Genomic DNA, 230,686 nt, shown 5'->3' on the forward strand with positions numbered 1-230,686 from the left:
ATCAACTCGAACAAACCGATTTGGGCTTTATCCTTCATATTGGTAAACAACGCCAATACATCAGCAAATCTTGCCTAAACGAAAAAGTCATCGAGTTTATGGTAGAACAGCACGCTGCATCGAAAGTAAGCTAACAAATTCCTCCTAACAAAAGAGGCGAGCCAGTGAGTTCGCCTTTTTTGCTCTTAGGATTTGGTGTTCAGGGGGGCACTCTAATTCAGGTTCAAAAACTGAATCACTACACTCGGTGTTTCGAATGGGTCATTCCAGCGAGCCTAGGAATCTACCTAAGCGTGCTGTGGGAATCAAACCCGCATCGTCAGCTTTGAAGGAGGTGTAGTACGGTTTTTGTAAGAGAAATTGGTCATTAAACCTATTTAATATTAATTATTACGTGTCCTTGTTTAGTAATGTTTTTTCAGAAAATCCTTTCAAATCGCACCTACTAATAACTTCAAGATCGAGACCATTCTCAACAAATCTATTTTTAAAAAAGTAATGATATTCATCCGAATTAATCTCACAACTTAAATCAAGAAGGTTATCTGAAATAAATTCATAGGGTTTCACATCAGAAAATCGAGCTTCTAGTAAGTAGTATTTTTTGCCATCTACAAAAATGTAAATGCCAATGTAGCTAGAGGATTCATGAAGGGCAGATTCTTTAAACGTCTGATAGTGGTATGTGGGTTCGAAATGAAAATACCCCTTTTCTGACGTCATTGTCTCGGTGATATAACGGTTGTTAGAAAAAGCCGTGTGTAGATAAACTACCTCGCTAGTAAACGCTTTTCCGTCTAAGTATAAGCTGCCAGTGATCTCTGGGCTAAGTGTGTATTGAAACTTTTTTGATTTGAAGAAATTAAACATATCTGCGTTACAACCTGTTGAGAGCAATAATATTGTGGCACTCATAAGGAAAACCAGTATTTTAGCCATTCGCTTGCCAATATCGTACATAGGTCAACTCGTCCCCACGCGTGAGGCGATACTATGTCCTAATGATCTCAAGTGCTAGCCTAGGGCTGCCCCAGTTTTCAAATTAAGTCATGCTAAATCGTATATCTAGGCGCACTTTAAAAAATAATGTAAATAATATGTCCATTACTTTCATGGTTGGCTTTGCTGCGTAATTCGTTGTCGAAGCCGAGCAGTCTTATTTAAATTGATACTCACCCAATACGGCAAGTTTTAGGCATACCAAGCCCATTTTCGCTTTAAAACTCACATCAACGTCTTTGGCTCGACGGCTGATACAACTGTAATGTGGGCAGCGAAGTTCGTCTTCAAACTAAAGCCTCGCTTAAAATGAATTTATGGAATCACATAATTGGATACATGACTTATTGTTGTCTGACGACCACGATATCGGGAGTATTGAAGTCTCTTACCTAAGCGAAGGTAAGTATGCTGAACAATTTGATGTACGTTGCGTGGTGATTTCAAGGATGGTTCGTTTACTGATCTCACCGTAGCGTAACGCTGGGTGATGTACCAATCAGAACAGTTCGATCACCCAGTGATTGAGAGCTACCTTGCGGTGGTGAAGAGTAATAACCTGACTGGTGATTAGGGGAGGTCGGAACAAGTTGCTCTTGATTGGCATGGTTTTAACACTCTAAAAGTCACAGCCGCAAGTCACTCATCTAACCCAATACTAAAAAGACGAACCACGCGGTTCGTCTTTTTCGATCTCTAAGCTTGGTGTTTAATTATTTATTCGATTTCAGACGCACAAGCTGAACCGCTACACGCGGCGCTTTAGGTGGGTCATTCCAGCGAGCCTAGGCGAGACTAGGAATCTCTCGAAGCGCGCTGTGGAGTTAGTGTTTAAAATGAACCCAAAAAAGTGAAACGGAATTACGACGAATACATCTATTCGATGTTGATGCTGTCTTACTACCTCTCTAGCTCAGTTCTGCCCCATTCCTTGTTAGGGAGCCAGCAAAACTAATAGCTATAAACCCACTCCTTATCGTTTCCATGTATCCGCATGACTGTTCCATCTTTGGCGCAGGCATGTGAGGTGCTGGATCTGTTAACTGTATGATTGAATGCCATTATTTGGGATGTTAACTTTAGAGTCACTAATGGAAGAATTCCATTGAATAAGATGTCATACGAACCAGTATTGTTGCTAACAACTCGTCGTAAGGAATACACGCTTGACTAAAAAAGAAAGAGAAAAAGCAAGATTAGTAAAAGAGCTTCTAGATGCTATTGAGAATAGAAATTTAGCTGTATTTGCTGGAGCTGGCTTGTCGATACCTGCTGGGTACGTAAATTGGAAGCAGTTATTACAGCCCATCGCTGATGAGCTAGACCTAGATATTAACAGGGAAGAGAATAACTTAGTTCAGTTAGCCCAATATCACTGCAATGTGAATCAATCAAATAGGGGGAAGATAAATCAGCTATTAGTTAATGAGTTTTCTCAAATGGCGAGTCTTACCGAAAATCATAGAATATTGGCGCGCCTTCCGGTAGAAACTTTCTGGACTACCAATTATGACAGGATGATTGAGTCAGCTCTGTTAGATGCGGGTAAAACGCCTGATGTAAAGTACAATAATAAACAACTAGCAATCACAGTGCCCAAGAGGGATGCGATTGTTTATAAAATGCATGGTGATGTTGAACATCCTAGCGAAGCCATTTTAACGAAAGATGACTATGAAAGTTATCACGTAAAAATGCAGCCTTTTCTCAATGCTCTGAGCGGCGACCTAATTTCAAAAACGTTCCTATTTCTTGGTTTTAGTTTTACCGATCCAAATCTTGATTACATACTTAGTCGAGTCCGAATCGCGTATAGCAGAGACCAAAGACCACATTATTGCCTGCTGAAAAATCTAACGAAAGATCAAGATGAAAGTGATGCAGATTTTGAATACAGGGAAAGAAAGCAAGAGCTTTTTATTCAAGATTTACTTAGGTTTGGAATCAAGTCAGTGATGGTTGATGAATATAGTGAAATCACTGCTGTTCTTCAAACGTTAGAAATGAAAACTAAGTCAAGGTCTATTTTCATATCTGGTGCTGCTAATGATTATGCCCCATATGAAAAAGCCGAATCGGAAAAGTTTGTGTATGAATTGAGTAAAGATCTGATTTCTAGCGGGTACCGAGTTGTATCTGGCTTTGGATTGGGGATTGGAAGTTCCGTGATATCTGGAGCACTAGAGTCATTATACATGAGCGGAAATAAGTTAGACGACAATCAGCTTTTATTAAGACCTTTTCCGCAGAATCAGATTGGGAAAACGGATTTGAAGTTACTTTGGCGAAAATACCGAGAAGATATGATTTCATATGCAGGCATAGCAATTTTCCTATTTGGTAACAAACTAGTTGAAGGGAATGTGATTCTATCTGATGGAATGAGAGAGGAATATGAAATAGCTCAAAATCAGGGGGTGTTTGTAGTGCCTGTCGGTGCGACAGGTTCTATGGCTGAAGTACTATGGACTGAGCTTAAATCAGCCATTGAGTCTAAGGAAGTTTCGTTCCCTAAGAATTTAGAAGATGCACTGTTATCACTTGGTGATAGTAGTTTGAGTTTTGACGAAATCAAAAAATCAATATTAGAAATTGCGTTAACCATAAATAAAGGAGTCTGACATGGCTAGGAAAGTATTTTTCAGCTTTAAATATCAAGATGTTTCAAGATCTATGGTGGTGAGAAATAGTTGGGTCACACAAGGGAAAGAAGCAGCAGGTTTTATAGATAAAGCCGAATTTGAAGAAGTAAAGAAGAAGGGTGATGCAGCTATTAGAAGTTGGATTGATAAGCAGCTAGAAGGAACTTCAGTTACCGTGGTTTTGGTGGGCGAGAAAACCTGTAGTAGCCGTTGGGTAAAATACGAAATAGAACAAAGTATTAAGCGTGGTAATGGACTTTTGGGAATAGACATCAGCAAAATTAAAAACCTGCAAGGTGAAACGTCTGAGCGCTGCGGTCAAATACCTAAAGGATACCAGTTTTACCTTTGGAATAAAGATGAGGGATATAAAAATATGGGGGACTGGATTGAAACAGCGGCAAAAGAGGCAGGTAAGTAAAAACCTATAGCAAACGGCTCTAAGCAAAGGCCCAATCCTCTCCGGTTTGGGCGTTGGCGACCCGAGTATTACCCCTCATTTTCCTGACTCATTTTTGTCCATAAACAAGTTTTAAAAGTCTTGCCCTAAACAAAAAAGGCGAACCAATCGGTTCGCCTTTGTCTATTTAGATTCTACAAAAATTAATCTTCGTAGTTATCGATGCTTGGGCACGAGCAGATTAGGTTACGGTCGCCGTATACGTTATCTACGCGGTTTACTGTTGGCCAGTACTTCCAAGATTTGGTTGCTTTAGAAGGGAAGCAGCCAAGCTCACGAGAGTACGGGCGATCCCATTCATCTTTCGCTAGGTCAACTTGAGTGTGTGGCGCATTAACAAGCGGGTTGTTATCTAGCGGCCATTCACCGTTCTTAACCTTCGCCATCTCTTCACGGATTGCGATCATCGCATCACAGAAGCGGTCTAGCTCTTCTAAGTCTTCCGATTCTGTTGGCTCAACCATGAGCGTGCCTGCTACAGGGAACGACATGGTAGGTGCGTGGAAACCGTAGTCCATTAGACGCTTCGCGATGTCTTCTTCGCTGATACCTGTTTCTTCTTTCAGTGGACGAATGTCAATAATACATTCGTGCGCTACACGACCGTTTGAGCCACGGTAAAGAACAGGGTAGTGAGGGCGCAATTGCTCCATCACGTAGTTCGCGTTCAGAATCGCTACTTTCGTTGCGTCTGTTAGACCAGCTTCGCCCATCATTGCGATGTAAGCCCAAGAGATAGGCAGGATAGACGCGCTACCCATATCCGCTGCGGATACTGCGAAGTTTTCGCCGTCTGCACCGTTTTCAATGTGACCCGGTAGGAAAGGTGCTAGGTGCGATTTCACACCGATAGGGCCCATGCCCGGACCGCCACCACCGTGTGGGATACAGAAGGTTTTGTGTAGGTTTAGGTGAGAAACGTCTGAGCCAATAAAGCCCGGCGTTGTTAGACCAACCTGTGCGTTCATGTTTGCGCCGTCAAGGTAAACCTGACCGCCCGCTGCATGAACCATTTCACATACTTCTTTCACTTGCTCTTCGTATACGCCGTGCGTAGAAGGGTAAGTGATCATGATGCTTGATAGGTTGTCTTTGTGCTTCTCGATTTTCGCTGCTAGGTCAGTGACGTCGATGTTGCCTTCTTCATCACACTTAACCACAACCACTTTCATTGACACCATAGATGCTGTCGCAGGGTTAGTACCGTGCGCAGAGCTTGGGATCAAACATACGTTACGGTGACCTTCGCCACGGCTTTCGTGGTAGCGTTGAATCGCGATAAGACCTGCGTACTCACCTGATGCACCAGAGTTTGGTTGTAGTGAGAATGCGTCGTAGCCTGTGATTTCACATAGCTTCTCTTTAAGATCTTTTGCTAGTGCGGCGTAACCGGCTGCTTGTTCTGCTGGTGCGAACGGGTGGATCGAACCAAACTCAGGCCACGTTACTGGGATCATTTCTGCTGCTGCGTTCAGCTTCATCGTACAGCTGCCCAGTGGGATCATGCCGTGCGTTAGTGAGAAGTCTTTGTTCTCTAGCTGTTTTAGGTAACGCATCATCTGTGTTTCGCTGTGGTGTGTGTTAAACACAGGGTGCGTTAGGTATTCTGTTGTGCGGCGCAGTGCCTCTGGAATTGCTGCAAATTCGTTGCCTGCAATTTCAGTTGATAGTGCTGCCACTTCTTCTTTCACACCGAATACTGCGAATAGGGCTTCTACGTCTGCCACGGTTGTGGTTTCGTCGAAGCTTACGCCTAGCTGAGTACCCAACTTACGTAGGTTGATGTCTGCCGCTAGTGCTTTTGCGTATAACTCTTCAGTTTGTGCACCAGTATTGATGGTGATGGTGTCGAAGAAGCTGTTGTGAGCAAGCTCGAAGCCGCCTTTAGTTAAACCAGCAGCTAGGATGGCTGTCATATGGTGCGTACGACGAGCAATCGTACGTAGACCTTCTGCGCCGTGGTAAACCGCGTAGAAAGACGCCATGTTCGCTAGCAGTGCTTGAGCGGTACAGATGTTTGATGTCGCTTTTTCACGACGGATGTGTTGCTCACGGGTTTGCATTGCCATGCGCAGTGCTTGGTTGCCGTTGGTATCGATAGAAACACCGATAACACGACCTGGCATAGTACGCTTGTGCTTGTCACGTGTTGCCATGAAGGCTGCGTGTGGACCACCGTAACCCATAGGAACGCCGAAACGTTGTGCCGAGCCGATTGCTACGTCTGCGCCCATTTCACCAGCAGGTTTTAGTAGGGCAGAAGCCAATAGGTCAGTCGCTACCGTTACCAACGTTTTGTTTGCTTGAGCTTTTGCGATGATGTCCGTTAGGTCACGAACTTCACCCGTTGTGCCTGGGTATTGAACTAGCGCGCCGAATACGTCTTGCTCTGGTAGTGATTCTAGAGAACCAACTAGGACTTCAAAGCCGATGAATTTCGCACGAGTTTTTACCACTTCGATAGTTTGTGGGTGAACGTTGTCAGCAACGAAGAATACGTTACTCTTGCTCTTACCCGCACGCTTACAAAGTGTCATCGCTTCTGCTGCTGCCGTTGCTTCATCGAGCAGTGACGCGTTCGCGATTTCCATACCAGTAAGATCCATCACCATTTGTTGGTAGTTTAGAAGTGCTTCTAGACGACCTTGTGAGATCTCTGGTTGGTAAGGGGTGTAAGCGGTGTACCAGCCCGGGTTTTCCATCACGTTACGTAGAATTACGTTTGGCGTGAAGGTGTTGTAGTAACCCTGACCAATGAATGTACGTTTAACTTGGTTCTGATCGGCGAACTTACGCATTGCTGCCAGCATGTCTGCTTCGCTTTTCGCTTCTGCCAAGCTCATTGGCTGCTCTAGGCGAATTTGCGCTGGTACAGTTTCGTCGATAAGTGCATCAAGGCTTACTGCGTTGATCGCTTCCAACATTTTTTGTTGGTCAGATTTATTTGGTCCATTGTGGCGAGCAACGAACTCATTCTGTGTGCTGAGGCTTTGAAGTAATTCAGTCATTGTCCTTTACCTACTCCTTGGTTCGGGTAACGGATTTACGCTACTGATAATCTAAATTATACGTCCGAACCTAGAAAAAAAGCTGTCCACTAATCGTTATGCTAGGGGACAGCTTTCGTCTCATCCTAATTACTCTTCTTCGATAGAGCTTAGGTATTCTTCCGCATCTTTTAAGTCATCCAACTCAGATGGGTTTGAAAGCTTCACTTTCACAATCCAACCACCTTCGTATGGTTCTTCGTTGATTAGCTCTGGGCTGTCTTCTAGCTCTTCGTTGATTTCAACTACTTCGCCAGTGATTGGTGAGTAGATGTCTGAAGCGGCTTTTACTGACTCAACCAAAGAAAAGCTCTCGCCCGCTTCGACTTCATCTTCCACGTCTGGTAGGTCAACGAAAACTACGTCACCTAGCATCTCTTGAGCGTGCTCTGAAATACCGATAGTTACTGTGCCGTCACCGTTGTCACGTACCCACTCGTGGCTATCTGTAAACTTCAGTGTTTTGTCCATTGCTTAATCTCCAAATAACTTGTCAGGATAGTTTCTGATTTAATAAATCTTTTATTGGTAAAGAGGGTAACGACTGCAAAGCTCTTTCACTTGCTTGCGTACGCGTTTTTCTACTTCTGCGTCACCTTCTGGGTTGTTCACCAAACCGTCCAGTACGTCACCAATCCAATTACCGATGAGTTTGAATTCTTCAGCGCCAAAGCCGCGGCTTGTACCCGCAGGCGTTCCTAAACGGATGCCCGATGTAATCATAGGCTTCTCTGTGTCGAATGGGATGCCATTTTTGTTACACGTGATACCTGCACGCTCTAGTGCTTCTTCTGCTTTGTTACCTTTCAAGCCTTTAGGGCGAAGGTCAACCAGCATCAAGTGCGTGTCTGTACCACCGGTTACGATGTCGCAACCGCGAGTTTGCAATACTTCCGCTAGAACTTTTGCGTTGTTGATCACTGAATCAATATAAGTTTTGAATTCAGGACCAAGCGCCTCACCGAACGCGACTGCTTTAGACGCAATTACGTGCATCAGTGGACCGCCTTGTAGGCCTGGGAATACCGCTGAGTTAATTTTCTTAATGATGTCTTCGTGATTGGTCAGAATCATACCGCCACGTGGACCACGCAGTGTTTTGTGTGTTGTGGTTGTAACAACGTGTGCGTGAGGAAGCGGGCTAGGGTGCGCGCCTGTTGCGATAAGACCGGCGATGTGCGCCATGTCGACCATAAGAATCGCGTTTACTTCGTCTGCGATTTCACGGAATTTTGCGAAGTCGATAGTACGTGGAATAGCACTACCGCCTGCGATGATCATTTTAGGTTGGTGCTCAAGTGCTAGTTGGCGAACGTCTTCGTAGTTGATTTCTAGTGTTTCGCGGTCAACGCCATATTGAACTGCGTTAAACCACTTACCAGAAAGTGCAGGGCGTGCACCGTGTGTTAGGTGACCACCTGCGTCCAGAGACATACCAAGAATAGTGTCGCCAGGTTGAAGTAGTGCCAGTTTTACTGCGCCGTTTGCTTGTGCGCCTGAGTGTGGTTGAACGTTTGCGTATTCACAATTGAAAAGTTTTTTCGCGCGTTCGATAGCAATGGCTTCCACTGTATCTACGTGCTCACAACCACCATAGTAACGGCGACCTGGGTAACCTTCAGCGTATTTGTTTGTTAGGCATGTGCCTTGAGCTTGCATTACCGCTTTAGACACGATGTTCTCAGAAGCGATAAGTTCGATTTGTTCATTTTGGCGAGCGAATTCTGCCTGAATTCCAGCAAAGACAGCGTCATCTGTCGCGGAGAGGTTGGTAGAGAAAAAGTTTTCCAAGCTGTGGTTAGGGTAACTCTTGTTCATGGTAGTTGACCTTCCAAATCTGAAAATGAACCCGCAGTAGAAATAGTTGTTTGATTGCGATGGTGGCTCATTTGTCCTCAAAACAGCTGAACTGCATAGCAGAACAGAGTGACTTTCGACCCGAATAAGTGGGTTAAAACTCCGTCGGATTGTGGTTTCTCTTGTCCAATCTCTTACGGAAATGTGCATCTCTACATCTAACAAGTTGGTAACATAGCGCTTGCGGAACGAACAATCAACCAAAAATTTCCTATAGGAAACGAGATTTCTGGTTTTGTTAACAAGAGCACGCTTTAATTAACTCGGTGGACTTTTATCCACTATAGGGTTCATGCACAATGCTAATAGGAAGGAATAAAGGATATTTACAGAGGGATTTATGGCAGAAAGTATTTACGATGAATACCCGTCAATGACGTTGGCGAAAGAGCAACAAGACCAAAATATTGAACCGCTTAAGCTCGGTCAGCGCATTAAAGATATCCGCTCTAAACTTGGTATCACTTTGGAAGAGGCAAGCCAACGTACTGGGCTTGCGCGTTCTACGCTAAGTAAGATCGAGAATGAACAGATTTCTCCTACGTTCCAAGCGATGCAAAAGCTAGCTCACGGATTGCAGATCGATATGCCGCAACTATTTGAACCGCCAAGGAAAAAGGTAGCAACAGGGCGTCGCGATGTGACCAAAAAGAAAGAGGGCAAACCGCACCCAACCCAAACTTACGAGCACGAGCTGCTGGCGACTCAACTTTCCAATAAGAAAATGATGCCTTTTAAGAGCCAAATCCGTGCTCGCAGTTTTGACGAATACAAAGACTGGGTTCGCCATGATGGGGAAGAGTTTTTACTCATCTTATCAGGTGAGGTTATGTTTTATTCTGAGTTCTATGAGCCCGTTGTATTAAGCGAAGGCGACAGTGTGTATTACGATGCGAACATGGGTCATATGTTGACCAGTGTGAGTGAGGAAGACGCGCACATTTTGTGGGTGACTGCCAAATAGTGATAAATAGTTGTAAATTTCCTATAGTGAAAGCAAACGATTGCTATCTGTTTTGAATGCGTTATGATGGCGCTCTGTTGATGATATCTCACTCAACAGAGCGCTTTTTTGTGCGTTTTGTTGTGATTAAAATGTTAAAAGTCACACTTTTGAAAGTCGAGCGATGTCTTGTTCGTGCAAAATTGAATCAAGCGTGTTTATTATTGGAAACACATTGAATGCCGACAGCATTCTCGGGTCTATCTAAATGGAGACGAAAATGACTCAAGAACTTCTGAAAACACCACTGCATGCACTTCATGTTGAAGTAGGCGCAAAGATGGTCCCGTTCGCGGGTTACGACATGCCAGTTCAATACCCACTAGGCGTTAAGAAAGAACACTTACACACACGTGATGCAGCAGGTCTGTTCGATGTTTCTCACATGGGTCAACTTCGTTTGATTGGCGATGGTGCAGCAGCTTTCCTAGAGACGTTAGTTCCTGTTGATATCGTAGATCTAGGCGCAGGCAAGCAACGTTATGCGTTCTTCACTAATGAGCAGGGCGGTATCATGGATGACTTGATGGTCGCGAACCTTGGTGACCATCTGTTTGTGGTTGTGAACGCAGCATGTAAAGAGCAAGACATTGCACACCTTCAAGCGCATCTTCCTTCTGGCGTTGAGCTGGAAATCATCGATGATCGTGCGCTGCTTGCGATTCAAGGTCCTAAAGCAGCAGAAGTACTAGCGCGTTTTGCTCCTGAAGTAGCAGAGATGCTGTTTATGGATGTTCGTAAAGTTGAACTACTCGGCGTTGAGTGCATTGTTTCTCGTAGTGGTTACACTGGCGAAGACGGTTACGAAATCTCGGTACCGGCTGACAAAGCAGAAGAGCTTGCTCGTAAGCTAACTGGCGAAGAGGAAGTCGAGTGGATCGGTCTTGGTGCTCGTGATTCACTTCGTCTTGAATGTGGTCTGTGTCTATACGGTCATGACTTAGATACAACGACGACTCCTGTTGAAGCAAGCCTATTATGGGGCATCCAAAAAGTACGTCGCGCAGATGGTGAGCGTGCGGGCGGTTTCCCTGGTGCAGACATCATTCTTAAGCAGATCGAAACAAAAGACGTTGCTCGTAAGCGTATTGGCTTGGTTGGTCAAACAAAAGCGCCTGTGCGTGAAGGTGCAGAACTGTACGATGCAGATGGCAACAAGATTGGTGTAGTAACCAGTGGTACAGCAGGTCCAAATGCTGGTAAGCCAGTTTCTATGGGTTACGTGCGCGCCGATCTTGCGGCTATCGGTACAGAGCTATTTGCAGAAGTACGCGGCAAGATGCTACCAATGACGGTAGAAAGAATGCCTTTCGTACCGCAACGCTACTACCGTGGTTAATTAAAGCTCGTCATCCAGCGAGTCAAAGCGAGACTAGGAATCTACTTCCCACGCGCTGTATAGCTATAGTGTCGCGTTTAGGAATAAGCAACTATTAAGTAGGTTCCATTTCGTTTCCTCTTTGAAACGAAAAGCATAAACAAAAATGCCGAGCAAATTGCTCGGCATTTTTACGTTATTCTGAAGGTGTTGATTACGCGCTTAATTCTTCAATCGGGCAACACATATCGATAACCACTTCACTCAATTTGTCTGGGTGAATCATGTCTTCTTTATTCACACTAAATTGGCTTGCCATGATGGTGTTGAACAATTCCCAGTGTCTGATCAGCATCTTGTCGCGGTTGTTTGCGTCTTCTGGCCATGTCTCTTGCATCATTGGAGCTAGGCTAATCGCGCCATGAGCAAATACCAGCATTTGCCATTTTGATTCCCACTGATCGATTTGGTATTCAGGGTATTCAACATTGTAGTCAGCAAAGAGGTCGGTAAAAATCGCTGCAAATTCGTCTTTCGATCTTAAGAAGTATTGCAGTAGCGCATCATCGCCTTGGCGAATCGCGTCAGCAATCATCTGCACTGGGTGAGGGTTAACCAGCGCGAACGCAAGCATTCTTACCATGAATAGGTAAATCTTCTGATTAGACGGGGTGTTTGCTGGCATTTCGTTAACCAGCTGCGCCATGTAACCTTGCATGAACTCGTCCATGGCATCACTTACGGCTTGCCAGATCTTCTCTTTGCTTCCGAAGTGGTGGCGAATCAAACTATGGGAGACACCAGCCTTTTCACTGATGTTTCGAAGCGAAACTCGTTCATAACCTAACTCACAGAACATATCTGCCGCGACTCTAAGAATCAGGCACTTAGTTTGCTCAGCGGCTTCAGCACTCCTACGGCCTTGCTTTCTCTCTGTCATAGTTCGAATTTTCCCGAATATTATTCAACGCGCCTATTTTTACCAGAAACCGGACGATTTGACTAATTATTTTATTATCCACGTGGAAAATATGTTGATCATTTTTTCATTATTCTTATACTGCACGACTGTGTAGTAAATAAAAAGTCGATGGAGAAAGCCAGTGCGAAAACAATACCTAAAGCGCACATTTGTCGGAGCAGCGGTGGCATTGAGCCTCGCTACGATGCTGACAGGGTGTAACAAAGCCGTATCAGAACCGTCCGAGCCATTAATCAAACCTGTAAAATTACTTGCTGTTAATGATCTGACTGTTGCCGATTCCGATGCATTCCTTGCGCGAATAGATGCAACGTACAGAGCCCAACTTTCATTTCAGGTTGGTGGCGAAATTGAGAAGTTGATCGTCAGAATGGGCGAGGAAGTGAAGCAGGGCGATGTCCTTGCAACGCTAGACCCAAAAGATCTGCAATTGGCGCTTGATGCGTCGCAAGCGCAATATTCGTTAGCGAAAACCCAATGGGAACGCTCGAAAAGTTTGTACAACAAGAAGCTGATCAGTACTGATAGCTATGACCAGCAAGAAACCCAGTACAAAGCCGCACTGGCAAACCTTGAGCAAGCAAAAACAGACTTAAGCTACACAGAGATTCATGCACCGTTTGATGGTGTGGTTTCTTACACCTACGTGAAGCCGTACCAAGTTGTCGCGGCGAAACAAGAAATTCTAAACCTTATCGACAATACCACGTTGGATGTGTCGTTCACTTTGCCCGTCACGTATGCAGAAGCGGTGTCACTGAACACATTAAAAGACGCGGAAATGTGGGTAACGATGGACAGCGAACCAAACAATCGCATTCAAGGCACATTCAAAGAGATTTCGACTCAGCCAAACGCAGACACTAACAGTTATGAAGCGATTGTGACCATTACTCGTCCGTCTGATCGTAACTTGCTGACGGGCATGACAGGTCAAGTTCATATCGCTAAGCAAAATGTTTCGGATGCTGTAATGCTGCCAAGCGCGGCGTGGGTAAGCAAAAGCGAAACTCAAGGCGAAGTTTGGGTGATGGACAGTGAAACACAACAGGTGAATAAAGTGACCTTGTCACTAAATAAAAATGGTGGTGTGGAGTCGGGTCTAGACAAGAACGATTATGTTGTCATCGCGGGTGTTGAGCGCCTAGTTGAAGGTCAAGTGGTGAAAGCTTGGGTTCGTGAGGAAGGTATTTAATGAAACGTTCACTATTTACAGTTTCTGCTATTGCGCTTGCAGTGCTGACTGGTTGTAACAGCAACGAAGAAGTCGCTGTTGAACAGCCTTTGTATATGTCGACGGTCTCTGTCGATGTTCCAGTAAAGAGCCAGTTCCGTACCTTTAAGGGACAAGTAGTGCCTGCTGAACAAACTCCGATTGCGTTTCGTCGAGCCGGTGAGGTGCAACATGTGTTGGTGAAAGCTGGTGACACAGTCAAAGAAGGTCAGATGATCGCTAAGCTTGATGACAGTAAAGAGAAGCAAGCAGTCAATGATGCCGAGGCGCAATACACGCTTGCTATTCGTCAGCTTAAACGTGGGGAAGAGTTGCACAGCCGCCAAATGATTTCGAAAGCGGAGCTAGACGAACTAACGGCAAACAAGGAGCTGGCAGAAGCGAACTTCTATAACGCGACAAACCAGTTGAATTACACCCGTTTGTTTGCCCCGTTTGCAGGCAAAGTTTCTGACGTATTTAAAGAGCGTTTCGAGCGTGTTGCGATTGGTGAGCCGGTTCTAAACCTTTATCAAAGTGACAAAGTGTACGTTCGTATTGAGCTGTCAGATAACGTATTAGCAATGGTGAATCCAAACACTCAAAGCATGAGTTACCAACCTCAAGCAACGTTCTCAGGTGATGAAAAGCGGTATCAGTTGAACTACTTGGAGCACACCAGTGAACCAAATGCGCAAACACAAACTTACCAAATGTACCTAACGATGCCTCAGCCTGAACAAGAGATTCTGCCGGGCACAAGCGTAAGCGTGTCGGTTGATATGGTAGCGGCAGGCATTACGTCTATTGATGGCTACAACATCCCAATGACAGCGCTGCAAGCGGGCAGCCATGACGGTGAGTTTTTCGTTTGGAAATTAAATGGTGACGCGGTCACAAAAGTTGCCGTGACCATCAATCAAGTTAATGGTGAAGGTGCGATTGTGTCCTCGGGTGTTGCTCAAGGCGATGTATTAGTGAATTCCAGCTTACGCAAACTTCGTGAAGGTAAGCATGTGGACGTGGTGGAGAAAGTACAATAATGAGCATTGCTGAATACTCAATTAAGAACAAAGTCATCAGCTGGCTGTTTATCGTTATTCTTGCGATCGGCGGTGTAACGTCGTTCTTAGAACTTGGTCGATTAGAAGACCCGGCATTTACCATTAAGGATGCGATGGTGATTGCGACTTATCCGGGCGCGACCTCTAAAGAAGTGGAAGAAGAACTGACTTATCCGCTTGAAAAAGAGATCCGTAAGTTGCCTTATATCGATAAGATTACGTCAACGTCTTCGAGTGGTATGTCACAGATTATGGTGAGCATGAAGATGGACTACGGTCCTGATGAACTGCCGCAGATCTGGGATGAAATGCGTCGTAAGATCAACGATTTGCAACCAACTTTGCCGCAAGGTGTTCAATCTCTGCAAATCATTGATGACTTTGGCGACGTGTACGGCGTGATGTTAATGCTCACAGGTGATGACTACGATTACATCGAACTAAAGCGTTACGCGGACCAACTTACGCGTGAGCTCGAACTTATCGACGGTGTGGGCAAAGTGGACATTGCTGGTGATCAGCAAGAGATGCTTTTCGTTGAAATATCTCTTGATCGTTTAGCTGCGCTTAACCTCGACATGAACGTGATTTCTGGTTTGCTGAACCAACAGAACAATGTGGTTTCTGCTGGTGAAGTGATGGTGAACGGCGAGAGTCTAATTATTCGTCCTAGCGGCACATTAAACACCGTAGAAGCCTTGGAAAACCTGATTATTCACGGTCGTGATACAGGTAATCTGATCCGCCTAAAAGATGTTGCAACTATCAGCCGTGGCATTCAAGAAAAACCGGGCAATGTTCTATTGTTCAACGGTAAGAAAGCGATCAACATTGGTATCTCGTTTGCGTCAGGTGTGAACGTGGTAGAAGTGGGGCAACGTATTGAAGCGGAACTGGCAAGTCTTGAAACGATCAAGCCTGCTGGTATCGATATGAACTATTTCTACAACCAGTCACAAGAAGTGGATGACTCGGTAAAAGCGTTTGTTATTAGCTTGGCAGAAGCGGTTGCGATCGTAATTATTGTACTGTTGTTCACCATGGGTTTGCGTAGTGGTTTGATCATTGGTTTGGTTCTGCTGTTGACGGTATTCGGTACCTTCATATTAATGAACTACAACAATATCGAGCTGCACCGTATCTCGCTGGGGGCGCTTATCATTGCTCTCGGTATGCTGGTGGATAATGCCATTGTTGTTGTCGAAGGGATATTGGTTGGTCTTAAGAAGGGTCGTACTAAAGTTCAAGCGGCAACGGATATTGTAAAACAAACCCAGTGGCCATTACTTGGTGCTACCGTTATTGCGATCACTGCTTTCGCACCTATCGGTTTATCTCAAGACGCGACGGGTGAGTTTATGGGCTCGTTGTTCTGGGTATTGTGTTTCTCGCTATTTTTAAGCTGGATTACTGCAATTACGCTAACGCCGTTTCTAGCAGATCTTCTATTGAAAGAAGAAGACAAAGGCGCGGACGCTGAAGATGAAGACCCATACAAAGGCTGGTTGTTCGTTGCATTTGGTGCGTCTTTGAAACTTGCACTTCGTTTTCGTTGGTTGACCGTTGCCGGCATGGTGGCGTTACTTGTGGGTGCAGTGGTTGCGTTTGGTAGTGTTAAGCAACAGTTCTTCCCACCTTCAAATACACCGATGTTCTACGTTGATATGTGGATGCCTGAAGGTACAGATATTCGTGAAACCATCAAGAAAGCTGAAGAAGTCGAAAGCTACATTCGTACGCAAGATGACATTGATTTTGTTTCTGCGTCGATTGGTCAAGGTTTGCAGCGTTTCGCTCTGACTTACCAGCCGGAAAAGAGTTACGAAGCTTACGCACAGTTCCAAGTTCGTACTACGGACCGTGACAACATGTTCAAGCTTCTACACAAGCTGGACGACAATCTCGCGAAGACGTTTGATAAGCCGACGTTCCAGTTCAAGCTGATGGAGTTTGGTCCGTCGCCAGCTTCTAAGATTGAGGCACGTATTACTGGCCCAGATCCACAAGTGCTGCGTGAGCTAGCAGTACAAGTAGAAGACATTCTGCACACTGACCCAGGCGCTCGCAATATTCGTCATGATTGGCGTGAGCGTACTAAAGAGCTTGTACCGGTATTTAACGAATCAAAAGCGCGTCGCTTAGGCATTTCGAAGCAAGATCTTTCAAGTACGCTACAAATGGCGTTTGGCGGTAGCACACTAGGCTTCTTGCGCGATGGTACGCATATTCTGCCTATCATGACGCGTCTACCAGAAGCGGAACGTGTTGACTTTGAATCGCTGCAAAACGTGAACATTTGGAGTCCATCGTTACAGACGTACATCCCAGTTGATCAAGTGATTGACGGTGTGAAATTGGATTGGGATGAGCCGTTGATTCAACGTCGTGACCGTAAACGTACTCTAACGGTACTGGCTGACCACGACGTATTGAGTGACGATACCGCGGCAAGCTTGTTTGCTCGTGTACAACCAAAAGTGATGGCGCTACACATTCCAGAGGGGTACGAAATTACTTGGGGTGGTGAATACGAGTCATCAAAAGATGCGCAAGAAGGGCTGTTTGGCTCATTGCCAATGGGTTACCTATTAATGTTCATCATTACGATGCTTCTGTTTAACTCATTAAAGAAACCACTGGTTATTTGGTTCACGGTGCCGTTGTCTATCATCGGTGTGGCGTTTGGTCTTCTGACGACAAACATGCCATTCAGCTTTACTGCTTTCCTTGGTCTGCTGAGCTTAAGCGGTATGATTCTGAAAAACGGTATCGTACTTCTAGACCAGATTAACCTTGAGCTTGAATCGGGCAAGGATCCTTACTTAGCCATTGTTGATAGTGCGATTAGCCGTGTTCGTCCAGTAAGTATGGCAGCACTGACAACGATTCTGGGTATGATTCCACTCGTGTTTGATGCTTTCTTCGGTTCAATGGCGATTACGATTATGGCAGGCCTTGGTTTTGCTACAGTGCTAACATTGATTGTCGTTCCAGTCATGTTTGCAATTCTGTTTAAGATCAAACCAACCACTGCATAAGGGACCAACCTGACTTCTGTCAGATTCCTGCCTAGCCCTGGGGAATTTCCTCAGGGCTTTTTTGATCTTGGCGTATAGGGACGAGAAATGAGTTTTGAGAAGAAAAGAGTAGATAAAGGCGAAAAAGACAAAGTGGGTGGTTTGGTGAACACTTAACGGATTTTTATGATTTTCTTGCAAGCGATTGATAAATGATGCGTATACTAACAAAACATCATGATTAAAAGAGCGAACGCAAATGATAAATCGTGGATTACACGGACTCTTCCTTCTAGGTTCACTAACGCTTATTGGCTGTTCTTCTACAGACAGTGTTTCTACAAATACCACAGCTCCTGAAGCGCCTGTGGAAATCAAAAGTGTCGATGCGGCAACTATCGCAACTTGGATCGACCAAAGCATTTTGAACCCTGAAGGGCTTTCTTTAGAAAACGATAAAATTCGTTACCTAACAGGCTCAGCGGATTTAAATAGCGATGGAGTAGCGGAGCACTTTGTATTGCTTCAAGATCGCTATTTCTGCGGCAGTGGCGGTTGTAGCGCGTATATGTTTGACAACAACGGCAAGGTTCTTAACCGCATGTCAGTTACGAGAACGCCAGTTGTTTTGGCTGACAGTTACAGCAATGGTTGGCAAGACTTTATTGTGTGGAGCAACGGCGCATATCGTCAAATGAGCTTCAATGGTAACACTTACCCAAGTAACCCGTCGTTAGAGCCAAAAATTGACCGTGATACTAAGGTACAGACTGCGCTTGCTTATGTGATGGCAACTGAACTGTACCAGCAAGATGGTTATGACATTATGCCGGCAGAAGACCAAGAAATTTGGACGCCAGCCAATGTTTATCATTTTACGTTTAAGCATTACGGCGACCCACACAGTGTCTACCAAGCGACGGTAGACATGAACACGGGGGATGTCGATATTGAAGCGGTACCGATGCAGAAGTAGGTTGTACAAAAGTACATGATGAAAAAATAAGTATCGGTTAAACAGACCCGAACAAGAAAAGGGCGACAGCTATTAAAATTAGTGTCGCCCTTTGTGGTTTCTATGTGTTTGCTTTTTCTTTGATTATTAGAACTTGTACGTTGCGCCCGCATAGAAAGAGCCGATCTGGATGTCGGTATCTTTGCTCGAACGGGTTGAATCGACGTTGAAGTGGTCCATCTCATACGCCGCACGGAAAGTGATATTACTAAGCTGATGTGGTGTATATTCAAGACCAGCGCCGACGCGAAGTAATAACTCGTCGTCGTCAGGTCCTAACCCTTCCGGGATATCAACCGAGATATATCCCAAGCCTAATGTCGCAAATGGTCGCAAACCGTTGTCGAAGGTATAACCAATATTTGCCGCGACGGAGACACTGTTTACATCCAAATCTAACGGGGTGTGCTTAAGCTTAATAGCACCATAATCTGTGTATTGTGCTTCAACACCAACGATACGATTGAACTGATACCCTCCGATAAGTTTAAAGGTTGTACCGTCACCATCGAGCTGTGTGAATGGGTCATCATCGCTATAGGTAGTATTACCGATACCACCTCCCAAATAAAAACCGGACACGTCTTTTGAGTCATTTGCTTGGGCTTGAATACTGCCTAGTGCTAGAAGAAGGATGACTGCTTTTCTCATTGTTATTTACCTCTGTATTACTGTCTGTCTTGTGTGTTTAAAACAGTGTTCATTATCCGAGTGAGGCGATGAAAAACTAAACTAAAAGTAAACAAAAACCAAATAATTTCAATTGATTTAGATACTTACGAAATTGTGTGTTTTTTGTGTAATCAGTGGCTGTTCATCGTAATTTATTAATGATGCAATGCAGAGCTGCTGGGTGATTCGGTGCGATGGTGTGAATTGTGAACACTGAGAGATTTCTGATTTGATTTTGCAAACCTAACCTATAATTCAAGGAGTTGAGAAAATAGTGAGACTGTATGCATAGAATCTATTTCGCCAATTTAATCCTCGATCCGACGACAAGGAAATTGTCCAATTCACGAGGCAGTGATGTACCGTTAAGACCGCTCCCTTATCAAGTGTTGAACCTGTTGATTGAAAAGCAGGGTGTTCATGTCACTCGAGAGGAGTTATTTGAAACGTGTTGGGATGGTTCGGTAGTCACGGATCAAGCACTAACTAATGTCATCTCGGGCTTGAGAAAGAAGCTAGGGCTGTTGGATGCAAAAGGCGTAAAGATAAAAACCGTTAGCAAAATTGGCTATTTACTAGAAATTGATGACGACGCTAAACCCACTAAACAAAAAGTGCAGATCCCGGATTTAGAAACATTGGAACCAGAGTCCGGCGAAACGGTTAGAACCTCCGTTCAAAGACCAACAGAATCGCGAGATAAGGCATTGAACTTGGCACCAATGCTGAGTTTGCTACTTGTTTTAGCACTTGGATCAGTATTGTATTTTCGTCCTTTCGCGCCACATCCTGATTTCCTCAATAATTCTGAATATCACGACTTTTCCGTCTCTGAAACGGACTTTTATTTTTACGACCTCAAACATGATGAGCTTAATCTTTCGGCTTTGGCAACCAGTCTGAATGAGGATTCATTTCCTGTCTGTCCGGCAATTGTTTATTTACGCGTTTCCGAATCAGCTTATCAAGAAGGTGCCTACATTTTGCGTGCCTTTGCGTTTGCTAAAAATAGCAATAAGAACGTCAACTACATTAACTTCTCACTTGAGATTGAATCGTTAAAAGAGACCATCTTGGAGAGCATGAGGAGGGCGGACGCAATATGCAAATAAACAAACTCGCCGTGCTTAATATCGGATTGACACTCGCTTTAGTTGGCGTTGTCGTACATCAAAAGTACTTTCAGTCGGATGAGATTACTGGGTCCCGCTGGGCTTGTGCGACCTATGAAGAGGACTTTATCACGAAAGGTTATCGACGATACGAGCACATCAAAGATCGCTCTGTAGTGGTGTTTAGCTCCGATAGGGATATGTATATCTTTCAAAAAGGTTCACTTCTGACTAAGACGGGTGAAAGTAAAGAATACGAAATGATTTTCAATGGGAAGTATAAGGTCGATGGACATGAGTTATCAGTGGATTATCAAAAGGTAAGCTGGAATCACCAACCGACAGAAAGTGAAGTGTTTATCCGCGACATGAACTCGTATGTTGGAACGAAAACGGACTTTATTTATAAAGTTGAAAATGACCGTTTGTTCTTTTTCAATCAAAGCGAAGCAGAGGAAAGTAACTTTGTTTGTTACCGCATTTAGTCGTCCATTCGTTTTTTCATATTTAGTTATCTGACCACGCTTCTGTTCGCCTCTCTACAATAAAAAACACCTCCCAATGCCGAAGCAGAGGGAGGTGTCGAATGCCAAATCGAGGGAGGCATTGTTAATCGTTAATCAATCGTTGCCTAGGTGAGCACAAGCTGACCGTTGACGATTAAGCAGCAGCTTGTTGTTTCGCTTCTGCTTTGTTCTTTAGGAACGCGTAAGTGAAACCCGTTACTGCTGTACCTGCTGCAATTGCTACCAAGTACATCAACACCGGAGAAATTGCGTTAGGGATTAGCAGTACGAACAGACCACCGTGTGGTGCCATTAGTTTTGCACCGAACAGCATAGATAGTGCACCCGTTAGTGCGCCACCCGCCATACATGATGGGATTACACGCATTGGATCTTTCGCAGCGAATGGGATTGCACCTTCAGAGATAAAGCACAAACCAAGAACGAATGATGCTTTACCTGCTTCACGCTCGCTTTGTTCAAATTTGTTTTTCGCAATAAATGTCGCTAGACCCATACCAAGTGCTGGGACCATGCCTGCCGCCATGATTGCAGCCATAGGAGCGTAAGTTTGAGAAGCCAATAGACCTACACCGAATGCGTAAGCTGCTTTGTTTACTGGACCACCCAAGTCGAAACACATCATTGCGCCAAGGATAATACCTAGTAGTACAGCACTGTCAGAACCCATGTTGTTTAGGAAGTCTGTCAGACCGTTCATGATGCCTGATACCGGACCACCTACGATGTAAATCATAACTAGGCCAGTGAACAAGGTTGCCACAAATGGGATGATCAGAATCGGTTTAAGTGCTTCCATCGATTGTGGAAGTTTCACTTTATCTGCAAGGAACTTCGCGGCATAACCAGCAATGAAACCCGCAGCGATACCACCAAGGAAACCAGCGCCAGTTGAGCTTGCAAGCATACCGCCGACAAGACCCGGAGCCAGACCTGGGCGGTCAGCAATTGAGAATGCGATGTAACCTGCAAGTACAGGAATCATCAGAGCAAAAGCGGAGCCGCCACCAATGTTCATCAGAGCAGCCGCTAATGTGCCTTCTTCTTTAAACGCTTCAATACCAAATACGAAGGATAGGGCGATGATCAAACCACCAGCAACAACCACAGGGAGCATGTGCGATACACCTGTCATTAGGTGTTTGTATGCGCCTTTCTTCTCTTCAGTCGCTGATGACGCGCTTGATGAGCCAGAATGTTGGTATACGGTTGCTTGTTCAAACGCTTTGTCCATCTCTTCTGCGGTTTTCTTCAGAGCTGGACCTGTTTTAGTGCGGTACATCTTCTTGCCGTTGAAGCGGTCTAGTGGCACTTCGATGTCGGCAGCGATGATTACCAAATCTGCGTCTGCGATTTCTTGGTCAGTGAGTTGGTTTTTCGCACCTACTGAACCACGAGTCTCCACTTTGATTTGGTGACCGCGGCGTTTGCCTTCTTCTTCCAGTGCTTCCGCCGCCATGAAGGTATGCGCTACGCCTGTTGGACATGCCGTAATTGCAACGATCTTCTTCGTCGCTGATGCACTTTCAACTGGTGCCGCAACAGTTGTTGCTTGCGCTAAGGTTGCTGCGCTTTCTACTGCAGTTTGTAGGAAAGCAGATGCGTCTTTAGCTACGTCGCTGATATCTGATAAGTAGACTTTTTTACCTACGAAACGAGAAGTATCAACTGGAGTGTTAGCCGCAATTACGATCGCTTCTGCTTGTTCAATGTCAGCGTCTGTTAGTCGAGTTGGTTCAATCACGCTTGATTGGCATTCAATCTTCGCATTCCAACCTAACTTAGCGGCTGCTTGTTCTAGTAGACCTGCCGCAATGATGCTATTCGCAACACCACTTGGACAAGCTGTAATGATGGCAATATTCATACTGATAACCTTCTGTTCCTTAGTTTTTGTCTAAGTTAGTATTAGGGTAAAGCTCGGTTACTTGTGTTTGGAGCTTGATGTTCTCCAGTTCTTCCTGACTGGTTAAGCCTACGCCAACTTGGCTAACTGCAAGAGCAGAAAGCGCGGTAGCGAAGCGGAGTAAATCGTTTTTCGGCATCACTTGCATGTGACCCCAGCACAAGCCCGCAACAAGCGTATCGCCTGCACCAACTGTGCTTACAACATTCATTCTTGGTGGTTGTGCGCGTAGCCATTCACCTTGGTTAAGCCACATCACACCGTCAGCGCCCATTGACACAACAATGTTCTCAATGCCTTTATCGCTAAGTGTTTGCGCCGCGGTTTGGCATTGCTCTGGTGTGGCTAGATGTTCGCCAACAAAATCACTGAGTTCTTCATCGTTTGGCTTGATCAACCAAGGATGCGCTTCGATACCTGCACGTAATGCGGCTTTACTGCTATCAAAAAGCACTTTCTTACCTTGTTGGTGCAGCGCTTCAATCCACGTTGCACATTGCTCTGCGCTTACGCCGCCAGGTAGGCTGCCGGCAAGAACAAAGTAATCGTGTGTTTCTGCAAGGCGGAATAGGGTTTGTTCAAAGCGAGCGATTTCTTCTGGCGTGACTTGCACACCAGGGAAGTTGATATCGCTGACTTGACCATTTGCCTCAACCAGTTTTACGTTGATGCGCGTTGCGCCTTCGACTTCAACAAACTCGTTGTGAACCTTGATGTCGTCGAAAAGCTGGTGGAACAGTTCAGGATTGTCTTTGCCTAGAAAGCCAGTCACTGTCACGTCCGCACCTAAGTCACTCAGAACTTTGGCGACATTTACGCCTTTACCAGCAGCATGCAGGTTGCTCTTTTCTACTAGGCTGACCGATCCCACTTTTAGTGAATCCAGTGAACCCGTTAGGTCAAGGGCAGGGTTAAGCGTAATGGTCACGACTTTGTTTGTTGCTTTTGTCGATGAAATTGTTGCTGTCATGAATCCGTCCCTTAACCTTCACCAAGACCAGAAGCGATTGCTTTACCGATGGATTCGAGAGCTTGTGCTGCGTCTGGACCTTCAGCAGAGAATTGAAGCTGGTGACCGTGTTTTACACCAAGCGCAATAACTTTCATTAGGCTCTTTGCGTTTACTGGTTTAGCGTCGCCATCTAAGTTAGCAACACGGATGGTTGATTCGAATTTCTTCGCTTCCGCGACCAGCATTGCGCCCGGACGAGCGTGCAAACCGTGCGCGTTCTTAATCTTGAACACTGCAGTGTTGCCATCTTCAGATGCTTCGCTTGCTACTTCTTCGCCTTTGAATAACGCTAGAACTTGCTCTGCAGAAGCATCAAGTAACTTGTTGTGTTCGTTGTTAAACACAAGCTTTGAAATTGTGCCTAGGATCGATTGGTGCGCGTTATTGCAAGCAGCAAACGCAACTAGAGCACGAACTTTCTCGCCTTCAAACTCACAGTCATTCGCTGTTGATACAAAAGAAACACCAGTGCGAGTTACTTGCTTATCGCTACCGACTAGCCACAGACCTTGACCAAGGTGCGTCGGTGTTTTTGTCACAAGATCCGCAACGAATTCTGCACCAGCACAACCTGTATTCTTAAGTAGACCACCCGCAACCGCGCTCATTTGAACCATGTCGCTTGCAGGGAAGAGAAGTTGAATTAGAGAGGCATCGAAATCTGCTTCTAGCTGAACGTCACCATGAAGTAGGGCAATGATGTCATCTTCGCTTTTCGCATTGCGTAAGCGCTCTTCAACACCGTCTGCGCCCAATACTTTTGTTAGCTGCTTTAGGATGCCCAAGTGCTCATCTGATTTTGCCGCGATACCAATAGCGACGAAAACCTTATTGCCGTCACCCCATTCAACACCTTCTGGGAAGTGGTGAACCGCAACACCCGTGGTTTTAACCATTGAGCGTGTGTCTGTGGTGCCGTGAGGAATCGCGATGCCGTTACCCAAGAATGTTGAGTTTTGGTTTTCACGGTTTAGCATGCCCTCTACATAGCCTTGTTCTACCAGACCTTTGTCTGTCAGGCTTTGAGCGATGTTTTTAATCGCTTCAAACTTATCTGTAGCGGATTGAGATAGGGTAATGTCGTTCTTACTTAGCTTAAGCATGGTGCTTCTCCAGCCTTAAGGTATCTATTTCTAATTCATCTTGGCTACGCGGCTCGTTCTTCGATGCGTAACCTTGTTTATCTATTCTTTGCTGAACCGCTGTTCCTGTTAACCAGTATTGTTTGCTACGAAACTGCTTAACCTTAACAACAAACTGAATCGATTCAGCAATTGGTCAAATTTTTTAAAACACTCAGCGAAACTGTTTTTAAAATCAAAACTTAATCATCCAGTGATTGATTGCCTATAAAGCCTAGCAAAGCAAACCTCACTTGCTGTTTTTTGGTGATTCCCGTCAATTTTTAAGTTTTGCTGAATCCTTTCAGCTTTTATACTGAATCGGTTCAGCATATAATTCAACTTATCGAAGGATCGTTGATGTATTAATATGATCCTGCGCACAGAATAGGGCTTAGAATATGACACTGGATGAAATAGCGAAATTAGCTGGGGTTTCAAAGACAACAGCAAGCTATGTGATTAACGGGAAAGCGCAGAAATACCGCATCAGCGAAAAGACTCAAAAGAAAGTCATGGAGGTGGTAGAGCAGCATAATTACAAACCGGATCACGCGGCTTCTTCTTTACGTGCGGGAAACTCACGTTCGTTCGGTTTGATCATTCCAGACTTAGAGAACACCAGTTACGCACGTTTAGCAAAACTGATAGAGCAAAACTCTCGTAAAGCAGGTTACCAAATCCTGATTGGTTGCTCGGATGATAATCCGCAAACGGAAGAGAAAGTGGCTGAGGCATTGGTTAGCCGTCGTATTGACGCATTGTTTGTCGCAAGTAGCATGCCGGCTGCCAGTGAGTATTACTTAAAGCTGCAAAACTCGGGCACGCCAGTTATTGCACTTGACCGTCCAATGGATGATGAGCATTTTTGCTGTGTGATCAGTGAAGATTTTGACGCGGCATTTGAGTTGACTGAGTCGGTTTTGTCCTCTGAAATCAAATCGATTGGGCTTATTGGCGCGTTAGCAGAACTTCAAGTTTCTAAAGAGCGTGAATTGGGTTTTCGTTCTGCTTGCCAACAAGAAAGCAAAGATGTGCTGGTAGGATATGGTCAGCATTTCTCGCGAGAAGAAGGCAAGAAAGTGCTAGAAAGTTGGATTGCGAATGACGAATTACCTGATGCGTTAGTGACTATGTCATACACCTTACTCGAAGGGGTGTTAGACGTTATGTTAGAAAAGCCGGAGCTGATGGCGAAAGTGCGTTTAGCTACCTTTGGTGATAACCGCTTATTAGACTTTTTGCCAATCAAAATCAATTCGTTACCGCAGCAGTTTGAACTCATTGCCGACAGTGCGATGGAGTTGGCGCTTAATGCGTCTGCAAAACGCTACAAGGCTGGGGTTGAGTTGATTCCACGTAAGATTGTGAAACGCCACATCGACGCTAAAGCTTAATTTCTACCGTCAGCGCCACAAACGCGTGGTCGCTGGCGTTTTTATCTCGCTCAAAAGACGGGTTAATTAAGTGAGCATCCAGCACTTGATATCTCGTCACTTCCGCTATCGATATGCCTGCATGAGCATCGAATTCCTGCGATAGCAAGATGTAGTCCAACACATTTCCTTTTGCGAAGTGGTAATGCGTTGCTGGGCGTGGCTCCAGAGTTGGCGCTACTTGCAATTCCCACCCATCATTTAGTTGCAAATCAGTGACGCTGTCACCGTAATGTTCAATCAAAACCTTATTAACGTTTGTGGATGTGATGGCTTGGTTCATGTCTCCCATTAACACGGTGGGCATTGAGTTGCGTGCATACTGCTTTTGCATTGCGTCGCGTAGCATGGCTGCTTCCCAACCGCGTTGTTGTGTTGATAGCCAGCGCGCAATTGGTTTGCTTGCATCTGCAGGTGTCTCTGAATCAGCCGGTCTTTGTGATTTTAAATGCGTAACATAAATTGCAATATGCCCAATGATAGGGTGAACGATGATTGTTCGAATTGGTTTTCGGCTGAAAGGGGGCGCAGAGAAATCACCGAAGGCGTTGAGCGTTTCTTTATCGAAAGTGACGGCTTCATAACTTTCAATTGGGAAGCGGGACGCGATTGCCACTACAGGACGAGAGTAGATGTAGTCACCCTCAATATGCGGCGTATCGACACTGGCAAAGTACTGGTATCCCATTGTAGTAAAGAAGGCTTTGGTTTCTTCAATGCTGAACACTTCTTGTAAGCCGATGATATCCGGGGCGAGTTGCTCGAGCTGTGATTTTGTCCAAGTGAGTTTGTCCTGCCAGTCGTCGAGGGAGTAAATGTTCTCGAAGTCATAATACGCGCCAGGTGGAGCAACAAAGTTGAACAGATTGGCGGTGGCAAAGGTAATGCAGTTCTTATTAGACAAAATATTGCTCGTTCAAGGAGTTATTGGGTGAGTATATACCCAATTGGGCAAGTTGAGTGAAGATCACGTTTCTATTTGTACGCATTCCGTTTAAACTCCGTTCATCAAGAAAAATGAGTAACGAACATGACCCAAGATTACGAACACGAAGAGTATTTAGAAGGCGAAGAGATTGAGATCGAAGCGATCGGTATCGACGTCGACGCGCACCCAATTGAGCTGTACAAGCTTTTCAAAATCGCAAACTTGGTGAGTGGCGGTGGTGAAGCAAAACACATTATCGAAGAAGGTTATGTTGCGGTAAATGGTGAGCTAGAAACGCGCAAACGTCGCAAGATGTACGACGGCGATTTCTTCGAGTTCAACCAAGAATACTATGTCGTTGTGTGCGATGCGCCAGTAACTGAGCCAGAAACTGCGGAGCAAAAAGCAGAGAAGAAGGCGAAGAAGGACGCACAAAACGCGCGTAAAGAAAAATCTCGTTCGAATAAGAATGAGAAAAAAGCTAAAGGTCCTCAATCGACGGGTCGTAAAGCGGCGCACAAAGAGCGTAAGGCACAGAAAGAAGCATTGTCTCAATCTGCCAAGAAAGGTAAGAAAGAAGACAAGCCTCAAGTGAGTCGCGATCCAAAGAGTGGGCGTAACTCTATCGACTTCTTCTAAATGATTTGTCTATAACACGGATAATTTCACAAGCGCCGCTTCGGTTATTGAACAAGGCGGCGCTTTTGTATTTTGCGGTTGTTGATTTGACAGATAAGAATTTGGGACTGATTGGTTAGTGTAAAACTTCGCTGTTTTGCGCGTGTTTGGTCCAGTGGTTAATCGAGTTTGGCTTAGCTAGGTAAAAGCCTTGGTAGTAATCAAGATTAAGCGCTTGCATAGCGGAGAGCTGCATGTTTTCCTCAACCCCTTCAATAACAACTTTCGCATTCATCTCTTCAGCCAGTTCAACTGCATTGGCAATCGCAAGTGTATCGCCAGAGCAGTAATCAAGAAGGTAAGAACGGTCTATCTTGATAATGTCGGGACAGAGTTGCTTGACGCGTGACATATCGGAATGGTGGGAACCAAAGTCATCAATGGCGAAAAGAAAGCCATTAGCTCGCATTAGTTGTACCGCTTGGATCAGTAATTCAGTATCACCACACGACTCTTCAACCACCTCAAAGACCACATCAGAAGGTTCCATACCTAGCTCATGCAACCGCTTATACAGCAAACCGTTATCTTTAAAACCCATGTCTTTGGTCAGTGTTAATAAGGTTTGCGGCATGACGTTTAGAAATAGTTTTATCGGCGAACCTGCGAAATGACGTGCAAAGTTTCGGATATGAATTGCCCGAGATAGAAACTCCATACAAAGTCGGAAGTAGGTATCTATGCTGGCATCGGCAAAGAAAAGATCTGGACGAATGTTGGCTCCGTCTGCGCCTCGAATGCGCAATAGGGCTTCCATCCCGATCATGTTTTGGTGTTTATCGAAGATTGGTTGATAAACACTATGGAAAGTATATTGATTGAGCACGACGTAATATTCGCCAAGGCTGTCCTGCCTTATGTATTGCTCGTAATCGGACTGCTTCTTTAACTCCATGAAAAACGCCAAAAAAATAGCATGAGAGCGAATGTAACAGGATGGAATTCGGATTTAAAGCGCTAGGCTGTCTTAATTTTGAAGCCCTTTGAGTTAATTTGAAATAGATTCCGATTTTTTCTCGATGTATCTAAAAAACATTGATAGACCGAAACAAATCAGAAAGTAAACCAAGCCTACAATTAGCCAAATTTCAAAAATGTAACCGGAAGAGTTTGCCATCTCGGTACCAACGAAGGTCATTTCTTGAATCGAAATCAGTGAGACAATAGATGTGTCTTTGACTAAGGAGATGGTTTGACCTGCCAATGCTGGCGTAATAGCTTTGAGCACTTGTGGGGCAATGATAAAGCGATATTTGACCCAACGAGATAAACCGAGAGAATCTGCGGCTTCCCACTGTCCTTTATCGACACTTTGTAAACCAGCACGAACCACCTCAGCAATGTAAGCGGAAGAGAGCAAGCCTACGCAGAGAATTCCTGACGCTAGGTTCTCCCACAAATTCGCCGGACCAAAGAAGAAGCTTTGCAATGCATTGGGTTCGCCGCGATAGTTGCGAAGTAGATCTTCTAACCCAAGTAACGGGATTAATTGGTTTGAAATAAAAAAGTAGAAAATAAAGACGAATACCAATGGTGGAATATTTCTTACTAACTGAATAAACGCGTTGGCAGGAGTGCGAAACCAAGCCGATTCAGAGAAGCGGGCTAAGCCAAGTAGGGTGCCTAATATAAGTGCGAAGCTAATGCCCCATAAACTCAGGCGTAACGTTGAAATCAAGCCTTGAAAAAAATATGGCAGCCCACCATCAGCACGCGGAGTAAACAACAAATCAATGGCTTCTTTCCAATGCCAGATGTAGTTCACCCCTACGGTGGAGCGGTGGTAAAGCCAACCCCCAACTAACGCGCAGATGGCAAGCAACACCCAATCAAGTAGGTTAAAACGGTTTAAGAAAAAGCCTGACTTTGTTTTGGTTGGTGCAACACGAGTGGTGGTTTGTCCGCTCAAGGTTTGACTCCGATAGTAAAGAGAGGACCGACCCTTCATTCGAGTCGGTCTGTGTATTTGATGTATTAGTTTTTACGTTTATTGACCGTGTGCCACTTGGTCTTGCCAATCCAGTGTTGAGAACCAGTATTCGTAGCGTTCATCTAACCAACCGTCTTGGGTACGTGCTTCAATCCATTTGTTGAAGAAGGCTTTTTTGTCTTCTTCACCTAAGCGAACGGCAAAGGCTTCGTTACCTTTGGATAGACGCTCAGTAAATGGAATGAACAACTTATCCGCGTGTTTGATCGCTTCATGCTCAGGTTTAGGGCTCGATGCAATCACCGCATGTGCATTGCCGTTTAGAACTTCTTGGAATGCTTGTGCGTCATCATCAAATTGAAGGATTTTTGCTTTAGGGAATGTTTCACGCGCTACTTGAACGGTAAAAGCACCACGACGAGCTGCAATTTTCACTCGGCGAGAATCAAAGTCAGAAAACTCGCTAAAGCCAGCTGCCAGTTCTTTGTTCGCTGCAACTTGAACACCCGAGTGTGAGTAAGGTTCAGTGAACAGTACGCTCTTAGAACGTTCTGGAGTAATCGACATACCGCCAATGATAACGTCAAATTTCTTGGCTAGTAGAGCAGGGATGATACCGTCCCATGCTGTTGGTACGAACTCAACCTTCAGACCAGAATCTGCGGCTAGGCGTTTAGCGACATCAATTTCAAAGCCAATCAGTTCGCCTTGTTTATTTCGCATTGCCCAAGGTACGAATGTCGACATACCAACGCGAAGTGTGCCTCGTTCCTTGATTTGATCTACGTTTGGTGTTGCTGCTTGCTCATTGGCTAACGAAGGTAGAGCAATCGCAAGCCCCAATAATGCAGTAATGGTCGCTTTGAATAACTTCATGTTATCTCCTTATAATTTGCGCCAACTGGCTCCTAGTTTGTGTTCTAGCCAAGCGGATAAGCCAGAAAGTGATAATGTGAGAGCAAGGTAGATTGCTGCCACAGTAAACCAAATTTCAAATGGCATCGCCGTTTCCGATACGATGTTTCTTGCCTCGGTCGTTAAGTCGAATATTGCCATAACACTCACAATCGAAGAGTTTTTAATCAATGACACGACTTCGTTCGTCAATGGCGGCAGGGTGCGCTGAAGCACCTGCGGTAGGATCACGTCTTTGTATGCAAAGAAAGGTGATAAACCTAAGGTCTTCGCTGCTTCAAATTGACCTTTTGGAATGCTATTTAAGCCTGCTCGGAAGATCTCGGCCGTATATGCACCTTGGAAAAGCGACAACGCCAACACCGCAGTGCTGAATCGATCTAAACCAATGACTGGTCCAAACACAAAGTAGAGCAGGTAAATTTGTACCAACAACGGCGTATTACGAATCAGTTCCACATAAGCTGTGCCAATCGCGTTGCCTACTTTGGAATTGCTCAAACGCAATAAAGCGGTGATTAAACCAATGACTAAAGTGAAGAATAGACTAATGGCAGAGATTTTTAAGGTAACGATGAGACCATCGACCAATTCTGCTGGCCACCATTCACCATCTTCGTAGAAGGCAATGTAGTCGGGCACGCGCTCCCATTGCCATTGGTAGCCCATGGCTTGAGCTCCTGAATCGAGCACCCAAATAATCGCAATCAAAAGAATCGCGATTTGTAATATGGCTTGTAAGACCGGTTTAAGGATTCGAACAACCATAGGCTAGTAGCTCAGGATTTGATTTAAGAATGCTTGCGTACGTGGGTGTTGTGGTGTTTCAAATAGTGCAACGGGGGAGTTCATCTCGATGATTTCACCTTCGTCCATAAACACAACACGATTCGCTACTTTCTTTGCAAAGCCCATTTCATGCGTCACACAAATCATGGTCATGCCGCTCTGCGCCAGTTCTACCATGACATCTAATACTTCGTTGATCATCTCTGGATCAAGTGCTGATGTTGGTTCGTCAAATAAGAGAAGGTCCGGCTCCATACAAAGCGAACGGGCAATGGCAACACGTTGCTGCTGACCGCCTGATAGTTGAATCGGATATTTGTTTGCTTGCTCTTCAATGTTGACGCGCTTGAGGTAGTGCATCGCTCGCTCTTCTGCTTCTTGCTTCGACAGTTTTAATGTACGAATTGGCGCGAGAGTAAGGTTTTCTAAAACGGTCAGATGCGGGAATAGATGGAAGTGTTGAAACACCATGCCGACTTTACCCGGCTTATGGGTTTTGGCGTTAGCTGGTTGCTCAAAGACGTTGAGTTCACCTTCTTGGATAGATTCTAAGTGATTGATACAACGAATAAGAGTGGATTTACCTGAACCGGAAGGACCACAAACAACAACGATTTCACCGGTATGTACTGAAAAATTAATATCTTTAAGTGCGTGGTATTCTCCATACCACTTGTTTACGCCGCTGAATTCAACAACGATATTTTTTTCTTTCAAGGCTGCCAACTTTTAGAATAAATTTCTTTCTACAATAACAAGTTATTAACCGTATTGCACCTGTTTATAAGGGTTAAACTGTCCAACTGGTGAGCAAATAACTCATTACAAAACTACCTGATAATGTAGTCAATTTTAAAGAAAACGGATCACTATCGCGAAGACAGACATGGTGATCAGAAACTGAGCTGAATAGTAGGTTGTCATGACGACTTGACGTGAAAATATCGAAGTGCTGCCAAAGCGCTCAAAGGCAAGCACAACGCCAGACATAGTGAAGATGAAACTGCCAAGCACCGCGAAAGCTGACGATTGTGTTTTACCACTTGCGTAATACTCCATCGCCATCCATAGCATCGTCATTAAAACAAAGATGTAGCTAGCAACGGACCATTTTTCTTTACCCAAGTCGGGCTTAAAGAATGAGTAAGCGCAAAGTCCAGCGCCGAATACAGCAAATGGGAGCCAAGGGGTGAAGTGCCAGGCTGCCATATTAATGAAGCCCAAGGCGTAACTGATCTGTGCGAGACAAAACAGTTTGATCCCAAAAACAAACTTATCTTTTGGGTGCATCATGATTAAATCACCGATCAGAGACAACGAAAGTCCGGAGATTACCCACTTTGTGTAGGGAAGGTGACTGGCTGGAGACATGAGTAACATGCCAATCATAGCGATGAGTGGCAGTGGTTTGGTCAGAAAGAACAGCCACTTTGGACCAGTCTTAATGCTGATGATATGTATGAGCGCACAAGCAATGACAATCAGCCACATACGATTAACTCTTGAATAGACGACATTATGCTCAATGTTTGATGAGCAAGCTAAAAAGGACACTTCGAATAGTAAGCACTTGGTTTGTTTTTAGTCATTGGCTTACATAAACACATCGAACTATCGCCTATTTGTTATTTTTCTAGCAGAAAAGTTCAATATTTATTGCATTGTCAGTGTTCGGCTAAATTAACATAAAAAAACGGTATTGTGTCTACGAGGACACAATACCGTTAAAAAAGGCAGTATTTTGATAGATTGAGTCGTTAAGCGACTGCTAGGTCAAGAATCTGGCGGCTGCTTTCAAGATCGATTGCTTGGTTTTCACCAAGAACAGTCATGCCATGTTTGCTCAGTTGTGCGATCACTGAGTCAATTGCTGCTTCGCGGTCATCACCGTAACCTTCTAATTGTGTTGCTACACCTAGTTGATGGTAGAAAGCTTCGATCGCTTGGATCGTGCGCTCTGCCAAATCATCACCATCAGACAAACCAAATACGTTGCGACCCATTTGCTCAAGCTTAGGACGCTTAAATTGCATTTGGTTGCGAAGTAGGGATGGTTGAATGATTGCAAGTGAACGAGCGTGGTCAACATGCCACAATGCTGTAAGTTCGTGACCGATCATATGCGTTGCCCAGTCTTGTGGAACACCACTACCAATTAGACCGTTGAGTGCTTGGTTTGCTGTCCACATCAGGTTTGCGCGCCATTGGTCGTTGTCACGTTCTTCAAACTGTTCGCCCAGAACTTTTAGGTTTTTCAGTAGTGCTTCTGCATAGCCGTCTTGAACCATTGCACCAGTAGGCAGTGTTAGGTACTGCTCACAAACGTGTACCCATGCATCTACGACACCGTTGATCAACTGACGCTCTGGGAGTGTTTTCATTACATCAGGATCAAGGACCGCAAATTTAGGCTGCACGGCAGGAGCAAGAAACGCCAATTTATCTTGAGTTTCCTTTTTGGTGATAACTGCGCCCATGTTTGATTCTGAGCCAGTAGCTGGAAGTGTCAAAATCGCGGCTAGTGGTGTCGCTTCTGTCACTTGATGTTTGCCAACCATGATGTCCCAGCCATCACCGTCGTATTTTGCCGATGCTGCAACGTACTTAGAACCATCAATAACCGAACCACCACCTACGGCAAGGATAAAATCAACGTTTTGTTCTTTTACGATTGCAACGGCTTTATCTAGCGTTTCTTTGGTTGGATTTGGCTCTACACCTGAGAACTCAAGCCACTCGCGACCTTCTAGAGCTTGCGCGACTTGGTCGTAAACACCGTTCTTCTTAATTGAACCGCCACCATAAATGACAAGTACTTTTTGACCGGTAGGGATCGCGTTTGTAATTGCGGCGATTTGACCTTGTCCGAAGAAGATTTGAGTTGGGTTGACGTATGAAAAGTTCATTATTAGACCTCTTGCTTCCATTGTGAGGAGAGTGAATACATGCATATTAGTACGCGTTGATGCGCCTTAGTAGGTCGATTTCTGTAATTTTTTTGCCTATTTCTACAAATGTGCGTTCGTCGTGCTGGAACTGTAATCAGAACTCCAAGTATAGTGCGTGGAAAGTTATTGGAGTGACACAATGAAGACACTTGCTCAGATCATGCAACAGTACGCCACTAAATTTGATTTGGATAAATTAGAAGGCATTAAAGAAACCGCTATTGACGGCGTGTGGTTTTATCGCAGTAGCAAAGGTAACAACCGCCAACCTTTTGTTTATCAATCTGGAATCATTGTTCTCGGGCAGGGACACAAGAACATCCATATCGGTCAGACGCCAGTTCGCTATGGACCAGATGACTATTTGGTGGTTGGAGTTCCTATGCCTTTAGAATGTGAAGCCATTGCTGTCGATAATGAGCCGTTGCTCGGGATTTCAATTGATATCTCGCATGCGATGCTGCAAAAGCTAGTAAAGAAACTGGAATCGCAACGCTATAGTAATGTATGTGAAGACGAGACCCGTTGTGGTTTGAAGTCAGTTCGAATGAATGAGCAGATGCTGGATGCGTGTAAACGTTTGATGACGGCTTTGTGCGATGATCTTGAAGTTGCAATGCTTGGCGACATGTTACTGGAAGAGATTGTCTATCGAACATTAGTGAGTGAGTCAGGGCATGTTTTGTTCGAATTAGCACATCAAGAAGGGTCATACGCGCGCGTGGCGAAAGCGCTTAACCGCGTTCATCAAGAGTACCATGAACAACTGAATGTTCAGACGCTAGCTGAAGAAGCGAACATGAGTGTTTCAGCGTTTCATCAAGCCTTTCGAAGCGTAACGCTTGAATCACCTCTGCAATACATCAAAAAGGTTCGCTTAAATAAAGCACGCGAATTAATTCAGTTAGAAGGAAGACGGGTAAACGATGCAGCACGTTTAGTTGGTTACAGTAGCCCATCACAGTTCAGTCGAGAGTACAAGCGCCACTTTAACGAAACTCCAAGATCAACAAAGGCTTAGTGATCTTTATTTCAAAATTACGACTTTTTTCGTCTTTTTTAATAAATTGCGATCGACATATTTATTTGAGTAATAAAATTAGTTATTGGTGCAAAATAAGATGTCTTTTGTTGCAACGTTTTAGTGGATTCTTGAGAGGTGTTGCTGAAAATTTATAAATATATAGTGTGAAACTCTGTAGTTGTACTTAAGTTATTTTACGTCGAAACAAAAGTAATAGTGCGCGGTAGTTAAGCGTATTTTGTATTGTATTAACAATAACTTAAGGAAGAGCAATATGCACCTTAGAAACGGGAAAGCAGTGAAGAGTGTATTTACACTCAGTACGTTAACTGCATCTTGTCTAATGGCTTTCAACACCTATGCGGCGGTTGATTGTGCCCCTCTAGAAGTTTGGGATTCGTCAAAGGTTTACAATGGCGGTGACCAAGTTCAACACGAAAACAACGCTTACAAAGCTCGTTATTGGACCCAAAACAACAACCCTGCGCAATCAGGTCAGTGGGGTGAATGGGAAAACCTAGGCGCATGTGGTGATACGGGACCTGTCGATCCACCTGTGAATGAAGTACCGACGGTTACGTTAACATCACCTTCTGCGTCGGCTTCGATCACCGCCGGTGACGTGGTTAACTTAGCTGCGGATGCCGTAGATACTGACGGCACAATTAGTAAAGTTGAGTTCTTTGTTGATGGTGCGTTAGTTGGCACTGCAACAGCAGCGCCTTTCACGGCTTCATGGACGGCAACTGAAGGTGCTCACGAGTTCTCTACCAAAGCGTATGATGACAAAAATGCAGTGAGTGCGGTTAGTGCTGTCACTCTTAATGTAAATGCAGGTCAGCCAGGCAACGAAGCGCCAACCGTTGATGTTGCTCTATCTGCAACCTCTATCGAACTTGGTGGCTCAGTCACGGTAACTGCGAATGCTGCTGATGCAGATGGCACAGTCGCTAAAGTTGAGTTCTTCGCTGCGGGTGCGTTGATCGGCACCGCAACAGCTGCACCTTATGCCGTTGACTTTACGCCTGAACAAGCGGGTAGCGTATCTGTTTACGCGAAAGCAACTGACGATGCTGGCGCAACAACAGACTCTTCACTTGTTTCATTGACCGTTAATGGCGGCGCAGTGACGTCGAACTGTCGTCCTGACGGTCTGTACCAAACAGCGGGTCTAGATGTTCCTTACTGTACTATTTACGACGAAGAAGGTCGTGAAAAAATGGGTGCCGATCACCCACGTCGTGTCATCGGTTACTTTACTAGCTGGCGTAGTGGTGATGACCCACAAGCCGCATATCTAGTTAAAGACATCCCTTGGGATCAACTAACTCACATCAACTACGCGTTCGTAAGCATCGGCTCTGACGGTAAAGTTAATGTTGGGGATGTGAATGATCCAACTAACCCTGCGACGGGCAAAACGTGGCCGGGTGTTGAAGTAGATCCAGCGCTAGGCTTTAAAGGTCATTTTGGTGCATTAGCGACTTACAAACAGAAACACGATGTTAAGACGTTGATTTCTATTGGTGGCTGGGCTGAAACGGGTGGTCACTTCGGTGCAGATGGTAACCGTGTTGCTGACGGTGGCTTCTATACGATGACGACTAACGCAGACGGTTCAATCAACCATGCGGGTATCGAGAAGTTTGCGACATCTGCTGTTGAAATGATGCGTACATACAAGTTCGACGGTCTAGACATTGACTACGAGTACCCAACTTCTATGGCAGGAGCGGGTAACCCTTACGATAAAGACTTCATGGAACCACGTCGTCCATACTTGTGGGCGTCTTACCAAGAACTTATGAAAGTGCTTCGTGAGAAATTGGACGCGGCATCAACACAAGATGGTCATCACTACATGCTAACGATTGCAGCGCCTTCTTCAGGTTACTTGCTACGTGGTATGGAAACCTTCGACGTTACTAAGTACCTAGATTACGTAAACATCATGTCTTACGACTTACACGGTGCTTGGAACGACCACGTTGGTCATAACGCGGCACTGTTCGATACAGGTAAAGACTCTGAGCTAGCACAGTGGAATGTATATGGCACTGCGGCTTACGGTGGTATCGGCTACTTGAACACGGATTGGGCATACCATTACTTCCGCGGTTCAATGCCGGCTGGTCGTATTAACATTGGTGTTCCTTACTATACTCGTGGTTGGCAAGGTGTGACAGGTGGTGAAAACGGTCTTTGGGGTCGTGCAGCATTACCAAACCAGTCTGAATGTGCGCCTGGTACAGGTGAAGGTGAGAAGAACAATTGTGGTCACGGTGCTCTAGGTATCGATAACATGTGGCACGATACTGACCCTAAAGGCAACGAAATGGGCGCAGGTTCCAACCCAATGTGGCACGCGAAGAACCTAGAGAAAGGCATTTGGGGTTCCTATGCTCAAGCGTATGGTCTAGATCCAGTTAACGACCCTTCAGACCAATTGGTTGGCACCTACACGCGTAACTATGATGATGTTGCGGTAGCTCCATGGTTATGGAACGCAGAGAAGAGCGTATTCCTTTCAACAGAAGATAAAGCGTCTGTTGAAGTGAAAGCGGACTACGTTATCGATAAAGAGATCGGCGGTATCATGTTCTGGGAGCTTGCGGGTGACTACAACTGTTACGTACTAGATGCGAACGGCAACCGTACAACGATAGATGCAACTGAACAAGCGTGTGCTGCAGGTAATGGTGAGTACCACATGGGTAACACGATGACCAAGGCGATTTACGATAAGTTTAAGTCTGCAACGCCTTACGGAAACAAGATTGCGACAGGTCCGATTCCAACAGAAGCAGTAGACATCGCTGTTAGCGTTGGCGGCTTTAAAGTTGGTGACCAAAACTACCCAATCAATCCTAAGATCACGTTTACGAACAACACTGGTCAAGCGATTCCTGGTGGTACAGAATTCCAGTTTGATATTCCTGTATCAGCACCGGATAACGCGAAAGATCAATCTGGTGGTGGTCTAAGTGTTATTGCTTCTGGTCACACTCGTGCAAACAACATCGGTGGTCTAGATGGTGTTATGCATCGCGTATCCTTCTCTCTACCTGCATGGAAAGACTTACCAGCAGGCGGTACTTACGAGCTCGATATGGTTTACTACCTACCAATCTCTGGTCCTGCTAATTACACCGTAATTTCTGGCGGTAAAGAGTTTGCGTTTAAGTTTGAGCAACCAGATCTACCAATTGGTGACTTAAACTCTGGCACCGGTGGTGGTGGCGGTACTGAACCTGGTACTTGTGACACCGCAGGGTTAGTTACTTACCCAGACCTGCCACAAACTGATTGGCAAGGTAACCCAAGCCACGCTAACCAAGGTGACAAAGTGATTCACAATGGTGTGGTATACCAAGCAAACTGGTGGACTGCATCAGAGCCGGGTAGTGATGGTAGCTGGTCAACAGTATGTAATATCTAATCCAAATTGAGTGGATGACAAAAGCGCGCGATTTACATCGCGCGCTTTTTTATTTGGTGAGCTTGGTTTTTCTCTATTGATGATTACATGAGAGCAAAAAAGCTAGAACTGGTAACCTTCCGGAATAACTACGATGCCTTTTTCAGAAACATGGAATCGCTTTGCGTCTTCAATTTTGTTTATTCCAATTTGAGTATGAGGGGGAATTCGAACGTGCTTGTCGATAATACAACTCACCAACTGACAGCCTTCTCCAACTTCGACATCATCAAAAATAATGCTATCTACGACAGTTGCACTATCATGAATGCGCACATTTGCTGCTATCACTGAGTGCTGAACAGACCCTCCCGAATTGATAACGCCATTGGCGATGATTGAGTTTATAAAAATACCTTCATTACCTGTGGCTGATGAAACGGTTCTTGCTGGTGGAAATTGCGCTTCATAAGTGCGAATCGCCCAGTTAGGCTGATACAAATTCATTGGTGGTATGGGTTCTAAAAGGTCCATATTGGCTTCATAGAAAGAGTCAATTGTACCTACATCGCGCCAGTAGCAATCTTTGTCTACACGACCTTTACTGCCACAGAATTTATAAGCGTAAACGGATTGAGTATCGATGAGCTTTGGGATGATGTCTTTGCCAAAGTCATGGTTGGAATCGTCGAGTTTCGCATCTTCTTCAAGAGCGTCTTGTAGTACGTCCATATCAAAAATATAGATACCCATAGAAGCCAAGCTTTGAGTTGGATCATCTGGCAGAGTAGGTGGGTTTTCTGGTTTTTCGACGAAAGATTCGACCAAACCATTCTCTTTGATGCCCATGACCCCAAAGGCGGTTGCATCTTCAACAGGAACATCCATACAAGCGACCGTTAACTTCGCACCGTTTTCTTTATGCTCTTCGAGCATCGCTGCGTAATCCATGCGGTAGATATGGTCACCAGAAAGAACGACGACGTACTTTGCATCGTTTCGCGAAAGTAGCCACATATTGTGGTAGATCGCATCGGCTGTACCTTCGTACCATGCACCACCTTTGCGCATTTGAGGTGGAACTGCCGTTATGTACTCACCAAGTTCGGGATTAAAGATGGACCAACCATCTCGCAAGTGTTTCTGTAGTGAATGTGATTTGTATTGAGTGAGAACCAATATCTTGCGTAAACCAGAATGAAGACAGTTAGTTAGCGTGAAATCAATGATACGATACTTACCGCCAAAAGGAACCGCTGGCTTGGCTCTATCATCGGTGAGAGGGCTTAACCTTGACCCCATACCACCGGCTAAAATTACCGCAAGTGCATCTTGCATAATCTTCCCTTTCCCTTATCTTACGTGCCTCGAAAGCGCTCTAAAGCCTGAGGAGTTAGCCAACTGCTGATTGCTATTCGATGTGCACAGTGAGTGTCCTTTGTTTTTTAGAAATCGTTTTGTTATATACCCTAGTACAAGATTCGAGCCATAGAATTTTATCAATGAAATCAATATATTTTGATAAATGAAGCGTTAACTTTGCACTACATTAGGGAGTGGGGAAATATGTCGTGCACTAAATTGGTGAGGTCGGAGTGGCCAAAGGTTGTCTACAACCCGATTTACAATGTAAAGCGGCGTTAAAACAATGAGGTAATGTGGGACGAGCAGAAATTAAAACAGGAGCTCAAAGGCTCCTGTCCATTGTAGAAAACAGCAGTGAGGTTATGACAGACCGATGATGTTACCTTGATCATCAAGGTCTAAGTTCATAAATGCAGGTTTGTCTGGTAGCCCTGGCATGGTCATGACGTTTCCTGAAAGTGCGTATACAAAGCCTGCTCCGGCACACAAGCGAAGTTCGCGAATCGGAACGTTAAAGCCACTAGGTGCGCCTTTAATTGCTGAATCTGTACTGAGTGACAACGGCGTTTTAGCAATGCACACAGCTAAGCCGTCAAAGCCAAGCGTTTCAAAGTGCTTGAGCTGCTGTTTTGCTAGATCGCTCATCTCGATATTTGATGCACCATAACCAGCTTCACAGACCGCCATCAGCTTTTCTTTCAATGATTGCTCTTTCGTGTAAAGAGGGGTGAACTCCGATGGATTCTCGCATGCTTCAACAACATGCTTAGCAAGCTCAACGGCACCGTCACCGCCTTTTGCAAATGCGGTGCTGATGGCAACTTTTACTTCAGGATTAAAGCGTTCTATTAAAGACTCTAATTCAGACAACTCTTCTATAGAATCTTGCGGAAATTGGTTGATCGCAACGACAGCAGGAATACCGTATTTATGAACATTATTGATGTGCCATTTCAGGTTTTCAAACCCTGCTTCTAATGCCATTTGATCGGGGTTGAAAATCGAATCCGGAATAGCCATGCCCGGACGCAAATCGTAGTGACCGGAGTTTGCTTTTAGGCCGCGTAATGTCGCAACAATCACAACACAATCAGGAGCTCGACCAGCCGCCGCCGCTTTTATATTACAAGCTTTTTCGAACCCCATGTCGGAACCAAAACCCGCCTCAGTGACAACGTAACTAGATAGTTTAAGAGCAATTTCGTCTGCAATGATAGAGGAATTACCGTGAGCGATATTAGCAAATGGACCTGCATGAATAAGGGTTGGCACACCTTCTAGAGTCTGCATTAATGTTGGAGCTATTGTCTCTTTGAGTGTGACAGCCATTGCACCTGCGACTTGCAAGTCTTCTGTGGTAACCGGTTGTCCCTCGATATCGTATGCCACGACAATACGCCCAATACGCTGACGTAAGTCTTTAAGATCTTTTGCTAGGGCAAGGATAGCCATAAGCTCAGAGGCTGCGGAGATATCAAAACCTTCACTACGTTCAAAACCGTTAATGGTCTTGCCTTCTTCATTCAGACCAATCTTCACCATGCGTAGTGCACGATCGTTGTGGTCCATTACACGTTTCCACGTGATTCGGTCAACATCGATTTTAAGTGCTTTTAGTCCAGTTCGTGCCTCGAACGCCGCGTAGCCTTCTCGTTGCTCGTGATAGAGACGAGCATCAAGCGCGGCGGACGCAAGGTTATGCGCTGCGGTAACCGCGTGGATATCACCAGTGAGGTGCAGGTTTAGTTCCTCCATTGGTGCAACTTGAGAGTAACCGCCGCCAGCAGCCCCACCTTTAACGCCAAATACTGGACCCATTGACGGTTGACGAATACATGCCATGACCGATTGATTGATCTTAGATAGCCCCTGAGATAAGCCGATTGTTGTAACGGTCTTACCTTCACCTAAAGGAGTAGGGGTAATCGCAGTGACCAACACTAACTTTCCGTCTTGATTTGCATTTGTATTGAGGCGCTCAAGACATTGGGGATGAACTTTAGCTTTGTGTTTTCCGTGTGTATCAAATTCGTGCGGCAAAAGACCTGCATTTGCTGCGACAGTAGCGATAGAAGACAACGGTGTGTTTCGGCAAATTTCAATATCAGACTGCATGGATACTCCAAAAAAATGGCTAACACGTGGCGTTCAACATCAAGCAATCGAAAGACTGTATTGCTGTTGCGCAAACGTTTGCGCGAGAATAATACTGGTAAAATAAGAGGTGTAAAGCAGTTCGTGCGCCTTAGCGTGCTACATAATAACAAAAAACACTAAATACTGCGCTAGATCAAAACAAAAAGGTCACCAAACGGTGACCTTCGCATATTTTTCGCTCTAAGTGCTTGGTTCTTAGCGATCCCAGTAGGTTTCTTCTAAGCTATCTTCACGCTCTGGTAGAGCACGGGATAGGCGAGGAGAGTGTTGGGTTAGCACTTCGTAACTTACACGGTTAGCATACTTACAAATTTGAGATAGCGAAGAGTAAGTCAGACAACGTACTTCGTGTTTTTCTGAGTTAGGAACTTCTTTCTGGTGGAAAGAGTTGGCAGCCATGTCGTGCAGAAGAGCAGATAGCGCGGCATCACCAGCACCGTTGGTATTCTTAATCTCAAGTGGTCCACCTAGGTAAGGACCGATATGAGAGTACACTTTCATCGGCTGTTTACAGTCTTCTTTGCGCATAGCACGGCTAAATTCGAACTTGTTGAACTCATCAATTGAGCCTTCAAGGATATCGTGCGTTGTTTCGCGTTTCACTTGTTCTTCGGTGTAACCAGCCATGTATAGACCATCAGGACCAGCAGTACACAAAACAAGGTCTACCCACTCGAGTGCTTTGTCTGCGGCAGCAAGTGGATCAGTTTCTCCAGTAAGCGCAGCGCCTTCTTCCTCGTTCATTGCAACAACAGATACGTTGTCTCGAATGTACTCTTGCCACCACTCAGCGTTGCCTTCGATCACGTATTTTGTACCCAGCGTTAGTACAACAGGGACGTCGTGCTTCTTAGCAAAGTCGATCGCTTTTTGAACGGCTTTTGGCATTGGGTCATCTTCTTTACCACGCATTAGGTAAGATGAAACGACAAGAGCAGAGGCTTTTTCAAACACCTCTTCAGGAATGCTGTCAGGAGCTAGTTGGTTCATGTGACCTTCGTTAATTGCGAAAGTACGTTCACCATCTTGAGAAATTAGGGTGTAGCAGCGACCAATAGGACCATCTACAGTTTGCAGGTGGTTAAGGTTCATGCGTGAAGAGGTGCGGCACAGGTAACGGTATGCGAAAGAACCGACTTGAATGTTCTTAGACATAACACCAAGTAGTACGGATTTGCTGTCTGCCAATACAGAGTAGTTGTGCAGAGTGTTACCGATAGTGTCGCCTGGGTATTGATGAGTAATCAGACCTTGCTCTACTAACTCTTCATATAGTGCGTCTGCTTTGCTCTCTTCAAGAACGAGAGAATGACCTTTGCTAAGGTTGTATTTTTCTAAAAACGCATCGTCTACGCGCGCTTCGATATCTACGATGGTTTGACCAACGCCGACAATCGTAGGGCGGTACAGCTTAGGCGCCTGTCGAATTTGGTTGACTAATGGATCTCGAGCGTGAGTTGGGAAGTAGTGTTTAGATTTACGCTGTCCAGGAAACTTCATGCTTGTTCTTGAGTGAGAAAAAAAGAGGCGGGATTGTATCACAAAATTTTGAAAATCGTTGTGTTTTATTACAAAGAAATTCGCCCGCTGAAAAATGCAGCGGGCTGGTGTTTTTAGCAGCGATTTGGGGTTAATTTGTAGGAGTTACAGTCGGTTCGACGTAAGCTTTCGTGCCCCATAATGGCACCGTTGACAAGCTATGTTTGAAGCTGCCTTCGGTCTCTTTCGTGGTGTATGATAAGTAAAGTAACGTTTGATTCTCTGGATCGTAGATTCGACGCACTTTCATCGTTTTAAAGAAGATACTTTTCGATTTTTTGAATACCACTTCCCCTGACTTGCTCTTGTCTATTTTTGCAATCATTTCTGGTGTGATATCACCGGTTTGACGACAAGAGATTGAGCTGTCACTCGGATCAGACAAACTTAGGTTCGCTTCAATAGAAGCAATATGACAAGTTACGCCAGTTACGACTTCATCTTGTAGGTGACCAATTTTAATGTCTTTCATTGTGAACATGCCTAGTGAGACGTCGCCCACTTCATTATCACTACACCCAGCCAAGACCGTTACCAAACCTAAAGCAAGCAAGCTTTTTTTCATTTTTCATCCCTTAAATAGGCTAATCTATTGATTCAATTTATCAGACGCACACGATTAAAACAAAATTTGGCGTTACCTCAGGAGTTTAGCTAGGTTTGTAAGAGGCTTCATGCTAATGTACCGCTCCAGAGCAGGTGAGCACTACATTTCTAATCAAAGTCCTGTCTTTTTTACGCTGTCCAAAATTGAACTAGCAGCGCTTAAGGTAAGAAAATGAACGAACAACAGTTAGAAAGCATTAAAAGAAAAAACGAGTGGCTGCATGATTTAGTAGAAGTTGAATTCCCTACTAAAGAAAGTTTGGAAGGTCGTGAAATTTACAATCGTATGCTTGAGCAGCAAACCTACGAGGTGAGTAGTAATACGTTGCTCTTAGACAATGAGTCAAACTTATCGGTAGAAGACATATTCTTAGTTGATTTTCATCGACTTACCGTGATGTTTTCAATTCTTCAATCGCAGCGTTGGGCAGACAAGCACGAACAAGAAATGATTGTTGAGTTCCTTACCCAAATCATCCTTACACCAGAATTTGAGTTGTATGTCGGATTTAAAGAAGGGGAGCCGGTTGGTGCCGCGATTGTAAGCCAATATGAAGGCAACACCCTTATTTCTGATTTAGTGGTTTCTCAAAATTTAGATAAACACCAGTTTGTCTGTGATTTAGGAAAAAAGCTGAACCACGATCAAAAGTTGAGTGAAACAATAGTCATTGAAAATTGATCGATATCGGTTCCCTGAAGGGAATCGATGTTTAGAATGTGCAAAATCTTCTTTTTCTCGGCTGGGTAAAACATGTTTAAGCGTTTGACGCGTTTATTGGGTCTTTTGTTGTGCCTAGGGACGGCCGCAGTCAATGCTGACAATACTGATTGGGAAATCGAACGAGTACTGGTGTTACACTCCTATGAGCCTTCATATCAATGGACCAGTGATATTCAAAAAGGCATAGAAGAGGGCTTCAAACAAACGAACAGCGAAGTAAAGCTGTCGATTGAATATCTGGATGCAAAGCGAGTGCATACCGATGGCTATTTTAGACGGATGGCCAATTACCTTAAGTTAAAATACAAAGACTATGAATTTGATGGTGTCATCATTTCTGACGATGCCGCATTGCAGTTTGCAAAGCGATACCTTGCGAATGATGAACGTTTTACCCCTCTCGTAGCGGTTGGAATAAATGACGCGGACGCCACGCTTGATACGTTGAGTTCTTCTGGTAGCGTGCTTTATGAACAAGACCGAGTCGCCGAAAATATTCTGCTTATCAACCAGCTACGTCCTCAAATCAAGAACCTTTATTACTTAGCTGATCGTAGCATGACGTCTGAGCTTATTCATGAGCGTGTCGTTGCGGAAATGAAAAAGTTTCCTCAGATCAACCTAATCGAGCTACGTGATGAAACCCTTGATGACGCATCAAAGCAACTAGAGAACATAAGCCCAAATGATGCGGTTCTACTCACTCATTTTAATACAGAGGCAGAGCAAGGGCATTACCACTCTTATCAACAAGTGGCGCATGTTATTGGTGCAAAAAGCGCCGCTCCTGTTTTTGTTCTGTGGGAAATGTACCTCGAAGAACCGGGCATTTTAGGTGGTTTTGTCAACCGCTCTGAACAATACGGCTACGAGGCTGCTGAGTTGATGGCTGGGAAATTGGGGTTGTCCATGACCAAAGTGGATGATGAGCTGATATCCGAGGCCGTTCTCGATTTTACTGCTATCCAAAAATACGGAATCAGCCGTTACGATATTCCTGAAAGCGCACACATCATTAATGCGCCACCACCGGCGATTCAAGTAAACATCAAATTGCTCTTGTTTGCTTGTGCGCTGATTATTCTGTTGTTTCTGGTCATCGTCAGTCAGTTTATGACCATGCGCCAACGTAAAGTCATTGACCAAAAGAATCGAAAGATCGTAACGCTACAAAAGCGAACGTTGAGTGTTCAAAAGGAAATGATTCACATATTGGGCGAGGCGATTGAATGCCGATCTGGGGAAACTGGGCAGCACGTAAAGCGCGTCGCGAGACTATCTGCCACTCTGGCGGAATTTTATGGTCTTAGCCATCGCGAAGTGGAAATGATTGAAGTCATAAGTCCAATGCATGATGTGGGGAAAATCTCTGTACCTGAATCCATCCTAGATAAAAAAGGTAAGTTGGATGCAGATGAATGGGAGATCATGAAGCGTCACACTACGAAAGGCTTTGAGTTACTCAATAATCGTGAAGGTGAAATCACCAAACTTGCAGCCATCGTCGCACACGAACATCACGAGCGTTGGGATGGAACTGGGTATCCAAATGGCTTAAAAGGTGAAGATATCCACTTGTTTGCGCGCATTGTTGCGATTGCAGATGTCTTTGACGCTCTATTTACCGAGCGATGTTACAAACGCGCATGGACAACTGAAGAGGTCGTCGAGCTGTTCAGGCAAGAAAAGGGCAAACACTTCGACCCTGTCTTGACTCAGCTTCTGTTAAATAATTTGGATGATTTTATAGAAGTGCGTTATTTGTACCCAGATAACGAAGTTTAATGCTAATTACCACGCTAAATGAAGTTTCATCTTTCTTAATTTTGGGGCTTCATTCGGTGATCTTGCTTAAAAAAATGTTAATTGTTCTTTCTCATTTCTACGAAATGCCAAGTCTGTCGTTTAAACATTTCTAAACTTACCTATCATGAGTATACATATTTAGTACAAATAAATAAGTCAATAAGTTCAAACTTAATTGAACAGCAGAGTGTGTAATATTCGTTGGCGGGGGACTGGCGTATGGCTATTAACAATATTAAATGCGTCATATTCGATTGTGATGGGACCTTGGTAGACAGTGAACGTTTGTGCTGCCAAGCATTGGTGAACGTGTTTAGCCAGTATGGCGCTGAAATGAGCTTCGATGAGTGTGTCGAGCATTTTAAAGGCGGTAAGTTGGCAGACATTCTCCGTGATGCGAAAGAGTTGATGAACGTAAATGCCTCTATTGATGTTCTTGAACCGCAATATAGAGAAGAGTTACAAAAGCTATTTGTGCGTCATTTGCAACCAATGGACGGGGCAAAACGGCTTATTCAGTTTTTAGATTCGCACAACATTGAATATTGTGTTGCTTCTAATGGTCCTAAAGACAAGATTGAGTATTCACTAGAGCTGACAGGGCTATTGGACGCATTTAAAGGCAAAGTATTTTCTGCATTTGATGCGAACAGTTGGAAGCCGGAACCGGATCTCATTATGTACAGCGCAATGAATATGGGCTTTCTCCCTAGTGATTGCTTGTACATTGACGATACGCCTAAAGGAGTGGAAGCTGGTTTAAATGCAGGCGTAAGAACCATTCAGCTTTATAACGGCGCACCGATTAATCTAGTAAACGATGAGCGCGTTATTCAAATTTCACACCTTGATGAACTAAAAGAGCAGCTCTTAGGCTGCTCAGTTTAGTGACAAACATTGCTTAAACTGTGGATGTGTTTGAATTTAGTTTGTAATAACGGGGTTTGATGCAAGCATTGGATAGATGAAAAGTTTTTTGTATGGAATCCACAAGAAGCACATGTGAATTTTTCGCCATCTGATGAAATCATATATTCATCGCATTGGCATAGGGGACACTGAAGATCATCAGTGTCTTTTGTTTTGTTGTAATTATTCATATTGTTCACCAGCAGCAAATTTTATTGGCAATATCTAGAATAGCGGAACGTCTAACCTTTGAACATTCTTTCATCAAGTTCAGAGAATTATTTCGATTCACTTCAAAGTAAAGTGATTTGATATCCAGATAATGCTTGATTAGCAAAATTTGTATACTCAAGTGCATCAAGGTTACAAGTGCATCCAGGTTACATAGTACCTTGCGTTGTTTTCCTTGCTCTCGAATCAATGACAACGCTCTGAACCCTGCATCTTGAAGTCACTTGGGTATAACAATAAAATCCACAACAAATAAAAAGGGCTCCTTACTCGGAGCCCTTTTTGTCTTAATTTCGATTATGCTGTGCGGTAGCGTTTCAATACTTCACCAAGTGAGACAGACGCTTGCGTTAACGCAGCAACCCCACTTGTTGATTGTTCTGCTACTTCTCTGATCGTATTAGATTGAGAACGAATGTCTGACAGTTCAGATGCAATGTCGTTTGCTACTGCGCTTTGTTCTTCTGCAGAGGTTGAGATTTGAATACTCATATCCATCAGTGAACGTGCTGAGTCGGCAATCGCTGTTACATCACCACCGATTTCATCAATCAGTTGGCTACTAGTTTGCGCTTGTTGAACGGTACGATCTGTAATAGAAGCAATGTTTTGGCTCTCGACCTGGAGCTTCTCAATCATAGCTTGAATTTCAACCGTTGCCTGTTGGGTGCGACTTGCAAGTGTTCGAACCTCATCAGCAACCACAGCGAAGCCACGACCTTGTTCGCCAGCGCGAGCCGCTTCAATGGCTGCATTTAGTGCGAGTAGGTTGGTTTGCTCAGAGATCGCATTGATGGTGGTGATAACGTCGTTAATTTGCGTTGTATTTTCGTTCAAGCTGCCAACAGAAGCTGACGCTTGCTCAATGTAGCTCGATAAAGTTTCAATTTCGGTGATAACACTCTGTACGCGGTTACGACTGTTCTCAATCTGTTGTGCATCTTGGTCTGATTGAAGCGTTGCTTGCTGAGAAACACTCGATACTTCTTTGGCTGATGCTGTCATTTCTTCCATTGCCGTCGCAACAGAATCTAATGTCTGGTATTGATGTGCGATTTGCGTTTCGCTTAGCTTCATGTCTTGTTCGAAGGAAGCCGATGTTTCGCTTAGGGTATTTGCGTTATCTTTTACGCTGTTTACTAGCTCGGTCAGAGTATCCATTGACTTATCGAGTGCACAACCGATAGTGCCGAACTCATCGCGCCCTGGATGAAAACCTAATCGTGACGTTAAATCGCCGTCGCCAATCTTTTCAGTTGTTGTGTACAACACCCACAAAGCACCACCAATAAAGGTTGCTACCCAATAAGAGAATAGGGCGAACGGTACAGCCCAAAGTAAGCTTAGAAGGAACGTAGTTAAAGCCCCTGACTTCGCTTGTTGATATTGGCTAGATAAGTTTTCAGTGAGTTGAATAGCTTGACCTGATTTTAATGAAGAATAAACGGTCACCGTACCGTTTTCAAACTTCGCATCGTTGACCGAGCTTACGTTCACAACGCCATTGATGCTGCGTAGGCTATCTGGTTGTGATTCGACCACACCCGAAAGCCGAGCTTGCGCAGCAATGATCGACTGCTGCTCAAATTGTTGAATGTCATTGAAATAGCGGCTGCCTGCCACTGAAGTTAAAGTCACTAGGAACAGAAGGAAAATGACCCACATTTTGTCGTTGATAGACATTTTGATAAACAATCTGTCTATCGTTCTAAACTCAACTTCTCTCATTTATAGCTCCATTTGAGATGAAAACGGTGTTGAACAAACTTATAGTTATATCGAAACAAAATATGCGCGGCTTATCAGCAAAATATGTAACAAGTGGCTAATCGATTTCAAAATATGAGATCTGAAGCTACCTATAACGGTACATCATATCCATTAATGACAGAAAACTAATTAAAATCTGACAATTGCATGCATATGAAATGGTAGTGCTTTGACGTTGGTGTCTGGTTTTTTGAGAATATTGACCGCAAACGTTTACTTATGATTTCTGTCATAGCTTTCCAAAACTTTACTTTTCGCTGTCATGAATGTGTCATATAAAGGCTATAAAAAGGAGTTGCTGTCATCGATAAAGAAGAAGTTATGGCAGTAGAATCGAAGCATGAATGCTTCAGGAGATGTAACACAAAGGAGGTCACAATGAGCGACCAATACCAAAACGACGAATGCCTAGAGATGCTTGATGCACTCGAAATCGGTATTATCTTGTCGGACTACATTGGCTCAGAAGAAGAAGCCGAATAAGTACAATTAGTACTCTCACCGCGTCACTACAGACGTTATACTAAGTTCATGTAAGACGAGCCAAAAGGCCACTCACAGCGTCTAATGAACTTTCTAGCCCACCTGCATATTGCAGATCACTGTAATAGCCATTTAATGGGAAACTTGCTTGGAGATTTCGTAAAGGGAGATCCAAGCAAGCAATATCAAGCTGATATTTCCAATGGTATTAAACTCCATCGTTTTGTGGATCGTATCACCGATCACCACGCTATTGTCGAAGAATGCAAACCACACTTTACTGGCGTTGCACGACGCTTTGCACCTATCGCTCTTGATATGTTTTGGGACCACTGTTTAGCCAAGCATTGGTATTCATTTAGCGAGCAATCTTTAGATTCCTTTGTTCAATATGCTTATCTTCAAGTGAATGAACAAATATCAGAACAACTTCCTCCACGATTTTTGTTATTACATAGTCGTATGTGGAGTGGTGGTTGGTTGCAGTCTTATCAATACTTAGAAAACATCGAATTTGCCCTTCATCGGATGTCACAAAGAACGCCGCGTATGGCAGACCTCACGACGACGTTTGAGGTTCTGGATAATGAATATGAACAATTGGAAGGGAAGTTTGCTGCGCTGTATCGAGATGTGTTGAGTCAATCTGCTGAGTATCATCAACAGCTAATTAATTCATAACGCATTGACTGCTAAAGGTAGTATGCCCAAAGGCGCTCTGGTAAACTCTGCGCTCCAAAAATTAAGAGGTTTATCATGTCCGTTAATTTCGCTGATCTTGGCATTGAACAACCGTTGGTTGAGACCCTAGGTGGTTTGAATATTGTTACACCGACTCCTGTTCAGGAAAAATCGATTCCACACGTGCTGGAAGGTAAAGATCTGCTTGCTGCTGCACAAACCGGTACAGGTAAGACAGCGGCATTTGGCTTGCCAATCATCCAGACTGTTCAGCAACAGAAACGTAATGGCACGCCGCAAGCACTGATTCTCGTGCCGACTCGAGAACTGGCTCAGCAAGTGATGGACAACCTCACGCAATACTCAGCAAATACTGATCTTAAAATAGTGTGTGTTTACGGTGGCACGAGTATTGGCGTACAAAAGAAAAAGCTTGAAGAGGGCGCAGACATCCTTATCGCAACACCGGGGCGCCTACTTGACCATTTGTTTAATGGCAACGTAAACATTTCTAAAACAGGCATCCTTGTTTTGGATGAAGCGGATCGTATGTTGGATATGGGTTTTTGGCCTGATCTGCAACGTATCCTTCGTCGTTTACCACAAACGATACAGACGATGCTTTTCTCAGCGACGTTTGAAAAGCGCATTAAAACCATTGCTTACAAATTGATGGATTCTCCGGTCGAGGTGGAAGTATCACCAGCAAATACGACGGCAGAAACAGTGAAACAAATGGTTTACCCAGTCGATAAGAAGCGTAAACGCGAACTGCTAGCGTACTTAATTGGTTCACGTAACTGGCAGCAGGTATTGGTATTTACCAAGACTAAGCAAGGCAGTGACGAATTGGCTAAAGAGCTTAAACTGGATGGCATTAAAGCGGTCTCTATCAATGGAGATAAATCTCAAGGTGCTCGTCAACGTGCACTTGACGAGTTCAAAGAAGGTAAAGTACGTGCGTTAATTGCAACTGATGTTGCCGCTCGCGGTTTAGATATTCAACAACTTGAGCAAGTCGTTAACTTCGATATGCCATTTAAGGCGGAAGACTACGTTCACCGTATTGGTCGTACGGGACGTGCGGGTAAATCTGGTCTTGCGGTTTCTTTGATGAGTCGTGATGAAGAGTATCTATTGCACGCCATTGAAAACCTGCTTGACAAACGCTTACCGCAAGAGTGGTTAGAAGGCTTTGAACCAAGCTTAATAGAAGAAATTGAACCTGAACGTAATAGTGGTGGTGGTCGTCGTAAGAGTCGTTCTGCAGAAAAACGTAAGATGAAGGCAAAACTGGCAATCCATAAAAACCGCGGAAAAAAACGAAAATAAAAAGGTGATTGCGATTATCAATAACCTTGATTACGCAGTCTTTGCTTCTTGGTACGCTTCAAGCGTTTGAGGCATCGCTAATAAGTAGCCTTGATACATATCAAAACCGAGTTTTTTCATTAAGTTAAGTTGATGCTCGGTTTCAATTCCTTCAATAACGGTTTTTGAGTTCACATCTCTCGCTAGCGAGAGTGCTTCCATCAAACACGAAAAGTCGCCATTTTCGTACCTCAATAGCAATGACCGATCTATTTTTATGATGTTCGGTTTTACGCATCTAACGCGCTCAATCGTTGAGGCATCAATTCCGTAATCATCAATGGCAAGCATATAGCCATTATCACTGAGCTCTTTCGTAGCTTTGTAGAGGAAGTTTTCATCACTTGCATCAAGTTCAACTAACTCCATGACGATTTGCTTTCGGAGCAAGCCGGCTTCGACGATGGATTGATTTAGCAAATTACTATAAGACATGTCTTTTGCCAGCATCTCTGCTGCTTTTGGTAAGACATTTAAGAACAGCTTTTTATTGCTAAACTTGGACTGACCGAAATTGCTGATGTGAATGAGTCGACTTAAGCGCTCAACATTGATTTGATCTTCACTGGGGATGCTCGTTGAGTGAAAGAATTGGTCTGGTCTAATCATGAGCCCATCTTGATTGCTGATACGTACCAGCGCCTCAAGACCGATGATAGAAAGATCTTTCTGATAGATGGGTTGAAATACGCTTCTCAACGTCAGTTGCTTATATTGTGCGACGTATTGTCCATCTAATTGTTTTGAAATGCAGCCCAGTAGCTGCGAGATACTCATCATTATTGTTTGTAACCTAGACCAAGATACTTTCACTGATGCCTAACTGATTGTTGTGCATCTAGTTTTACTTCAGTAAGTCGAATCTAATTGTGCTGAAGGGGTCAAGGCAAGAGAGTTAGCTTGTATTGAATGGAAATATCGATCAGCCTCAAACAAATAGATGAATAGGCTGATAATCTACCTGTTGCAATTTGATGTTACCACTGTAAAACCGCGTACAGTTGAAGGTACTTTCTGACCAGTTGTTGCTTGTTTGAGCGGCGCAAAGGATGTCCAAATTTAATGTAGCAAGGGCTGATACCAAAGCGCGTATCCAGGGAATGGGTAAGCTGTGACTCGCTGGTAAATAATGTGATGCCTTGCTCGGTATATTCATTAATTGGCTCAGGTAGCTCACCCATCCACCAATGTAATAACTCTCGACTGGTTTTACTACGGCTGATCCAATGATCGCTCACCAAAAATAGTAAGTCATTCGGCTGTAATGCATAGCCGTACTCACTTTGCCATTCAGTGATAGAAGAAAGTAGGTTTTCGCGGCATGAATTGCCTGCACTGACCATATGATGGCTTAATACCCAGACCGTACCAATTTCAGATGAGATGCGATAATGGTGAGGTAAATCTGGGGCATCAAGTACTTCAATTGGTTTGATGATACTACTGTAACCAAAGTGACGAAATGTGCGCTCCATACGTCGTGCAAATGCAAGACCGAGATGGTGTTCACTCATACCTTGGTTATGTACCGCAGGATAATGCTTCTCACACAGTTTGAGACAATCGTCCTGAAAATCATTGACACTTTGAATGACTAAGTCGAGTAGCAAAGAATATCCCTTAACGGTTAACAATATGAACGGCGAAAGGTTAGCATAGTCCTTTTAGGATAGACTAATTTAGATAGGCAACTTCTTGATCTAAACATCAAAATTGAGAATAGAGTTCCGTAGGTAAAATATGATCAAACTAGAAAGAGCACAAAAAGAAACATTGGCGACAGCCATTCAAGATTACATGCAGGACGAACTGAGTCTTGAAATCGGGCAATTTGACAGCGAATTTTTGATTGATTTCATCACAGAAAAACTCGCACCGATCTATTACAACAAAGGGATTGAAGATGCAAAAACAGTAATTGAACGGCGTATGTTAGAAATGAGCGATGAACTGTATGAAATAGAACAAGAAGTTCAGATCTAAGTTTACGTTTTACAAACGATTTTAAGTTCCTTCAAATTTTTCGAACAAGATGTTTTAACAAGCAATATTGGTTAGATGTAAAGGATGGTAAATAATCTGTTTCATACAAGGTAAATAAGTTAATGTTGTGTTTCTTGCTCAACATCAACTTAGGAACATATCTAGGAACGTGAGATGGAAACACTGGTAAAGAACTACAACCTACCTGCGCGATTTATGCATTGGTTATCAGCACTTTGCATCATCGGTTTGTTTGCTGTGGGTTTGTGGATGGTCGACCTTAGCTACTACAGCGAATGGTATCGTACGGCGCCACATTATCACCGCTCTGTGGGCATTCTATTGGCAATACTTACTTTGGCTCGCATCGTGTGGAAACATGTGACGGCGTCACCAAAAGTAGAAGGTAAACCTTATGAAGTGGCTGCAGCAAAGGCGGCACATGGTGTGATGTATTTATTGCTCATCACTATCTTTATTTCAGGTTACCTCATCTCAACATCTGATGGTCGCGGTATCGAAGTTTTTAATTGGTTTACGGTACCAGGCGCAGGGGAGTTATTTCCCGGTCAATCAGATATTGCGGGTGAAATTCACTTCTATGCAGCTTGGGCTGTAATCCTAATGGCTGGTATGCATGCCGCTGCTGCACTAAAACATCACTTTATCGATAAAGACAACACATTAAGAAAAATGTTAGGAGCTTCAAAATGAAAAAGTCACTTTTCGCTACAGGACTAGCAATCGCTATGGCACTACCGTTTGGTGCTAACGCTGCAGATTACGTTATCGATACGAACGGCGCTCACGCATCTATTAACTTTAAAGTAAGCCACTTAGGTTACAGTTTCATCAAAGGTCGTTTTAATACATTTTCTGGTGACTTTTCTTTTGATGAAAACAACATTGCTGATTCGAAAGTAAACGTAGTAGTTGATACCACTAGCCTTGATTCAAACCATGCAGAGCGTGATAAACACATCCGTAGTGGTGATTTCATCGATGCAGGTAAATACAGCGAAGCGACGTTTAAGAGTACAAAAGTTGTAGACAAAGGCAACGGTAAGCTAGATGTAACAGGTGACCTCACTCTTCACGGTGTCACTAAGCCAATCACAATCGAAGCAGAATTTGTTGGCGCGGGTAACGACCCATGGGGTGGTGAGCGTGCAGGCTTCATTGGTCAAACCCGTCTTGAGCTTGCTGATTTCGAAATCCCTGTAATGGGCTCATCGAGCTACGTTGATATGGAATTGCACATCGAAGGTATTAAGAAGTAATTTCTTGCTCTTGTGTGTATAAATAAAGAAAGCGCTCTAAATAGAGCGCTTTTTTATTGGTGCCAACTTTTGTTGTTAGTTGCTAGTTGTAATAGTTTTATGCTGTTTCTAGAACGTTATCTTCAACTAGGTTTAGACGCTCGCCATATACCGGACGAAGAGCTTTAAGAACTTCACTACGTGTCACCACGCCAACCATCAGACCGTTTTCTAGTACAGGCAGCACTTGAGGCTTGCTTACTTTGATACTTTTCGCGCGTTCTTCTAAAGAAAGAGAAGTAAAGCGAGTCGCCATGCCCATGCTCGTCGTTGGGTAAAGTTGTTCTTTATCGATACATAAGAACTCAACAACGTCGACTAAGCGGTCATTTGCATCAATTGCTACTACGTCACGGCTCATCAAATCGACAACTTTTTGTTCTTGAGCTGGGATGTAATCTTGGCACCATAATTCAACCATTACGTCGTGTGCTGAGAAGAAACCAACCAAACGGTTTTCAATGTCAACAACAGGTGCACTGATTAGATTGTTGTCCAACAGGGTATCTAGTGCAGTTGATACTGGCATTTCTACGCTCAGAGTAACTGGGCTCGGGTTCATGATCTCTTTTACAATCGATGCGTTTTTCATAGTGCGTTCCTTAACTGACGTGAGTGTTGTAGTGTTTGTAATTGATGCAACTTTTGCTGCTTTAAGTTCTGGTCGACGGTAAATGCACCAGTTAGCTAAACCAACCAATACTGCACCACCAACGATATTGCCTAGAGTCACTGGAATTAGGTTTGCAGTGATGAAGTGACCGACATTCAGATCTGCATATTGAGAAGCTGGTACACCAACCGCAGTCCAGAAAGATTCCGGTGCGAAGTTTGCGATAACGATACCTAGCGGTACCATGAACATGTTTGCCACACAGTGCTCAAAACCACTGCTAACGAACATCGCGACTGGCATGATGGTCATTGCTGCTTTGGTCATAGCGTTTGCCGAGCTGAATGTCAGCCAGATTGCAAGACAAACCAATAAGTTACATAAAATGCCTAATGCAAAAGCTTGTACCAATGTATGGTGTAGTTTGTGCTGTGCGATGTTGAGTGCGTTTAAGCCCCATTGACCTGCATCCATTTGGTACAAGCCCGCCGCACTGACCAATGCAAGTAAAAACATTGCACCGATGAAGTTACCTACATAAACCTTACCCCAAATCGACAACATTTTGCCGAATGAGATTTGTTTGTTTGCCCATGAGATGCTCGAAAGCACTGAGCTGGTAAACAACTCACCACCGCAAATGACGATGAGTATCAAACCCATACTGAATGCTAAACCACCAGCAAGACGGCTAAGACCCCAACCTGCATCCGCACTACCTGTTGTCACTGTGATGTAGAACAAGAATGCTAAACCTATGAATGCGCCTGCCATAATTGCCAAACCCAGTGTCATGCCGCTGGTTTTGTTTGCTTTACTAAGTGCAAACTTCTCAGCTTCAGCCATCATTTCTTTTGGAGAGAAATACTGGATATTTTGAGAGCTGGTCACCGCCATAATGACTCCTTAGTCTGTGGTTCCATATGAACTCCTTGGTTAATGAAATCGAGACGTTTTCTGTACTCGAAAGAGAAGGTGTTATTGTTTTTTGTTGCGGTGTTCCCGAACCGCATATCCAGATTAAGCAGGTCAGAGCTACAGGTAAAATTGATAATATTTAGAATCCTCATCAAATTATTTGATAAGTTCTTAAAGGCAGGTAAAATGAACCTCATTGCGTATCGACGCATGTATTTTTGGGTTGCGAGAGTATGGGGAATACTCGCCAATTAGGGAGGACACTTTGCGCTACTCACTTAAGCAATTAGCGGTTTTTGACGCTGTTGCAGATACCGGCAGTGTAAGCCAGGCCGCGGATAAACTGGCTCTGACACAATCGGCGACGAGCATGTCGCTTGCTCAGTTGGAAAAAATGCTTGGTAGACCTTTATTTGAAAGGCAAGGCAAACAAATGGCTTTAACACATTGGGGGATGTGGTTAAGACCAAAAGCAAAGCGTTTACTGCAAGACGCGCTACAAATTGAAATGGGTTTTTACGAGCAACACTTGTTGAGTGGGCACATTCGATTAGGCGCGAGTCAAACACCTGCAGAACACCTAGTTCCTGACCTTATCAGTATCATTGATAATGATTTTCCAGAGATGCGTATCTCCTTAGGCGTACAGAGTACTCAGGCCGTCATCGATGGTGTCTTGGATTACAAATACGATCTGGGCGTGATTGAAGGTCGCTGTGACGATAACCGTTTACACCAAGAGATTTGGTGTCGAGACCATCTTACTGTAGTCGCAGCGTCCCACCATCCATTTGCGCGTAACTCATCAGTGAGCTTAGCTCAACTTGAACAAGCGAAATGGGTGTTGCGAGAACATGGTTCTGGTACTCGCAAGATTTTTGATAGTTCGATTCACCATCTTATTGAAGATTTGGACGTGTGGCGTGAATACGAACACGTTCCAGTTCTAAGAAGCTTGGTATCCAATGGTCAGTATTTGACGTGCCTGCCTTATCTTGATGTAGAACGTTACATTGAAGCTGGTGATTTGGTTGCGCTGAACGTACCTGATCTGAAGATGGATCGAACATTATCGTTTATATGGCGTGCTGATATGGCGGAAAACCCATTGGTTGACTGCATCAAACGTGAAGGCTTACGCATGATGAAAGGCAAACCTTCAGTGCTTTAAGCGATATTCGAAACAAAATGATCGCATCTTAGTAAAGGCTCTGCATTGTGCAGGGCCTTTTTTGTCATCTATTACTTATTTCGCCCAATTTATTGTGATTTTGTTATTTTCGAAATCTGTTGATTTATCGGTTGCGTCAAATTTAACGTGTAAAACATGCAACGTTATAGGATGTTAATGCGATCTTGATCACCGAAGTCAATGAGGGATGTGCCTAGTATTGACTGCCTGATTTCAATGTATGAAGGCAGTTTTCGAACCAAGTGGTACGAAACTAGTCAAGCGGGTAAGAATACCATGACCACACTTTTAGCAATTTCAATTACAACTGGCATTCTCTCTGGCGTATGGGGCTGGATCGCTATCTCCCTTGGTCTGTTGTCTTGGGCAGGCTTTCTTGGCTGTACTAGTTACTTTGCATCCCCGACAAGTGGCTTAAAAGGGCTAGCAGAAAGTTTGATCACCAATATGACAGGCGTATTTTGGGCGTTGGTAATCATTTACGGTTCAACTTACGTAGGTGTAGAGATTATCGGTTATGTAATTACTGCTGTAGTTGCGTTCTTTATGTGTATTCAAGCGAAACAAGCTTGGCTAGCGTACATCCCTGGCACTTTCATTGGCTCATGCGCCACTTTTGCTGCAGACGGCAATTGGCAACTTGTAGTGCCATCGCTGATTTTAGGTGGCGTGTTTGGCTACTTAATGAAAGCAACAGGACTTTGGTTACATGCGAAATCAGCCGCTACTTCTTCGCTCGCTGAGCAAGTACAGTAGTGAACCCCCGATCTTATTTGTATCCGCTGTGTGTTGAGACTTATCCCGCTCAATACAGTTAATCAAAATTACTGATTCTTGATACAAGCACACCAGGTTGGTGTGCTTTTTTTTTATTTATACGCTTGTTAGGTGTTTCCGTTTGCCATGGTAACGACACGTTTCAACGTCCAGCGCAGTAGCACAGGGATGCAATCTACACCTCGTTCCTCACAATGAGCGACAATCGCTAAGGCGAGATCGGGTTTTGCTTGTTTCTTCAGAACGCGATTTACGACTTTCTTTGCTGGGATTGGGTGCTCATGAGGAACTTTGATAATGTCCTTAAAGAAAAGTTCGAAACCATTGTTATAGAGAAAATGCTCGATGTCTCTGTCAGGTAATTCCGTTAAGCGATGGCGTTCTTGGTCGTTATCCAAATGCGCTCTTACTGTATGAGCGTATTTCTTACCCGCAGGATCTCCGTCAGTGACGACGTGCCAATCTATCCCAAATTCTTTGGCGACTTTGATCAGAGACTTCAACCCAGACTGGGCAAATTCAACGATTTGTACGCCTTCTGCCGCTAAGTCATACCCGCATTGACGTGCCAGTTCGTTAAATAACCAAACTTCTGTTTCACCCTCAACCAATAGCCAGCAACGAGCAAATAGGGCACCAGCACGATGAAAACGAATGTGGAAGCCAATCCGACGGAGTTGGTCGACACTAAAGCGGTTTGTGTTGAGTGACTTTGCAATGGTTCGATCTGACAAACGAACTAATCGACGAATCGATGCCAACGGTACAGAGCCGAGTAAACGGGCACTGTTTGTGGTGAGAATCTTCTGCATCGGAAGCAGTTGCAACAAGCTCCAAGCGCGGGATAGATGAGTAGGATGTAAACGACCTTCTGGATCTTCAATGATCAAGATGGGACGTGCACAACGTCTTAAGTCTGTCGGGCCTTTGGCTTGTAGGTACGCGTTTAACAATCCCATAAGTAGTAAGCGAGTTTGCTTGTTATTCGTCTCTTTCAAAAACTGCGATAACCCTTTTTCAGCAGAAGGGCTGGCATAGAACAGACCGTCTCGCGGTTTTCTCGGGTGACCTTTCTTCACGCTTCGGAATGCAAAATAGTGCTCGACTAACGTGTGCATTGAATCAAGACTGCTGCGAACTTCACCTTTGTTCACATGACCAGGCATAGCAAACAGGCGACGGCAGGTATTATTAATGCGTTTTTCTATACGAGCATTTTTGTTGTCACCATTAATGTGATTGGGTTCGGGGAAACGGCGTGAGTCGCGTAATCGGATTACTGGGTGAAGGGTCATCAGTTCAATTGCGAGTTTCTCTGCATGATGCAGTTGCTTCGCTTCGCCATCACAGTCCAAGAATGCGTACTTGGTTGTGATGTGGTGACCATCTCTACTGGCACTTAAACGGTAATAAATGACGTGTTCGTTGTCTTCGTTGATGCACCATGTAGGTTTAATGCGACGATAACGTCCAGCATTCACTTCTTGTTTATCTTGAGATTTAAAACAGAGTACGATTTGAAGATGCTGTGTTTGTGGGTGCGAGATGGAATAGTCGACGTGGAAGTCCGTCATTTCAAATTGATAGAGAGAGCCATCTGCAGGTAAGGCGAGAGACAGGGCGTCGAGTAGGGAGGATTTACCCCAAGTGTTCTCACCGATTAAGGTCGTCAGTTCGTCAAAAGAGAGTGAAAGGCGTTTAATGCCTCTAAACCCAGAGATTTCGATGCGTTCTAGTCTCATCTCACTCCTCCTTGCAATTATTTGAATTATCGAGAGTTCTTTTGCTCCTCATAAGCATATATGAAATTGATCATGGCAAGTTAAGCTCAGTTCACAAATTTAAGAGCATTCATCCTATGAATAGAGACCGTTTAGGCGTAAAGTCACTTTCAAACTTGTACGCAAGATGAATCTTGATCACGTAAAAATGAAATGACAATTTCTCTGTTTCATAAAATTCATGATTCTGTCATGATTCAGTTCTAATAATGATGTCCAAGTAACCTCGAGATGCTTAGTTCAGCGAGAATGACTTGGTTTGTAGACTAGGCAACGATTTGAAAACCTAGTGACCCTAAGTTAAAAAGCGTTAACAACGTATACAAACCAAGTCAACTCGCCCGAAGGGAGCGTGTCACTGATTCAATTTCTTTGTCAAACAATTGGGAAATAGATGACTATTACGCTGCATCGTTTTCCTTGAACTTAAATCAGTGACATCGCTCTGAATACTGCGTCTTGAGGTCACTTGGGCATTTCGGAATGAAAAGAGAGAAGATGACAATGAATAAAAATCATAAGCCAGTCAGAATCAAACTGGCACACATCAATGACACTCATTCCTACTTTGAGCCAACGTCATTACAGCTAAAACTCAATATTGATACCGAACGTACACTAGAGCCTTACGTGAGCGCTGGTGGGTTTTCACGTATCGCAACACGCGTAGAACAGCTTCGTGATGATGCCCAACGTCAAGGTCAGGGCATGTTGTTTTTACACGCTGGCGACTGTTTTCAGGGCACTCTGTACTTCTCGTTATTCAAAGGCAAAGCAAACGCCGACCTATTAAACGCGCTTAACATCGATGCGATGGCTCTGGGCAATCATGAACTTGATATGGGTAATGAACCGGTTGCTTTGTTTTGTCAGCGTACCAACTTCCCGTTGCTTGCAGGTAACTGGGACTTATCCAATGAATTGCCAACTAAAGATCACCGCATGGGCGATTGCGATAACGTATTGAGCTTCGACACTGAGACTCAAAGCGCGCAATATCTGGTGAAAGAATTTCACGGAGAGAAAGTTGCCATCTTTGGTTTGTCTATCGACAAGATGAGCGATATTGCCAACCCAGATGCCGACACACCATTTATCTCTGCAATAGAAACAGCAAAACATACTGTTGAAAACATCCACCAAGCGGGTATTAAAAACATCATCCTTTTGAGCCACTTAGGTTATGAAGGGGATCTCGAGCTTGCAGCTCAAGTGGATGGCATTGGCATAATAGTCGGTGGTCACAGTCATAGGTTACAAGGTAACTTTACCGCTATTGGCTTAGGCGAAGATGACCCATATGGCGTCAAGGTAAACGATACTTATGTCGTTCAAGCTGGTTATCACGCATTAACCATGGGGCATTGTGTTCTTGAATTTGATGAAAATGGCACCGCGACCATGTTAAGTGGTCAAAATGAATTGCTACTCGGAAGACGCATTTTCTGGGATTCGACACTAAATGAGCAGCTTGACCAAGGTGTGTTTGAAGAAGCGTGTGACTTTATTCATGGTCAACCAAACGTAGTTGTTTGTAAAAAGCACCCAGAGACACAAGCGATCTTAAATGATAAGTACATCCCAAGAGTGCGTAAGCTTCAATCACAAGTAATTGCAAATGTGGCAGAGAAGAAGCGCCATGTACGTATTCCTGACGAATTTGGCGGAAGCGAACTTGCTCCAGCAGTAGCGCATTCATTCTTGTATGCGCTTAACAAGCGTGGGCACAAGGTTCAATTTGCCATTCATAATGCGGGAGGTGTGCGTACTTCTCTCAATCCGGGAAATATTACCGTGGCAGACGTTGCCGGACGATTGTTGCCATTTGCCGTTCCTATCGGTTTTTATGACGTACAAGGCAAAGTTGTTCGTTTAGCATTGGAAGGCGCGATCAATAATGCACTTAACAATGGTGTTGAAGGCACTGGTTCTGGTAGCTACCCATACACACATAATTTGAACTTTGAATATCAAGCCGATGCGCCAAAAGGACAACGCATTAAAAACCTAGAAATTTTTGATGGTAAGCGTTGGTGTGAGATGGAAGATGAGCTTTGGTACCGTGGTACTTCGTCTGCTTATACTATGAAAGGTAAAGAAGGTTATGAAGCGTTGCTGGATATGAAAGGTGAAGGCTTTGTCAGTAATCTTTCCATGGCAGATTGCTTCGTTGAACTACTAACGGACGAACCAAACTGTTTGAACCAAAGTCACAAACTTTACTCGCAGAAGAATCAATAACCGTTATTGGTATCTTTTTTGCTCACTCCCTAATGCACATGCGATGAAGAGGGAAGAGAGTATGTGGAAAAAAGATTGGGCTGACGCAGCGGTTGTCGTTGCTTGGGTCGCAGTTTGGTCAACACTGGTTTACTTTGTACCGCTAACTGGTTTTTAAAGATCGACTATTCAACAAATGAGGGGCGCATAAGTGCTCCTTTTTTGTATCTGAACCGGCTTGAATTCATGATGTTGATAAACATTCTTCACAAAATACTTTGTTTTTATCGATAACGATTTTTTGTTGGAGATCGACGCAAGCAGGGGTATGATGGCGGCGTTTGGGGAGTAGTTAGCGCAAGTTTATTTATCGTCATCTCGTTAAGCATCAGCTTATCCGGTAAATAAAGGTGTCACTTGATTCATCACGTGATCACTTCAACGAGACCAACGCATTCATTGGCTAGCAGACACATGGGTAATGTGACTGCTGGTTTGTATTGTTTGCGGAAGGTCAGCCCGAATAATGTCCTTCCGCGTGGGAGGAAGCATGTCTCTTATCGAAAATACCACCCAATTATCCCAGTCTGTTCCACTACAAGAATCACTGACAATGTACGGTGCATTCGGTCTATTTACTTTGGTTTTAGTGGCCCTCGATATCTATCAGACTCGTGGCGGCGTAATTACCATGAAAAAAGCAATTGGTTGGAGCGTATTCTGGTTCTTATTAGCGTTTGTCTTTGCAGGCTCTATCTATTTCTTCTGGGATTATTACGCGCCTCATAGCGTTTATACTCACGAAAAAGCGACCATATCATTCTTAACTGGTTACTTGCTTGAGAAATCGTTAAGTGTCGATAACTTGTTTGTGTTTGCAATCATCTTTGCGCAATACAAGGTGCCTGAGCATTTGCGTCCACGCGCTCTATTGTGGGGTGTGATTGGTGCATTGGTTTTACGTGCAATCATGATTGCTGTGGGTGCTCAATTGCTTGCTCAGTACCACTGGGTACTTTATCTGTTCGCTGCGTTCCTAATTTGGACGGGTATTAAACTAGCGCGAGATAAAGGCGAAGAAGAAGAGGTGAACCCATACCCTGAGCAGTTCATTCGTAAATTCTTACCAGTGACAGAAGAGTATCAAGGTAACCACTTGATCTTGAAACAAGCAGGTAAGTGGGTTGCAACGCCAATGCTTATCGTTGTTGGTGTGATTGCAGTGATGGACGTGATGTTCGCACTGGATTCGATCCCTGCAATCTTTGCAGTAACGCGTGAACCGTTCTTGGTATTAGCGGCTAACGTGTTTGCTCTGCTTGGCTTACGTTCTCTGTACTTTGTACTGCAAGCAATGTTGGACAAGTTTGTGTACCTAAAACCAGCGCTGTCAGTGATCATGATGTTCATTGGTGTGAAGATGCTACTGGTTGGTACGCAATACGAAATCCCAACGGTTTGGTCATTAACTTTCCTAGTGACAGTGATGACGACAGCGGTTATTGCTTCTATCTATAAGAACAAAGAAACCAATAGCTCTAGCGTTAAAATTACTAATCAAAACTCTTAAGTATTTTGTAAATTCAAAATCCTTTAAAAGAATATTTGGTTAATTAAATGTTGCAAATAAACTTGGGTTTACCTGTGTAAATCCAAGTTATTCAACTAAAGATTCGCTTTGTTGAATAAGTATGCGGTTAGTTGGATTTTGTATTCTTATGGTTTGTAACGGAATTGTTTTATAAGAAAAACTAATCTGAATAACCAAATTTTGTCATTTTTTGCTCAGAGAAAAAATGACTAATATACGACCAACAAAACAATTTACTGCTTTTAAAGAGAGGCAATCATGGCACAAGCAATGCAAATGACAAATGTAGCTTTACCAACCTCTATGGATAAGAAGACCTACGCGGTTAACTTCAAAGGATTGATTGCTCACTTACTGGATATTCTTTTCGTAGATAACTCTGCACCTCGCAGCTACTACGCAGAAGACCTATCTGCACACATTCAGAAAGACATCGGTATGTACCGTTAATCTGAATGGAAAGCGAATTCGAAATGCCGGCTTAATCGCCGGCATTTTTGTATCTGAAATCGCTACACCTAAGACCGCATTGAAAGCTATCTCTTGCTCGTACGGTCATAGTCAGTATCAAAGAAAAGGAGCTGCCTATGATTAACGCGATTGCACTTGCTGCTATTACCAGTCTTTCTGCATCACAAAGTTGGGTTCATGAAGGACAGCCCGCACAAGTGATAGAGCTATTTACTTCAGAAGGCTGTTCAAGTTGCCCACCTGCAGACAAATACCTTTCTACGTTTCAATCCAGCCCTGATTTGTGGGAAAAGTACATTCCTGTCGCATACCACGTTGATTATTGGGACTATCTTGGTTGGAAAGACAAATTTGCAAAGCCTGAATTCTCTCAGCTGCAACGTTTGTATCGCGCTTATGGCGCGGTAGGGAGTGTCTATACTCCAGCATTTGTCGTTGATAGTGAAGAATGGCGCGGCTTTTTTAATTGGCGCAAGCGCGTATTACCCAGCAACGACAACGTAAAAGCCCAATCATTGACACTAGAGCGCTCTGGCAACCAATTCTCTTTACGGTTTGAAGAGAAAGGCTCGTATGATGCAACGATTGTGTTTCTCTCAAGTAATGAAACCACACCAGTTAAGCGCGGTGAAAACCGAGGGAAAGTACTAGAGCATAATTTCGTTGCATTGGAGAAACAACAAGGGCGCTCAAAGAGTGGAGAGTGGACGTTTAAGCTCAATCAGCCCATCAACAACATTGATGCTGTTGCGGCGTGGGTGACTGAGCCAGGGACTTTTAATCGTGTGCAGACTGTCGCGGGTGAGATTCGATAAATGAACTAAAGGGATGCCTTCCAATCCGAAAGCGCTTTGATGTGTTCTGGTCCAATACCGCAGCACCCACCTATAATGGTAGCTCCGCGCTGATACCATTCTTTTGCAAAGGTTAAGTATTCGTCTGGTGAGAGTTCTCGCATCGCTTGTAATGCGCTGTTGGCTTCGTGATTAGATTTGATTGCGGTGAAGTTGTTCGCGTAAACCCCAATTTCAATATCTAGCTTGTGTTGGTCTAAAACTGCTTTGGTATCACTGACCGCTTTTGCCATTACTTCAGGTACCGAGCAGTTAAAGTAAACGCTGATGGTATTGGTGTTGTCTGCACTTTGTGCAATATGCTCAATGGCTTGGATAACGGTTTCCCCAGAGCGCAACAACGCGGTTTCCACTGAGTCATCACTTAAAGAAAAGGCATACACAGTAGGTTTGATGCTGCTCGTGAAGACTCTTTGTAAACACTTTAGCTCCTCTAAACTGCATATGGTCTCCGCTAGCCAAAGGTCTACATAATCTTCTTGAGCTTCAAACAAAGTCTTGAAAATGATTTCACCTAATTTGGGTTCGAACAGATCTGGTCGATAACTACCAAGCGCTGGTGGAATACAACCAGCTACTAGAACGCGTTCCGGTGACTTATCCGCACATTCACGAGCAATTTGGGCTGCAAAGCGTGCTAGTTCACTACCTTGTTGTTCGTAAAGTTCTTGTCCCAGATGGAATGGTACACAAGCGTAGCTGTTGGCAATGATGATCTCTGCTCCAGCGTGGATAAAGTTGTTATGCGCTTGGTAAACGAATTCTGGCGATTCAATCAGAGCTTGTGCGCTCCAAAGTGGTTGAGAGAATGGGGCTCCCATGCGTTTCAGCTCTCTTCCCATACCACCATCAAGGATGGTTAACTTTTTCATACTACAGTCCATCTTAATTCTTCCTTGTTGAACCTTAAATGAAAATGGCTATGAACGAAAGTGACGAGCGGAAAAGGATAGGTCGTGTAGGTGGGTAGTAAGTAGTGAGCTAGATAAGACAAAAGGTGCGGACTGCAGAAACGAAAACGGGGTTCCAACTGGAACCCCGTTCAATTCGAAAGTAATGTTGGGATTACTTCTTACGGCAGTACTCAGCGATCACGTACATTGACTGACCACCGTTTGCCTTACCTGAAACAAGTTTAGGATCATCACCAAGGCTGATACCGCGAATAACAGTACCTTGTTTGATTACTTGGTTTGTACCTTTAACTGGTAGGTCTTTGATTACTGTTACATCGTCACCTTTCTTAAGTTCAGTGCCGTTGCAGTCAACAGTTTTATCGTCAGCAGACATACCTTTCATTGCCCAGTTCATTTGCTCTTCTTCCATGTACATCATGTCAAGAGCATCTTGAGCCCAGCTTTCTGTGTTTAGGCGAGTAAGTTGGCGCCATGCAGTTACTTGTACTGCAGGAACCTGACTCCACATGCTGTCGTTCAAGCAGCGCCAGTGGTTAATGTCTTTAGGGTCTTCGATCTCACCATGACACTTATCACAAACCATGATAGCAGTATCAACCGTTACGTTGCCGTGTGGTGGCACAGCGTAAGCAGTTAGTTGAGTTTCAGAAGAACACAGTTCACATTTTGACTCGCAGCGAGCAAGCAGAGTAGCTTCGATAGACATAAGGACTCACCTTAGTAATGTTTTTTGGTGGCGGTATTATCCACTTTATCCTGAGAAATAAAAGGGTGTTAGAGAATTAAAGGCGAGATTTTACAATATTCCAACCTGAAAGGAGTGAAGATGTAAAATATTGGCTAAACAAATAATATCTAGAATATAAATAAGGGTGTTGATTGTTTTGAATGATGAATCAGTTGCATTGATGAATGTTATCGATGGTAGGGAGATTGATTGAAAATGCCCCCTGACTTGACAGGAGGCAAAGGATCTAACGTTCGATAATTTGTACGATTTGGTCTTGTGAGATACTCATTTCTTTGCCATCCACGTCTTCATACTCGTACATGCCAGTATCTTCATTGAGATCTGGTTTGCCATACGAGGTGATGATTTTCCCTTCATTCGTTGACATAAGATATTGGCTGCTGCCGCAAGCGGCAAGAAGTAGTGCAGTGGCAATCACGGTCAATACGCGCATAGAGTTTTCCTTTTCAAACAAGTGAGTTAGACAAAGACATCGTTTTAACTATAGCAGAGGAAACTATGAGTGGGTCTGAAAGGCATAGAAACAAAAAAGCCCAGTAGAAACTGGGCTTTGAGGGGATGTACAAGATTATTTTAGTACTGTCGCATTACTTACTTTGCTTAGTGCATCATCCACTACAAAATCAGCATTCTCAGCCTGCATTTCTGCGTGGTGAGGAAGGTCTGCCAACGTACCTGCCGGAGAGGCAAACGTGCTGTGTGATGCCGTTGCGTTAAATTGGACAAAGCTTGCTGTTGCATTCACAGCAGTGTCTGAGCTGTTAACCGTTTTCAAGCCTAGCTTCTTCGCAAGTGGCTCGGTACCTGCAAATGGCGCATTAGGTACGTTGTTTGGAACGGTTGCATCACCATCTACTTCTGTCATGAAGAATGGTGTTGATAACGAACCAGTCTTCATAAGATCAGCAGCATTTGTGAACGGGTCAACGGTATCAAGCGTTGTTTGCGCGGCATAGATAAAGCTAGAGAAACCAGCATTTAATTGAGCCAGAGCTTCAGGGCTTGCGCCTTTCTCAAACGTTTCGTAACACACTTTATCGCTAAGTTCTGCACAAGATGCATCTGCATAACTCGCATAGTCTGCGGACGCCGCGTACGCTAGGTTATGTTTGATTTGCGGACCAAAGTTGGAAGAGCCAAGCAGTAAGTTACCGATTTGACCACCAGAGTTTTGGATAGATGCACTACTGAAGTTGTACAACGCATCTGCTGATACTGAGCCCAGAGAGTTGTTTGCCGCTGCAACGGCTGACGTACCAACGATGCCTCCTAATGAGTGACCAAGCATCTTAACTTTTGAGCCAGTTGCTGGGTTAAACCCTTTAAGTGGGCTATTCGCAAGAAGACCCGCTTGAGCAGAAACCACAAGACTTGCGCGAAGACCTAATACGTCAAGGACACTTTGGCGAAGGTTATCACGCGCTACTGCCAAGTTAGACAAGTTCAAATATGCTAACACGTTTGAATTCGCAGAACGTTGGTCATCCAAGCTACGAGTGCCATGAATTGGTAAGTCGATAGCGATCACCGCTACACCAGCTTTAACCATGTTAAAGGCAAAAGCGTAAGCATTTTCTTTTGCTGAAGTAATACCATGTTGATAAATCACAACGTTGGTCGGCGTGCCAGTTTCTGGAGTGAACAACAGGAACTCGACATCTTCTAGAGACTTAACCGCTGGCACTGGTGAGTATCGAGTGATCACTCGGTCACTATCCAGTGGAGTGCCGTCAGATAGTTTTAGATTGGCGCCAACAAGCTTTAGCTGCTCAGTAGGATCAGTAGCGAGCTTGCTCACATCAACAGGGTCATTTGCAAATTCACCACTAGACAACTGCTGAATTATGCCTGCTTGTTCATCTTTGTTTGATAAGGCGGCTTGCAGTTTCACAAGGCTTGGCATTGCTGAAACCATTGGCTGCATGTTCCAGTCAGCACCTTTCTCTAGATAGTAAGGTAGTCTCACCACACCCTGAGTTACGTTGACTGAAACACCGGCATTCGCGTAAAGCCCTTTTATTGCGGTCTTTGTTGAGTCTAAGTCACTGATGTATTTGTTGAAGTCTTCATCTGCGTCTAACGCAGTAATGAAGTCTTGAGTCGCACCCAATGACATCGTGTATGCAGTCGCAAGGTCGACCGAACCTGGGTTAGTGTCATTCTTGTAAACCGTGTTGAGCGTGTTTGCTCCGGTAGCAAAACCGGTTGCGGTTACGCCTTTCACTGCTGCAAGTGTGTCACCTACCGACTGTGTGCTAAACCATGATGAGTAGATGATGTCTGAAGGTACAACGTTTAGTAAGCCAGATTGAGTAGCAAGACCAAAGATTCCTTCAACCGCCGTTGTTGCAGCTTGTAGAGAAGCAAGATCACCAGATTCGTATACGACTTCTTTCGATTTTGCCGTCGCGTAACTACCGGATGTACCGATTGCGTCACCATTTACATCTTTTACTGCTTGAGTCACTGCAAAAATGTATTCGCTTGATTCATCGAACGAGTCTGCGAATTGGATGTAAAGACTCTTACCACTTGATACGACTTGGAAGTCTGCATCAGCAGTTGCGCCGTCTTGGATCTTTAAAACTTTTTCGATTGGGTTTGTCTTACCATCCCAATCGGTGATGCGTTGATTTAGCTTAATAACGCTAATACCCGACGTGACTAAACCATCAGCGAAACCTGCACCGTTGAAATTAAGAACGATTGGCATTGATGTTGACCAACCATCCATGGTGTTCATCGCGGCGCGAGGGTTGGTTAGCGCATCATCACCACCAGTCGGCAGACCGAGCGTGCCATCTGTTGTATCCATTAGCAAGTAAGAAGGCGCTGGTACATCAGCATTCGAACCTTGAACCGTGAAACTAACCGACGTGTTACGGTCAAGTAGTGCCTGAACCGCAGGTTCAAACGTTGCGGTATCTGAAGTGCCTGAGCTAGAAGTGTCGTCACCACAACCTGCAAGTAGGATTGCAGAACAAAGCAGTGATAATTTAAACGTATGTTTCATTGGTTTACTCCGTTAATCCTGATTATTTGAAGGTGTAGTTCATCTGTACAGCACTGATGTAAGCCGTACCTTCTGAATCAAATGTGATCTCTTGATCTGCTGCGTTTGTTTCAGTGAACGAGCCAGACTTACTCTTAACAAAGGCAAAACCAGCATCGAAGCTTAAGTTTTCTTGCATTACATAAGTCACACCCGCGCTATACCAGAAACGGTCGCTATCAGGAATACTCAACGTCGCTTTACCCGCTTGTTCGTCAAATGCGATACCAGCGCGTAATGTCCATTGATTGTTCAGAGTATATGTACCACCGAAAGAGTAGCGGTTATTGTCTTCGTATTTCTCAGGTTTAAAGAAACATTGACCAGCGGTGCCGTCGTTACATTGTGGGCTCGTCGCTTTTAGTTCTTTAAATGTGCTCCAATCTGTTTGCTGCCAACCGTAGTGGATAGCCCACTTGTCGTTTAGCTGGTGGAATGCTGAGAGTTCGATGATAGAAGGAAGCGAAATTTGTAGTCGACCATCGACTTTTGGTGCTGTTGCGATGCCAGAGTCATAGCTACTGAACTCACCATTGTCGAAGTCTAAATCCACTTTAGAGCGATAGCCGAAACCAAAGCGGTTATTTTCGTTGTACTCATATAGCGCACCGATGTTCCAGCCCCAGGCAAACGTATCGCCTTCCATACCAATTAGGTTGTCAGACTTTTTACTACCAGGACCAAATAGGGGAGCTAGGGCACCTTTATGACGAGTCAATTCCGCTTGCGCGTAGACAAGGTTAATACCACCACCAACACTGAATTGTTCATTGATGCGGTAAGCAATGTTTGGGTTGATATTTACAGACAGCAAAGAAGTATCGCCTGCCATATCACCGGCAGAGATATCATTAGGGTAGTCAGTGGCAACACCGTAGGTTGTGAACATACCAAGACCCCAAGCCCATTGATCGTTAATAGGGCTAATGTAGTAGCCAGCAGGAACGATTTGCAGCGGAGCTACGTCTTTTGCATGTTCTTTATGGTAAGTGTCGTAGACGTTAACTTCAGGATCGACGATGGATAGCGCACCTGAAAACTGAGCTTCTTTAAAAAGTGTCATCGCAGCCGGGTTACGCGCTAAAACGCTTGCGTTATCCGCAACCGCGCCTTCACCTGAAAATGCTCTACCAAGACCAGATGCCGAGTGTTCAGCAACCTGAAAGCCCGCAGATTGGGCATTACACGCAAACAATATTGAAATTGTAAGCAGAGAGCAGTGCTTCTTGTTCATCCTTGACCCTCCTAGGGTGTCATTATGTTAGACCGAAGTCTTTGTATTTGTTGTATGCCTTTTACACCAGTTGCTGTCGGTTAGAATTACAACTGCAATGTAAATATAATGTTAATTGTATGTTTATTATCTTGTCAAAGATTAGACGTATATTGCGTTTTAAATTTGATGCATAGGTCAAACAGCAATTAATAAGGTCATGTATTATGGTGATATTTTTATAGCAAATGGTACGACCAGACTTGTTTTGTAAATCTTATGGTTAATCGCTAACCAAACACCTGTTGTTAACATGCTTTGCGTTCTATTCCATTACAGGCATAATTCCCACTTTGTGTTTATCGCATTGGAAATCGCGTTGGAATTACTACACATCGAATTTTTGGGGAAATCGCTTAGGCTGGAAGGTTCTATGGCGGGTTGGCAACAACTGTTTTGGGATAACACTCTGGTATCACAAATTGATGCTAGTGATGATGATTCCGGCAAGACGCAACATCAATTCAAACTTTCTTCTGGAGAGCAGGTATTGAACTGCCAACTGAGCTGTGAGTTAAATTGGCAACCTTTTGACTTCAAATATCAAGCTACGGTTAATGAGACTCTTGTGGCTGAAGGAACTCGCAATGAAAAGGATATTGAGCAACAAGTTCCAGTTGAGCCGCCACCAACAGAAAAGCGCTTTAGCATCATTGGTCTTGTGTCGCTGGGAATGAAAGCGCTTAAGAGTGCGAAAGTGATTAAGGTTGCGTTAGCGTCTGCGAGTTTAGCTGCCTACTCATGGTTGTTCTCGATAGAGTTCGCGCTTGCGCTTGTTGCATGCCTGGTCTTTCACGAATACGGGCACATCCGTGCAATGAAATACTTCGGTATGAAAACCAAGGGGATATACCTCATTCCTTTTTTGGGCGGGTTGGCGCTAAGCGATGAAAAGATCAATACACGCTGGCAAGACGTTGTTATCTCGATCATGGGACCTTTCTTTGGATTGGTGTTGAGTATTGTATTTACAATTTTGTACTGGGTGACGGGAGAGATGATCTTTGCCGGCCTTGCGGTATTTAACGCCTTGTTAAACCTCTTTAACCTATTGCCGATTTTACCTCTAGACGGTGGACATGTACTGAAGAGCATTACTTTCTCCATGAACTCATGGATTGGTCTAGCCGGTAGCGTCGCGACTGCAGCATTGGGTATCTATATTAGCTACGCATTCGGTTTAACGTTGTTGGGATTCTTGCTCATCATGGGGATGTTGGAAGTTGTGGTGGAGTGGCGCACAAGACACCATAGTCATTTGTTGCCTTTAACTCGATATGGGCAGCTTTTCTCTTTCGCTTGGTATCTAGTGTCCATTGGAGGCTTCATTGCTATCATTTGGTATTTTGCGGGTCTTGGCGACAGCCTGTTAAGCCTGCCACTGCAAATCCTTGGTACGTAAAGGGCTAATGCGAATTAAATAAAAAGAAAGCTCCCAATGGCGCTTTCTTTTTGACTTCTATTTGCTCGTTTAACTCGTTTGAGAAAGCGAGCTAGAGAGTAGTAGGTTGCTTACACTAGATTGGCTAAGCAATTTAACCACATTTCGGTGCTTTTACGTTTGAAGCAGGCAGCGTTTTAATCGTCGCCTGCAAATCACGAATACGCGTGCTGTGTGATGGGTGAGTAGAGAAAAATTCTGGCGGTTGGGCGCCACCAGCCGCGCTCATATTTTTCCAAAGATCGACGCTTTGATTTGGATCGAAACCTGCTTTCGCCATGTACCCTAAACCCACGATATCTGCTTCGGACTCTTGCGTACGACCGTAAGGTAAAATTACCCCATATTGCACGCCAACACCAAGCGCTGCCATTGTCATTTGTTGGTATTGTTTATATTCAGATGCACCAATTGCTACATTGGCTAGAGACAATCCAGCATTTGCTAATTGGCTTTGAGACAGACGCTCATTACTGTGGTCAGCAAGTACGTGTGCAACCTCGTGACCAATTACGGTCGCTAGCTGATCTTGGTTCTTCGCCACTTTCAATAAGCCCGTGTATACACCAATCTTCCCTCCAGGAAGGGCGAAGGCGTTGACTTGGTCACTATCAAAAACCACCACTTCCCAATCTTTAAAGCCCGGCTGAGGAGGGATAGTGCCTGTGATTTGCTTCGCCACACATTGAACATAAGCGTTGGTCTTTTTGTCTTTGCTAATCGGTATTTCTTTCTTCATTTGCTCGAAAGATTTGGCACCGAGAGAAGACATCTCTTGGTCGGAAAACATCAAGATTTGGTTTCGACCTGTCGGTGAAGCGCTACATGCTGTTAAGCCAGCAACGGTCATAAGAATTGAGGCTTTAATCCATGTTCTCATAATGGGGTCCATAAGTATTTTTTCTGTTTTGTACCAATAGTATAACGCTTAGTAAAGAAACTTTAAGCCATTCTCGCTTAACGACGTATCTCTAGGTTATTTGGGAATACATAAATCACATAATGTAATGCGTTGCGCCTTGAAGTAGCGATGCATTCAGGTCTATGCTAGACGCACTTTTAAAGACTGAGCACCAGTGCAATACTGGATGAGATAAGAGCGAACAAATGAGTATCTGGAAAAAGCCAATCGACTTGGACATTCTTAACGCCACATCAAAAAACACCATGATGGAGCATCTGCAAATCGTTTACACCGATTTTACTGATGACTCGTTATCAGCAACCATGCCTGTTTGCAGTTTTACACATCAGCCACTGGGTATGCTTCATGGTGGTGCGTCTGTCGTCTTGGCAGAGACTTTAGGCTCGCTCGCTGCAAACTTTTGTGTTGGAGAAGGCAGTTATTGCGTTGGATTAGATATTAATGCTAACCACGTCCGTGCAATGCGCAGCGGCTATGTCATTGGCACTGCAAAGCCCGTTCATCTCGGTGTCTCAACTCAGGTGTGGCAAATCGACATCGCTGATGAACGAGGTCGATTAGTTTGCACCAGTCGACTGACGATCGCCGTGAAACACCAAAAAGAAAAGTCACATTAACGAGTAGAAGACGAACATGGTTATTGAATTTTCTCTTGGTAAAATCATCGCAACGCAGCGAGAAGTCGTTATTAAACTCAATGGTAACGGCATGGTTACAATGCAAGCACAAGTTGATGCGATTCAGTTACTTGGTCGTGGTGCAAACGTTGTTTTGGCACATGGTGCAGAAACAAAATGGTCGATCAAACTCGATGATGAAGATCAATTACGCCAACTAGCGCAAGAAATTGGTATCGACATTCAATAATTTGCATGTCTAGGTTTGCACTTTTTGCAAAAAATGAGGAAACTTAGTTTATCGTTATGAAAACTAAAATTTCCTCTTTATGAGTAGCCCTCGTTTACGTGTTCAATTCGAAACACTGTTTGAAAAATTCTCTGGTAATAACACGGAAGTTCAACTCGAAGATATTACCGAAGCACTTTTCTGTACTCGCCGAAACGCTCGAATCGTCCTCAATAAATTAGAGGAAGAAGGGTGGATTGAATGGCATCCTGCCGCTGGTCGAGGAAAGCTTTCTACACTCATTTTTAAACGTAATCGCAGTGATGTTAGCGAGAACCTCGCACGCCGTTATCTAGATGAAGGTAAAATTGGTCAAGCGTTGGAGGCGCTAGATAATGACGCCGCCAAGCTTACCCAAGTTATTCAAGGTTATCTTGGTCTCCAACATCGTCAAGGTGAGCAAGTTGTGCGTTTGCCGTACTACCGACCACTTGCGATGTTGAACCCTCAAAAGCCGATGCGCCGTTCTGAGCAGCATATCGCGCGTCAGGTATTCAGTGGATTAACTAGACTGGATGACAATGAACACCTCCAGCCGGATTTGGCGCATTATTGGGAAGCGCTTTCAGACACTCATTGGCGTTTCTATTTACGTCGAGGTGTTCGTTTTCATAACGGTGAACTACTGACCACCGACTGTGTCATTGAGAGTATTAGTGCGTTAAGTGAGTTGAATCTTTTCTCTCATATTGAAAATGTAATGTCGCCAGAGCCTTGGACGGTGGATATTCATCTTGTTCGTCCAGATAAATACTTACCACTTGCTCTGAGTGAATCCCAAGCAAAAGTACTCTTACCGAGCACGCTGCGTTCGGAAGAATTCGATAGAAAGCCAGTAGGGACTGGACCATTCCAAGTTAAAGTAAATGACGACAAGCGCTTAATTTTGACTGCGTTTGATGGCTACTTTGGGTTACGTCCTCTGTTAGACCAAGTAGAGGTGTGGGTGATCGATGAAGCCTATTCGTCAATGGTTTACCCAAGTTTGACCAAACCCCAAATGGATAAACAAGCCTCTACTGACGAGGTTGAGCTGGATCCCGGTTGCACCTTCTTACTACTGAATAAAAATACAGGTGTTGCAAAAGACCCACGTTGGGCTGAGTTTCTTAGTCAAACATTAAACAGTTACCAGGTGTATGCTCATGTACCTCAAGACAAAATCATAGAGCTGGGTGTGTTACAAGCCTTTGGTTTGAAGCCGGGCTGGATCGATCTGAGACCAAGTGCTGCGGGGGAAGTACCTCAGAAAGATAAAGTCATTTGCGTCGCTTACCAAAAGAAGCACCCAATGTTTCCTGTTATTGCTAAAGCGATCAAAACCTTGCTAAAGCCACATGGTGTTGAGGTTGAGTTCATCCGTTATGACACGCAATCACCGTCACCAGAAGAAGTGGATATTTGGATCAAAGCAATGGGGATCGCCACCAACCGTAACGATGCGCTCGCGGGATGGTTGTTAGATTACAGTGATATTGACAAATTCAGTGCTGGATATGATTTCTCTGGTTGGGCAGGGCTGGTGGATCAATGGCGTGCTGGTCAACACAGCGATTTCCCAGCTCGTGAGTTAGGTAGGCAACTTGTGAAGAGCTGCCAAGTGATCCCTATGTTCCATTGTTGGCTAGGCGTAAACAAAGACCATAGTGGTGCGCTACAAAACGCCAAATGTAATGCACTAGGGTGGTTCGATTTCAGCAACGTATGGGTAAAACCAAAAATAGAGAAAGATGGCGAAACCGAATAAGAAGCAACCGACTAAAACCGTCGAGATATATTGCGCCAAATGTAAAGCGCAGCTGTTCAAGTACCGCAAGGGCGGCAAAGGTGCCCTCGTTAAATGTTTTAAGGAACGTATTGTCGAAGACTTTACCAGCACGCCTTGCATTTGCCCTGGTTGTGAACAAGAGTTTGCAAGAGACACCTTAGTAAGAGGAACGCCTGCCTACAAGATGATTGGTGGTAAGGTTACGATGAAGTAAGAGTAAGTTATGAGCGAACAACACGAATACTGTATGGTCTTGAGTACTTCTGGTACAGAGAAGAACCGGGACGAAATCATCAAAGGGCTACTGGAAGGGCAGTTAGCCGCTTGCATTCAGACGATGGCAATAGAGAGTCATTATGTGTGGAAAGGTGAAGTCTGCAGCGACAATGAATGGTTGTTGATCATCAAGACACGCAAAGATCTCTATGCATTAGTAGAAGATAAAATAAAAGACCTGCACGAGTATGAGGTCGCTCAAATCGTACAGGTCCCAATTGTCGAAGGTTTTAACCCGTATTTAGAATGGCTTCGCCAGTCGACGCTGAGTTGTCAGTAAAAGTAACGACACAATTGCTCCCATGGTGTCGCACAACATGTCTTTCTGGGCATCCCATATATCACCCTGTGAACCCAGAAAGGCAATACCCTCATCACCACCAGCTATTGCCGCATACCACCATTCAATGATTTCGTAACCAGCTGCGAGTGACATAATCGCAAACAACGCAAACCAAGATGCAAATCCGGAACTGATCCTTTTCTTGTTAATTAGATATTCAGCAATAGGATAGGCATACAAGCCGATAGAAAAGTGAGCGACGCGGTCAAAGTTATTACGCTCAGAGCCAATTAAGTTATTAAACCAATCAAATGGGACTTCTGCGAAGGTATATTTTGCGCCGATCGTATGAAGGCATAACCAAATAAACATCAGCACATAGGCTGTGTTACTAAACTGATAGCGGATAGACAGTGCCCAAATGGCAATAAGAATACCAATAGCAGGTACGATTTCCGCGAACCAAACTGCGCGTGAACTTGGCTCGAGAGCAGAATATAGAAAAACGATGGCGTAGAAAATGGTCAAACCCAACAGGGTAGAAGTGCTTTTCATACAGAAATTGATCCTTCAATTAAATACTGACTCTATGATTACACTTAATTGAACGGTGTGCAATTAATAAATTTAACAAGGAGATGATTACTTTTTATGTTGATATATTGCCAAACTGCTCAACAATAAAACGTTTGCGCGTAAACATTTCATTAAAGTTTGATTTACAACATACCCATCCATAGAATTCACCGTTCAGTCTAATAAAAAAGAAGTAAAGTCATGAAACTGGAAACTGTCGATTATCTTGCTGACGATGCTGCTCAACAGTTCGTCACCTCACTGCGCGAAACGGGTTTTGGTGTTCTTAAGAACCATCCAATTCCTCAAGAGCTGGTCGAATCTATTTACAAAAACTGGTACGAGTTTTTCTGCTCAGAGCAAAAGAACGATTTCCACTTCAATGTTGAAACACAAGACGGATATTTTCCACCATCAGTTTCTGAAGTTGCGAAAGGTCATTCAGTCAAAGACATCAAAGAGTACTTTCACGTGTACCCTTGGGGTCAGATGCCAGAACAGCTAAGAGAAGAGATTTTAGAGTACTACGAGCGCGCTAATGCATTCGCTCAAGAACTGCTTGGTTGGGTAGAAGAATACGCACCAAAAGACGTTCAAGAGAAATTCTCAATTGCGCTGTCAGAGATGATTAACAACAGCGATAAAACGCTACTTCGTGTTCTTCACTATCCACCAATGACGGGTGAAGAAGAGCCTGGCGCAATTCGTGCTGCCGCGCACGAAGACATTAACTTACTAACGGTTCTGCCAGCAGCAAACGAACCTGGTCTGCAAGTAATGAGCAAAGAAGGTGACTGGTTAGATGTGCCATGTGACTTCGGTAACTTGATCATTAACATCGGTGATATGCTGCAAGAGGCGTCTGGTGGCTACTTCCCGTCAACAACGCACCGCGTGATTAACCCAACTGGTGGTCGCCAAGAAAAGTCGCGTATTTCGCTTCCGCTTTTCTTGCACCCGAAACCAGATACGGTACTTTCAGAGCGTTACACTGCGCACAGCTACCTGATGGAACGTTTAAGAGAATTAGGCGTTATTTAAGTTAACGAGATCTTGCTTCAAAAGGCTGATGGTTTATGACTGTCAGCCTTTTTGTGTTTATGGTACAAATTGACTAGCTTTATATAACAGGTACTTAAACGGTTAGGGGATACATGGACGAACAACTCAATGTTTGCCAAAACAGTCAGCAATACATGGAAAACCCATTGTTGTGGCCCATTTTAGACATCCTCAGAAAGCAGCCTTCAAATTGGAAGGTGCATACTTTAGCTCATGAGCTCAGCCAAAAGGGCTACATACAACAGTTAGATGAATCTCCGGATAAAGATCTTTTCAAGCGAAATTTCTTATTAATGAACGCGCTCTATCAATTGCAAGAAACGCTTTATCCCGATGGTTGGTTGCAAGTCGAAGCAATGAATATTGTGCTTATGTCCGCCATAGAAGCCTCTCGCCACAGCGTTGATACCAATGATCCCCTAAGAGAGTATTACCTTGATTGGAAGAACTACGAAGCGGACGAAGGCGAGGTGCGCCGACTACTTAATGACTTCTGGAGTCGATATCAACGTTACATCGGGGGAAATGTCTCTGATGACCTAGACCGAAGTAAAGCACTACATTTGTTTGAGCTAGATGCAGACACAACCCGAACTGAGATTCGCCGACAATGGCGTAAGCTGGCATTACGTTGGCACCCAGACCGAGAGAACGGTAATGCAGATAGGTTTAGAGTGCTATGCAATGCTTGGAACGTACTTCGAAACGGATAATGAATTCATTTTAAGTTACATTGTCACGTATTGGGCGTCATGATTCGTACAAGATTAAAAAGGCAGCGTTTATCGCTGCCTTTTGTTAGCTGCTCGTTGGGTATTAACGAGAAGGTTTGAACTGAGACTTACGCATACGGTTCAGCGCTGCCATTACGTCCAATGTACGAGGTTTCGCTAAGTCGCCTTGTTTAGGCAAGGTCGCGTACCATTCACCAGTAAGCATGTCTTCGATTTCTTTTGCAGGGTGGTTACACCAACCCGGAAGTTGAGCAATTTGGAACCACAACCAACCAATCGTGTTTACTTCATCCGCTGACTCAAGTTGCTCAAGAGCACTTAGATCTGCGAATTCTTTACCGAAGCGAAGAGAATCTTTGCCTTTTGCATTCACACGGAACTTGCCGTCTGTCAGGATGTTCATTAGCGCTACACGGTTTAACGCACGAGGGCGGAATGTTTGCAAGTTTTCTTCTGACTCGTTGTGACGCTGAGTCGGATGCTGTGCAATAACTTGCTTTGCTTTTTCTGTTACATCAACTGCTTGGTAATCGTGCATTTGGATAACGGTATCTGCAACATCTAGGTAGTCTCCTGAGCCACCCATAACGATGATGGTCGAGATTTCAAGCTCATCACGCAATTGTCCGATGCGATCTACCAAAGGCGTTATAGGCTCGTCGCCTTTGGCAACCAATGCCTGCATACGTTCATCACGAATCATAAAGTTAGTTGCTGACGTATCTTCATCAATAAGCAGTGAACTAGCGCCGGCCTCGATAGATTCTTGCAACCAAGCGGCTTGAGAGGTTGAACCAGAGGCGTCTTGCGTAGAGAAATCTGCCGTATCTTTACCCATTGGTAAATGGTTGATGTAGTTAGATAAATTCAAGTGATGAACGCAGCGACCGTCTTCTGCACGAATCTTCATCGCGTTCGCATCAGTGACGATGTATTCGCGACCATCACCAGGAATGTGATCGTAAATAGAGCGTTCAATCGCATTTAGCAACGTTGATTTACCATGGAAGCCACCACCAACAATCAATGTGATGCCTTTTGGAATACCCAAACCTGTTACGTAACCTTTGTTTGGCGCATGCAAAGTTACTTGAAGTGACTCTGGCGCTTTAAATTCAACCGCGTCTTTCATCGGCAAGTCACAGTTACCTGCAATACGCGGAAGGATGCTGCCATTCGCCACAAAAGCGACTAGATTGTTTGCTTCAAGTTGCTCGCGCAGAGACGCTTGGTCTTCAACCACTTTACAGTGCTCAATCAATGCGTCTTTGTTCAGCTCGCGCTCTAATGTTGCGCGACGAATAAACTTCGGCAAGTAGAAAGTCAGAATGTTATTCGCTTTTTTGCCAAGAACAGAGCGACCTTCGGCAGGCAGGTTAACACGGAAGCGAAGCTCAATACCTTCTTCAGTGAAAAGTACTGCCGTATTGTCCAAAACGGTTTGACCGCTAAGTGAGATAGCTACGGTATTCTCTTGCTTTGCAAACTCATCAAAGCTACGCGCAATGAAGTCACGGGCTGCACGCTGGAATGCTGGAGATTCATCTTTTAGCCATTCGAGACCGGTCAAAGACCACGCGCGAGTTGCACGTAGGCGAGAAGCAGATGCGTACGGGTCACCTTGTACGTAGTCGATGTACAAGTCGAAATCACCGAAGTCGTATTGACCTTTGATTTGTTGGTATGCGCGGTAGTTCTGCTTTTCGATTTTCTTAAGCGTGGCAGTCAACTGATCCATGAAGATAATGGCCTTTTTATTGGAAGCGGGCGGCGATTATAGAAACCACCGCCAACAGAGTAAAGGAAATGCTTAGGAAGAATAGGTGTATTGGCCACCTAATAGGTTTTGATTAAACAAACTTTGTTCGAATTCATTACAAGGCATTGGCTTACCATACAAAAAACCTTGTCCGATATCGCAGCCTTCACCAATTAGAAACTGCTCTTGTTGGCTGGATTCAATACCTTCAATGACAACTTGGAGATCAAGCTTTTTAGCAATATGGATAATGGAACAAATAATGGCTCTGTCATCGTCAGATTTTTCCATCTGCTGAACAAAGCTTTTATCAATTTTAATCGCGTCAAAAGGGTATTTCTTCAAGTAACTGAAAGAGGCATAGCCTGTCCCAAAGTCATCTAGTGACAGTGTGACGCCAAGCTTGTGTAGTTTATTCAACGTGTTACGTGCAACGACTTCATCTGCGATTAAAGCGCTCTCAGTCACTTCTAGCTCAAGGAAGTGTGCTGGTAGATGGAAGGTTTCAAGTAGATGTTCTATCTGTTCGGCAAAGTTAACGTTTTGCAATTGTATAGGCGAAACATTAACGGCAATTTTGAAGTTATCCACTAACTCAGACCATTGCTTGGCTTTGTCTATGGCTGTGCGTAAAACGAATGAACCCACCTCAAAGATCAAGCCGTTTTGCTCTGCCATATGAATTAGCGCTTCATTTGAGACATCACCTAAGACAGGATGACGCCAACGTAACAGCGCTTCTGCACCTATCCATTTGTGCGTGTGGGGAAGCACCTTAGGTTGGAAGTACAACATCAGGTCATCATTACGAACTGCCTGTAGAAGGTAGCTTTCTAGTTGATTGTGGTTGTTGAGATCTTGCGTATGACTTTCGCAGAAATAATTGTATGACTCGCCAGACTCTTTGCACAACAACATTGCATAGCAAGCATTTTGCAGCAGTTGCTTGGCATGGCTGTTTCGATGAGCTTGGACGACACCAATGTAAGAATGAAGATGCACTTCATTGTCATCGATATAAAAATTGCCAACGCTCACATGAGTAATTTCGTCGAGTAAATGTTGGACTTTCGGCTCGATATCTTCGCCTGAAACAATGAGCACAAGATCGTTGGAGCTTGGTCGCCCTGTGACAAAATAACTGGATTCACTGTGACCAAGACGAAAGCGAAACTCCTTCAACACTTCGTCGAAAGCTTCGAATCCGTATTTGGTTTGGATGCTACGGGCGTTACTGAATCCAATGTTAATCACGACCAAAGATTGCTCGTCATGGTTGATGGACTCAATGACTTCGTCTAGTTGTTCTTCTAAAGCAGCGCGGTTAAGAAAGCCAGTGCCTTGGTCGTGAGTTTGTTGATAGTTGACTTGTTTCTCGGCAGCTTTGCGTCTGTCGATCTCTTTCGTCAATGAATAACTGAGTTGCGCAAGGTCGGTAGTGCGCGTTTCGACTCTGTTTTTTAGTTCGCTATTTAGCCTTACTAATTTGTGTTGCTGGAATACAACCGCAAGTTGCGCCTCGATAGATTCTTTGAAAGAACTTAATAACTCACGGTAGGTGTCGCTGTATTGGTTCTCTTTAGTATCTAGCATACAGATGGTACCGAAGGTTTCACCGTTCGGCCAGTACAAAGGCAGCCCACAATAGGAGATCATACCAAGTTTGATATCCGGGTTGTCTTTCCATTCCTGGTCTTTGAGTGCATTCGAGACCAGGAGTTCGCGCTTGTGTTGAATGACATGTTCACAATACAGACCATGTCCAAGGGCTTCTTTGTCACCCACTTTATAGGGGTTATTTTCCGTTTCGCTAGAGGTATTGACTTCAATATGCTCTGGATGCACACGCATGATAAGCGTAGTGGGAACATCCGCAATGCGGGCTAACAAGTTGACGATGTTTTGCCAACTTCTCCGCATCGAATCGGGGATCTCATAATCCAAGGTTTGCAATGTGCCCATAAAGGTAATCCTTTCCCGTAAGTTCACGTCCTGTGAATGAAAGTCGTTGTAATTTTTATGTGAGCTTATTCTTGTTGTTGAGTAGTTATTTAACCATTCGTTTAGTTTAAGTATAGGGGCGGCAGAACCCGAAACAAAAAAAAGTCCTGAAAACCTTTCAGGACTTTGAAATACTTGGCACTATCTCAGTAGTGAGACGCTAGAATCCAAGTGCAAGCTTATGGCTTGAGCGCCTTGAGTGCTTTCATCGATATATCTTGAGAGTAATCGACGCCTTCAAAGTTGAAGCCATTTAGCTTCATAAATTCGTCTTTGAATCCAGCATAGTCACCCACTTGTTTGAAGTTATCTGCGTTCATTTGTGAAAGAAGTTCACTGACTTCTTTCTGAACTTGAGGATCTAACTCCAGATCATCGATTCGAATCAAACGTTCACCATCGACAGGTACTTTTTCTTGGTCGTACAACTTCGTCGTGAACAGACGTTGCATTTGCTCGATACAACGTTCGTGGGTGCCTTTTTCCTTCATCACACGATACAGAGCGAGTAGGTAAGGACTGAGAGCAGGAATAAACACACTCGCTTTTGTGACAAGCGCTTTACACACGGTCGCGTAAGCGCCACCACCAAAGTTTGCCATCTTTATGTTCAATGCATGACTGGTTTGGTGTAAATCGACTTTTGCACGACCTAGCGTGCCATCAAGATAAATTGGGTGTGTGACTTCGGGTCCCATGTAAGAGAAGGCGATCGTTTTGCAGCCTTTTGCCACCGATTCAGAGTTGATCAGCGTATCGATCCAGCTTTCCCAATCTTCTCCGCCCATCACCTTAATTGTTGCTTCAGCTTCTTCCTCTGATGCTGGAGCAAGAGTGGAGTCTATCCACTGATCGTTTTCCAGCATAATCGATGCACCAGTGACAGATTCACCAATAGGTTTGATGACACTGCGCCAAAACTCGTCAGATTCTGCCTTCGGACGAACACCAGTCGCCAAGCTGTAAATGACTAAATCTACTTCACCTTCAAAGTGAGTTTCGATAGCTTCGATTACTTGGTTGCGCACAGAATCAGAAAAAGCATCGCCCACGATGTTTACTGCTGTTCGACCGTGATGAGTCGCTTCTTCTTTAAAGTAAATGTTGTTGTACCAACCAGCACTACCAACGCCCTTATCAGATGGTCCACGCTCGAATGAAACGCCGATCGTGTCGGCCTCAGCGCCGCCAAAGGTGAGGGCGATGCGAGCAGCCAATCCGAAGCCGGAAGACGCACCGATGATCAAAACCCGTTTGGGACCATGTTGGATCTGCGGAGCTTGTTTTACGTAATTAATTTGCTCTTTGATGGAAGCGCGGCACCCATACGGATGTGCCGATCGAGCTACAACACCTTGAATTAACGGTTCTATTTGCATTGTTATTATCTAACCTTGGTGAATAAGATGCCGAGTAGAGTAACGTAAAGTTTGGTAAAACTTATTGAGCTAGACCATCAAAATTAGAGATGTTTAACCAATTCTTGCGCAACGAAGTCTGCGATAAAAGGCTGAGCTTCTGGTTTTGGGTGCAAACCATCATCCATCATCCATTCAGGTTTAATGATGACGTGCTCTAAGAAGAAGGGCATCAGAGCAACTTTTTGGTGTTCAGCAAGCTTAGGGTAAATATCGTAGAACATATCGCTATAGCGCTTACCGTAGTTTGGTGGCACACGGATTTGCATCATCACAACATCCGCACCAGAATCTTTGATCATGGTAATCATTTTCGATAAGTTCGACGTAATAAGTTTAGGTGGGAATCCACGAAGACCATCGTTGGCACCGAGTTCAATAAGGACGACGTCAGGAGTGTGCTGCTCAAGGAGAGCTGGTAAACGCGCAAGACCATTACCTGTGGTGTCCCCTGAGATACTGCCATTTACAACTTTTACATCTTGACCATGTTCTAGTAACGCATCAGGAAGTAAGCTAGGCCAACTCTCTTCGATTGGCATTTGATAGCCAGCGCTTAGGCTGTCACCCAAAACAAGCAACTTTTCGTTCGCCTGCGCAGAAACGGAAAGACAGAAAAAAAGAACTAAGGAAAGTATACGAATCATGCAAACACCTGTACTTAAAGCACCTATTGTTCAAGCTAATTTAGTTTCTAAACAAGTCTCTACTAATCAAGAACATTTAACAATCCTTAAAAATGTAAATGTTGACATTCGAAAGGGTGAGAAGATTGCCATCGTTGGTACCTCTGGCGCGGGCAAGTCTACATTGATGACACTGCTCGCTGGATTAGATACCCCAACCTCAGGCGAAATCACCTTATTAGGGCATGAGCTTTCGAAGTTAGACGATGAAGCTCGTGCAAAAATTCGTGCGGACTCCTTGGGCTTCGTATTTCAAAGCTTTCTTCTCATTCCAAGTTTGAGCGCATTACGAAATGTCACGTTACCTTGTCTTCTACGTGGTGAAGCTGAAGATGATGCAAGAGCAAAAGCATTGCTGACAGCGGTTGGGCTGGAAAAGCGTCTCGACCACTTACCAAGTCAATTATCGGGGGGAGAACAACAGCGTGTCGCTCTTGCACGGGCATTTATGACTCAGCCAGAACTGCTGTTTGCCGATGAACCAACGGGAAACCTCGACCATCAAACCGCCGAAAGAGTCATCGAGCTTCTGTTTGATTTGAATGAACAGCATGGCACAACGTTAATACTGGTTACTCACGACAGTCATTTAGCCAGTCGTTGTGACCGTGTATATCGAATGGAAGCAGGCGAGTTGCAGGAGGAGTTGATATGTCCGTGATCTCTTCAAGTGAGCAAGACTCAACTCAGATGCCTAAGCAGGCTAAACAATCGCCAAACAAAAGCTTAGTACGTTGGAGTTTGGGTGAAATCCGTCAAGGAAATCTATGGCCGATCAGTGTTGCCTTGATTCTCGTGATTGCCAGTATTTTTGCGCTCTCGGCTCTGGCAGAAAGAATGGAGCAGGTGATCGTTAAGCAAGGTAAAGATGCGTTAACAGCTGATGCTGTTTTTGTGTCTGCTAATCCTATACCAAATACTTTGTTGGCTGCTACCGACGAGATGCCACGCTCTACCATGACACGATTCGCTACCATGGCATTCAGTGATACTGGCATGCAGCTTATCTCTGTTCGTGCCGTTGATGAGCAGTACCCTCTGATGGGTGAATTAGTCTTGGACAATAACTCAGCCGGCCACGTCAAAGAAAACCAGCTATGGCTTGATGAACGCATCATGGCGCAGCTTGATGTTAAAAAGGGTGACGCTGTCACTATTGGTGATGCGGACTTTATCGTTTCAGGTGCAGTTTTGATGGAACCAGGTTTGAGCTTTAACCCATTCCAACAAATGCCTTCAGCCTATATTCATCAACGCGATGTTGAAAAAACAGGGGCAATCCAGTTGGGGAGCCGTGTTCAATATCGTTTGTTTTTAAAAGGCGACGATGCAACATTAACGCAACTGCAAGACAGTACTGAATTGTCACCAAGTGATCGCTGGAGAACGCAAGATACTGCAAGTCGAAGTAACGAAGTCTTCGAACGAACAACTCAATACCTGTCTTTGACGGTTGCTATTGTTATCATCATGGCGGCAACGACGTTGGTTTTGACTTGCCAAAGCTACGTGAACAGCCGAACGCAAACCATCGCAATGTTGAAAAGCTTGGGGGCGAATCGCCGCTGGATTGAAAAGTGGCTTTTGATTCAAGTCACCATTTTGCTGCTTAGTGCCAGTATTGTTGGTCTGCTATTAGGTAGTGGTTTGGAGTATTTGTTGCGAATTCCCCTCAGGGATTTGTTGCCTAATCCACTACCTAGTTACGGCGTCACTCCTATCTTGATTTCAGTTGTATCAGCGGTTCTTATTACTGTTCCAGCGCTTGGGATTCCCTTACTCGGATTAATCAAAACACCTGCTCTAGAAGTTCTTCAACAAGGTTCTGGCAAACGCTCTTGGAAACGCATGTGGCTTATCTTAGTGCCCGTCGTGCCTTTGCTTATCCTTTATGCAAACAACACTCTGGTTTGGATTGTACTTGCGGGCATTGCGATGTTATTTGTCGTGCTTGCGGCAACGAGCGTTGCGCTTACTAAGTTATTTGCTCGAGTTTCTACTCGACCAGCAATGAAACTTGCACTCAGTCGAATCAATCGCACACCAGTCACCAGTGGTTTGCAGTTTGGCGCTTTATCGCTTTCTCTGATGTTACTTTCGATAATTTGGTTAGTACGTAGCGATATTCTTGCTGATTGGTCGAGAACACTTCCTGCGGACGCACCTAACGTATTTGCTTTGAATATCGCTGATTACGAACTAGACAGTTATCTAGAAGCATTGGACAAAAACAACGTGACGCGGTCACGAGCCTTCCCAATCATTCGTGGTCGATTAGCAGAAATTAATGATGTAAGCGTTAAAGAGATTAAATCAGAGGGGCAAGGTTCAGATGCCGTGAGTCGTGAACTTAACCTCACTTGGGGGGAGACACTTCCTGAGTACAACGATGTCATATCTGGTGAGTGGAAAAACAAAGCCAGTGTATCGGTAGAAGCACAGGTTGCAGATGAACTGGGTATCGAACTTGGTGACAAATTGCGGTTTGTTATTAACAGCCAAAACTTCGATGCCACTGTTGATAGCATTCGTCATGTTGAGTGGCGTGATATGAAGCCTAACTTCTATTTCATCTTTTCGTCTGACGTGATGGCAAGCTTACCAGGCTCTTATTTGATCAGTTATCGTATCGACGATGATAACAATGCATTGTTGACGTCGATGTCACGTGCACATCCGACGGTCTCTGTACTCGATATTCGAACCATGGGTGACAAAATCCAAACACTTATCCAACAAATTGTATCGGCAATCACCATATTGGCATTGCTTGGTGTAGTGGCTGGTCTTTTGCTGATATTTACATTGCTTCGTTTGAGTTTGTCTCAACGCCAGCAGGAAATTCGACTCTATCGAACATTGGGGTCAAGTAAGAAGCGTATCAACACTACGCTATGGGCTGAATACGGCATTATGGCAATGGTGGCGAGTGGCGTTGCAGTGTTTGCAGCAGAGGTCTGTGTCGCTGCTGTGATGAAATATGGCTTTGAGCTTAATGCGCAGATCCACCCTGAATTGTGGATAGCTTTACCTTTCGCTACGTTTGTTGTTCTTGCTTTAGTGGTAATGAGCCTTTTGAAAAGATTGTTAACGCCAGTAAACACTTAATTAGCCTCCGTTTAACTACCGCGGATGCACTCCATGACAGTTTTATTTTAGTTATCCACAAAAACGGTGGATAACTTTTGGGATAACTGAGTCGTTAGTAAAGTGGGGTGTTTCCGCAGGCTTTATGCCATGGGTGTTAGCGTAAAAATATTATTCACACAGGGTCAAAAACACGCTTTCCTAACAACCTCGTCAAGCACTTTTTTCGGAAATTTTTTGCTCTCAAAAGTAACTTTTGACGTATACCGTTAACAAACGCAAACCCATGAACTTTTTGTGATTTTAATCATACTCAAACCCGAGTAGAATCGACACTAAGTAAAGATTTCTCCTTATAAAATTTTCAGTGAAGCAATGAAGTCTGAGTTTCCAAATCGTAAAGATAAACACATCGCTATCGTTGGTGGTGGCGTAGCAGGTTCAACTGCTGCGATTCACTTTGCCGAGTTAGGTTTTAAAGTGTCCGTAATCGAAAAAGGGGTATCGTTGGTGAATGGTCCCCCAATATGCCATTTGCATGCCGGCGGCAACCTGTATCGAGAGATTTCTGAACAACAATGTTTAGATCTTCTAACCCAGTCTATTGAGACGATTCGCTTGTATCCCCATTCACTGAATATTCGTCCGACTATTATTGCTGTTCCGTATTCAGACGGTGGTGATCCAGAAACTTTGTTACCACGACTGGAAGTGATTAAACGTGCTTACCAAACGCTGGTTGCCCAAGACGCTCGAAACCAAGTTCTAGGTGAACCTGATGAGTACTACAAACTCTACTCGAAGGAAGCGTTACTACAACTTGCGAGCCAAGCTCAACCAGAACAGCCTCAAAGCATTGATGAATGGTGCATCCCATTTGCTCAGCATGCCGATCTAGATGAGCTTAAATACCCGGTTGTGGCGGTTCAAGAGTATGGTTGGAGCGTATTCCGTCTTGCTGCAATCGCGAACATGACTTTAGAGCAGATGCCAAACGTCGATGTAATTACACAAGCGGAATTGGTGGAGTCTCATTGGAATGGTTCTGCTTGGACTTTGGCTTATACAAAAGATGGTTCTGAACATGCGTTGAACTGCGACTTCTTAGTGAATGCGTGCGGTTTTGAAACCGGAGTCGTGGACGACAAGGTAGGTGTCCGGCGTGAACGTCTTGTTGAGTTTAAGGCAGCATACGTCACTCGTTGGAACGAATGTACTCAACAATGGCCAGAGGTTATTTTCCATGGTCCTCGTGGTACTGATAAGGGCATGGCTCAATTAACACCTTATGGCGATGGTTATTTTCAACTACATGGGATGACCAAAGGTATTACGTTGTTTGACGATGGCTTAGTCGAAAGTTCACAGGCTTCTGCGCAGCCAGAACTACCGACAAGTTTGTTGTCGAAAATACGTCATGGTTGGCGTCAAGAGATACTTGATGAACGTACCGACAATGCGATAGCACACATGGCTCAGTTCATTCCAGATTATCACACGGCAGTAAGAGGTGGTAAGGCGTTATTTGGTGCTCAGCAGATCCCAGGGACAGATCCAGTACTGCGAGCCGCGGACGTCACGTTTGAAGAATATAACTACGCGCGTATCGAAGTGGTTAAAGCGTCGTCTACATTACTCGCGGCGCAGAAAATGGCGCAATATTGGTTTGATATTGAACCTAGCGATAACGTCGAGCAGCAGCATCCTGTGACTGTCCATTGGACTGATCAAGAAGTAGAGGATTGTGCGATCAAACTGACCTATGAGCGTGGTTATCCGCAAGCATTAGCAGAGCGCTACGGTATGTAACATCCGCGCTTGATACTAAACTACTAGAAGGGCTCAATAACCAAAAAATTGAGCCCATTGACACCATACATCTTGTAGACCTTGTCTATCTCCTCGTATAAAGCTCACGGATTGTCCCGGTTTTGCCTGAGCCAAGCGCGGCAAATCAATCCTAGCGACGCAGCCAAACTTAGGATACCCCCCAATAGTCTGATGATCATTTAACAAAATGATTGGTTTCCCGTCGTTTGGTATTTGGATAGACCCAAGCGCAATACCCTCAGATAAAATGCCATCGTAAGGAGGAGTGATAGTTTCACCTTCTAGGCGATAACCCATGCGATTCGAGTTTGGCGATATTTCAAATATCGTGGAATAGAAACGGTCGATCGCTTCTTGAGAGAAGTCGTTGTATTGATAACCCTCAATAACGCGAAGCTTGATAGGAAGGTTATAATCAGGCTTAAAACGAAAAGTCATTTGCTTGGACTTTCGGCTAGGGAGTGCGTGTGGGTTGAAACTTAAGATGTCTCCAGCTTTCAATGCCAAGCCATTTTGTTCGATGCCTCCTAAGGATTCTCTTAATACTGTTGATGAACTCCCTAAATGTTTCTCGACATTAAAACCGCCTTTCACGGCTAAGTAAGCTCGAAGACCATTGCGTGGCATTCCAAACTTAAGTGTTTGTCCTTTTTTTAACGAAAAGTCAGACCAATTGGTGAGTGCTATTCCGTCAATAGAAGCGTTTAAATCGCCCCCACAAATAGAAAGGTGACAGTCTTCTAGTGCTTTGAAGCTGGCATTCCCAAGCGTAATTTCAATGACTGAGCAATTTACAGGATTCTTTAATAGATGATTTGCCCAACTGTAAGCGTAATCATCAACCGGACCGCCTTGCGTAATACCAATATGCGCGAGCCCAAAACGACCGAAATCTTGAATCAATGAGAGTGGACCTGGCTTCTCTACGATTAAACCTGAAAAACTCATAATTTGCCCCCTAAATTGATGTATTCCTGTCTTGTGATTGAACCAAAAGTGACCTTGTCACCAACTTCAAAAGGAATAAATGGAGGCGTATCAGTGAACAACGAGATGGGTGTTCGACCTATGATGTTCCAGCCTCCAGGGCTATCTGAAGGGTAGACAGCGGTTTTACTGTCCGCTATCGCGACGCTGCCGGCTGGAACGTGAGTGCGGGGGGTATTGTGTCGTGGCATGTGTAATGCCTTTGGTAAGTCTGAAAGAAACGCGAACCCTGGCGCAAAGCCGATTGCTGATACCGTGTAAACCGTTTTGGTATGCAGCTCGATCAATTCAGCCAACGGCAAACCAGCATCGTTGAATCGTTCTAAATCGAGCGCGGTCTCTTCTGAGTAGTAAACCGGAATGGAAATGTAGTTAGGTTGCTTATTATCCATCGAGCGGACATCAAAACGAGTAACGAGTTGGTTCAATTCTTTGAGGATGATGGATTCGTTAATTCTAAAGGGCAGGTAATCGATCAAAATAGTTCGGTATGACGGAACAACATTCATGATAATGAGGTTAAGTTTATCAGCAATCTGATGTGCTAACTCACCAATGTGTTCGACGGTCACCGCTTCATGAAAGCGAATCAGAATACTGCATTCAGAGATAGGAGAGATTGAAAACTGCCCTTGATTCATTAATTTCCTCCGGTGTAGAGACTTTGGCGAATCTTTTTAATCAATGCGATGGATTCGTCATTATCTCCGTGGACACAAATTGTGTCAGCTTCTAACAAAATATATTGACCCGATGCCGTTTTGACTCTTCCTGATTCAGCAAGCATTTTGACTTGTTCTAATATAGCGTGTTCGCTGTTTAAGACCGCATTAGGTTGTGTTCTGGGTGTGAGCATTCCATCATCTTGATACAGACGGTCCGCAAAGGCTTCAAATAACAGAGGTACATCAAAATCATCTGCTATTTCGAGATACTTTTCATTTTCTTGAGAGGCGAGGATCATTAGTGGAACTTTAAAAAGTGCCGCTGCTTTCACTATGGCGAGAAAAACGCCATCGCTTTGCATCATATCGTTATAAAGCGCACCATGGGGTTTGATATATCCTATGTCGGTATACTGCGCTTTGCACAAAGCTTGTAACGCGCCAACTTGATAAATCACCATGTTGGTAATTTCATCATTGGTCATTTTTAGGCTCCGACGACCAAAGCCTTGTAGGTCGGGATAACCAGGATGAGCACCAATTTCAACGTCGTGTTGGTTAGCGAGAGTAATCGTATCGTGCATGACATTAGGATCAGATGCGTGAAATCCACAAGCGATATTCGCCATGTCAATGTGAGGCATTACACTCTCATCGGCACCCATTTTCCACGCGCCAAAGCTTTCGCCCATGTCGCAATTCAGTGTCAGTTGCTGGTTATTCAATGTCATACGTTTATAAAAGTCCAAAGTATGCTTTAAAAATGCAGGAAATTACGTTTAAGTTCAGTGACTAACTTCATTCTTCAAGCAGAAGGTTATCAAATGAAGTGGTGAAAAGATCGTCGTGTTCTTTGAAATGATCCGAAATTTTAAGAAAATCATGACTAATCAGTCTAATAATTGAGATTTACGGCTTCATTTCAAGATTTGTCGTGTTAGTCTTGGCTCTTCTTTTTTGTGTGATAGTTTGCATAGCAATCCTTTCGTTATTTTGATTGCTTTCTGCGACAGGAATATATATGTCATTACGAGCAAAGCTAATATGGCCGATTCTCGCTTTCATCACGGTCATCTTTGTTACATCTCAAAGTTACACGTCATATAACACTTATCAGTCCGCCAAACATGAATTGGTCGAACAGACCAAAGTTCTGATCAATGATGCTTCTCACTCAATTAAAGATGCGCTTGCAACAAAGAACAAGCCAAAAGCGCAAACCATTTTGGCTGATCTGCTTAAGAAGCCAAACGTATCACGCGTAAAGCTTTACGACAAAGACAATAATCCATTTGCTGTATTTGCTTTGGATGGCTTTGCTGCACCTTCGCCGACAGTTAAAGAGCGAAGTCGTCTGCATGAAGTAGGATACGCACTATCTGCACACTTTCTCTACGTTTTTGAGCCTATTATTCACGAAGGACAAGTCATCGGATCGATTAGGGTGACGTTGTCACGAATTCCATTATTCGAAGTACGAGATGCATTGCTACAAGACGGTGGGCTGTTCTTAGTCATTCTTTTAGCTGGTGGAGTTATGTTCTACTTTGGGGTTGAACGACGAGTTCTTCGTCCCATAGAGGAAGTTAATCGAGCGTTGCAAGATTTAGCTAACGGGCATCACCTTAGTGGAAGGATTCACCATAAATCAAAAGACGAGGTCGGTGCATTGGTCGCTTCTTTCAACTTTATGGTTGAAAAACAGCAGCGACTTGAAAAGCAGCGCAAACATAGCTTGGAAGTGCTAGAGCGCCGTAAGGTGTTCGCCGAAGAAGTGATTGATTCTATTCAGGATTCGTTAATAGTCACGGATAACTTAGGGAGAGTGATTCATTGTAATACTGCTACGCAACGTATTTTTGAACATACTTACCAAGGGATAGAAACGGCAAACATTTGCGATCTAATCCAGACCAAGACGCCAAACGAGCTTGGACAAATACTAAGCCGAGGGCTTGAATGTGATGATATCCACTTGGAAAGTGGTGAAGGGAAGCAACAGCTAAGTTTAACCAGCCGACGCTTAGCGAAAAACGGCTATATGCTTTTCGTAATTCAGGACATCACCGAGATTGAAGAGGCAATGAATCGCCAAAGAGTAGCGGGTCGTGTATTTGAAAGCAGTCAAGATGGCTTAGTGGTGTTGAACCACCAAGGTATTATTACCATGGTTAATCCAGCAGTGACGAAGCTCGTCGGTGTAGAAGCTGACCAATTAGTGGGTAAGCCGTTCGTCAAATCAATTCGCTGGAGAAAGCTACAAGCTATGATGCCGAGCATTCAAGAATCTATTGAAAACTATGGTATGTGGCAAGGAGAAGTGATTGAGAAGAACCATCTAGGTCAACTCGTTCCAATGTTTGCAAAGGTTAATTGCATTAACAAGAGCGATGACCAAAACACTTATGACATGGTCATCATTCTAACCGACCTATCAAGTGCAAAAGAGATGGAGCGTTTGGAGTATCTTGCACATCACGACGCCTTAACCGGGTTGGCAAATCGTTCTAAGTTCCACCTAGAGCTCGAAGAATTGGTACAAAGATCAGGCTATTTGCGCGACGAATTCGCGGTACTTTACTTGGATTTAGATGGCTTTAAGAATATCAATGACACTTATGGTCATGATGCAGGTGACGAAGTGCTCAAACAAGTGGCAGACCGGATGGCTGCGGCAACTCGACATAGCGATTTGATTGCTCGTTTATCGGGAGATGAATTTGTCATGTTGGTCAACCCAGCAAATCAGAAGGTCGTAACAAGGATTGCAGAACAGTTACTTGAAACGGTTTGCTCTCCAATTGAATACCGAGGATCCCTGCTTAAAGTTGGCGTGAGCATTGGTGTGAAACTGGTTGGCGTTAACGAGCGTGACGCGACGCGTATTCTTAAGAGTGCCGATACAGCAATGTACCAAGCTAAGAAAGCAGGTAAAGGTCAAGCAATTTTAATGGGTTGCGAATCCCCAGAGACTGTTTAACTGTGGGCTAAAAACCTTTAGACTAGCCCGATTCGCGTCAGAAGGATATATAACATGAAAGTACTTGTTACGGGTGGTATGGGCTACATTGGCAGCCACACTTGTATTCAAATGATCGAAGCTGGTATGACGCCAGTGATCCTTGATAACCTATACAACAGCAAACCTACGGTGCTTGAGCGCATTGAAAAGGTTTGTGGTGCAAGACCTGAGTTTATTGAAGCGGACATCCGCGACAAAGCCGCACTTGTTGAAGCAATGAGAGCGCACAACATTGAAGCTGTTATTCACTTCGCCGGTTTAAAAGCAGTGGGCGAGTCGGTAGAAAAACCGCTTGAGTACTACGATAACAACGTTAATGGTACGCTAGTGCTTGTTGATGCTATGCGTGAAGCAGGAGTTAAATCCATCGTATTTAGTTCTTCAGCGACAGTATATGGTGATCCTGCATCTGTGCCTATCACTGAAGACTTCCCAACTAGCGCAACTAACCCTTACGGCCGTAGTAAGTTAATGGTTGAAGAGTGTCTAACAGACTTCCAAAAAGCGAACCCAGATTGGAGTATTACGCTTCTCCGCTACTTCAACCCTGTTGGTTCTCATCCAACGGGTGAGCTAGGTGAAGATCCTCAAGGCATCCCAAACAACCTAATGCCTTTTGTCTCGCAAGTCGCAGTAGGTCGTCGTGAGTTTTTATCTGTGTTTGGTAGTGACTACCCAACAAAAGACGGTACTGGTGTGCGTGACTACATCCATGTAATGGACCTATCTGATGGTCATGTCGCCGCTCTTGAAAAAGTTGGCAATAAAGCAGGCCTGCATATTTACAACCTTGGTACCGGTAACGGTTATAGCGTTCTTGAAATGGTTAAAGCATTTGAAAACGCATCAGGCAAAGAAGTGCCGTTTAAGTTAGTTGATCGCCGCCCTGGTGATATCGCGGAATGTTGGGCTGACCCTTCAAAAGCTGCAAACGAACTTGGTTGGAAGGCTGAGCGCACGTTAGAAGAAATGACAGGTGATACTTGGCGTTGGCAGTCAAATAACCCTCAAGGTTATCCTGACGCTTAAAAAATCAAGTTTTACATATTAATAACAAAAAGGCGCACTTCTGCGCCTTTTTTGATCTAAATCGGAAAAATTCGTAAATTACTGGTTAAAAGGTAGCTTAGATAAATAGAACTGCTAAACTATGTCCGACTCTTAATTTAGGTCGTAAATTTTCTTAAGACTATCGGGGTAGTTCATGGAACTTGGTCTAATCATCGCTTTCATCGTGGCAGCAGCAATCATGGTGAAAAAAGAGATGGCAAAGCAGTAAGTTTTCATTTTTCATTCTTTTCTTAACATTTTTGAAATGAAAACGCGTAAAAAAGTCAGCATATTGCTGGCTTTTTTGTTTTTGTAGCGCAAGTTCTTCGTTTATGACTCATTTATCAATCATTTTCGCAATGTCGCTGCAGATAGTTAGCTTTGTTTGAAAGTGGAAAAACAAAAAAGCACCCAACTAAGCGGGTGCTTTACGAACAGTTTTATAAATTGATGTCACTTAGAACTGGTAATCTACAGAAATTGCCCAGTTACGACCCGGTAAGCTATGGAAGTCTTTGTTGTCCGTACTTTCGAGACCGCGAACATCTTGGTATGTCCAGTATTTTTTATCAAATGCATTGAACAAGCCTGCTGTCAGCGTTAGGTCTTTGATAGGCATGTAATATGCGGTTAAGTCCATTACACCGTAACCTGCCGAATCAATTTGGTCATCACTAGACCAGTCGTCTTTCTTAGCTGCAAGCTTAAGAGACGCAAGACCACCAAAATGATGCTCGACGTTGTCGTAACCTAAACCAAGTACAGAAGACAAAGGAGCGACACTATCTAGTGCTTTACCTGTTGTTTTATCTTCACCATCTAGGTATGTCACAGATACTTTCGTGTACATACCTTTAGGGGCGTCAAAAGCTTCATCTAGCAAAAGTGTAGAACTAAATTCAACACCAGAAATGTCGACTTCATCTCGGTTTACGATAGTGAAGCGGTCTTTGTTCGGATCGATTTTTGGTAGTTCTTCTGAGTCGATAAAGTCTTTGTACTGAGTGATAAAGCCTGTAAGTTCAAACTGCGCAAAGTTGTTTTGACCACGGAAGCCAATTTCGTAAGAAAGGCTTTTCTCGGCTTCTAAATCTGGGTTAGGAACGAATTCAGCACCAGTGTCGTATTCATAGTAAAGCTGCTCAACTGTAGGTGCCTTAAAGCCCTGACTGATTTGGGCAAAAGTACTTAGTTTGTCGTTAAGGTGGTAAACCGCGCCCAGTTTCCCAGTAAATGCGTCATTACTGTTCTTACCTCGTTCGGTAGTAAAGCCTGCGTCAGATGTTGGATCCGCTTCAAATGAATCGTAACGGATGCCCGCATTTAGTACTAATGTATCGTTAAGTAAGAATGCATTGTCTTGAAGGAAAATACCCCATTCGGTGACGGTGGCATCAGGGATTGTCGTTGAGCCAGGTTTACTAGTGCCATTGTCGTGGTAAATATCCACATTCGTTAGACTAAAATCTGTCACCACAGAATTTAGACCGTAGGTCAGTTCGTGAATTGCATTTCCGGTTGTGATTACCTTGTCGAACTGAGCATCAAACTGAAGTGACTCGTCTTCAGCTTGACGTAGGCGAGTGCGATCCCCGTTATAGCCAATGTAACCTAAATGGTCAGTGACATTAGCGAAGTTAGAGTTTTCGCTCTCTGTGACCTGATAATTAAGGTCTAATTTCATTGAGTCGAAAGCTGCATTTGCTTTAGTGAGTTCGTAGTTTACGCCATAACGCGTACGTGTCATTTCATCACTAGCTTTTGCGTTAGCATAAGTAACGCCAGGTCTTGGACCAAAATTAAGTGTGTAGTTGCCACGACGATCGTTTTCATCGTAGTTGTAGTTATAGCGTTCGAAGACAAAGCCGAGTTTGTTGACATCGTTAATGTTGTAATAAGCTTTTGCCAAAATGTTATTTAGATCTTTGTCTGCTGGGTTCTCAAGACCACGTGCTGAACCATCAATGTTGGAACCATCACCGTAGGTTTCAAGCTCGCTGCCGGTAGAGTAAGTTCCCATCAATAGTGTTTCAAACTTGCCACGGCGCATTGCCCAAGTTAACGTGTTCTTGAATTGTTCGTCTGCAGAGAAGTAGCTCGATTTAATGCCAAAACGAGTCTCGTCACCGTCAGTTTTTAGAACGTCTGAAGGATCTTTTGTCTTAAGAACAACAACGCCACCCATTGCATCAGAGCCATATAGGGTAGAGGATGGACCCTTGTTAATCTCTATACTGGTCAGTGTGTCGAGTTCAATCGCGTTCGGATAAATTGCTTGAACCGCACCGCCACCTGGATTGAAAGGAGTAGCTTGCTGAACGCCATCAATCACAACTTTCACGCGGTCGCCTTCCATGCCGCGAATGTTAAAGCCCGAAATGCCAAAACGACCGGAAGTCGTTGCTTCCACTCCAGGGGTATATTGAACGGCATCATAAAGGTTCTTTGAAAGTGTGCGGTCAATATCTTTTGACGATACGGTCTCAACTGAAGCTGAAACATCATTAACGTTTTGTTCGGTACGAGTTGCAGAGACGACAACTTCATTGAAAGTTGAGCTTTCTTCTGCGTATGCGCCTTGTGATAGGGCAATGAGAATAGAGGCTGACAAAATTGATTTTTTATACATTGGCTTCAATACCTTAAATCCATAATAGGCAATAACAACGTGCGGTATCTTAGTTTATACAAATGGTAATTACTATCATTACTATTGTTATTTAGTGTTATTTTTGTCAATGGAAATTTGTGCTATGCGCAACCTAGTCTTTATTTATCAATCTGTTATATTGTTTAAAGTCATTTTCTAGTATAAATTTTTAAATACCACTACTGTGATTTAAATCACGCAAATAGGGAGCTATAGTGCAGAGCCCAATCACTTTAGAAGCACTTCATATCTTGGATGCTATTGATAGAAGAGGAAGTTTTGCTGCTGCTGCGAACGAATTAGATCGCGCGCCTTCTTCGCTTAGCTATCAAATTCAGAAACTGGAACAAGATCTCGATATCATCATTTTCGATCGTTCAGGTCACAAAGCACATTTCACAGAAGCCGGGAAGTTGATTCTTGAGCGTGGTAGGGCAATTCTGCAAGCTAGTGAGAAGCTTGTTAATGATGCAACGCTCCTGGCCAATGGTTGGGAACTTGGTATTACGGTGGCTTTTGATGGAATTATTCCTATTTCAAATTTCTTCCCAATGGTAGATGCACTATCTAACGTGAGTAGTACAAGGGTGAGGTTACAAGAAGAGATTCTTGCGGGAAGTTGGGAGTCGCTAAATACCGGAAGGGCAGACTTATTGATATGTCCGGCTCTCGATACACTTCCGCAAGATGTTAAGGCCGAAAAAATTGGTAAAATGAGTATGGTTTGGGTCGCCGCTTCTGAACATTATGTGCATAAGCGAAGTGGGGCGTTTGATGACAATGCCCGAGAAAAATATCGCGTTATTGCGATTGCTGATACGGCAAGAGAGCAGCCAGCGCTATCAATCAATGTAATGCAAAAACAGCCAAGACTCACAGTGACCAATTTCCCTGCCAAAGTTGAAGCACTAACTTCCGGGTTAGGTATTGGGACGCTACCAAGTCAAATCGCGGAACCTTTAATTGAGAGTGGCGTTCTTAAACGCATTGAAGGTACGGAAGAGCAGCCAATTGATATTATTTTAGCGTGGCGCAGAAATACGATGGGCGAAGCCAAATCTTGGTGCGTACAATACCTTAAGAAAAATTGGCGTCTCAAATAAAAAAATCCCAGCATATGATGCTGGGATTTTTCGTTAAGAAGTGTGTTGATAACTAAAATTCGTACTTCGCTGTAATAGCCCAGTTACGACCGGCTTGTGTTAGGTCTTTATTCTCAGTTTTCATTCCGCTTACATCATTCCAACTGTAGTATTCTTCGTCTGCCACATTAAATACTCCCGCTCGCAGGGTGAGATCTTTAATTGGCTTGTAGTATGCAGTTACGTCAACAACAGTTGCTGAAGAAATTGGTAGGATGTCATCACCATTGATATCACTGCTGTCTTTCGACGCAGTGTAGTTAACCGTTAGTGAAGAACCCCAGTTTTGTTCAGAGTCGTAGTTGAAGCCAGCAACTAGATTCCATGGGTTAACACTGTTTAATGGATCGTTGTTTCCGTCTTCACCTTCAGTATAGGCTGCAGCAACTCGAGAACTAAAGCCTTTTACTGGCATGAATTTATCCCAAGACAGTTGGTTGGAAAATTCAATACCTTTGATTGTTGCTTTACCAATGTTCACGGATTGGTAAACCGCAGGGTCGATACCTGGAATGAAGCTGCCTGAAACTTGTTGTCGCTCGATAAAGTTATCGTAGTCACTGTAGAATACCGCGACTTCACTGCTTGAAATATCGTTGTTGTGGCGCCAGCCAAACTCGTAAGAAATGCTTTCTTCTGCTTTCAAGTCTGGGTTTGGTTTGTTTATGTAACCGTGCATCGGGTTACCAAACGAGTAATACAGCTCTTGAAAATCAGGTGCGCGGAAACCTTGGCTTATCTGGGCAAACAAACGGTGTTGTTCGTTTAGTTTGTAGATCGTGCCTAAACGAGCAGTAAACGCGGAGTCAGAGAACTTTTTGTATTCGTTATCAGGGTTACCACTTGGGTTTTCGCTAGCGTTGCCAGGATCGGTTTCGAATGAGTCGTAACGAACACCAGGAGTGATGATGAAGTTGCCGACGGTAATCTCGTCTTGTAGGAAGACTCCGTAACGACGTTCACTTGCCGATGGGATGTAGAAGATCTCTTTATCCGTCCCAGCGCTATTGAACTCTTTGTTTATGTTCTTAATGTCTTTATCTAAGTAAGACGCACCATAAACGATGTAATGTTCAGTGCTACCAAGCGTTAGGTACTTATCTAACTGCACGTCGAACTGGAAGCCTTCATCGCTGTAGGTGTAATCTTTGCGTTGATTGTTCAAGCCTTTGACACGATGTGTTATGCCAGTTTCGTCTTTACTTAAGTAATCTAGTTGCCACGTTAATGTGTCAGCAATTGATGCTTGAGCATCCCAAATATGCTTAATACCGACTTGATATTGTTCAGTTGTATCTTCGCTTCGTCCATCCGTGTAGCCATCATATGATTGAATGCCATCACCTTCATTGCGAATGTAGTTACCGCTAAATTCAAGTCTATGTGCTTCGTTTAACTGATATTGTAATTTCACTAAAAGGTTATTGGCAGAGGTATCGGCATCCGCTAAATCACCAAAGTTATCAAGCTCGCTACCATCACGGCGAGTGTAAGCAACTAAAGACTCAAGGTCCCCGGTTTTGTTTGCAAGTGCTACCGATTCGCTGAATGTATTGTCTTCTGAAGAGTAATTAAATTTCGCATGACCACCAAAATCACGACCCTTTAAGAAGTCCGAAGGGTCTTTCGTTTCGAAAGCTACAATGCCACCAATTGCGTCAGAACCATGCAAAGATGATGCTGCACCTTTTACGATTTCCACTGCTTTAACAAGATCGGTGTCAACTTCAACACGAGAAGAGTTAATAAAGTTATTACCTGAATCGAACTGGTTACCTTGAGCAACACCATCAACTAGAACTTTAATTCGGTTGCCTTCGATACCACGAATGTTGATACTTTGAACACCTTGTCGAGCATTCGTCTCGACGGTAACTCCTGGCGTGTATTTAAATAGATCATCAAGACCGGTAATCATGCCATCTTCGATGTCTTGGTCTGTGACGACTGCAACTGACGCTGCAGTATCCTCGAGTTGGCTATTTGTACGTGTCGCAGTAACAACGACTTCTTTAAAAGTTGAGTGTTCTTCTGCTTGTGCACCGTGAGCTAGAGCTAATAAAATTGATGCTGACAGAATTGATTTTTTATACATTGGTTCTAACACCTTATATCCATGATAGGCAATAACAACGGGCGATATATTATTTCACGCAAATGATAATTACTATCATTATTGTTATCACTAAAGTGGTGGTTAGGTATGTCAGAGAAATGACCTTTTTGTATTTAGTACATAAAATTCAACAGGATAGCTTTTTATGACATAAGCTCGACGATAATTTCTATAAAATTAGCAAATGAGATGTCGGTCACGTAAATTGCAGTTTGATGAAAAAGCAGGCATGCGCCAGTGTGATTTATTGGTGTTTACGTATTGTTGTGGTGTATGGGTTATGGCGGTAGTTATGCATGATTTGCGATTGGTTTATTATTTTATGAAATGTTTACTCAGGTTATCCAACAAAGTCTGAAGTTAGGAGAATAGGTAGGGCTGAAAACTTACAGCCCAAATCTTTGCTTTATCAGATATCATTTTCGTTTGAGTGGTAACACCATATCTGCAGTGCCATCTGCAAATTGTACGTCCAACTCAAATCCTAAACTTTGTGCGAGTGACAGCATGCCTCGATTGGTTGGCATTGTCATTCCGGAAATCTGCTTGGTGCCTTTTGCTTGGCAGTAACTAATGATTTTTTGCATCAGTACTTTGCCCAGACCTTTACCCTTTAAATCTGATCGGACCAAAATCGCAAACTCTGCATCACTATTATCCGGTGTTATCAGAGCACGAGATACACCAATAATGGAAGGTCCATTATCATCAAAGGCAACAGCAACAAATGCCATTTCACGGTCGTAATCAATTTGGGTTAAATTTGCGAGCGCCTCATGATTGAACTCCCCAACATCGGAGAAAAACCGATTGTAGAGGTCTTCTTTAGATACGCTATTTATAAATTGAGCGTGAATTGGCTCATCCTCAGGAAGAATTGGGCGCAACAGAATAGGTTGCCCGTCACGTAATGTCACTGTCTCAACAAACTCTGCGGGGAAAGGGCGAATAGCTAAGCGTTCCTGCGCATCTCCATGGTACTTTTTGAGTGTCACGTCTGCGTCTATTATGGTTAATTCACTACCTGACACCAATACTGGATGTATATCCAGGCTTTCTATTTCTGGTAGTTCAACCGCCATTTGAGATATGCGAACCAGAAACTTTGACAGTTCGTTCACATCAATCGCGTCTTTATGCTTTTGCAAGCGAACTTTCCCTGATTTCAACGCAATTACCACTAAATAACGAGCTAGGTTCATATTCAGTGGTGGCAATGCCGCAACCGCATCTTGAGTGATGTTCCAATCTGAGCCTCCTTGTCCGAGCAAAATCACTGGACCGAATACTTTATCAACCGCGATACTAATTCTGAGCTCCTCAGCACTACCTAGTTTCGCCATTCCTTGGACCAACAACCCTTGTAGGTTCGCCGCTGGATAGCTCAACTTTGCGGTGTCGAGAATGGCTTGCGCGGCGCTAGATACCTCTTGGCTATTACGCAAATTGAGTGCAACACCATGTACATCAGACTTATGAGGAATATCGGGAGAGCGAAGCTTTACCGCGACCGGGTAGCCAATATTTTCCGCCATATGGACCGCTTCAGTAACTTCAGAAGCGATCCAAGTCGGAAGAATATTAAAGCCAAACTGTTCAAACAAAGGGCTGGTTTGATGCGTATCCAGCATTACTGTTTGTTTGTCCAGTAATTGTTCGTTTACCCATTCACGAGCTGAACTCACGCTACCGGAGTGTAAAGGTTCAGCGGTTGTTGGAGTTTCCATCAATTGTTTTTGATTTCGTCGGTATTCGACCAAATGCATGTAAGCAACGACAGCACTTTCAGGTGTTCTATAAGTTGGAATGCCCGCACGTGTAAAGGCTAGCCGAGCCTCTCTCGATGTCTGCTCACCAGACCAATTGGTTAATATATTGAAATGCTTATGTCGGGGATGAGCTTGAATTGCTTCAATCACAGCGTTCGCGGTTTCTAATGAATCCGACACCGCTGAAGGGCTATGCATTATTAAGATGGCATCAGCACAGTCTCCGTTCATCAGCGCGTTTATGGTATCGACATAACGTTTCTTTGTTGCATCTCCTGCAAGATCAATAGGGTTAACACCACGCCAACTAACAGGCAATGCGGACTTTAGTTGTTCGACAGACTCTTCATTTAACGTTGCGAGCTTGCCGCCTCTTTCAAATAGAGTATCGACTGCCATGATTGCAGGACCGCCGCCATTGGTTACGATAGCTAGGCGTTCGCCTCGAAGCGGAACCGAATGTGTCAACGTTTCTACTGCCGCAAATAACTCGTGCGTATTACCCACACGCAGCATACCCGTTCTTCTTATCGCAGAATCGTAGATAACATCCAATGAATCAGTGTTGCCATCGCTAAATGGGCGAGCTTGTGATGACCTACCAGCTTTGAGAACCAAGATACGACGGTTTCGTGACGCTGCACGTGCTGCTGACATAAAGCGTCGAGCATCTTTAATTGAATCAACATAAAGAAGAATGGCTTCGGTCTTTGCATCCATGCTTAAATAATCAAGCAGTTCTGCAAAGTCGATGTCTTGCCCTTGACCGATTGAGATAAAAGAAGAAAAACCAATATTCTTGTCGTTTGCCCAATCAAGAACCGTGGTACACACTGCAGCGGATTGAGAGATGAACGCAATTTTACCCGGTTGCGCTGCCACGGGAGAAAAGGAGCAGTTGAAGTTATGCCAAGGAAGAATTATCCCAAGGCTATTTGGTCCTAAGACTCTTATGTTTAGGTCAGAGAAATCGATACTTTCAACGTCATCTGAAATGACGATGGCAAACTCCGTGCCGCGCTGATCTAATTCAACAAGTAGTTGTTTATTGCGTGACACATTCGTACAAAGAATGGCGATATCTGGGGTATAGGGCAGGGAGGCTACGTTAGGGTATGCGATAACACCAGATACAGACTTATATTTCGGTGTCACGGGCATGATTGCACCACCGAACCCGCTCTGAAGAAGATTCCGCATTACTATTTGTCCTGCGCGTAACTCTTTTTGAGAGGCGCCGATTACCGCAACAGAATTAGGTTTGAAGAGTTTTTGTAATTTATTCATTCTTTCTCCTTGGCCTCTTACGCCTAGAACGGTTGGTCACTCCTCATACAATCATAAACGAATAAGCATCTCTTTAAATATGGACAAAGCAGACATTGGCTCAAAAGTGAGCCAAGCGTACAGAGTTTGTGTCACTCATCACATGAAAATCACAGTTTATTGTGTTTGGTGCTTGATAAAATGACCTGCTATCGGCATGATTTATCGTAATATTTATTTAGAGCGTTTGTTACTCCATGAAAAAAATCGCAATCATCGGCTTATCAGTACTGCTTTCTGCTTGTGCTTCGGAAACTTACATTACAGATGTAACCTCAGAAAGCTACCGTGAGGACTACCAAACTCCTTCAGTTTCAAAACCTATTATGTCGTCTGAAAGCGCTGTAGTAGAGAAAGACGTAGAACCAACAGTTGTTAAAATGACTGCGAAGCCTGAAGAGAAAAAGGTAGTTAAGCTGACACCGAAAGAGCAGGTAAAACCAGTTAAGATCGTACCGCCAAGCAAGAAACAAGCGGGTATCCAGCGTTTTGGTTATACCATTCAAGTTGTCGCGGTTGGAAGCCAAGCTAAAGTGGATCAGTTCGCTCGCCAGCTTCCTCAAAATGGTCAGCCAATTTGGGAAAACTACAAAGTAGTGAACGGTACTAAGTGGTTCTCGGTACTTTACGGTGACTACGCAACAAGTGCGGAAGCAAAGCAGGCAATTTCTTCTCTGCCTGGTCATTTTCAACAGCTTAAGCCATTTGTGAAGAGTATCGATGCCATTAAGAACTCGGCATATCCTACGCTTAATAAGCTAAATTAATTTACGAAGAGAAGGGAGCGAAATGCTCCCTTCTTTTTTGGTCAAATCCTATTCGAACAGCATTCCTCACAGTAAAATAACTGTACGTTACTACTCAAAGGTTTATCATACTGAATAGTATCTTTTGGAGATCACGGAAAGATTGATTCATGATTAAAAATATCCTTTTACTATGCGGTGGCGGCTCTTCTGAGCACGAAATTTCACTGTTATCTGCTAATTTTGTTGAGCAGCAGCTAAACCTCATCGAAAACGTGAACGTTACGCGTGTAGAAATTAAAAATGAAGGTTGGGTGACTAACCAAGGTGAGTTGGTTTACTTAGATCTCAACACCAAAAAATTGTGTTCTGACAACTTAAGCTTAGAAGTCGATTTCATTGTCCCTTGTATCCATGGTTTTCCTGGTGAAACCGGTGATATCCAGTCTATGTTCGAAATCGCAGGCATTCCATATTTAGGTTGTGGACCAGAAGCAAGCAGTAACAGCTTCAACAAAATTACTTCGAAACTATGGTACGACGCGATTGGCATCCCAAATACACCTTACTTATTCTTGACTCGTAACGACGAGCAAGCTCATGCGCAAGCATTACAAGCGTTTGACAAATGGGGTAAAGTTTTTGTCAAAGCTGCACGACAAGGTTCATCTGTTGGCTGTTACAGCGTCACTGAAAAGGATGGTGTAATTCAAGCCGTTAACGATGCATTTGGCTACTCTGAGCAAGTTTTAGTTGAAAAGTCTGTGAAGCCGCGTGAGCTAGAAGTCGCAGCGTACGAAATGAATGGTCAACTGTTCATTACTAAGCCCGGAGAGGTCATTGCTCCAGATGGCGCGTTTTATTCTTATGATGAGAAGTACAGCAGCTCAAGTCACTCTTTGACAGAGGTTGAAGCAAAGAACTTAACAGCAGAACAAGTTAAAGCGATTCAAGTTGCTTCTGAAACCGTCTTTAAACAGATGAATCTGCGTCACTTATCTCGCATTGACTTCTTCTTAACAGAAGATGATGAGATTTATCTGAATGAAGTCAACACCTTCCCAGGTATGACTCCAATCTCTATGTTCCCTAAAATGCTGCAGAACAACGGTCACAAGTTCCACGAGTTTTTAGCAGATTGTATTAATACTGCAATCTAAATAACGTTACCGTCGTTTGTTTTGTGGTAGAAATAGGCATAACTGAGCGATATAACAACATTAATGTTTGATTATTGCTCAGTTGTAATTATGATTGTAAAAAAGCACTAAATAGATGGCTCAGTGGTATGGCAATTTCAAATTATAGAGGTTTTAACCTGCAATCAGGCGGACCTGATGGTAGCGTTTGGAAGGTAAAAATCAAAAACCACGTTTTACAAGGCAGTTTGACGGCGGTAAAAAAGAGCATAGATTGGTGGTGCGACACCGCGTCTATTATTGATCCAAAAGAGTTTGCAACTTTAGGTCAACGCGCACAAAGCACTAACAGTCCACAAACTGAAATATTTAACGGCTACACGATAAAGAACGACACTGGCGAGCCAAACGCTTGGTATTGTATGTTCAATGGCAAACTGATCAAAGGCGGCAAAGCTGCGATTCAGCGTCATATCGAAGCGTATTTAGTTGCAAAACAGAAAGCGCTACAAGCTCAACAACAAAAGAAATAAGAATATGACACTCGTATATTCAACAGAAACTGGTCGAATCAAACCTGAAGAAGAGAAGATCGAACGTCCTAAAGGTGATGGTATTGTTCGCATTCAACGCCAAACTAAAGGTCGTAAAGGCAAAGGCGTTTGTATCGTTACTGGTTTAGATTTGGATGACGCACCATTAAAGCTACTGGCAGCTGAACTGAAAAAAGTTTGCGGCTGTGGTGGCTCAGTGAAAGATGGAAGCATTGAAATTCAAGGAGATGCGCGTGATAAGATTAAAGCGTACCTTGAAAAGAAAGGCATGACAGTCAAGTTAGCCGGCGGTTAATAGTAAAAAAGAAGCCCTTTGAGGGCTTCTTTTTTTTAATATCCAGGGATGCAATCTCAGTAGATAATCAATATTGAATACTGACTAGAACTCATACTTTTCTAAAAATCAAAGAGTGTGCTAATAGCAGAGCAAGCAATCGCAGATTGATAGATCCATATTAGCTATTTTATGGTAAATCGCGGTTATGTTTAATGACACTCATAAAAAGCCTCATATTTTAAAATCTGAGAGGGATAGGAGCCCTGACGAAGAAAGAATTGGCGTACGTCGACATTTCATTTAACATAACACATATAATGCGCACTGCAATAGTGGTTCTGACGGACTCGAAATCACCATAGCCAAGCCACCACAAGCCATTGAAATTCCAGCTAATCCAAGCCCGTTATATTTTTTTGCTATGCCTTCCCATACTGCTTTTATCTGTGGGTTCTCGTTGCGATCAGCGTGACAACCTAACAAAGCAATCTCAGGGTCTAATCCTGATTGTTCAGCTAGAAAAATCGCTTGTGTATCAGTCATGTATCGCTTTCCTTTGCGAAAATCACTGATTCTTTGCGGCGGTACGTTCATATCCGCTGCAATTTGCTTATCTTGTACGTAACTTTGAGCCTTTTTGTAGGCATCTAATAGTTGATTCTGATACATGCCATTTCCTCCATTTCTCCCAGTTTAGCTTATCAATCACCATTTTTGGTGTCTTGTGCTAACCAAAATTGGTGATTAGGCTAATAACCAAATTTGGTTACTCAGTGTATTTGACCACCTTGGTACGGGCGTTTGCCCTTGACGCTTTCGTCTGTCCTTGGTGGTCGCTCTCAACGGTCAAGGTGTTGCTATGAAAAAACTGTCTACTGAAAATGCGATCATTATCGATACAGAAACTACTGGCTTAGGCTCTGACGCAGAAATTGTCGAGTTCACTGCTATCTGTGCTGACTCTGGCAAAGTTATCGTGAACGAGCTGGTTAAACCGACTTGTTCCATTCCTGCTGAAGCGACGGCAATTCATGGTATCACCGATGAAGATGTTAAGGACGCGCTCGACTTTCATCTTGTTTTTTCAAACCGTTTTCTTCCGCTTCTTAACGGTCGTCCAATCATCATCTACAACTCAGATTTTGATACGCGCTTAATCATCCAATCGTTAGACAAGCACTGTAATTCTGCTTACGTCCAATCCGTTGAAGATTTGTTTTTCAAATTCTGTGTTCCTCATTGCGCAATGCTTTGGTACGCCGAGTTCTTCGGTGCTTGGAATGACCAGCATGAAAATTACAAGTGGCAATCTCTGACTAACGCGTGTGCGCAACAACATGTCGATGTGTCTGACTTAACCGCGCACCGAGCGCTGGCTGATTGTGAAATGACTCGTCGATTGATCCACGCGGTTAACTCACAGCTTGAAAACCAAACTAATCAAAACTGTGACGGCGTCACTAATGTGTTCTCGGAGTGATAACCATGGAACGTGATCGCTCATTTACATGCTTAGTTCTTCTCGCGGGTTTCATCGCTGCGGTGTTCTTGTTTTATCAGAACAATTACATGGACGCTACGGCTGAGTCTTACGCCAAAGTCCAAACGTGGGTTGATGAACATCCATCAGCAAAACCTCTGCTAAACGAGCTGTTGAGCGATGGCAAGTTAACGCCTAACGAGGTCGCTAAAATCCGTATTTTCATCAAAGAAGAGCCAAAACGCCTTCTTATTTCTCAGGCAACTGAGGCGCGTTAACCATGAACGAAGCTCAAATCATCTATTACGACTTGCTGCCTGATTACACGGTTTCCGTGTTGGTCAAAGGCTGTGATGAATGGGATTTGCTTAAGTCGATGTCTCATCTTGAGTCTTGGGCTTGTCGCTTTCTGCGCCTCGTGGGCTTGGTTTTCAGTTCTACACCGAATCCATGAAACTCACCTCAGCAAACGGCGAGGACTTCTGCGGTTTCGTTGGTATCGGTGGCAACAATGACACGGTGCATTTTCAGATTAATGGTAAAGGCTGCAAGCATGTCTTTGCCCGTCGCGCGCCTTGGTCACTGCATGACTGGCTGACTAACGTGTTGGGTGTGCAAACATTGGCGCGTGTTGACCTCGCTTACGATGATTACGACGGGATTTTTGATTGTGAATACGCGCGCACGGCTTGGAATGACAATGCATTTCGAACAGCTGAACGCGGTCGCAGTCCAGTGCTGCATGTTGACCACACCATTGCTGGCTATCGCGATGGTCGTCCTGATTACACTAAAGAGCAATATTCGATTGGCTCTCGTACCTCTCGCATTTACTGGCGTGTCTACAACAAGGCACTTGAGCAGAAACTCGCGAACACGGGATTGGTTTGGTATCGCTCCGAGGTCGAACTTAAAAAATGGAACATCGACGTTCTGCTCAACCCAGCTGGTGCATTCGCTGCACTGAATGACTTCTCGGCGTCGATTTCTACCGCAAAGAAATTCAATACAAAACCTGTCCCGACCAAACGCGCGGCGTTAGACCTGTTGGCTTCGGCTCACTGGATGCGTCGTCAGTACGGGAAAATTCTCAACTCTTTAATCGAATTCCATGAGGGTGACATTGAAACCGTGGTCGGTTCCCTTGTCCGTGATGGAACGAAATTCACCTTCCCCGATACCTACGGCAAGTTGGTGACTCACATATTGGAGACTTAACAAATGGCTAAATCTGTTTTTGTTCTAGGCATGGACATCACTTGGAACTCAGCGCGTGGTGACAGTGCGCAACTGAACGTGTCACGTCCACTACGTGAAATTAACTCGGAGAAATTCAAGCGTCGCACCATTGGCGAATCGGGTGATGTTAACCCGCAATGGGATCAACCTTTGATGATTGATCATACTTACGCCCTGCTCCTTGAACGCACTGGTGCGCTTGTTCCTCGCCGTGAATACGAGCTGCGTTTGGAAATCAATCCAGACGACCCATTGGCCGGTGCGATTGTGACGGAGTTGATCCCCGTCGACCAAGAAATCAAGAAGCACTTTGAAACTTCAATGAAAGCGCAAGGTTAATCCATGCCTATTTGTGTCGATGTTACTCGTCGTGGTTGGCTTCAAGCCACTGGAGAATCTACTCAGCACTGTAGTTCTTACGTGATGATGTCGGTCACTGACTTCAATCAATATCAAGAGCCTGTCGCCTTCAATAGCGACCTGTTCTTATATGTAAGTGGCGTGCTTTTGGTCAACATGATTGTTGGGCATTGGTCAGGCCGTGTTGTTCGCCTTATGAGTAAAAGGTAATTCTTATGAAAAAACTAGAACTTGTTGTAAATAACGTAAAAAGCGCCGTGGTAAACAAGAAAGTCGCGGTGGGTGCTGCGCTTATGGTCGCGTCGGTTTCGCCTGCATTTGCTGACGGCATCACCGATGCCATCACGGCTGCCACAACCAGTGGTCAAGCTAACGTATCGTTGACGGTTGCAGGTCTTATCGGTATGGCGGCACTGGGCTTTGGTGTAACGATGATTGTTGGCTTCCTTCGTAAGTAACGGTTCGTCTCTATGCCTCCGATATCTGGTAATTTACTTGGGGATGTTCTCGCTATCGTTCTAGGTGTTGCTTTTGCGGGGGCATTTCTCCATGGCTTTGTGAGTGGCATCAATACTCACTAATCAGTGAATCAGGGGGCTTCGGCTCCCTTTTTTCTTGGTTGTTCTATGAAAAAACTACTTCACATCCTGCCGTTACTTTTGCTGTCCTTTTACGCAAATGCTAACCAAGTCTTTTATGCCAAGGTAACCAGCTTCGTTAACAGTGGTGAAGAGCCGCTTGCTCGCCAATGTGCGAACATCGGTGTGGGCTCTTATATCGGTTATTCCTCGGGTAATAAAACCATTCCTCTTCGGAAGATTTTGCCTAACGGCATCAACTGTATTTCTATCCAAATCGGTCCTTCTGCTTCGGTTATTTATACTCGTAACTCGGTTCAACATCGGATTTGGTTTAACTGGGAGTTTCAAGATACCTGCCCTGAAAATCAGGAATACAATCCGACTACCCGATTGTGTGAATCCCAATGTGAGTTTGGTGAAAACCCTGACGGCTCTTGTATGGATGCTTGCCAGTTTAAGCAGTCTGTTGATGAACAAAAGCTGCTTCATTGGTCAGCGTATGTTTATGGTCCTGAAGTGACGGGCGCCTGTTATGGTGATTTCGGTGCCACTCGATGTGAGCTGCGTCGTCCTCCGGTTTCAGTGACGGTATGTACTGATGCGGATTCTGGTGAGTTTACGCAAAACACGACTTGCACGTCACAGTTTGTCTTTACTGGAAAACAATGCGATGGCGGCACACTATTTTGGGGAAAGAATGGTCCAGATGAGCCATTTGATCCTGATAACCCCGACGACCCAGAGCATAAACCTGATGACCCTACGGGTGACATCGAAGACCCAAGCGTCTTACCCGATGACTCCACCAATACGGTGACGCCTCCTGATGTGAATGACAAGCCAGATGTGGAAGACCCGGACACCGATGGTTCAACAGACACGGCAGTTCTTTCCGCGATTAAAGGGCTTAATGCTGACGTGAACAGTGGCATTCATGACTTAAACGTCGATGTGAATGAATCCCACGCCAAGATTAACAATGCGGTCATTGACCTAAAAGCCTCGGTGGTCGGCAACACGCAAGCCATTCAAAAGCAGCAAATCAACGACAACAAAATTTACAACAACACCAAAGCGCTCATCCAACAAGCGAATGGTGACATCACCACCGCCGTCAATAAGAACACCAACGCAACCGTCAAAGGACTCAAAGAACTTGATGCTTCCGTTGGCGATTTGAACGGCAATCTAGATGACATTAAAGGACTGCTTACGGGCGGTAACTTTGGTTCACCCAATGGTGAGGACGTTGCCGAGGTTATCTTCTCTTCAGATGACTTTGTATCCATAAACGAAACCATTCACGACAAGCGTCAATCGATTCAAGATTACGTCGACCAAGTGAAAGGGCTTGTCTCTATTAGCACCAATTTTAATAACGGCTCACTCAGTGATAAGTCATTCACCGTTAAAGGCACCACGGTTGAATCGGGTTTACAACGTTTCGATTCGGTCTCTGGCTACGTTCGCCCAGTGGTGCTGTTTATCTGCGCTTTGATAGCACTTTGGATCTTGTTCGGTCCTAGGAGTAAATAACATGGATTACATCTACGCAGCTTTGGAGTTCATTGCCAATGTTGGTCAAACGCTGCTCGACTTCATTCAAAACATCCCTGACCTGATCATTAATTGTGTCGAGTATGGTGCGCTGTGGTGCATCTCCATTTGGCTGGATATCAAAATCGCATCTATTCAGATTTCATTGAGGATCGCGCAGACGTTACTGGCAGACTATGGCGTCTATACCTTGATTGAGAGTAACTTTAATTCCCTTCCCTCTGACGTGCGTTACATCCTAACTCAGTACGGGGTGACGTCTGGCTTGCGGGTTATCTTTGACTCGTTTGCCGCTTCGCTTGTCATGCGCTTCTTTAACTGGTGATAACATGGCAACTTCATTTCGATACGGTCATGGCGGCTCTTACAAATCAGCATGCGCAGTATGGTTTGACCTACTTCCGGCACTTCGTGAAGGTCGAGTCTGTATTACTAACATCCATGGTATGCAGCCCTTAGAAGTGATCGAGAAAAGACTCGGTGAGAAGTTTCCCGATAGCGCGCGCCTTATCCGCATTAGCTCTCGAAACCCTGACGGCTTCGAGCTTTGGAAGTACTTTTTCTGCTGGGCACCTATTGGCTCTTTTATCCTCATCGATGAGTGTCAGCAAATCTATTCCACCAATGCTGGCTTCAAGATGGCGAACATACACAAGCGCCCTTTCTCTGATTTTGAGCCTCACTTACCACAAGGATTCTCGGAAATCTTCCACTCTCGCTGGCTTACTGTAGATACCTCCAGTTTAGACCGTGGTGAAGTCGATGACTGCCAACGTACCCGATTTGATGAGCAAGGTCGCATCATCTATCCCGAGAACTTCAACAACGCGTTTATGGAGCATCGCCACTACAACTGGGACATTGTGTTACTGACGCCCGACTTCGCTCAAATCCCTAAAGAGTTAAAAGGCGTCGCCGAGCTGGCAAAGCAACACAAAGGGAAAGACGGGATCTTCTTTTCTAATCGTAAGCCAAGAATATTGGAGCATGACCCGCTTCGTACTGTCACGGTGCCAAGTAAAGATGATGTGGTTTACAACCTGAAAGTCCCTCTCGATGTGCATTTGCTCTATGCCTCTACGGTGACTGGGCAAATCACTAAATCGGGGCTTGGTAAGAACATCTTTCTTAATCCTAAGTTCTTAGCCGCTGTGGCTATCTTCATTCTTTCAATGGGATATTTAACGTATGCGCTTATTGGTATTTTTTCTGGTTCTGAGGAGACATCTTCGCAAGGAACGCCAGCTCATCAAACTTCGCAGCAAGTTGCTGTTTCATCTTCAAACCGTCAAACGCGCCCTAATCAAAACCATGCGGTTCATTCTGTCGTGGGTTCTGGTGGTTCTGATTGTTCGGGCGCTGGTTGCGATGGTCGGTCTTATTATGATGTAGGCTCGGTTCCAGCTTGGTTCCCACTATCGAATTCTGAAAGTATCTATGTCTCAGCGGTTGAGCGCTGGTACAAGAAAAAGGTGGTTTACGTGAATGTTCATTTCGAAATCACCACGCCTCGAGGTGTGTCTTATCTTGATGATGTATTCCTAAAGAAAGTCGGCGTTCAGATGGAATACCTCGACGATTGCTTGGTGAAGCTATCGGACGGTGAATCTAACTTCTTTGTGACGTGTTCACCCTATGAGCAGATTGCGCAAAACCAGAAATCAGACATTGAGCTCAAGCCTGTTGGTGGGCTGTTTGGAGGCGATGAAAGCTAATGAACGAATACGTAACCCATGGGCAACTGCTCGAAATCATCGAACTGTTTGACCATCTCTCCATGCTTAACGCGATCATAGTCATCATCGTTTACGATCTCTTTCGTAGTGGTGTTCGAATGTTGGCTGACTATCTGAATAAGGAAAACGGACAATGAAGATGACATCAGAGCGGTTTAATCGTGCGGTCTATAACTCCCCGCTTGGCGCGTTCGTTTTAGTTGGACCACCGACATTTGAGCAGCTTCAAGAACGTAGGCTATTTGTTTTACGGTTTGAGATAGCGATGAGCAAAGCCATTTATGGTTAGAGCGGATTGGGCATCGCCCCGACCGAAGGGAGTCACCGAGATATAAGGAGTTGCGAAGCGACGACGAAGCACCGAGCCACCCACTACTGTCGATCTTGGGCACTTGCTTAGACTGGCGAGTGTCCCTATCTGCCCAAGCCTAAATAGGTAATACCACCCCTCGCCCTGCCAGAATCTGCCTTGCAGAGACTCTCCACATCAAAGGCGTTCGAACCTACTGGAACAAACCGAACCATCAACATCAAAGCTTTGCGAGTGTCGAGCAAGGCTTTTCCTGTATCAGATGAGACCTACCGACCAGAGCGCGTAGCAAGTGAGGACGGGCTAGGACGATTGCGCTACGTGCGCGGGAGGTCAAACCCCCGAATCTGTATTACGGGGGTAAATTCCACCTTTTTCCTAAACCGTTTAAACAAATAAGCCAACACAATTGCATATGCAATTGTGTTAATCTATTGATATGATTAAATTTGTTTGTTGAACCTTCAATTCGGTATCGACACAATATTTAAAACTGGACTGACAATTCTCTGGAGATGCAATAGGAGAAAAGTCGTCTAGTTTGAAGTTAAACGACTAAAACGATTTAAAAGGACTGTTATGACAAGCCACGATTTTTTATTTACTTATTCTGTTTCTCCCCTAGATGGCAGTAAAGATGAACATAAAAAAGCAGCAGATACTGTTAGGAGACGTATTGCAGAGCTTGAAAGATGGGAGAAGTTAGTCTCAGTAGAGACTACTTTCGTAGGACGACTAAACCTAATTGAAACACTTATTTCAAGTAAGCGACGAGAAGCTAAAGGAGATGTGACATATGCAATCGAACTTATTTTGGATGATCTCGAAGTGAGTTCATTTGTAACGATCGATATTGCTTTGTTAGTTGATGGGTTAGGTGAATACATGGAATTTAGAATCTAAGTCTAAAGCTTAAACTCTTCAAAGAAAAGACTAAAGCGCGTGGCTACTTTGGCGCGCGTTTTAAATTTAGATAAGTTGATTTTCAGCAACTTTAAACGTAATTTGTATGCATCATACCTCATATCCAAGGGTGTCAAATGGCAAAATTTTTAAACACAAGTGCTACAAACTACTATCTCGAAGAACTTATCAAAAATGCATCTGAAAGGTTAATTTTAATCAGCCCTTTTTTAAAGTTAAATGACCGTATAAAAGAATTACTCGAAGACAAAGACCGCCTTAAAATAGATATCAGGATTGTTTATGGCAAAAGTGAGTTACAACCGGATGAAATAAACTGGCTGAAAGGTCTCTCATTCGTACGTACCAGCTTTTGTAAAAATCTACATGCAAAGTGCTACATGAACGAAAGTTCTTGTATCATTACAAGCCTAAACCTTTATGAGTTCAGTCAAGTAAACAACAATGAAATGGGTATCTTTATAGACCGAGATGAAGATGCAAATATCTACAAAGACTCGTATGAAGAAGCTCAACGTATCATTCGGATAAGTGATGAAGTTAGAATTTTGCTTGAAAAAGTAATATCAAACGAAGTTGATATTACTCACTATGACGGTTCTATATCCTCAGAAGATGAATCAAAGCTCACTTCTTCTAAGCTTGCTAAAAAGCATAGGTTAAAAACCGAAGACTTTATTCAAATGTGCGTAAGCAAAGGTTATCTTTCTTTTGAAGATGGAAAACACACTTTGACTGACATAGGTAAAGAACATGGTGGAGAATTTAAGTTCAGCAAACGATTTGGTCCCTACTTTCTTTGGCCTGAAACCCTTAAACTCTGATAAAGTTAAGGTGTCCAGTTGCTCCTTATCTGTCACTCTATCTCAAACATTGCTAACTGTTTTGATTTTTCGGTAAAAGCTATCGTCTAAACGCAATTTTCTTTGTTTATTTTGACATACCTCGTTGTATTTATTGTTAAAAATACACAAACTACAGGTATCTGTGTAACTTCAGATGTTGTCTAGAAAATAAGTGTGGATATTAACTTATAAATCTGTTAGTGTCCGCGCGTCTTAAAGAGCTCATAATGACATTTATAGTGAAAGAACTTGCTTGCCTTAACGCTGTAGACCTTGAACAGTTAGGGACAAAAGAGAAGTTTTGGTTCAATTTTCAAAATCAACAAACAAAGTATTTGTTTAAGTTCTCGCGAGAGAACACAGGTGAACACTGGTCAGAAAAAGTTGCTGAACAGTTGTGCCATGAGCTCGGAATTCCTCACGCGACTTATGAAATGGCAACTCTAGATGGTAGATTTGGGATTATTACTCCAAATATCATCGCAAAAGATTGCCGTATGGTTATGGGTAACGAAGTTTTGCATAAGGATAGCCCAACCCATTACCCGGACTCTACAAACGTTCGCGTTAAGGAGCACACGGTTAGCCGAGTACTTGGTGTTTTATCAAGCGAAAAATTCGAATTACCTGATTCTGAGTATGACTTAGAGGGATTGTCTGCTGCAGATCTTTTTTGTGGATATCTGATGTTGGACGCCTTAGTTAGTAATCAAGATCGACATCACGAAAATTGGGCTATTATTTTAGATAACTCTGATGGTCGCATGATGTTATGTCCTACATACGATCATGCAGCGAGTCTTGGTCGAGAGTTGTTGGATGATGAGCGTAAAGATAGGCTTGAGAGCAAGGATAGAGGTAGACAAATTCATACTTTTGTCAGACGCGCTCGAAGTGAGCTTTTTAAACTGAAAAAAGACAAGAGACCGTTAAAAACTGATGAGGCGTTTTGGCATGCAGTTGAAGAGCGACCAAATGCTAAAAAGTTTTGGATTAATAAACTTAAAGAATTAAGTGATGAAAAAATTGAACGTATCTTTTCGAAAATTCCGAATACAGTGATCTCCGAATTAGCGAGAGAGTTTGCAAAACAAATGGTATTAGAGAATAAGAAAAGGCTACTAGATAATGAAAAGTAAACAAGTATACCTAGCGTGGCAGGCCCCAGATACCCGAACTTGGTATGTTGTAGGTCAGTTATCAGAAAGCGCTGGAAGTTATGTCTTTAGGTATACTCATGGAGCTAAAAAATCTGAAAAATTCGTTCCTTTTAGCGGAATGGAGGATTTGACGAAAACTTATAACTCAATTGATTTATTCCCTTTGTTCAAAAATCGCCTTCTTTCTGAAAAAAGACCCGAGTACCCTACTTTTATCAAATGGTTATCATTAGACGCTCAAGAAGTAAATCCATTGGATATTTTGGCTCGTTCGGGAGGCTTGAGAGGAACAGATCAACTACAAACCTTCAAACGAATCGATCTTGAAAAGGATCTTAGTTTTGAACACTTTTTCTTTGTTCATGGGCTAAGACACCTCCAAAGTGATGCTGAAGAGAGAGTCAACAAACTTGAAGTAGGTGAAAAGCTCTACCTTTGCTTAGATTGCCAAAATGACCACGATAAAGATGCAGTTTTAATTCGAGCTGACAGCCCTACACAGATTGTAGGATATTGCCCTAGGTACCTCGCAGCGGATATCAATAAACTATTGCTCAGCAAAGAAAGCAAAGTAGAACTGACAGTTGAAATGTTATCAAATGACGCTCCTATCAACTACAAGCTAATGTGTAAGCTTAGTGGGCAAATGTCAGAAAGTGATAGAAGTTTATTTATGGCTAACAAAGAATATCTACCCCTTACTTAACGATAAAGCTCCTTTTAGGAGCTTTTTGTTATTCATAATTGTGCTACTACATCATTCTTTTTAATGCTCTTGCATATTTCAATACTTTACCGGCGGTCTCTAGGTCAGTGAGAGATCCTATTTCTAACAATGCAATACCTGTCAATATTTGTTGAGGCGTCACCAGCTGCCCTGTCGGTAGCTCTAATCTGTCATGGTGCATCTTGAAGTGCTCCCATTGTTCAGAAGAACTGAGTTCTCTTCCTTTTGTCATCCGCATGAGCCTCTTACACTCCGGTGGAATAGTTTTTCCCTTATCCCATTCTTTGACTGTTCTCACAGTTTTCAAACAAAGTTCAGCAGCTTGTTCGACGGATAAACCACATTCAAACTCACGAAAAATATAGTTTTTTGTCATTTCGTGATACTTCATTGAATTGTCCCTCAAAAGAGGAACATATTATAAATATCGAATATGCAACTGCATTAAACATAAGCAAATATAATGCGTACCAAGGGGTTGGAATTTAACAATTGCTAACTCTTTGATTAAGCCTTTCATAAGTGTCTGATAACCAAGCCGTAATTTTTAATTTTGCTAGTTTTAAACGTTTAAGTCATTTAAGCAAGGCGCTGATTACTTTCACGTTACCAAACCAACTGTTGTTTGTTGGCTTGATGGCACGATGCCTGTTAATCCAATGGCAGAAAAACTTCTACTCATCAAATCACTTGGTTACTTGCCCAATGATATTCGTTGGTCTGGTTTTCGTGTTTGTGAGCAACGAGCTATTATCATCACACCATCAGGTCGCGAGTTCAGCCCTAAAGAATTGGAAAGCTTTGTATTTTGGCGTGGTTTGTTGTTCGCACGAACAACTCACACCCGTCAAATCGGCAGTTCTTGAAGCGATATCCGTCTAGGACAACAGGCTTTTTATTGAACCATAAATCTCGACTTTCTATTAACAATGAGCTTGAGGTTTGATTTATCGAGTTCATGAGTGGGTTTAGGTTGTTATAAGATTGGTTGGACAACGTAGATACTCCTCAGTTTTTGGGCCAAAATATGATTTATAAATGCAATCTCATTTGCATGTAGTTTGGGTATTGAATTTACTCACTAAAATGTATTGGTTCCCTGCCCGTTGTTGGAATCCTCTTTGACAATGAGCGAAAAGACTAAGCAACCAATTAAAGCTGACTCCCTACCCATCTAACGCACTGTTAACAAAGGTACGTTTAGGATTACTGCTCCTTACTATTCCTTACATACATCAATAAGTCTCTCCTATATATTCTTTCGCTGCTCTAAATAAAACAATATAAATAAGACAAGACAGGTAGGAGAACCATCGTATGGTTATTTTCACAGCGGATTCGCTAGCATTGATGCTGGATTTATTAAAACAGGCAGATTTCAAAACGAACCATTTCTATTTTAACAATGGTCATCAGCAAGATCAGGTTGTCGGGTTAGACATCCAATATGAGGACTTTGAATGCAATGGCTCTTTTCAGCGCTTAGAGACCCGTTATCGCTTAAAGCTAACCAATGGTGAACGAGTTGAATTTTGGTTCAACCGTGGTCAAATGAAGATCAACACGATTAAAGCATCACAACCAATGACTGACATTGGTACCCCAACTCAAATTTCGCAATACAACTTCTAATTTTCTCTCTGCTTCATGCAAAAAAGCCGAACCCCATCGCCAAGGGTTCGGCTTTTTAATAGGCTTCTCACTGATCATTGGTACGTAAAACTTAACTTTCTTGAAGCCTGTCTAGGTCAATAGACATGACAAAGGTAGCGAGTCGATTGCCACTATGTAAATCATCATTAGTGTAGGTCTGAAGCTCGTCGCAAGGTTTAAGTTTTTGGCTTAATGTTTGTACATGATGCTTAGACGGGTAATACATTCCTTTCTCGAAATAATGTAATTCAAACTTCTTAGTCTCGTTTCTTCCTGGTTCTTTTTTACTGCTCCGTGTGACCATCTAGAGATGTACGGCTATTTGAACGAGAGCGTGAATCTACACTTGGCTCTGTTCCAGTCTTTCGTTGTGACGCGGTAACTACTTAGTAAAACGCTTACCCCTCCATAGACACGCATAGATGTAACTTGAAGATCATTTACATCGATTCTACTGCTTTAGATTTTATTTCTTCATACCCCTAATCCGATTGTTTTTTGATGTCGCCTTATTTTAAGGCGGGAATTTGTGTCTCGACCAAATTTTGTTCGCAAGCGCTTACTGTTCTCTAATAGCCCGGTATTCACAAGCTAAGTTCTGAAAATTTGTTGTGACGCTGTCTCTTTTAGATTTTTACAGCATAAATCACTACCCAAATTATTCGCAAATAATCGATCTGTAATTAAATTACACAATGGTTGTTTGGCATTGTTCGTCGTGGAGATTTATTCTTTTGTAACTCATTGAAATATAATCTATTTACGTTGTTTTTATGTGATTGTCATACATTCACACCAGCCTGGGGGTGTGAGGGTTAATATAAATTAGTAAAATTTTACTAATTCACTACACTAGTGGTAACGGTTGTTTTGCACTTGCTTTTGGTGACGTGGTCACGTCGGATTTTAATTGATTGGCGAGACTATTGCTGCGGGAGGACTTGATTTTCGATAGATACAAAAAAGCAGGGTCATTGCCCTGCTCTTTGGAATTTTCTTAGCTTTGTTGCTTTGCTGCGTATTCGGCTCGAATCTGCTCTGCAACAATCTTGATTGCTTCTGCTGTGCTCGTCCCTTTCGTCATCAATTCTTGGATGCGCTCAACAGCTTGTTGTTGTTCTTCGTGGGACAGAGGTGGTAAATCGTCAAACATAAAAAAGCTCCTCATTGTGAGGAGCTGACTATAACGATTCGCTTAGTAGGTCGCAAGGAAATTAATTGAAGCCCCCATTGCGTCTTCGTTAGTGTACCGTGCGGCGATATCTACTTCGATTAGATTTAACGGTGATAGTCCGATACCTGCAGTAATTGTGCCTTCGTCATCTGAACGCGCTAGGTTTTTCATGTAACCGCCACGCAGAGCTAGTTGACGCAGTACATCGATTTCGAAACCGGCACGAATCATTTGAGTGTTGTCATCGAACGTAGAAAACCTTTTCTCTTCATTCAAATCGTAGTCAACGCTAAAGCTAAAGTAGTCCGCTACGTAGCCTGCACCCACAGTGTAAAGCGGACGCATGCTGTACTCATATGAATTGATGTTGTAATTATTTCCGCCCTGAGTGAACGTAAACGCTTTTGTTTTCACATCACGACCAATCAAGTTTTTAGCTGAAATACCTAATCGGTAAGGACCGAAGAACCACAATGCACCGGCATCTAGGTTAAACATGGTTTCTGCGGTTTCATTTTCGCGAAGATCTTTGGTATCGAAAGACGCAAAACTTGTAGCGTATGAGTAAGTGTATATACGCTGCAGTTTTGGAGTGATACCAAAGGACAAGTGTTGATTCATGAAGTTAGCGTATTTCGCTAAAGAGATCCCCGCCTCCGCTACACCGATTGAAACGCCGCGAACGTAGTTTTTGTCAATGTCCGTAACGTCGTTAACTTCCGGTTGAACAAAGGATTCGGTGTAGAGCTTGCCGTAAGCGGTCGCAGATAGGAATTTGTTAGGGATACCAACAGCAACAACACCACCGATATCGAAATCCATTTTTTGACCGTTGATGCCATTCAGACCTTTTGCGATCTCTGCTGGATCTGTGAGTTTGCCGATTCTTTCGATTTCATCAATCAGACCGTTTTGGTCGTTATAATTGATACCGAAACTTGGCACGATCATGCCTGCATCATCGTTACGGCGATAGATTGCGGTCAGTGCTGGGTTAAAGAATGGCGCGGTTAGGTAAGAGGCAGATACAGTGCCCACTCCACCCATCGCATCACTGCGTGCTTCAATTGCGTAAGTTGCAGCAGAAGCAGCGCCGGAGAACAGCGCTGCAGTCATGGTGGTGGCTAAAATTTTGAATTGTGTCTTCATACTACACTTGTGTTTTCGTTCTTCCTGAACTTATATCGGCACAAATGTAATTTCTTTAGCTATTCTTCGAGAGAAACATCATAGGTTCGGCTAATAGTTTGAGCTTGCTCAACAATAATGTCACCTTGCCAACGACGACTGTTGATACTTACAGCTAAAACATAGCGATCATTTGGTATTCCCTCTAACTCTAATGAGTTTGGATAGTTCGACTCATACGTTTTTTTCCACACTTGTTCATACTGGCCTTCAACGTAATCGTAAAGCCCGACTTCAAGTTGTGGTAAAGGACAATGCGGGTTGCGTAGCGCGCTCTTTTCTACTTTCCAATTTTCTTTGGAGGTCCAACGAACATATTGTGAAGAATTTGAATCACCTAATATGACCCAAGTTCTGTAAGTGCGTTTGTCTTTTGTCGTCACAGATAGGTGGTATAAGCCAGCGTCTAGTTTACCCGTAAGGTTATAGCGCTTGAGGAAGTTACGTTCGTTGGCTAATTCCGTCCCTTGTTGTGGCTCTTCGTAGTTAAAAGAACTATCCGCCGAGATTGAGCTATCAACCCAACGACGAAAAGAAATGTCATCGATGTCGGTTGTTGCACGTAGCTTAACGACTAAGCGATAGGTATCACGCCCGGGGCTTTGTATGGTTTGACGGATAACGTTAATCCCGCTTATCCACTCCGGTAGAGTCACTCCCGTTAAAGATTTTCCACAGTCTTTTGATAGTGATTGAGCGAGCAAGTCATTAAGGTGTGGTCTTAGTTCTTTATTAGGTTCACTTTGCCAAAGTTCGACAAGAGAGTTGAACATGCCACCGAGGTCATCTTCTAAAAGATGTTGGTGTGCTTGTGTCAGCGGTGTGTTGGATTGAAACCAGTCCGTTGCATGGACTGGTTTCACTAACAGTAATGATAGAACTACAGGAAGTAGTGTTTTCATTCTTGTTCTTACGCTTTCATCTTGTAACCAACGCCGCGAAGCGTTTCGATTTCAAGACCTGGTAACTTCTGGCGAAGCTGCAGTACGTGTGTGTCTACAGTGCGTGTGGTTGGGAAATGGTTGTAACCCCATACATGGTCAAGTAGCTCATCACGAGTAAAGACACGACCTAGGTTTGATGCTAAGAACAATAACAAGTCAAACTCGGTACGAGTCAAAGTGATCATCTCCCCTTTGAAAACGACTTCGCGTGTTGCACGGTCGATTTCTAGGTCTTTAGTCATGACTTTATCGGCATTACCTTGTTCTGCTGAATCTGGTGCACGCAACTGTGCACGAATACGTGCAAATAGCTCCGCTTCAGCAAACGGTTTTGTTAAGTAATCGTTCGCGCCAGAGTCAAGACCCGCAACTTTATCTTTAACTGTCACCAGTGCAGTCAGCAGAATAACTGGGACATCTTTAATTTTTTTCCATTCAGGAAGTGATTGTACCGAATCACCATCAGGCAGTTGGCGATCGAGAATGACTAAGTCAGCCTTTTTCCATTGTGGCTCAACGTCTGAAATACGCTCCACATGTAAACACTCATATCCTGCTTGTTCCAGGCTTACTAACAGGCCGTCAGCCAAGTTTTTATCGTCCTCAACGAGAAGCAGTGTCTGTTTCACAAGGTATCTCCAATATAAAGGTTGTAGGTGGTCCCATTAGGGACATTTTTCCGCCCATGCGGCCTACCATTGATTCAACTATTGTTAATCCAAGCCCTAGTCCGCTCTTACTAACAAACGGTTTTCTTAGGTTTGCCCAATCTTTTGCAGTCAAGCTGCCGGCATCTATGACTTGGATAATGATTTTTTCTGCACTGGTTTCAACACGAAGTTCTACCGGTGCTTCGCCATACTTCAATGCGTTACGCAGCAAGTTATCGATACAGGTCCCGAGCCAATACACGTTAACTTTAGCAGCTACATCTTCATTAATTTTGAAAAGTACAGCGTTATCAAATTCTTCTTCAATCTTATATTCTAGCCATTCTGCAACGGATGGAACCCAGTCTGTTGCAAGCATTTGGTTATCAGATTGCAAATAATCTTTACTTGCTTCTGCTAACTGGCGTAATCGGCGCGTATCTTCACACAATCGACGGAATTCATCGTAGACACTTTCCGGAAGGTGTTCAAACTCTCGACGAAACCCTTCTACAGTTAGCGACAATGATGCGATCGGCGTTCTCAGTTCGTGCGTTAAAATTTGCAGAACCAACATACGGCTACGCATTTCTTCACGTTTGCTATTCCAACGATATACCGCCCAACCGATCACCAACAAAATGTTGGCGATGACGAGGATGATCATACTGATCCGCAACACTTGCGAGTGATCTTCCACATCCCAACAAATGTTGCCACGTTTTACGAAGCAGCTTCGGCTTTCTGATGCTAAACCGTAAGACAGACCGGCGTTTGCAACGTTCTCCTGCCATACGTTTTTAGCGAATACAAAATAATGGTCGCCACGGCGAAGCCACAGTTCTTTGCCTTCAATGAACATACTTGCGCCAGCGATGAGTGCATTAATTGCATCGTCATCCATGTTTTGCAGGCTAGAAAGCAGTTCATCTCCTTCATCATTACTTCTCTCTTTGATATGCATGTACTGAGCAAGTTTGTTGCGTAGCTCAGGATACTTTTCCGCATAACGCGCTGCGTATGTACCACCACCTGGGTGGATCAGACCGCTTCGAGAAAACCAACGTGGTGTAAGCTGCGTCCCTTTACATATGGCACGCGTAAACACCAAAGGTTCAGTAATTAAAGGGCTTAACGGTAATTTTCCGCGACATGTGTTCGCCAAACGGTACAACTGCTGGATGTCTTTCAGCGGGTAATCTGCGGTTTGTGGCAGCATTGAATCCGGAGAAAGCAACTTAGTTGGGTAGTTAGATTGCAGTATGCGTATATCATACGATTTAAGAGCCACTTCATAATTAAATAGCTCTGTAAATGTATCTATTCGTTCTGGTAATGAATCTGCAAATGCGGGTGCCGAAAAAAGTGGCAGCATTAGAGCAGAACGGAGCAAAAACTGTTTAATCAAACTGTTACCGTTACTTGTTATATTAGCCAGAACTATACATCAATAAACAAGCAAATGACATTAGACGGCTTAAGGATTTGCAGTACTATAACATTGAAAGAGCACAAAAAAAGGCCAGCGAATGCTGACCTTGATTAGTTTTAAAGCAACTTATTTTAAAGTGCTTTGAAAATCGCCTCGACACTTTCTTTCGCATCACCGAATAGCATTGAGGTGTTTTCTTTAAAGAACAATGGGTTCTGAACACCTGCATAGCCAGTATTCATTGAACGCTTGAATACGACTACGTTTTGCGCGTTCCAAACTTCCAATACAGGCATACCTGCAATTGGGCTATTTGGATCTTCTAGTGCTGCTGGGTTAACTGTATCGTTCGCGCCGATAACAAGAACCGTATCTGTTTCTGGGAAGTCATCGTTGATCTCGTCCATTTCTAGCACGATATCGTAAGGAACTTTAGCTTCAGCTAGCAGTACGTTCATGTGGCCAGGTAGGCGACCCGCTACTGGGTGAATACCAAAGCGAACTTCGATTCCTTGAGCGCGTAGCGTTTCAGTAATCTCGTGAACAGGGTATTGCGCTTGAGCTACTGCCATACCGTATCCCGGAGTGATGATCACTGATTTTGAGTTCTTCAGCATTTCTGCAACTTCTTCAGCAGACGTTTCACGATGCTCGCCCTGCTCTTCATCACTGGAAATCACAACTTCTTGACCAAAGCCGCCTGCAATTACACTCACGAATGAGCGGTTCATTGCTTTACACATGATGTAAGACAGGATAGCGCCTGAAGAACCAACCAGTGCACCAGTCACGATCAGAAGATCGTTTGCTAGCATGAAACCAGCCGCTGCTGCTGCCCAACCTGAGTATGAGTTCAGCATTGAAACGACTACTGGCATATCTGCACCACCGATTGATGCAACCAAATGGTAGCCGAATGCAAACGCTATTAGCGTCATGATGATCAATGCGAACATGCTGCCGTCAGCTTTTACGAAGTAAATCATAAGAAGCGTAGAAACGACGATCGCCGCAAGGTTCATTTTGTGCTTGTGAGGCAAGTTAAGTGGCGATGATGAGATGATGCCACGCAGTTTACCAAACGCTACGATAGAACCGGTAAAGGTCACTGCACCGATGAATACACCAAGGAATACTTCAACAAGGTGAATCACGTGTTCAGCGTGCATACCAGCAAGGTCAGTTGAAACTGGTGCTGGTGGCTCTAAGTAGCTGTTAAAGCCAACAAGTACTGCTGCCATACCTACAAAGCTGTGTAGAATCGCAACCAGTTCTGGCATTTCAGTCATTTCTACTTTCTTCGCGTAGTGGATACCGATACCACCACCGATCACCATTGCAATAATGATCCACGCAAAACCTTCCGCATTTGGGCTGAAGATCGTCGCGATAAGCGCGATCGCCATACCCGCAATACCGTAGTAGTTACCGTTTCTTGCCGATTCTTGTTTAGAAAGTCCCGCGAGACTCAAGATGAAAAATAGCGCAGCAATGATGTATGCCGCTTGTACTAATCCTGCAGACATTGGTTACTCCTATTATTTATCTTTGCGGAACATTTCAAGCATACGTTTGGTCACGGTAAAGCCACCAAAGATGTTAATGCTTGCAATGAGAACAGCAATGAATGATAGGAAGGTAACAACGCCATTACCCTGACCGATTTGTAGCAGTGCACCTACTACGATAATGCCCGAAATCGCGTTCGTTACAGACATTAGAGGAGTATGCAGAGCATGTGTTACGTTCCACACTACGTAGTAACCTACCACACACGCCAACACAAACACGGTGAAGTGAGACAGGAAAGCTGCTGGAGCGACAGACGCTACCCACGCAAACGCACCAACGCCTACTGCCAGTGCACCAAACTTCTTAACCGGAGACGTTGGTTCTTCAACTTTAGGTTGTGGCTTAACAGGTTCTTGTGGTTTAGCTTGTGGCTGCGCAGACACCTGAATCGGTGGTGCAGGCCAAGTAACCTCGCCTTCTTTCACTACAGTGACACCGCGAAGAACAACATCTTCAAAATCAATGTTGATGTTGCCATCTTTCTCTTTGCACAGCAGCTTTAGAAGGTTTACAAGGTTGGTCGCGTATAGCTGAGAAGATTGCGTTGGCAGTCGACCTACCATATCGGTGTAACCAACGATTTTCACGCCGTTAGCCGTTGTGATGACTTGATCTTTTACAGTGTATTCACAGTTACCGCCATTTGCTGCTGCAAGGTCAACGATAACGCTACCGGCTTTCATACTATCCACCATCTCTTTGGTGATTAGCGTCGGAGCCGGTCTACCCGGAATTAGTGCGGTGGTGATGATGATATCAACGTCTTTAGCTTGCTCTGCGTACAGCTCAGCCGCTTTTTTGTTGAACTCATCTGACATTTCTTTCGCGTAGCCGTCGCCTGAGCCCGAGTCTTCTTTGAAGTCTACAGTCAGGAACTCTGCACCCATCGATTCAACTTGCTCTTTTACTTCAGGACGAACGTCAAAAGAACGAACGATAGCACCAAGACTACCAGCAGCGCCGATCGCCGCAAGACCCGCAACACCGGCACCTGCAACCAACACTTTCGCTGGTGGAACTTTACCTGCTGCCGTAATTTGACCAGTAAAGAATCGACCAAACTCATGTGCAGCTTCAACCACGGCACGATAGCCGGCAATATTAGCCATAGAAGAAAGTGCGTCTAATGCTTGCGCACGAGAGATACGAGGAACGGCGTCCATTGCCAGAACGTTAATGTTCTTGCTAGAAAGTTGTTCCATTAACTCTGTATTTTGAGCAGGCCAGATGAAGCTTACTAGTGTTGCGCCATCTTGTAGTAATGCGATTTCGTCGATGCCTTTCTCTTCATCCACGAGCGGCGCATTGACTTTAAGGATTAAGCCTGATGTCCATACTTCTTCACTAGATACAATTTTCGCCCCTGCGGCTTCATAAGCTGCATCGTCGAAACTGGCTAGCACCCCCGCTTGAGATTCGATAGCGACATCGAACCCCAACTTAATTAACTGCTCAACCGACTTTGGTGATGCAGCTACTCGCGATTCACCTGCGAGTATTTCTCTAGGTACACCGATTTGCAAAACGCATACTCCTTGTATACATATCAATAATTAGTCCCAAAACAGAGCGTAGCTCTACTCTAATTCTTTTTTATTTCTATCTGTTTACGACGCAAGATAAATACAAACGAATGATGGTGTTTGGGGTCACCCACTTGCATAGTCACATCTTGACTAACAGCCCTGTTATTATTCTGTTTTTATCTAACGTCAATCGTGACTTCAAGTGTTTTGTAATAAAAATACTAAATTTCATTACATATAACGCCACGGAATGAATAATTCTCCACTTCGCGCTGAAAAATAACAACGATTAGCATGACTAAGCAGAGGTCTAACCAGACACACTCTAACTGCTTATTTAACAGATATTTAAGCCTAAAAAAGAAAGAGAGCCATCAGCATATACACTAATGGCTCTCTTTAAGATGATTCGTATCAAGTTGCAGTGAATTCTTAATCGAAGATCTTTTCACCCATTTGGTCAATAAACATCTGCGATTTTTTGAGCATCAGTTCATTGGCGTCTTGCTCTGAACCCAATAAATCAGAACGGATAAAACGATGTGACTTCACTTCGCCATCTAAGTCTTTTTCGATACGTCCAGCAATACGGTACTGACCGCCTTCTGAAAGGCTTTCTTGATAGATTAGGTACCCTTTGTACTCAACTGGTTCAACCGTTTTTACTTCAGCAGCTTTTTCACTGCCACCGAACAAGCGTGAAAAGAATCCCACGGTTCCTCCTTGGGGATGCCCACTATCTGTACCTTCTCTTAGATACTAATGAACATCGATTATTTTATGTTGACGTTGAGGATCGGTTTTTCGAACCAATCCAGTTCTTTGTCTTCATCATAACTGGTATGGGACAAAATTACAGGCACATCATTGTTACGATTTTTGCGTCTGTCTTCTAGGATCATTGCCGCTGCATTTTGGACTGCAATATCAACACTTTGCTTAAACTGAGCCAGCTTTCGCTCAGGAAGTGCAGAAAGAAAATCGATGTCGTGTCGAATATAAACCGGTTTTAACTGTATGAGCGCGAGACAGGCAATATCAGCGAGCTGCTCATTGTCAAACTCATCGATATACTGCTCTGAAGCAAGCACCTGTCCTACCAAAGTTTCCATGTAATTGTGTACGTCTGAACTGATCTGCATCGATTTTCTCCTTTGTTCAACACTTTGAAAGTATAGCACCCACAAGTTACATGCAACTTGTTGATTGCTCTTAATTTAATCAACCTCTCTCTTTTTGTAAGCATTGACTGTAAAATGCTTGGAAATTTCCTAAATACACGTATTCTTGTTAGTTTTGAAAGCATGTGAATTTATACTGTTCACACACGGTATTAATTGAATGCTTAATGTAACTCATTAGATATATTCAACTATTTGAAGGTAATTTGTAGTAGATGGCTTCATCTTTAATGACCTCCCCAGGCTTTAGGTTTCTATTCCCAATTTTGTTATTGGGTATGGTCAGCGTGGGTATGGATAGCATTATTCAGATGACTCAGTCGAACTGGGGAATCGCTGCAAACTTGCCGTATATTTTGCTCGGCTGTGCGCTACTAATGTGTTACTCGTTCAAGCAAGGTCGCGAGTCCATGGTGTGTATCGCGATGCTCCTCGCTTATTTTGTGATTCAGCACCGCTTACAAGTACCACTTCAAACTGGCACAGCTCTTTTAGAGCTTACCATCCTCGCAAGTTTGCTTCCTGTGTCTTTCTTAGCTGTTTTTCTCTTCAATAAAGAAGGCTTCGATTCACGAGCAACCCTAACGTACATGTTGATGTTGATCCTGTTTGTGTTTTGGTCTTACGTAACATTGACGTATTACGTCGAAGGCGGCTTTGAACAGTGGACTAATGGTATCTTGTTTATCGTACCGAGTATCTCCAAGCTTCCTTTGGTCTTGGTGCTTTACTGCATTGGCATTGTTTGTTTTCTTGGAATCTTAGTGCTTAAGAAGAACAAGATCATCCATGCAATGACCTATTCTGCAATGGTTCTGGCATCAGCAACGTTTATTTTCTTCGATGTTCAATACATATCAAGCACCATGTTCACGCTAACTGGACTGTTGATCATCATCTATTCAACATCAGCAAGTCATCAACTGGCATTTACTGACAGTCTGACACTCATCCCAAGTCGTCGTGCATTAGATTTAGACTTAAAACATATGGGGCGAAAGTTCACCATTGCGATGCTCGATGTGGATCATTTTAAGAAATTCAATGACACCTATGGGCATGATACTGGTGATGATGTATTGAAGATGGTGGCTTCTCGCCTAATGAAAACCCAGGGCGGCGCCAAGGTATACCGCTTTGGTGGAGAAGAGTTCACGATCGTTTTCAAAGGCAAGTACACCGAAGATTGCGAAACGCATGTGGAAGAAGTTCGCGAACTGATTGCACAATATGAAATGATTCTACGCGATCAAGACAACCGTCCTGAAGATAACAAACAAGGTCGTAAAAAACGTGGTAATGCCGTTCCGAAGAAGAAAACCGTGTCAGTAACGGCAAGTTTTGGTGTGGCAGACAGCCGCAGTGCTCGCAATCCTGCTGATGTTATTAAGTTAGCGGATGACGCCTTGTACAAGGCGAAAAAAGCAGGCAGAAACTGCGTTAGGTTCTGCCACGCTTAATCCGTATTACATCAATGTACGGACATTATGCTTGGTTGAAGAAAAGCACCAAGCTTCCCCCCTTGAATGCACTACCATAGTTCAGGCTCATCCCCACACCGATGTTAACGACAAACGGAATTTTGACTGGAGGAGTCATCAACCAGCCCATACTTGCTTCATAGTAGTGGTCTGTGTTTAACGGCTTTTTCGTGTCTCCACCAATGTCTACACGATTAAAACTGGTATAAAACGATTGGACCATATTTTGCCAAATAGCCAACCGATGGAAGACTTTCACGCCATTGACCCAGTACCAACCTTCGGGATTAATAGCATCATCTCCCTTCCCTAGATTGATGCCAAAACCATTGAAATAGTGCGGTGAGGACCAAAAGTACCACTGTCCAAAATGACCGTAAGGGCTGTATTTTACAGTCGCGTTAAGTTCACCAACCATAGCTACAGAGCTCGTGTTGACATAAACGCCATCAATCTGGTCTCTATAGTCTTCTAATGTATCACTCCGGTACGCATAATTATTTTGGTAATACATGACGTGTGTACCTGCCGCCGCGCTTAACGTTACATTTCGGTTGAGATACGCTTCCTGTTCGACTTCTAAGTAGCCACCAAAAGTCAACTCATCCATTTCGTCGGGTGTACTCGACTCAAATGCGGATATTTTTTGTTGAGCAGACAGTAAATACCCCCTTCCATTTACCTTAGTTTGATAAGGAGAATAACGATAATGGTTAACGGGAACACTGAATGGCAAAGACATCACAGAGACTTTTTTTCGTAAATCGACGGATTCACTGTCACCCAACAATTCATCATCAAGGTTAAGGAACTCATTAGGGTCGAAGTTTGAAAATCCAAACGTGAAAACGTCGCTGTCAGAAAGCACAATGCTGGATGCAAAGTTATAATCGAACTCTTTTTGAAGTTGTTTTTGAACCGTACTGGAATAAGAAGAAGTAGAGGCGAAAACCATCGCCAGACAAGCCAACTTACGCATAACTCTTATGTGTTTGCTATCGCCGTTCCATGACTTGGTTTATGTGCTTATGTTCCTATTAAGCAAAATGGGGCGCGATTTTGGCTTGGAGAAGAAATAAATGCAAATGTTTTCTTTATGCCTAGGAGCGGTTGCGTTTTCAAGCGGTTTTATGCTGGTTTATTAAGCAGTATTTGTTTGGAAGGCTAAACGACACAGTCCTTGCCTCGCCTAAAATAATTTTGACTATACCCAAGTGACTTCAAGATGCAGGATTCAGAGCGTTGTCATTGATTCGAGAGCAAGGAAAGCAACGCAGTGTAATAGCCAGCTCTTTCCAAGTTGTTTGACGCAGCAATCGGGTCAATGACACGCTCCCAAAGGGCGAGCTGCCTTGGCTTGTATACTTTGTTGTCGATTCTTGATTTAGACCCACTAAACCTTTAAATCGCCGCCGCGTCTACAAACCAAGTCAGTCTCGCTGAACCTAGCATCTCGAGGTTACTTGGGTATAGGCGTCCCTCATCCGAACAAAATTCAACCGCGAGAGATAGACTGACTCTACTCTTGATTAAAGAACAAAACCAAACTGCCGCCTTTGAGTGCGCTGCCGTAGTTGATCGTCAGACCTAGTCCGACATTGTCAATCCAATCGGATTTGAATGGCGGTGTCATCAACCAGCCGACGCTTGCTTCATAATAGTGTGAAGTATTCATCGGTTTACTGGTATCGCCACCTACGTCTACTCGATTGAAGCTTGTATAAACAGACTGAACCGTGCGACCTACCTTAGTAAAATCATAGAAAAGCTTTACGCCATTGACCCAGTACCAGCCCTCAGGGTTACCCACATCGCCATTATTACCTTCGCCCCAGCCTGCACCGTAAAAATAATGCGGCGAAGACCAAACGTACCATTTCCCCCACTTTTCATTTTCTAAGTATTTGAGCTCAGCATTAACTTCACCAACCAATGCCCACGCATCGGTATTGAGGTAAATGCCTTCTAGATAGGGCTTCAAGTTATCGAGAGCATCGCTACGGTAATCATAGTCGTTGCGATAATACATAAAATGGGCACCTGCTGCGGTGCTTAGCGTGAGGTGTTCAGAGAGAGTGTCTTGACGTTGGAGTTCATTGTACGCGCCAAGAATCAATTCTTTGTTTCGGTCAGGTCTTTTATCATCGTTTACCGTGACATTTTGATCAATACTAAGTGCGTACAACCTGCCTTTTAAGTTATATCGAGCCTTCGTTTGTTCTTTGTCAGTCAGTGAAAGGTGATAAGGTAGCGTCGAAATTGCGACCTGTTTTCTCAAATCAATCGAATCTTGGGTACCAATATCCTCATTGTCGATATTTAGGTATTTGTTTGGGTCAAAATCGTGAAATCCTAACGTAAACACATCACTATCGGATAAGACAATGCCAATTGCGAAATTACGCTCAAACTCTTTTTGTAAGGTTTGCTGTACTTGCGCTGAATTTGCAAAAGTAATAGTCGAAATAAGTGACAATGTCACTAATGTATATCTCATTCTATCGTATTGATTTAACTTGCATTTACTACAGTATACGTATTGCGACCTAGCGACTTTGATGTGTAAAGTGCTCTATCTGCAGTCGCATATAATTCAGCGACATTATCCTTACCTGTTGGTTGAAATGCAAACACACCTTGTGACACAGTCACTCTGTTTGCAACGCTAGAGTATGCATGTGGGTAATCTAAGAAGTACATCGCTTCTTGGATTCGCTCCGCCTCTCTTTCTGCGGTCTGGGCGTCTGTACTATTCAGTAAAATGACAAACTCTTCACCGCCGTAACGACCTACATATTCTCCTGAACGGCAGAATGTCGCTTTGAGTTGGTTTGCGATTGCTTGTAAGCATCGATCCCCTTCTATATGACCGTAGTTGTCATTAAATGGCTTAAAGAAGTCTACATCGAGAAGAATTAACGCCATCGGCATATGATGGCGACCATGCCACGCGATCATGGTTTCAAGTTTATGATCGATATAGCGTCGATTATACAGCTTTGTTAAACCATCTTCGTTCGCCTGTTGCTGCAGACGTGAATTCATTTCTTCAAGTTGCGCGGTTGCTTGCTTCAATTCACGACGCATGTGGGCAATACGCTGCATTGCCATAAGTTTGGAATTGAGCACCAATTTGTCGACCGGCTTTATCAAATAGTCATCACCACCCGCCTCTATCGCTTTCGCGATCATTTCTGGCTCTTCATGACTACTTAAGAAGATAATAGGAATCCAATCCGGGAAGGTTTCTCTGATATGAAGCGACACTTCGAAGCCATTCATGTCGGGCATCGCAATGTCGAGCAATACGAGCTCTGGGTCGAAGCTTTCATAGGTATTGAGTGCTTCCAGCCCGCTTCCAACGGCTTTAACTATATGACCTTGTTGTTTTAATCGGATAGCCAACTGCATTCGGTCTAGTTGAACATCATCAACTAACAGAATGCGCATCGATGTCCCTGTCGGTTGCATAGCGCGTTCCATTCTTTTATCAGTCTTTATTAAACATATATCATACTCACAGACTTGTTGCATTACGCGACAAATTTAGTGCTATATTTTTTTGTTGAACGGTCACGTAATCAAATAGTTCTTATGGTAGCTATTTGATGCATTTGGTATTAATATTCCCGCCTTTTGTAACGAGAGCCACTGTAATCTGGTTACACTATGCACTAAAAGTAATGTGCGCACTTATGTACTAACAGGACTTACCATGTCAGAAGCAACTAACAACGAAAGTAAAAAAATCGATCTAGAAACTATTTCTCCAGAACTGCGCAAAGTTATCGAGTTTGACGAAGTTCCTGAGCAAATGTTCGAGATGGTTACCTCTATCCATGAAGTGTCTGAAGAAGCTGTTCGTGCATCTTGGGATGAAATGCCAGCGAGTGCACAAAACATTCTGGACAACTTCGAGCAATTCCACGCTCTAGTATCTGTTGGTCAAGCTTTTGCTGGCCTAAATGTAATGGAAGAATTCCCGACACTAAATCTGCCAGAAAACATGACAGATGAAGACAAAGAAGACTACCGTGCTCAACTGCTAGACAATGTTCTACACAACTGCGTGAAAGACATGGTTAAGCAACTTAAGAAAGCACGTCGCGATCCTCTTCTTAAACGTGAATTCAAAGAAGTATTCGTGAAGTAATTCCGAAACTCTTCAAAATAAAGGCCGCATCTGCGGCCTTTTGTGTATTTGAGGTTCTGGTAATCAGTGATGAGCTAACGCAATATCTCGTTGTGTAACACTTACGCCTTTTATCTGAGCGTAGACGGCATCGCCGACTTTTAGGTTCAAATCGTCCAATGCCCATGGCGTAATCGTTGCCCACAAATGGCACTCTTCATCTAGTGTGAGCGAAACGGTAATACTTTGCTTGTCTTCACCTGTATTCAGCTCTTCTATGGAAGCAACTGTTGCGGCTAAGACGTTACGAATAGAGGTGCCAACAGGCTTGTCTAATGCAATAGAAACATCGTTCGCACGTACTTGAAGACGAATTGGCGTATTAGGTTCACCATCCACCTTTTGAACCCACAGACAAGCTCTTGGTGCGAGCTTCACACACGTCAACGCGTATTTCTCGTGATGAGTCGCGATCTTTCCTTCAAACAAGCTACTGTGGTCCGAGAATGACTGCCAAGGACGCATGGCATGAGAAGCCCACACATCTTCTAACTTGCCAGACGTCATGATTCGCCCCTTGTCTAGAATCGACAGGTGCTGCGCTAAACGTAAGATTTCTTGCAAGCTATGCGTAACGTATACGATTGGAATATTGACTTGCTCAGACAGCTCTTCCAAAAATGGCATTACTTCACGCTTACGCGGCATATCTAGAGACGCCAAAGGTTCATCCATCAAAAGTAGATTAGGCTTGGAAAGAAGCGCTCTTGCAATAGCGACACGTTGCTTTTCACCACCGGATAAAGAGATTGGAAAGCGTTTCAGTAGCGGCTTAATAGCGAGCAGTTCTGTCACCTTATCAAAATAATCTTCATCTTTTTCCACGACACCGTAGAGTAAATTGCCTTTCACTGAGTAATGCGGGAATAAACGCGAGTCTTGGAAGACATAACCGATTCTGCGTTTATGCGTGGGTAAATTAATGCCAACATCGCTATCGAAAAGAACATGTTCCCCAATGGACACTTTGCCTTGTTGGGGTGTGACCAATCCGCTAATCACATTGATTAACGTTGTTTTTCCTGCTCCTGAGCGACCAAATAAGGCACTTATTCCGTTACCCGGTAACGTCAGATCAATGTCAAAGTCAGTTTCGCCAAGTAATTGTTTAAATTGAATTTTGATACTCATCGCTTAGCTCCCAAACGTGAAGCCGCTTTACGATTTAACCATTCAGAGATCATTAAGGTCGACAGTGCTAAAGCAATGGAAATAACGCACAAACGAGCAGCTTCTATCTCTGCTCCTGGCGTTTCTATGAAGTTGTACATCGCCAAAGGAATGGTTTGGGTTTCGCCTGGTATGTTAGAAACAAAGCTGATTGTGGCACCAAATTCACCAAGGCTACGGGCAAAAGACAACATCGTTCCGGTAATAATTCCGGGAATGGTTAAAGGCAATGTGATCGTAAAAAACACCTTCAAAGGTGATGCGCCTAACGTCGATGCGGCATGCTCAAGTTTTGGGTCAACATTATCTAAACTCAGACGGACGGAACGCACCATTAAAGGTAGAGCTACAACAACACAAGCAACCACCGCTCCCTTCCAGTTGAAGCTAAATACCAAACCAAAATGTTCATATAGCCAATTCCCCCAAAAGCCTTGACGACCAAGCGAGATCAGCAATAGATAACCAATTACCACTGGCGGTAAAACCAATGGCAGATGGATCAAGCTGTCTAGAATAGACTTCCCGATAAACTCTTTTCGTGAAAGTAACCAAGCAAGAGCAATTCCCAAAGGAATCAACCATAGGACAGCATATGCTCCAACTTTAAGGCTCAGTATTAAGGCTTGGTATTCAAGTTCTGTCACTCTGTGCCCTTTTTATTGAAAACCGTATTGTGCAAACACTTTTTTAGCATCGCCCGATTTCAAATATTCGAAGAATTGCTCGGATTGCGTAGAGTCTTTAACAATCGCTGCTGGGTAAATGATGTCCGCGTGAGTGTCATTTGCAAACTCGCCCACCACTTTTACTTTATCTGTTAAAAGTGCGTCCGTCTTATACACCACGCCCAATGGGGCTTCGCCACGTTCAACAAGCGCTAAAGCTAAACGAACGTTCTTTGCAGGTGCAATTTGGCGTTCTAGTTTCTTCCAAACACCAAGGTTGGTGAGCGATTCTTTCGCGTACATACCAGCAGGAACAGATACAGGGTTACCTAAAGCGAGACGATTACCTTCTAATGCTTGGTTCCATGCATTTGCATCTGAAAAATCAAAAGGCTCGATTGTTGAGGCTTTTGGTGCAATCAAAACTAGGCTATTTCGCACTAAATTAGTGACACTGTCATTTTTCACTGCTTTTGATTTTACTAAGTAATCCATCCACTTAGTGTTTGCCGAGATAAAAATATCTGCAGGTGCGCCGTTTAAAATCTGGCGAGCGATAGACGAAGAACCCCCATAAACAGGCGTGACCGTTACGTCATACTTTGTCTCGAATTGTTGTGCAATATCGTTGACCGCGTTGGTCATTGACGAAGCTGCATAAACTTTTAATTCAGTTGCTGCGTTTGCTGCTGATGAAACGCTCAATATTGCCACTAGGCAAGCATGTATTTTCCATGCTTTCATAAAAACACTCCGGTTCTAGGCAGGCAGAAGTTGAAACTGTGGAGCTATCTGTCCACTTTTATTTGTGCTTCAAACAGTTAAAAACTGGTTTTATTTGAACAGAAAGTCAAGATTCATATGTTGTTCTATCGCATCCGCAATGCGATTAATGCCCTGTTCTTTTAACTCTTCAAAGTCTTGTTGTTTGATTTGAGTGCCGTTTACCCACTCTGAAACCAAGCTCAACACGTCTGCCTCATCGAAGAACCCGTGTAGGTAAGTTCCCATAATTTGGCCACATTCACTCAGCGATCCTTCTGCCTCCCCAGAATTTAACTTGAGAGGTTGAGCGCTCTTAACTTCAGTTCGACCAACGTGAATCTCATAGCCTTTCACGTCTGCTGTCTTACCGTTTAGGCAAAGCTGCGCTTGTGTATGCGTTAACTGTTTACTGTCGGTTAGAGTTGTAGTGATGTCTAACAAACCAAGACCTTCACTACGACCAGGCTGACCCTCTACGCCATATGGGTCGTCAATTACGTTGCCAAGCATCTGGTAACCACCACAAATGCCAATGACTTTGCCACCCAGACGGATGTGACGTTGAATGTCTTTATCCCAGCCTTGGCTACGTAGATAATCCAAATCGTCTCGAACTGACTTAGTACCCGGCAAGATCACGAGGTCGGCTTTGTCGATCTTTTCGCCCTTGCCAGCGTAGCGAAGGTTAATGTCTGGATTAAGACGCAACACATCAAAATCGGTGTGATTACTAATGCGGGTTAATACTGGTACCACAACATTGAGTTTCACTTGTGAAGACAGCTCTTGCTGTGCCGTAATGGCATCTTCTGCTTCGAGGTTTAGCCCGTGAAGATACGGCAATACACCCAGTACAGGCTTGCCCGTTTTCTCTTCTAGCCAATCAAGACCAGATTCAAGTAAGCTGATGTCGCCACGGAAGCGATTAATCACAAAGCCTTTGACGCGAGCTTGTTCAGATTTGGATAGTAACGCTAGCGTCCCATACAGATGGGCAAACACACCACCACGGTCGATATCCGCGATAATAATAACGGGTACGTCGGCTTCTTCTGCAAAGCCCATGTTGGCGATGTCATTTTCTCTTAAGTTAATCTCTGCCGGACTGCCTGCTCCTTCAATCATGACGGATTGGTATTCATCCACCAGTTTTGAAAATGAGTCCAATACGGTTCCCATTGCCACTTTTTTGTAATCATGAAATCTGACAGCATCCATGTTCGACAAAGCTTTACCTTGTAAGATGATCTGTGCACCTGTATCGCTGTTCGGTTTGATTAGCACTGGGTTCATGTGAACGGTTGGTTCGACATTACACGCTTGCGCTTGCACTGCTTGAGCACGCCCAATCTCCCCACCATCTTTGGTTACTGCACTATTTAAGGCCATGTTCTGCGGCTTGAATGGGGCAACCTTTATCCCTCTACGGGCTAGTACACGGCATAAACCTGCCACAAGGACGCTTTTTCCGGCATCAGAAGTCGTGCCTTGTACCATTAATGAAGGGATTGGTGATTTCATGAACGTTTAATAAGAGAAAAAAGAAGGTGAACAATCATAACGTTATCTCTGTATCGGACTCAAGAAAATGAATCGAATATGAATGTTCGAATCAGTAATGGTTCAAATACGGTTTGTTTTAATAGCACCATCAAAAACGAACACCTATATAGAGAAACCAAATTATGAAAAATACTGTAATCGCTACTATCGCTGCACTTGCTATCGCTCCTACTGTTGCAATGGCTAAAGACCACAACCACGGTCAATCAAGCATCCAATTTAATGGACCTGTAACGGTAGAAAAGGTAGATGCGTTGATCAAAGAATCAAGCATGTTTACAGAGAAAGACGTTGTCGTAGAAGGCAATCTACTACGTCAAACTCGTGCTGACCAATTTATCTTCAGCGATGGCTCTGGCGAAATCATGGTTGAATTGGATGATGATATTCGACTAACAACTCCTATTGACCAAACGACAAAAGTACGTCTATTCGGTGAGTTTGAAGGCGGAAGCAAACCGGAAATCGAAGTCGAACATTTAGTTGTGATGTAGTTCTGCCCGTTCAACGCCAATTTGGGCAATAAAACATTGATCATGCGCACTTTGTCCTAGTGCATAGGGTGACGGGAAACACCTATAATGATATTTTGTAAATCTTGGTCTGCATTTTGCAGACCTTTTTTTCGTTCGTATTATTTTTTGCCGGAGACACCCATGCTAGGTAAAGCTCTAAAGGTAGCAACCTTTGGTTTGTGCGCTGTTTTGCCACTTGCCGCACACGCTAACAATTTCAATTACAACATGATGGAATTCCGCATGGGTACAAGCCCAGGCACGTTTGGCGGCGAAGTCACAACATACTTTACAGAAAACACGCATTTTATTGGACGCGCAGACAGTGAGTTCAGTGGTGACTGGGACATCGCCGGTGGTATTGGCTTTAATGGTCCGGCAGGTCAGTTTGCTGATATCTATGGTCAAATGCTGGTTCACAACATTAAAAAAGACAGTGGTGATCTTGTCGGTGACGAATGGAAGACCGAAGTTAACATCGGTACTCGCGTTTGGTTTATGCAGAACATCGAATTGCACGGTCGAATTGGCCAATTAATCGATAATGATGATTCAAAAACGATTTACAACCTTGGCGCAAGGTTCCATTCGACTCAACAGTTATCTTTAGGTGCGGATTTGAAAGATAACGGTACTTACGGTCAACAACTTGTGTTGTCAGCGCGTTTCGCTTACTAACTTCTGCAGGTTAACCAAGCGAACTAAAACTCGGTTAACTGATTGAAAAAATTAAAAAAGCCTCGCAGTTGAGAGGCTTTTTTTTGTTTCAGTTTCCAAACGATGAACTACTTACCGCTTGGTTTGTTTTGAACGTATTTTTTTGATACATCCACAACAGCGACATCTCGGAAAAAGCTACGTCCTAAGAGCATCGGAAACTTCATATGTCCACGCTCTGTTAGAGTAAACTCGGTTTGCTCTTTTAGGTCGCCTACCTGGATGTAAGCAACAACAACTGGACGTTTATCAACATCTTCCGAAGAAGACTGACGTATCTTTGCCCAACGCTCTACTGGAAGTTTAAATTCTTTACTTGCTTTACCATTGATATCGATTTTGAACTGAACCCAATCTTTACCATCACGCTCGAACGGAACCACTTCGGTTGCGCTGATAGAAGACGTTGTTGCTCCTGTATCAATGCGAGCTTTAAATGTGCGGTCAATCGCTGGTACGTAAACCCATTCTTCTGCACCAAGGACCAGCATGCCATCAGGCGTTTTTTGAACCTTAGCTGGCTTTTCTGGTTTTGGCTCCGGCTTTTTCTCAGGTTTTGTTTCCGGTTTTTGTTCCGGCTTCACCTCAGGCTTTGGCTCTACTTCAGGTTTTACTTCCGGCTTTTCAACCGGTTGCTCCACGACTGGTTTTTCTGGCTCAACAGGCTCAGTGGTCGTCGGTGTCGACGTACAAGCAATAAGACCACCGCTCATCATTAGCGGCAGAATCAGTTTCCAGTTCTTCATTAACTCTCCCAATTAACGTTGAGATACTTTTTGGATCGCGTCAGCAACGTAAGGAATATGAGTTTCGGTCAAACCAGCGATGTTAATACGACCATCACCGACACCATAAATGCCATAATCTTCACGCAGTTGCGCCATTTGGTTTTCACTAAAGCCTAGCACAGTAAACATGCCTTTGTGGCTCTCGATGAAATCAAATTGATCTGTATTATGGTTGTTTCTCAATTCGTTACACAAAGTTTGACGAAGATTCAGCAAGCGTTGCTGCATTTCGCTCAATTCTTGTTTCCAAACTGAAGTAAGGTTGGCATCTTGAAGAATGGTTTTCACCAATGCTGCACCGTGATCTGGCGGCATAGTGTAAGTTGAACGTGCTAACGTCAGAAGCTTACCTTTTGCATTCGCCACGTCTTGCGTGTTTTTACCGATCACAATCGCAGCACCAGTACGTTCACGGTACAAACCAAAGTTCTTAGAACATGAGGTTGTGATCAGCATTTCTTCTACGTTGTCAGCCATAAAGCGGAGACCTTTTGCGTCTTCCTCTAGACCGTCACCAAAGCCTTGGTAAGCAATATCCACAAATGGGGTAAAACCATTCTTTTGCGAAAGCTCTGTAATTGATTGCCACGCAGAAAAATCAATATCTGCACCCGTTGGGTTGTGGCAACAGCCATGCAGAAGCACGACATCAGAAGGACCTGCTTTAGAGAGGTCTTCTAGCATTTTCGCTGTATCAACTTGTTTCGTTTCTGGCGAGAAGTAATGGTAGAACTTCACCTTAAGTCCAGCCGCTTCCATCACTGGCTTGTGGTTTACGTAACTTGGGTTTGAAATCCAAACCGTCGTATCTGGTTGTGCAACCTTCATTAGGTCACCCAGCATACGCAACGCACCGCTTGCACCGGGCGTTTGAATCGCTGCCACACGATCTGTTGCTGACGTACCCGTCAGAAGTAGATCGATCATGCTTTGGTTGAATTCTTCACAGCCTGCAAGCCCAACGTAGGATTTGGTCTTTTGGTTTTCGACAACCACGTCTTGTGCCATTTGAATGGCTTTCATGATTGGCGTTTCACCAGCGCTGTTTTTGTACACGCCAATACCAAGGTCAACCTTGTTTGGACGTTCATCGCCGCGGTATGCGACGGAAAGAGATAAAATAGGATCTAATACGGGAGTTGGTAGATTAGAAAACATGAAAGTCATAACCCTTTGAAATTCAAGTATCGAACCTCACGGTAACACTTTCGTTAAAAATGGCGAAATGATTTTTCACACATTTCGCCAATTAGAGTACAAAATTCTGGTGCCTAGGGAATTTTATGAACTCAATCGGTCATAAAAAGAACGATTCACTCATTGAAGTTTGAATCTAGCTTACCGTTTTTCCTAAATTCGCGCGGAGTCATGTTGGACCAAGCTTTAAATCGTGTACTGAAGTTTGCGCCTGTTGGGTACCCTACTATTTCACCGATGTGCTGAATTGACCACTCTGTTGAGCGCAACAAACGCGCGGCATATTCCATTCTCATACGAGTTAAGTGTGCCATTGGGCTTCGCCCAAACTGTTGCTGGGTCAAACGATGCAAGTGGGGTTCAGAACATGGGTACAGGGCTGCAAGTTGTTCTACCGTCCATTCTTTATGGAGCTGTCTCTGAACCAAATCGAATACGCGGCGCAACTTTAACTGGTTGCGTGATATGGAATCTGAGTGCGGCATATTCAGCATGAGCTCTAACTGGGCAACACTGTGTGCACCGACTTCACCGCCGTAATCGATAGGTAGATTGATACTTCGCAATAGAGTCTGAATACAGAAATACATCACTTCTGGCGCAGGTGTAAGTTGATACTCAATCTCGTCATTCACCATTGACCATTCTTTATCTTGGGAAAGAAACACCCACGCGATTTGCCACGTTTCGTCTTCCATTCCAAAGCCATTTTCGATACCTGCTGGCACGATCACTAACGATCCTGGCTCCAGTTCATAACGACAGGCTCCGCTCTCCAACCAGCCTTTGCCACGAACCGTGTACAACAACATGTGTTTCTTCTGGTTTTTTCGATAAACGGAAAAGAACTCTCGACAAGTAGCAATTCCACATTGGACGATGCCTCTTTCTTCAAGAGCAAGCACGCGAGTGTGGTCGATGAACTCTTGATAGGTCTTTTCTGAAATGGTGTAACGTTCTTGCTTCTCTTCCATGATTCGATGGCTCACAAATGCACTCACGGCAAACGTGTTCTATCAAACCACCGATAAACACTGGATAGTTTGACAAAACTTTTGGATGTCTTCGAAAAATACACCGCCAAATCATACGGATAAACTACTCGCATTGTTCTTAGAGGAGAAATGCGATGCTCTTAACACGTCAATACATAGACAAAGCATTTTGGAAAAAACTGATTGCGATCGGCGTTCCTGTATCGCTGCAATCCATGCTGTTTTCGTTACTCGGTGCCATCGATATTTTTATGGTGAGTCAGTTAGGTGAAGCTGCAACAGCAGCGGTTGGTGTTGGTAACCGAATCTTTTTCTTTAATCTCGCCGTGGTGTTTGGATTGTGTGGTGCAGTAACGGTTTTAGCCTCTCAATATTATGGCTCGGGAAACCTTGCAGGAATCAGACGAACGCTCGCCCAATCCTGGTTTATTTCGCTGGTAGTTACTTTGCCATTCATTTGGCTGTACGTGGTTTATGACAAAGAAATCGTCTCTTTTATGTCGGACGATCCTGAGTATGTTGGTTATGCGAGAGAATACTTAGTAGTGACTGGTTTGAGTCTCCTAGGTACCGCCGTAGTCGTTCCTATTGAATCGGTGTTGAGATCCGTCGGTGAGGCAAAGATGCCGACTTACGTCAGTATTGCCGCTATCATCGTGAACGTTTTCCTCAATGCGGTTTTGATCTTTGGCTTGCTAGGATTTCCACAATGGGGTGTATTTGGGGCTGCAGTCGGTACTTTTATCTCACGCTTTTTCCAAACTGGGGTGCTGGTTTACTTCTTTTGTCGTCGGTATTCACATCTGCTCCCTACTCTTTCAGATTGGCGTGAAGGCACAGTACAGAAGTATCGAAACAAATATTTCAAAGTTTCGATGCCAATGCTGATCCACGATGCGTTGTGGACTGGCGGTTTAATTGTCTACAGCATCATTTATGGTCAGTTGGGCGTAACAGAACTGGCGATTATCTCGTTCCTATCACCAATTGAAGGCGTATTGATTTCAACCTTTATGGGATTCGCTGTTGCCGCTTCTGTACTGCTTGGGAATGACATTGGAGCCCAACAATATGACCGTGTAGAGAAAACTGCGTGGTGGTATGTATTAACGAGCGCGGTATTGGCAACCATTTTGTTCTTTGCCGTATGGATTTGCTCGCCTTTGATTTTGAATTTGTTAGAGATGAGCCCGCTCACAGACAAACAAATGGCGTTGAATGTATGTTTGGTGCTCGCATTAGGCATGATACTGCGCGTGTTTAATATGGTTGGTATTGGAGGCGTATTAAAGAGTGGCGCTGATATTCGCTATAGCATTTTCATCGACACGTTTGGTCAATGGGCGATTGGTATTCCGCTTACCTACTACACCGGGATGGTGTTAGGTTTACCACTGCATTGGGTGTTGATGTCTCTACTGGTCGAAGAATTAGTAAAAGGCATTCTAACGACTCACCGAATTCAGTCTAAGCGATGGATTAATAACATGGTTGATGATGACTCCAGTGTGACGGCGTAACTGAAACGTTGTGCTATAGTTGTTGAGTTAAGCTCAAAACAGAACGATTTCATCAATCAAAGCTTTAAAAGAACTCACACCAAAAGGGCACATTCGAAATATCCGAATGTGCCCTTTTTATATTGGCTTTTCTTGAGTTGGAACGCTTAAAGCTCAGTGAATCGATGGATAATTTGATTCGAGCTGCCTCGCCATTCAAGGTTGAGGTCTCGTTTATCTTGCTCGTATTTACCATCGATTAATGTGTCGATGTATTGCGTCACTTCACGCTGCGCATCGTCGAGCTCTTCAAGCGTGTAACCTGTCCAAACCCAAATATCTTTGCCTGGGCACTCTTCTCTTACGCGTTTTACAAGCTTAAGAATGTGCGGCACGTTCGCTGGATGCAAAGGATCACCACCAGACAGAGATAAACCTCGGCGTTTGATACGCGTGTCGTTTAGGTCTGCAATGATTTTGTCTTCTGCTTCTTGCGTGAAAAACACACCAGAATCCAAGCGTTGCGTCGACTGGTTATAACAGCCGCGGCACTGGTGTACACAGCCCGACACAAATAGCGTGCAGCGTGTACCTGGTCCGTTAACAACGTCAATTGGATAGTATTGGTGGTAGTTCATAATCGTGCCTTGTTTTGCTGGCTAGAAAAGAAAATCAACCCACGACAGGTTGATTTTCATTATTGGGTTTGAGCTTAAGTAAACCTTACAGGTGTTTAACTCGACGCTTCACTTCTTCTTGCTTACCGAAGTTAAACGGACGTGCATCTGGGCTGCCTAGGTAGCCACAAACACGACGTGTCACTGACACTTTGGTTGAATCATGGTTGCCACAGCTTGGGCAAGTGAAGCCTTTACTTGTACAGTCAAACTCACCGTTGTAGCCACACTCGTAACACTCATCAATTGGCGTGTTTGTACCGTAGTAAGGTACGCGGGTGTAACTGTAGTCCCATACGTTTTCTAGTGCTTCAACGTTACGTTGCATGTTCGGGAACTCGCCGTAACAGATAAAGCCGCCGCTTGAGATTTCTGGGTAAGGCATCTCAAAGTCGATCTTGTCGTATGGGTTCACCTTCTTCTCAACATCTAGGTGGAAGCTGTTGGTGTAGTAACCTTTGTCTGTTACGCCTTCAATTACACCGAACTCTTTCGCGTCGATGCGGCAGAAACGGCTACATAGGTTTTCACTTGGCGTTGCGTATAGGCTGAAACCGTAACCAGTATCTTCTGCCCAACCGTTTACTGTGTCTTTCAGGTGCTTGATGATTGCTACTGCTTTTTCACGTAGAACAGCATCATCATAAACGTGCGCTTCTGTACCGAATAGCGCGTTAATTGTCTCGTGTACACCGATGTAACCAAGAGAAATAGACGCACGACCGTTCTTGAAGATATCTGCGATTGAGTCGTCTGCTTTCAGGCGAACACCACACGCGCCTTCCATGTAAAGGATCGGAGCAACGCGTGCTTTCACGTTTTCTAGACGAGAGATACGTGTTTCTAGTGCTTTACGAGCAAGACGTAAGCGATCGTTTAGAAGCTCGTAGAATTTCTCTTCACTGCCGTTTGCACGGATAGCGATACGAGGAAGGTTCAAGCTCACTACGCCTAGGTTGTTACGACCTTCGTGAATCAGCTCGCCGTTTTCTTCGTAAGTACCAAGGAAGCTACGACAGCCCATCGGTGTTTTGAATGAACCCGTTACTTCTACTACTTTGTCGTAGTTAAGAATGTCTGGGTACATACGCTTAGACGCACACTCAAGCGCAAGTTGCTTGATGTCGTAGTTTGGATCTTCTGATTTGTGGTTCAAGCCATCTTTGATGCCGAATACCAGTTTAGGGAATACCGCTGTTTTACGGTTCTTACCTAGACCTGCAATACGGTTCTTCAGAATCGATTTCTGGATAAGGCGTGATGCCCAGCTTGTACCAAGACCAAAACCGAACGTAACGAATGGTGTTTGACCGTTCGCTGTGTGTAGCGTGTTTACTTCGTATTCTAGAGATTGGAACGCGTCGTAACACTCTTTCTCTGTGCGCGCTTTTGCGAACTCTTCTGGCTCAGCAATGTTCCACTCTTTTGCGATCTCTAGATGTTTCTCGTAGCTTGTGATTACGTACGGTTCTAGAACTTCATCAATACGGTTGATGGTTGTGCCGCCGTAAATGTGGCTCGCTACTTGAGCAATGATCTGTGCTGTTACTGCTGTTGCAGTCGAGATTGATTTAGGAGTATCAATCTCAGCGTTACCCATTTTAAAGCCGTGCGTTAGCATGCCTTTAAGATCGATAAGCATACAGTTAAACATTGGGAAGAACGGAGCGTAATCCAAATCGTGGTAGTGAATGTCCCCCACTTCGTGTGCTTGAACCACATCGCGAGGAAGGATGTGTGTCTTCGCGTAGTGTTTCGCAACAATACCAGCCAACAAGTCACGTTGAGTCGGAATCACTTTGCCGTCTTTGTTCGCATTCTCGTTGATTAGGTCTAGGTTACTTTCTTCAATCAGACCTTCGATTTCGCGAGTTAGCGCGCTTTGCTTCTCACGAGCAATGTCGCGATCGTGGCGGTATTCAATGTAAGAACGTGCTAGGGCTTTGTAAGGACCTTGCATGAGTTCATTTTCGACTAAGTCTTGAATCTCATGGATGTGAACTTCATCGTGATCCTGAAGCTGTAACTCAACTGCCAGAGCAACATTTAGTGCATAAATGGCGACATCTTTGTCTTTATTTTCCGCTGCAGCTTCTACTGCTGCTTGTATACGATCCCTGTTGAACGGAGCTCTTGAGCCGTCACGCTTGATTACGATTGGTTTCACTTTTTCTCCTTACCCCAGCATACTCACAGAGTTATCCACAAACACACTATATGGGGTTATTTTTTATTCTGCTGACACAATATATTGTGGCGTATTTAACGAGAAGCACCAATTGAAAACATTGATTTTGATCAATAAAAAATGGGTAGCGAACAAGAACAAATCGATCTTATTGGCGTTGATCTCACTTGCGAAGAAAACTGTGAAAATTGCAAAATTGGAGCGAAATCCACTTGCTTTTTTTCGAGGTCTTATAGGATAAAGGATGGAAAGGAATGCGCTAAATTATAGGAGTGCGATAGACCAAAATGCGATCACTTTTTGTTACGGTAATATTACTTTTTAGTTCTCTTTCATTTGCTCAAAATTCCGTCAAATTAACCAGCTGGAATATTGAATGGCTATCTATAGATGGTGGAAAAGTGTCTAGAACACCACAAGATTTTGAAAAACTGACCCACTATGTGGATAAAACACAAGTCGATATTCTCGCTTTTCAAGAAGTCGAAAGTGTCGCTGCAATCCAAAAAGCCGTTGGCAATGACTTCACTATTTATCTTTCCGATCGTTCAAACGCCTCCAACAGACACCTTCAGTTCAATGACACCAATCAATACACCGGTTTTGCGGTACGTAATGGTATGAGCGTGTTGGACAAACCAGACTTTTCTATCACACGAGGCAACAGCAAGCTCCGCTTCGCCAGCTACCTTGTTTTGAATCCAAACCAAGACAACGAGACTCACCTACTCTCTGTACATCTAAAAGCGGGGTGCAGTGGTGCGTATCGCAATAATCGCGATTGTAAGATCGTGAAACAACAAGGACAGGCACTAGCCAAATGGATAAAAGCACGCGAGGACAACAAACAACAATATGTGGTGCTTGGCGACTTTAACCACAATTTGGGTTATCGAGGAGATTGGTTATGGGACGTGCTATCGGACAATACCAATGCAAGGCTAGTAACCCAAAATACCAAAGCGGAATGTAAAGTGCGTTCTAATCGTAATCCGAATAAAATCCACCAATTCCGCTCGGTGATAGACCACATTATTGTTAGTGGTGATTTAAAGGCGTCGTCCGGCGTTCAAACCGTTTTCAAAACGCAAGATGTGCTCGATTATAAACTGAGTGATCACTGCCCGGTTTCTACGACGCTCTCATTTTAATGTTGAAATACTCTTTTTAGCATTGAAGTTCGCTCTTTATCGACTAACCATTGTTTTAGCGGTGAATGACCCAACCAACATTGCCGCAATAAATAGCAGAACTTGTGTGTTGCCAGTAAAAAGGCTGGCAACCGCAGGTCCAGGACACACACCGAGTAAGCCCCACCCAATACCAAACAGTGCTGCACCGCCAACTAACTTTTTGTCTATCGCTTTAGAAGTTGGACAGACAATCTCATCACCAAACACAGATTCGCTTCTTGGCTTTATTAATAAAAGATAAGCAGGAACGAACACCGCAAGTGCTCCGCCCATAACGAAGGCTAAGCTTGGGTCCCACGCGCCGGTAATATCCAGGAAGCCGATCACTTTTGCCGGATCAGCCATACCGGAAATCACCATACCAATACCGAAGAGCGCACCAGAAAATGCAACGATAGAAATTTGCTTAATACTTTTCATTACCTGAGTTTTCATAACGACACTATTCCTTACGAGACTAGTAAGACGGTTAACATGGCGGTTGCCATAAAAGTACACGTTGCGACTACAGAACGGATAGAGAAACGCCCTATCCCACAAATGCCATGACCACTTGTGCAACCATTACCGATACGTGTACCGACCCCAACCAGTAAACCAGCAACGACAACCAAACCAAGAGAGCCGCTGTACTCAGTTGGTACATACCCGCCAAGAGCATAAACAGCAAACACACCGCCCAATGCCATCGCAATTAAGAAGACAATTCGCCAAACTCGGTCCGCACTCTCAACGGCACCATTTAAGATCCCGCTGATTCCAGCGGTCTTGCCATTGAAAAGCATCAATACTACCGCTGATGCACCAACCATGACGCCGCCCAAAAGCGACATCCAAGGAACTTCAAACATAACAACCACCCGTATAAAGTTTTGAATTACTGCTTACAGAAAACTTGGTTAAACGCCTCAATCAGCGGACCAACTCTTTCATCAGAAATCGAATAGAACACCTGCTGAGAAACCTTTCGAGCTTTGATGATGTCGTGTTTTCTCAATACGGTGAGGTGTTGTGAAAAGGCTGATTGGCTTAATGTTGAGCCTTCAAACAGTTCACCGACCCCTTTTTCGCCTTCAATAAGCTTGCACATCACGATTAAGCGCTCTGGATGAGCCATTATTTTAAGTAGCTCACTCGCTTCGGTCGCACTTTGTAGCATACTGTCGCCCATTCTTATGCCTCTTCATCAATACGTTAAGTTTTATTAGATATTACTAATTAATATTATTAAGTCAATGCTAATGTAGCTAAATTAACATTAGACATAGCTAAATTATTTAAGTAAGGTGTAGGCGTTTTCGATCATTCAGTAGGAGAAATCCATGAGCAAAATCGTGATTATTGGTGGTGTTGCTGGCGGTGCATCTGCAGCAGCACGCGCTCGTCGTCTTAGTGAAGACGCAGAAATCATTATGTTTGAACGCGGTCCATTTGTGTCATTTGCAAACTGTGGCTTGCCGTACCACATTGGTGGCGATATCCAAGAACGCAGCAAACTGCTTCTTCAAACGCCTGAGAGCTTTTTAGCGCGTTTCAATGTTGATGTTCGTGTAATGAACGAAGTGGTTTCAATTAACCGCCAAGATAAAACGGTTACGGTTAAGAACCTACTTGATGGCTCTGAATACCAAGAGAGCTACGACTTTCTTCTACTTAGCCCTGGTGCAGGTCCAGTTGTGCCGCCTATTCCGGGTATTGATAACCCATTGACGCATTCGCTGCGTAATATCCCAGATATGGATCGCATCATTAAGACGATCGAAACCAACAAAGTGGAACACGCTACGGTCGTTGGTGGTGGTTTCATCGGTTTGGAAATGATGGAAGCCTTCCACCAGCTTGGCGTAAAAACCACATTGGTTGAAATGGCGGATCAAGTGATGACGCCCGTTGACCGAGAAATGGCCGGTTTTGCTCATGCAGAAATCCGAGAGAAAGGCGTCGACCTGCGCTTAGGCGTTGCTCTATCTTCTGTTGAATTTGTGGCGAACCAATCTGTCGCTAACATAGAAGCGGGTGAAGATGACACACACCAACACCTTCAAGGAAAACTGACGCTGTCTCTAAACAATGGTGACCAGCTTGATACCGATATCCTGATCATGGCTATTGGTGTACGCCCTGAAACAAAACTCGCGCAAGAAGCCGGTCTTCAAATTGGTGCACTAGGCGGTATTTACACCAACGAATACATGCAGACCAGCGATCCTTCGATCTATGCCGTTGGTGATGCGGTTGAAGAGAAAGACTTTGTCACTGGCGAACAAACCCTTGTTCCGTTGGCGGGACCAGCAAACCGTCAAGGTCGTATGGCAGCAGACAACATGCTTGGTCGCCAAGAAACTTACCAAGGTACGCAAGGCACGGCGATCTGCAAGATCTTTGATTTAGCCGTCGCTTCTACTGGTAAAAACGAGAAACAGCTAAAACGTGACAACATCACTTATGAAAAAGTGTATGTCCACACAGCCAGCCACGCGAGTTACTACCCTGGCGCAGAAACTGTGTCGTTCAAAATGCTGTTTGATCCAGCAACCGGAAAGATTTTAGGTGCGCAAGCAGTAGGTAAAGACGGCGTTGACAAACGTATTGACGTAATGGCAGTTGCTCAGCGTGCTGGTATGACAGTAGAACAACTACAACACCTTGAACTCACTTACGCGCCACCGTATGGTTCCGCGAAAGATGTGATTAACCAAGCGGCTTTCGTTGCGAATAACATCATTAAAGGTGACGCAACAGCGATTCATTTTGATGAAATCGACAACCTCTCAGAGGACCAAGTTCTGCTCGATGTTCGTAATCCGGGAGAATTGGAATCTGTCGGCTTCATTGATGGCGCAATCAATATTCCTGTCGACCAACTTCGCCAACGTATGAATGAACTGCCGAAAGACAAAGAGATCGTGATTTACTGTCAGGTCGGCTTGCGCGGTAACGTCGCTTATCGTCAACTGGTCAATTCAGGATTTAAAGCACGTAACCTACTTGGTGGTTACCGTACCTATAAGTTCGCAAAAGCTTAATCTCTAATTCTGCTTAGTTAGACAAAGGGGCACGTTATGTGCCCCTTTCTACATTTCAGACTCGACCAAATGAATTATCTTGGTCGCTTTTTCGAAGTGATCGAGTTGATGAATTTGAATCCACCAAGTCGCCGCTTCCATCAATAACTCAGGATTGTCATTCTTATTAGCGAAAAAGGCATAAAAGGACACGCCAACATTGTCGCCTTTCTGCTCTATTTTCTTCTTACACACCTGAATGATTTTGTCTCTTAACGCGATGTTCATTGCCTTTCCCTTTCTCTTTGCGACAGCAAAATTAGCCCAAAAATAGAATGACTGTATTTATATACAGTTATTCTTAGTAAGGCAAATAAACATAATCATCTAGATGAATATTCTCGCGCGAAGACCTAATACCCAAGTGCTGCTTTTGTTCGAAAATGCTGGGTCTTTGATGTATTGAATATCCGGTGTGATTTGAATGTAGTCGTTCAACTGCATGTTGTAGTAAAGCTCGGCAGTGAACTGTTCAGAGTCATCCACACCATAAGCGTGTTCTAGGTTATCGTTTACATGACTCCAGTTAACGGCGAAGCCTAGGTTGTTGGTTGGTTTACCTAAACCAAAGTAACCAATCCCCACCGTTAGGGAGCGATCATAAAGTGCCACATCGCCTTCCGAGAAGCCACCACGAACAAATGGCATTAATTGCTCTGTAGCAAAGTAGCTTGCTGAAAAGTTAATACCCTGCCCGCTGTCCTTATTCGTCAGGTTATGTTGCGTGTCGCCATCCAAATGCCAAGCGGTTAAATGAACATTATCGGTATAGATTTGATCTTGTGATGCCGTCCAACCCAGTTCGAACGTCGTAAACAATTTATGATCGTTGAATAAGGTGTCGAAGCCATCAAATGGTTCATCTGAACGCCCTTTACCATCGGCCACACCTGCAACCATATAGAAGTTATCAGTCAGCATGTGACCAACGGCTAGACCTAGAATCCCATCATCCGGTAGACCAATGGAACCACCACCAGTACTGAATGCAAGGTTACTGAATCCGGTCCACGGACTGGCTAAAGCGTATGTATCAACATAGTCAGTGGTATCTAAGAAACCCACCATGAACGAGGTTTTGCCACCATTGAGCTTTTGTTTCCAATATAGGTTAGTTAGGCGAGCACCTTGATCACTGTACGCAGGACCAATCATGCCTGCATAACCTAGCCCATTGCCAATGAAGCTAAACTCTTTTGGTGACAAATCACTATAAGCATGGCGGTGTTCGACTTTCCAAACCAATCCGCCCGTATTTCCAGACTCAAGACCAACCAGATTCCAGCTACCATAAAAACGAGCAACACCAGCACTTGCGGTATCTTCACCGCCAGTTTGCGGGTCAGACGCCGTTAAGCCAAGCGCTTGGTAATCCAAACCAAACGTTAAGTTATGATCTTCCGCTAGTGATTCTCGCCAAGTGCGTTTTTCACGAGCATTTTCAGCAATGGTATTGTCAACCGTATCAGGGCTACCAAAGTTCGCCGCGTTAATCGATGACGCCATTACAAGTGAAAGAGCGATAAAACTAAGCTTTGGAACAGTTACTTTCATGTCTGGTTTCTCATTAAATTGATTTCTAGAAAAAGAGTTTAATGATTCAGCGTTTTGAAAATTGCCATTAAGCGACAGCTCACTGCTTTTTGTATTTTCGGTGGTGTACTCTTATCGATAAGGTCGAATTGAAACCTCGTCCATCTGGTAGATGGTTTCTACGTTCGAAGCTCCGTCAGAATATGAAACATCCGCCTTAGTCTTTTTCACATGCAGATCCCCTTTCACCCAAATTGGCTCGTAAAGAGAAGTCAGTTTCAAACCTTTCGGATAATCGACCAAAACAATCTGGTTTGCAGGTGGCGGTGGTGTATGGATGCAAGCGCCCATAGTTGGAACAAGGAAAAATTTTGTGACAACGTCATTGTTAAATTCTACCGGCGTTACAAAGCCAGGAATTTCATAAGTATCTTCAGTAAGTGTTGTGTTTGGCATTGATGCCAACATACGACGATGCTGAGTAATCTCTTCGCGCTTTTTGAACAACCATTCTATGTCTAAGTCGTCAGCTTTTAAGCTGTCTTCTAATTCCTTCATGGTTTGTTTCTGTTGCTCATTAAGATTTTGAGCATCACGGTATCTTGCAAGAGAACCAAGTTCAAAAAGTTGTTGGTCTGTGAGTTTTACAAATGGGTCTTCAATCTGAGGGACATCCACTGGCAACAATTGCTCCCAGCTTAATTGATCGGCGGATACATTTGATGAAGCCAGCAAAACTAAGCCAGCCAATAGGTACTTCTTCATACGTTCCCTTGAATAGTTCTTTGTCTTTTAGAGAAAAATTTGGGGACAATAGCGCCCCCAAATAGTCGAAAGAGTTTACTACAAGGTATTCTTGTGGATCTTGCCGTCTTTCATAATTACTTTGAATTTATCTTGGTAATCGTTAAGAATTGTGATGTCCTGCAGAGGATTCCCATCCACCAGCACTACATCAGCGTAAGCGCCCGGCTCTACAACGCCGAGTTTTCCGTATTTATATGGATTCATGCCACCCGACCAGCTTAGTACTTCTGCGGCATTCGATGTGCCCATCTTCATGATCTCATATGGTGTAAAACCGACTTTCTCCATCCAAACCATGTTGTCTGCTTGGCGCGTATTGTATGCAGGGCCAAACATATCGCCACCAGTAACAATCAACAGGTCATATTTACGCGCCCATTCAAACATTTGCTTCGCGCCTTCGTTTACTTTGGTCGCTTTGGCTTTTTGATCCGGGCTGAAGAAGGTGATCTTTTCAGGTTCAGCAAAGGCTTCAAGAGACATCACCGCTTGTGCAGAAAGTGCCACACCCTTTTCTTTCATTCGCTTAATGGTTTCTTCGGAAATTAAGAAGTTATGCTCAATCACTTTTACGCCAGCATCAATGGCACGGTTAACCGAACGATCATGATAAGCATGCGCCATAACGTAGGTACCGTAATCTTCTGCTACGCCAACAATCGCTTCCATCTCTTGTTTAGAGAATTGCGTCATGTGAATTGGATCGAACTCACTCGCAACACCACCGCCGGCCATTATTTTAATCTGCGTCGCGCCCGAACGTAAGTTCTGACGTGCAGCACGACGAGCTTCTGTTTCGCCATCGACGATATAGCCAAAGCCGTGGCGTTCAAGATCGTCAACGCGTCCTGGAACATCGTTAAAGCTACCGGTATCCGCGTGACCACCAGTTTGACTCAAGAAGCCCCCGGCTGGGAACAATCGCGGTCCCTCAAGCAAACCATTGTTGATGGCTTTTGCGATACCAAGAATATTACAGCCTGCATCACGAGCCGTCGTAAAGCCTTGGTCGAGATACTGCATCATGGAAACATGAGCACGAGCCCCCATCGCCATTTGATCATAACCATCTCTACCAACCAACATACCTTCTTGAATACACATGTGGGAATGCATGTCGATTAAGCCAGGAATCATGGTTAAGCCTTCGCCATTAATTGTCGTTGTTTGCTTATCAGCTTTAATTGGTTTCGGTGAGATTTCCTTAATCATGTTATCCACGACTAAGACATTTTGGTTTTGAAGTAGCTTTTCATCGGTGCCATTGAAAACATCAACGTTAGTAAACAGTGTCGATGCTGCATTCGCGTTTAAGGCAAATGCACAAGATAGCGCAACAAAAGAAAGGTTCTTCTTAGAAATTATCATTATTACACCTACGTTTTTTGGATAGTTGGGGTCCATTTCCTATAACTTCCCTGTCAGAACAGCGGTGTTATGAGGGCATCTATTTCTGTGATCACCAAAAACGACTGATCAGGCAAAAAACATATGAAACAGACGGCTTACGTTAAAAACATAGAAGTCATCATGACGACTTTCAAGGCGGTTTAATTGCCTTTACACGACAACATGCGGATATTGTGAAAGAAATGCGAGTTGAGACAAAAACCTCCGATTATTCAGAGGCTTTATGTGTTACGTTTCATTTGACGGAGGGGCACAACAAAGACTGACGATACGCTTTAGGCGTGAGATTCATCATTCGCTTAAACGCGCGGGTGAAGTGAGCAGAATCTGAATAGCCTGTTTTGAGTGCAATGTGCGTAATACTGAGGTCTCGGTCCGCTAACAGTTCCAACGTTTGTTTAAGTACTAACCCTTCGATCACTTCTCGATAAGTTGTGTTCTCGCTCGCCAACCGCCTTTGTATGGTGCGAGCGTTCATGTCAATCAACTCGCCAGCAAACTGGATAGAGATCTTTCCCATCGAGAGATAAGGCGTCAGCGCCCTTGCTAATGCATCACTAAACTTATCATTCTCACCACGAAAACTCGTGTTTGGCGCCGTTTGAGATGGCGTGAAAGCAATCGGTTGGTTAATCCATTCGTTCGGAATCGAGATAGCAGTAACCGGTCTTCCAGTAAAGAACTGGGCACTTTTCATCCCAGGCAATAGATTGAATGGCTCGGCTTCTATGTCTTGAATCCCGACCTCCGCCAATCGCCACTGTGAACCCACAAGCTTTTTGAGTAGTTCATTCATAAACATGGCGGAGAACATTTCCGCGTAACGAAACCATTCTCTGTTTGCGTCTTGTTTTTCTCTGACGAGCCACCATTTACCGCCACGCGATACGACCGAAAGACTGACATTATCTGAGTTCTGTTTTAGCAGTTGGGAGACTTCTTCCAATGCCGCTTTAAGTGAGTGCGTTTGGGTAATTTGATTGGCAAACCTAGGAACGTAGATATCGTGACAAAGCGTCCAAGTAAGCAAGGCAAACTTCTCGGGCGATGCTCTTTCACCTAAGGTTTGAAATACCGACTTTAATGCACTTTCTGGTACAAACGCATTAGAGGATTGGCTGGATAAGATATCCTGTGGCATACGTGCGGTTTCAAGTAAGGAATGAATATCACCATCAAGCTCATTGAGCATCGTGGCAAACAGCTTTACTTCTTCCGAGTGGACCAAAGGAATATCTGTATTGGGCATGCAAGCTATCATCTTAAAATACCAAGGATTATTTTAGTTTAAGCACAAACTTCCGGGCTGTCATTAGTCACAATCCAAGTGCAATTTGATAATGAGAGACGACTCACTCTGAACAGAAGAGCCAACGCACATTGGCATTCAACATAGACCATTGCCTGTTCAAGAACTTGCCAATTCACGCCACAGATACGTTCTATTCACTTTTAAAGCACTATTTAAAGCGCTATTTATACTTCTATGAATGTGATGATTTTCACGCTTTCTTAATCAGCAATCGTTTTCTAGGAATTTTTCCTAGTCGATCTAAGCCCTCCTCTCATGTAGTTAAAAAGAGGACTCTCTACAATCGCCAGCAGTTAAAAGAAAGCGAGCACGCAAGTGCATCACACTAATACAAGAGAGTTCACGATGTTAAAATTCCTTGAACAAGTCCGGAAGCCTACCCTAGACCTTCCAGTCGAAGCGCGTAGAAAAATGTGGTTCAAACCATTTATCCAATCTTACCTAGTGGTATTTATTGGCTATTTGACGATGTACCTGATCCGTAAAAACTTCAACGTCGCACAAAACGACATGATTTCTACTTACGGTTTGTCGATGACAGATCTAGGTTTGATTGGTCTCGGTTTCTCGATTACTTACGGTATCGGTAAGACCGTAGTTTCCTACTATGCCGATGGTAAAAACACCAAGCAGTTCCTTCCTTTCATGCTTATCCTTTCTGGTCTGGCAATGCTTGGTTTCAGTTTCAGCATGGGCGGTGGCAGCGCGAGCTTGTTCTTGATGGTAGCGTTCTACGCACTAAGTGGTTTCTTCCAAAGTACTGGTGGTCCTTCTAGTTACTCGACCATCACTAAGTGGACACCGCGTAACAAACGAGGTTCTTACCTAGGTCTTTGGAACATGTCTCACAACGTAGGTGGTGCGGGTGCTGCAGGTGTGGCTCTGTTTGGTGCTAACTACTTGTTTGACGGTCACGTGATCGGCATGTTCGTGTTCCCTTCTATCATTGCGATCATCGTTGGTTTCATCGGTATGCGCTATGGTAACGACTCTCCGGAAGCCTACGGTCTAGGTAAAGTAGAAGAGCTATTTGATGAAGTAGTCAGCGAAGAAGACGAAGCGGCTGAAGGCAATCAAATGACTAAGAAAGAGATCTTTGTTGAATACGTTCTGAAAAACAAAGTGATCTGGCTACTTTGCTTCGCAAACATCTTCCTTTACATCGTGCGTATCGGTATCGACCAATGGTCAACGGTTTACGCATACCAAGAACTTGGTCTATCAAAAGAAGCAGCAATCTCTGGCTTCACCCTATTCGAAGTGGGTGCGCTTGTGGGTACTTTGATGTGGGGTTACCTGTCTGACCTTGCAAATGGTCGCCGTGCGCTAGTGGCTTGTGTTTCTTTAGGTTTGATCATCGTATCACTTGAGTTCTACCAACACGCAACCAGTGAGTTCATGTACCTAGCGTCACTATTTGTTCTTGGCTTCCTTGTGTTTGGTCCTCAACTACTTATCGGTGTTGCTGCGGTTGGCTTTGTTCCTAAGAAAGCAATTAGTGTGGCAGACGGCGTAAAAGGCACATTCGCTTACCTAATTGGTGACAGCTTCGCGAAGTTGGGTCTAGGTATGATTGCAGACGGTACACCAATCTTTGGTCTAACGGGTTGGAAAGGCACGTTCGCTGCCCTAGATACCTCGGCAATGATTTGTATTGTTTTGCTTGCTTTCGTTGCTATCGCAGAAGAGAAAAAGATTCGTCAAAACAAGAAGAAGCTTGAACTCGCAGAAAACCAAGCTTAATCAAACAGCGCGCTTTGTTAGTCAAAGCGCGCTAGATCATTAAATAAACTTGGTCAATTTAGTATCATAGTAGGTTTTTATTGAGCTCTCTATATCAAAGGTGCCAAAGGATTGTCTCCTATCTAGCGCCGATTGGTATTGAGCTCATTTTCGTTTGTGTATTGCTGAAGTTTGGTATTTAAGATGATTAACGTAGCGCTTGTTGATGACCATGTCATTGTTCGTTCTGGATTTGCTCAGTTGTTGAGCCTTGAGCCAGACATGAATGTTGTAGGTGAATTTAGCTCGGTAGCAGAAGCTCGAGTGGGATTACCTGCGTGCAAGCCAAATGTAGTTATCCTAGATATCTCGATGGCAGACGAAAGTGGGCTTACCCTACTCTCCGAAATCCCTTCAGGCATTGCTTGTGTCATGCTTAGCGTGCACGACTCTCCCGCAATGGTTGAAAAGTCACTTAAACTCGGCGCAAAAGGTTACCTAAGTAAACGTTGTAGTCCTGACGAGTTGATTCAAGCCGTACGAACCAGTGCTTTGGGCGGTTGTTATTTAACGCCTGATATTGCGTTGAAGCTCGCGACACCAAGTGACAAAGCGGCAACGCTGACTCAACTGACTCGCCGAGAAAACGAAGTGTGCCAATTATTGGCTCGTGGTTTAGATGTGAAATCAATCGCCACTGAGCTTGGCTTAAGCCATAAAACCGTTCACGTTCACCGTGCAAACGCCATGGATAAGCTTGGCGTAAAGAACAATGTTGAACTCGCCAAACTGTTCTCGCAAGAGTCGTTTTAATGCGTAGCTACACCATCACCTCCATTTGCGGTTTATTCATGACAGGATGCTCGTGGTTCTGTCTGTGGGTGATCGCTTATTACTTTGTGAACGATGCAGAGCTTGCGATCTTGTTGTTCCCCTTCGCGTTGCGTTTGGGTCTAACACTACACACGCGCACAAAGTATTGGGCAACGATTTATCTCGCCGAATGGGGATTGACCGTTGCTCTTGCACTACTTCTTGAACAGCCGCAATGGCTAATGGTGTTGGTTGCCAGTTTCCTGAGTATGCCGGTTGTTTACCTTGCTAAGCGTTATTACAAAGGCGATCAGAACCAGCATTTAGCGGTTATGGCGGTCGTGTTGCTCGTGACGTCTTGTATTAACGTACTAGCGGTTGGTTATCATGTCCAATCTGTCTACATGGCATGGTTAGCGAGCATTGCTGGCGGTTTGTTAGTTCTGCCAATGTGCTATTTGCTTTGGAACTACCTTTTCCAAAGCCCTTGGTCACCGCTGACCTCGAATTTGTTAGCCAACGAAGTTCAGTTCAAAGTTCGTCATATTCTGCTATACAGTGTGTTGTTGATTGCCAGCATTTTGGTTCAAACCAGCCTGCCGGATGAGTTAAAACGCTTCGCACCTTTCTGCATGGCAATCCCAATCATTGTGCTTGCGCTACGCTATGGCTGGCAAGGTGCCCTGCTTGCGACCATGTTAAATAGTATCGCGCTGATTGCTGCGCGAAGCGGTGTTTCGAATCTGGAAATCACTGACCTTCTGTTATCCCTTTCGGCACAAACCCTAACTGGCATCATGCTTGGTTTAGCGGTGCAGAAACAAAAAGATCTTAACCAAAAGCTTCGTGGTGAATTATCGAGAAACCAAACCTTGTCTCGACAGCTCATCCAAGCGGAAGAGTCGGTGCGTCGTGACGTGGCAAGAGAACTGCACGATGAAATTGGTCAGAACATCACAGCGATCCGTACCCAAGCGAGCATCATTAAGCGGGTCGATAACGCTGAAATGAACACACGCTGTGCCGATATGATCGAAAACCTATCACTTAATGTTTATGACACCACTAAACATTTGCTGAGCAAACTGCGCCCAAAAATGCTCGACGATCTGGATTTGAAAGACTCCGTTCACCAGTTAACCCGTGAAATGGAGTTCGACAATCATGGCACTCGCGTTGTGCTTGATTGGCAAGGTGACTATGAGTCTTTGGGCGACACGCTAAAAGTCACCCTTTTCCGTTTGTGCCAAGAAGCGTTAAACAACGCTGCCAAATATGCGAGTGCGACGTCTATTGTTATCGAGCTGTCTATTGACGAGAACATTTCGTTGAACATCGCTGACAACGGCATTGGTTTCAAAACCGAAGACTGCATGAAAGGCATGGGCGTTCGCGGCATGCAAGAACGTGTGCAAGCGCTTGGTGGAAAAATGTATATCTACTCTTTGAACGATCATGTGGATGGTACGCAAATCGCCATCACATTACCTAAGGTGTAACGAGCATGTTTGGATTATTTCAGTCTCCGAGCTACAACCAAGCTCCCCTTAGCAAAGACCAAGTGGACGAACGCTACCGCTATTGGCGTCTACACATCATGCTGGGTATGTATCTTGGTTATGCAGGCTTTTACTTCACTCGTAAAACGTTTAACTACGCTGCTCCCGCGATGATTGCTGATTTAGGTTTAGATAAAGCCGATATCGGTATGATTGGTACGCTTTTCTACATCACCTATGGTTTATCGAAGTTTATCTCAGGCACCATTTCTGACCGTTCTAACCCTCGCTTTTTCATGGGTGTCGGTTTAATCGCGACGGGCCTTATCAATATCGCGTTTGGCTTCTCTAGCTCTTTGGTTGCACTCGCTGCACTTTGGGTGATGAACGCTTGGTTCCAAGGTTGGGGTTGGCCTTCGTGCTCTAAGTTACTTACGACTTGGTATTCGCGCTCAGAACGTGGTTTCTTGTGGGCAATTTGGAACACCGCCCATAACGTAGGCGGCGCTTTAATTCCCCTACTCGTTGGATTTCTTACATTCCATTACAGCTGGCAAGAAGGCTTTATCGTACCGGGCGTTATCGGCGTCATTCTTGGTGTCATTGTTTGTTGGCGCTTGCGCGATAAACCGACCACTCAAGGACTGCCAACGGTTGGTCAATGGCGTGATGACAAGTTAGAACTGGCGCAAGAAAATCACGGGCAAGGCCTGAGTTATAAAGAAATCCTCAAACAATACGTGTTCAACAACAAGTACATTTGGTTGCTCGCATTTAGTTATGTTCTGGTTTACATCGTGCGCACCGCCATCAATGACTGGGGGAATTTGTACCTGACAGAACAACACCACTACAGTCTAATCAATGCCAACGCAGCATTGTCGATGTTTGAAATCGGTGGCTTTGTTGGTTCTCTAGTGGCTGGCTGGGGATCGGATAAACTGTTCGGTGGTAACCGAGGTCCAATGAACCTGTTGTTTGCCGCAGGCATATTCCTATCTGTCGCAGCACTGTGGTTGATGCCATTAACCAACTTCGCGTTCCAAGCTGCAGGACTGTTTTCTATTGGCTTCTTTGTGTTTGGTCCACAAATGTTGATTGGAATGGCAGCAGCGGAATGTTCACACAAAGATTCCGCTGGTGCAGCAACGGGCTTTGTTGGTTTGTTTGCCTACATGGGTGCCGCACTTTCTGGCTACCCATTGGCATTGATTCTTGAAGAATACAGCTGGACTGGATTCTTTATCACCATCTCGGTATGCGCAGCGGTTATTGGCTTGCTGTTGTTACCGTTCTTGCAGGCTCAACCTTCAAGAAAGCCGCTCGCTCCCAAGCTTAGGTTGTAGACACCTGATTGTAGAAGCGACTTCTACACCTCTTAGGGTGAGTTAACCACTCACCCGTCCAATCTCCACTATTTTTTGCTTCCGATTCAGTTCGGAGGGTTTTCTACGGGTAAAATTCATGAATTCGAATACTATTTCATCAAAATGCTTCTTCAAAATGGACAATAAGATCCAAAACTACGACTGGGGAAGCCGCACGGCTATCCACGATTTATTTGGCTTTGCTAATGAAGCTCAACAACCTCAAGCCGAGGTTTGGATGGGTACGCATCCGAATGGTTGCTCTATCGTTAAACAAGGAAGTAATACTGCTTCGAGTACAATTGTTTCATTATCAGAATTGATCAATCAGGACCCGTCAGCGTTTCTATCCCAAAGTACGGCAGACGCCTTTGGTGACCTACCTTTCCTCTTCAAGATTCTTGCGGCGGACAAAGCACTATCTATTCAAGTGCACCCAAATAAGCAAGATGCGGAGATCGGTTATGCAAAAGAACAAGAGTTAGCTGTACCGCTGAGTGCATTCAATCGGAATTACAAAGATGCCAACCACAAGCCAGAACTGGTTTACGCCCTAACGGAATATCAAGCGATGAACGGCTTTCGTCCGTTTGATGAAATCATCGCTGAGTTCCGCCTGTGTGACATTCCTGAAATCAACGGCTACCTAGAACAACTTGAGCGCAATCCCAACCAAGAAGGGTTGTGTCAGTTCTTCGTAGAGATTCTTTCCATGGAAGAAGCACGCAAGGTTCACGCAGTAGATCACTTATTAAGTTACGCAGCAGCTAACCAAGTACGCCCGGTGTGCGAATTGATTTTAGACCTTGCTGCTCAGTACCCGAATGACGTGGGTTTGTTTGCCCCTTTACTGCTGAATGTTATTACGCTTAAACCCGGTGAAGCCATGTTCTTAAGCGCAAGAACACCTCATGCTTACATTAAAGGCACCGGTCTGGAAATCATGGCGAACTCAGACAACGTACTTCGCGCTGGTTTAACACCAAAACACATGGATGTGGAAGAACTGGTTAAGTGTACCGACTTTATTCCAAAACCGATGAACACGCTGCTAACCAAAGCAGAAATCAAAGGGTGTGAGCATCACTTCCCTGTTCCTGTACAAGACTTCAAATTCTCTGTGTTCCAAGAGCCAAAAGATCAACAAGTTGAGATGAGCAGTGCGGAAATCTTAATGCCGATCGATGCAGACGTAACGCTTCTTGCAAAAAGCGGCGAAACATTAGTGCTTGGTAAAGGGCAATCGGCTTTCATTCCTGCTTATGTGGGTAGCTACACAATCCGTTGTGAAGGTCGCGTTGCTCGTGCATTTAATGGCTAAGTTCATATCCTCTTAAAATAAGAATGGCGGAGACTTTTCACCTCCGCCATTCAAACCATTCATTTGTTTGCTAACTCTGTGCTTGAGCCAAACGAATACTCACCAAACTTGCCACCATGATGGCTAAGTAAAAGCTCCCGACTATCGCTTCAAAGAAAACGAAGAACTGAGCCACTGGAACCGTCGGTGAAATGTCACCATAGCCCACTGTCGTTAATGTGATAAAGCTAAAGTACAAAGCATTAAACAAGTTCGACAGCCAAGGTTTTGCTTCTAATCCGGTGAAAGAGCTTGGGAAAAACTCCAACACCAACAAGTAAATCACCGCCCACGCAAGCCCCAGTAGCAGATAGATACAAATTGAACCGATGATGTGGTTTGTCGTGACCGACTTGGTCAAAACCACCTGCTTTAGCGCCGAGTATATATGTGAAAACAAGAACACCAGTAATGCACCTAGCGTCAAAATGGACAGATCTAAATGCTCTAAAAACGACATACCATAGGAGATGACGGCAACAATCAGTAACACGCCATACCATGTACGATTGGATTTGTTCTTCTTGTTGATGCCTGCAATCGAAGCGCCTAGCGTCACCACCAAAAGAGCGAGAACAAATTCCTGCCCATCTGGATAAAACTGATGCATCACGGCGCAGCCAAAAAACAACGCAATGAGTGCAAAGAACAAAAAGTAAAAGTTATCTTCCCTGGTCATCGGTTTCATGATGCCACCTCTGCTTTGTCTTCCTCCTTCGCTTTTTGGTCAATACTCAGTGCTTTGTTTGCTTCAGTGTCATCTTCATCTAACCAGTTCACCATCAACTGGTAAGTCAGGCTCAATACCACAGCACCAACAAAAAGACCTACGATACCAGACATTGCCATACCACCCAGTGCACCCAGCAGTGTTACAAGCATCGGTGTGTCAGAACCACGGCTTAGAAGTACTGGTTTCAGTACCGCATCACTCGCGCTCACCAAAATACACCAAACTAAGAAGATGCCAGCAACCAGTGTTGATTCGACACTAAACACGTAAATAATCGCAGGAATCAATGCCAGAATCGGAGGCAACTGAACAATCGCAATCAGAATCACGGCAACCATCCAAAGCGCAGCAGCAGGAACGCCAACTGCGACCATACCAACACCCGCCATGACAGATTGAATCAGAGCAACGCCAATCACACCTTGAACGACACTGCGAACGGTCGATTTTGAAAGATCAATCAACGCTTCGCCTTTCTTGTTGGTAAGGCGGTCTGCTAGCTTGGTAAAACCTTTTTGGCAAACTTCAGCATTGCTCATGAACGCACCTGCAATCATGGTCGAAATGATGAACTGGATGAAACCACCACTTACCGAGCCAACAATAGATGCAGCTTGAGAAAGGAAGCCTTTCACTTGCTCGCCATACTTGACTAAGAAGCCTTCCATGTTGGTCGATGCATAGTTAATCGCAGCGAACAGCTTGTCACCCACGACAGGGATCTCTTTTAAGCTTTCTTGTGGCTTAGGTACAACTAAGGTGCCATCCTGTAACCCAGTGACGACCTCAGTGCCACTGGTATATAGACCAGATGAGAGCGCGATAAGTGGGATTAAAAGTAACAGCACACCGATAGTACTGAGGAGCGCACTCGCCTTACCTTTTGAAATGCCTAAGCGATTGTGAAGGGACATCATGACTGGGTAGAGCGCGATGGCAATAATGCCGCCCCACACAACCAACATAATGAATGGACTGAGGATAGAGAAACACCACCAGATCAGTAACGCTACGGCTCCGATCTTGATAGCGGCGTCTATCGCCTGTTTAGAGAAATCATTTGAAGCTTTCATAGCGTTACCTTTTCAATGTCTGTTAAGTGTTATGTTTGCAAAAACTTCCATTGTCGGGTTTCCAAAAAGAGTGATGCGAGGATCATGTACGTCCCGACCAACACCAATTGGAAAATTCGGATAAATGTATTGCTGTCGATATCGCCAGAGCTCATTAGCGTGCTGCCGATCAAGACAAGCAAGGTACTGAACGCCGTAGCGAATATCGGCGCCTTCTCTGGCACGGTGTAAATCTTCTTCCCTATCAATACCGCCAATAACGCAATAAAGGCGGTGTAAAAGAATATGCTTGGCACAATGGCAAGAATCGAGAATGCCAAGATGGCAAGTATCCCGCCGATACCGTTACTGATGATTAAGAACGCGCTTAATTTGACTGACTTCTCTGACGTAATCATTAAAGACAGCAACGCGACAAACATCATGGTGAGCAGCGCTTCTGAAATCTGAAAGATAAAGAAGAAGCACACCACAGGAAACGAAATCAACATGGCTCGGAATGACGCATGCCAACGTTGTTCTTTACCAATTGGTGGAGCCGCATAACCCGCGAACTCGCTGTCTGGCTCTGGTAGATAAATATGAACCAGAGCAAAAATCGCGACCGATACCGCACCAGAAATCGCTAAGCCACTCGCGAGCACAACAGAAATCGCAGGGTTATTGATTGCCATGAACGGCAACATCAACACCGCAATCAACAAAATGGTCGCGAACAGATTCCATTTGGGGTCAGTAAACAAGTAGTAACCCCATGCCATCATCAAACCGACGGCAATCAGTAGAACAATTGGGTACTGAGTAATGCCTCCTGAAAGAAGCAGTCCCAATCCCATGGTGGCAATCAATGCCAGCAGCAACTCGTAAATCGTTTCTCTATGAAGGTTTGGCTTATCGACCAAGAACTTCGCGGTAAATACCGGCGCGACAAACGCCAGTTGCCAATTAATCCAAGCAGCGAGAAACACCGCCAGACCTACACCAATGGTGAAGCGCAGAATCCGGCGTTGAGTTGCGTTATCAATGCTCAGATTATCGGACATAAGACAGTACGCTCAGTAGACGAATCCAAAGTTTGCCAAGCGTGTTGAACACGAAGTTGTCACCGCTGTAAACAATCACGTCTGCTTGACCGCCAACACGTAGCATTCCCGTTACCTCTTCACGATCAAACTCGATAGCGATCGGTAGCATTTGCGTTTGGCGTAACCAGCCTGTTTGTTGGTTGGCTTGCGCCAGCTTACCCGCTTGTTGGTTTTGTCCCCAATCGACACCCCAGTCGATGCTGCTCACTTTACCTTTGATGACTTTGCCGGGAACAAAATCGAGGGCGATTTCTACTTCGTCACCAATGCTAACGTTGCCTAAGCTGTTTTCACGGAAGTACGCTTCAATCCAAATGTCTTCTGTCGACACAAACGTCATGATTGGCTGACCGGCTGAAGCGTAGAAGCCTTCGGTCAAACTGAAGTTCGAAACACCACCTTGAGTTGGCGCACGAATCACAGTACGTTCTAAGTTCAGTTGAGCTTGCTCAAGTGCCAGCAATGCTGCTTTGACTTGGCTGTTTTCTTCACCTTCTGCGCCAAGTTGTTGTTTCGCTTTTTCAAGATCCGCTTCTGCATTTACTACGTTTGCTCTCGCCGTTGCCAATGATGCTCTGGCTTTGTCTGCATCCGATTTAGAAACCACACCTTTCTCTGCCATGGCAAGAACACGGTTGGCTTGCGCTTCAGTGTTTTGGCGTTCAACAATCGCAGACGTTAACCTTGCTTGAGCCGAAGCGATTGATGCGGTTTGCGCGCCAACGTTTTGCCCTGCGATTTCAAGATTCTCTTCGGCTTGCTTTACCGCGATTTCATAGTCAGATTTATCGAGAACGGCGAGCTCATCGCCTTCTTCAACAAGTTGGTTCGGACGAACATTAATATTGAGGACATTGCCAGAAACCTGGGGCTTTATTGGCACGATATAACCTTTAACACGTGCATTGTCGGTCACTGGAATGATGCGATCTGACACAATGCTGAAGCCGAGCATGACAACAATAAATAAAAGCAGATAGTTGGTGACCGTCTTTACTTTGTCTTTTTTATTCGTCTCTTTGTTTTCCGCCACTTCCGTTGGCTGTTTCTCGTTTTCGTTCTCGGACATGTTATCCCCTTGCCATTGAATAGATTGAACATTTTAAGAATATACCGTCCTGTCCAACCTGCCATTAATTGAAGAATAAATAGCGAGCTATATCAAAAACCGTGCGTTATGCGCTAAGATTGGTTGAAGGTCACTTGGGCATACATGGAGTATTCGCTTGATGCCAAATCAAACATTTCATCTACCCGTTATTCAGACTAACTATGCTCGTATTCTGGTCGAGGTCTTTGCCGACTATGGCTTGGACAAACACAAATTGCTCAGTGATGCCGGTTTGCCTGCGGACTTATTCCAGACCGAGAGTGACTACATCCCATCTGAATCGATAAAGCGTTTGATTCATTTAACTTCTTCTCAACTGGGCATTACAAAATTTACCGACTTATTAGTGTTAGTCTTCCGCCGCCGCGTCATACCTAATGTCCTGCATCAGTTTGTGTCGTTTCAAACCATCGGCGAATCAATGCAGCACATTGATGAGATATTCAGTTTAGACTCCCCCGGCAGTAATGTTTGTTTCGAAACCCATCATGGTCACGCTTGGTTCTGTCGTTTCTCTGAACAAAAAGACACACAAATTGCGGACTGGTCTGAAGCATTTGCTGTTATTTACATCACGGAACTCATCAGCATTTTGACCAAAACCACTTGGCATCCAAGCAAGGTTCGCCTACAAGGAAGCAACAGTGACATCGTAAAAAGTGTTGTACCTAGCCAGTGCCAGATATTCGTAGGTCAAGAGAAGACTGGTGTTTACATTCCCGATGACATTCTTAACGTACCCATTCAAATATCAGACTCACAGTTAGGCACTGAACCAAGTCAGATTCAGTGGCATACGAGTTTTACCGATAGCGTGTTTGAACTCCTGCGCCCTTATGTGCGAGAGCGTAATTTGTCGATAGAAGAAGCGGCTCAATTGCTGAGCTATTCTGTTCGAACCTTTCAAAGAAAGTTAAAGAATGAAGGGACTTCTTTTCGACATATTAAGGAGTCATTGATGTTCTCTGTTTCTTGCGAATTGATGGAAGAAGGACACTCTCTCACTTATATATCCAATCAACTTGGCTACACCAGTATTTCGCACTTTTCGCGCGCCTTTAAAAGAGTGTCTGGGTTATCTCCTAAAGTGTATAAACAGTCTATTGCGCTGAACGCATCCAGCACTTCGTGACGTTATACTGCTCAGTCCATTTGAGGCTTGGTACTTGGTAATTGCTTGAGCTTGGCTTGCATCAGTGTTGCGAGGTCAATCTCATCACACAGCACTTCTACGTCCTGAACTCGAAAGTAAACAATCATACGTTACCCTCAATTGAAAACGTGGGGCTATTATGCCGTGGCGCAAACAAAGTTATTTACCATTTTACGCCACTCAAACACATTTCAATCCAATCATTTTGAAGTCTCAAATTAGAGTAATTCCTCCACTTTGCACAATCTTTACAATAAGAAGAATTTACCGACTTGCTCGTTTCTTACCTTCCTACGTCGACGTTATGCATGCTTTATAATGCCGTATTTTCAATGCGTTATATTAATAACCCATCGTATTCCTTATCTGTTATCCGATCGATATCAGGCAATCTTCCGCTCAAGCTGCGCATTGTTCAATTTGAAGCTGAGCAGCCTTTTGTTGCAAAACGTATACGCGGGATTGTAATCACGTTTTGTATCACTACAATTCCAAACCAAATGAATAAAGAAACGTTTGTATGCCGAAATTAAATTTAGACAGCGCAAGGAAAAGCTCTGCACTTTCTGAGAATGGAACCTGCGAAAAAGTACAATCGGCATTAGAACCGAAATACCACAAGCCAGGAAAGAAACTTTGCCTCAGTGCAGGTCTGACGGAGAAGCACATTCAACGCCGTTGGAACGTGCTGGAATCGATGACAGACAAAGATCTTCTCTTAGATCCTTTCACGCAATCGCATTACCACCAATACGCCAACAACATTGAGCACTTTATTGGCACGGTAAACGTTCCTGTTGGTGTTGCAGGTCCTTTGCGTATTAACGGTCTGTACGCAAGCGACGACTATTTAGTACCACTTGCAACAACGGAAGCTGCATTGGTGGCGTCTTACAACCGCGGAGCCAACTTAATTACTGCTGCTGGTGGTGCGAGTACCCTTTTGATCAGCGAAGGTGTGAGCCGTACTCCCGTGTTTGGTTTCCAATCACTTGCAGAAGCAGCGCAGTTCGTCAGTTGGGTAGTGACTCAATACGATATCTTCCGTAAAGAAGCGGAATCAACCACTACGCACGGCAAACTCAAAGACATCAACGTTAACATTGAGGGCAATCATGTTTACCTCGTGTTTGAATACGTGACGGGCGACGCGTCTGGTCAGAACATGGTGACCATCGCGACGCACAAAGTATTCCATTACATTCTTGAACACAGTCCAGTCACTCCGCTTGATGCTTACCTAGATGGCAACTTGTCTGGTGATAAAAAAGCCAACGCACACACGTTGCGTTCAGTCCGAGGTAAAAAAGTATCCGCTGAGGTTACAATCCCTGCGGCATTGGTTGAGAAATACCTGCACACGACACCAGATGCCATGGTGAAATTTGGCAAGATGAATACGGTCGGAGGATTACTAAGCGGCACTATCGGTATTAATGCGCACTATGCCAATGCCCTCACCGCTTTGTACATCGCATGCGGACAAGACGCGGCTTGCGTTGCAGAATCAGCAGTTGGTATTACTCGAATGGATGTGGATTCTAACGGCAATCTATATGCCTCCGTAACTTTACCAAACATCATGGTTGGAACTGTTGGCGGCGGTACTGGCTTACCAACTCAGAAAGCGTGTTTGGATATACTTGGCTTGCATGGAAATGGCAAAGCGAAAGCGTTGGCAGAAGTGGCAGCTGGTCTGTGTTTAGCGGGTGAGCTTTCTATTGTTGGTGCTTTCTGTGCCGATCATTTCTCCCGCGCGCACCATAAGCTAGCAAGAAAATAGTCTCACGAAACCCAATAAAACCACTCTTTTTTAGGCTCTGTTAACCTTTCGAACTGATTTTTGTAGCGAATTGTTGGTTACTTTTACAAGGCAAAGACTTTGCTGTGTAGCTAGCCTACACGAGAAATTGATAACGCAATACAAATGACCAACAAACGCTGCCCGAAGGGTTCGGTTAGTCGCTCCCGGCGAAAGTCGTTTTATGCTTTGTTTAGGAATATTTGCTTAGAATGACTAGGCGTTCCAATCCGAACAAAATTTAACCGCGAAAGAGCAACAGATCCTCATCGTAGAGTGGTTTCTATTATTAAACCCAAGAAACTACGGTTGCAGCGCACTACTGTATAAATACACATAACACCTAAAACCCTCATCTTTCGTGAACGGTTTAACTCGTCACGCTTGATGGTTTCATTTCTTATTCAAAATTTCTTTAAAAGCTCATAAAACCACAACTAAGTGTTATATCAATTTGCACTTTTCGGTCAAACCTGACTCAAACGTTCTCGTTCTCAAAGTATGAATTCAAAAAAGTTTCATATTTTATTTGAGATAGCTCACATCACATTGCTCGCCGATTATTCAGTCACTTATTATTTTTTCTCATTAAAAATTAACCTTCAGCAAGACTATTTTCTGCAATTAACAACTTTGATAGTGATTTTTACCGTCTATAATCCGTTCTGCAGCTGCTTGATTTAACTGAATTTATTAATTAGCTCATTAAGAGCTTCATTACTCCCGTTAAATGGATTTAAGTCGTTCCTTTGGGTAAGAGAGTTAACGATGAAACGTCAGAAGCAAAATGAAATTTCTTGTTGGGTATTGGGCTTTGTTGCCATGCTGCTGTTCTTTGTGGGACCAGTGTCGGCTGACGAAGACGACCCTGACCAAGCGACCGCACGATTTTTATATCAAACGACATTTGGTCCAACTCCTGCTTTGATAGACCAGATAAACCAAACCAGTTATGACACGTGGATTACAGAACAAATACTTCTCCCACCCACCTATCACAGTGATCTTTACTTCACTCCTTTCAGCAAAGGAGCCCAAGCAAATAGAGAAAACGCTTGGTATCAAATTGCTTTAACCTCCGAAGATCAACTGCGTCAGAGAATGGCGTTTGCATTAAGTCAGATTCTGGTGGTCTCAAAAAATGGCGGTTTCTTATCGAGCAAGCCAACCGGACTAGTCAGCTATTACGACTTACTCGTTGAGAATGCGTTTGGCAACTATAAGGATTTGTTGCTCAAAGCGGCTAAACACCCTGCAATGGGAAATTACCTATCTATGATGGGGAGTACGAAAGAAAACCCAACAACCGGCGCACTACCTGACGAAAATTTTGCTCGCGAGCTGATGCAGCTCTTCACTATTGGGTTATATCAACTCAACCTCGATGGCAGTGTTAAGTTTAATCATGACACCGGGCAACCCCTTGCTACCTATTCACAAAACGATATTCAAGAACTCGCTCGAGCTCTAACTGGCTGGAATAAGTCGGATGTCGACTTTGTGTTACCAATGCGAGTGGTAAACAGCCTTCATGATACCAACGAGAAAGTCGTGCTTGGGTCCACTATCCCTGCTGGTTTAAATGCAGAAGAAGAGCTCGAACTTGTCATTGATATCTTAATGGCTCATGACAACATCGCCCCTTTTGTTTCTAAATTGCTCATTCAGCGATTTGTCACCTCAAACCCAACGCCAGAGTACATTGCTCGCGTTGCTAGTACGTTCAATAACAATGGCAAGGGCGTGAAAGGCGATTTGCGCGCGGTAATTAAAGCAATTCTTCTCGACGACGAAGCGCGAGGATTGACATCGAACCAACCAATTAAAGTTAAAGAGCCAATCTTGGTCATCACTAATTTCCATCGCGCTGCTGGTTTTACTCTGACAGCGGCACGTTACGACAACGCAGTATCCTTGATGAATATCGCGAATCAAGGACCATTGCGCTCTCCATCCGTGTTCAACTTCTACTCTCCTGATTATCAGCCGTCAAAAGACTTTGTCTTTAATGGTTTAGTTGCACCGGAATATGAACTGTTTGATTGGTCGGTATACACCGAACTGGTGAACTTCATGCTTTATAGCGTGCGCAAAGGTTCCGAATCGACTTACACGCTCAATATGGATGAACTTTATCAACTCCTCGATGACCATAACGCTTTGGTTGATCGTGTCGACATGCGTTTCTTTGCCGGAACCGCTTCACCAGAGCTAAAACAACTCATGATTGAGGTGCTCGATAATTACCAAACCAGTTACGTACCGAAAACCAAACTTGCTTTAGTGATTTTCACAGCAATTTCGGGCAGCGAATTCTACATTCAAGATTAGGAGCGGATTATGAAACTCTCACGACGCAACTTTATGAAAGGTACCGCTTCTTTGGGTGCTTTTGCTTCTGTCGGCTTATCAGGCTACGCACTCGCAACACCGAGCAATGACTTCCGTGCTTTGATCTGTGTTTATATGGATGGCGGTAACGATGCAATCAATACCTTCTTGCCACTCTCCGACTTTCATTATGATCAATATGCCAGCGTGCGCGGTAAGTTATCGGTCGCAAAAAATACCGTCATTCCGATTGGCTTAAACGCCAGAGATAATCGAGGAAATGACGTGCCTTTGGGGATGCACCCTAAGTTGGCTCGATTAGCGGAGGTCTTTGAAAATGGCGATGCGACGGTCGTCCTGAACAGTGGCGTACTTGAACAGCCAATGTCAAAGCAGATGATCGAGTCTGGCGAAGTGCCCTTACCGGATCAACTCTTTTCTCACAACTCGCAGACCAAAACTCTGATGCGTGGCGGTATGGATACGTTTTCAAACCTTGGTTGGGCAGGACGTATGCTCGACATAATGGGACGAACGTCTGAGATTACTCCACTCTACAGTGTTCATGGTGACTCCTTATGGTTGCGCTCACTTGAACATAGGCAAACAGTTTTGAAAAAGGACCGCGCCGTCCAGTTGAGTGCGATTGGAAACCCGCTTTACAAAGAAGTGTACGACCAGTTGTTAGCCACTTCTCCCGATAATCCATTCAGCGGGCATTTTAATCTCATGGTGGATGAATCAATGACTATGAGTGGTGTGTTAGCTGAGCAACTGCACAACGTCGACAATGCGCCACTTTTTACCTCTACAACGCTAGGGAAACAGATGCAGACGGTTTACAAGCTTATCGCAAGCCAGAGCCAATTAAACCAACAACGACAAGTGTTCTTTGTTAAACATACCGGTTACGATGTTCATGATTCACAGCTTTCAAAACATCCTGCATTGCTAGAAGACTTGGCGACTAACCTTTTCGCTATGTATCGCGCTATTGACGCACTTGGAATGCGTGACAATGTCACTACATTTACCATGTCTGACTTTGGGCGACGCATGACAAATAATGGCAATGGTACCGATCATGGCTGGGGTGGACATCAATTTGTGATGGGAGGCGCGGTAAATGGTTCTCAACCAATTGGAACTTGGCCCGAATTGATACTAGGTGGTGAAGATGATTACTCTAAAGGGCGTTTGATTCCAAGAATCGGCACTGATCAAGTAGGTGCAACCTTAGCTCAATGGATGGGCATTACTGATGGGACAGCAATGGATTACGTGTTCCCAAATATACGCAACTTCCCTTCCTCTAACCTTGGCTTTATGTCATAGCTGCTGCAATCCAGTACGCAAAAAAGGGAGCATTATGCTCCCTTTCATTTATTGAGTTTGATATCTCATTTAAGCGTCTTCGCTGCGTGGTCGTTCATTACATAGCTTGATTGCACGCTCTAGAAGTTCTAATGCGGTCTTATCGCTTTCTGGTAATGCCGCTTCACTTTCGCCAATTGGCGTTACGCGGTCACCCCATTTCAACACAGCAGCGCCCCATGTCAAACCAGCGCCAAATGCAGCCAATAACATGTTATCACCTGGCTTCACGCGACCTTGCTCAAGAGCTTCACACAATGCGATTGGCACTGTTGCTGCTGATGTGTTGCCGTAGTTTTGAATATTCACGAACGCTTTTTCTTGTGGGATACCAGAAAGGTCACACAGCGTTTGGATGATACGGATGTTCGCTTGGTGCGGGATTACCACGTCGATTTGATCTGTAGTTAACTCTGAAGCTTTCAGAACCGTTTTCGCAGCCAGCCCCATGCCTTTAACTGCGCGTTTAAAGATCTCTTGACCAACAAAGTTGAAATCCCAATAACCGTTGTCTTCAGCGAAACGGTCCATGCATGTACCAAACTTAGGAACAGAGAGAATGTCTCGCCCTTTTGCATCACAACCAATTTGTGATTGCAGAAGACCCGTTTCTTGCTCTGTACGTGTCAGAACGACTGCACCAGCGCCATCACCGAACAATACTGCCGTATCACGCATTGCCCAGTCGATGTAGAAAGAAAGACGTTCCGCACCAATGATGATCGCATTACGGTAGTTGCCCGACTGGATCAAACGCGTACCAGTTTCAAGACCGTAGACAAAACCCGTACACGCCGCGTTTAAATCAAACGCGGCAGCAGAGCGAATACCAAGGTTTTGTTGCACCTTAGAGGCAATGTTTGGAATAAGAGAATCAGGAGAGCATGTCGCAACAATGATAAGGTCGATGTCACTCGCTTCCACGCCAGCACGAGCCATCGCATGTTGCGCAGCTACCGTTGCCATGTCCGACGTATTTACGTGGCTAATGCGACGGTTTTCAATACCAGTACGGGTGCGAATCCATTCATCTGAAGTTTCAAGGAAAGTGCTAAGGTCGTCGTTAGAGAGCGAAGCTGGTGGAAGGCATTTTCCCCAGCCAGTAATTTCAGCGTAGTAATTTGTCATCGCAGACCTATTTATTGTTGTATTTTAATGAAATTTCTTAGAACCTGTTCGGGTCCAAATACAAACCTGCCATATCGTATTTCGGCAGGCTAAAAAATAAGTATACAAATTATGAAGCAGACTGGTAAGTCATGTTTTCATCAAGTTGTCATAAAGGAAGAAGTCATGCCATCGTTTAAAACTCGTTGCCCGTCTTGTGGCGGTTTAAATCGTGTCCCTAATGAGCGAGTTGCAGAAGCTGCAAGTTGCGGTAAATGTAAGAACGCTTTATTTGATGGTGCGCCTGTAGAAGGCACCATCGATAACTTCTCAGCACTACTAGAGAGTGACACTCCAGTTGTGGTTGATTTCTGGGCACCATGGTGCAACCCATGTGTTGGTTTTGCTCCTGTTTTCTCGGATGTCGCACAAGAACAGACCGGAAACGCTCGTTTTGTCAAGATTGATACTGAGGCTCAACAACAATTGGCGGCTCAATTCGGTATTCGTAGCATCCCTACCATCATGGTTTTTAAGAATGGACAACGCGTTGACATGATCAACGGAGCATTACCAAAAACTCAATTCGAACAGTGGCTAAATCAAGCACTTAACAAATAAACCCCGTCGCCAGCCTCGCTCTCGGGCTGGCGTTTTTATGCAGCATTTCCTCATAGAATTTCGATAAATAACTTTTGTCGAAACGACTCAAATATATCGTTTTACTTGCCTATTAATTAGCCTCATATTCGCGCCGAATAACCCCTGATTTTTACTTAACTTATAGGCGCAAAACATTGGAAAACACAGCCATTCCTGCAGCATCACCACGAGTCACAGTTCCTGTCGTAGCACTGTCTCTTTATGCAGTGGCATCAGGCTATTTGATGAGCTTGATCCCTCTTATGCTTGGTGAATACAACATCTCTGCTGATTATGCGAGTTGGTTGGCGAGTGTGTTCTATGGCGGTCTATTGTTTGGTGCCATGTTCTTTGAGCGAATCGTTCGCAGCGTTGGACACCGTAAAGCGTTTGTCGGTAGCTTGGCAGCCTTTTCTCTGACGATCATCGTTTTGCCGATTATTCCTAATGGTATGGTATGGCTATTTGCACGCTTTATTGCGGGCATCGCAGTAGCGGGCGTATTCGTCATCGTAGAATCATGGCTAATGTCTGGCGATGAATCCTCACGTGCTAAACGTTTGAGTCTATACATGCTTTCTTTGTACGGCGGTTCTGCGCTTGGTCAATTTGGCATTGGCATTCTTGGCGTAAGTGGTGGCGTCCCTTTTGTTGCCATCACGACACTGATCTTGATGGCGATGCTAGTGCTACTATTCATCGACTGTGAGCAACCAAACAGCCATGAGTCTACTGCACTGTCGTTCAAACAGATTTCTAAACTAAGCCACGCTGCAATCATTGGTTGTGTTGTTTCTGGTCTTACTCTGGGAGCAATTTACGGTCTGATGCCAGTAGAGCTCGCAAACCGTAAAATCAGCCACCAAGACATTGGTACTTTGATGGCGTTAGTGATTCTGGGCGGTATGTTGGTTCAACCTATGGTGACAACCTTAAACAAGTACATGGCACGTACTGTACTAATGGCGTTCTTCTGCATCCTTGGCATTTTCTCTATCGGACTGACTTTCATTTCTTCGTCAGCGGTGGTGTTGGCAGTGGCGTTGTTCCTATTGGGCATGGCGACATTTGCTCTATACCCAATTGCGATTAACCTAGGTTGTGAAGGCTTAGACGAGCGTTTCATCGTGTCTGCAACGCAAGTCATGTTGTTTAGCTACAGCGTGGGCTCAGTAGCAGGTCCAGTGGTTGCTGATAAATTTATGGGTCAAATGCACGGTTTGTTGGGCTACTTATTTGCAGCATTACTTGCAACTTGCATTTACATGCTAATCGCAGCAACTAAATCCAAGCACCAAATGGCGGCAGGTTTGTAATTTTTAACCTGTCCCAACCAGACAAAAGAAACGAGGGTTCATACCCTCGTTTTTTTGTTTCTGAAATACTCTACTCTTTAAATCATTGGGGAATTAAACCGGCTCATTAGTTTTGATTCTCCAATAATTTCTTGCGATAACGTGTTGGCGAACTGCCGTAGAACTTTTTAAATCGGTGCGTGAAGTTGTAAGGATCACGATAACCCAATCGGTTTGCTATCATGACAACCGACCAAGCTGGATACTGTAATAAGTCCGCCGCTTTGTGCATGCGAAGCTCAATTAACTTGCTCCTCGGACTCATGTTGAATAATTGTTTGGACAGTCGGTTCAACTGCTCTTCACTTATAAAACATCGCTTTGCCATCTCGGCGACCGTCCAAGGTAGGTGCAGTTGCCCTTCCACTTCATTAAATAATGTTTGAACGCGAGAAAGCGAGCTACTGATAGGCGTTTCGACGCTTTTGACTAAACGCTGTACTTCGCTGATCAATAACTGACGAAAACCAGTACGACCGCCTATCTCATTGTAGAGCAAGGTCATTAACGCCCAAATTTGCTCTGAACCTTGGAAAGGCATGACCGTCTGACCAAGATCCGACAGATGCCGCCAAGAACCTGCATTCTGAGGTAGTAGCCAAACCATTTTCCAATGATCTTTGTCAGGATTCATTTCAAACCGAAAGCACGTATCGACAGGCAAAATGGTCAGCGTATAAGGTTCTATCTCTTTGACAGAATCGGGGGTTATCAGAACGCCACCACCTTCAACCGTAAACAACAAAGTATGCACACCAACTTTGTTTCTTTCGACATGATAACCATCACGTAACTCAGCCAAGCCTGCCATAAAAATGTCTGCACGATGCCACTCAGGAATCTCTGTCAAAGTGAGAAAGCGTTCCTTACATGCAGGAGCCAAGTACACGTCATCTTGCCATTCCGTTTTGGTTGCAAATTGCCCAATGACGGATTTGCACAGCTTTTGTGGTTTTTCACACATGTATTTCCTTTCCTATACGCTTTATATTCCTCTCAAAATTTGAGGAGTGACTATGGCAAAGAACATTGGTATCAAAAATAGTGCTAACCCTTTATATAACGGGCTACTTAAGCAGATTGTCCGTTTGGGTTTTCCTGTCGCTATCCAGAGTGCTTTGGTAGCAATACTTGCCTTAGCCGATGTTCTCATGGTTAGCGATTTTGGTAAAGAAGCAACCGCAGCTGTGGGAATTGCATCAAAATGGCATTTTGTCGCCATTATGATCATGGCAGGTTTAGCATCTGCAAATGGCACACTTGTTGCGCAATATTGGGGACGAGACGATGCCGTAAGTGCAAAAACCGTCACTGGTATTGCGATTCGTTTTGGTCTAAAGGTGCTTATTCCTGTCACTCTAGTTATCACAGTTGGCAGCGAAGTGATCATGCGCCTACAAACCAGCGATATTCAAGTCATTGACCTTGGTTCTACCTACCTTTGGTATGCGTTCCCTGTGTTGCTACTGACTCACATCATTATTGTATTAGAAGCCAGCATGCGCTCTTCTGGTGACACCGTCACTCCGCTATTAATGGGAGCAATGACTATTGTGCTCAATATCGCTCTGAACTTTTGGCTCATTAAAGGCGTGCTAGGTATACCTGCAATGGGTGTTGCAGGTGCGGCATTAGCGACGACAATTTCTCGCTTATTCCAAGTGCTAGCCATGATTGGCTATATGCGTTGGCGTAAACATTGGTTATTGGAAGTAAAAGAAGGGTCTGAACGCCCCTCTTTGTGGCTCTCTTATCGCCGTTTGGCATTACCAATGACCTTAGGCGCGCTACTTTGGGCCATTGGTACGATGGTGTATCAAATGATTTTTGGTCACATGGGCACGACAGAACTCGCGGTGTTTAGCATGTTAGGTCCATTCGAATCTCTGTGTTATTCCATCTTTTTTGGAATCTCTGTTGCGTGTTCAGTGATGATTGGGCAGTCGTTAGGGCGTGATGCCTTTGAGCAAGCTCAGCACATGGCAAGCTTCTTCATTAAAGCGGTGTTTGTGTTTGGTATTTCGATTGGTGCATTACTGCTACTAAATCGAGAGTTAATCATTGCAGCATTGAACCTAGATAACCCAGAACTTTACCCACTCGCGGCACCCGCAGTCGTGATTTTATGTAGCGCGATTTGGCTCCGCATGCTCAACATGATCATCATAAACGGCATTATTCGAGCTGGTGGCGATAACGTCTTTTGTTTACGCATGGACTTTATCGCGATGTGGATGACTGGATTGCCTTTGTGCGCCGTCGCCGCGTTCGTCTTAGACTGGGAGTTTAAATACGTTTACGCACTAATGATCGCAGAAGAAGTAGTGAAATTGGCACTGTGTTATCGTCGATACACGCAAAAGTATTGGATCAAGAATCTCACCGTTGTTACGACTTCTTAGTACGTTTTTAACTAGGCTTCTTGGCTTCGCGTTCTGCACTCATTCGTTTGTGGCGATTCGACACATTTGCAGCTGGTTTATTTGGAACCTCACGCTTCTCATGCACCAAGTGCCGAATCGCTAAGATCGGATGCTTGAGTAACATTCTCGGTCCTGAATAACGCATCACTAAACGCATTTGCTCTTTAGGCTCGGGTTTGTAGCAATGTATTGGGCATTTATTGCAAGTCGGCTTGTCTTCTCCGTAAGGACAACGATCAAGCCGAACTTCCGCATATTCTAACAATTCGCGACATTCCGCGCATAGCTCACCTTTTGTGCCATGGTGGTCTTTACAGTAAACCTCGACCATCGCCTTGACGGTTTTAAATTCAGTGGCGAGTTTACCTAACAAAATGTCGCTCATTTTTTTCCTCTAACTAAAACAGATTCATACCCAAGTGACTTCAAGATGCAGGATTCAGAGCCCTATCATTGATTCGAGAGCAAAGAAAACTAAACCGTGTAATAGCAAGCTCTTTCCAAGTTGTTTGACGTAGCCATTTGTTTGACTAAAAATCTAAGTCATTCACGCTGAACCTAGTATCTCAGGTTACTTGGTATAACCCAGAGACCTTAACAATAAGGCTTTAAGTTACTTATCTGGTTACAACTCCATCGTATAGAGCTGTAAAGTTCGACCATTATCGTAAGTCTGCTCAACGCGTTCAAACTGAAAACCCAATTTTTCTAGCAAACTTATACTGCGAATATTGTCATTATTGGTGATAGCGACCAAGTTTTCTACATTCATTTCCTCACGAGCAAAATCCACGACGACACTTGCGGCTTCTTTCGCGTAACCTTTGCCATAAGCGCTAGGCAGATAACCGTAACCAATATCGAACGCTGTTAATGTATCGCGTTTAACCAAACCACAAATGCCAACTGGCTGTTTATCATGGTTGGTTTCAACCACCAGCAAACTGACACCCTTAAGTTCCTGCATTCTTAACATGTTATCTTGGATGTAACGCTTGGCTTCTTCTAGGGTTCGAATTTGTTTGTCACCGACGAAACGATAAAAGTCTGGCTGGTTGTAGAGTTCTAAAATAAACGGCGCATCTTCTACACTGACAAGACGCAGTGTGAGGCGCTTGGTAGTAAGTGTTTTCATAGGGAATCCATTAGGGTTGTAACTTGGCGGAAAAATCACTATCCTGCCCCGCTAAATTAAAGGACCAACACCATGAACCGCAAGAAGAAAATTAATTCGATTTTAAAAGCGAAGCAGAAAAAACAAAATGCAAAGCTTCATAAGAGCAATAAGCCTCGCTACATCTCAAAAGCAGAACGCGCGAAGATGGAAGCGGAACAGCAAGCTAATGAGCAAACTTCACAAACCACTGAAGAAACTCAAGCAACAGACGAAGCATAAAAGAAAAGCCGCATAACGCGGCTTTTTTTATCCAAATTTAACGTGCTTATTTGTATCTCAGATACGGACTTTTAGTACTCAAGGCTGTAGTTAAGCGTGAACGTACGACCTCTTCCCTTATAGTCATAAGCAGCAGACTCATAGTGAGTTGCGTACAGGATTTGCGCACGTTGTCCCCACACCGTGGTGTAATCCTCGTTAAACAGGTTTTGGATTCCGAATCCTAATTGACCAACAGGCAGTATCACGCTGCCTAGCAAATCAAATGTTGTGTATCCATCTAACTTGTTGTTCGCATCATCTTCGTAATCGAACATAGTTTGGCTTTGTAGACGCACAGAGTAATCGTTTTGGTACCATGCTGCCCAAGCGTTCGCTTTAGATGTACTTGCCTTACCAGCACTCAAATCTTCCCATTTGCCATTGGTCTTCAGTTCAGATACGACATAATGACCAGAAGCACCAACAAGAATATCGCTGGTTACCCAGTAGTTAATGTTTGCTTCCGTACCATACACACGTTGCTCGTCATCCACACTGGTAATCAGCAAAGTTTTACGGTCGTATTTGATTGAGTTATCTGACAACGAGTAATAACCCGCTGCTTGAAGAGACAACGCTTCCTTATCTAAACGGTAACCAATTTCGTAACTGTCCGTTTTAATGCCTGACAATTTAGAATCAGATACATTGATGCTGTCCTTTAGTGCGTAATGACCATTTGCATCTACTGCATCGTAACTGCCCTGACCATAGTATTTCGCTGGGTCCGCCAGTTGGAAACCTTGGGAGAAGTTAGCCCAAACTTGCGACTCATCATTCAACCGATAGATAGTGCCAAGGTTGAATAGGTTAACTGAGTAATCTGTACTGCCACCTGGTACTGAATCAGCCGACGTTCCCGCTCCTGCAGCAATCTTCTTCTGCACACTATAAGCGACAAAGTCATCAACTTTGTTATCCATGTATTGATGGCGATAACCTGCTTGTACAGACCAATCCGAAGTCATTTGGTAGTCCCCTTGAATAAACAATGCGTAAGAAGACACGTCTACACCAGGGTAACGACCAACTTGTGCATACGTCTTGTTTATCAAGTTTCCAGAATTATTAGCAATCGTCGAATCGAAGAGTGCTTGGTTACTGTCGAAACGATCAAGATAAGCATCAATACCATAGATAAGATTAAAATCGTTCCAATTCTTCGCTAACGCCAGACGCCCTGCAAAAACCTCTGTTTCTTGCTGAGAAGCACTTTGGAAATATGGTGTGAAAGTTTGGTCTTCACTTCGATAGGACAACTCACCAATCAATTGATGACCTAATACAGACTCATGGCTGTAACTTGCACTAAGAAGAACACGTTCTGTGCCGTGTTGGCGGTCAGATTCAAATCCTTTACGTACATCGACGAAATCGCGCCCCACAATGTACAGACCATAAGGCGAGTCTTGTTGACTATCATAGTATTGCGCAACTAGGCTAAGTTGGCTTTCATCTGACGTTTGAATCTCCGCAGAGCCCATCACATCAAGCGTTGAATTGTACTGCAGTGAACCTTGTGAGATGTCCGGCGTGACAATGTCACCATTACCATCATAGAAACCCTGAGTTTCGCCGTACACCACCGAACCACGCGCACTTACTTTGTCGTTTCCGCCAGAGACAGATTGGGCAACCTTATAATCAAAATCGTCACCACCATTAAAACCGGTCGTACCGCTCACGTAAGATTCAAATGCAAGTTCATCTGACGTCGCTTTCTTTGTGACAATATTTATCACACCACCCGTTGCGCCGGCACCGTATATCGATGTCGCACCGGATAACACCTCAATACGTTCAATATTGAATGGGTCAATCGCGTCGAGTTGACGACTGATTGGGCGTGAGGATTGTAATGACACCCCATCAATCATAACCAACATTGCACGCCCACGGAGGTTCTGCGCGTAGTTAGTTCGACCACCCGTACCAACGTCTAATGACGGAATCGTTGCCGATAAGATGTCACCAAGGTTTTTTCCTGCTCGGTATTGTTGAGCGATCTGCTCTTGATCAACGAACCAAACCGTACCTGGAATGTCTGAAATGGACTTAGGCATAACACTGCCAACCACTACTACTTGTTCATCCGCATTACTTTGTTCGCTTATGTTAGATTCTTCTGCAAGCGCTTGCATTGCATAGCCACTGCTCATCGCAAGCATGATGAGATTTAAAGAAAACTTCCTTTTTATCATTGTCTTTATCTTTTTATAAATTACAGAGTCGACAATAATACTCATTCTCAATCACAGATCGAGCACTGTTACATATGTTATACGTTTGTTACTTTGCGACACTTCGAGATTTGACGAGTTGCTTATTTTCCTCTGTTCGAGGGCAATCTTCGCACAGTTTTCGCCCTTCACATTTGTAGACTAAACAGCAGCTTTTTCGGACTAATTTCAAAGGACGCTCGTCTGAAAAAGCGTACAGGGATGATGTGTTTTCAGAACTTAACCCAAGTGCTTCCAACCACAACTTGGCATGCTGGTGAATGAGCTCGTCACTAAATTGAGGAAAATGTTGCTGGAGTCGAACCAAGCATGCCATCACACCATCAGACATCAATTGATGAGTAAAGCCCGGGCGTATGCGAGTCCAATCACTCATTTGAATCTGATAGAAGTCATAAAGTGCACGTATTTGCTTACCAGCTTCGACAATCAGTTCTTCAATTTCACCATGAATATGCTGTTCATCAGCAAAGCGGTAACCCGTGACAAACCCTTGCTGCACGTATTGCCCCATCCCCCGTAGATTTGGCAAAGTGTGAAATCCATAGATCGAAATGAATGCCACATACATAGGCTGCCAACAAAGCAGGTCCCATGTTCGAGTTAGCCAATAGGCTTTACCCGCTTCAGGATGCGCTTGAGAAAGCGATTGGTAGAGTGATTGTACAATTGGATTGATGTTGTTATCGATATGGATTGCACTAGCACCAATCTCACCAATACTGCCGTGTAAGAATGGCGTGACTTCCTTTGAGTAATGGAAGAGTTGCGGAAAAAACTGCTCAGACATTGTTGTGTTTACGTACGTTTTTGTTTGAACGCAGTTATACGCAAGCCAAGCACTCAATGCAAATAATTATCAGTAATGTTTACACTGTGTCACTTTGACGTGCCACAGGGCATTAAAATCAATAAAAAGTCCCAAATAAACGGCAGCAAAATAAACCATTAAACCGCGAAGATGCACCAAAATGGTTCGGTTTAACGTCAGAACTAGTGGATAAAAACATTCCAACAACACCAGCTCAAAGGCAGCGTAACACTTTGGCTCCGTAGCGTGAGTTATTCCCAATTATTAGACATTACTATTTCCTATGAAATGGAATGTGAACAAGGCTAAGTATTTTTTTCTTGAATATAGAAACAATAAAAGTCCCTGTTTCTAATAAGGAAATTAAACATGTTGTATCTTGAGTTTCTATTTTTGCTCGTGATGCTGTATATCGGTTCACGGTATGGCGGCATTGGTCTTGGTGTTGTTTCAGGTATTGGTTTGGTCATTGAGGTTTTTATCTTCAAGATGCCACCAACCTCCCCACCCGTCACTGTAATGCTGATCATCCTTGCGGTGGTTACTTGTGCTTCCATTCTTGAAGCCGCTGGCGGTTTGAAATACATGTTGCAGGTAGCCGAGCGCGTACTGCGTAAAAACCCTAAGCGCGTTACCCTCATTGCACCGTTCGTCACTTACTTTATGACCTTTCTACTTGGTACTGGTCACGCGGTATACTCCATCATGCCAATCATTGGCGACGTTGCGTTGAAAAACGGCATTCGCCCTGAGCGTCCGATGGCTGCGGCATCCGTTGCTTCTCAAATCGCAATCACGGCATCACCAATTTCAGCCGCTGTGGTTTACTACCTAGCACAGCTGTCTGACATTCAACACGAAATCACCTTGCTATCGATTCTTCTCGTAACAGTACCAGCAACTTTGTTTGGTACGCTGTTGATGTCGCTATACAGCTTAAAACGCGGTAAAGAGCTTGAAGATGACGAAGAGTACCAAGAGCGTCTAAAAGATCCGGTTTGGCGTGAGAAAATCTTAAACACAACGGCAACTTCTTTGGACGAAGTGCTTCCAGCGAGCGCACGCAACTCTGTTTTGCTGTTCATTCTGTCGATTCTTGTGATCGTCGTTATTGCGATGTGGCCGGAAGTGCGAACCATCGTCGATGGCGCGAAGCCAATCAGCATGGCTGTGGTTATTCAGATGATGATGCTCTGCTTCGGCGGTATTATTTTGCTTGCGACCAAAACCGACCCACGTGATGTGCCAAACGGCGTAGTTTTTAAATCCGGCATGGTGGCAGCAATTGCTATCTTCGGTATTGCATGGATGTCAGATACCTACTTCCAATACGCGATGCCTCAATTCAAGTCCGGCATTGTTGAAATGGTAACCAACTATCCTTGGACGTTCGCACTCGCGCTATTCATCGTATCAGTAGTAGTGAACTCTCAAGCAGCAACAGCACGTATGATGTTACCTGTTGGTCTCGGACTAGGCTTGGACCCTGCACTGCTTATCGGCTTAATGCCTGCGGTTTACGGCTACTTCTTTATCCCTAACTACCCTTCTGATATCGCGACAGTAAACTTCGATACTTCAGGTACGACTAAGATTGGTAAGTGGTACTTCAACCACTCATTCATGTCTGTGGGTTTAATTGGTGTGATTGGCGCTTGTTGCTTGGGTTACGTGCTAGGACAAATGATCATTCCTTCGTAACTAACCAACTTATAGTTCGGGGCGAGTCATTGTACGTTAATGTACAGCCTGAAGTGACTCGCCCTTTCTTTATTCTCAAAGCTATACAGCGAGAAGAAGTTAAAGAAGAAAGTCGTCATCGACAGCAACAAAATGGTCCGCGCAATCAATCAAGGTTTGGGAAGTTAACTTTGGTACGCCATACACTGTGACTTTCTTGTTAAAGCGTTGCTGAATGCGTTCCACCAACAAACTAAAATCGCCATCGCCAGATACCAGAACCACTTCATCTACTTCCGGCGCAATCTCAATCGCATCTAGTGTAATACCTACATCCCAGTCGCCTTTCGAGCTCCCGTCACGACGTTGAATATAAGGTTTAAGCATCACCTCAAACCCAACACCACGCAAAATATGGTGGAACTGACGCTGTTTTGGGTCATTGCTCGCAATGGCATAGGCACGTGCACTTACCACTTCTTTTCCTCGTGTCGCGACATACCAAAACTGGTTGTAATCAAAATTGCTGCGGTACGCTTCACGACAGGTGTAATACACGTTCTGTACGTCGACTAAGATTGCGATCTTTTGTTTGCTTTCAGAGTTCATCTATTTAATACGCTTTATTTGTTTGCCGCATACCCTATGCCACTTTGGACCAAAGCACAATGAGCTAATTCCACTAAACTTACCGTATAACGTGATAAACGAAGTCTCACGTTTCAAGGAGGGAGCCATGAACAAGTCGACGTTAGCCCTTTTGCTTGCATGCCTCATATCAGGCAATACGTTTGGTTATCCAGCACACTCACAGTACTGGCCACATCGCAGTGTCCTATACTTTGCCCCTGCGAATGACGACCACGTAAAACAGTTTTTGCTCGAAGCTTTGATGAATGAATGTGAATTGGAAGACCGCGATGTGATCACTTTAGTGATTGCAGAGGACGGTTTTACTGAACCTTCATGGTTAAAAGAAGAGTTCGATTTGAAAATGCTGGCTGCTCTCTACGAAGTCAAAGCAGGTCAACACACTGCGATTCTTTTGGGTAAAGACGGAGAAGAGAAACACCGCTGGGGTGCGAAGACTGATTGGCAGTTCATCAACGATTTGATCGATGAAATGCCAATGCGAAAAAGAGAGATGCAACAGAAACGCAGTCCTTGCGCGATCTAATGCTTAAGACTAAGTCTTCAGTTATTTTCCGAACCAGTCCAACTTGTTGTGCAATTGCGTCACGCTGCCAACCACAATCAACGCAGGGCTTACTGCTTGTTCTGCCATATTAGATAGCTCGTTCAGCTTACCTTGGAATACACGCTGCTCTGTGCGTGTGCCGTTTTCAATGATAGCGCATGACATCTCTGGGTCTAATCCATGTGTGATAAGCTTATCCATGATATGACCGCTTTGTTTCAACCCCATATAGAACACAAGCGTGTTATTTGACTGCGCTAGCGAGTGCCATTCAATCTCACGACCATCTTTTTGTACGTGGCCAGTAATGAACTGAACGCTTTGCGCGTGGTCACGATGCGTTAATGGAATACCTGCGTAAGCCGTTGCACCCGCAGCAGCTGTGATACCCGGAACCACTTCGTATTTGATGCCGAATTCTGCTAGCTCTTCTAGCTCTTCACCGCCACGACCAAAGATAAATGAATCGCCGCCTTTTAGACGTACAACGCGTTTACCTTCTTGCGCTTTTTGCACCAAGATTTGGTTGATTTGATCTTGAGGCACGCAGTGAAAGTCCAACTTTTTACCTACGTAGATCATCTCTGCTGATGCGTGAGCCAACTCTAGAATGTCTTTCGACACCAATCGGTCATACACCACAACTTCGGCTGCTTGAATGGCTTTTAAGCCCTTTACTGTCAGTAAATCTGGATCACCCGGACCTGCACCAACAAGAGAAACAAAGCCGCTGTTTAAAGATGAGTTAACAGTTGTCATATCAACGCCTATCGAAAAATTTAGATATAAAGAGAGACTCTGACAAAGAAACGCTTTTTATAGCCAAATAGCTTATTAGTATATGGGAACGAGGTTCCCTGCTCTGAAGTTCCTTCATCTAAGGAATGACAGGCTTTTCGCTTTGCTTGTTTTCGCATTAGATGAGCTGTATTTGTTGAATTGCCCCTATATGAGTCATTCCCGAAAGCGACGAAGGAGCGTAGTCGGGACTCTCTCAGTTCAAGTCCAAAGAGAGTCCCGACTTGTTCATTACCTAATATTGGCAATAAACCTCGATTATTTAGCCATTGCAGGCTGTGCTTTTACTTCTTCTTCAACATTGATAGAAGGCGCAGTTTTAGCGTGAGTTAGGTACAGTGGAATACAAGTCATCACTAGACCACCAACGATGTTACCTAGGATGGTTGGGATAAGGTTGAAGTTCAACCAAGTCGCAATACCGAAATCAGCGCCTAGAATCATACCTAGTGGGAATAGGAACATGTTTACCACTGTGTGCTCAAATACTAGTGCGAAGAAGATGAAGATTGGGAACCACATCATTGCTACGCGACCAGATACTGAACGTGCTGTCATGTTGCCGATAACGCCTAGACACACCATTAGGTTACAGAAGATGCCGCGAACGAAACACGTGATCCATCCGTCCATACCCATGTTTTCGAAACCAAGACTACGTGCTGTAGAAACAGCGACGAATTTCTTCGCTACTGCGTTCAATTCTAGAGAGAAGTTACCTGTTAGAGAGATAGCCACTAGGTAAGCAACGATTAGAGAACCGATTAGGTTACCCAAACCAACCAAACCCCAACAACGGAAGATACGACCCCAAGTGATACCAGGACGGTTTGCAAATTTAGCTAGAGGAGCCAGACCAAAAACACCTGTTACTAGGTCGTAACCCATCACACTTAGAATCACGAAACCAACTGGAAAGACAAGCGCACCCACAACGCCCACGCCCGTTTGTACGATAGTCGTAATAGCCACAACCACCGCCAGCGACAGGATGATACCCGCCATTGTACCGCGGAGTAACAAATCGCGAGTACTGGTGTTGGTTTTCGCTTCACCCACGTTGATCATGGTTTGAACGAATTCTGCAGGCTTAAAATCAGTAGACATGAATGTGTCCTTATTCAAAAAGTGAAAGTTAAAAAATTAAAGATTGAATAGAGAAAGGCTTCCCGTTAACTCAGTAACATCTCGCTTCCCTGTCCCCCGCAGATGACTCTGGAAAGCCTTTACCTATTAAATCTAGATCTCGGTTCATTCCCTCCCCCTTAGAGGAGGGAATGGAAACCAAGCTTATGCAGAAATCTCTACTTCGCCGTTGGTTACGCGCGTTTTGTACGCTTTCACGCTAAAACGCTCGTCTTCCATGCACGCACCTGTAGTCAGGTTAAAGCGCTGCTTTTTAAGTGGGCTTGCCACCCAAAGCTCGCCTTGGTGCTCACAGATCAAACCGCGAGAAAGCACGTTTGATTGGAAGAACGGGTCTGTGTTGCTGATCGCCAGCACTTCTTCTGCTTGTGTTGGGCGAAATACCGCAACTTGCTGACCATCAACCAGTGCACAAACACCTGTGCCCGGTACGATGTCGCTGATTTGGCAAATCTTTTCAAATGACATAATCAACCTTCCCTTATGCTTCAGTGATCGCTACGTGTAGGATGTCGCCTTTCGCTTCAGGGTGTTTTTCCGTGAAGGTTGCTGGGCGGTGCTGTTCACGCTCTTGTACAAACACGACGTTTTCATCGCGCTTGTCAGAGTTGATGAAGTGCGCGAAGCGAGTCAGTTGTGATTCGTCGTTGATAGTCGCAGTCCACTCACACTCGTATTCGTCGACAAGCTTCGCTACGTCTGCTTCTAGTTGCGCGTTGATGCCAAGTTTGTCTTCAACAATCACTTCGCGTAGGTAGTCAACGCCACCTTCCATGTTTTCCATCCAAACTGATGTGCGTTGTAGTGGCGCAGCAGTACGGATGTAGAACATCATGAAGCGGTCGATGTACTTGATTAGCGTTTCTTTATCTAGGTCGCTTGCTAGTAGGTCTGCGTGACGAGGTTTCATGCCGCCGTTACCACATACGTACATGTTCCAGCCTGCGTCAGTCGCGATGATACCAAGGTCTTTACCTTGTGCTTCCGCACACTCACGAGTACAGCCAGAAACACCGAACTTCATCTTATGAGGAGTACGAATGCCTTTGTAACGGTTCTCGATGTAAGAACCTAAACCAACAGAATCTTGAACACCGTAACGACACCAAGTTGAGCCAACACAGGTCTTCGCCATACGAAGTGCTTTTGCGTACGCTTGACCTGTTTCGAAACCAGCGTCGATAAGCTTACGCCAGATCTCTGGAAGATCGTCTTTTTGTGCACCAAACAGACCAATACGTTGAGCACCGGTTACTTTGGTGTATAGGTTGTATTCTGCAGCAACGTTCGCTAGCGCACCCAGTGCTTGAGGCGTTACTTCACCACCCGCCATACGTGGGATCACAGAGTAAGTACCGTCTTTTTGGATGTTACCTAGGAAGTTGTCGTTCGTGTCGTGCAGCTTAACCAGTTGTGGCTTAAGAATGTGCTCACCCCAGCAAGAAGCCAAGATAGAACCAGCCAATGGTTTACAAACTTCACAGCCATAACCTTTACCGTATTTTTCTAGAAGCTCATCAAACGTTTTGATCTCTTCAATGCGGATTAGGTGGAATAATTCTTGGCGTGAGTATGCAAAGTGCTCACACACGTCGTTCTTCACTTCGATGCCAGATTTAGCAAGCTCAGCATTTAGAACAGAAGTGACTAGAGGAATACAACCACCACAGCCTGTACCTGCGCCAGTCACGGCTTTGATGTCGCCCAATGTGTGGTGACCATCAGCAACCGCTTGTGCGATCTTGCCTTTTGTTACGTCGAAACAAGAACAGATTACTGCGCTTTCTGGTAGAGCGTCTGCACCTAGTGCCGGTTTCTCAGCGCCTGCGTGTGCAGGAAGGATCAACGCATCCGGGTGCTCTGGCAGGTCGATTTCGTTCAACATAAGTTGAAGCAGGTCGCCGTAATCAGAGGTGTCACCGACCATAACCGCGCCAAGCAGTTTCTTGTTGTCTTCAGAAACGATAAGACGTTTGTAAACTTCTTGCTCTTCGTTTTGGTAAACGTAACTCTTACAGCCTTCGGTACGACCGTTTGCGTCACCGATTGAACCTACTTTTACACCAAGAAGTTTCAGCTTCGCAGACATGTCAGCGCCTTCGAATTTGCTTTCTGTGTTACCTAGTAGGTGATCAACGGCAACTGTTGCCATCTTGTAGCCAGGAGCAACCAGGCCGTAGAACATTTCGTTCCAAGACGCACACTCACCGATGGCGTAGATGTTCTCATCAGAAGTCTGGCAATGGTCGTTGATAGCGACACCGCCACGAGGCGCCACTTCTAGTTCCATTTGGCGCGCTAGTTTGTCTTGTGGACGAATACCTGCGGAGAATACGATGAAGTCTGTTTCTAGCTCTGAACCGTCAGCAAAACGCATAACGTTGCGCGCATTTGTGCCTTCTGCCGCGATCTCAAGCGTGTTTTTGCTAGTGTGAACGTTCACGCCCATGCGCTCGATCTTTTGACGAAGTTGGTTACCACCAGCTAGATCAAGTTGCTCAGCCATTAGCTTTGGTGCGAACTCAACAACGTGCGTTTCTACACCTAGTGCTTTCAATGCACCTGCTGCTTCGAGACCTAGCAGACCACCACCGACAACAACACCTGATTTGCTCTTCTTCGCACACGCTTCGATCGCTTTAAGATCTTCGATAGTGCGGTAAACAAAACAGTCTTTGCTTTCGTGACCTTTGATAGGTGGAACAAATGGGAATGAGCCAGTAGCAAGAATCAGCTTGTCGTATTGAACTTCACGACCAGTGCTTGAGTAAACAATGCGGTTTTCACGGTTGATGTTAATCGCACGCTCACCGATCAACATGTTAATGCCGTGTTTCTCGTAGAAGCCTTCTTTCACTAAAGAAAGTTCATCTGCAGTATGGTGAGAAAAGTAAGAGGAAAGGTGCACACGGTCGTATGCGACACGAGGTTCTTCACAGAAAACCGTAATGTCCATATTAGACATATCAGCTTTCTCGACTAAGTCTTCGATATAACGGTGGCCTACCATACCGTTACCGATGACTACTAGCTTCAACTTGCTCATTGTACTTCCTAAGGGTTAGGTTCTTATAACTGAGCGCATTGTTAAATGTGAAAGAAAATTAATACATGATGTAAATCAATTACGGAATCAAACTACCCTAAAGGGGTAGATAGGTTAAAACCCTCGATTTAAAAGGGTCTAACGGTAAATTTGCTACATCTTTGTGTAGTAATTCATCACCAAGAAGATAAACTCTTAACATTTCTTCATAAATAAAATGAATCTATTTGGCAGGTACGTGTTGAAAACGGTTTAGCAGTATTGAATTTGTTTGAAAAAATTCAAGATTTTATGATGCGATAAAACTAGATCAGAGTAAGCCCTACTCTTTTACACCATTAGGCTGTGCTGATTATATTTCAATTGGTTTGTCCATAATCACAACGTTGCGTCCTTTATCTTTGGCTAGGTATAAGTTTTTATCCGCAACCTCAAAGGCTTGTTCGAGTGCTTTCTCGCATGCATCCACACTCGGATAAGGCGTTATTTTTGTCAGAGGCACCGCCCCTACTGAAATGGTCACAACTTGTGATGGAAGATTTTTGGCATGTGGAATGGCTAAAGCCTCTACGGCTTGTCTTAAATGTTCTACTTTTGCTTGAAGCACATCTAAGGTATTCCCGTAAACAAGCAAGGCAAACTCCTCGCCGCCTAATCGAAACGAAGGTTGGTCTTTCCCTAGAAACGAGCGAAAGAGTTCAGCAACATCACATAACGCGTTATCCCCTTCGATATGTCCGTATGTGTCATTAAACTTTTTAAAGTTATCGATATCGCACAAAACGAAGCAGGCATAATTCATACTACCTACCGTTTGCTGAACAAACAGTGGTGCAGTACGTTTATACAAGTAACGCGACCCTAATCCCGTCAAGGCATCGGTATCAGTTTGTTGACGAAGAACGCGCAACTGGTTTTTGATTTTCGTAATCAAGCTGGAATATGAACGAGCTAAGTCACCAATTTCATCCGAACGCTGAATTTCAGGAATATACGATTGGTCGATCTTTTCAATGTCTTTTTTCATCGACATTGAAAGACGCTTGAGTGGGCTAACAATCCACATGGTGACCATGTATATCATCACCATAGAAATTAACGAAGCGATTAACGCCTCATTAAGCAGCTCTTTAATTAGCGTCGTTTTGATAGTGTCGAGTTTACTTGCATCTAATACCGCCCAAATGTAGCCACCGTTTACGTTTCTTAAAGGCAGACAAACATGAAGCACCGATAGATTGGCATCGTAGTAGAAGTCGGTTTGTCGAAGATAGTCTTTTGTCCATGGAAGATTGGTATCTTGATTGAGCCCCTTGCTGATTTGTAGTGCCTCTAAATCAACCTTTGCTTTGTTGATAAGGTATTGGAGCTTATTACGCTTAATTTCATCTGTGTCAGGCGTCGCCGCCAAGATATGCTCAAGATTTCCCTTTTGCGCTTGGAGCGCCCTTACCTCCTGATCGCTGACATCAATTCGCCACACTTGATTGGATTGTGCCAAATATCGAACTGCCACTTTTTGTTCTTTGTAATCTGACGTGCCGGAGACCTCAACAAACAGTAGACCATCGATGGCTCTGAAGTTCTCTTTGGTCGAAGGCATCATCAAGTTTGCATAATTACGACCCGCTATAGAGCCGGAGAGAAACGTCATTTGTGAAGACAGATGCGTTTTCGCCATAATCACTGCATGCTCGATACGCATATCCCATTCACTTTGGAAGCGCGTATAGGACAACCCAGAAATAATGGAAATCACTAAAACCAGATGCGATAAAAAAAGCATCTGGTTTATCGTCAACCAACCGAAAACTCGATTACTCACTTTGGACTACTGCTTATCTTTGTACACATCCAAAACGGGCTCTGCGCAAGTACCGTTTATACAGATGTCCTGATAAGTAGTATGGCAACTTTGACAAAACGAAGGCGCCAATGAAGGATGTGAATGGCTAATGTCTTTTCCTTTACGGTCATAGCTGCCATAAATTGCCATACCTCCAATATGTTCTGTCACCCACACGATACCTTCTACTTCTGAAATCGCCACCGCCGTCGGTCCATCTGTATACGGACCGTGAGTTTTGTATTGCTCTATTTTGTTCGGATTCACTCGGATAGTAAGTGGTGACCCCTGACCATTGTTGATCCAGCTGTAGGCTCTTACGGATTCTTGAATAAATAGTGAAGTATCTGGCGGCAGGACAGTATCTGCAGGTAGGTTTTGTGACTCTTTAACAACGGGCCAATCTTGCCACCCTTCTGGGTAACTTGCCATTGACGCTGCAAAAGCAGTATAAGATGCAGTGCTCATCATCAAGACTACGATTTGCCTGCTCAATTGTGTTAACACGTGTGTTTCTCCATAAACCGAATACGCTCTTCCTGAGCAAAAAGACTAACACTTTCATATATTAACAAGTGTTAATATATGATGTTATCAATTAGCCCTTAGTAATGCACATAGTTTATAGACAACAACGTTCTGTTAATACAGTTGAATGATCAAATTGAGATCGTTGAGCAGTTATGCCCAGTCGAAAATCAGGGTGAAATAGAATTAAGAGTTAGATGTAAAGGTTATTGATACTTTTATCGAAGAATCACAACGAACAGGCGAATTCTCACGACCGATTGGTCAGAGGTCTGAATTGAAACAAGAAAGAGAATGGAGGCGCCTCCCGGAGTCGAACCGAGGTCCACGGATTTGCAATCCGCTGCATAGCCACTCTGCCAAGGCGCCATAGTGTTTCGTTTTGAAACTTTGAAAGGTTCGTAAGAGCGTTTGCTCTTTCGATTATCACCACGTTACTAAACCGAGATAGAGTCGTTTATCTTCAACGCCTTCGTTTTAATAAGCAGCAATTATACAGTAAACATTCAATAGATATGTAATGGTACTTTATTGAATGGAGGCGCCTCCCGGAATCGAACCGAGGTCCACGGATTTGCAATCCGCTGCATAGCCACTCTGCCAAGGCGCCTCAACTGGAGCGACACACGAGGTTCGAACTCGTGACCTCAACCTTGGCAAGGTTGCGCTCTACCAACTGAGCTAGTGTCGCAGAATTTGAGATGGTGCCCCGGGCCGGACTTGAACCGGCACAACGCGAACGTCGAGGGATTTTAAATCCCTTGTGTCTACCAATTCCACCACCAGGGCAACGCAATCAATGCGATGGTAACACCACCTGCTCTAACGACCTGCGCCGTGAGAACGAGGCGTACTTTAACGGATTAAGATTTTAGGTCAACAACAAATTTTATCTTTTTTATTCATGCGGTTAAAAAGCAGACTCAGGCGAATACTCCGCACCCAATTCGACCATTCCATGTACACATCCATCACTCTTACATGATGTTTTTTCTCAACGTACTCTCCATGAATGCCCTTCAACGAATAATGGTCCCCGAGACGAGAGGATAAAATAATGAATTTATCAACAATTTTATAAACCACTTAGGCAAATGCTCTCATTTATAGCAAAAAAAATCTTCATTCTTGTACCTCGCTAACATTTCACTGATCCGATGTGTTGTTAGTATTTATTCATGGCGCTAATCATACCATTGAGCAAAAGTGGTTTTGATGTTTGTTTTTTGCTTATTAAACGTTGCTATTACTAGCAAGTCTAAACATTCAAAGGTTAATAACATCATGAATAAAATGACAAAAGTTGCCTCACTCGCAGTGGCGATGGCATTTTCCGGAGTTTCCAACGCTGCCATTGGGGATTACAAAGTAGTCCTCATTCACGGTTTCCAACCCGATCAATTGCAAACTCAACCTTCGCGAACGCAAGTTGAAACAGAAGGAGCGGATTATTGGAAAGATTATTGGATGCAATACGCCGATGCGCGGATTGACTGGCCTTCGCAAGAGCGCGTCGAAGGTAAAATTACCAGTGATTACGTTTGGCCGAAGCTTCAAGAGTTGTCGAGAAATGGGACATGCCAGCCGGGTTGTATCTTAGTGACCCACTCTACCGGTGATCTTGTCGCAAGGTATCTCCTTGATAACCAAGAGAACTGGCTAACTAACGCAGGGCTTACTCCCCTCAACGTCGTTGCCACCTTCGACTTCGCAGGTGCCGGTGGTGGCTCAGAGCTGGGTGATATCGTCATCAATATTACGGAAGGTGGCGGCTGGACAAACAGTGCCATGCGCTATGCTATTTCGCTCTGGCTTGGTGATACTCCAAACAAAAACAACACTGGAGTGTTAAACGACCTTAAAGTCTCAAATGCTCGCCAAATAGCGATGCTGCCTGATCACCGAATTCCTCGCATTCGTTTTGTCGGCAATGGGAGTGATTATTTTAAAGCAACAGCAAGTTTCTTACCGGGCAAAGACGATGGCGTTGTAGCCGCGCACTCATCCTGTGGTTCTTCTAGCTCCGGTAGTTTCGACAGTTGTTCGACTCACTTAGCGATGGACGGTAAAGTATCTTCACAAAGTAAAGGTGTAACAAGCTTGATGCCTAACCATTACCCTTTCATCATGGGAAATGGCTACAGCCACAGCGAAGTGATTGGCTCAAAGCACAAAGGGAAAGTGACGTCTAGCAACACTTCTGTTGCACTCGCGGACGGTCACTCAGTCAAAGTCGATAGCTATCAACAAAATGGATGGTTCGGCAGTAAGTACATTTATGTTCAAGGTTCCCAACAAGATACAATGTCTGAGATTGCTGCAGGATTATAACTAAGTTCAGTTTAAATCCGTACAGGAGCCAAGCAATACATCGTTTGGCTCTGTTTACCCACAGTGGATGATTCAAGAGATTGAATATGAACAACAAAAAACTTATTGCCCTTGTTGCGTTCGTAACGCTCGGTGCTGTCACACTCTTTATTTTGAAATCCCCCTCCGACGAACCTGAAACGTCGACTCAAACTGAAATATCCCAAGATCTCATGCCACATAAGCAAGCTTCTTCTATCGTTAAGCCAAGGCAAGTAACAACAGAGCCAGCCAACGTAGAGTATGACGATTCTCCGCTGATAGAGGATATTACTTCTTCGCAAGATCTCGAGTTAATCGCAGTGCGTCACGAGCAAGTTTTACAATACCCCTCATATTCCCAGCCCATCCTTGGAGAGAATAGTCCTTATTTAGATTGGAACCATTTTGAGGAAGTGCCCGTTCCCGTATTAGATGGAAAAGACACAGCGACACTTAGTTTAACCAAGTATCGCCACTTCTTCCCAGACGATATCGAAGTCAATTTGAAATCCTCTAGCAATATAGTGACAGCGTCACTAGATGTCGAAGATATTGAGCAGCAAAAGACACTCGCCACTTTTACGATGGAAGAAACCGGCTGGCGTATATCCCCAAAACCTGATTGGCCAGAAGAGTTAAGGCTGGTTGCACATATCACTTTTGAGCAAGGCGAAGACGTCATTAGTACTGATTTACGTCTCTTTCATTCTGTCGCAAGTATTGTCAATGTAGGCAGCGGCACGCAAAAAAATACTGATATGATCATTCCTATTACGTTACAAATTGATAAAGCTGGTATCTATCGAGTAAGGGGGAACCTGTATCAATCGAACGGCTCCGCGATTGCGTCATTGGTGCACAAGCAGCGTTTATCGGAAGGAGAGCAAACCATTGAGCTTAAGGCTTTCCATAAAGTCCTTTTAAAAGGCAAAACGGATTATGAACTGCGTGACATCATGATAGAACGCATGTCTGGATTTCCGGGAGAAAAAGCGCAATACGGTCAAAGCGAAAGCGAAGTATATCCAATCGGCGCGTTTGATTCCGGTCTTCTCTCTGATGAGCCTTATGAGATGAGTGATAAAGAAAAACAACAACTTGAGTTTCTTCATCAAGCATCAAACTAACTTTGTCCACACTTTATGTGTCCGTACTCAAGCGCTAAGCTCGCTTGAGTACAAACAAAGAACCTCCACTTCACTTATCAAATTTCACCCTGAATTTAGTCCTGCTCATTTCATCGGTTTTTCATATTTCATGTCTAGAGTTTTAAATTGACAAAGACTAAGAAGAAAAACGTGAAGCCATTAAAACGATACCAATACGAACGCTACGCCGTGCTGTGTAATCTCTCCTACCCCAGAGTCTTTAAACAGACACGCTATGGGTTTGACCCTAATGGGCAGCGGATCATTAAAAACGAATTTGGCAAAACCATGATCCGTGTTTTATGGAGTAAAAAACGTACTGAGGTCGTTGTGGTTATTAAAGGCTCGCACAGTATTACCGATTGGTTGCTGAACTTTGCCATGTGGACTCGTAGCTGCAAGCGATTAGGACTTAACTATCGCATCCATGCAGGTTTCTACCATTTGTTGTTTCAAGAAAGCCAACCTTCTCGAAATGAAGATCGTCTCGGTTTGAGCGTGATTGAGCGGCTAGAAGCCACCGTTGTACCTCTGATTCTACAAGGTAAGCGCATCACCATTACTGGACATTCGTCGGGCGGCGCAATTGGCAGCGTGTTTGCCGACTATATCGAACGTAAGTACCCAAAAAGCATCAAACGAGTGGTGACATTTGGTCAACCAGCGATTGGTAATTGGACATTCAAGAAACACTATCGTTTAAGTCACAAAACCTATCGAATCTGTTGCGACATCGATATTGTTACTTTTATGCCTCCGGTACCTTTTCTTTATTGGCATGTAGGTAAAATGTTGTGGCTTTATAATGGAAGAATTTATGAGAACACGCCAACGTTAATGCGCCTTGGGCGTTCTTTGGTAAGTTGGTTGATCCGCCCTTTTTCCTATCACTTAATGAGCAAGTACATTCGCAACAAAGACTTCTTTGATGAGCGTTAATCCATTACTTCGCTTTCGTGTGATTCAGCGACAGATACAAAAAGAGCCAGTATTAAACTGGCTCTTTGTTCTTGGTTCAGAATTACAAAGACGCAATTTCTTTATCAAGTTGGTATTTGTTGTCAGTAACGATGCGCTCTAATACTTCGACGCGCTGTTTCAGGTCGTCTATTTGTTTGTTAAGACCATCTCGCTCTTCTTGATTCATCAGTTTACGCTCAGAGATTTCGAGCGCTTTTACTTCCTTGCGATGATTAAGAATCAACTTAACGATACCACCACCGAATATTGCACCGAATATAATCGCAATAGTTGCAACTTCCTGCATAGATTCCTTTCCTTAATCTGCCTACTGATAATGCTCAACAATAAAGTTACGCATTTGTTTCATGAATATCAAATAAGACATTGATTAAATGCATGCTATTTTCGAAATTGGTCACACCTGCAACTCTTCACTCGAGATTATTTAACGCCAACCCAAACAGAAACCGATCCGCCGTTCACTGGGAATTCCGCCCATCCACTAGCGTTAGTCCATACTTCTTCGGTACGAATACCTAGTTTATCGACATAACGTGTGCTCGGTGAACCTGTGTACATCCACTTTGTTCCGCCAGGACCATCACTCATGATAACCGCCATAGAGTTCGGATGTTCCGCATCCCCTTCTCGTGTCCAACCAATCACATCCCAGTGGTCAAGGTAAGAATGTTGTTTACCATAAGCATAATCTTTACGCGCTTTCACCAATTGCTCAATGTAAGGCACTTTCACCATGTTGATATCGTGCCCTTTATCGCTGTATTGCGCACCGTAGTAATCTGCGTAGAAGACTGACGGATAACCTTCCTCACGAAGCAAAATGAACGCGTACGCAAGTGGTTTGAACCACCAATCCACCGGAGACTCTAAGGCCTGTAGTGGTTGCGTATCATGGTTCTCAACCAGTGTTACTGCTTTCACTGGGTTGTCTTTCATCAAGGTGCCATCCATGATTCGGCGCATATCAAAGTTGCCACCCGAGCGTGAAGCGTTATAGAAGTTCATATGTAACGGAGCATCAAACAATGACATGCTGCCAGAAGTCTTAGTGATAAAGTTGTGCAGATTGTTCACGTCGTAGTTCCAGTACTCACCAACGGTAAAGAGCTCTTTACCCGTTTTCTTACGCAAGTAATCGATCCACTCTTGTAGGTACTGATATTTGATGTGTTTCACTGCATCCATTCGGAAGCCATCAACACCCGTCATGTTTAAGTACCATTCACCCCAATCTTTCAGCTCTTGCTTCACTTCTGGGTGATCCATGTCTAAGTCTGCGTACATGAGGTAGTCATAGTTGCCTTTTTCAGAACTGACTTCCCAATCCCATGCTTTACCATCACCTTTGAATTTAAAGATCGCTTTCTCTTTACCTGCGTCATCCCAATCGACGCCATCAAAGTGATACCACGTCCAATGGAAGTCTGAGTATTTATCGTTACGTCCTGGGAAGCTAAATTCAACCCATGCTTCAATCCATTTATCGCCGAGTTCAATATTGCGGTTGTTCCAATCCACACGCTTGGTATCGACCCACGACTTGCCATCTGCACCGCCACGATGGTTGAACACTACGTCACCATAAATTTGGATATTGTTTTTGTGTGCTGCTTTGATGGCATTTAGATATTGGTCTTTGGTGCCGTACTTAGTTCGTACCGATCCTTTTTGATCAAACTCCCCTAAGTCATACATATCGTAAACACCGTAACCAACGTCGTTGCTACCACCTGCGCCTTTATATGCTGGTGGCAACCACAGCGCTGTAAAACCGTTGTCGGATAGTGCTGGCGCATTGTTTTCAACTTGTGTCCAGAGTGCACCGTCATTTGGCACATACCAATGGAAATACTGCATCATGGTTCCATTTTGTGCCGCCAATACCGGCGAACTCAGCAGCAAAGTTAAAGGTAAAAGTGTGGGTTTAAGGTTGAATGTTTTCATTATTTTTCTCTCACGTTTTAGAACGAAGTTCGAACTTGGAGAGCCAACATGACGACTGGAAGAGATCCAACTAACCGTCTGTTGTACAACAAAAAGTTCGGACTACAATCGTGGAGAAATTATCACCAATCACCCTCTACAATTATTGAGTTGTATAACATTTATAAAACCAATAACTAATTGAGCGAAATTATTGAATCACGATCAAATAATCAGGGAGGAGATAACCAAAAAGCGTAGCGAAATTGAGACTTAAGCGATGAATTATCATGCTTTAAAACGAAAAAAGCCCGTCATGATGACGAGCTTTCGAAAATAATGGAGGCGCCTCCCGGAGTCGAACCGAGGTCCACGGATTTGCAATCCGCTGCATAGCCACTCTGCCAAGGCGCCTCAACTGGAGCGACACACGAGGTTCGAACTCGTGACCTCAACCTTGGCAAGGTTGCGCTCTACCAACTGAGCTAGTGTCGCATAATTTGAGATGGTGACCCGAGCCGGAATTGATGATCCGACACTAGGCCGGTCAACTCGACGGCGGGATATTAAATTCACCCACTCAATTTTCGGATGGTGCCCCGGGCCGGACTTGAACCGGCACAACGCGAACGTCGAGGGATTTTAAATCCCTTGTGTCTACCAATTCCACCACCAGGGCAACGCAATCAATGCGATGGTAACACCATCTGTTCTAACGACCTTCGCCGTGAGAACGAGGCGTACTTTAACGGATTAAGATTTTAGGTCAACAAAAATTTATTCTTTTTGATTCAGATGGTTAAAAACACGACTGAACGTATGGGAGTTGAGCGATTCGATTAAAATTCAAACCACTTCTACCACCATTTATTACTAAAAGAGCCACTGTTTAAGCGACTCTCCACATCATATCGGTTTAGTGCTTAAGCACAACAGTTACAGTTGCGCTTGTAGCGGTCCATTTTACCTATGCCTGGGTTAAAGGTGTTGGTCGGGTCAAGTTGATGATAGAACTTTTGTAGCGAGTTTTCTGCTTCATATAAGTGACCTACGTTGTGTTCTGCTGGGTATTTCGCGCCACGACTATTTAGGTGCTCCAGCATCAGTTTCTTCATCAGCTTGGTGTCTGTACCCTTCTTAAAGATGTAGTCTTGGTGGAACACATAACACATGAAATGCCCATAATAGAGAGACTTAACGAGGTTCTTACTTACTTCCTCAGGTAATGTTTCTAACCATTCTTCATCGTTACGACGTAACGCAATGTCGAGAGCAACAATGTCTTCCACTTCCTTGCGGTGAATGGTTTCGTAACGAATTGCTGCACCTGCCGCTGCAAAACGGTGTAGATACGCTTTCTTACCCTCTTCTGGTGTACATTCGAAGAAGTCACTATCGTGCTCAGCTGCCCAAACCTCTTTGAGGTATTTCTGCGCTTCGGCAATACCGCCGTCACTCATTTTAAGTACAAGATGGTGCTCGTACTTATCACGGTATTCCAACATGCGCTTAGGAAGGTGCTGTGGGAATAGCTTGCTTGCGTAGTAGAGAATAGTATCTGGCAGGTATTTACTGACTAACGGTACACGCTCTAAGAAGTTTTCAACCTTAGCTTTTAGCGAGAACATCTTAGGCAGATTGTCCGTGCCTAATAAATCGATAGAAAGGAACACATCTTTACCGTATTTTTCCGCCATGTTGAAGATATCACGGTGAAGGTACTCACCCATTTCTGGTAAGTTTTCGAATTGAGTAAGGAAGTCTTTTCTCAGCTTGGTCAATTTCTCTGGGTCGTTAGTGCCTAAATAGAACACCTGCTCTTTCTCTGGGATTGGATAGCTGTCGACTCGAACCGCAAACACGCCCAGTTTACCCGCACAACCGCTCGCCTCGTACAGACGGCGTTCGTCGGCATTAAAGCGTGATGGAATATCAGACGTCACATCACGGACACGTTCATCGTATTCTTTATCCGACGCCATACGTTCATCATGAATCACTTTATCTGGGTCGAAATTACCATCTTGGATGTTCTGTAAGATCTCTTCAGGCGTCGAGCCTAATCCTTCAATACCAAGGTGGTTAACAAGATTGAGCTTACCGTCTTTGTCCACCTGAGCGAATATGGCTAATTCTGTGTAAGCAGGACCACGTTTAACCAAAGCGCCACCAGAGTTGTTCGCAATACCACCTACAACTGTTGCTCCAAGAGAAGAAGAACCAATCACCGAATGCGGCGCGCGATTAACTGCTCGCAACTCTTTTTCTAACGAATGCAGACTCGCCCCCGGAAGACAAACGGCTTGCTTACCCCCGTCTAACAGATAGATTTGCTTCATCTTGGTGATATTGATCACCACCACATCGCGGTCGTAATCACTACCACTTGGCGCTGAGCCTTCGGTCAGACCCGTCTTAGCCGCCTGCATGATGATGATGCAATTATTGTCGACACATTGTTGGATGACCTTCCACTGCTCTAGCAAAGTGTTAGGAAAAACCACCGCCAACGCCGTGCCGCTTCCTGAGCGAAAACCACTGCGGTAATACTTGGTTTTGATTTGATCGGTAAGGACATTTTCTTCCCCGACAATGGTGACAAACGCGTCGATGAGCTGCTTCTGTTTCATATCCGTATCTCTAGTTATTATACCCAGCCAATATAAGTAGTCCGAATCTGAACGTCCATGCCACCAAAGTCCGATAACGACGCCCAGATCAAGTTAACTACATTAATTACCCATACATTCAATCACTTAAAATTCTTAGAACTGTAAAATCAACAAAGAAACTTATCGTTTCCAAAAAGAAACAATAGCAAAGTACATTGTTAACAAATGTGCACGATATCGAAGAACAAGAAAGTTAAAAGGGATGACGAGGCTTTGTATTCCTGACCTTGTCAGAATATTGAGTCAGAACAAAACCACAACATGTGAATACCATGACGTTATAGCAGCGTTATATGGCTGTGACATTGCCGATCAGTGAAGAAAATAGTTAGAGTGGAGAGTTTAAAATTTAGAGCAAATCCCTTCAATCAAAGGAGAATCACTCCTTTGAGAAAAGTTGAGCCACTAGAATTGATGGCTACGACTTTGAAAGCACTGATAGAGATGCTCGATAAAGATCTTAATCTTTTCTGGTTGCTGACGAGTGTATGGGTACACGGCATAAATACCCAAGCACTTAGCTGTTTCGTCTTTAAACAACTGAATCAGTTTGCCTTGCTGTAAGTCTTCATAAACCAGCACCCGAGGCACATAAATAATACCTTGCCCTAGCAAAGCGACGTTACGTAACGCAGATGAGTTATTGGTACATAGATTCCCATCTACCTTAACCTGATACACCTCATCATCACGCTTGAAAACCCACTCACGTGCACCTGTCTCTTGATAGGCGTAAACCAAACAGTTGTGCTTAGTGAGATCGTCCGGCGTTTTTGGTCTGCCATGTTTGGCGACGTACTTAGGCGATGTACACACAATCCAGTTTGCATCAACAAGCTTGCGTGCGATTAGGCTTGAGTCTGGTAAAACCCCAGTGCGAATAGCAAGGTCAAAACCTTCGTTGACGATGTCAGCAAACCGGTTGTCCAGCTCCATATCAATGTTGATATCAGGGTAAGCTTGGTTGAATTCAGAAATAACCGTAGGAAGGATAAGTTCACCAGAGATGGTCGGAACGGTAATCTTGATGTTGCCGGATAGGCTCTTACCTAAACCAACAATGGATTCTTCTGCAGTTGCGACGGCTTGGTAAACGCTACGCGCATGTTCGAAGAAGGATTGCCCTGCTTCTGTCAGTTTTAGCGTGCGAGTGGTTCGATAAAGCAGTTGAACGCCTATCTCCTGCTCTAATTTGGCAATACGCTTACTGACGACCGACTTAGTAAGTTCCATTTGTCTTGCTGCGGCGCTGAATGAACCTTGCTCAACCAAATGATAGAAAATAATGTAGTCGTCGGTATTTCTCATGTGTCTTCACTGCTTCCTTGTTGAAGAACATATTGTAAAGGGCTTTAAAGCTAAATGCTGGCTGAGAAGTCACACTTGAGAAGCGCATCTTTCTGTATGCAAACACTCAACGAGTGCTTGTTCAGCTTGCCAAGCATCAGATACAAAAAAACCAGCTTTCGCTGGTCTATTGGTGATGCTTTTGCATCTGGATATCGCCATTGCCATACCCAAAAATATGGAGGCGCCTCCCGGAGTCGAACCGAGGTCCACGGATTTGCAATCCGCTGCATAGCCACTCTGCCAAGGCGCCAAATTGTTTACGCTTAAAGGCTCTGCCCCGTTGCGTTGGTTGCTACTTTACGGATTCAGGAAATATAGTCAAACAAAAATCCAAAATTTCTGTTTGTTTGCTTTGTTTTAAACCAATCCGATGTTAATTCGACCTAAACCGTCCAGATTTACTCACTTTGGTTAAGACAAATCAAAACAGATAGACAAAAGAAAAGCGGCAATCAGTGCCGCTTTTCTATCTTAACTCTCGTGGTTAACCGTTGGCAACGCGTTTAAACAAGCGTCCTACTACGTTTGGATGGTAAGACCAAGTGTGGTCAAACATCGACATTAACGCTGGGTTGCCGTACTTCGACAAGCTAATGGCATGGAATCGGTTCTTCTTCGCTTTTAACGCGTCGACTTTTGCAAGCAATTCATCTTGCTGTTTTGGCGCAATGAAGTCTGAAATAACAACCATGTCGGCGTTTTTGTATTTGTCGCTGTTCATCAAATCGATGGATTTAATCAACGTTGGCTCCAAATCCGTACCACCATGGAAGCTGTAAGTTAAAAAGTCGGCAGCTTCACGTAAGCCATCCTGACGCGTTAACTCGTAAGTAATGTGCTCCGTGGAGAAGATGATCACGTAGCAATCTCGTTGTTCAGCGAGAGCGATTTGCATCAGTGCATAAGCCATAGCTTTAGCACATTGCTCTGGGAAGCCACTCATCGAGCCTGATGCATCAACACAAACGATAAACGGTCCTTTTTCAACGTCCACTGCTTTATGATCGGGTTTGTGCGCCTTCACTTTACGCAGTGTGCGAGACTTACCTTGCGTGCGGTAGTTCATCAAACGTTTATCTACCAAATGCTTATAGAACACAACTTCCAGCTCTGGGTACGCCAAAAACATGGTTTCGTTAGGTAGCAGTTTGTTGAGGTCGTCACTTTCATGAATACCGACGATATCGTCTGTCGCTTCGTCACTCTTTTCCTCAACCATTTGCAGCTCTTCTGCTGGTGCGCGGTTGAGGTCAGGATCATTCACTTGTCCCGCCATGCGACCAAGCTGTTCTGCAATTTCTTGTAAGCCTTTGTGCTTTTTAAGGAACTCTGCGTGGCGCTTCATCACGGTTAGGTCAGTTTTACTCAACTTAGCTGACGCCATATCCCATAAGCGCCCTACGCTTTCTTCGTCCCCAGACTCCGTCACTTTATCCATGTTACGCATGGTTTCCATACGTTGATAAAGATCGTTGAGGACTTTTTCTTTGTTCTCTTCAAGCTCAGAGACTTGCGCTTGTTTGATTGCTTCAGCAAGGCTTTGATACCACTGGTCACAAAAGTAATGAGGGAACATCGGGTTATTCACGCCCTTGTTCTTCTCCATCATGCGACGCGCTTGCATGTAAAACGCTGAGTGCCACTCAAGCTTCTTGATCACGTCATCAATGCGCTCAAAGAACTCGTTCTCATCCCAATAAATCACTTCTTGGTAGAGCGCGAGTTCCTGTTGAAAACGCTCTGTCTCACAGACTTTCGTCATGCGCTTTTTCACGTTGCCACGCCATTTAAGCAGATGGTTTTTCACTGAGGATTTCATACCTCGGTTTTCTGCCATCATCATGACTTGTGAACGCGCCATTAAATCGTTAACCGCACTGTCAATGATGCCTGAATCCGCCACCATGAGCGCTAAGTTGAGTCCGTCTGCACCTAACATGTCGTCTCCTTAAGAGAAAAACTGATGTAAGTTTTTGAAGCGTTGAATGATCTTCTCGCTTTCACCTTGAATAGACTCAAGTCTCTGGCTCACCTGTTGCAGACTCGACTCCATTAGACGTGGTAACTCTGGATCCACGAAACTGTGTGGTAATGCGCCATGGAAGTTGGCTTTAACCTTACGCATATGATGTTCAGCTTCACTCAATTGGCTGACTGCTTTTTCGCTTTCTGCCAACCATTTTTGGTAAAGCTCAACGTCTAAACCTTGTTGGGTAACCAAGCTCACCAACACGCCGCGGTTGGCAATGTCACGGATCACTAGGTTGTTGGCAGCATCGACATCAAAACGCAGACGACACATATTGGTGTTTTGGTTCACGTAACCATACACATCGCCATGACCTTCTTTAATCACTCGGTCAAGCTCGTCTTTTGGCACGTATACCCAGCGGCTATCGCCCTTCTCTGATTCAGAAACCGACATGTTGCTTTGCAGAATAACCAACTTAACCAGATTCACCGCCGCGCCTACTTTGTAAGTTTTCGCTTTGGATGTATCGAAGCTCATGGTTTCTTTGCGAAGCAGACCTGTTGCCGCTTCTGCGTTTAGCGTCATACGGTATTTGTCTTCAAGCTCATGCTGTACATCAACCAAAGATTCACGACAGTATTCGATTTCTTGTTCAGCTTCTTGCTGGTCAAAGGCATGTTTAAGAGCGAACTCTTGAATCACACCGCGAACGACATCGCGTGACTCAGGGCTGTTCCATAAACAATCTTGAAGTAGCAGAAGATCAAGTGGATTGATCTCGTCACGCCCATTGAAGAACGCACTTGCTTTAAGCAGTTTCACCGCTTTCTTCCACCGGCGGTCAGACACGTACATGTCCGTTAATGATGCGTCGCCAAACTCAGACTCAACTTTGGTTTCCAACATGGTTTTTAGTTGGAATAGCTTTTCGAATGCGTTGTCGGTTAGAGTGAGTTTGTCGAGCTGTTGCTGCCAGCGGTGGTATTCTTCGTCTGTGATCGCCAAGCCCTCTGGAACTTGCGCTTCTTGAGACGTACCCACTGTCAGCATGGATTTGAAGTTTTGTTTGTCCTGAATGCGGTTTACAAACACGCGCACCAACATACGGTCGTAAAGTGCGTCTAAGCCGCTGTCTTCATCTGGCAGCTCGTTTGATGCAGAAACCAAAAGGCGCATCGGTACACGTTCGATATCGCTGCCGTTTTTAAATGTCTTTTCGTTCACAACGGTCAATAGCGTGTTCAGAATCGCAGGACCCGCTTTCCAGATCTCATCAAGGAAAACCACTTGCGCCGTTGGTAAGTAGCCTTGAGTAAGACGGACATAACGACCGTTGTCTTTTAGCTCTTGAATGCTCAATGGACCAAACACTTCTTCAGGTGTTGAGAAGCGCGTCATGAGGTATTCAAAATAACTGCTATTATCAAAAGCTTGGATAAGTCGTTTTGCGATTAGGCTTTTTGCGATCCCTGGAGGACCAAGAAGGAAGACGCTTTCGCCGGCAAGAGCGGCAAGAAGACAAAGTTTGATGGTGTGTTCGCGTTCGTAAACGCCATCAGTTAACGCTTTCGCTAGCTTGTTGATACGCTCTGAAAGAAGCGCCTTTTCTGCATTAGATGCGAAAGATGGTTGAATCATAGAAGCTCCGGCTGTTGAACTGAGGCTGTATATATAATTTTATACATTTGTTATCACTTTGTTACAAGTGTATTTTTTAGTGAACCTCGTTTATACCAGATGCTCTTCGCGCGCGTGCGCGAGCAACCATAGTTTTCATTTATGAGACATAACTCACTGAATGTGCTGGTTTCGCAAGAGTATGAAACCATTTTCTTCTTTTGTTTCCGGTGGTTTGTGGTTAATGTGCAAAACACGTCAATGCACGGTTACAGCTAGGATCCACAACTGCATGAGCAATACAATTCATAAATGGAAGCAGATTTCTCTAGTCGAAGAGGAAGTTAAACTACCAACTGGTCGGATGATCACACATACCACTATCCAACACCCCGGTGCTGCCGTTATCTTACCTATTACTTCAGATGGCAACATCGTTCTTGTTAATCAATTCCGTCCCTCTCTTAACAAATGGCTGCTTGAATTGCCTGCTGGTACACGTGAAGGCGATGAAGATCCTTTGCACTGTGCTCAAAGAGAGCTGGAAGAAGAAACAGGATACAGCGCCGAAAAGTTCACATCGCTTGGTCAAGTTACCCCTCTTGCTGGTTTCTGTGATGAAATCCAGTACTTGTTTGTTGCCGAACAACTGAACAAAACCAATCGATACGAGTGTGACGACGACGAAGTCATTGAAGTAGTGACATTGTCACGAGACGAACTCGAACAACAAATTATTCAAGGCATTATTACGGATGCCAAAACTATCGCTTGCCTAAGCAAAGCTCGTCTTTGCGGTTATATTTAGGTCTTTTCGACCGAGGAGAGAATTATGGACTTTCGATCAGATACCGTTACGCAACCTACCCAAGCAATGCGTGAAGCAATGTTTACCGCTCCTGTCGGCGATGATGTGTACGGTGATGACCCAACCGTTAACGAGTTAGAGCAATTTGCTGCCGAGCTTGCGGGCTTTGAAGCGGCAATGTTCACGACCTCTGGTACACAAGCAAACTTACTTGGCTTAATGGCACACTGTGAGCGCGGTGACGAATACCTATGTGGTCAGCAAGCGCATAACTACAAGTACGAAGCTGGCGGCGCTGCGGTACTGGGTTCTATTCAACCTCAACCGATTGAGAACAACCCAGACGGTACTTTGCCATTCGATAAGCTAGAAGCTGCTATCAAGCCAGATGACGCGCACTTTGCACGTACTCGCCTACTTAGCTTAGAAAACACCATCAACGGTAAAGTGATTCCTCTTTCTTACCTTGCAGAGGCTCGTGAGTTCGTAAACAAACATAACTTGCAGATGCACCTAGATGGCGCTCGCGTATTTAACGCAGCTGTCGCGCTTGATGTTCCTGTGAAAGAGATTGGTCAGTACTTTGATTCAATGACTATTTGTCTGTCGAAAGGATTGGCTGCCCCTGTTGGTTCGCTACTGCTTGGTAGCAAAGAGTACATCGCAAAAGCACGCCGCCTAAGAAAAATGGTCGGCGGTGGTATGCGCCAAGCGGGTATTCTTGCCGCAGCCGGTAAACTAGCCCTTACCGAGCAAGTAGAACAGCTAAAACAAGACCACATCAACGCAAAAACCTTGGCGGAAGGTTTGGCGGAATTGCTTGGTTTCTCTGTTAATCCAGAGTTTGTTCAAACCAACATCGTCTTTGCCAAGCTTGATCCACAAGTGGATATTGCTGGTATCGCAGAAAAGATGAAGGAGCAAGGCATCACGATTACGCCAGGAAACCCAATCCGCTTCGTGACGCACAAAGATATTTCGGCACAAGACGTCGATACCTTCCTATCTAGCCTTAAATCTCTGCTTTAACTTGATTTTGATCATTGAGCTTCCCCTAAGGGGAAGCTTTATTCTATGCGCTTTCAAGAACTACAATGAGTGCATTTCATGCTTAGATACGTGCTTCTAACGTCTCTTCTTCTCTCTTCCTCTGTTGTGGCGAAACCTTTTGGTGACGTTGATAAAGGCAAACTTAAATCGCCAAGCTGTGTTTACTGTCATGGTTCGAACGGCATGACGACAAACGACGCTTACCCTAACCTAGCCGGTCAGAATGCTCAGTACCTGTATGATTCTATGAAAGCCTATCAAGATGGGCTTCGCTTAGGTCCTTTGGCAGAAATGATGGCAGCCCAATTACGCATGCTAAATGATGAAGATTTGCGCGATGTTGCCGCGTTTTATTCAGAACAAACTCCTCATGCAGAAAAGTGAATAATTATGGGACTTGTGAATCGCCACAAGTCCTAACTCCGTTTTCATTCGCACAACATCTAACCAAAACAATTAACCATTAAATCATTGATAAGCAAATCAACCCTCTTTAGATCAAATTATTGATGAATTTATAGTTCATCAACTCAGTTAATATTGACTTTTTATTCTATTTTATCGATATTTCATGCTTTCTATAATTCGACGTGAAATAGGTTATGTCTCACACACACGCTCAGCCATCGGAATCGGCGGCAACCCCAAAATCATGGCAGATGCCTGATACCCTCATTTTGATCTTCATTGTTGGTATTCTTGCTGCGATTCTTACCTACTTAATTCCTGCTGGTCATTTCGATAGCCAACAGGTGACCTACATGGTCGACGGTGCAGAAAAAACTCGTACTGTTATCGATCCATCTTCTTTCTCTTATGCAACCGACGAAAACGGTGAATTGGTTTACAACAAGGTTGGACTGTTCGCTTCAGGCGGTGGTATTGGTCTAATGAACTTCCCATTCGAAGGTCTGGTTTCAGGCTCTAAATGGGGCAGCGCGATTGGCGTTATCATGTTCATGTTGGTTATCGGTGGTGCATTTGGTGTGGTAATGCGCACAGGCACAATCGATAACGGTATCCTTCGCCTTATCGATAAGACCAAAGGTAACGAAGCGCTATTCATTCCAGTTCTGTTCTTGCTGTTCTCTTTGGGCGGCGCAGTATTTGGTATGGGTGAAGAAGCCGTTGCATTTGCGATTATTATCGCGCCACTAATGGTTCGCCTTGGCTACGATGGTATTACTACAGTAATGGTGACCTATGTTGCGACTCAGATTGGTTTTGCAACGTCTTGGATGAACCCATTCTCGGTAGCGATCGCGCAAGGTATTGCTGGTATTCCGGTTCTGTCTGGTATGACTGTACGTATGGGGCTTTGGGCTGCATTTACCGCGATTGGTATTGCTTTCACTATGATTTACGCATCGCGTATCAAAGCAAACCCTGAGCTTTCTTACAGCCGTCGTACTGACAAATACTTCCGTCAGCAAGAGCTAGGTGATCACGATTCTCGTTGGAACCTAGGTGACACCCTAGTAATCCTTACGGTTATCGCAACTACAGTATGGGTTGTTTGGGGCGTAGTGGCTAACGCATGGTACATTCCAGAAATCGCGTCTCAATTCTTCACAATGGGCTTTGTCGTTGCGATCATCGGTACGATCTTCCGTCTAAACGGCATGACGCTAAACTGCGCGGCTGACGCATTTAAAGAAGGTGCAGCAATCATGCTTGCTCCTGCTCTATTGGTTGGTTGTGCGAAAGGTGTATTGCTTATCCTAGGTGGCGGTACTACTGATGAAGCGAGCGTACTGAACTCGATCCTGAATAGCGCTGGTGGCGTGATCAGCGGTCTTCCTGACGTTGCCGCGGCTTGGTTGATGTATGTTTTCCAATCTATCTTCAACTTCTTCGTGACTTCAGGTTCTGGTCAAGCAGCGCTGACGATGCCTCTATTGTCTCCTCTTGCAGACATCGCTGGCGTTACACGCCAGGTAGCCGTTCTAGCATTCCAACTTGGTGACGGTTTCACTAACGTTATCGTTCCAACTTCAGCGTCTCTAATGGCAACACTGGGTGTATGTCGTATCGACTGGGGTGACTGGGCGAAATTCTGCTGGCGCTTTATGCTATTACTCTTTACCCTATCGAGCATTGTCGTCGTCGCAGCTCACGTGATGGGTTTTGCGTAAACCGATTACCAATATCCCCAAGCAACTTAAACGCGAAAGCGGAGTTTGGGTATAAAGAATAAGGCGAGACAAGTTCTCGCCTTTTTTAATTCAAGCCGTATGGCAAACAAGCATCGAAGTAAGATGTTTTGGAGTGACAACTTTAATGGCAACACAATTTCTGGATGACGTAATTCAAGGTCATCAAGTCATTCAATCTCTTGACGTAACAGACTTGCCTGCAGGCGAGCATAAGTTTTGGTTCCGTATTGCAACCAACGCCCTCTCTCAATGGCAACACTTGCCTGTGTTGGTTTTCAAAGGCGAAAAACCGGGTAAGAAAATCATGATCACAGCAGGTGTTCATGGTGACGAATACAACGGTGTTTTAGCGGCGCAAAAGACCGCTCGTGAACTGATTGGTAAAGACATCGCAGGTACTGTAACTGTCGTTCCGACCATCAACCTGACGGGTATGCTGAACCACAGCCGTGACTTCTTCTCTGCTGATCCAGATGCATCTCCTGCAAACTTAAACCGTTTCTTCCCTGGCGATGCAAACGGCAACGAAGCAAACCGCTTCCTGTTTGCTTTATGGAATAACCTTTTAAAGCCAAACGCAGAGCTGGCGATTGATTTGCACACTCAAACCACTGGTGCTGCTTACCCACTGTACGTGTTTGCCGATTTCCGTATTGAGCAATCTCTGGAAATGGCTCGCCTCATTAACCCAGATGCGATTCTTAACGATCCGGGTGACGCAGGTGTACTTGAAACCGTCTGGAACAACAGCGGCATTCCAAGCATCACCATCGAGGTGGGCATGGGTCGTTACACAGAACAAGAGCTGATCGACCGTACCGTGACAGGCATCTTCAATATCCTTGCTCGCCATGACGTAGTAACTGGTGAAGTTGCAGAGATCACGCCTTGCCAAGAAGGCAAAGACATCATCAGCATTCGCGCTGAATTAGGTGGTTTTGTACTACCACAAGTGAAGATGATGGATAAGGTAGAACAAGGTCAATTGGTTGCAATTCAATACGACAGCTTTGGTGATGAGATTCAGCGTTATACAGCCCCGACAGAAGGCACGGTACTGAGCCACAACATTGAATCGATCCGAGCACCAGGCGCTTTGGTTGTTCGACTGATTAAGTAATACCTTTGAATTTAATAGTTCGTAATTTCAGACTGTTAAACTCAAAACAATAACAAAAAAGCCCTGCATAACTTGCAGGGCTTTTCTTTGTTGGTCTCTTCAACAGTTTCAGCTAAGCTTTGCGTGACAATGTCACCAATAAAACCAAAGCTGCACACGACATAAGTACAAATCCAAGGTTTTGAATCATTCCAGCTAAACCTAGACCCGAACCAATCATCAAGTAGTACATTAATCCTAGTAATGCTCCTGCACTGCCCGCTTGTTGCTTGTAATCAACTAAAGCGGTGCTCAGAACATTTGGAATCGCGACACCAAATGCCATCACAATGAACAACATTGGGGCCAAGAACCAAATCGATGTTTGCAGCATAAACACACCGAAGCCTCCGATGATCAAAAATGCTGATGCAATCCAAAGCAAATGCGTTTGTGAGCGACCTTTTGCTAACAATGACTTGTTCATCAAACTGCCGATTAAGGTACCAACGCCTAATATCACACCGCTGTATCCGAACTGTTCAGAACTCAGTCCGAGCTGCTCAAAAGTGAATGCGCCTAATTGGTAGTATGCGAATAAAGCAATGTTGTAGAGCGCAACCAACAACGCAGATTGCCAGATTTGAGCATCTTTCAACATTCGTCCAAGTAATGAGCCTATATTTAGCGGCTGCTTTTGAGTTTGTGTTTCAGGTAGATTAACCGCGTTGTAGCACAGCAAAACAAGCGCCAAAATAAACAACATAAAGAACACAACCTGATAGCCACCGAGTGCTGTTAACTGACCACCGAGCAACATGCCAATCACTGGGCTAATGGAAATACCCATGCCCATAACGCTAAATACTTTGCTTAGCTCATCGCCTGAAAAGCTGTCTCTTAGCATGGTTTGTGTCACGACCGACCCAACCGCAATACCGAAAGCACTGAACGCGCGAGCCATCATCATCACGTCAAAGCTTTCTGTTTGCATAGCGACCAAAGCAGATACGCCGTAAACCAGCAACCCTGCCAGCATGGTCGGGCGTCTGCCCCACTTATCTGCCAAGATTCCCCAAACCACCACGCCAATAGCAAATGCAGAAAAATAGATAGATAGGGTTTGCGCCGCTTGCGAATACGTTACAGCAAATGACTGAGCAATGTTGCCAAGTGCTGGGCTGTAAATGGTCTCCACAATTTGCGGAAACATCAGCATCACCACCATCAATCCAATAGAAGGTTTCGTTTTCATTTTTACCTCTCTGTCCCACTCCTACAGATATTTAAGTGGGTAACGAACTTAACTTGGCGTGCAGTATAGAAGGCGTTATGCTTTACCTATTAACAACATTAAAACCATAAACATCAAGATTCGGACAAATGGCAATTATTGAAGATAATACTCGATTTGATGCGGACGCAATTGCCGCGAGCGTGGTTGGCATCGCAGCGGATGTCGGCAAACATGATTCCGGTATGCACGAGCACAAGAAAGGACAATTGCTTTATGCGCCACAAGGCTGCATGACGTTCGCACTCGATAACTCTATTTGCACCTTACCACCAACCAAAGCGGTGTGGATTCCGCCGCATACTTCTCACAGAGCTGTCATGACCAACGTTGTGGCTTACCGTTCACTCTATTTCGATTGCAGTAAATACACCTGCCCTGATGAGATAGTGATGATTGAGGTGAACGATCTTTTAAAAGCACTGATCGACAAAATTGCGTTATGGGAGTGGGATATTGAAGAAACGAAAACACAAGCAACGAGCGCTTTGTTTTGGGAAGAGTTTTACCAAGCGAAGCAGTTTGAGTTCTCTTTACCCTTGCCTTCTGATAGGCGTTTAACAGGGTTTCGCAAGGCAATGACCAAGGGTGATTTTATAGCTCCTGAGTTAAACCAACTGTCACAAACCGTTGGCGCGAGCAGCAAAACTATCACTCGCCTATTTAAGGCTGAGACTGGCATGTCTTATCAAGATTGGCGTCAACAATGGCGGCTACTTAAGGCTATTGAGCTCTTATGTGAAGAAAGACAAGTCAGTGATGTTGCCCATTGTTTGGAGTTCTCATCAGATAGCGCATTTATTGCGTTCTTTAAGAAACAAACCGGACAGACACCACTGAGTTTTATGAAGCACAGATCGTTGTTATAAGGCGATCATTTCGCGCGTTATTTGGTTTGGTCTACGAGAATTAGCTCGTCCAACGCAAAGCCTTTATCTTTTGCTACTTGTTTGAAACGCTCGACCGTTGCTTTATCGACAGTTGGTGTGCGTGACAGTAGCCATAGGTAGTCGTGATTGAAACCAGAGATAAACGCGTAGTCGTAGTTCTCACCTAGTTCAAATACGATGTAAGACGAATAAAACGGACCGAAGAAAGACACTTTTAAATGCCCTGTGTTTTCACCATCAACGAAATACGCTTTGCCGTCAGCTTGCGTCCATTCTTTAACTTCTTCTGAATAGCCTCGGTTGATAACCGTTACGCCACCATCCTCACGTAACTCGTATTCAGCCGTCACATTCGATAAACCACGCTCAAAGGAATGATCAAGACGCGCAATTTCATACCACTTGCCTAGATATGGTTGAAGTTCAAAATTGTTGACCGGCTCCACGCCGTCCGGTTTAGACGTACAGCCAAACAACGTTGCAAGGGACAAAAGTAAAAGTGTTTTAAGAGATTTCATACAGCAACCTGAAATTAAGTTAGTGACTGATTTTACTATAGAAGGTAAAAAATCGATCAGAAGTTAATGTATCGAAATTCTCCACAGGACAGTCCTACCTCTTGGAAACCTTGTAGTGCTTCAAACACATTAAAGTGGCTCACGACAACAACCTTTCGATATTGGCGGTAACGATCCAGCACCAACTCAGCCCGTGCTTTTAGCTCATCAACATGTTCGTAGCGACGGTCGGTCATTGGAATACCCGCTTTTAACAGCTCTCGGTATTCGAGCCAGCGTCGGTCTCTTTCATTCAATGTAATGTAGCCGCCTTCTTTGTCAGCACGCCACTCTCTCAAGTCATGCTCAACAAACAAAGGCAAATCGCGATGACGATTGAGAATTTCTGCAGTTTGAAGGGCTCTTGTGTAAGGAGAGCTGATGATGACTTCAGCATCATTGAAGGCTGGATGATTGAGTTTTTCTTGCAGCACGGGCAAGTGCTCTCGACAAAGCGGCGCATAGTCCTTCTCAAGCTGAGTCATCTGCCGCTCATCCGCTAACGTAAAATCTGGCACGCCATGCCTTACAAATACAATGTCCATATTGTGGTGCTCGTTCTTGTTAAATTGCTATTGAGAAATTGGAGTCAGTTTTAGATAGGAGTGCACTTCTCCATTTTTGTATTCAATCGCAGAGTGGATGGAAGGTTCACGGTTTCCCACAACAGAAAGTTCATAAGTGTTTTCACCTTTGTAGATCGTGATATGAAGTACGCCAGCCTCTAGTTCCCAATGCCCTTTGATATGAAGACGTCCAAACAAGGTGTATTCATCGAGTGAACCATCCGCATATAAGTGCACCTCTGTGATGTAGCCACCTGTGCAACTCTTGATCCAGCAACGATCGCTGACTTCTTCGAAGCGTACTTCTCTTTTGCTTGTCTTCCATTTTGAGAAACGTTCGGACTCAGCAAAAGACGCTTCGATATCGGAATTTTCTTTTATGGGCGCCCCTTCAAGCTCGCGCAAGCAAAGCTGAATCCAACTAGTTATTTGCATGGAATGCCCTTAAGGTTTCAATTGCCCTTTTTACGCCTAAACGTGGGCTGCTTAATACTGGAATATCGACATCAACTAATGATGCAGCACCTGACATCGAAGCTTGTGCCAATACGATTACGTCATAATCACGAGCCTTTTGCTCTATTACCGCTTTGATCTTGTCGTAATAACCTTGGTTATCTTGGTCGAGAAAACGCTCCCAAGCACCTTCAACCACAAACGTATCTAACTGACGGATACAATTGCCCTCACTTGTCTCAAGTAACGCCAAGCTAGGTTCAATGGTTGTCGATAATGCCGCGAGTAACAACACTCGATCATGAGTTACAGCTTGGTCACCCATCGCGCGGTCGATACGCTGAACGTTAACGCCCTGCTCCGTAAGCGATTCAGCAAAGCGACCAATTGAAGAACAGGTGCAAACCACCAAGTTTGCTTGCTCAGAAAGCTCGCGTACTTTGTCTTGTACTGATTGCCTCACCTTAGACTCATCCACTCCAGCAACCAAACGTTCCAACAAGTCAGCATCGGCAAAGTGTGCGACTTTTAAATCAGGTGCGAGCTCTGTCATGAGTTCGGAGAAAGGTGAAATGTGTACGGGTGAAGTATGAAGAAAATATATGTCGTATGGCTTCATGCTAAGTTGTCGATTTTTATTTCAATTTCGACAACTTAGCACAAGGCGACGGGAATTAATGCGATCAAAGTTATTGTTGTGCTTCCCAAAGACCAAGAAAGTACTTGCCGTAAACCACTTCGGTTTGCATATGCATAATCAGTAGAAATGCAATCAAAGCTAATACTATACGATTGAAATAACGGCTGACCTTGGTACGGACTTTTATATCGAAGACACCGATATGAATACCAACATAGGCAAAGGGATAAACCAACAAAACAGTGAGTAACCAACCTAGGTAGCCGGATATCGCCATTTCCTCGTAACCGATCATAATACCTCCACAATGAATACGACGGGAACGTTATTAGGGTCTGTTAATCTTTCGAGCTGATTTTTGCAGCGAAAGGTCAACAGACCCTAGTATTCATCATCTAACGGAGGCGGAATGTCAGGATTTACACAGCTGCGAGCCGTTGCCAAAAAGTCACTTAAATAAGTTACTTATCTATTTATAAAATCTTGAGAACCAAGAAAATCTTGTGCCATTTTTGGCGAAGTGATGTGGATGAACTCGATAGGCGAACCTTTTAAGTCCTCTTTCAGTTTTAGATAACGCTTTCGATTCTTTCGGTAATTCTTAACCGACCACCAAATAATCGAGTCTGTACTCAAAAACGCTTTTCTAAAGCTTTCTCTATTGCCAGTTCCTTCCCAAAACTCTTCTTGAGTCCATGCCCTTTTAATAGCACGAGTTATGGAACGATAAGTGGTGATAGAACGTGAATAATCGAGCCAGATGATGGTATCGACTCTTTGCCATTTGTATGGTTGTGTTCGGCTGTAATTCCCGTCGAGTACCCAAGCGTCTTGTTGAGTTACGTCCACGACTTTATCGAAGAACGTCTCATCATCGAGTTCTTTCCAATCGGGAAGCCAGAACAACCTGTCCATTTCTATGTACGTGACACCTAATTTCATTGCGAGCTGCTTTGAAAACGTCGATTTACCGCTTGCACTGCTGCCTACTACATTGATCCTTTTCATTAAATCCTCCTAGGTGACCGTACCGAATTGACAAAGAGCGACGCATTCCAACTATAGGTAAGTGTGGAAAATGCGGAGGCGGGATACTAATGATTACGCTCTAAAGTTCTAGCTTTGATTCAATGAGATGTGAAGTCACGCGCATAAAAAAGCCTCCAATTAAGGAGGCTTGCAATGATTCATGAGCTAATTACAACTTATCCCATGCGTCTGACCAATAAACGGTTTCACCAGGCGCATAAGAAGGGTTTGAACACCACCCAGTGTATGGCCACGGTTTACATTGATACAAGTTGCCATCTGAACCTGTGACAATGTCACCTGCTTCATACGCTTTTCCAGATTCATACGGAGGGTAACTGCTGCCATCAGAAACAATCACAGAGCGTTGAGCTGTCGTAGTTTGATTAGCACTGTCCGTTACGCGGTAAACCAAGTTGTAGACGCCTAGAACGTTCACATCTACACGGCCCTCTACACGAACTTGATCAGTCAAATCACCCTCTTCTGCATCCGTGGCTTTTACACCTGCCATTGGGTCAAATGCATCACCAAGCTGGATAGTTGTATCCGCGACACCTTCAAACTCAGGCACAAGACTGTAAACAACAACCGTTCTGCTTTGCTTGGTTTCATTGTTGTCGCTGTCTTTTACACTGTAAACCAAAACATAAGTGCCAACGGTGTTCACATCAACTGAACCTTCGACAGTAATGCTGTTAGTTAGGTCTCCATCTTCTTTATCAGATGCGGTAACACCTGCATACGGATCAAATGCACTACCGTGATGCACTCGAACATCGTTGATGCCGCTAAACACCGGCTCGCCTTCACTTGGCGGTGGTGGAGTCTGACCGTGGATAAACGGACCGTAATCCTTCACAAATTTTTCACCGTACGCCTGACCATTCTTGTTGGTGCCCATATCCCAGTTAACTGACCATGTCATTACGCCACGAAGTGCCTGCCCTTGCGCTTTAAGTTGGTCAAACGCGTCGTAAAGATCTTGAGGATCTTGTACAAAGCCCGTTGCTGCTGCATCAATGTTAGATGGAATACCAAGCACCAATTTGTCATGCGGAATTTTATGGAAACCACGTGTACCGTTCGATAGAGAGTCTGAAATGTAGTAAATGAACTCTTGTTTTAGCGCATCATTGTTTTGTGCAATCCAACCCACACCTTCAACCCAAATGCCATCACCACCTTGGTTGTAAAATTGAGGGTTGATCCAATCATAGTACCCTTCTAATCCAGTAATATAAGGAACGTATTTGCCACCTTCTGTTAAGTATGGAAACTCAGGCGCCATCGTAATTAGGAAGTTTTTGCCCTGCTGTTGATAGTGTTCTTTTACAAGGCGAAGTGCAGCTGGGATTACTGTTTGGTTGTCTGACGCGGTTACTGCAGATTGCTCTAAATCGATATCCAGACCATCAAAGCCGAACTTATCAGTAAGGCGGATGATCTCTTGTGCGAATGCTTGCTCATCGCCAGTTTTCAGCTCGACGTGCGCATCTGCACCACCAAGCGCAATAAGAACGGCGCGTCCTTGTTGGTTTAGTGCGCTAATTTGATCAATAAATTGTTGTTCTGAAAGACCAATATTTGGATCGAGCTTAAAGGTTGGAATGCGGCCTTCGCTGGTATTGAACACCTTCATGAAGGAGACGTTAACCACATTGTACATTGGGTCAACTTCATCCAGCGTCACACACGGCGCATTACCGCCCTTGTAACCAGCCCCATCGCACCAGTTATGCCAATAACCGACTACAACACCGCCATCTGGATTCACCATTTCATTGGCGGATGCTACGTTTGAAAGACCACTCAAACCCAATGCTACTGCTAGATATAGCGCTTTTTGCTTCATCGTGTTACCTCTCATCCATTTTGCTTCATCACAACAATCATTCAGCACTTTATATTAGTGCCTAATGAATTTTTATTGGATTATATGGCTGTATTGCGAAAACAGATACACGTGCAAAGTTATGTTTTCCAAGTCTATTTTATAATTGTGGTCTTAATTCACGACGCGAAATGAATAGGAAATTAGCGTTCGCTCTTAAGCGTGACTTACTAGCAAAATTAGGCAAAAAGTTAACCAAAATCTATTTTTTGGAGCTCGCTCGCAACGATTTAATCAGGATTTAACCCTGTTCATATAAAAAGTTTGCACAACGTAGACATTGGGCTGGAACGCCAACTTATATAATGCGGGCTTACATAAATAGAGGTTATTTTTATGAAATTAAAAACAGTGTCAGCTTGCGCAATCTTGGTTTTGCTTGTCGGATGTCAGCAAAAAACTCAAGATGAAGCGACACAGTCAACAACCTCGGCAGATGTATGTAATACACAAGGAAATATGCCAGGTGGGTGGAACGAATTCGATGCTACCCCAGACGCTCAAAAGGCAATGGCCTTTGTCCTAAACAAAATGGAAACTCTCGCTTCGTTTAAACAGATCTTGTCCGTTCATGCACAAATTGTGAGTGGTGTGAACTACGCGATAGAGTTTGAATTGAATGACGGATCAGTTTGGAACACGGTTGTTTATCGCAACCTTGATGGTGAATATGCGATTACGCAATCACCGAAAGAAGGTCGCTTCTGCGAACAATAAATGCTTCGAAACTGAGAACCAAAAAGCCCCGCTATTTTACACCGTAATTTAGTGGGGCTTTTTGTTTATTCATATTTTCCAGTACTGATTAAGAATCAAATGCCATCTGAGACTTCACAGAAACTGTAGAACCAAGTCGCGACGGTTCGACATCAATGCGTTGCGCCATTTGCTCTTTCAGCTCGGAAACGTGAGAAATCACGCCAATCATGCGACCCGTTTGTTGTAAGTCGACCAAGGTTTGAATCGCAAGATCCAAAGATTCCGGATCTAAGCTGCCAAAACCTTCATCAATAAACAGCGTATCCAAGCGAATACCGCCACTGTAAGACTGCACAACATCAGATAGACCGAGCGCTAATGCCAACGCTGCCATGAAAGATTCACCACCTGATAACGTCGCAACATCACGCGTTTTACCTGTGTAGCTGTCCTCTACTACCAAATCCAAGCCTCGTCCTGCCGCACCTTTAAAGCCTTCAGTTTTACGAGCCAAGATATAACGACCTTTACTCATCAGACTTAAACGCTGTGACGCTTGAATCAATACATCGTCTAATAACACACCAAGGACAAATCGGTGCAGACTGATGCGGCTACCCGTTTTACCGCTTGCAACGTCATACAAGGTACCAAACACTTTATATTCGTCTTCTAACTTAGTGTTCTTGTCATGTAACGTCGCGATGTCATTACGGACTTTCTCTAGACGTTCAAACAAAGAGCGCGTGCTATCAAGCTGATTTCGCGCTTCAACATAACCTTGCTGAACACTGTTTAACTTAACGTTAAGCTCTTCTATATCAGGCAACACCAAGTCTGCCAACGTTGAACTCAAGTCTGCCAATGTTTGTTCTAGCTTGATTTGAGTCTGTTTGAACGCGTCAATTTCTTGCTGCCAAACCTGCATCTCAGCTTCATCAACTTTACTTGTTAGGAATTGTGCTTCATCCTCGAATGCACTAGCCTGCAACGCTTGCGCCCAATCAGTTTTGGCTGTGTTCAAACGATCGAGTGCCTCATTCAACCACTGTTGATTAGTTGTCAGTTGGCTTTCAATATTGGTCTTCGCCAGTACAGCTTGTTGCAAATGATTTTGTGCAGTCTCTAATGAAGTATTCAAATCCATAATCTGCTTTTGAATCGCAACAATGTCTTGTTCAAGAACTTCAAGAGATGAGTACTTAGCATCTAACGAAGCAGACAGTTTAGCCAGTTGCTCTTGGTTCACTTTTATCGTCGATTCATTCGCTGCCATCTGGTTTTGGAGATCATTGATCTTACCTTCCCCGGTAACACAACGCTGGTTTAACTCATTGACGCTTTGTTCCAACTGAACCAAGTTAATCGATGACAATTGCTGTAGACGTTCATTGAGCTGCTGCATGGACGCTTGTAAAGCGCTTAAATCCATTGATGCGTTATGACCGAGTTCAACGGATAGTTGCTCAATCTGCTGCTTGTATTGTCCGACTGCGATATTGTGCTGCTCCAACTGATTGTTCAATTGGTTGAGCGCGACTTGCCCTTCTCGCTCCGTGTTTCGAGCACGCTGAACTTGCTCTTTTGTTACCTCTTCACCAACAAATTGAGCGGGCTGAGGGTGTTCTACACTACCGCACACCGGACACATTTCACCGGTTTGTAAGCGCTGAGCCAATACAGCGGCTTGAGCATTGTGCCAGCTCAATTCAAGTGTATCTGCTGAGCGTTGAAGTTCTACGTATCGCGCTTTTGCTTGGTCAACCGAAGCTTGTTTACTAGACGTCAATGCATCCAATTTCGCTAGCTCTTGGTTTAAGCCAGTTAGCTTCTGTAGTTCTTGCATCAAACGTTGTTGCTGTTTTATCTCAGCCTCTACACTGCCAATACTAGCGACATCAACTCGAGCTTGATCCAGTGACTTCTGACCTTGTTGCGCCTCTAGCGTTAACTTCTCTTTCAGAGCGATATATTTCTTGAGCGTTGCCTCAAACTCCGACTTTTGCGTCAAACCTGCGTTAATGGCTTTCTCTAGCTCTGACTTTTCAACCAACTTTCCTTTCATGCCTTCAAGTTGGTATTGCTGCTCTGTCAGTTTTGGCAATTGTGCGGCTTGTTCTTTCGCGGTTTGCAATGCGCCTTCTTTGGATTTTACCGCGTCATTTGCCACAGTAAGATCTTGAGAAAGCTTAGCCACCTTTTGCTCAAGTCCTTGCGTTTGCTTTGAGGCATTTTGTAACGTGACATAAGGCAACTCAACCTTGCTTGCCTTCTTCGCATTGTCTAACTGCAATTGACGTGATGAGACAGCATCGCTCTGTTCTAAATGTCGCTTCAATGCAATTTCGGCTTGCTCGCGCTTTTTGAACTCATTGCTCAGTGCTTCTGCTTTTTGCAGTTCCGTTTTTACCGCATTTAATTGCGCCAGAGATTCTTGCTCTTGCTTTTGTACAGATTCAAATTGAACAGATAAGGCTTCGCGCTGCTCTGTCAACTCCGCTTCTGAAGAAACACCAGCCACCTGCAGTGCGCCTCGAATTTGGTTATCAAACTCGTCTTTGGCTTTGCTAATAGCACTCGCTTTGTCTTTCAGTGCGTATTCAATCTTCTTGTAGATATCCGTTTGGAATAGCTGACCAAAGATCTCTTCCCGCTCTTTGGATGTCGCAAGTAACAACTCTCGAAACTTACCTTGTGGCAACACCATCACTTGGCGAAACTGAGTTTCGTTCAAGCCAATGATATTGGTCACTTCTGTCTTTACTTGAGTTGTTTTGCTGGTGATGAGCTTTTCTTCGTCCGTAATCTCATACAAAGCTGCGGTATGCTTACGCACCGTCATGCCCTCACCACGCGCCTTTGGTGCTTCTTGTTCTGGTGAGCGAATCACTCGATAAGACTTACCGTGCAAAGAGAACTCTAACGTCACTTCGGTCAATAACGTTGGCGCTGCCATATCGCAACGCATTTGAATACCTTGGCGATCGTTACCCGTTGTTTCACCATAAAGAGCAAAACAAATCGCATCGAGAATCGAGGTTTTACCCGAACCAGTAGGACCATTGATAAGAAATAGAGGGTTAGTTCCCAGCTTGTCGAATTCAATCGTTTCTGTTTGAGCAAACGGACCAAAAGCCTGCATTGTCAGTTTAATGGGTTTCATGTTTGGTCCTTACTGAGCTTGCTGAGAAAGTTGTTTGATGATGTCACTGATCGCTTGATCTTGTTCTTGCGATAATTGGCCGTCTTGCGCTTCCGAAAAGAAGTCTCGGAACATATCTATCTCACTTCTCGCCAATTTCGCTTGCGCCATTTCTTGCTCGACACCAATTAACATGCCCGGTTTTTCTAGGTGCAAAACATTCGGGTAAACAGTACGTAGCTTTTCCATTGGGTTTAAGATCGCGTGCTTATCCATCAAACGTACCAACAAGTAGTCTTCGTTTTTCGGATCGGTTTTGCCCTGCTCTATCACTTGTTCAAGTTCACCTTCAACGATTCGCATCTCATGAGGTGCAGTAAGGTTAAAGTGCTCTGCCGAGACAAACCCGTTTTGGTCAATTTCCACCAGCGTGAAACCTTTCTTCTGATTTTGTTCACCAAAACTGTATTTCATCAATGAGCCAGAATAACGAATGTATTCTTCGCCTTTTTTCTGTGGCTGATGCAGATGCCCCAACGCCACATAGTCAAAGTTGAGGAAATGCTCGTGACTGACGCGGTCGGAACCGCCAATCGAAAGTGGACGCTCAGATTCAGACTCAATGGCACCATCGACAAAGCAGTGGCTGACTAACACGTTGCGTTGCTCTGATTGGAACTGCTCAGCGATTTTTTCTGCAAGTAACTTGTGCGCTTGATCGTGGGTCGAAACGGGTTCTTGGTAGGCAAAACGGACTTGCTCAGGGTCGTTATAAGGCATGCCATAAAAAGCCACTTGCCCTGCGCTTTCGGTTTCAATAACAACAGGGGTAAGCATGTCTTCGAAGTTACTGATAATGTGAAGGCCCGCATTTTTCATCTGCTCAGAGCCAAATCCCAAGCGCTCTGCACCATCATGGTTACCAGAAATCAAAATCATCGGCGTGTTTAGCTCACCACAGATTCGCTTTACTACTTTGTTAAGTAGCTCAATCGCAATGGTTGGTGGGACAGAACGGTCATAAATATCACCAGCAACTACCACCGCATCAACAGGGTTGTTTTCAATGTATTGGATTAACTGGTCAAGAACGGCTTGCTGATCGTCAAGCAAAGAGACGTGATGAAACTGTCGGCCAAGATGCCAATCTGAGGTATGGATAAACTTCATTCGAATTCACTTTCTGCCATCTACATGGCGTTATCTTATTATCCCCCTAGGATATCGTGAGTTCGTAAGCTTTTCATGTGGTTTGTGGCGTATGCTGAAGTTAAAGTATAAACGAGCTAATTTTGCGTTCTTCAAATCTACCAACCATAAGCATCTGAGATTTGGCGATATAGTTCCTCATACGCATCTTCTTCATTTTGACATTCAGTTACAGACGTAATTCTTCCTTGACTGTTGTATACAACTTGCCAAGAATCATCTCGATTGACCACACACAAACACTCACCATTTTTTAGTCCATCTAGGCTATAGGATTGATGAGGTACTTTTTTCAATTTATCAGCATTCATAACAAAGCGAACTAGTGTAGAGTTTTCATTATTCATTTGCGTTTATATCCTTTACCTAATTTATTTGCACAAACCCGATCATTATTTGGGAGCAAAGAACATGCCCTATGCACTCGGTTTACCTATCTAAAAATTCTACGTCCAACCGCTCGACACAGAGACAAATAAACTGACCATCCAAATATGCATAATCAGACTCTAAAAAATCATCACAAATCTTAAGTCCAGCGTCTATGGTCCCACCGCTTAGTCTACCTAATAGCTTATAAGCATAGGTACTATCGACCCTTGTCATACTAGTTTCGTCTGCACTTTCCTGCTCTGTTAATTCAAAGTCCAACATTTCAAATGCAACGGGATATTCTTGCCCAATATACAATTCATAGGGGCACACCCCGGCAAAACAGGTTAATTCGACACCATTAACTTCAAGCGTAACTTCTTCTTCAATATCTGGGTTTAAGCTAAGAACTCTTGCCTTGTGTGTGATCACTATTCAGCCAAACTGATTGTTTAAAAGATATCTATCTAGATCGATACTGGGTAAACAAAAGAGCCCACAAAGCGTGAGCTTGAGTTTTGCTATGCAGGACGGGTTAATCTCTGTGACTTTTAAGGACATTGCCGACCATTGACGCCATATCGATAATTTCGGCTCCCCCTAAATCCGCCATAACCTGTAAAAATACATGTAGATCTTCTTTGGTCATAGCATCTGCGGACTTCTTGCCCCCCATAAATAGGTAAGGGGTAAACACCATCACTTCTTCTTTACCCACTGGACCATGTTTTTTAATCGCAGACGGAAAGAGAGGTTTTGAACTAACTTCTACGTCTATATATTCTTTATCTTGAAAACCGAAAAAGCTTTGAATTGCAATATTAGCATCGCCTTTAGAAATGTCTTTTGCGTGTCCTTGATTTGTCATTATCCAATTTAAGTGTGTCGCTATATCGAGTGACGCACCTGTTCGCTCTCCCCACAAATAGAGTTGACCATAGGCGCTTCGAGCGATCACATGGTAGTTGTCATAGTGTGCGAACTCTGTATCGTCGAGAAAAGATTCAAGCACATCTTCAAATTCTGCGGGATTGGTGATCCAGAATAGACCATCGTTAAAGCCAGAGAAACCGACCATTTGCCAGTATTTAAGTAGCTGATCTGGAAGTATGCCTCGATATGCTTCAACTTGTTGGTCAGTCGCCTGAATATGTTCGGTCGGCTCGCCAAACTCTTCTATAAACATTTCAAAATATTCGTCATTCAACTTATTTAATTCCACATAATGGGCAGCGATCCAGCGAAACATTCATTTGGGTATCTGGTCCTAAAGTTTCGAATACACGTTGCGCTTGCTCATCCGTCTGAGATAAGCGCGATTTTGTGCGCCACTGAGATCCCCGCCGGATATCGTGAGTTCGTAAGTTTTTCATGTGGTTTGTTTTGGACGCAACTTTAAGAATACAAATTATTTCCCCGAAAGAAGTGGTATCCTGATTATCAAAATTTTCGCCCAGACACTGCTCGATTCAATTACACTCCCTTCCTAATTTCTTCTTTAAGCTGAACTAATGAGTTTACGTTAGCTAACTCCAGATGAAATGAGTAATCCATGTCAACCACTTGGAGAGGTATCATGAGCAGAGTTTTCAATTGAAGAACAAAATCTAGACTATTATCATCAATTCCATCGACAGTTATTGTTTCGAGGTCATCACTCAATCGAACAATGTAACTCTCATTATTTACAGCGTACTCTGCCTCAAAAACAGAGCCAATAAAATTTCCTTCTTTGTCATTTCTAACACCTACTATCTTTCTAATTTGTTGAACAACGGTATCTTTATCAAATTGTTCATTTTCACCAATAAATAGTAATAGTTTACTCATATCATCCCCCTCCTGACTCTTTGATTGATGTCCTAACAACCTTAACATGCCCTGGTATTTTATATTTTTCGATTAGTGACTGAAAATAAGGCTTTGCTAGAGGCTCATTAATTCTCACCTCCAACTTGTTAAACGGAACCTCAGAATCCTTTAAAACAGCTTTCAATCGTTCAAATTCATGTGCTTGCTCCTTGCGAATTTTTTCACGCAAAAATGGCGGAATCTTAGAGTCTTCAATAAAAGGACTTCTGCTCTTTTTATCAACAAACTTTGCTTCAAGAATTACAGTTCCTTCATAGCCATCAATGTCTATTGATGTCCCCCCTCCAAAGACTCGATAGTTCCGAGGCCCAGTCTGTTCTATTTCAAACAGATTGGCAGGTCGGTTTGAAGGCGTGACTTTACTATAAAGCCGTGACACATAATCGTCTATATGCGTACTTACATTATCCGCGATATTATTGCCATGACCTTCAATTTTGTCGAGCTCACTGACATACTTAGCCGCCATAGCCCCTTGCCCGACAACAGGAACCATTGCAGAAAGTGACATTCCCGCGTTAACAAAGTCACCAGTTACTCCATACAGAAAAGTATTAACTGCGTCAGGAATAATTCCGACTCCGGGCAGCATACCCGCGGCATCGAGTGCCATATGAACATCGTTAATACTTAAAGCTGAATGATGCGGGGACGAATACGCATGTAGCTTGTAACTAGGTGAAGCTTGAGTAATTGTAG

At 44.2% G+C, this 230,686-nt stretch carries 209 protein-coding genes, 8 tRNA genes and 1 pseudogene (2 of these 218 cut by a window edge); 97 read left to right on the plus strand and 121 right to left on the minus strand.

Going from position 1 to position 230,686, the window contains the following annotated elements; all coding sequences use genetic code 11:
- Positions 1–134 carry the 3' portion of a YcxB family protein gene (locus NL647_RS03580; RefSeq protein ID WP_253649647.1) on the plus strand. It extends 361 nt beyond the left edge of the window, so only the last 134 of its 495 coding nucleotides appear in the window; its start codon lies off the left edge, out of view; its stop codon occupies positions 132–134.
- A 256-nt stretch (positions 135–390) separates the two neighbouring features.
- On the opposite strand, the gene NL647_RS03585 is transcribed toward NL647_RS03580, so the two are convergent.
- Positions 391–960, minus strand: a complete 570-nt coding sequence (locus NL647_RS03585) for a DUF6795 domain-containing protein (protein WP_253649648.1) — start codon at positions 958–960, stop codon at positions 391–393.
- A 356-nt stretch (positions 961–1,316) separates the two neighbouring features.
- Here NL647_RS03585 and NL647_RS03595 point away from each other — a divergent pair, with 356 nt between their 5' ends.
- The 3 genes from NL647_RS03595 to NL647_RS03605 all read left to right on the plus strand — a co-directional run bounded on the left by NL647_RS03595 (position 1,317) and on the right by NL647_RS03605 (position 4,062).
- Positions 1,317–1,475, plus strand: a complete 159-nt coding sequence (locus NL647_RS03595) for a hypothetical protein (protein WP_230850251.1) — start codon at positions 1,317–1,319, stop codon at positions 1,473–1,475.
- Positions 1,476–2,165: 690 nt separating this feature from the next.
- On the plus strand, positions 2,166–3,620 hold the full coding sequence (locus NL647_RS03600; RefSeq protein ID WP_253649649.1) for an SIR2 family protein: 1,455 nt from the start codon (positions 2,166–2,168) through the stop codon (positions 3,618–3,620).
- Between the two features lies 1 nt (position 3,621).
- The gene (locus NL647_RS03605) at positions 3,622–4,062 is read left to right on the plus strand and encodes a TIR domain-containing protein (protein ID WP_114767260.1); all 441 of its coding nucleotides are present in this window, start codon (positions 3,622–3,624) and stop codon (positions 4,060–4,062) included.
- A 182-nt stretch (positions 4,063–4,244) separates the two neighbouring features.
- Here the strand turns inward: NL647_RS03605 and gcvP are convergent, their stop codons facing one another.
- The 3 genes from gcvP to NL647_RS03620 all read right to left on the minus strand — a co-directional run bounded on the left by gcvP (position 4,245) and on the right by NL647_RS03620 (position 8,966).
- Positions 4,245–7,109: an aminomethyl-transferring glycine dehydrogenase gene (gene gcvP, locus NL647_RS03610; protein WP_253649650.1), complete on the minus strand. Its 2,865-nt coding sequence runs from the start codon at positions 7,107–7,109 to the stop codon at positions 4,245–4,247.
- Between the two features lie 129 nt (positions 7,110–7,238).
- Complete coding sequence (gcvH, locus tag NL647_RS03615; protein WP_005451648.1) at positions 7,239–7,619, minus strand: glycine cleavage system protein GcvH; 381 nt, start codon at positions 7,617–7,619, stop codon at positions 7,239–7,241.
- Between the two features lie 51 nt (positions 7,620–7,670).
- A complete protein-coding gene (locus tag NL647_RS03620) occupies positions 7,671–8,966 on the minus strand; it encodes a serine hydroxymethyltransferase (RefSeq protein WP_005451650.1) in 1,296 nt (431 codons plus the stop codon).
- 379 nt (positions 8,967–9,345) lie between these two features.
- Here NL647_RS03620 and NL647_RS03625 point away from each other — a divergent pair, with 379 nt between their 5' ends.
- Positions 9,346–9,969, plus strand: a complete 624-nt coding sequence (locus tag NL647_RS03625) for a helix-turn-helix domain-containing protein (protein WP_005431308.1) — start codon at positions 9,346–9,348, stop codon at positions 9,967–9,969.
- Positions 9,970–10,228: 259 nt separating this feature from the next.
- Positions 10,229–11,347, plus strand: coding sequence for a glycine cleavage system aminomethyltransferase GcvT (gene gcvT, locus NL647_RS03630; RefSeq protein ID WP_050924388.1), 1,119 nt, complete (start codon positions 10,229–10,231; stop codon positions 11,345–11,347).
- A 193-nt stretch (positions 11,348–11,540) separates the two neighbouring features.
- On the opposite strand, the gene NL647_RS03635 is transcribed toward gcvT, so the two are convergent.
- Positions 11,541–12,266: a TetR/AcrR family transcriptional regulator gene (locus NL647_RS03635; protein ID WP_005451652.1), complete on the minus strand. Its 726-nt coding sequence runs from the start codon at positions 12,264–12,266 to the stop codon at positions 11,541–11,543.
- A gap of 163 nt (positions 12,267–12,429) precedes the next feature.
- Here NL647_RS03635 and NL647_RS03640 point away from each other — a divergent pair, with 163 nt between their 5' ends.
- From NL647_RS03640 to NL647_RS03655, 4 genes are all read left to right on the plus strand, one after another.
- Positions 12,430–13,503: an efflux RND transporter periplasmic adaptor subunit gene (locus NL647_RS03640; RefSeq protein WP_061066392.1), complete on the plus strand. Its 1,074-nt coding sequence runs from the start codon at positions 12,430–12,432 to the stop codon at positions 13,501–13,503.
- Positions 13,503–14,564, plus strand: a complete 1,062-nt coding sequence (locus NL647_RS03645; protein ID WP_253649651.1) for an efflux RND transporter periplasmic adaptor subunit — start codon at positions 13,503–13,505, stop codon at positions 14,562–14,564. The genes NL647_RS03640 and NL647_RS03645 overlap by 1 nt, the downstream gene beginning before the upstream one ends.
- Complete coding sequence (gene vmeV / locus NL647_RS03650; RefSeq protein ID WP_005451657.1) at positions 14,564–17,623, plus strand: multidrug efflux RND transporter permease subunit VmeV; 3,060 nt, start codon at positions 14,564–14,566, stop codon at positions 17,621–17,623. The genes NL647_RS03645 and vmeV overlap by 1 nt, the downstream gene beginning before the upstream one ends.
- A 238-nt stretch (positions 17,624–17,861) precedes the next feature.
- The gene (locus NL647_RS03655; protein WP_017819577.1) at positions 17,862–18,578 is read left to right on the plus strand and encodes a hypothetical protein; all 717 of its coding nucleotides are present in this window, start codon (positions 17,862–17,864) and stop codon (positions 18,576–18,578) included.
- Positions 18,579–18,704: 126 nt separating this feature from the next.
- On the opposite strand, the gene NL647_RS03660 is transcribed toward NL647_RS03655, so the two are convergent.
- Positions 18,705–19,268, minus strand: coding sequence for a porin family protein (locus NL647_RS03660; protein ID WP_253649652.1), 564 nt, complete (start codon positions 19,266–19,268; stop codon positions 18,705–18,707).
- A gap of 305 nt (positions 19,269–19,573) precedes the next feature.
- Between NL647_RS03660 and NL647_RS03665 the strand changes: the two genes are divergently transcribed.
- Positions 19,574–20,401 carry a winged helix-turn-helix domain-containing protein gene (locus NL647_RS03665; protein ID WP_253649653.1) on the plus strand — a complete coding sequence of 276 codons (828 nt, stop codon included), beginning with the start codon at positions 19,574–19,576 and terminating at the stop codon, positions 20,399–20,401.
- Positions 20,392–20,886, plus strand: a complete 495-nt coding sequence (locus NL647_RS03670; protein WP_017189017.1) for a hypothetical protein — start codon at positions 20,392–20,394, stop codon at positions 20,884–20,886. The genes NL647_RS03665 and NL647_RS03670 overlap by 10 nt, the downstream gene beginning before the upstream one ends.
- Before the next feature lie 175 nt (positions 20,887–21,061).
- Here NL647_RS03670 and fruA read toward each other — a convergent pair whose 3' ends face one another.
- From fruA to fruB, 3 genes are read right to left on the minus strand one after another with little or no spacing between them, the layout of a single operon-like run.
- Entirely contained in the window at positions 21,062–22,795 is a 1,734-nt protein-coding gene (gene fruA, locus NL647_RS03675) for a PTS fructose transporter subunit IIBC (RefSeq protein WP_017819581.1), read from the minus strand.
- Positions 22,796–22,814: 19 nt separating this feature from the next.
- The gene (gene pfkB, locus NL647_RS03680) at positions 22,815–23,804 is read right to left on the minus strand and encodes a 1-phosphofructokinase (protein ID WP_005451671.1); all 990 of its coding nucleotides are present in this window, start codon (positions 23,802–23,804) and stop codon (positions 22,815–22,817) included.
- Between the two features lie 11 nt (positions 23,805–23,815).
- A complete protein-coding gene (gene fruB / locus NL647_RS03685) occupies positions 23,816–24,949 on the minus strand; it encodes a fused PTS fructose transporter subunit IIA/HPr protein (RefSeq protein WP_253649654.1) in 1,134 nt (377 codons plus the stop codon).
- Positions 24,950–25,368: 419 nt separating this feature from the next.
- Between fruB and cra the strand changes: the two genes are divergently transcribed.
- Positions 25,369–26,364 (plus strand): catabolite repressor/activator, encoded by a 996-nt coding sequence (cra, locus tag NL647_RS03690; protein ID WP_253649655.1) that lies wholly within the window; start codon positions 25,369–25,371, stop codon positions 26,362–26,364.
- Here cra and NL647_RS03695 read toward each other — a convergent pair.
- Complete coding sequence (locus NL647_RS03695; RefSeq protein WP_253649656.1) at positions 26,354–27,307, minus strand: endonuclease/exonuclease/phosphatase family protein; 954 nt, start codon at positions 27,305–27,307, stop codon at positions 26,354–26,356. The genes cra and NL647_RS03695 overlap by 11 nt on opposite strands.
- Before the next feature lie 126 nt (positions 27,308–27,433).
- On the opposite strand from NL647_RS03695, the gene NL647_RS03700 reads away from it, so the two are divergent.
- Positions 27,434–27,970: an RNA-binding S4 domain-containing protein gene (locus NL647_RS03700; protein WP_009696717.1), complete on the plus strand. Its 537-nt coding sequence runs from the start codon at positions 27,434–27,436 to the stop codon at positions 27,968–27,970.
- Positions 27,971–28,085: 115 nt separating this feature from the next.
- Here NL647_RS03700 and NL647_RS03705 read toward each other — a convergent pair whose 3' ends face one another.
- The 7 genes from NL647_RS03705 to NL647_RS03735 all read right to left on the minus strand — a co-directional run bounded on the left by NL647_RS03705 (position 28,086) and on the right by NL647_RS03735 (position 34,549).
- On the minus strand, positions 28,086–28,904 hold the full coding sequence (locus NL647_RS03705) for an EAL domain-containing protein (protein ID WP_009696716.1): 819 nt from the start codon (positions 28,902–28,904) through the stop codon (positions 28,086–28,088).
- Between the two features lie 93 nt (positions 28,905–28,997).
- Positions 28,998–29,918, minus strand: coding sequence for an amino acid ABC transporter permease (locus NL647_RS03710; RefSeq protein ID WP_009696715.1), 921 nt, complete (start codon positions 29,916–29,918; stop codon positions 28,998–29,000).
- A gap of 78 nt (positions 29,919–29,996) precedes the next feature.
- Positions 29,997–30,815 (minus strand): transporter substrate-binding domain-containing protein, encoded by an 819-nt coding sequence (locus tag NL647_RS03715; protein ID WP_005451692.1) that lies wholly within the window; start codon positions 30,813–30,815, stop codon positions 29,997–29,999.
- 9 nt (positions 30,816–30,824) lie between these two features.
- Positions 30,825–31,622 (minus strand): amino acid ABC transporter permease, encoded by a 798-nt coding sequence (locus NL647_RS03720; protein WP_009703114.1) that lies wholly within the window; start codon positions 31,620–31,622, stop codon positions 30,825–30,827.
- A 3-nt stretch (positions 31,623–31,625) separates the two neighbouring features.
- Positions 31,626–32,360 (minus strand): amino acid ABC transporter ATP-binding protein, encoded by a 735-nt coding sequence (locus NL647_RS03725; RefSeq protein WP_005451695.1) that lies wholly within the window; start codon positions 32,358–32,360, stop codon positions 31,626–31,628.
- A gap of 135 nt (positions 32,361–32,495) precedes the next feature.
- Positions 32,496–33,134: a lysoplasmalogenase gene (locus NL647_RS03730; RefSeq protein ID WP_005451697.1), complete on the minus strand. Its 639-nt coding sequence runs from the start codon at positions 33,132–33,134 to the stop codon at positions 32,496–32,498.
- 266 nt (positions 33,135–33,400) lie between these two features.
- Positions 33,401–34,549, minus strand: coding sequence for an iron-containing alcohol dehydrogenase (locus tag NL647_RS03735; protein ID WP_005451698.1), 1,149 nt, complete (start codon positions 34,547–34,549; stop codon positions 33,401–33,403).
- Between the two features lie 181 nt (positions 34,550–34,730).
- Between NL647_RS03735 and NL647_RS03740 the strand changes: the two genes are divergently transcribed.
- Positions 34,731–35,612, plus strand: coding sequence for an AraC family transcriptional regulator (locus NL647_RS03740; RefSeq protein ID WP_253649657.1), 882 nt, complete (start codon positions 34,731–34,733; stop codon positions 35,610–35,612).
- A 277-nt stretch (positions 35,613–35,889) separates the two neighbouring features.
- A complete protein-coding gene (locus NL647_RS03745) occupies positions 35,890–39,054 on the plus strand; it encodes a glycosyl hydrolase family 18 protein (protein ID WP_253649658.1) in 3,165 nt (1,054 codons plus the stop codon).
- A 102-nt stretch (positions 39,055–39,156) separates the two neighbouring features.
- Here NL647_RS03745 and glgC read toward each other — a convergent pair whose 3' ends face one another.
- The 4 genes from glgC to NL647_RS03765 form a co-directional block, all read right to left on the minus strand.
- Positions 39,157–40,371 carry a glucose-1-phosphate adenylyltransferase gene (gene glgC / locus NL647_RS03750; RefSeq protein WP_253649659.1) on the minus strand — a complete coding sequence of 405 codons (1,215 nt, stop codon included), beginning with the start codon at positions 40,369–40,371 and terminating at the stop codon, positions 39,157–39,159.
- Positions 40,372–40,758: 387 nt separating this feature from the next.
- Positions 40,759–42,513: a formate--tetrahydrofolate ligase gene (locus tag NL647_RS03755; protein WP_253649660.1), complete on the minus strand. Its 1,755-nt coding sequence runs from the start codon at positions 42,511–42,513 to the stop codon at positions 40,759–40,761.
- 237 nt (positions 42,514–42,750) lie between these two features.
- Positions 42,751–44,055, minus strand: a complete 1,305-nt coding sequence (locus NL647_RS03760; RefSeq protein ID WP_009700365.1) for an inosine/guanosine kinase — start codon at positions 44,053–44,055, stop codon at positions 42,751–42,753.
- Positions 44,056–44,185: 130 nt separating this feature from the next.
- Positions 44,186–44,659, minus strand: a complete 474-nt coding sequence (locus NL647_RS03765) for a CreA family protein (RefSeq protein ID WP_005451711.1) — start codon at positions 44,657–44,659, stop codon at positions 44,186–44,188.
- 213 nt (positions 44,660–44,872) lie between these two features.
- Between NL647_RS03765 and NL647_RS03770 the strand changes: the two genes are divergently transcribed.
- The 3 genes from NL647_RS03770 to NL647_RS03780 all read left to right on the plus strand — a co-directional run bounded on the left by NL647_RS03770 (position 44,873) and on the right by NL647_RS03780 (position 48,118).
- Positions 44,873–45,382, plus strand: a complete 510-nt coding sequence (locus tag NL647_RS03770; protein WP_253649661.1) for a flavodoxin — start codon at positions 44,873–44,875, stop codon at positions 45,380–45,382.
- Between the two features lie 72 nt (positions 45,383–45,454).
- Positions 45,455–47,209 carry an HD domain-containing phosphohydrolase gene (locus NL647_RS03775; protein ID WP_005451713.1) on the plus strand — a complete coding sequence of 585 codons (1,755 nt, stop codon included), beginning with the start codon at positions 45,455–45,457 and terminating at the stop codon, positions 47,207–47,209.
- A gap of 240 nt (positions 47,210–47,449) precedes the next feature.
- A complete protein-coding gene (locus NL647_RS03780) occupies positions 47,450–48,118 on the plus strand; it encodes an HAD-IA family hydrolase (protein ID WP_253649662.1) in 669 nt (222 codons plus the stop codon).
- Here NL647_RS03780 and NL647_RS03785 read toward each other — a convergent pair.
- Both NL647_RS03785 and NL647_RS03790 read right to left on the minus strand, forming a co-directional pair.
- A complete protein-coding gene (locus NL647_RS03785) occupies positions 48,115–48,330 on the minus strand; it encodes a hypothetical protein (RefSeq protein ID WP_074051515.1) in 216 nt (71 codons plus the stop codon). The genes NL647_RS03780 and NL647_RS03785 overlap by 4 nt on opposite strands.
- A gap of 337 nt (positions 48,331–48,667) precedes the next feature.
- Positions 48,668–50,098 (minus strand): methyl-accepting chemotaxis protein, encoded by a 1,431-nt coding sequence (locus NL647_RS03790; RefSeq protein ID WP_009696704.1) that lies wholly within the window; start codon positions 50,096–50,098, stop codon positions 48,668–48,670.
- A 609-nt stretch (positions 50,099–50,707) separates the two neighbouring features.
- Here NL647_RS03790 and NL647_RS03795 point away from each other — a divergent pair.
- Together NL647_RS03795 and NL647_RS03800 are read left to right on the plus strand one after the other, a co-directional pair.
- On the plus strand, positions 50,708–51,304 hold the full coding sequence (locus tag NL647_RS03795) for an ACP phosphodiesterase (RefSeq protein WP_009696702.1): 597 nt from the start codon (positions 50,708–50,710) through the stop codon (positions 51,302–51,304).
- Between the two features lie 75 nt (positions 51,305–51,379).
- Positions 51,380–52,636, plus strand: a complete 1,257-nt coding sequence (locus NL647_RS03800; protein WP_253649663.1) for a DEAD/DEAH box helicase — start codon at positions 51,380–51,382, stop codon at positions 52,634–52,636.
- A 30-nt stretch (positions 52,637–52,666) separates the two neighbouring features.
- Here NL647_RS03800 and NL647_RS03805 read toward each other — a convergent pair whose 3' ends face one another.
- Both NL647_RS03805 and NL647_RS03810 read right to left on the minus strand, forming a co-directional pair.
- Positions 52,667–53,455, minus strand: a complete 789-nt coding sequence (locus NL647_RS03805) for an EAL domain-containing protein (RefSeq protein ID WP_154202608.1) — start codon at positions 53,453–53,455, stop codon at positions 52,667–52,669.
- 197 nt (positions 53,456–53,652) lie between these two features.
- The gene (locus NL647_RS03810) at positions 53,653–54,285 is read right to left on the minus strand and encodes a hypothetical protein (protein WP_253649664.1); all 633 of its coding nucleotides are present in this window, start codon (positions 54,283–54,285) and stop codon (positions 53,653–53,655) included.
- 130 nt (positions 54,286–54,415) lie between these two features.
- On the opposite strand from NL647_RS03810, the gene NL647_RS03815 reads away from it, so the two are divergent.
- The 3 genes from NL647_RS03815 to NL647_RS03825 all read left to right on the plus strand — a co-directional run bounded on the left by NL647_RS03815 (position 54,416) and on the right by NL647_RS03825 (position 55,938).
- Positions 54,416–54,658 (plus strand): DUF2164 domain-containing protein, encoded by a 243-nt coding sequence (locus tag NL647_RS03815; protein ID WP_009696700.1) that lies wholly within the window; start codon positions 54,416–54,418, stop codon positions 54,656–54,658.
- A gap of 174 nt (positions 54,659–54,832) precedes the next feature.
- Positions 54,833–55,372 carry a cytochrome b gene (locus tag NL647_RS03820; RefSeq protein WP_017819592.1) on the plus strand — a complete coding sequence of 180 codons (540 nt, stop codon included), beginning with the start codon at positions 54,833–54,835 and terminating at the stop codon, positions 55,370–55,372.
- Entirely contained in the window at positions 55,369–55,938 is a 570-nt protein-coding gene (locus NL647_RS03825) for a YceI family protein (protein ID WP_253649665.1), read from the plus strand. The genes NL647_RS03820 and NL647_RS03825 overlap by 4 nt, the downstream gene beginning before the upstream one ends.
- A 97-nt stretch (positions 55,939–56,035) precedes the next feature.
- Here the strand turns inward: NL647_RS03825 and focA are convergent, their stop codons facing one another.
- Positions 56,036–57,487: a formate transporter FocA gene (gene focA / locus NL647_RS03830; RefSeq protein ID WP_005451736.1), complete on the minus strand. Its 1,452-nt coding sequence runs from the start codon at positions 57,485–57,487 to the stop codon at positions 56,036–56,038.
- A 286-nt stretch (positions 57,488–57,773) separates the two neighbouring features.
- Between focA and NL647_RS03835 the strand changes: the two genes are divergently transcribed.
- The gene (locus NL647_RS03835; protein WP_005441888.1) at positions 57,774–58,679 is read left to right on the plus strand and encodes a LysR substrate-binding domain-containing protein; all 906 of its coding nucleotides are present in this window, start codon (positions 57,774–57,776) and stop codon (positions 58,677–58,679) included.
- Positions 58,680–58,976: 297 nt separating this feature from the next.
- Positions 58,977–59,456: a DUF1097 domain-containing protein gene (locus NL647_RS03840; RefSeq protein WP_005451739.1), complete on the plus strand. Its 480-nt coding sequence runs from the start codon at positions 58,977–58,979 to the stop codon at positions 59,454–59,456.
- A 128-nt stretch (positions 59,457–59,584) separates the two neighbouring features.
- Here the strand turns inward: NL647_RS03840 and NL647_RS03845 are convergent, their stop codons facing one another.
- On the minus strand, positions 59,585–61,219 hold the full coding sequence (locus NL647_RS03845; protein WP_005451741.1) for a DUF2813 domain-containing protein: 1,635 nt from the start codon (positions 61,217–61,219) through the stop codon (positions 59,585–59,587).
- Between the two features lie 537 nt (positions 61,220–61,756).
- On the opposite strand from NL647_RS03845, the gene NL647_RS03850 reads away from it, so the two are divergent.
- From NL647_RS03850 to NL647_RS03865, 4 genes are all read left to right on the plus strand, one after another.
- A complete protein-coding gene (locus NL647_RS03850; RefSeq protein WP_050941251.1) occupies positions 61,757–63,499 on the plus strand; it encodes a bifunctional UDP-sugar hydrolase/5'-nucleotidase in 1,743 nt (580 codons plus the stop codon).
- Positions 63,500–64,028: 529 nt separating this feature from the next.
- Positions 64,029–65,048, plus strand: a complete 1,020-nt coding sequence (locus tag NL647_RS03855; protein ID WP_017819595.1) for a TerC family protein — start codon at positions 64,029–64,031, stop codon at positions 65,046–65,048.
- 279 nt (positions 65,049–65,327) lie between these two features.
- Complete coding sequence (locus NL647_RS03860) at positions 65,328–65,519, plus strand: hypothetical protein (protein ID WP_005451745.1); 192 nt, start codon at positions 65,328–65,330, stop codon at positions 65,517–65,519.
- A gap of 137 nt (positions 65,520–65,656) precedes the next feature.
- Positions 65,657–66,355, plus strand: a complete 699-nt coding sequence (locus tag NL647_RS03865; protein WP_005451746.1) for a DUF1223 domain-containing protein — start codon at positions 65,657–65,659, stop codon at positions 66,353–66,355.
- Positions 66,356–66,360: 5 nt separating this feature from the next.
- Here the strand turns inward: NL647_RS03865 and NL647_RS03870 are convergent, their stop codons facing one another.
- From NL647_RS03870 to NL647_RS03890, 5 genes are all read right to left on the minus strand, one after another.
- On the minus strand, positions 66,361–67,278 hold the full coding sequence (locus NL647_RS03870) for a homocysteine S-methyltransferase family protein (protein WP_253649666.1): 918 nt from the start codon (positions 67,276–67,278) through the stop codon (positions 66,361–66,363).
- A gap of 181 nt (positions 67,279–67,459) precedes the next feature.
- Positions 67,460–68,017 carry a PhnA domain-containing protein gene (locus tag NL647_RS03875; protein ID WP_005451748.1) on the minus strand — a complete coding sequence of 186 codons (558 nt, stop codon included), beginning with the start codon at positions 68,015–68,017 and terminating at the stop codon, positions 67,460–67,462.
- A 268-nt stretch (positions 68,018–68,285) separates the two neighbouring features.
- Entirely contained in the window at positions 68,286–68,495 is a 210-nt protein-coding gene (locus NL647_RS03880; RefSeq protein WP_005451749.1) for a YgdI/YgdR family lipoprotein, read from the minus strand.
- Between the two features lie 135 nt (positions 68,496–68,630).
- Positions 68,631–71,075, minus strand: a complete 2,445-nt coding sequence (locus NL647_RS03885; RefSeq protein ID WP_253649667.1) for a VolA/Pla-1 family phospholipase — start codon at positions 71,073–71,075, stop codon at positions 68,631–68,633.
- A 22-nt stretch (positions 71,076–71,097) separates the two neighbouring features.
- Entirely contained in the window at positions 71,098–72,348 is a 1,251-nt protein-coding gene (locus NL647_RS03890) for an outer membrane protein transport protein (RefSeq protein ID WP_005451753.1), read from the minus strand.
- 412 nt (positions 72,349–72,760) lie between these two features.
- Here NL647_RS03890 and NL647_RS03895 point away from each other — a divergent pair, with 412 nt between their 5' ends.
- A complete protein-coding gene (locus NL647_RS03895; protein WP_239211999.1) occupies positions 72,761–73,789 on the plus strand; it encodes a site-2 protease family protein in 1,029 nt (342 codons plus the stop codon).
- A gap of 133 nt (positions 73,790–73,922) precedes the next feature.
- Here the strand turns inward: NL647_RS03895 and NL647_RS03900 are convergent, their stop codons facing one another.
- Complete coding sequence (locus NL647_RS03900; protein WP_253649668.1) at positions 73,923–74,708, minus strand: M48 family metallopeptidase; 786 nt, start codon at positions 74,706–74,708, stop codon at positions 73,923–73,925.
- Between the two features lie 227 nt (positions 74,709–74,935).
- Between NL647_RS03900 and NL647_RS03905 the strand changes: the two genes are divergently transcribed.
- The 5 genes from NL647_RS03905 (at position 74,936) to cutA (ending at position 77,983) form a co-directional block, all read left to right on the plus strand.
- Positions 74,936–75,370: a hotdog fold thioesterase gene (locus NL647_RS03905; RefSeq protein WP_009701824.1), complete on the plus strand. Its 435-nt coding sequence runs from the start codon at positions 74,936–74,938 to the stop codon at positions 75,368–75,370.
- A 16-nt stretch (positions 75,371–75,386) separates the two neighbouring features.
- Entirely contained in the window at positions 75,387–75,620 is a 234-nt protein-coding gene (locus NL647_RS03910) for a DUF3389 domain-containing protein (RefSeq protein ID WP_009701825.1), read from the plus strand.
- A gap of 79 nt (positions 75,621–75,699) precedes the next feature.
- A complete protein-coding gene (locus tag NL647_RS03915) occupies positions 75,700–77,406 on the plus strand; it encodes an SgrR family transcriptional regulator (protein ID WP_253649669.1) in 1,707 nt (568 codons plus the stop codon).
- A complete protein-coding gene (locus NL647_RS03920) occupies positions 77,390–77,641 on the plus strand; it encodes a hypothetical protein (protein WP_017189038.1) in 252 nt (83 codons plus the stop codon). The genes NL647_RS03915 and NL647_RS03920 overlap by 17 nt, the downstream gene beginning before the upstream one ends.
- 9 nt (positions 77,642–77,650) lie before the next feature.
- Positions 77,651–77,983 (plus strand): divalent-cation tolerance protein CutA, encoded by a 333-nt coding sequence (cutA, locus tag NL647_RS03925; RefSeq protein ID WP_017189039.1) that lies wholly within the window; start codon positions 77,651–77,653, stop codon positions 77,981–77,983.
- On the opposite strand, the gene NL647_RS03930 is transcribed toward cutA, so the two are convergent.
- The gene (locus NL647_RS03930; protein WP_005451764.1) at positions 77,945–78,541 is read right to left on the minus strand and encodes a DUF2238 domain-containing protein; all 597 of its coding nucleotides are present in this window, start codon (positions 78,539–78,541) and stop codon (positions 77,945–77,947) included. The genes cutA and NL647_RS03930 overlap by 39 nt on opposite strands.
- A 222-nt stretch (positions 78,542–78,763) precedes the next feature.
- On the opposite strand from NL647_RS03930, the gene NL647_RS03935 reads away from it, so the two are divergent.
- Complete coding sequence (locus NL647_RS03935) at positions 78,764–79,603, plus strand: isopenicillin N synthase family oxygenase (protein WP_005451765.1); 840 nt, start codon at positions 78,764–78,766, stop codon at positions 79,601–79,603.
- 113 nt (positions 79,604–79,716) lie between these two features.
- Positions 79,717–80,337 (plus strand): DNA-J related domain-containing protein, encoded by a 621-nt coding sequence (locus NL647_RS03940; protein ID WP_253649670.1) that lies wholly within the window; start codon positions 79,717–79,719, stop codon positions 80,335–80,337.
- A 103-nt stretch (positions 80,338–80,440) separates the two neighbouring features.
- Here NL647_RS03940 and NL647_RS03945 read toward each other — a convergent pair whose 3' ends face one another.
- The 4 genes from NL647_RS03945 to tesA all read right to left on the minus strand — a co-directional run bounded on the left by NL647_RS03945 (position 80,441) and on the right by tesA (position 86,183).
- Positions 80,441–82,096 (minus strand): ABC-ATPase domain-containing protein, encoded by a 1,656-nt coding sequence (locus tag NL647_RS03945; protein ID WP_017189041.1) that lies wholly within the window; start codon positions 82,094–82,096, stop codon positions 80,441–80,443.
- Between the two features lie 72 nt (positions 82,097–82,168).
- The gene (locus tag NL647_RS03950) at positions 82,169–84,079 is read right to left on the minus strand and encodes an EAL domain-containing protein (protein ID WP_009696688.1); all 1,911 of its coding nucleotides are present in this window, start codon (positions 84,077–84,079) and stop codon (positions 82,169–82,171) included.
- Positions 84,080–84,297: 218 nt separating this feature from the next.
- The gene (fabV, locus tag NL647_RS03955; protein ID WP_005451770.1) at positions 84,298–85,497 is read right to left on the minus strand and encodes an enoyl-ACP reductase FabV; all 1,200 of its coding nucleotides are present in this window, start codon (positions 85,495–85,497) and stop codon (positions 84,298–84,300) included.
- Between the two features lie 83 nt (positions 85,498–85,580).
- Complete coding sequence (gene tesA / locus NL647_RS03960; RefSeq protein ID WP_005451772.1) at positions 85,581–86,183, minus strand: multifunctional acyl-CoA thioesterase I/protease I/lysophospholipase L1; 603 nt, start codon at positions 86,181–86,183, stop codon at positions 85,581–85,583.
- Between tesA and NL647_RS03965 the strand changes: the two genes are divergently transcribed.
- The 3 genes from NL647_RS03965 to NL647_RS03975 all read left to right on the plus strand — a co-directional run bounded on the left by NL647_RS03965 (position 86,182) and on the right by NL647_RS03975 (position 91,118).
- Positions 86,182–86,883 carry an ABC transporter ATP-binding protein gene (locus NL647_RS03965; protein WP_253649671.1) on the plus strand — a complete coding sequence of 234 codons (702 nt, stop codon included), beginning with the start codon at positions 86,182–86,184 and terminating at the stop codon, positions 86,881–86,883. The two genes, tesA and NL647_RS03965, sit on opposite strands and share 2 nt — an antisense overlap.
- Positions 86,874–89,330, plus strand: a complete 2,457-nt coding sequence (locus NL647_RS03970) for an ABC transporter permease (RefSeq protein WP_253649672.1) — start codon at positions 86,874–86,876, stop codon at positions 89,328–89,330. The genes NL647_RS03965 and NL647_RS03970 overlap by 10 nt, the downstream gene beginning before the upstream one ends.
- 354 nt (positions 89,331–89,684) lie before the next feature.
- Positions 89,685–91,118 carry an FAD-dependent oxidoreductase gene (locus NL647_RS03975; RefSeq protein ID WP_253649673.1) on the plus strand — a complete coding sequence of 478 codons (1,434 nt, stop codon included), beginning with the start codon at positions 89,685–89,687 and terminating at the stop codon, positions 91,116–91,118.
- A gap of 33 nt (positions 91,119–91,151) precedes the next feature.
- On the opposite strand, the gene NL647_RS03980 is transcribed toward NL647_RS03975, so the two are convergent.
- From NL647_RS03980 to NL647_RS03990, 3 genes are read right to left on the minus strand one after another with little or no spacing between them, the layout of a single operon-like run.
- A complete protein-coding gene (locus NL647_RS03980) occupies positions 91,152–92,087 on the minus strand; it encodes a biotin-dependent carboxyltransferase family protein (protein ID WP_017189044.1) in 936 nt (311 codons plus the stop codon).
- Positions 92,084–92,767 (minus strand): allophanate hydrolase subunit 1, encoded by a 684-nt coding sequence (locus NL647_RS03985; RefSeq protein WP_017819609.1) that lies wholly within the window; start codon positions 92,765–92,767, stop codon positions 92,084–92,086. The genes NL647_RS03980 and NL647_RS03985 overlap by 4 nt, the downstream gene beginning before the upstream one ends.
- Entirely contained in the window at positions 92,767–93,522 is a 756-nt protein-coding gene (locus NL647_RS03990) for a 5-oxoprolinase subunit PxpA (protein ID WP_253649674.1), read from the minus strand. Before NL647_RS03990 ends, NL647_RS03985 begins: the two co-directional genes overlap by 1 nt.
- A gap of 290 nt (positions 93,523–93,812) precedes the next feature.
- Here NL647_RS03990 and NL647_RS03995 point away from each other — a divergent pair, with 290 nt between their 5' ends.
- Together NL647_RS03995 and galE are read left to right on the plus strand one after the other, a co-directional pair.
- Entirely contained in the window at positions 93,813–95,771 is a 1,959-nt protein-coding gene (locus NL647_RS03995) for a diguanylate cyclase (RefSeq protein ID WP_253649675.1), read from the plus strand.
- 54 nt (positions 95,772–95,825) lie between these two features.
- Positions 95,826–96,842: a UDP-glucose 4-epimerase GalE gene (gene galE / locus NL647_RS04000; protein WP_005451787.1), complete on the plus strand. Its 1,017-nt coding sequence runs from the start codon at positions 95,826–95,828 to the stop codon at positions 96,840–96,842.
- 478 nt (positions 96,843–97,320) lie between these two features.
- Here the strand turns inward: galE and NL647_RS04005 are convergent, their stop codons facing one another.
- The gene (locus tag NL647_RS04005) at positions 97,321–99,492 is read right to left on the minus strand and encodes a TonB-dependent hemoglobin/transferrin/lactoferrin family receptor (protein ID WP_253649676.1); all 2,172 of its coding nucleotides are present in this window, start codon (positions 99,490–99,492) and stop codon (positions 97,321–97,323) included.
- Positions 99,493–99,728: 236 nt separating this feature from the next.
- Between NL647_RS04005 and NL647_RS04010 the strand changes: the two genes are divergently transcribed.
- Complete coding sequence (locus NL647_RS04010) at positions 99,729–100,616, plus strand: LysR family transcriptional regulator (RefSeq protein ID WP_253649677.1); 888 nt, start codon at positions 99,729–99,731, stop codon at positions 100,614–100,616.
- Positions 100,617–100,668: 52 nt separating this feature from the next.
- On the opposite strand, the gene NL647_RS04015 is transcribed toward NL647_RS04010, so the two are convergent.
- Positions 100,669–102,750: a TonB-dependent hemoglobin/transferrin/lactoferrin family receptor gene (locus tag NL647_RS04015; protein ID WP_199449432.1), complete on the minus strand. Its 2,082-nt coding sequence runs from the start codon at positions 102,748–102,750 to the stop codon at positions 100,669–100,671.
- A gap of 437 nt (positions 102,751–103,187) precedes the next feature.
- Positions 103,188–105,827, minus strand: coding sequence for a bifunctional acetate--CoA ligase family protein/GNAT family N-acetyltransferase (locus NL647_RS04020; RefSeq protein ID WP_050934171.1), 2,640 nt, complete (start codon positions 105,825–105,827; stop codon positions 103,188–103,190).
- A gap of 236 nt (positions 105,828–106,063) precedes the next feature.
- On the opposite strand from NL647_RS04020, the gene NL647_RS04025 reads away from it, so the two are divergent.
- From NL647_RS04025 to yciH, 4 genes are all read left to right on the plus strand, one after another.
- On the plus strand, positions 106,064–106,633 hold the full coding sequence (locus NL647_RS04025; protein ID WP_005451792.1) for an SPOR domain-containing protein: 570 nt from the start codon (positions 106,064–106,066) through the stop codon (positions 106,631–106,633).
- 149 nt (positions 106,634–106,782) lie between these two features.
- On the plus strand, positions 106,783–107,772 hold the full coding sequence (locus NL647_RS04030) for a D-alanine--D-alanine ligase (RefSeq protein WP_005451793.1): 990 nt from the start codon (positions 106,783–106,785) through the stop codon (positions 107,770–107,772).
- Positions 107,773–107,900: 128 nt separating this feature from the next.
- Positions 107,901–108,284 carry a DUF3319 domain-containing protein gene (locus NL647_RS04035; protein WP_005451794.1) on the plus strand — a complete coding sequence of 128 codons (384 nt, stop codon included), beginning with the start codon at positions 107,901–107,903 and terminating at the stop codon, positions 108,282–108,284.
- 4 nt (positions 108,285–108,288) lie between these two features.
- Positions 108,289–108,600, plus strand: a complete 312-nt coding sequence (yciH, locus tag NL647_RS04040) for a stress response translation initiation inhibitor YciH (protein ID WP_017189053.1) — start codon at positions 108,289–108,291, stop codon at positions 108,598–108,600.
- Between the two features lie 282 nt (positions 108,601–108,882).
- Here yciH and NL647_RS04045 read toward each other — a convergent pair whose 3' ends face one another.
- Complete coding sequence (locus NL647_RS04045; RefSeq protein ID WP_049537369.1) at positions 108,883–109,251, minus strand: DUF3693 domain-containing protein; 369 nt, start codon at positions 109,249–109,251, stop codon at positions 108,883–108,885.
- Positions 109,252–109,441: 190 nt separating this feature from the next.
- On the opposite strand from NL647_RS04045, the gene NL647_RS04050 reads away from it, so the two are divergent.
- The 15 genes from NL647_RS04050 to NL647_RS04120 all read left to right on the plus strand — a co-directional run bounded on the left by NL647_RS04050 (position 109,442) and on the right by NL647_RS04120 (position 119,480).
- Positions 109,442–110,062, plus strand: a complete 621-nt coding sequence (locus tag NL647_RS04050) for a 3'-5' exonuclease (RefSeq protein WP_253649678.1) — start codon at positions 109,442–109,444, stop codon at positions 110,060–110,062.
- 5 nt (positions 110,063–110,067) lie between these two features.
- On the plus strand, positions 110,068–110,340 hold the full coding sequence (locus tag NL647_RS04055; RefSeq protein WP_059678421.1) for a hypothetical protein: 273 nt from the start codon (positions 110,068–110,070) through the stop codon (positions 110,338–110,340).
- 2 nt (positions 110,341–110,342) lie between these two features.
- Positions 110,343–110,516, plus strand: a complete 174-nt coding sequence (locus tag NL647_RS04060) for a hypothetical protein (RefSeq protein WP_253650119.1) — start codon at positions 110,343–110,345, stop codon at positions 110,514–110,516.
- Positions 110,513–111,280 (plus strand): replication initiation factor domain-containing protein, encoded by a 768-nt coding sequence (locus tag NL647_RS04065; protein ID WP_253649679.1) that lies wholly within the window; start codon positions 110,513–110,515, stop codon positions 111,278–111,280. The genes NL647_RS04060 and NL647_RS04065 overlap by 4 nt, the downstream gene beginning before the upstream one ends.
- Positions 111,281–111,283: 3 nt before the next feature.
- Positions 111,284–111,640, plus strand: coding sequence for a DUF1293 family protein (locus NL647_RS04070; RefSeq protein ID WP_017190168.1), 357 nt, complete (start codon positions 111,284–111,286; stop codon positions 111,638–111,640).
- Between the two features lie 3 nt (positions 111,641–111,643).
- Positions 111,644–111,871 (plus strand): hypothetical protein, encoded by a 228-nt coding sequence (locus NL647_RS04075; RefSeq protein WP_045487871.1) that lies wholly within the window; start codon positions 111,644–111,646, stop codon positions 111,869–111,871.
- Positions 111,872–111,876: 5 nt separating this feature from the next.
- Entirely contained in the window at positions 111,877–112,119 is a 243-nt protein-coding gene (locus NL647_RS04080) for a hypothetical protein (protein ID WP_005445757.1), read from the plus strand.
- Between the two features lie 168 nt (positions 112,120–112,287).
- The gene (locus tag NL647_RS04085; RefSeq protein WP_253649680.1) at positions 112,288–113,778 is read left to right on the plus strand and encodes a hypothetical protein; all 1,491 of its coding nucleotides are present in this window, start codon (positions 112,288–112,290) and stop codon (positions 113,776–113,778) included.
- A gap of 1 nt (position 113,779) precedes the next feature.
- Positions 113,780–114,124, plus strand: coding sequence for a DUF2523 family protein (locus NL647_RS04090; RefSeq protein ID WP_005445753.1), 345 nt, complete (start codon positions 113,780–113,782; stop codon positions 114,122–114,124).
- Between the two features lie 4 nt (positions 114,125–114,128).
- Positions 114,129–115,514 (plus strand): zonular occludens toxin domain-containing protein, encoded by a 1,386-nt coding sequence (locus NL647_RS04095; protein WP_253649681.1) that lies wholly within the window; start codon positions 114,129–114,131, stop codon positions 115,512–115,514.
- Positions 115,514–115,672, plus strand: coding sequence for a hypothetical protein (locus NL647_RS04100; RefSeq protein WP_253649682.1), 159 nt, complete (start codon positions 115,514–115,516; stop codon positions 115,670–115,672). The genes NL647_RS04095 and NL647_RS04100 overlap by 1 nt, the downstream gene beginning before the upstream one ends.
- Before the next feature lie 752 nt (positions 115,673–116,424).
- Positions 116,425–116,748 (plus strand): hypothetical protein, encoded by a 324-nt coding sequence (locus NL647_RS04105; protein WP_253649683.1) that lies wholly within the window; start codon positions 116,425–116,427, stop codon positions 116,746–116,748.
- Positions 116,749–116,885: 137 nt separating this feature from the next.
- Entirely contained in the window at positions 116,886–117,593 is a 708-nt protein-coding gene (locus NL647_RS04110; protein WP_253649684.1) for a phospholipase D family protein, read from the plus strand.
- Positions 117,594–117,841: 248 nt separating this feature from the next.
- On the plus strand, positions 117,842–118,753 hold the full coding sequence (locus tag NL647_RS04115; RefSeq protein WP_253649685.1) for a HipA domain-containing protein: 912 nt from the start codon (positions 117,842–117,844) through the stop codon (positions 118,751–118,753).
- Positions 118,743–119,480: an HIRAN domain-containing protein gene (locus NL647_RS04120; RefSeq protein ID WP_253649686.1), complete on the plus strand. Its 738-nt coding sequence runs from the start codon at positions 118,743–118,745 to the stop codon at positions 119,478–119,480. The genes NL647_RS04115 and NL647_RS04120 overlap by 11 nt, the downstream gene beginning before the upstream one ends.
- Before the next feature lie 46 nt (positions 119,481–119,526).
- On the opposite strand, the gene NL647_RS04125 is transcribed toward NL647_RS04120, so the two are convergent.
- Entirely contained in the window at positions 119,527–119,892 is a 366-nt protein-coding gene (locus tag NL647_RS04125) for a regulator (RefSeq protein WP_253649687.1), read from the minus strand.
- Between the two features lie 178 nt (positions 119,893–120,070).
- Between NL647_RS04125 and NL647_RS04130 the strand changes: the two are divergent.
- Both NL647_RS04130 and NL647_RS04135 read left to right on the plus strand, forming a co-directional pair.
- A pseudogene (locus NL647_RS04130) lies at positions 120,071–120,316 on the plus strand (phage protein); the annotation flags it as partial.
- A gap of 502 nt (positions 120,317–120,818) precedes the next feature.
- Complete coding sequence (locus NL647_RS04135; protein ID WP_005451803.1) at positions 120,819–121,133, plus strand: hypothetical protein; 315 nt, start codon at positions 120,819–120,821, stop codon at positions 121,131–121,133.
- Positions 121,134–122,151: 1,018 nt separating this feature from the next.
- Here the strand turns inward: NL647_RS04135 and NL647_RS04140 are convergent.
- The 9 genes from NL647_RS04140 to NL647_RS04180 all read right to left on the minus strand — a co-directional run bounded on the left by NL647_RS04140 (position 122,152) and on the right by NL647_RS04180 (position 130,782).
- A complete protein-coding gene (locus tag NL647_RS04140) occupies positions 122,152–122,307 on the minus strand; it encodes a YoaH family protein (RefSeq protein ID WP_005446846.1) in 156 nt (51 codons plus the stop codon).
- A 42-nt stretch (positions 122,308–122,349) separates the two neighbouring features.
- The gene (locus tag NL647_RS04145; protein ID WP_253649688.1) at positions 122,350–123,477 is read right to left on the minus strand and encodes a conjugal transfer protein TraF; all 1,128 of its coding nucleotides are present in this window, start codon (positions 123,475–123,477) and stop codon (positions 122,350–122,352) included.
- A 59-nt stretch (positions 123,478–123,536) separates the two neighbouring features.
- The gene (locus tag NL647_RS04150; protein WP_005446850.1) at positions 123,537–124,418 is read right to left on the minus strand and encodes a DUF2861 family protein; all 882 of its coding nucleotides are present in this window, start codon (positions 124,416–124,418) and stop codon (positions 123,537–123,539) included.
- An 8-nt stretch (positions 124,419–124,426) separates the two neighbouring features.
- The gene (vxrB, locus tag NL647_RS04155; protein WP_005446851.1) at positions 124,427–125,089 is read right to left on the minus strand and encodes a response regulator transcription factor VxrB; all 663 of its coding nucleotides are present in this window, start codon (positions 125,087–125,089) and stop codon (positions 124,427–124,429) included.
- Entirely contained in the window at positions 125,064–126,485 is a 1,422-nt protein-coding gene (gene vxrA / locus NL647_RS04160; protein ID WP_301182665.1) for a sensor histidine kinase VxrA, read from the minus strand. Before vxrA ends, vxrB begins: the two co-directional genes overlap by 26 nt.
- A gap of 188 nt (positions 126,486–126,673) precedes the next feature.
- The gene (pntB, locus tag NL647_RS04165) at positions 126,674–128,068 is read right to left on the minus strand and encodes a Re/Si-specific NAD(P)(+) transhydrogenase subunit beta (RefSeq protein ID WP_005446861.1); all 1,395 of its coding nucleotides are present in this window, start codon (positions 128,066–128,068) and stop codon (positions 126,674–126,676) included.
- Positions 128,069–128,080: 12 nt separating this feature from the next.
- Entirely contained in the window at positions 128,081–129,637 is a 1,557-nt protein-coding gene (locus NL647_RS04170) for a Re/Si-specific NAD(P)(+) transhydrogenase subunit alpha (RefSeq protein WP_061066423.1), read from the minus strand.
- A 435-nt stretch (positions 129,638–130,072) separates the two neighbouring features.
- A complete protein-coding gene (locus tag NL647_RS04175; RefSeq protein WP_061066424.1) occupies positions 130,073–130,354 on the minus strand; it encodes an HlyU family transcriptional regulator in 282 nt (93 codons plus the stop codon).
- Between the two features lie 59 nt (positions 130,355–130,413).
- Complete coding sequence (locus NL647_RS04180) at positions 130,414–130,782, minus strand: late competence development ComFB family protein (protein ID WP_005446871.1); 369 nt, start codon at positions 130,780–130,782, stop codon at positions 130,414–130,416.
- A 254-nt stretch (positions 130,783–131,036) separates the two neighbouring features.
- Between NL647_RS04180 and NL647_RS04185 the strand changes: the two genes are divergently transcribed.
- Complete coding sequence (locus NL647_RS04185; RefSeq protein ID WP_005446873.1) at positions 131,037–132,281, plus strand: GGDEF domain-containing protein; 1,245 nt, start codon at positions 131,037–131,039, stop codon at positions 132,279–132,281.
- A gap of 25 nt (positions 132,282–132,306) precedes the next feature.
- On the opposite strand, the gene NL647_RS04190 is transcribed toward NL647_RS04185, so the two are convergent.
- From NL647_RS04190 to NL647_RS04200, 3 genes are all read right to left on the minus strand, one after another.
- Positions 132,307–133,281 carry a Solitary outer membrane autotransporter beta-barrel domain gene (locus tag NL647_RS04190; protein ID WP_050938536.1) on the minus strand — a complete coding sequence of 325 codons (975 nt, stop codon included), beginning with the start codon at positions 133,279–133,281 and terminating at the stop codon, positions 132,307–132,309.
- A gap of 540 nt (positions 133,282–133,821) precedes the next feature.
- The gene (locus NL647_RS04195; RefSeq protein ID WP_253649689.1) at positions 133,822–134,799 is read right to left on the minus strand and encodes a Solitary outer membrane autotransporter beta-barrel domain; all 978 of its coding nucleotides are present in this window, start codon (positions 134,797–134,799) and stop codon (positions 133,822–133,824) included.
- A 14-nt stretch (positions 134,800–134,813) separates the two neighbouring features.
- Complete coding sequence (locus NL647_RS04200) at positions 134,814–135,773, minus strand: diguanylate cyclase (protein WP_005446879.1); 960 nt, start codon at positions 135,771–135,773, stop codon at positions 134,814–134,816.
- A gap of 244 nt (positions 135,774–136,017) precedes the next feature.
- On the opposite strand from NL647_RS04200, the gene NL647_RS04205 reads away from it, so the two are divergent.
- Positions 136,018–136,455, plus strand: a complete 438-nt coding sequence (locus NL647_RS04205; RefSeq protein WP_005446880.1) for a DUF3069 domain-containing protein — start codon at positions 136,018–136,020, stop codon at positions 136,453–136,455.
- Between the two features lie 63 nt (positions 136,456–136,518).
- Here NL647_RS04205 and modC read toward each other — a convergent pair whose 3' ends face one another.
- The 4 genes from modC to NL647_RS04225 form a co-directional block, all read right to left on the minus strand.
- The gene (modC, locus tag NL647_RS04210) at positions 136,519–137,625 is read right to left on the minus strand and encodes a molybdenum ABC transporter ATP-binding protein ModC (protein ID WP_253649690.1); all 1,107 of its coding nucleotides are present in this window, start codon (positions 137,623–137,625) and stop codon (positions 136,519–136,521) included.
- The gene (modB, locus tag NL647_RS04215) at positions 137,622–138,311 is read right to left on the minus strand and encodes a molybdate ABC transporter permease subunit (protein WP_047515810.1); all 690 of its coding nucleotides are present in this window, start codon (positions 138,309–138,311) and stop codon (positions 137,622–137,624) included. The genes modC and modB overlap by 4 nt, the downstream gene beginning before the upstream one ends.
- Before the next feature lie 12 nt (positions 138,312–138,323).
- Positions 138,324–139,076, minus strand: a complete 753-nt coding sequence (gene modA, locus NL647_RS04220) for a molybdate ABC transporter substrate-binding protein (protein ID WP_253649691.1) — start codon at positions 139,074–139,076, stop codon at positions 138,324–138,326.
- A 90-nt stretch (positions 139,077–139,166) separates the two neighbouring features.
- The gene (locus NL647_RS04225) at positions 139,167–140,618 is read right to left on the minus strand and encodes a cobyric acid synthase (RefSeq protein WP_253649692.1); all 1,452 of its coding nucleotides are present in this window, start codon (positions 140,616–140,618) and stop codon (positions 139,167–139,169) included.
- A gap of 164 nt (positions 140,619–140,782) precedes the next feature.
- Between NL647_RS04225 and NL647_RS04230 the strand changes: the two genes are divergently transcribed.
- Both NL647_RS04230 and NL647_RS04235 read left to right on the plus strand, forming a co-directional pair.
- Positions 140,783–141,154: a YgiW/YdeI family stress tolerance OB fold protein gene (locus NL647_RS04230; RefSeq protein ID WP_005446886.1), complete on the plus strand. Its 372-nt coding sequence runs from the start codon at positions 140,783–140,785 to the stop codon at positions 141,152–141,154.
- A 162-nt stretch (positions 141,155–141,316) separates the two neighbouring features.
- Complete coding sequence (locus NL647_RS04235; protein ID WP_005446887.1) at positions 141,317–141,853, plus strand: hypothetical protein; 537 nt, start codon at positions 141,317–141,319, stop codon at positions 141,851–141,853.
- Between the two features lie 107 nt (positions 141,854–141,960).
- Here the strand turns inward: NL647_RS04235 and NL647_RS04240 are convergent, their stop codons facing one another.
- The 3 genes from NL647_RS04240 to NL647_RS04250 all read right to left on the minus strand — a co-directional run bounded on the left by NL647_RS04240 (position 141,961) and on the right by NL647_RS04250 (position 144,851).
- Positions 141,961–142,638, minus strand: coding sequence for a RimK/LysX family protein (locus tag NL647_RS04240; protein WP_239924762.1), 678 nt, complete (start codon positions 142,636–142,638; stop codon positions 141,961–141,963).
- Between the two features lie 12 nt (positions 142,639–142,650).
- Positions 142,651–143,838, minus strand: a complete 1,188-nt coding sequence (locus NL647_RS04245) for an amino acid aminotransferase (protein WP_009702330.1) — start codon at positions 143,836–143,838, stop codon at positions 142,651–142,653.
- 155 nt (positions 143,839–143,993) lie between these two features.
- Complete coding sequence (locus NL647_RS04250) at positions 143,994–144,851, minus strand: AraC family transcriptional regulator (RefSeq protein WP_009696622.1); 858 nt, start codon at positions 144,849–144,851, stop codon at positions 143,994–143,996.
- A 155-nt stretch (positions 144,852–145,006) separates the two neighbouring features.
- Between NL647_RS04250 and NL647_RS04255 the strand changes: the two genes are divergently transcribed.
- Positions 145,007–146,392, plus strand: coding sequence for an MATE family efflux transporter (locus NL647_RS04255; protein WP_253649693.1), 1,386 nt, complete (start codon positions 145,007–145,009; stop codon positions 146,390–146,392).
- Positions 146,393–146,538: 146 nt separating this feature from the next.
- Here the strand turns inward: NL647_RS04255 and nrdG are convergent, their stop codons facing one another.
- A complete protein-coding gene (gene nrdG, locus NL647_RS04260) occupies positions 146,539–147,009 on the minus strand; it encodes an anaerobic ribonucleoside-triphosphate reductase-activating protein (RefSeq protein ID WP_005435220.1) in 471 nt (156 codons plus the stop codon).
- 85 nt (positions 147,010–147,094) lie between these two features.
- Entirely contained in the window at positions 147,095–149,215 is a 2,121-nt protein-coding gene (nrdD, locus tag NL647_RS04265) for an anaerobic ribonucleoside-triphosphate reductase (protein WP_005427114.1), read from the minus strand.
- Between the two features lie 308 nt (positions 149,216–149,523).
- On the opposite strand from nrdD, the gene NL647_RS04270 reads away from it, so the two are divergent.
- Positions 149,524–150,387 carry an endonuclease/exonuclease/phosphatase family protein gene (locus tag NL647_RS04270; protein WP_053049031.1) on the plus strand — a complete coding sequence of 288 codons (864 nt, stop codon included), beginning with the start codon at positions 149,524–149,526 and terminating at the stop codon, positions 150,385–150,387.
- A gap of 36 nt (positions 150,388–150,423) precedes the next feature.
- Here NL647_RS04270 and NL647_RS04275 read toward each other — a convergent pair whose 3' ends face one another.
- The 3 genes from NL647_RS04275 to NL647_RS04285 are packed head-to-tail and all read right to left on the minus strand — an operon-like array spanning position 150,424 to position 151,600.
- Positions 150,424–150,864 (minus strand): YeeE/YedE family protein, encoded by a 441-nt coding sequence (locus tag NL647_RS04275; protein WP_045487474.1) that lies wholly within the window; start codon positions 150,862–150,864, stop codon positions 150,424–150,426.
- A gap of 14 nt (positions 150,865–150,878) precedes the next feature.
- Positions 150,879–151,280 (minus strand): YeeE/YedE family protein, encoded by a 402-nt coding sequence (locus tag NL647_RS04280; protein WP_053049033.1) that lies wholly within the window; start codon positions 151,278–151,280, stop codon positions 150,879–150,881.
- Between the two features lie 26 nt (positions 151,281–151,306).
- Entirely contained in the window at positions 151,307–151,600 is a 294-nt protein-coding gene (locus NL647_RS04285; protein ID WP_009700376.1) for a helix-turn-helix transcriptional regulator, read from the minus strand.
- A 151-nt stretch (positions 151,601–151,751) separates the two neighbouring features.
- On the opposite strand from NL647_RS04285, the gene NL647_RS04290 reads away from it, so the two are divergent.
- Positions 151,752–153,455 (plus strand): FAD-dependent oxidoreductase, encoded by a 1,704-nt coding sequence (locus tag NL647_RS04290; protein WP_253649694.1) that lies wholly within the window; start codon positions 151,752–151,754, stop codon positions 153,453–153,455.
- Between the two features lie 48 nt (positions 153,456–153,503).
- Here NL647_RS04290 and NL647_RS04295 read toward each other — a convergent pair whose 3' ends face one another.
- The 5 genes from NL647_RS04295 to NL647_RS04315 form a co-directional block, all read right to left on the minus strand.
- Positions 153,504–153,722 carry a DUF6500 family protein gene (locus tag NL647_RS04295; protein WP_029789318.1) on the minus strand — a complete coding sequence of 73 codons (219 nt, stop codon included), beginning with the start codon at positions 153,720–153,722 and terminating at the stop codon, positions 153,504–153,506.
- Between the two features lie 99 nt (positions 153,723–153,821).
- Complete coding sequence (locus tag NL647_RS04300; RefSeq protein WP_038898957.1) at positions 153,822–155,048, minus strand: carbohydrate porin; 1,227 nt, start codon at positions 155,046–155,048, stop codon at positions 153,822–153,824.
- Between the two features lie 111 nt (positions 155,049–155,159).
- Positions 155,160–155,792: a DUF3299 domain-containing protein gene (locus NL647_RS04305; RefSeq protein WP_005446901.1), complete on the minus strand. Its 633-nt coding sequence runs from the start codon at positions 155,790–155,792 to the stop codon at positions 155,160–155,162.
- Between the two features lie 78 nt (positions 155,793–155,870).
- Positions 155,871–157,202 carry an amidohydrolase family protein gene (locus tag NL647_RS04310; RefSeq protein ID WP_253649695.1) on the minus strand — a complete coding sequence of 444 codons (1,332 nt, stop codon included), beginning with the start codon at positions 157,200–157,202 and terminating at the stop codon, positions 155,871–155,873.
- A gap of 277 nt (positions 157,203–157,479) precedes the next feature.
- Positions 157,480–158,493 (minus strand): helix-turn-helix transcriptional regulator, encoded by a 1,014-nt coding sequence (locus NL647_RS04315; protein ID WP_253649696.1) that lies wholly within the window; start codon positions 158,491–158,493, stop codon positions 157,480–157,482.
- A 408-nt stretch (positions 158,494–158,901) separates the two neighbouring features.
- Here NL647_RS04315 and uhpT point away from each other — a divergent pair, with 408 nt between their 5' ends.
- The 5 genes from uhpT to manA all read left to right on the plus strand — a co-directional run bounded on the left by uhpT (position 158,902) and on the right by manA (position 165,278).
- A complete protein-coding gene (uhpT, locus tag NL647_RS04320; protein WP_253649697.1) occupies positions 158,902–160,299 on the plus strand; it encodes a hexose-6-phosphate:phosphate antiporter in 1,398 nt (465 codons plus the stop codon).
- Positions 160,300–160,482: 183 nt separating this feature from the next.
- The gene (gene uhpA, locus NL647_RS04325) at positions 160,483–161,091 is read left to right on the plus strand and encodes a transcriptional regulator UhpA (protein ID WP_017819640.1); all 609 of its coding nucleotides are present in this window, start codon (positions 160,483–160,485) and stop codon (positions 161,089–161,091) included.
- A complete protein-coding gene (uhpB, locus tag NL647_RS04330) occupies positions 161,091–162,590 on the plus strand; it encodes a signal transduction histidine-protein kinase/phosphatase UhpB (protein ID WP_253649698.1) in 1,500 nt (499 codons plus the stop codon). The genes uhpA and uhpB overlap by 1 nt, the downstream gene beginning before the upstream one ends.
- A 5-nt stretch (positions 162,591–162,595) precedes the next feature.
- Entirely contained in the window at positions 162,596–163,936 is a 1,341-nt protein-coding gene (locus NL647_RS04335; RefSeq protein ID WP_253649699.1) for an MFS transporter, read from the plus strand.
- Positions 163,937–164,054: 118 nt separating this feature from the next.
- Positions 164,055–165,278: a mannose-6-phosphate isomerase, class I gene (manA, locus tag NL647_RS04340; RefSeq protein ID WP_253649700.1), complete on the plus strand. Its 1,224-nt coding sequence runs from the start codon at positions 164,055–164,057 to the stop codon at positions 165,276–165,278.
- Between the two features lie 70 nt (positions 165,279–165,348).
- Here the strand turns inward: manA and NL647_RS04345 are convergent, their stop codons facing one another.
- From NL647_RS04345 to NL647_RS04360, 4 genes are read right to left on the minus strand one after another with little or no spacing between them, the layout of a single operon-like run.
- Complete coding sequence (locus tag NL647_RS04345) at positions 165,349–166,005, minus strand: ion channel (RefSeq protein ID WP_005446913.1); 657 nt, start codon at positions 166,003–166,005, stop codon at positions 165,349–165,351.
- Complete coding sequence (locus tag NL647_RS04350; RefSeq protein ID WP_047515831.1) at positions 166,002–167,123, minus strand: AI-2E family transporter; 1,122 nt, start codon at positions 167,121–167,123, stop codon at positions 166,002–166,004. The genes NL647_RS04345 and NL647_RS04350 overlap by 4 nt, the downstream gene beginning before the upstream one ends.
- Before the next feature lie 29 nt (positions 167,124–167,152).
- Positions 167,153–168,166 carry a DUF2955 domain-containing protein gene (locus NL647_RS04355; RefSeq protein WP_061010497.1) on the minus strand — a complete coding sequence of 338 codons (1,014 nt, stop codon included), beginning with the start codon at positions 168,164–168,166 and terminating at the stop codon, positions 167,153–167,155.
- Positions 168,156–169,277, minus strand: a complete 1,122-nt coding sequence (locus tag NL647_RS04360; protein ID WP_005446916.1) for an HlyD family secretion protein — start codon at positions 169,275–169,277, stop codon at positions 168,156–168,158. The genes NL647_RS04355 and NL647_RS04360 overlap by 11 nt, the downstream gene beginning before the upstream one ends.
- Before the next feature lie 160 nt (positions 169,278–169,437).
- Between NL647_RS04360 and NL647_RS04365 the strand changes: the two genes are divergently transcribed.
- The 4 genes from NL647_RS04365 to NL647_RS04380 all read left to right on the plus strand — a co-directional run bounded on the left by NL647_RS04365 (position 169,438) and on the right by NL647_RS04380 (position 175,939).
- Positions 169,438–170,451, plus strand: coding sequence for an AraC family transcriptional regulator (locus tag NL647_RS04365; protein ID WP_045487499.1), 1,014 nt, complete (start codon positions 169,438–169,440; stop codon positions 170,449–170,451).
- A 541-nt stretch (positions 170,452–170,992) separates the two neighbouring features.
- Positions 170,993–172,255: a hydroxymethylglutaryl-CoA reductase gene (locus tag NL647_RS04370; RefSeq protein WP_005446918.1), complete on the plus strand. Its 1,263-nt coding sequence runs from the start codon at positions 170,993–170,995 to the stop codon at positions 172,253–172,255.
- Between the two features lie 786 nt (positions 172,256–173,041).
- The gene (locus tag NL647_RS04375) at positions 173,042–174,604 is read left to right on the plus strand and encodes a DUF1800 family protein (protein WP_253649701.1); all 1,563 of its coding nucleotides are present in this window, start codon (positions 173,042–173,044) and stop codon (positions 174,602–174,604) included.
- A 9-nt stretch (positions 174,605–174,613) separates the two neighbouring features.
- Positions 174,614–175,939 (plus strand): DUF1501 domain-containing protein, encoded by a 1,326-nt coding sequence (locus tag NL647_RS04380; protein WP_009700468.1) that lies wholly within the window; start codon positions 174,614–174,616, stop codon positions 175,937–175,939.
- Between the two features lie 69 nt (positions 175,940–176,008).
- On the opposite strand, the gene NL647_RS04385 is transcribed toward NL647_RS04380, so the two are convergent.
- Positions 176,009–177,106 (minus strand): ketoacyl-ACP synthase III, encoded by a 1,098-nt coding sequence (locus tag NL647_RS04385; protein ID WP_017189083.1) that lies wholly within the window; start codon positions 177,104–177,106, stop codon positions 176,009–176,011.
- A 165-nt stretch (positions 177,107–177,271) separates the two neighbouring features.
- Between NL647_RS04385 and trxC the strand changes: the two genes are divergently transcribed.
- Positions 177,272–177,706, plus strand: a complete 435-nt coding sequence (gene trxC / locus NL647_RS04390) for a thioredoxin TrxC (RefSeq protein WP_253649702.1) — start codon at positions 177,272–177,274, stop codon at positions 177,704–177,706.
- 176 nt (positions 177,707–177,882) lie between these two features.
- Positions 177,883–179,043 carry an MFS transporter gene (locus NL647_RS04395; protein WP_005446927.1) on the plus strand — a complete coding sequence of 387 codons (1,161 nt, stop codon included), beginning with the start codon at positions 177,883–177,885 and terminating at the stop codon, positions 179,041–179,043.
- Positions 179,044–179,149: 106 nt separating this feature from the next.
- Here the strand turns inward: NL647_RS04395 and NL647_RS04400 are convergent, their stop codons facing one another.
- Positions 179,150–180,046, minus strand: coding sequence for an AraC family transcriptional regulator (locus tag NL647_RS04400; RefSeq protein ID WP_239924779.1), 897 nt, complete (start codon positions 180,044–180,046; stop codon positions 179,150–179,152).
- A gap of 52 nt (positions 180,047–180,098) precedes the next feature.
- Here NL647_RS04400 and NL647_RS04405 point away from each other — a divergent pair, with 52 nt between their 5' ends.
- Positions 180,099–181,484: an MATE family efflux transporter gene (locus NL647_RS04405; RefSeq protein WP_253649703.1), complete on the plus strand. Its 1,386-nt coding sequence runs from the start codon at positions 180,099–180,101 to the stop codon at positions 181,482–181,484.
- A gap of 7 nt (positions 181,485–181,491) precedes the next feature.
- Here the strand turns inward: NL647_RS04405 and NL647_RS04410 are convergent, their stop codons facing one another.
- Entirely contained in the window at positions 181,492–181,890 is a 399-nt protein-coding gene (locus NL647_RS04410) for a nitrous oxide-stimulated promoter family protein (protein ID WP_005446930.1), read from the minus strand.
- A 240-nt stretch (positions 181,891–182,130) separates the two neighbouring features.
- Positions 182,131–182,640, minus strand: a complete 510-nt coding sequence (locus tag NL647_RS04415) for a GNAT family N-acetyltransferase (protein ID WP_029789302.1) — start codon at positions 182,638–182,640, stop codon at positions 182,131–182,133.
- Between the two features lie 72 nt (positions 182,641–182,712).
- Between NL647_RS04415 and NL647_RS04420 the strand changes: the two genes are divergently transcribed.
- On the plus strand, positions 182,713–182,901 hold the full coding sequence (locus tag NL647_RS04420) for a DUF2986 domain-containing protein (RefSeq protein ID WP_029789301.1): 189 nt from the start codon (positions 182,713–182,715) through the stop codon (positions 182,899–182,901).
- A 71-nt stretch (positions 182,902–182,972) separates the two neighbouring features.
- Here NL647_RS04420 and NL647_RS04425 read toward each other — a convergent pair whose 3' ends face one another.
- Both NL647_RS04425 and NL647_RS04430 read right to left on the minus strand, forming a co-directional pair.
- Positions 182,973–185,144: a TonB-dependent receptor gene (locus NL647_RS04425; RefSeq protein WP_301339155.1), complete on the minus strand. Its 2,172-nt coding sequence runs from the start codon at positions 185,142–185,144 to the stop codon at positions 182,973–182,975.
- Between the two features lie 88 nt (positions 185,145–185,232).
- Positions 185,233–185,973 carry a siderophore ferric iron reductase gene (locus NL647_RS04430; protein ID WP_253649704.1) on the minus strand — a complete coding sequence of 247 codons (741 nt, stop codon included), beginning with the start codon at positions 185,971–185,973 and terminating at the stop codon, positions 185,233–185,235.
- A 390-nt stretch (positions 185,974–186,363) separates the two neighbouring features.
- Between NL647_RS04430 and NL647_RS04435 the strand changes: the two genes are divergently transcribed.
- Complete coding sequence (locus NL647_RS04435) at positions 186,364–187,695, plus strand: anaerobic C4-dicarboxylate transporter (protein ID WP_005446939.1); 1,332 nt, start codon at positions 186,364–186,366, stop codon at positions 187,693–187,695.
- Positions 187,696–187,794: 99 nt separating this feature from the next.
- On the opposite strand, the gene NL647_RS04440 is transcribed toward NL647_RS04435, so the two are convergent.
- Positions 187,795–188,283 (minus strand): NYN domain-containing protein, encoded by a 489-nt coding sequence (locus NL647_RS04440; RefSeq protein WP_253649705.1) that lies wholly within the window; start codon positions 188,281–188,283, stop codon positions 187,795–187,797.
- Between the two features lie 127 nt (positions 188,284–188,410).
- Here NL647_RS04440 and NL647_RS04445 point away from each other — a divergent pair, with 127 nt between their 5' ends.
- Positions 188,411–188,851: a DUF4174 domain-containing protein gene (locus NL647_RS04445; protein WP_005446943.1), complete on the plus strand. Its 441-nt coding sequence runs from the start codon at positions 188,411–188,413 to the stop codon at positions 188,849–188,851.
- 21 nt (positions 188,852–188,872) lie between these two features.
- On the opposite strand, the gene cobA is transcribed toward NL647_RS04445, so the two are convergent.
- The 10 genes from cobA to NL647_RS04495 all read right to left on the minus strand — a co-directional run bounded on the left by cobA (position 188,873) and on the right by NL647_RS04495 (position 197,025).
- Positions 188,873–189,631, minus strand: coding sequence for a uroporphyrinogen-III C-methyltransferase (cobA, locus tag NL647_RS04450; RefSeq protein WP_009700199.1), 759 nt, complete (start codon positions 189,629–189,631; stop codon positions 188,873–188,875).
- Between the two features lie 297 nt (positions 189,632–189,928).
- Positions 189,929–190,777 (minus strand): formate/nitrite transporter family protein, encoded by an 849-nt coding sequence (locus tag NL647_RS04455; RefSeq protein ID WP_050938212.1) that lies wholly within the window; start codon positions 190,775–190,777, stop codon positions 189,929–189,931.
- A gap of 183 nt (positions 190,778–190,960) precedes the next feature.
- Positions 190,961–191,284 (minus strand): nitrite reductase small subunit NirD, encoded by a 324-nt coding sequence (gene nirD, locus NL647_RS04460; protein ID WP_005387969.1) that lies wholly within the window; start codon positions 191,282–191,284, stop codon positions 190,961–190,963.
- Between the two features lie 13 nt (positions 191,285–191,297).
- The gene (gene nirB, locus NL647_RS04465; RefSeq protein WP_045487527.1) at positions 191,298–193,862 is read right to left on the minus strand and encodes a nitrite reductase large subunit NirB; all 2,565 of its coding nucleotides are present in this window, start codon (positions 193,860–193,862) and stop codon (positions 191,298–191,300) included.
- Between the two features lie 352 nt (positions 193,863–194,214).
- Positions 194,215–195,567, minus strand: a complete 1,353-nt coding sequence (locus NL647_RS04470; protein ID WP_080971581.1) for a diguanylate cyclase — start codon at positions 195,565–195,567, stop codon at positions 194,215–194,217.
- A gap of 126 nt (positions 195,568–195,693) precedes the next feature.
- Positions 195,694–196,179 (minus strand): hypothetical protein, encoded by a 486-nt coding sequence (locus NL647_RS04475; RefSeq protein ID WP_009696661.1) that lies wholly within the window; start codon positions 196,177–196,179, stop codon positions 195,694–195,696.
- Between the two features lie 352 nt (positions 196,180–196,531).
- A tRNA-Cys gene (locus tag NL647_RS04480) sits at positions 196,532–196,605 on the minus strand.
- Positions 196,606–196,772: 167 nt separating this feature from the next.
- Positions 196,773–196,846: transfer RNA gene (locus NL647_RS04485), tRNA-Cys, on the minus strand.
- Positions 196,847–196,851: 5 nt separating this feature from the next.
- Positions 196,852–196,927 (minus strand) — tRNA-Gly (locus tag NL647_RS04490).
- A gap of 11 nt (positions 196,928–196,938) precedes the next feature.
- A tRNA-Leu gene (locus NL647_RS04495) sits at positions 196,939–197,025 on the minus strand.
- Positions 197,026–197,520: 495 nt separating this feature from the next.
- On the opposite strand from NL647_RS04495, the gene NL647_RS04500 reads away from it, so the two are divergent.
- The 3 genes from NL647_RS04500 (at position 197,521) to NL647_RS04510 (ending at position 200,675) form a co-directional block, all read left to right on the plus strand.
- Positions 197,521–198,567 (plus strand): hypothetical protein, encoded by a 1,047-nt coding sequence (locus NL647_RS04500; RefSeq protein WP_026138207.1) that lies wholly within the window; start codon positions 197,521–197,523, stop codon positions 198,565–198,567.
- 86 nt (positions 198,568–198,653) lie between these two features.
- A complete protein-coding gene (locus NL647_RS04505) occupies positions 198,654–199,715 on the plus strand; it encodes a hypothetical protein (RefSeq protein ID WP_253649706.1) in 1,062 nt (353 codons plus the stop codon).
- Between the two features lie 171 nt (positions 199,716–199,886).
- Positions 199,887–200,675, plus strand: coding sequence for a lipase (locus NL647_RS04510; protein ID WP_253649707.1), 789 nt, complete (start codon positions 199,887–199,889; stop codon positions 200,673–200,675).
- A gap of 82 nt (positions 200,676–200,757) precedes the next feature.
- On the opposite strand, the gene NL647_RS04515 is transcribed toward NL647_RS04510, so the two are convergent.
- From NL647_RS04515 to NL647_RS04560, 10 genes are all read right to left on the minus strand, one after another.
- Positions 200,758–201,003, minus strand: coding sequence for a hypothetical protein (locus tag NL647_RS04515; RefSeq protein ID WP_005446964.1), 246 nt, complete (start codon positions 201,001–201,003; stop codon positions 200,758–200,760).
- Positions 201,004–201,140: 137 nt separating this feature from the next.
- Entirely contained in the window at positions 201,141–202,664 is a 1,524-nt protein-coding gene (amyS, locus tag NL647_RS04520; protein WP_005446966.1) for an alpha-amylase, read from the minus strand.
- A 319-nt stretch (positions 202,665–202,983) separates the two neighbouring features.
- Positions 202,984–203,057 (minus strand) — tRNA-Cys (locus NL647_RS04525).
- Between the two features lie 5 nt (positions 203,058–203,062).
- Positions 203,063–203,138: transfer RNA gene (locus NL647_RS04530), tRNA-Gly, on the minus strand.
- 97 nt (positions 203,139–203,235) lie between these two features.
- Positions 203,236–203,322, minus strand: a tRNA-Leu gene (locus NL647_RS04535).
- A gap of 244 nt (positions 203,323–203,566) precedes the next feature.
- On the minus strand, positions 203,567–205,273 hold the full coding sequence (gene dld, locus NL647_RS04540; RefSeq protein ID WP_050908728.1) for a D-lactate dehydrogenase: 1,707 nt from the start codon (positions 205,271–205,273) through the stop codon (positions 203,567–203,569).
- Positions 205,274–205,720: 447 nt separating this feature from the next.
- Positions 205,721–206,623, minus strand: a complete 903-nt coding sequence (locus tag NL647_RS04545; RefSeq protein WP_253649708.1) for a LysR family transcriptional regulator — start codon at positions 206,621–206,623, stop codon at positions 205,721–205,723.
- 218 nt (positions 206,624–206,841) lie between these two features.
- Positions 206,842–206,915: transfer RNA gene (locus NL647_RS04550), tRNA-Cys, on the minus strand.
- A 234-nt stretch (positions 206,916–207,149) separates the two neighbouring features.
- On the minus strand, positions 207,150–208,604 hold the full coding sequence (gene viaA, locus NL647_RS04555; protein ID WP_005443815.1) for an ATPase RavA stimulator ViaA: 1,455 nt from the start codon (positions 208,602–208,604) through the stop codon (positions 207,150–207,152).
- A gap of 9 nt (positions 208,605–208,613) precedes the next feature.
- A complete protein-coding gene (locus NL647_RS04560; protein ID WP_009696114.1) occupies positions 208,614–210,275 on the minus strand; it encodes an ATPase RavA domain-containing protein in 1,662 nt (553 codons plus the stop codon).
- 271 nt (positions 210,276–210,546) lie between these two features.
- Here NL647_RS04560 and NL647_RS04565 point away from each other — a divergent pair, with 271 nt between their 5' ends.
- The 5 genes from NL647_RS04565 (at position 210,547) to NL647_RS04585 (ending at position 215,388) form a co-directional block, all read left to right on the plus strand.
- Positions 210,547–211,062 (plus strand): NUDIX hydrolase, encoded by a 516-nt coding sequence (locus NL647_RS04565; protein ID WP_009705326.1) that lies wholly within the window; start codon positions 210,547–210,549, stop codon positions 211,060–211,062.
- A 24-nt stretch (positions 211,063–211,086) separates the two neighbouring features.
- Positions 211,087–212,091 (plus strand): low-specificity L-threonine aldolase, encoded by a 1,005-nt coding sequence (ltaE, locus tag NL647_RS04570; protein WP_253649709.1) that lies wholly within the window; start codon positions 211,087–211,089, stop codon positions 212,089–212,091.
- A gap of 78 nt (positions 212,092–212,169) precedes the next feature.
- Positions 212,170–212,496 carry a cytochrome c gene (locus tag NL647_RS04575; RefSeq protein WP_017190809.1) on the plus strand — a complete coding sequence of 109 codons (327 nt, stop codon included), beginning with the start codon at positions 212,170–212,172 and terminating at the stop codon, positions 212,494–212,496.
- A gap of 218 nt (positions 212,497–212,714) precedes the next feature.
- Positions 212,715–214,247, plus strand: coding sequence for a putative basic amino acid antiporter YfcC (gene yfcC, locus NL647_RS04580; protein ID WP_080992052.1), 1,533 nt, complete (start codon positions 212,715–212,717; stop codon positions 214,245–214,247).
- A gap of 145 nt (positions 214,248–214,392) precedes the next feature.
- The gene (locus tag NL647_RS04585) at positions 214,393–215,388 is read left to right on the plus strand and encodes a succinylglutamate desuccinylase/aspartoacylase family protein (protein ID WP_253649710.1); all 996 of its coding nucleotides are present in this window, start codon (positions 214,393–214,395) and stop codon (positions 215,386–215,388) included.
- A 112-nt stretch (positions 215,389–215,500) separates the two neighbouring features.
- On the opposite strand, the gene NL647_RS04590 is transcribed toward NL647_RS04585, so the two are convergent.
- Positions 215,501–216,622: a multidrug effflux MFS transporter gene (locus NL647_RS04590; protein ID WP_253649711.1), complete on the minus strand. Its 1,122-nt coding sequence runs from the start codon at positions 216,620–216,622 to the stop codon at positions 215,501–215,503.
- Positions 216,623–216,750: 128 nt separating this feature from the next.
- Between NL647_RS04590 and NL647_RS04595 the strand changes: the two genes are divergently transcribed.
- Complete coding sequence (locus NL647_RS04595; RefSeq protein WP_253649712.1) at positions 216,751–217,530, plus strand: helix-turn-helix domain-containing protein; 780 nt, start codon at positions 216,751–216,753, stop codon at positions 217,528–217,530.
- 17 nt (positions 217,531–217,547) lie between these two features.
- Here NL647_RS04595 and NL647_RS04600 read toward each other — a convergent pair whose 3' ends face one another.
- From NL647_RS04600 to NL647_RS04630, 7 genes are all read right to left on the minus strand, one after another.
- Positions 217,548–218,069, minus strand: a complete 522-nt coding sequence (locus NL647_RS04600) for a lipocalin family protein (protein ID WP_253649713.1) — start codon at positions 218,067–218,069, stop codon at positions 217,548–217,550.
- Positions 218,070–218,125: 56 nt separating this feature from the next.
- Positions 218,126–218,653: a histidine phosphatase family protein gene (locus tag NL647_RS04605; protein ID WP_253649714.1), complete on the minus strand. Its 528-nt coding sequence runs from the start codon at positions 218,651–218,653 to the stop codon at positions 218,126–218,128.
- A 27-nt stretch (positions 218,654–218,680) separates the two neighbouring features.
- Positions 218,681–219,109, minus strand: coding sequence for a hypothetical protein (locus tag NL647_RS04610; RefSeq protein WP_253649715.1), 429 nt, complete (start codon positions 219,107–219,109; stop codon positions 218,681–218,683).
- Positions 219,096–219,749: an amino-acid racemase gene (locus NL647_RS04615; protein ID WP_367618285.1), complete on the minus strand. Its 654-nt coding sequence runs from the start codon at positions 219,747–219,749 to the stop codon at positions 219,096–219,098. Before NL647_RS04615 ends, NL647_RS04610 begins: the two co-directional genes overlap by 14 nt.
- Positions 219,750–219,819: 70 nt before the next feature.
- Positions 219,820–220,065, minus strand: a complete 246-nt coding sequence (locus NL647_RS04620) for a hypothetical protein (RefSeq protein WP_253649717.1) — start codon at positions 220,063–220,065, stop codon at positions 219,820–219,822.
- Positions 220,066–220,235: 170 nt separating this feature from the next.
- Positions 220,236–220,778 (minus strand): adenylate kinase, encoded by a 543-nt coding sequence (locus NL647_RS04625; RefSeq protein WP_253649718.1) that lies wholly within the window; start codon positions 220,776–220,778, stop codon positions 220,236–220,238.
- A 190-nt stretch (positions 220,779–220,968) separates the two neighbouring features.
- Positions 220,969–222,654 carry an immunoglobulin-like domain-containing protein gene (locus NL647_RS04630; protein WP_253649719.1) on the minus strand — a complete coding sequence of 562 codons (1,686 nt, stop codon included), beginning with the start codon at positions 222,652–222,654 and terminating at the stop codon, positions 220,969–220,971.
- A 375-nt stretch (positions 222,655–223,029) separates the two neighbouring features.
- On the opposite strand from NL647_RS04630, the gene NL647_RS04635 reads away from it, so the two are divergent.
- Complete coding sequence (locus tag NL647_RS04635) at positions 223,030–223,410, plus strand: cystatin domain-containing protein (RefSeq protein WP_009699049.1); 381 nt, start codon at positions 223,030–223,032, stop codon at positions 223,408–223,410.
- A gap of 88 nt (positions 223,411–223,498) precedes the next feature.
- On the opposite strand, the gene NL647_RS04640 is transcribed toward NL647_RS04635, so the two are convergent.
- The 7 genes from NL647_RS04640 to NL647_RS04670 all read right to left on the minus strand — a co-directional run.
- Complete coding sequence (locus NL647_RS04640; RefSeq protein ID WP_253649720.1) at positions 223,499–226,555, minus strand: SMC family ATPase; 3,057 nt, start codon at positions 226,553–226,555, stop codon at positions 223,499–223,501.
- Between the two features lie 9 nt (positions 226,556–226,564).
- Positions 226,565–227,704 (minus strand): exonuclease SbcCD subunit D, encoded by a 1,140-nt coding sequence (locus NL647_RS04645; protein WP_050937858.1) that lies wholly within the window; start codon positions 227,702–227,704, stop codon positions 226,565–226,567.
- Positions 227,705–227,841: 137 nt separating this feature from the next.
- The gene (locus NL647_RS04650; protein ID WP_005447016.1) at positions 227,842–228,090 is read right to left on the minus strand and encodes a hypothetical protein; all 249 of its coding nucleotides are present in this window, start codon (positions 228,088–228,090) and stop codon (positions 227,842–227,844) included.
- An 82-nt stretch (positions 228,091–228,172) separates the two neighbouring features.
- Positions 228,173–228,547: a hypothetical protein gene (locus NL647_RS04655; protein WP_029790240.1), complete on the minus strand. Its 375-nt coding sequence runs from the start codon at positions 228,545–228,547 to the stop codon at positions 228,173–228,175.
- A 103-nt stretch (positions 228,548–228,650) separates the two neighbouring features.
- The gene (locus NL647_RS04660; protein WP_005447020.1) at positions 228,651–229,364 is read right to left on the minus strand and encodes a GAD-like domain-containing protein; all 714 of its coding nucleotides are present in this window, start codon (positions 229,362–229,364) and stop codon (positions 228,651–228,653) included.
- Between the two features lie 224 nt (positions 229,365–229,588).
- Positions 229,589–229,945 carry a hypothetical protein gene (locus NL647_RS04665; RefSeq protein ID WP_005447021.1) on the minus strand — a complete coding sequence of 119 codons (357 nt, stop codon included), beginning with the start codon at positions 229,943–229,945 and terminating at the stop codon, positions 229,589–229,591.
- Between the two features lies 1 nt (position 229,946).
- Positions 229,947–230,686 carry the 3' portion of an RHS repeat-associated core domain-containing protein gene (locus NL647_RS04670; protein WP_253649721.1) on the minus strand. It continues 3,499 nt past the right edge of the window, so the window shows 740 of its 4,239 coding nt (coding positions 3,500–4,239); its start codon lies off the right edge, out of view — the gene reads right to left on this strand; the stop codon is at positions 229,947–229,949.

Source organism: Vibrio sp. Y29_XK_CS5, assembly GCF_024181835.1.
In the GTDB taxonomy this organism is placed as follows: Bacteria; Pseudomonadota; Gammaproteobacteria; order Enterobacterales; family Vibrionaceae; genus Vibrio; species Vibrio harveyi.

Bases quoted from the DNA above. Each gene is read 5' to 3' on its own strand.
- NL647_RS03585 (WP_253649648.1), bottom strand. From the start codon at position 960: ATGTACGATATTGGCAAGCGAATGGCTAAAATACTGGTTTTCCTTATG.
- NL647_RS03595 (WP_230850251.1), top strand. From the start codon at position 1,317: ATGGAATCACATAATTGGATACATGACTTATTGTTGTCTGACGACCAC.
- NL647_RS03605 (WP_114767260.1), top strand. From the start codon at position 3,622: ATGGCTAGGAAAGTATTTTTCAGCTTTAAATATCAAGATGTTTCAAGA.
- gcvP (WP_253649650.1), bottom strand. From the start codon at position 7,109: ATGACTGAATTACTTCAAAGCCTCAGCACACAGAATGAGTTCGTTGCT.
- gcvH (WP_005451648.1), bottom strand. From the start codon at position 7,619: ATGGACAAAACACTGAAGTTTACAGATAGCCACGAGTGGGTACGTGAC.
- NL647_RS03620 (WP_005451650.1), bottom strand. From the start codon at position 8,966: ATGAACAAGAGTTACCCTAACCACAGCTTGGAAAACTTTTTCTCTACC.
- NL647_RS03625 (WP_005431308.1), top strand. From the start codon at position 9,346: ATGGCAGAAAGTATTTACGATGAATACCCGTCAATGACGTTGGCGAAA.
- gcvT (WP_050924388.1), top strand. From the start codon at position 10,229: ATGACTCAAGAACTTCTGAAAACACCACTGCATGCACTTCATGTTGAA.
- NL647_RS03635 (WP_005451652.1), bottom strand. From the start codon at position 12,266: ATGACAGAGAGAAAGCAAGGCCGTAGGAGTGCTGAAGCCGCTGAGCAA.
- NL647_RS03645 (WP_253649651.1), top strand. From the start codon at position 13,503: ATGAAACGTTCACTATTTACAGTTTCTGCTATTGCGCTTGCAGTGCTG.
- vmeV (WP_005451657.1), top strand. From the start codon at position 14,564: ATGAGCATTGCTGAATACTCAATTAAGAACAAAGTCATCAGCTGGCTG.
- NL647_RS03655 (WP_017819577.1), top strand. From the start codon at position 17,862: ATGATAAATCGTGGATTACACGGACTCTTCCTTCTAGGTTCACTAACG.
- NL647_RS03660 (WP_253649652.1), bottom strand. From the start codon at position 19,268: ATGAGAAAAGCAGTCATCCTTCTTCTAGCACTAGGCAGTATTCAAGCC.
- NL647_RS03665 (WP_253649653.1), top strand. From the start codon at position 19,574: ATGCATAGAATCTATTTCGCCAATTTAATCCTCGATCCGACGACAAGG.
- NL647_RS03670 (WP_017189017.1), top strand. From the start codon at position 20,392: ATGCAAATAAACAAACTCGCCGTGCTTAATATCGGATTGACACTCGCT.
- fruA (WP_017819581.1), bottom strand. From the start codon at position 22,795: ATGAATATTGCCATCATTACAGCTTGTCCAAGTGGTGTTGCGAATAGC.
- pfkB (WP_005451671.1), bottom strand. From the start codon at position 23,804: ATGACAGCAACAATTTCATCGACAAAAGCAACAAACAAAGTCGTGACC.
- fruB (WP_253649654.1), bottom strand. From the start codon at position 24,949: ATGCTTAAGCTAAGTAAGAACGACATTACCCTATCTCAATCCGCTACA.
- cra (WP_253649655.1), top strand. From the start codon at position 25,369: ATGACACTGGATGAAATAGCGAAATTAGCTGGGGTTTCAAAGACAACA.
- NL647_RS03700 (WP_009696717.1), top strand. From the start codon at position 27,434: ATGACCCAAGATTACGAACACGAAGAGTATTTAGAAGGCGAAGAGATT.
- NL647_RS03705 (WP_009696716.1), bottom strand. From the start codon at position 28,904: ATGGAGTTAAAGAAGCAGTCCGATTACGAGCAATACATAAGGCAGGAC.
- NL647_RS03715 (WP_005451692.1), bottom strand. From the start codon at position 30,815: ATGAAGTTATTCAAAGCGACCATTACTGCATTATTGGGGCTTGCGATT.
- NL647_RS03720 (WP_009703114.1), bottom strand. From the start codon at position 31,622: ATGGTTGTTCGAATCCTTAAACCGGTCTTACAAGCCATATTACAAATC.
- NL647_RS03730 (WP_005451697.1), bottom strand. From the start codon at position 33,134: ATGTGGCTGATTGTCATTGCTTGTGCGCTCATACATATCATCAGCATT.
- NL647_RS03735 (WP_005451698.1), bottom strand. From the start codon at position 34,549: ATGAACTTTTCATACGTCAACCCAACTCAAATCTTCTTCGGACAAGGT.
- NL647_RS03740 (WP_253649657.1), top strand. From the start codon at position 34,731: ATGAAGACACTTGCTCAGATCATGCAACAGTACGCCACTAAATTTGAT.
- NL647_RS03745 (WP_253649658.1), top strand. From the start codon at position 35,890: ATGCACCTTAGAAACGGGAAAGCAGTGAAGAGTGTATTTACACTCAGT.
- glgC (WP_253649659.1), bottom strand. From the start codon at position 40,371: ATGCAAGATGCACTTGCGGTAATTTTAGCCGGTGGTATGGGGTCAAGG.
- NL647_RS03755 (WP_253649660.1), bottom strand. From the start codon at position 42,513: ATGCAGTCTGATATTGAAATTTGCCGAAACACACCGTTGTCTTCTATC.
- NL647_RS03760 (WP_009700365.1), bottom strand. From the start codon at position 44,055: ATGAAGTTTCCTGGACAGCGTAAATCTAAACACTACTTCCCAACTCAC.
- NL647_RS03765 (WP_005451711.1), bottom strand. From the start codon at position 44,659: ATGAAAAAAAGCTTGCTTGCTTTAGGTTTGGTAACGGTCTTGGCTGGG.
- NL647_RS03770 (WP_253649661.1), top strand. From the start codon at position 44,873: ATGAACGAACAACAGTTAGAAAGCATTAAAAGAAAAAACGAGTGGCTG.
- NL647_RS03775 (WP_005451713.1), top strand. From the start codon at position 45,455: ATGTTTAAGCGTTTGACGCGTTTATTGGGTCTTTTGTTGTGCCTAGGG.
- NL647_RS03780 (WP_253649662.1), top strand. From the start codon at position 47,450: ATGGCTATTAACAATATTAAATGCGTCATATTCGATTGTGATGGGACC.
- NL647_RS03785 (WP_074051515.1), bottom strand. From the start codon at position 48,330: ATGAATAATTACAACAAAACAAAAGACACTGATGATCTTCAGTGTCCC.
- NL647_RS03790 (WP_009696704.1), bottom strand. From the start codon at position 50,098: ATGAGAGAAGTTGAGTTTAGAACGATAGACAGATTGTTTATCAAAATG.
- NL647_RS03795 (WP_009696702.1), top strand. From the start codon at position 50,708: ATGAACTTTCTAGCCCACCTGCATATTGCAGATCACTGTAATAGCCAT.
- NL647_RS03800 (WP_253649663.1), top strand. From the start codon at position 51,380: ATGTCCGTTAATTTCGCTGATCTTGGCATTGAACAACCGTTGGTTGAG.
- NL647_RS03805 (WP_154202608.1), bottom strand. From the start codon at position 53,455: ATGATGAGTATCTCGCAGCTACTGGGCTGCATTTCAAAACAATTAGAT.
- NL647_RS03815 (WP_009696700.1), top strand. From the start codon at position 54,416: ATGATCAAACTAGAAAGAGCACAAAAAGAAACATTGGCGACAGCCATT.
- NL647_RS03820 (WP_017819592.1), top strand. From the start codon at position 54,833: ATGGAAACACTGGTAAAGAACTACAACCTACCTGCGCGATTTATGCAT.
- NL647_RS03825 (WP_253649665.1), top strand. From the start codon at position 55,369: ATGAAAAAGTCACTTTTCGCTACAGGACTAGCAATCGCTATGGCACTA.
- focA (WP_005451736.1), bottom strand. From the start codon at position 57,487: ATGGCGGTGACCAGCTCTCAAAATATCCAGTATTTCTCTCCAAAAGAA.
- NL647_RS03840 (WP_005451739.1), top strand. From the start codon at position 58,977: ATGACCACACTTTTAGCAATTTCAATTACAACTGGCATTCTCTCTGGC.
- NL647_RS03845 (WP_005451741.1), bottom strand. From the start codon at position 61,219: ATGAGACTAGAACGCATCGAAATCTCTGGGTTTAGAGGCATTAAACGC.
- NL647_RS03850 (WP_050941251.1), top strand. From the start codon at position 61,757: ATGACAATGAATAAAAATCATAAGCCAGTCAGAATCAAACTGGCACAC.
- NL647_RS03855 (WP_017819595.1), top strand. From the start codon at position 64,029: ATGTCTCTTATCGAAAATACCACCCAATTATCCCAGTCTGTTCCACTA.
- NL647_RS03860 (WP_005451745.1), top strand. From the start codon at position 65,328: ATGGCACAAGCAATGCAAATGACAAATGTAGCTTTACCAACCTCTATG.
- NL647_RS03865 (WP_005451746.1), top strand. From the start codon at position 65,657: ATGATTAACGCGATTGCACTTGCTGCTATTACCAGTCTTTCTGCATCA.
- NL647_RS03870 (WP_253649666.1), bottom strand. From the start codon at position 67,278: ATGGACTGTAGTATGAAAAAGTTAACCATCCTTGATGGTGGTATGGGA.
- NL647_RS03875 (WP_005451748.1), bottom strand. From the start codon at position 68,017: ATGTCTATCGAAGCTACTCTGCTTGCTCGCTGCGAGTCAAAATGTGAA.
- NL647_RS03880 (WP_005451749.1), bottom strand. From the start codon at position 68,495: ATGCGCGTATTGACCGTGATTGCCACTGCACTACTTCTTGCCGCTTGC.
- NL647_RS03885 (WP_253649667.1), bottom strand. From the start codon at position 71,075: ATGAAACATACGTTTAAATTATCACTGCTTTGTTCTGCAATCCTACTT.
- NL647_RS03890 (WP_005451753.1), bottom strand. From the start codon at position 72,348: ATGAACAAGAAGCACTGCTCTCTGCTTACAATTTCAATATTGTTTGCG.
- NL647_RS03895 (WP_239211999.1), top strand. From the start codon at position 72,761: ATGGCGGGTTGGCAACAACTGTTTTGGGATAACACTCTGGTATCACAA.
- NL647_RS03900 (WP_253649668.1), bottom strand. From the start codon at position 74,708: ATGAGAACATGGATTAAAGCCTCAATTCTTATGACCGTTGCTGGCTTA.
- NL647_RS03905 (WP_009701824.1), top strand. From the start codon at position 74,936: ATGAGTATCTGGAAAAAGCCAATCGACTTGGACATTCTTAACGCCACA.
- NL647_RS03910 (WP_009701825.1), top strand. From the start codon at position 75,387: ATGGTTATTGAATTTTCTCTTGGTAAAATCATCGCAACGCAGCGAGAA.
- NL647_RS03915 (WP_253649669.1), top strand. From the start codon at position 75,700: ATGAGTAGCCCTCGTTTACGTGTTCAATTCGAAACACTGTTTGAAAAA.
- NL647_RS03920 (WP_017189038.1), top strand. From the start codon at position 77,390: ATGGCGAAACCGAATAAGAAGCAACCGACTAAAACCGTCGAGATATAT.
- cutA (WP_017189039.1), top strand. From the start codon at position 77,651: ATGAGCGAACAACACGAATACTGTATGGTCTTGAGTACTTCTGGTACA.
- NL647_RS03930 (WP_005451764.1), bottom strand. From the start codon at position 78,541: ATGAAAAGCACTTCTACCCTGTTGGGTTTGACCATTTTCTACGCCATC.
- NL647_RS03935 (WP_005451765.1), top strand. From the start codon at position 78,764: ATGAAACTGGAAACTGTCGATTATCTTGCTGACGATGCTGCTCAACAG.
- NL647_RS03940 (WP_253649670.1), top strand. From the start codon at position 79,717: ATGGACGAACAACTCAATGTTTGCCAAAACAGTCAGCAATACATGGAA.
- NL647_RS03945 (WP_017189041.1), bottom strand. From the start codon at position 82,096: ATGGATCAGTTGACTGCCACGCTTAAGAAAATCGAAAAGCAGAACTAC.
- NL647_RS03950 (WP_009696688.1), bottom strand. From the start codon at position 84,079: ATGGGCACATTGCAAACCTTGGATTATGAGATCCCCGATTCGATGCGG.
- fabV (WP_005451770.1), bottom strand. From the start codon at position 85,497: ATGCAAATAGAACCGTTAATTCAAGGTGTTGTAGCTCGATCGGCACAT.
- NL647_RS03965 (WP_253649671.1), top strand. From the start codon at position 86,182: ATGCAAACACCTGTACTTAAAGCACCTATTGTTCAAGCTAATTTAGTT.
- tesA (WP_005451772.1), bottom strand. From the start codon at position 86,183: ATGATTCGTATACTTTCCTTAGTTCTTTTTTTCTGTCTTTCCGTTTCT.
- NL647_RS03970 (WP_253649672.1), top strand. From the start codon at position 86,874: ATGTCCGTGATCTCTTCAAGTGAGCAAGACTCAACTCAGATGCCTAAG.
- NL647_RS03975 (WP_253649673.1), top strand. From the start codon at position 89,685: ATGAAGTCTGAGTTTCCAAATCGTAAAGATAAACACATCGCTATCGTT.
- NL647_RS03980 (WP_017189044.1), bottom strand. From the start codon at position 92,087: ATGAGTTTTTCAGGTTTAATCGTAGAGAAGCCAGGTCCACTCTCATTG.
- NL647_RS03985 (WP_017819609.1), bottom strand. From the start codon at position 92,767: ATGAATCAAGGGCAGTTTTCAATCTCTCCTATCTCTGAATGCAGTATT.
- NL647_RS03990 (WP_253649674.1), bottom strand. From the start codon at position 93,522: ATGACATTGAATAACCAGCAACTGACACTGAATTGCGACATGGGCGAA.
- NL647_RS03995 (WP_253649675.1), top strand. From the start codon at position 93,813: ATGTCATTACGAGCAAAGCTAATATGGCCGATTCTCGCTTTCATCACG.
- galE (WP_005451787.1), top strand. From the start codon at position 95,826: ATGAAAGTACTTGTTACGGGTGGTATGGGCTACATTGGCAGCCACACT.
- NL647_RS04005 (WP_253649676.1), bottom strand. From the start codon at position 99,492: ATGTATAAAAAATCAATTTTGTCAGCCTCTATTCTCATTGCCCTATCA.
- NL647_RS04015 (WP_199449432.1), bottom strand. From the start codon at position 102,750: ATGTATAAAAAATCAATTCTGTCAGCATCAATTTTATTAGCTCTAGCT.
- NL647_RS04020 (WP_050934171.1), bottom strand. From the start codon at position 105,827: ATGAATAAATTACAAAAACTCTTCAAACCTAATTCTGTTGCGGTAATC.
- NL647_RS04025 (WP_005451792.1), top strand. From the start codon at position 106,064: ATGAAAAAAATCGCAATCATCGGCTTATCAGTACTGCTTTCTGCTTGT.
- NL647_RS04030 (WP_005451793.1), top strand. From the start codon at position 106,783: ATGATTAAAAATATCCTTTTACTATGCGGTGGCGGCTCTTCTGAGCAC.
- NL647_RS04035 (WP_005451794.1), top strand. From the start codon at position 107,901: ATGGCAATTTCAAATTATAGAGGTTTTAACCTGCAATCAGGCGGACCT.
- yciH (WP_017189053.1), top strand. From the start codon at position 108,289: ATGACACTCGTATATTCAACAGAAACTGGTCGAATCAAACCTGAAGAA.
- NL647_RS04045 (WP_049537369.1), bottom strand. From the start codon at position 109,251: ATGTATCAGAATCAACTATTAGATGCCTACAAAAAGGCTCAAAGTTAC.
- NL647_RS04050 (WP_253649678.1), top strand. From the start codon at position 109,442: ATGAAAAAACTGTCTACTGAAAATGCGATCATTATCGATACAGAAACT.
- NL647_RS04055 (WP_059678421.1), top strand. From the start codon at position 110,068: ATGGAACGTGATCGCTCATTTACATGCTTAGTTCTTCTCGCGGGTTTC.
- NL647_RS04060 (WP_253650119.1), top strand. From the start codon at position 110,343: ATGAACGAAGCTCAAATCATCTATTACGACTTGCTGCCTGATTACACG.
- NL647_RS04065 (WP_253649679.1), top strand. From the start codon at position 110,513: ATGAAACTCACCTCAGCAAACGGCGAGGACTTCTGCGGTTTCGTTGGT.
- NL647_RS04070 (WP_017190168.1), top strand. From the start codon at position 111,284: ATGGCTAAATCTGTTTTTGTTCTAGGCATGGACATCACTTGGAACTCA.
- NL647_RS04075 (WP_045487871.1), top strand. From the start codon at position 111,644: ATGCCTATTTGTGTCGATGTTACTCGTCGTGGTTGGCTTCAAGCCACT.
- NL647_RS04080 (WP_005445757.1), top strand. From the start codon at position 111,877: ATGAAAAAACTAGAACTTGTTGTAAATAACGTAAAAAGCGCCGTGGTA.
- NL647_RS04085 (WP_253649680.1), top strand. From the start codon at position 112,288: ATGAAAAAACTACTTCACATCCTGCCGTTACTTTTGCTGTCCTTTTAC.
- NL647_RS04090 (WP_005445753.1), top strand. From the start codon at position 113,780: ATGGATTACATCTACGCAGCTTTGGAGTTCATTGCCAATGTTGGTCAA.
- NL647_RS04095 (WP_253649681.1), top strand. From the start codon at position 114,129: ATGGCAACTTCATTTCGATACGGTCATGGCGGCTCTTACAAATCAGCA.
- NL647_RS04100 (WP_253649682.1), top strand. From the start codon at position 115,514: ATGAACGAATACGTAACCCATGGGCAACTGCTCGAAATCATCGAACTG.
- NL647_RS04105 (WP_253649683.1), top strand. From the start codon at position 116,425: ATGACAAGCCACGATTTTTTATTTACTTATTCTGTTTCTCCCCTAGAT.
- NL647_RS04110 (WP_253649684.1), top strand. From the start codon at position 116,886: ATGGCAAAATTTTTAAACACAAGTGCTACAAACTACTATCTCGAAGAA.
- NL647_RS04115 (WP_253649685.1), top strand. From the start codon at position 117,842: ATGACATTTATAGTGAAAGAACTTGCTTGCCTTAACGCTGTAGACCTT.
- NL647_RS04120 (WP_253649686.1), top strand. From the start codon at position 118,743: ATGAAAAGTAAACAAGTATACCTAGCGTGGCAGGCCCCAGATACCCGA.
- NL647_RS04125 (WP_253649687.1), bottom strand. From the start codon at position 119,892: ATGAAGTATCACGAAATGACAAAAAACTATATTTTTCGTGAGTTTGAA.
- NL647_RS04135 (WP_005451803.1), top strand. From the start codon at position 120,819: ATGGTTATTTTCACAGCGGATTCGCTAGCATTGATGCTGGATTTATTA.
- NL647_RS04140 (WP_005446846.1), bottom strand. From the start codon at position 122,307: ATGTTTGACGATTTACCACCTCTGTCCCACGAAGAACAACAACAAGCT.
- NL647_RS04145 (WP_253649688.1), bottom strand. From the start codon at position 123,477: ATGAAGACACAATTCAAAATTTTAGCCACCACCATGACTGCAGCGCTG.
- NL647_RS04150 (WP_005446850.1), bottom strand. From the start codon at position 124,418: ATGAAAACACTACTTCCTGTAGTTCTATCATTACTGTTAGTGAAACCA.
- vxrA (WP_301182665.1), bottom strand. From the start codon at position 126,485: ATGCTGCCACTTTTTTCGGCACCCGCATTTGCAGATTCATTACCAGAA.
- pntB (WP_005446861.1), bottom strand. From the start codon at position 128,068: ATGTCTGCAGGATTAGTACAAGCGGCATACATCATTGCTGCGCTATTT.
- NL647_RS04180 (WP_005446871.1), bottom strand. From the start codon at position 130,782: ATGCAGATCAGTTCAGACGTACACAATTACATGGAAACTTTGGTAGGA.
- NL647_RS04185 (WP_005446873.1), top strand. From the start codon at position 131,037: ATGGCTTCATCTTTAATGACCTCCCCAGGCTTTAGGTTTCTATTCCCA.
- NL647_RS04190 (WP_050938536.1), bottom strand. From the start codon at position 133,281: ATGCGTAAGTTGGCTTGTCTGGCGATGGTTTTCGCCTCTACTTCTTCT.
- NL647_RS04195 (WP_253649689.1), bottom strand. From the start codon at position 134,799: ATGAGATATACATTAGTGACATTGTCACTTATTTCGACTATTACTTTT.
- NL647_RS04200 (WP_005446879.1), bottom strand. From the start codon at position 135,773: ATGCAACCGACAGGGACATCGATGCGCATTCTGTTAGTTGATGATGTT.
- NL647_RS04205 (WP_005446880.1), top strand. From the start codon at position 136,018: ATGTCAGAAGCAACTAACAACGAAAGTAAAAAAATCGATCTAGAAACT.
- modC (WP_253649690.1), bottom strand. From the start codon at position 137,625: ATGAGTATCAAAATTCAATTTAAACAATTACTTGGCGAAACTGACTTT.
- modA (WP_253649691.1), bottom strand. From the start codon at position 139,076: ATGAAAGCATGGAAAATACATGCTTGCCTAGTGGCAATATTGAGCGTT.
- NL647_RS04225 (WP_253649692.1), bottom strand. From the start codon at position 140,618: ATGAAATCACCAATCCCTTCATTAATGGTACAAGGCACGACTTCTGAT.
- NL647_RS04230 (WP_005446886.1), top strand. From the start codon at position 140,783: ATGAAAAATACTGTAATCGCTACTATCGCTGCACTTGCTATCGCTCCT.
- NL647_RS04235 (WP_005446887.1), top strand. From the start codon at position 141,317: ATGCTAGGTAAAGCTCTAAAGGTAGCAACCTTTGGTTTGTGCGCTGTT.
- NL647_RS04240 (WP_239924762.1), bottom strand. From the start codon at position 142,638: ATGAAGAACTGGAAACTGATTCTGCCGCTAATGATGAGCGGTGGTCTT.
- NL647_RS04245 (WP_009702330.1), bottom strand. From the start codon at position 143,838: ATGTTTTCTAATCTACCAACTCCCGTATTAGATCCTATTTTATCTCTT.
- NL647_RS04250 (WP_009696622.1), bottom strand. From the start codon at position 144,851: ATGGAAGAGAAGCAAGAACGTTACACCATTTCAGAAAAGACCTATCAA.
- NL647_RS04255 (WP_253649693.1), top strand. From the start codon at position 145,007: ATGCTCTTAACACGTCAATACATAGACAAAGCATTTTGGAAAAAACTG.
- nrdG (WP_005435220.1), bottom strand. From the start codon at position 147,009: ATGAACTACCACCAATACTATCCAATTGACGTTGTTAACGGACCAGGT.
- NL647_RS04270 (WP_053049031.1), top strand. From the start codon at position 149,524: ATGCGATCACTTTTTGTTACGGTAATATTACTTTTTAGTTCTCTTTCA.
- NL647_RS04275 (WP_045487474.1), bottom strand. From the start codon at position 150,864: ATGAAAACTCAGGTAATGAAAAGTATTAAGCAAATTTCTATCGTTGCA.
- NL647_RS04280 (WP_053049033.1), bottom strand. From the start codon at position 151,280: ATGTTTGAAGTTCCTTGGATGTCGCTTTTGGGCGGCGTCATGGTTGGT.
- NL647_RS04285 (WP_009700376.1), bottom strand. From the start codon at position 151,600: ATGGGCGACAGTATGCTACAAAGTGCGACCGAAGCGAGTGAGCTACTT.
- NL647_RS04290 (WP_253649694.1), top strand. From the start codon at position 151,752: ATGAGCAAAATCGTGATTATTGGTGGTGTTGCTGGCGGTGCATCTGCA.
- NL647_RS04295 (WP_029789318.1), bottom strand. From the start codon at position 153,722: ATGAACATCGCGTTAAGAGACAAAATCATTCAGGTGTGTAAGAAGAAA.
- NL647_RS04300 (WP_038898957.1), bottom strand. From the start codon at position 155,048: ATGAAAGTAACTGTTCCAAAGCTTAGTTTTATCGCTCTTTCACTTGTA.
- NL647_RS04305 (WP_005446901.1), bottom strand. From the start codon at position 155,792: ATGAAGAAGTACCTATTGGCTGGCTTAGTTTTGCTGGCTTCATCAAAT.
- NL647_RS04310 (WP_253649695.1), bottom strand. From the start codon at position 157,202: ATGATAATTTCTAAGAAGAACCTTTCTTTTGTTGCGCTATCTTGTGCA.
- NL647_RS04315 (WP_253649696.1), bottom strand. From the start codon at position 158,493: ATGCCCAATACAGATATTCCTTTGGTCCACTCGGAAGAAGTAAAGCTG.
- uhpT (WP_253649697.1), top strand. From the start codon at position 158,902: ATGTTAAAATTCCTTGAACAAGTCCGGAAGCCTACCCTAGACCTTCCA.
- uhpA (WP_017819640.1), top strand. From the start codon at position 160,483: ATGATTAACGTAGCGCTTGTTGATGACCATGTCATTGTTCGTTCTGGA.
- uhpB (WP_253649698.1), top strand. From the start codon at position 161,091: ATGCGTAGCTACACCATCACCTCCATTTGCGGTTTATTCATGACAGGA.
- NL647_RS04335 (WP_253649699.1), top strand. From the start codon at position 162,596: ATGTTTGGATTATTTCAGTCTCCGAGCTACAACCAAGCTCCCCTTAGC.
- manA (WP_253649700.1), top strand. From the start codon at position 164,055: ATGAATTCGAATACTATTTCATCAAAATGCTTCTTCAAAATGGACAAT.
- NL647_RS04345 (WP_005446913.1), bottom strand. From the start codon at position 166,005: ATGAAACCGATGACCAGGGAAGATAACTTTTACTTTTTGTTCTTTGCA.
- NL647_RS04350 (WP_047515831.1), bottom strand. From the start codon at position 167,123: ATGAAAGCTTCAAATGATTTCTCTAAACAGGCGATAGACGCCGCTATC.
- NL647_RS04355 (WP_061010497.1), bottom strand. From the start codon at position 168,166: ATGTCCGATAATCTGAGCATTGATAACGCAACTCAACGCCGGATTCTG.
- NL647_RS04360 (WP_005446916.1), bottom strand. From the start codon at position 169,277: ATGTCCGAGAACGAAAACGAGAAACAGCCAACGGAAGTGGCGGAAAAC.
- NL647_RS04365 (WP_045487499.1), top strand. From the start codon at position 169,438: ATGCCAAATCAAACATTTCATCTACCCGTTATTCAGACTAACTATGCT.
- NL647_RS04370 (WP_005446918.1), top strand. From the start codon at position 170,993: ATGCCGAAATTAAATTTAGACAGCGCAAGGAAAAGCTCTGCACTTTCT.
- NL647_RS04375 (WP_253649701.1), top strand. From the start codon at position 173,042: ATGAAACGTCAGAAGCAAAATGAAATTTCTTGTTGGGTATTGGGCTTT.
- NL647_RS04380 (WP_009700468.1), top strand. From the start codon at position 174,614: ATGAAACTCTCACGACGCAACTTTATGAAAGGTACCGCTTCTTTGGGT.
- NL647_RS04385 (WP_017189083.1), bottom strand. From the start codon at position 177,106: ATGACAAATTACTACGCTGAAATTACTGGCTGGGGAAAATGCCTTCCA.
- trxC (WP_253649702.1), top strand. From the start codon at position 177,272: ATGCCATCGTTTAAAACTCGTTGCCCGTCTTGTGGCGGTTTAAATCGT.
- NL647_RS04400 (WP_239924779.1), bottom strand. From the start codon at position 180,046: ATGTGTGAAAAACCACAAAAGCTGTGCAAATCCGTCATTGGGCAATTT.
- NL647_RS04405 (WP_253649703.1), top strand. From the start codon at position 180,099: ATGGCAAAGAACATTGGTATCAAAAATAGTGCTAACCCTTTATATAAC.
- NL647_RS04410 (WP_005446930.1), bottom strand. From the start codon at position 181,890: ATGAGCGACATTTTGTTAGGTAAACTCGCCACTGAATTTAAAACCGTC.
- NL647_RS04415 (WP_029789302.1), bottom strand. From the start codon at position 182,640: ATGAAAACACTTACTACCAAGCGCCTCACACTGCGTCTTGTCAGTGTA.
- NL647_RS04420 (WP_029789301.1), top strand. From the start codon at position 182,713: ATGAACCGCAAGAAGAAAATTAATTCGATTTTAAAAGCGAAGCAGAAA.
- NL647_RS04425 (WP_301339155.1), bottom strand. From the start codon at position 185,144: ATGATAAAAAGGAAGTTTTCTTTAAATCTCATCATGCTTGCGATGAGC.
- NL647_RS04430 (WP_253649704.1), bottom strand. From the start codon at position 185,973: ATGTCTGAGCAGTTTTTTCCGCAACTCTTCCATTACTCAAAGGAAGTC.
- NL647_RS04435 (WP_005446939.1), top strand. From the start codon at position 186,364: ATGTTGTATCTTGAGTTTCTATTTTTGCTCGTGATGCTGTATATCGGT.
- NL647_RS04440 (WP_253649705.1), bottom strand. From the start codon at position 188,283: ATGAACTCTGAAAGCAAACAAAAGATCGCAATCTTAGTCGACGTACAG.
- NL647_RS04445 (WP_005446943.1), top strand. From the start codon at position 188,411: ATGAACAAGTCGACGTTAGCCCTTTTGCTTGCATGCCTCATATCAGGC.
- cobA (WP_009700199.1), bottom strand. From the start codon at position 189,631: ATGACAACTGTTAACTCATCTTTAAACAGCGGCTTTGTTTCTCTTGTT.
- NL647_RS04455 (WP_050938212.1), bottom strand. From the start codon at position 190,777: ATGTCTACTGATTTTAAGCCTGCAGAATTCGTTCAAACCATGATCAAC.
- nirD (WP_005387969.1), bottom strand. From the start codon at position 191,284: ATGTCATTTGAAAAGATTTGCCAAATCAGCGACATCGTACCGGGCACA.
- nirB (WP_045487527.1), bottom strand. From the start codon at position 193,862: ATGAGCAAGTTGAAGCTAGTAGTCATCGGTAACGGTATGGTAGGCCAC.
- NL647_RS04470 (WP_080971581.1), bottom strand. From the start codon at position 195,567: ATGCGTATCGAGCATGCAGTGATTATGGCGAAAACGCATCTGTCTTCA.
- NL647_RS04475 (WP_009696661.1), bottom strand. From the start codon at position 196,179: ATGATGAGCACTGCATCTTATACTGCTTTTGCAGCGTCAATGGCAAGT.
- NL647_RS04500 (WP_026138207.1), top strand. From the start codon at position 197,521: ATGAATAAAATGACAAAAGTTGCCTCACTCGCAGTGGCGATGGCATTT.
- NL647_RS04505 (WP_253649706.1), top strand. From the start codon at position 198,654: ATGAACAACAAAAAACTTATTGCCCTTGTTGCGTTCGTAACGCTCGGT.
- NL647_RS04515 (WP_005446964.1), bottom strand. From the start codon at position 201,003: ATGCAGGAAGTTGCAACTATTGCGATTATATTCGGTGCAATATTCGGT.
- amyS (WP_005446966.1), bottom strand. From the start codon at position 202,664: ATGAAAACATTCAACCTTAAACCCACACTTTTACCTTTAACTTTGCTG.
- dld (WP_050908728.1), bottom strand. From the start codon at position 205,273: ATGAAACAGAAGCAGCTCATCGACGCGTTTGTCACCATTGTCGGGGAA.
- NL647_RS04545 (WP_253649708.1), bottom strand. From the start codon at position 206,623: ATGAGAAATACCGACGACTACATTATTTTCTATCATTTGGTTGAGCAA.
- viaA (WP_005443815.1), bottom strand. From the start codon at position 208,604: ATGTTAGGTGCAGACGGACTCAACTTAGCGCTCATGGTGGCGGATTCA.
- NL647_RS04560 (WP_009696114.1), bottom strand. From the start codon at position 210,275: ATGATTCAACCATCTTTCGCATCTAATGCAGAAAAGGCGCTTCTTTCA.
- NL647_RS04565 (WP_009705326.1), top strand. From the start codon at position 210,547: ATGAGCAATACAATTCATAAATGGAAGCAGATTTCTCTAGTCGAAGAG.
- ltaE (WP_253649709.1), top strand. From the start codon at position 211,087: ATGGACTTTCGATCAGATACCGTTACGCAACCTACCCAAGCAATGCGT.
- NL647_RS04575 (WP_017190809.1), top strand. From the start codon at position 212,170: ATGCTTAGATACGTGCTTCTAACGTCTCTTCTTCTCTCTTCCTCTGTT.
- yfcC (WP_080992052.1), top strand. From the start codon at position 212,715: ATGTCTCACACACACGCTCAGCCATCGGAATCGGCGGCAACCCCAAAA.
- NL647_RS04585 (WP_253649710.1), top strand. From the start codon at position 214,393: ATGGCAACACAATTTCTGGATGACGTAATTCAAGGTCATCAAGTCATT.
- NL647_RS04590 (WP_253649711.1), bottom strand. From the start codon at position 216,622: ATGAAAACGAAACCTTCTATTGGATTGATGGTGGTGATGCTGATGTTT.
- NL647_RS04595 (WP_253649712.1), top strand. From the start codon at position 216,751: ATGGCAATTATTGAAGATAATACTCGATTTGATGCGGACGCAATTGCC.
- NL647_RS04600 (WP_253649713.1), bottom strand. From the start codon at position 218,069: ATGAAATCTCTTAAAACACTTTTACTTTTGTCCCTTGCAACGTTGTTT.
- NL647_RS04605 (WP_253649714.1), bottom strand. From the start codon at position 218,653: ATGGACATTGTATTTGTAAGGCATGGCGTGCCAGATTTTACGTTAGCG.
- NL647_RS04610 (WP_253649715.1), bottom strand. From the start codon at position 219,109: ATGCAAATAACTAGTTGGATTCAGCTTTGCTTGCGCGAGCTTGAAGGG.
- NL647_RS04615 (WP_367618285.1), bottom strand. From the start codon at position 219,749: ATGAAGCCATACGACATATATTTTCTTCATACTTCACCCGTACACATT.
- NL647_RS04620 (WP_253649717.1), bottom strand. From the start codon at position 220,065: ATGATCGGTTACGAGGAAATGGCGATATCCGGCTACCTAGGTTGGTTA.
- NL647_RS04625 (WP_253649718.1), bottom strand. From the start codon at position 220,778: ATGAAAAGGATCAATGTAGTAGGCAGCAGTGCAAGCGGTAAATCGACG.
- NL647_RS04630 (WP_253649719.1), bottom strand. From the start codon at position 222,654: ATGAAGCAAAAAGCGCTATATCTAGCAGTAGCATTGGGTTTGAGTGGT.
- NL647_RS04635 (WP_009699049.1), top strand. From the start codon at position 223,030: ATGAAATTAAAAACAGTGTCAGCTTGCGCAATCTTGGTTTTGCTTGTC.
- NL647_RS04640 (WP_253649720.1), bottom strand. From the start codon at position 226,555: ATGAAACCCATTAAACTGACAATGCAGGCTTTTGGTCCGTTTGCTCAA.
- NL647_RS04645 (WP_050937858.1), bottom strand. From the start codon at position 227,704: ATGAAGTTTATCCATACCTCAGATTGGCATCTTGGCCGACAGTTTCAT.
- NL647_RS04650 (WP_005447016.1), bottom strand. From the start codon at position 228,090: ATGAATAATGAAAACTCTACACTAGTTCGCTTTGTTATGAATGCTGAT.
- NL647_RS04660 (WP_005447020.1), bottom strand. From the start codon at position 229,364: ATGTTTCGCTGGATCGCTGCCCATTATGTGGAATTAAATAAGTTGAAT.
- NL647_RS04665 (WP_005447021.1), bottom strand. From the start codon at position 229,945: ATGAGTAAACTATTACTATTTATTGGTGAAAATGAACAATTTGATAAA.